We start from the raw sequence: 167,981 nt of genomic DNA, 5'->3' as shown, positions 1-167,981 counted from the left end.
ACAGACTCATTATTGCGGCTGTCTACCCATACGTGCAACATCACGAATAGTCATATAAATCAAAAGGAACTTCCTGTAATTCCTCTATTTGGGGCTCGATACCCTCCGCGCACCACTCGTAGGTATTGTTGGTAATGCGGTTAGTAAAGTCATATTCAAAAATGTAAGAGCGATCTGCATCCATAAATTTTCCCAACTCCTGAAGCGTACGTTGTACGGTAGGAGCCACTTCAATAGGGTCAATATGAATGTAATCCATGGCCGTACCTGCTAGCAATTCCTGCAATTTCACTTGCTTGCGAAGTTTTTGCTCTGCCAGAGTTTGCTTAGTGATATCGGTAAAAGTAGCTATCACATGACTTATTTTTTTTGAATGCTTGGTGAAGACCGGTTGGGAATTAACCAATAACCAAACAAAAGTTTGCTTTTCTGGATGATATACTCCCATGATGACATCCTCTACTTTCAGGCCTTGAGTTAAGGAGATCATGGCAGGGTGCTCCTCACCCGGAAAATCGCTTCCATCGGGATGGATGACTTTCCAAAGCGGGTCGACCGGTTTGGTTCCTTTTATTTGTTCCAGGCTAAGACCTAGGAGTTTCAAGGCAGCCTGATTAGCATCTATTATTTCTCCATCAGCCCTATGATAAACCACCCCTTGTGCCATGGTGTGAAACAAACGCTTGAATCTTCTTGTAGACTTTAGCAATTGTTTAATGGTATTTTGATAGGGGCTTATGTTTTCTATGATAAATCCAAAAAGTTCGGCATTTCGATTATAAATGGGGATTCTAGTGACATTCAAGATAAGCTCCTTACCACTGCCTGTTTGTATTTTTAGTTGTTCTAAAAATTCCAAAGAAGAGCTTAGAATGTGGTCAAGAACCGATTTGTATTCATGGAATTCATTGGGATCTGATTCATCCAATTCCAACCATTGTATCATAATTTCATTCAGAAATTCAATTTTCTGAATTCCTGGATTCCAAATGATAACTCCTTGGCGAAGTCGGTTCAATAGGTCGACATCTTTGAGAAAGAATTCCTCTTTGGGATGTGTCCATTCCTTAATCTTGACTAGGAAATAATCCTTTTTGAGAAGTGAGATTTCGTGAGTAAAGATTTCACCGGTAGCTATCAATTCCCTTAGAATGGAGCCATCTTGTATTTTTCCTTTAGATTGCTCTAGGCCAGGAAAGAGATCGAAATAATTTTTATCAAGATCAATTGGAGAATCTAGTTTATGATCTATGAGAGATTTGCTGAGATGTAGGACTTTTCCATGATTGTCGACAATCAGGAATTTACAGTCAATGTGATTTAAAATCTCATCAACCAAACTTGCAACTTGGAACATTTTAAAAGGGGTGATTTCGCCTCTGATCTTCTTAGACTATCGAAATTTCAATAATTTATTTATAAATTAAAACCATATCACCCAATATTATTTTGAAGTAAATACAAAATATTAGATTATATTTTATATTATTATATAATGAAAAACGAATAATGGTATTGGAATAATTAAAGTAAATATTCTTTTTTTAAAAAAAATAGCCTTCTAATACCAAATAGACTCAAGGAGATAATAAATTAAAAGGGAAGGATGATGCCTGAAAAATGGAAAAAAGGGTTGAAAGATATCCTTAGATTTTGATTATTAATGAAAAAACCTTCTCTGGATTGTTCAATTCTATTGAATAGCAGAGAAGGTTTTCATTCAGGGTAAAATGGCTTGATTTAATCTAAAGCTTTTAAAATATCTTTTTCATTTGATTATGGGGATTTAGTCCACCAACCAAAGATACTCCCCATATCCAGCTGATTCCATTTCTGATTTGGGGATGAATTTCATCGCTGCTGAATTCATGCAGTAACGCAAACCTGTTGGGGCCGGACCGTCGTAAAACACATGACCAACATGACTGTTTCCAAGTTTACTTCTGACTTCTACTCGAGTCATTCCAAGGCTTTTGTCAATTGGTTTATCAATAAGGCGAGCATCGATTGGCTTTGTAAAACTTGGCCAACCCGAGCCAGATTCATATTTATCCCTGGAACTGAAAAGTGGAGCACCGGAAACTATACAAACGTAAATTCCTTCCTCCTTATTCCCATTGTATTCATTTTGGAAAGCATATTCGGTAGCGTCTTCCATAGTTACCTCATACTGCAGTGGAGTGAGTTTTTCTTTCAACTCATCTTTTGGAGTGGCAGGATACTTCTCTGCACTTAATTCAGGCCAGTGCTTTTTGATAAAGGCATCTCTTCCACTTCCTTTTCGATAGGCGTAGTAATCCGCCGGATTCTTTTTGTAGTAATCCTGATGGTACTCCTCTGCCGGGTAGAAATTGGTGTATTTGATTATTGGGGTAGCAATTGGCTTTTCGAATCTTCCTGATTCATCCAGTAGTTTTTTAGAGTCTTCAGCTACTCTTTTTTGCTCGGCAGAGTGAAAGAAAATAGCGGACTCATACTGAGATCCCCGATCATAAAAAGAGCCCCCTACATCTGTAGGATCGAAAGTTTGCCAAAAGATATCTACTAATTCGGAATAGCTGATGACTTCGGGGTCATAGGTAATTTGGACTGATTCGCGGTGGGAAGTTTTGCCGCTACTTACTTCTCCGTAGGTAGGGTTCTTTTCCTTACCTCCTGCATACCCGGATATCACAGTGATGACTCCGTCCAGATCTTCAAATGGCGCTTCCACGCACCAAAAGCAACCACCTGCAAAGGTGGCTAACTCTGTTTTTCCTGAAAATTGGGCAAGTTTTTGGCTGTCTTCTTCTGTAAGCTCTTGAATTTCGGTAGACTCTTGTGGGCTGCTGCAAGCCATAAAGAGTCCTAAAATGAAAGTAAGCATAATGCTGTATTTGGATTTTAAGTGATACATTCTGATGGATTTATTCTGTTCGGTTCGGTTTTTGTAATTCTAAGTCTTGAACCAACTCTAAAACCAAACAATCTGGTTTCTGTTTTGATTCATTGACCTCAGATACGTAAAAAAATCCTAAAAAGGATTGTCCGACAAATTACAAAAAGAGATTCTGTACCGACTTCTTACAAAACCTTCTAGCCATGGCAAAGCTGAATTATCTATTTATCCTCGTATTTGTTTTCATAGCTCCACTTCAATTGCATGCTCAGCAAGGTTCAGGTCTAGGCTTGAAGTTTGGTACTAATTACAATACCTCCGGCAAATATTTTAAAGATGCTGGACAGGTTTGGAAAGAGCCTTTTGGAAATGTAGGCTATCATGCGGGGCTTTTTTACACCATGAACTCCTATGATATCTATTTGCGACCTGAGGCGGTATTTACTGAGACTCGATTTCAAACGGTCAATGGAGAGGCATTTACCCAACGGATAGATGTGCCTGTTTTGGTGGGGATTCGCTTATTTAAAGTGCTGACTGCTTTTGGAGGACCATCAGTACACTATACCTTAGACGACAATTTTTTACCCTCCCAATCGGCAGAATTCAATAAGCGACTTCGACTTGGGTATCAGTTTGGCTTCGGAGTAGCGATAGGTCCCGTTGGTCTGGATCTTCGCTATGAGCGGGAATTCAATGACCAGCGAATCAATTTGGATAGGATTTTGGGTGCAGACAAAAGCTTTCGTTCAGAGCAGATTGTTTTGGCACTTTCCCTACGTGTTTTTGGACCGTAATTATTGGGGAGTTTCTTCAGGGAAAAATTTTGCAAAAATTTCTCTCCAAATATCATATCCAGTCTTATTCATATGAAGTTGATCCTGAAGAAATATGTCGGACTTAGGATTCCCATCTTCGTCAAGCATAGGGGTCCAAACATCTACAAAACCTACATTTTCTTTTTTTTCGGTGTAGGACTTCATAGCTTCATTCAGCGCCAAGTATTGTTCTTTTTTGTCCCATCTCGAAGGGCTTGGTTTTGCACTGATTAGATATACCTGGCAATTTGGATCCACAACTTGAATCCGCATTACGATCTGCTCGAGGTCAGAAATGATTTCATCGATCGATGTGCCATTGTTGATGTCATTGTCTCCCTCGTATATAAATACTCGTGCGGGTCGCAATTGTAAAACCAAAGGGTATAAATGCCTCTTCAGATCCGCTGCAGTAGATCCGCCAAACCCCGTATTGATGATTGGTTTTTGAGGGAAATCTTCCTGGAGGCTGACCCACATCCGTATCGAAGAGCTTCCGGTGAAAAGTGTGCTTCCCACCTGATAACCATCGCGTTTTAGTCTGTCGGCAATTAGTTTGACTTCCTTCTCAAAAGGAACAGTCTGAGATTGGACTTCTCCAATGAAAAAGCCGATCAATAGGAAAAGGGAGACTAGGGTCGTTTTCATTTTCCAAACATAATTCAAAAAAGGCCTGATCCAAAACCGATCATCCCCTGAACGTAATCGAACAATTCGTGCACTTTTCAAGATTGTTCATTTCTATGGTTTTGACACCAAAATCAGGCTTTCTGCCCCCATTCTAGGTATTTCGGCCCAAAGAGATTGTAGTGTATCTATTTTGCATGCATTTTGGCGTTAGGTAAAAGACAGATCACCAAATCCCTTTCTTATGAATCAATTGACTAGATTTTTTTGGTTTTGCAGCGGAGCCAATTTTTCCATTTTAAAGCGAACTCCCACCGAGTCCAATAGGTATTTTGGTATTGGTGCGACTGTGTTTTTTACCGGAGTTCTGGCTGCTTTGGCCGCGGGCTATGCATTACACACGGTGTTTCAAAGTCTTTTGCCTGCGGTCTTATTCGGGATGCTATGGGGTTTGATGATTTTCAATCTAGATCGATTTATCGTGTCAAGTATGCGTAAAAAAGAGCGTGCTTGGGCAGAATGGAAGCTGGCAATTCCAAGATTGGTTTTGGCCGTTTTATTGGCCTTGGTCATTTCTAAGCCTTTGGAGTTGAAAATGTTTGAGCGGGAAATCAATCGGAAATTAGACGAAAAGAAAACTGAATTCATCGCTCAATCCAAAGCTAATTTGGCTAAAGGTTTTCCTGAAATTCAGGAATTGGAATCTAGGATAGAGACGCTAAAAGAAGAGGTTTCTAAGGCGGAGTCCTTTCGCGATCAACTACAGAAGGAATATGATGCAGAGCGATTCGGCGAAAAGACCTCAGGCACAAGTGGGATTGTAGGGCTTGGTACAAATGCCAAGAAAAAGGAACAGCAGCTGGATGCAGCGCAAATTGCTTTGAATACGTTGCGAAGCAGAAACCAAGTTCGAATTGACACACTAGAGGCCCAGATTCGGGAGTTTATGGCTTTGCGTCAGGCAGAATTTGAAAAGCAGCAACCGGGTATCGACGGCTTTGATGGACTAGCCGCACGGATGGACGGGCTCTCAGCTTTGACAAGCGAAAGTTCGGCTATGGCTTTAGCCAACATTTTCATAATGCTGCTTTTCATCGCAATCGAGACGGCGCCTATTTTTGTCAAATTAATCTCACCCCGTGGGCCTTATGACGAACTTCTAGAACTTCATGAGGAAAAGGTAAAGCTATTCAAAGGAGAAAAATGGGTTATTGCCAAAGGTGAATCCGATGCTCGGGTAGGCTATTTTCAGGATACGCACTTCTATGCGACAGATTTGAAAAAAGAAAAAACCAACCGAAAAAACAGAGCTAAAACTGATCGTGAATTGGCAAATTGGGATTGAAAAAGCAAAGAAAATCAGATAGTTGCTTTGAAATACGTGTAAATATTTTTTTCTTTACGGCATAAAATGATATCTGAGCCATGGATACTAAAATCACTTTGTCTTTTAATAAAGAGATCATAGACCGAGCCAAGGATTTTGCCGACCAAAATAATATCAGCCTTTCCAGACTGACGGAGTTTTTGTATGCGCAGATGACTTCCAAAAATTACCAATCTTTGGAGGAGCTTCCGATTGCTGATTGGGTGAATATGGTGTCTGAGGGTGAGGTAGAATACAAGCGCACGTCATCGAGTCGAAAGGCAATGAAAGATGAGTTTTTCGATAGCAAAAAATGAAGCTTTTTCTAGATGCGAATGTTTTAGTATCTGTATTAAATAAGGAATATCCGCTTTTTCCGCATTCGGCGCGAATATTAAGTTTGGCTGATCAGTTGCGCTATCAACTTTACACCACACCTATTTGCTTGGCTATTTCTTTCTATTTTGCCGAGAAAAAAAGTGGTGCTGGCCTTGCTAAACGAAAAATGGAAGTCCTTTCTTCCAAGCTTCATATAGCTTCAGTCGATTCGATAGTGGTTTCTCGAACAGTTTCTGATCCTAGTGTGGTGGATTTCGAGGATGGCTTGGAGTATTATTCGGCTTTGCAACATGAATGTCAAGCCATCATCACCGAGGACTCGGAAGGCTTTTATTTTTCGGAGATCCCCGTTTATGACTGTAAGAAATTCTTGGATGAAGTGGTATTTTAAACCTACTTCTGGTTTAAATTTTTTTTAGCGTTTCAGCTGCCACCTGATCTAACTGATCCATCGTTTTACTTACCGACTTCCACTCAGCGAATCCCACGATTTTGATGAGAAATCCTAGGAATTTTCCCGGATTGATCAGCTTTCTTGCGAGAGTAGAAATGTTTTTATCTCGGTCCTGAATCTGAAAGTCTTTATTTGGATCAATGTGATATTCTCCAGCATACTTCCAAGCACCGTCTCTGGCAATTTGAATCGAAAAATTAAGAAGCATCTCATCCCGGCCTTTTGCCAAGGGGATTAACCAACCAAAAATTGGAGAAATCTTACTGATATTAGCTTTCACATCGTCGACTAGCTCTGAAAGGATGAAATTAATTTGGTCAAAATCACTTTTGATCGCTTGAAGCTCTTTCCCTTTCATTGTTTCAGAGGCAGCAATCCCAAGGTCCAAATTGATGTGGGCATTGATCCCCAAGAGTAAATGTTGCAATACGAGATGCTTGGTGTTTTTGCTAGCCTCAAAAGCCAATCTCCAGCTTTCAGTGATTGCTTGACTTTGCACCCAGCCTTCATATGCATCGATAAATCGCTTGGCAAAAAGCACATCTAGGATCTCCATTCGAGGATTATCTTCGAATTCTCCTGCTAGAATTCCATCTCTGACCCTTCGTGTGACTTGCCTGTAAAGAATCGCAAAATATCCTATCCGGCTTTGCTTGGAACGGCATTCAGAAATGATTTGATCCAATTTTTCAAGAACCTCTTCGATTTTTGTCATTTACCTACTTGATAAAAAATCCTTCTAATAAATCACCCACATAAAAGGCAACCATTGCGGCCAACAAACCTAATGCTAGTGTTTCGAAAATACTTCTTCCAACTGCCGTCTGATTAACCCAGCTTTTCATCCAGCCTATGATCATAAAGGCAACACCGGTAAGAATGCTGGTGTATAAAAATAGATGTTTTTCGATGGGGCTAAAGAAATCAATCAAATAAACCAAAAGGGGGATAAACCCGACAAGAATGAACGAAATCAAAGTGGCTAGTCCGATTTTAAAAGGACTTTTGTTCTCTTCCATCATTTCGAGCTCATCCTTCATCATCTCGGCTACCCAAAGATCCTTGTCAGAGCAGATTTGATCCACTACTTTTTCTAATAGCTCACCTTTGAAACCTTTTGCCTCGTAGATTTCGCGGATTTCTTCCCGTTCCTTTTCAGGTATATTTTCTACCTCCCAGTATTCGATTTTTTCATGCTTTTTGAAATTCTCCCGGTCGGTTTTGGCAGAAAGATAAGCCCCTACAGACATAGAGAAACCATCAGCAAGAAGATTTGCAAAGCCAAGAATTATGATGATTCCTGTGTCTAGATTGGCTCCAAAGCCTCCTGCTACTACTGCAAAAGTGGTAACTGCTCCGTCTATACCTCCGTAGACAAACTCTCGCATGTATTCCTGAAGTTTGCCAAAGCGTTCGGATTCCTGATGTAATAATTTCTCGTTCATGATTAGGGGAGATTTTTTAAGAAAAACTGCTTCACATTCTCACCCATTACAGCACGTATTTCAGATTCGGAAAATCCTGCTTCCAGAAGTCCTTCCACGATCAGCGGCAATCCTGTAATATCAAATGGAACAGCAACCGAGCCATCGTAATCAGAACCTAAGGCCACATACTCAATTCCTACCAAATCACGCACGTGTTTGATAGAAGCGATAATGTTGGGGATCTCCGGAGTGCCGACTGCCATATCAAAAAAAGCAATCCCGATGATTCCTCCATTTTTAGCGATTTTTTGAATTTGCTCATCGCTAAGGTTTCGCTGGGAGTCCAATACACCCCTGACTCCCGTATGGGAAACAATCACAGGTTCATTACTTAAATTAAGCACATCTTCGACAATGGCAGGGGATGAATGGGCAAGATCAATGAAGATACCCAATTCATTCATTCGCTTGATGGCAGCTTTTCCAAAATCTGAGAGACCTTCTCCGCTTTCTCCATGAGCTGAACCTCCCAATTCATTGTCAAAAAAGTGCGTAGGTCCAATCATCCGGATTCCTGCTTCAAACACGGCATCAATATTTTCGAGATTACCCTCCAAGGCATGTCCGCCTTCGATTCCGAGCATGCCACCAATAGCTTTTGGATTGGATTCACGCATTTGTAGAAGTTTCTCAAAGTCAGCTTTTGTCTTAATCAGGATAGCATTTTCACCTTCTTTGGAAATAAACCCATCCAAGGCCTGCGCCTGGGAAAGGGTACGATTGATCAGACTAAACCAATTCGATGGACTTTCACCTTTTGCAATGGTAAGCGGGGTGATATTGTCAAAAGCGTCGGCACTATTTTCCTGCATGTTTTGACCAGCAGGAGATTTAGATACAATTGTAAACATCTCAAAAGCCACATTTCCTTCTCGCATTCGAGGGAAGTCTACATGACCTCGATCTCCTCGCTTGGTCAAGTCTCTTCCCCAAAGCAATGCATCACAATGAAGATCAGCAATAAAATCCAGTCGATCATAAAGCTCTTGAGCTTCTGATGAGACGACATAAGGACCAGGTATTTTTACTGGATTTCTTTGAGCCTCGATATAGGAAGGCACGGTGTTGATCCCTATGAGATAGATCAAAAATAGGGATAAAAGGAAAATCAGAATTCTCTTCATAAGCCGGGTAAATTCTGATTAAGATAGTAAAAGAATGAGTATTTAGAAATGAGGCTGCTAAGCAAAGTGTTCTTTCCAAATGGATGGAATCAGGAAATTTAGAAAAAAGAGCTTTGTTCGAGTATCTGCGAGAACCGTATTTCATGGAGAGCCTTAAAGGTCTGAAACCATGCAGGCTTATCAAGCCTCCTGTTCCAAATACTCTTCTCCAGTTAGGATAGGTTCCAGGTTTTCAAGCTCTTCCATGGTGAATATCCTGGACCGAATGATGAATCGGATTCCCATGGGAATTTCGATCGAGAAACTACTGCCTCGACCTGGAGTAATGTCTAAAGTTAATTGGGTGTGTTTCCAGTACTCAAACTGATCGGCTGACATAAAAAAGTCACATCCATAGACTTTCCCCATCCAAACATCTTGAGAACCTACCTTAAAATCTCCCTTTTCGAAGCACATGGGAGAAGAGCCATCACAGCAACCTCCGCTTTGGTGGAACATCAATTCATTGCCAAATCGCTTTCGTAAGGTATCGATGGTTTCTTTCGCCGAATCAGTGATCAAGATTCTTTTGGTTTGAGGCATGGTTTTTTGGGTTTAGGTTAAAAGCAAATAAAGGCGGGGAAAAGTTCTCCCCGCCTTTGAATCATGGAAATCGTTAATTCTAGAAGAATCCTAATTTCTGTTTGCTGTAGGAGATTAACATGTTTTTGGTCTGGCGATAATGATTGAGCATCATCGCATGATTTTCACGTCCAAATCCTGATTTTTTATACCCTCCAAACGGTGCATGCGCTGGATAGGCGTGGTAGCAATTGACCCAAACACGGCCTGCTTTGATCGCGCGAGGTACTTGATAAAGCTCATGAGCATCTCTAGACCAAAGGCCGGCACCTAGTCCGTACATGGTATCATTGGCGATTTCAATTGCCTCTTCGGTGGTTTTGAACGTAGTCACACAAGTGACCGGTCCAAATATTTCCTCTTGGAAGACACGCATCTTGTTGTGTCCCTTAAGGATAGTTGGTTGAATGTAATAGCCAGTTTCCAAACCGGAATTCAATCCTGCTTTGGCCCCTCCAGTGAGGACTGATGCTCCTTCTTGTTTCCCGATTTCGATATAAGAAAGAATCTTTTCATACTGATCGTTGGAAGCCTGAGCACCCATCATGGTGTCTTCGGCCAAAGGATGTCCCATTTTGATAGCCTTGGTCCGAGCAATAACTCGCTCCATGAATACGTCATAGATGTCTTCATGAACCAAAATTCGAGAAGGACAGGTACAAACTTCACCTTGGTTGAGCGCAAACATCACAGCACCTTCCACACACTTGTCAAAGAAATCATCATCGGCATCGGCGATTGACTTCATGAAGATATTTGGAGATTTTCCTCCCAGTTCCATGGTGACTGGAATCAAGTTTTCAGAAGCATATTGCATAATCAGTCTACCCGTGGTGGTCTCTCCGGTGAAGGCTACTTTAGCTACTCTTGGAGAGGTCGCTAATGGCTTTCCAGCTTCCGGTCCAAATCCCGAAACTACGTTTAGTACGCCTGCAGGTAAAATGTCTCCTATCAATTCCATCAATACCATGATGCTTGTTGGGGTTTGCTCAGCTGGCTTTACCACAGTGCAGCAGCCTGCAGCTAGTGCCGGTGCGATTTTCCAAGTAGCCATCAGAAGCGGGAAGTTCCAAGGAATGATTTGTCCCACTACGCCAAGTGGCTCATGAAGGGCGATGCTTACAGTATGTTCATCATGTTCTGAGATAGTGCTTTCATCAGCACGGATGACACCGGCAAAATATCTGAAGTGATCCACACAAAGTGGAAGATCGGCAGCTCTTGTTTCCCGTAGTGCCTTACCATTGTCCATGGTTTCGATTCTTGCCAGCATTTCGAGATTTTCCTCGATGACGTCAGCGATCTTGTTCAGGATTCTTGATCGCTCAGTAGGAGAGGTTTTGGACCAAGAGGGAAATGCTGCGTGCGCTGCATCGAGAGCCATGTCTATATCCTGCTTATTTCCTCGGGCTGCTTTTGCAATTGGCTTTCCATCTATAGGAGAAATATTGTCGAAATAATCTCCTGAGCTCGGGGCTACCCACTTGCCTCCTATGAAGTGGTCGTATTTTTCTTTTAGTTGAGGTCTTTCTACAGGTTGAGCCTGTGATAATGTCAGATTTTCCATTTGTTAAAAGGTTATTTTTGGTTTATTCTCAAAATTCTTATTTATTCAAAATAAAAAATTGCACAGAATGATCACATCATGCACTTATATTGATATTTTGAAATAAAAAAGAAATTTCATTTGTCATTATAAGTTAATATTTTTTTTTAATTTATTGATTATTAGAAAATTACCGAATGTCCCAAAATAACTTCATTGCCGGTGTCCCTTGGAGAAATCCAAGAGATCTAAAGACTCTGGTTGAAAATCGAACTACCTATACACTCGACAGTTGCGAGCTAAATATTTTTGAAACGCATCAGGAAGCTTCCGATGTCAATCTTGTTTTTGGGGATTTGGTCTTGACTACCATGCTGAAAGGCAAGAAGGTTATGCATTTATTTGACCGGCCTGGATTTGATTATTTGCCAGGGGAGTCTGTGATAGTTCCTCCTAATGAAGTGATGAAGATTGATTTTCCTGAAGCACAATGGGATAATCCTACCCAGTGTATTGCTTTATCAATTTCCAAGGAGATGATAGAAAACACCTTCAATATGCTGAATGAGCGCTTGCCGGATAAGGTGTTGTCTCAAGAATGGGGCTTGGACCTGAGTTATTTCCATTTGATTAATACACAAGATCTCTCTGAAATAATCAATCGTTTCATCAAAATTGGAGTAAAAGAGCGATCGAAAGAAAAGGATTTAATCGCCTCCCTTGCACTCAAAGAGCTTTTGATTCGATTAAATCAAACGCAAGCCCGTGAAATGCTTCAAAAGACTTACAAGGAGCTTTCATCTGGAAACAGGCTAGCACATGTCGTGGATTTTATCAAAAAAAATATTAGAGAGAATCTCACGCTGGAGCAGTTGGCTTCCCAAGCCTGTATGAGTAAAGCACACTTTGTACGAACCTTTAAGCAAGAACTTGGACAGACCCCCGTGGAATTCATTCTTTCTGAAAGGCTCAAGCTAGCACGATACTATTTGCAGATTGGAGGATTTCAGGTGAAAGAAGTAGCTGTCATGTCTGGATTCAATTCTATCGGGTATTTCATTCGAGCATTTAAGCAAGAATACGGTACCACTCCGAAATCTTTTCAAAAACAGTGATTATATTTTCTCCTGTATTTGGTTATTTGTCAGCAATTTTTGTATGTTTAAGAAATTTTGGTGATTCAAAATTTAATCTTATTGCCCAATCGCCGAAGTTTATTTGGTTTTACTTAATCAACAATAGACCCATGAAAGAAGCCTGTTTTTAGAAACAGGCTTTCTTTTTTGCTGGATATTGTATTTTATTTTGTTTGATTTATAAATACTGGTTTAAAATTCTACTCATTTTTTAAAATATTTTGTAGAAATAATAAATATAGGTTTATAAATACATCATGAATATTATTTTAATTTCTGAAGCTATTAATTCCCAAAACCAAAAAAACCTCTCCGAAAGCTCAGAGAGGTTTTATCATCAATTAACCCTTTAATCCAAAAAATCTTAGTCTTTTGGCAGATCTTTCTTAGCTAAATAAAAATCTACCATTTCATAGTCACTCGCTTCTCGCTCTTGCATTTCAGCTACAGTCTTTGGTGGAGGGACGATTGCTTTTTCTCCAGGGGTCCAGTTCAATGGAAGCGCAACTTTATGCTTGTCGGCCGTTTGCAATGCAATCAATGCTCTTTTGATCTCATCCATATTTCTTCCCACATTGAGTGGATAGTACATGATCAACCTGATCTTTCCGGCAGGATCGATAAAGAAGACTGCACGAACTGCCGCAGTCTCGCTCTCACCAGGCTGAAGCATACCGTATAGCTTCGAAACACTCATGTCGATATCTGCGATGATCGGAAACTCGAAAAGGACGCCGGTATTCTTTTTTACATTATTCACCCACGCAATGTGGGCGTGGATGGAATCAATACTCAATCCCACCAATTTGGTCTGATGCTCATCAAAGAATTTTTGGTCCAATGCAAATCCACTCATTTCAGTAGTACAAACCGGCGTAAAATCCGCTGGGTGAGAGAATAGAATGGTCCAGCTGTCTTTGATATATTCGGAAAACTTCATTTTTCCGGTAGTGGTCATCGCTTCAAAATCAGGAGCTAAATCTCCTATTCTCGGCATAGTTGGAATTTGATTTTCTGTATCCATTATTAAATCGTTTTTGTTATTTGATAGAACAAATCTAACTCACTCCTTCCGCTCAGGACGTGACCTTGGTCACCTCAAGCCGCCTGATTTATTTTTTTTCTGATTGTCTTTTTCTATGTGCCATGCGGGATTTTCGATTTCATTAGCGTAGATGTAGCTCACTATTTTTTGTAGGTCTTCATTGGACACTGCGGGTTTTGGCATCAATCCAAAACGCTTGATTGGTCCTTTCATCAATGCCTTCTCCTCAGTTGGATTTTGGATGAATTCTATCATTGCTTTTTCAAAAGCAGCTTTTTCTGGATATGCTTCTAAGTAATGTTTTTTCATTCCCCAAAGTGGAGGAGCTATTATTTCATCATGAGACTTTGACTTGGGATTATGGCAGGCATAACAGTGTTTTTGAAGTAAAACCAAGCCATCATCCGATATTAACTCTTCTCGAATGTCAATAGGAGAGCTGCGGAACTCTAAATAATTGGCCGGTACTTCTGGGGTATTGACCAGTAATTGTAGAAGAAATAGTATAGAGATCATAAATTAGTTGGGTTGACAAGTGGTGTTGCTAGAGTTTACAATGCGATCAAATTCTTCTATGGTGATATAGCTGGGGTTGTAGGTTACTCCTAGAGTAGTGGCTTGATTATAGAAGGCCCGCATGTGATTTTCTGAACCGCATTTGAGCTTTTCGTAAAGTTGAATCAACTCTGGCTTTTGAGTAGATGCAATAGCAAGTTGCAGGTCCAAAATATCCATATCCTCAATCAAAAGTCCGACTTTAGTAGCCTCCTCCAGTGAAATATCAACTTTGGATGTAAGCTCAGAATAAAGATTTTGAAGTGAGGTGTTGGTGAACTCTCCAAGTGAGATGCTTCCATCCAAAGGGTCTGACAGCTGATAAGCTCCCATTACTTGGAGGACGGAATTGATATGCTGGGTCTCGCTTCTGGATATATTTTGGAAAATCGAAACTCCATACTTTTCAAATGCATAAGTATATACATCGTGGGCCAGTTTTTCTTCCTCCCGAGTAAAGAGAAGATCAGATAATTCGGCTTCAGAAAGACTTGTTTTAACGGCAGGATTTATTTCTTCTTGGCATCCTACAATTGGCAGGATCAAAAAACCAAGGGCGTAGAGTAGCTTTTTCATTTCCTCTTTTTTTTAAGGTGAATGAAAATTCGCTATATCCTCAGCTAAAATCAGTGATATTTCTCACCTAGACTGCTTCAATAGCTGCTCTCATCCAGCTTCACTTTCCCCCGATAAGTCCAATAAATAATAATAGTGTAGGAGGCGACAAAAGGAAGCCCAAAAGCTGCCAAAATAGCCATGGTCTTGAGTGTGTACCCCGAGGATGCAGCATTGTAAATGTCCAGATTGAATGCAGGGTCTAGATTGGACACCATTAGATTAGGGAAAATTCCAAGAGCAAAAAGCATCACGATCGCTGCAATCATGCTACCAGAAGAAATAAAGGCCCATCCCTCACGACCTTTGGCCATCATCCGTGGGATATTCATGATGGCAAGAATATTCAAAAGTACAATGGTCCAAGCAAAAACAGAGATTAAGGTCTGATGATTTTCTACCAACTCATGTTTGTTGCCCGGAAGCTCTATTTGTCCAAAAGAAAAATTGGCGATCATCTCCGGCTTGAGGTAAAGTGTAAAACCTGAAAAAACCAGGTAAAACACCACAAAAATCCAATAGTTGACTTTGATCCAGCCTTGGATTTGCTTCTGCAAATCTCCTTCGGTTTTCATATTTAGGTAGATGCCTCCGTGCAGTGCAAACATAGAAAGGGAGAAAAAACCTGCCATCAGGGAGTAGGGATTGAGTAGGTCAAAGAAATTACCCTGATACTCCATATCACTTCCAATCGGAAAGCCAATCACCACATTGCCGATGGCTATTCCGAAAAGTAAAGCTGCTACAATAGATCCAAGGCTGAATCCCCAATCCCAGAAATTTCGCCAACGGGGATTTTCTTCTTTAGATCGAAACTCAATGGAAACAGCTCTGAAGATCAAGGCTATCAAGAGTAACATAAACGGAAGATAGAAACCCGAAAAAGCGGTAGCATATACATTTGGGAAGGCAGCAAACAAAGCCCCTCCTGCAGTGATCAGCCAAACTTCATTTCCATCCCAAACTGGACCGATGGCATTCATCATAATTCGACGGTTGTAGTCTCCTTTGCTTCGCAAGTGAAGAATCCCAACGCCCAGATCGAATCCATCCAAAATCGCATAACCGATTAACAGTACGCCAACAAGTATGTACCAAACAATATTGTAATCCATGATCAATGAGGTTTTAGAGCGTCCATTCGTTCTGATTTCTTTTTGTAGCCAGCTTCTACTGTTGCCACGTGGTCTGGGCCATGCTTGATCTCCCTGTCTAAGACGTAGAGCCAAACAAAGAATAAGAGAATGTAAACTAGGACGAAAAGAATTAATGATATCATGACTTCCGGTGCGGAAATAGATTTGGAAACTCCTTCACTTGTCCTCAGCAGCCCTTGCACAATCCACGGTTGGCGACCACGTTCAGCTGAGACCCAACCCAACTGATTGGCCATTACCGGGAGTGCTACGGCAGGAATGTAAAGTTTGATCAACCAGGACCAACTAGGCGTAAAGAGCTTCTTCTTCCAAAGCAGGAACAAACTCAGTAAGGTCCCAGCGATAAATAGCATCCCTAATGCTACCATTAAGTGGTAACTCTGGAAAACTCCGTTTACTGCAGGCCAGTCTTCTTCGGGAAATTCTTCCAAGCCTTTGACTTCCCCCTCAAAATCTCCATGAACCAAGAAACTTAGCATTCCGGGAATAGCAATTCCTGAGGTCTCACGAGTTTCGGGATCAGTCCAGCCTATCAGATAAAGCGGAGCATTTGATTGGGTTTCGTAAAGTCCTTCAAAGGCGGCGAGTTTCGCAGGTTGCCATTCATTGACGATTTTGGCGTGTTCGTGGCCAACAAATGGCTGTGCCAAAGAGGCAATGGCTGCAAGCCCCAGTGCAATAGCGAAGGACTTTTTGGCAAATTCAACGTATTTATTTTTGATCAGGTAGTAAGCGGAGACACTCAAAACCAAAAAGGCTCCCTGAATCCAAGCTCCCAAGATCACATGCGTAAAACGTACCATGGCAGAAGGATTGAAGACCATTTCCCAGAAATCCGTGATCACTGCTCGCCGAATTCCATAATCCACGACGATTTCATAAGCTACAGGTGTTTGTTGCCAGCTATTGGCAACTACGATCCAGAAGCCGGATAACATACTACCTAGAGCCACCATGATAGTAGCAAAGAGGTGCATTCCCGGCTTTACCCGGTTCCAACCAAAAAGTAGAATAGCCAAGAAGCCTGACTCTAGGAAAAAGGCAAAAATCCCCTCGGCAGCCAATGGCGAACCGAAAATATCCCCGACAAATCTAGAATAGGTAGACCAATTGGTGCCAAACTCAAATTCCATCACGATTCCGGATGCTACCCCTACCGAAAAATTAGCTGCAAAAATCTTGATCCAAAATCGCGTGATTTTTTCATAGATCTTCTTTTTGGTGATTAAGTAAAGCGATTCATATATCACCAATAGCAGTCCCAGACCAATACTGAAAGGTGGGAAGATATAATGGAACATGATGGTGAAAGCAAACTGTATCCGCGAAAGCGTCTCTACATCCCAGGTCATGATACTTGTTTTTTAGATTTCTTATAAATGAGAAAAGTCGTCACTATAAATACGACTCCGACAATGATTTTTAAAAGTTTACCTCCATCAAAGCCTGCAATTTCACCTTCGAATAGAGGTATTTTTGAAATGATTCGGAAAAGTAACATAAGTCCTAGACCGAGGATAAAAAGTTGCTGAGCTTTGGATTTAATCATTTTCCAATTCGTTTTGAAGAAAACTTTCTCAAAAGTACCTTTCGTAAAATACAAAAAGGTGATTGATGTCACCTTTTCAATTAACAAAAAATTTCGTTTATGAAGAAGGAGATCGGTAATTATTTGAACTTCTGTTTTAAGGATTTTGAGCCGGAATTGAAAAAGGAAATTCTCGCCTGTTCGGACTTGCTGGTACTTCCTGCCGATGATTTGATGATGGATATTGGCCAAAAAGTGGAGGTTATTCCTTTGATCGTTTCAGGTCAGGTCAAGGTATTTCGGGAAGATGAGGATGATCATGAATTATTTATGTACTACCTCGGCCCGGGAGAGGCTTGTGCCATTACCATGATCTGTTCCGCTCGTGAAGGCTATTCAAAAATAAAGGCTATTCCGGAAGAAGAGACTACCGTTATTTCTGTACCTATCTCTAAGCTCGACGAGTGGATGCCAAAGTACAAGTCTTGGTACTATTTTGTGATGGATACTTATCAGGACCGATTTGAAGAGTTACTGAAAGTGGTGGACGGGATTGCTTTTCATCGCATGGATGAGCGATTAATCGAGTATTTGGAGAAAAATGCCGAAGCCAGCCAAAGTAACTCCATTCACAAAACCCATCAGCAAATTGCACAGGAGCTGAACTCCAGCAGAGAGGTCATTACTCGGTTGCTCAAAAAACTGGAGCAGCGGGGAGTAGTGAAGGTGAATCGAAATCAGATACAACTGATCAGCTGACCAAATCCAAGGCCTTTAAAAGGGCCTTTTTTCTTTTTCCATAATTGAAAAGTTGCTGGATCCTTTTTGAAGCTGCTTCTGAAAAGTGGTTTAGATCCTGATTTGTAAAGTCTTGAATTTCTGATTCAAGCAGATCTAGATTCTTTTCTTTCAAAATCACACCCGAATCTCCGACAATTTCCGGAATTGCCCCAACTGCCGAACCAATCGGAATGCAGCCACAAGACATAGCTTCCCCAAGGGCATTTGGGAAGCCTTCGGAAGTCGAGAGCTGGAGGTAGAACTGGTGGGAGTTGTAGAGCTCCTGAAGTTCTTTTGGATGCATTTTTCCCAAAACCTGTACGTTTGGATTAAGTGAGAAGTATTCGGAGTCACCTACCAAAGTGAAGGTCCAATTGGGATGAATGCTTGCTAATTTCTCAATTAAATCATAACCTTTGACAATTGCCCGAGAAGGGTTTGAAGCTCCTGTGGCCACGGAGATAAAACTGAATGGCTTGCGTTCTTTGCCCAAATCCCTCCAAAAATCGGTGTCAAAACCATTTGGAATGACTTCAATTGGGGTTTTTAAATCAGGAATCAGATTTACTAAACCTTGCTTGAGATTGATCTTTGGATCGTAGAAATAGTCCTGCTTCACTAAAGCCTCAGCGACAGGTAATATCAGGGAGCAATTTTTAAAGGAGTAAACGGTAGCATTCCGTAGCCATTTCTTCCGGAAGTTTCCATAGCCGATTTCGGGCATATTGATGCAGTCTGTGCCGCCGGCTTGGATGGTGCATTTTTTCCCAAATACTTTCCCAAACCAAACCGGTAAGACACTATGATATCCTCCAAAGAAACATAGGTATTGACTGGTGCGGGGCAAAAACCAAAGTAGTTGGAAAAACTGGAGAATAAAGTAGAAAGGAAGTTTGATTGGGCTTTGGGTAAACTCCAAAGGCTTGATCTCAGCCACCGGACGGATCATTTCCAGGTCACGGTCGATGAATGCGGTGCGGACAGGGAAGGTATAGAGGATCATTTTTCCTCCAAGAGTTTTTTGACTTCTTCTTTCAAAAGAGGAAAATGATCCCTAATAGTTCTGGTAATTATTATATACGAAACGGACTCATATTCATGAGCAATATAGTTTCTAGCCCCAATTATCTCATTTGCTTCAGAGATTGGGATCTTTGGATCGAGTTTGATCAATCTTTTAGTCGCTTCCCCAATTATTTCAAGATTTCGCTCAACTGCCCTGAGCGTTTTCCGATCTCCATTTAGGTGTTCGATTGTGATTTCTTTTCCATCAAAAAAGGATTCGATTTCATCAATACAGATCAAAATATCAAAAAGGTATTTTTTAATTTTTCGACTCATACAAAAGAGATTTGGTTTCGTCGATTTCTTCTTTAAAGTAAGGGTTGCTAACTGACCTGTATTCTATAAGGTCAACTTCTCTATTAAAAAGTGTTTCCAGTCCCTCTTTAAGGGTGAAAAAATTGGTTACATACCTATCAATATTTTGAATATGGAATTCCACCAAAAAATCCACATCACTTTCTTCATTAAATGCAGTGGAAAGCACCGAACCGAAGGCATAAAGCTTTGCTACTTTGTGCTTTTCACAAAGGGAATTTATTGCTTCACGATTTACCTCAAGTATGTTCATAAATCAAAGATAATCTTATTCCCATTAAACTAAAAAAGGCTCAACTTCTTAAAATTGAGCCCTTGATTTACTTGATCTAGTTTTAAACCACCAAGTTTACAATCTTTCCTGGAACCACTATCACCTTCTTAGACGCTTTGCCTTCTAGCCATTTTTGAACGTTGGAGTCAGCCAATGCTGCCTTTTCGATCTCATCCTTTCCTAGATCTAGGGGAAGTGAAATTTTCGAACGCATCTTGCCATTGATCATGACTGGATATTCAAAATTGCTTTCAACAAGATACTCTTCCTTGAACTCAGGGAATCTCGTAGCGGTGATCGAGCCTGAATGCCCCAGCAAAGACCAAAGTTCCTCGGCGATATGAGGTGCGTATGGAGAAATCAAAATCGCCAATGGTTCTAGAACTTCCCGTTTGTTGCATTTCAAAGAGGTCAACTCATTGACGCAAATCATAAAGCTGGACACAGAGGTGTTGAAGGAGTAATTCTCCATGTCTTCTTCCATCTTTTTGATGGCTTTGTGAAGGGCTTTTAGCTCCTCTTTAGTCGCTTTTTCATCGGAAACAGCAAATTCTCCATTGCCATCATGGTAGAGGTTCCAAAGTTTTCTCAAAAACTTAAATACCCCATCAATTCCATTCGTATTCCAAGGTTTGAATTGCTCTAAAGGTCCCAAGAACATCTCGTATAATCTCAAGGTGTCAGCCCCATAGCGCTCGATGATGTCGTCTGGATTGACGACGTTGTACTTGGATTTAGACATTTTTTCTACCTCGGCTCCACAGATGTATTTACCGTCTTCCAGAATAAATTCAGCATCCGCCAAGTCAGGCCGCCAAGCTTTAAACTTATCCAAATTCAGCTGGTCATTGTAGACGATATTCACGTCTACATGCATGGCTGAGGTGTCGTATTGATCTTTCAGTCCGTGGCTTACGAATTGGTTGGTCCCTTTGATTCTATACACAAAATTCGACCTTCCCTGAATCATCCCTTGGTTGATCATCTTTTGGAAAGGCTCATCGATGCTCACTACTCCGATATCAAATAAGAACTTGGTCCAGAACCTTGAATACAAAAGGTGTCCTGTAGCATGTTCGGAACCTCCGATATATAGATCCACGGCTCCCCAGTAGTCAGTTTTGCCTTTGTCCGCGAAAACCGACTCGTTTTTTGGATCCATGTAGCGGAAGAAATACCAGCTGGAACCCGCCCAACCTGGCATGGTGGAAAGTTCCAAAGGATATTCTCCGTCAGCCGTTTTGTAAGTCCAGTCTTTAGCTCTACCAAGTGGCGGCTCACCATCCTCGGTAGGCAAATACTTATCTACCTCAGGAAGTACCAAAGGCAGGTCTTTCTCCTCAATCAAATAAGGCAAGCCATCCTTGAAATAAACCGGTAATGGTTCGCCCCAGTATCGCTGACGAGTGAAAATCGCATCCCGCATTCGGTACTGAATCTTACCTTTTCCAATTCCTTTTTCTTCCAAAAACTCAATGGCTTTTTCCATGGCTTCTTTCATATAGAGTCCTGAAAGAAAGCCTGAATTAATGATCAATCCTCCTTTGCCGGGGAAAGAACCGTTTTCCATCGAGCCTTCGATGACTTGGCGGATTTCTAATCCGAAATGCTTCGCAAAGTTGTAGTCCCGCTCATCATGTGCAGGTACGGCCATCACAGCACCAGTTCCATAGCCCGCCAATACATAGTCTGCTACCCAAATTTGGATTTCTTCACCGTTGAATGGATTGATAGCATAGGAACCTGTGAAGGCTCCGGAAATGGTTTTGACATCACTCATGCGCTCACGCTCTGAACGGTTTTTGGCGACCTGGATATAAGCTTCTGCAGTTTCCCGCTGATCCTCCGTGATAAGTTCAGCAGCCAGATCAGATTCTGGTGCCAAAGCCAGATAGGTGACCCCATAAATCGTATCCACACGGGTGGTGAAAACCTTAATTTTTTTATCCGAATCTTTGACCTGAAAGACCATTTCTGCACCAATCGACTTCCCGATCCAGTTTCTTTGCATTTCTTTGATCGGTTCGGACCAGTCTACTTTGTCCAAGCCTTTCAACAATCTATCAGCATAAGCAGTGATTCGCATGGACCACTGCATCATTTTCTTGCGCTCTACAGGATGTCCACCTCTTTCCGAAAAGCCATCCTTCACCTCGTCATTAGAAAGAACAGTTCCTAAAGCTGGACACCAATTGACGGTCGTTTCAGCTAGGAAAGTCAATCGATACCTGAGGAGCATTTCCTGCTTTTCTTTTTCCGAAAAGCCATTCCAGTCCGAGCTACTAAAAGTTGGTGTTTCCTCATCGCAGACAGCTTTTACTGAAGCATTACCTTCTTTTTCAAATCGGGAAACCAAGGAATCAACAGAAACTGCTTTGTCTGCATCCAAATCATAATAGCTATTAAAAAGCTGCATGAAAATCCACTGTGTCCACTTATAATAAGATGGGTCGGAAGTACGGACTTCCCGATCCCAATCGAAGGCAAAGCCGATATTCTTTAGCTGCTCTGTGTAGCGGGCGATATTTTGCTCAGTAGTGATAGCGGGATGCTGTCCAGTCTGAATGGCATATTGCTCTGCGGGCAATCCAAAGGAATCGTAACCCATTGGGTGAAGGACATTGAATCCTTTGAGCATTTTAAACCTTGAGACAATGTCAGAAGCAATATATCCCAGCGGATGGCCCACGTGCAAACCTGCACCGGATGGATAAGGAAACATGTCCAGAGAATAAAACTTAGGACGATTAGGGTCCACCTCTGCTTTGAAGGTTCCCTTTTCCTTCCAGTATCCTTGCCACTTTTGCTCGATATCCTTGAACTTGTAATCCGCCATGATTATGTTTTCTTGAAATTTTAGCTAAACGCCTGCAAAAATAGAAAAATAAGGCGGCTTTGGTAGGCAAATTTCCAAAACCTCTGAATACTCATATTTTCCCTTTGGTCAATTTTTTGTCTTAGTTTTTATGCTTTTCTGTAAATTCCAAAAAATCAACCACCAACACACATGCGAAAATCAATCGGAATTGGGCTCCTCATGCTACTCGGGAGTAGTTTGGGAAGCTTGGCACAGCAAAAATTCTCACCCAAAAAAATCCAAGCACTTAAAGAAGAAGCGGCACAAATAGTAGAAGCCAATCACAAGCAAAGCCAAGTGATGGTGGACAAGATCTTTTCCTTTGCCGAACTAGGCTTTCAGGAAGTAGAATCCTCCAAATACTTAACGGGAATTTTGGAGCAAAATGGCTTTACCATTGAAACTGGAATATCGGGAATTCCCACAGCTTGGTGGGCTACTTGGTCCAATGGAGAAGGCCCGGTGATTGCCTTGGGCTCCGATGTGGATAATATCCCAAAAGCATCACAATATCCCGGAGTAGCCTATCACAAGCCTATGGTTGAGGGTGCACCCGGTCATGGAGAAGGTCATAATGCCGGAATTCCCTTAAATATCACAGCAGCTCTGGCTGTCAAGCAAATCATGGAGCGGGAAAATATAGGTGGAACCCTAATCCTTTGGCCAGGTATCGCCGAAGAGTTGGTAGCGGCGAAAGCTTGGTACACGAGAGATGGTCTCTTTGATGGAGTAGATCTCTGTATTTTTACCCATGTGGCCAATAACCTCGGGGTAAGTTGGGGTCAGGCGAATGGAACTGGCTTGATTTCGGTAGAATATAGTTTCGAAGGCGAAGCAGCACATGGAGCAGGAGCGCCCTGGAGAGGCAGATCAGCAGCTGATGCTGTGGAACTGATGAATATCGGATGGAATTATAAAAGAGAGCATCTCCATCCACTTAAGCGCTCACACTCTGTCATCACCGACGGAGGAGACCAACCCAATGTGGTTCCTTCCAAAGCCTCAATCTGGTACTATTTCCGAGATGTGAAGTATGACGGTATCATGGAAATGTATGAGCAGGCGACAAATATCGCAAAGGGTGCAGCCTTGATGACCGAAACTGAAATGAGCTATAAAGTGCTAGGGACCGCTTGGCCGAGACACTTTAATAAAGTGATAGCTGAGATGATGTATGAAAATATTCAAAAAGTAGGCCTCCCCGAATGGGATGAAAAGGATCAAACTCTAGCCAAAGCAGTTCAAAAGGAAATGGGTTCGGAAGAAAGTGGGCTTGCAACCGAATTAAGTGAATTAGGGAAACCGTCTGAAGAAATAAGAAGTGGGGGTTCGGATGATATTGGGGATGTATCTTGGGTGGTGCCTACGGTAACTTTGAGGTTTCCATCCAACATTCCAGGACTTCCCGGCCACCACTGGGCGAATGCGATTGCTATGGCCACCCCGATTGCCCATAAAGGGGTAACTGCCGGTGCCAAAGCCGAGGCAATGACCATTTTGGACTTTTTGCTTCAGCCCGAACTAGTTGATCAGGCATGGGATTATTTTAATAATGTACAGACTAAGGAGGAAACTTATAAACCTATGATTACAGCTGATGATGCACCTCCTATTTACTTGAATGAGGGGATTATGAAGCAGTTCCGTCCTCAGCTTGAAAAATTCTATTACGACGAGACGAAGTATGATTCCTATTTGGAGCAGTTGGGAGTGACGTATCCGACGATTAAAAAGAATTGAACAAATACGAGGTACGAGTGACGAAATACGGGGTTATATCGAAATCCAAACTTGAATTCGAAAGGCTTGCCAATTGAGTTTTTGATTGCGGTTTAGGAAAGTCTCGTACCTCGTAAATCGTGCTTCCAACTTTTTGAAAATATGACTACTTCTTTTTTCTTTTCCATCAGAGAAGCTTCTCCCACCGAACTCCTCTGGGTTCACGAACGTATCCCTGAGTTTCCGGGAAAAGCTTCTTTGGATTTTTATACTGAGCGTTTAAAGAATCGCCTCAATTTGGCTTTGGTTGCTGAGCGGGATGGTGAGCTTTTGGGTTTCAAAGTGGGGTATCAAAGTGAAAAACCGGATACATTTTATTCATGGATGGGAGGAGTGAGGCCGGAGTTTCGAAAGCACGGAATCGCCCATGCTCTGGCCGAGTTTCAGGAAAACTGGGTAAAAACAAAGGGTTTTACTTCTGTTTTTTTCAAGACTCGTAACCGCTTTCCGGCGATGATCATCTTTGGATTAAGCAGGGGATTCAAGATCATGGAAGTCATTCCAAAGGGTGGGGTGGAGGATTATCGAGTAGTGATGTGGAAGGAATTGTAAAACTGGAAGATTAGGGTTTAATACGAAGATTCGACATCTTTAAACACTAAATTTATAAAAAATTAAAGCAAGACTAAGCCCAACAAAATGATATTGAAGCTAATTCTACTGAGTTATTGGGGGGCAATTCTTGGAGGGTACTTCAAAATCAATGGAAACCCAAATGGAGATAATATTTTGAAGGGTGCGATCTTGTTTCATTTGCTCGGAGTGGCTGGTTTGATTTTTTTCAACAAAAAGAAAATCTTTCAATTTTTGAGTTGATTAAGATTCAGCTTCATAGAGTTTTCGCTGTTGGAATTGGAAATTCGACTCTCGGTTAATCTTCCAATTTTTAAATTTTTCAATTTTCCAATCCTAAACCCTACCTTTGCACCTTCATTTAGCGGTGGAATCACCCGCTTTACCAAAAATTCACAATGACTACCCAAGAACTCATAGCCGAGGGGCTGCAGCTTCCAGTCATGGAGGCTTTTTATACTATACAAGGAGAAGGTAAATTCACTGGACACCCCGCTTATTTTATCCGGCTAGGAGGCTGTGACGTGGGATGCGTTTGGTGTGATGTCAAAGAATCCTGGGAAGCTGGAAAATGGCCGGTTTTGTCCATAGAAAAAATCGTAGATGGAGCTTGCGCATTCCCTGGACGACTGGTGGTCATCACAGGTGGTGAACCTTTGATGTACAATCTAAATCCTTTGACCAAACTTTTAAAGGAAAAAGGGTTCACTACTAATATCGAAACATCTGGAGCTCATCCCTATTCAGGAGATTTTGACTGGGTTTGTTTTTCACCAAAAAAATTCAAAAAACCTCATCCCTCGATCTACATTGAAGCGGATGAACTGAAGGTGGTTGTTTTTCATCCAAGTGATTTTGCTTTCGCAGAGAAACACGCAGAATTGGTCAGAAAGGATTGTGAACTGCGTCTTCAACCCGAGTGGAGTAAGGCCGAAAAATTCACTCCAGAGATCATAAACTATGTGAAAAACCATCCAACTTGGAATATTTCGCTGCAAACCCATAAATTTATGGACATTCCTTAAGTCCATGCGCCCTCTTCTTATCCTTTTTGCAATGTTTATGATTAATGCTACTGCCTTTGGTCAGGAGTTTTCAATCATTGACGGAAGAGCGATTAAGTTTTACAAAGAGGGAGAGCAATTGATCACTGAGCGAAAGTACTCAGAAGCCGTAGCTCGCTTTCAGGATGCCATCAATCGGGAAGGATCTTTTTTGGAGGCTTATGTCAAGCTTTCTCAACTCTATATTACACTAGGAGATATAGATCTTGCCGAAGAAACAGCAGCTAGGGGTAAGAGTAGGCTTTCTGGGAAAAACGCCAAACCAAAGCATGCTGCTGATATCGGTTGGGTCTATTCAAACATTTATTTGAAGAAAGGTGAGTTTCAAAAAGCCTACGATCAATTCACAGAGATTGATCCCCTCTTGGATGATGCATTCCGGTCTCATATGTACTACAAGGAAATGAAGGCCCAGATGGAATTTCTCAAAGGGCAACTCGGAAAAGAAATGTCCATTGGCAAAGAGATGCTATCAGATCCGTTGAATCGGTTTAAGCTGCAATATTTCCCTGTGCTCACTGCCGATGGGAAACAAATTTTATTTACCAAGCGAGACGGAACTGGCAATTTTGACAAGGAAGATATTTTTACCTCTTTTTTAGATGAAAGTGGAGAGTGGTCCCTACCAGTAGGAATTTCAGATAATATCAACTCAGGCTTCAATGAAGGGACTTGCTCGGTCACTGCCGATGGAAATATATTGATTTACACTTCCTGTGATGCGCCAGACTCTCAGGGAAGCTGTGATTTATATGTGGCTTACAAAGTCAATGATCGATGGCAGCGTCCTCAAAACATGGGTAAAAATGTCAATTCCCGATCATGGGACTCTCAACCTTCCCTTTCGGCTGATGGCCGGGTCTTGTTTTTTTCTTCGAATAGGAGAGGAGGCTTTGGAGGAAATGATATTTGGTACTCGGTAAGAATGAGCGATGGTTCTTGGTCGGAGGCCAAAAATCTAGGGGATGTGATTAATACCCCTAAAGATGAGATATCGCCTTTTATGTTTTTTAATAATGAGATCCTATTCTTTGCATCCAATGGCCATCAAGGATTTGGAGGGATGGATATTTTTCTTTCGAGAGTAAAGGATGGAGAATTTTCAGAGCCAGAAAATCTTGGTTTACCCATCAACGATCAATTGGAGCAAGTTGCCTTATTTATCACGGCTCAGAAAGACTATGCCTACTTTACAGAATTGACTTCAAAAGAAAGTGATAATGACAGGGCATTGCTTTACCGCTTTAATTTCCCAAAAGAGATTTATCTGGGTGATAATCTCACCGTAACGGGCGGAAAAGTCTTTAATTCCAAAACCGGAGAGCCTATCGATGCGACTTTGTCTTTGGTTTCCTTGACTAATGACAGTACGCTTTATGAGTTTCGCGCCGATGGTAAAACCGGGGAGTTCATGATGCTTTATCCTGAGAAGTCTATTTCAGGTCTGTATGTAGAAAAAAAGGGCTATTTGCCCAAAATATATAATGTGCAGCGAGATAGTCTTCAGAATGTAGAGGATATGGAAATTTCCCTCACACCGGTCGAATCAGGAGAAGAGTTTGTTTTCGAAAACATATTTTTTGACTTCGATAAATTTGATCTCAAACCCGAATCTTTGAGCTCATTGCGTCGATTGGTAAAGTTTTTAGATGAGAACCCTAATGTGAATATTATGATCACGGGGCACACGGATAATGTCGGAAGCTCCGCCTATAATCAGAAGCTAAGTTTGCAAAGGGCAGAGAGTGTTCGAGATTATCTTGTAGAGCATGGGGTATTGTCAGGAAGGGCGATGGTAGAGGGCAAAGGTGACCGTGAGCCGATGGTTCCAAATACCAATTCAAAAAATCAGGCACTAAACCGTAGGATCACTATACGGATTCTATAGTTTTCTTACGAGCTGTTCCTAGAATTTTATTTTGTAATAAATAAAAAAACCTATTTTACATTTTTAGAGTATTAAAATACATTTTTAAAAGTTTTATAAAAGTGTATAAAAACATGAGTAAAAAGATATAATTACCAATATTTTATAATAAAATTCTGTAAAATAATTCTTTTGAAGAATAAAGAATTGATAAGCTAGTTTTTCAAAGATTTTTTAAACTTTTTTAGTAGGCTGATTTGGGAAATTAACTTTTGTTAACATAAGGATAACAAAAACAATATTTTGATCATCTGCTAATATAAACGATAATTAAAAATTTTATTCTGTTTTAAGGGGTCTTAACCATATTTACCATTGGTCTTTTTAATAAAACAATTATGATTTTTCTAAGTAATGCTCTTGGGATATTCAAAGATATCGAATATCATTGAGTCTATTTTAAACCATAATCAAACCAAATATGAGGAAAGTTTTACTTCTAGGACTCATGCTATTCTTGGGCAGCGCCGTGGTGTTTGCTCAAAATCGCGTGATCACTGGTACGGTTACCTCTTCGGAGGATAACTTAGGAGTACCAGGTGCGACTGTTCTGGTGAAGGGAACGACAATCGGTACAGCTACCGATTTAGATGGTAATTTCTCCATCTCAGTCCCTGCCGGAAGCAATGTATTGGTCTTTAGCTTTGTAGGCTTAAGACAACAGGAAGTGACCATCGGAAACCAAACCACTATCAATGTGGTGATGGATCCAGATGTTCAGGCCCTATCAGAGTTTGTGATCACCTCTTATGGTGACCAATCTAAAAGAGAAATTACCGGTGCGATTGCCTCTGTAAAAGGAGAGGTGTTCGAAAACCTTCCGGTACAATCATTTGACCGTGCGATGCAAGGTCGTATCGCTGGTGTACAGGTAACATCTACTTCTGGAGCTCCAGGTAGTACACTTAACGTACGTATTCGTGGTGTAGGATCAGTGAACGCTGGTAACGAGCCGCTTTACATCGTTGATGGTGTGCAATTAGGAACTGGATCACTTTCAGGACAAGGATCTCAAAACGCATTGGCATCTATCAACCCAAATGACATCGAGTCTATTGAGGTACTAAAGGATGCAGCAGCAGCTTCCATTTATGGAGCTCAAGCAGCAAACGGTGTAGTTTTGATTACTACCAAAAAAGGTAAAAGAGGAACTACACAAACCAAAGTAACTGTACAGGAAGGTATTGTACAGCCATTGAACCTTTATGAAGTAATGGACGCAAGACAACTTGCAGGCATCAAGAGACAAGCGTTTATCAATGCTGGTTTGAATCCTGCTAGTGCAGCTGCAACCTTCGGTGATCCTGAGGATCCAAATTTGCAGTCATACGATTGGGTAGACGAATTGTATAGAAATGCTCGTCTGTCTGTTTATGATCTTGCTGTTTCAGGTGGTGACGAAAAGACTCAATTCTATCTTTCTGGTTCGTATACTGATCAAGAAGGACAAATTATCCAGTCTGACTATCAAAGAGCTACTGGTCGTTTGAATGTGACTCACAGACCTAACAAGAAGTTGACAATCGCAGCAAACTTGTCTTTGGCCTACCAGAGAACATTCGGTACGATTGCCAATGGTAACTTCGTAAACGGCCCATTCTCTGCTGGTTTCACCATGCGTCCAAATGTTCCGATTTATAATGAAGATGGGTCTTTCAAAGCTGATTACCCTTCAAACCACAATTTCGGATATAACATCGTTCAAGGTGTTTATGAAGAATTGAGAAGAGGTACATCCGTTCAGACTGTTTCTAATTTGCAGTTGAACTATCAAATCACTCCTTGGTTGTCTTGGACTTCTTACTTCGGTATTGACTTTGCTGATAACAGAGACGAAAACAACCGTCCATCCACTATTCCGGTATTCTCTTCCTTTGGAGGTCAGTCATTCTATGCAGATAGAAGAACAAATAACTTCAACACAAACCATAACTTGAACTTCAACAAAAAATTCAATGATGTTCACACAGTTTCAGGTTTGTTGGGTTATGAGTACAAAGGATTCCAAACTGAAGAGACTACCGCTACTGGTCGTGGATTTGCTAATCCTACCTTGAGATATCTACAAAATGCTGCAACTCCATTTGGAGTAGGAGGCTTCTTTACTGAATTTAAGCGGGTAGGTTTCTTTGGTCAGGTTAAGTATGACTACGATGACAGATACACTGCCGACTTTACTGTACGTAGAGATGGACACTCCCGATTTGGTGCTCAAAATCAGTGGGGTACTTTCGGTGCGGCTTCCGTTGGATGGAGAATTTCATCTGAAGGCTTCATGCAAGATTTGACTTGGTTGGATAACTTGAGACTACGTGCATCTTATGGTGTGACCGGTAACTCTAACATTGCCAACTTTGCATCCAGAACCCTAGTAGGAAATACTGGACAGTATCTAGGATTTGGTACCTTAGGACTTTCCCAGTTGGGTAATGACTTGTTGACTTGGGAAGAATCAGTTACTGCAAACATCGGTTTGGATTGGACCTTATTCAATGGCCGAATCATAGGTACTGTTGACTTTTGGAGAAGAGATTCTGAAGCCCTTCTATTTAATACGCCACTTCCAATTGACTCTGGATTTGGAGGAATTACCAGAAACACTGGTAAGTTGAGAAACCAAGGTATCGATATTGACTTGCAGACTGTAAACGTCGTTGCAGGTAAGTTCCAGTGGAGTACTGCATTCAACATTACTTTCTTGGAAAACGAATTGCTTGAACTTTATGATGGATTGGATCGAATAGGTAACAATTTGATTGTAGGTCGTCCAATTTCGTTCTGGTATACACATCAATATCTAGGTGTAAACCCTGCAAATGGTCGTGCCATGTATGATGATGGAAATGGCGGATACACTTACATCGTAGGTGAGTCTACTTTAGGATACAGAGGAAGTGGATTCCCAGGTAGCTACGGTGGTTTGGCCAATACGTTCTCTTATGGTCCACTTTCATTGGAAGTATTCTTCCAAGGACAGTTTGGAAACTTGGCAGGTAACCAAGATATGTTCAATCTTGAAGACTGGGGAGCTTCTCAGGGTAACTTGAGAGTTAATCAATTGGATTACTGGAGACAGCCAGGTGATATCACTACAGTTGGTCGTCCTTATGAGGGTGGTCAGGCCCCAGGTGAGTCTAATATCGACACCTTCTCTACTCGATTCTTGAGTGATGGTAGTTATGTAAGATTGAAGCAAGTGACATTAAATTATGTGCTTCCTTCTTCTGCAGCTCAAAAGATCGGTATGCAAGGTTTGAGTGCATTTGTTCAAGGTTTGAACTTGGCGACATTTACCAAGTATACAGGACAAGATCCTGAAGTAGTAGGTATTGCTGAAAACGTATCAATCGGACGTTTCCCTAATGCTAGACAATTTTCGGCAGGTGTAACGCTAACCTTCTAATTCGAAATCAGATATGAAAAATATAGTAAAAACAATGGTATTGGGTGGGGCTATTTTAGCAGCATCCTGTACAGATCTAGAAACTCAGCCAAGGCAAAGTTTGACACCAGAGACTGCCTTTGCTGATGTAGATGGAATGGAATCTTTAGGCTTGACAGCTTATGGGACCTTAAGAGCTTTTAACCGATATGGTCAGCAATTAATAATTGCTCCTGAGATCATGGCCGATAACCTTCGGATTATCGCTAATACAGGCAGATATATCGGTCAGGAACAAAATACAGATCGAGCTCACATAGGAATCTGGAATGGCGGGATGTGGTCAGGTATAAATACGACCAATATCGTTCTTGCACAGATTGATGATGAAGAAGCTATTCCTGGAGATGCTGCTCAAAGACAGCGTGTAAAAGGTGAAGCTCACTTCCTTCGAGCATTGATGTATTTCGACATGGCTCGAATTTATGGATATGAACCTGGTAAAGAGGTAAATGGCTGGGATAAGGCAGTTATCTTGAGAACAGAGCCAACTCTAGGTTTCTCAAATGCAGATTTCAGAGCTCGTGCTACAAACCGTCAGGTTTATGATCAAGTAATCGCGGATTTGCAGGCAGCTATCAACTTATTGCCTAATGCCTCTATGGGATCTGCAAATGTATACCGCGCTAGCCGTGGTGCAGCTCAAGCCTTATTGGCAAGAGTTTATTTGTATGACTCTAAGTTTGCTGAGGCGGCTGCATCTGCTTCCGCAGCTATGGCTTCCTTTGGTCTATCGGACGATGGTACAGGTCTTGCGACTCCTGAAAATTACATTGCAGGTTTCTCCACAGCTCCAAACCCTGAATCTTTATTCGAAGTAGAAATCCGAGCTAATGACTGGTCTACAGTAGATGGTGTTAACAACTCAGTATCTTCTTTGACTGCCAATGTATTCGCCTCAGCTCAGTTCATTGCAACTGCAACTGATGATTTGATCGAATCTTATGATGAGAATGATGTAAGAAGAGACGCATGGGTAGAGACTACTCGAACAGGTTCTGACGAAACTGTTTATCGCTCTGCTAAGTGGTTGGGGCACAAAGGAGATTTCCTAGAGAACCTACCTATAATTCGTGCGGCAGAAATGTATTTGATTCGTGCAGAGGCTCGATACAGAACTGGTGATGAAGCAGGTGCAATAGCTGATCTAAATGCACTTCGTGCAAATCGTGGACTTGAAGAGTTTCCGATTTCAGCAACTGGACAGGCTTTGTTCGAAGCAATTATGCTAGAGCGTAGGCTAGAATTTGCGCTAGAAGGTCACAGATGGTTTGATCTTAAGCGTAATGGTTTGCCAATCACTAAAGCCGGTCGATTTGAGGATATTCCTTACGAGGACTACAGATTGTTGCCACCGCTTCCTACTGATGAATTATTGTTGAACGATCAGTTGGAGCAGAACCCTGGTTATAACTAAAAAACAGAAATCAATCATGAGAAAGATATATAACTATCTAGCAGTTGTCCTTGCCGCAGTGGTAATGACTTCCTGCTTCGACGATCCGGGGAGAGATGTGTTCTTTTCAGGCAATGAGGTGGAATTCAATGCTGGGAATCTACCAAATGGTCTAACCACCACTCAGGTGAGAAGAAATGCAGAGCAAACCGATCAATTTGATATTCAAGTCAATCGTGTTTCCACTGATGCATCTAGTGCAATCACCATCACCATTGGTGTTGACCCTGCTTCTACTGCGGTACAAGGTGTACATGTAGACTTTACTGGTACTACCGTGACTATCCCTGCAGGGGAGTTTATAGCAACTTTCCCAGTGACCATCCTTACTGGAAATATCGATCCTTCTGAATCACCAGTACTAGGATTGGTAATGGAGTCAGCTACAGGTGCAGACGTTTCAGATAACTATGGAACATTAGACGTAAACATTAATGTAATATGTGAGTCTAATATTTCCACAGCTGCTGATACTTGGACTGCTACAAGTGATTCACGATTTGGTACATTTACTGCAACTGTGACTGTAACTCCTGTAGATGGAGCGATTGGAGAGTATGTGGTTTCTGATATTTCTGCTGGTCTTTACGCAGCCTTTGGCTTCGGTACCGTTCAGCAGGCGATCTACGGAGACAACTGTAATGCCTTGACCTTCCTAAGACCTGGTCAGAGAGAATTCAATATTTCTGCGCCAAGAGTAGAGCCCTTAGTTGGAGCATTTGATCCAGCTACTAACACGATGACAGTTTATTGGAGTGATCCAAACAACAACATCGATGGTACTACGGTCTTGGTGAAAGATTAATTCACAACCTTTAACATGAAAAAGGAGGGGAAACCCTCCTTTTTTTGTTTTGTAAGTGCAATTCATCAAAAGTTTTAAGACTTATTGATGACTATGTTTTATTTTTAGCTAATTATTTTCAAAAAAATAATTGAGAATTAAACCCAAGTGTAAGTGTGGAAGTTTGAATAAGTATGAGGAGAAAAATTACCCTATTAACCTGTGGCTTTGTAATAGCAATTGGTTCGCAGATTAGTGCTCAAGACAATCAGAGCAAAGAAGCCCTACTTCAAAAAGCAAGAGAAACTGTAAAATCCAGTCTTCAACAAAGACTAGATAAACTGCGCTATATACCGCAACCTAATATTTCCCAAAAGTTCAGCTACCTGAATGCAGATGGAATGCTTGTTCTTGAGGATGGTTTTACTTCTAAGATTCAATATTTGGATGAATCAGGGGCTCCAGTGCTATATGCCCCCCATAATACAAATGCAGCCATTACCACGGGTGCTGTTCACCTTCAACCCGGTGGAAATTTGGGTTTAAACCTGACAGGAAAAGGGCTGACTGTCGGTATTTTTGATCAGACAAGACCAAAGCCTGACCATGTTGAATTTGGAGGTAGATTAACACAAATAGATGGGTCTTCAGAAGATCTCAGTACGCATGCAACTCACGTAAGTGGTACGGTAATGGGAGGGGGAGCTAACTCTCAAGCAAAGGGTATGGCCTATGAAGCCACTGGGTGGTCTTTTAATTGGGACGCAGACATTTCCAAGATGAATGCAAATGCTTATGACCCTGCCACCAAGCCCAATGGAATGCTGATTTCTAATCATTCCTACGGTATTGTCCTTGGCTGGAGAAGTAACGGAGGGTCTTGGACTTGGTTTGGAAATGCTAATGTTGATCCTGACAAGGATTGGAGATTTGGATTTTATTCCACCAAGAGTCAGGCAATAGATGAATTACTTTTTACTAAACCTTACTACTCTGTAGTTTGGTCTGCAGGAAATGATAGAGATGACGTAGGAGACGGTACCCGTGATCCAGACGGTCCAGATGATACCATCGGTCCTGAAGGTGTCGCAAAGAATAATTTTGCGATTGGGGCGGTAGAGCGAGTTCTTGATTACAAGTCTCCTCAAGATGTGCAAATGAGTGGATTTTCTTCTTGGGGTCCCGTAGATGATGGTAGGATTAAGCCGGACTTGGTGGCCATGGGCGTCAATGTATTTAGTGCTTCCATCGGTCCTCAGGGAGGGGATAGTTATGCAAGCCAAAGCGGAACGTCTATGGCTGCACCTAATGCGACTGGATCAATGTTTTTGCTTCAGCAATTGTACTCAGAGCGAAACTCAGGGAGATTTATGCTTTCTTCTGCCTTGAAAGCTTTGGCTATTCATACCGCAAAGGAGGCAGGGCCTGCTCCAGGACCAGATTATATGTTTGGCTGGGGGCTCTTGGATGTAAACGCTGCGGCTAAAATTGTTTTAAACGAAGATGGTTCTTCCCAATTTATCAGGGAAGAACTACTTGCTGATGGAGAGGTGCAGGAATTTGATTTTATCTCTGATGGTGTTACTCCCATTCGAGTGACTATAGCCTGGACAGATCCTGCGGGCTCACCTCCTGGACAGTCCAATAATCCAACCGATTTGATGCTCGTTAACGACTTGGATCTTAGGATTTTTGATGAGGATGGAAAAGAGTTTTTTCCTTGGTCTTTGGATCCCTCTTTGCGTGCGGGAGCACGAGGAGATAGAACGAAAGATAATTTCAGGGATAATGTTGAACAAGTCTTGATCGATGCTCCTGAGGCAAAACGCTACACTGTACGGGTAAGTCATAAGAATTCACTTGAGTTTGGAGTGCAACAGTATTCCATGGTATTTACAGCCGGAACTATTGATGGTGCAGAGGAAACGCTTTATTGGATAGGCGGGACAGAAGGTTCCTGGAATGATGGTAATAACTGGTCTTTGACTGCTCAGGGAAGTCCTGCTGGAAAGATTCCTTCTAATGGAACTCGTGTGGTCTTTGAAGGCACTGAAGGAGGAAACACCGCTGTCAATCTTTCTGCTTCAGTAAATGCCTTCAGTGTGAATTTATTTGGAGACCAGGTTGTGACTTTTGATCTGGGAGGGAATAATATCAATGTGACCAACGGATTCCGCGTTAGCAATCAAATCACAGAGATCCGAAACGGCACATTGACCTTTGAAAATGACCTTTCTAATGCACAGATTATTGAATTTGGTCAGACAGCTTTTGAAAATGTACAACTTAATTTCAATACCGGAAATTGGAGATTAATTGCATCCGAAAAGTTAGGAGATGTCCGGATCGATGAGGCAAATCTTGAAGTAGCACTTGAGTCATTGGAGGTGAATTTGTTAGAGATGGTAGGTGCTGGTTCCATTGATGGTAGCTTTACATCAATCACCTTTGATGAAGATTTTATTGCTGAACCACAAGCAAGCATCAAATCAGATATCAAAGTGATATTTACTGGAGAGAACGGGCTTTTTAATCAACTTGCATCTGAGAATGTTACCGAATTAGACGTTCAATCAGGCGAGTTGACCTTGTTAAGTGCAGGAGTAGACAAAATCACTGCATCTAACTCTACTGTTCTTTTAGATCGAGAAGTTTTGACAATATCTGAATTGGCCTTGGGAGAAGCTTCCATCTTTGACTTAGGCCCTTCCGGACAATTGACAATTTTGGAGAATATTTCTGCTAATGCCACTTCTGACCTAGGGGCGAAGATTCAAGCAGGGAATAAAGGACAAATCATACATAATGTCTACCGAAAGTACTGCTTTGAAAATCTAAGCCTTGAAAATGTTGATTTAGAAGGAGATGCAATTATCAATCTAGGTACGGATGCTGAGGTTACTAATTCGGATGGATGGTTAACTCAAATTTGTGAGGATGTGCTTTTCGCAAACTTCACGGTACAATATCCTTGTGCAGGTGCCGCAGTTACATTTGACAACCTGAGTGAAGGTGCTATTTCCAACTATAGCTGGGACTTCGGTGGTTTAGGCGAATCAGAGTTGGAGAATCCATTCTTTGTATTTGATACTCCGGGATCCTACACAGTTACTTTAACGATATCAAATGATGATGGAGCTACTGTTTTTGAGCAGGCAGTTGAAATTGGAAGCAATGATTTGACAAAGCCTGAAATTGTAGCAAATGGAACGAATTTGACCTCCCAGCAACCAGGAAATGCATACCAGTGGTATCTAAATGGAGTCGCAATATCAGGCGCAACTTCCAGGTCTATCAACGCTGAGTCAGATGGGTCTTATCAAGTTGCAATCTTTAATGATATTTGCAACCGTGTTTCTGATCCGGTGGTGATTTCTTCGATACCAAACCAAGAGCAAGATTTAGCTCGATTTGGAATATTTGTAGGACCTATTCCATCAGATGATAAAGTCAAAGTTTATGTTTCTAATACCTATCGTGGTCCGCTGACTCTTTCCCTAGTTGATATGGCAGGAAGAGAATACCGTAGAACTGAGGTCGGTAAAAACACAGATGAACTTGAAATCGAAATGAACCTTCCTGCTAGACAGGGACTTTACATATTGAAAATCAATACCAACAATTTAACCTTACACAAAAAAGTAATTAAACAATGAGAAAACTATTAGTAGTTCTGTTCCTTTTTTTAGCCAATTCAAGCTTTGCGCAGATTGCAAACTTTGATTTGAATGGAGCACCGGCACGGATATCAGGATATGACGGTGTTGAGGGGTCTCCCTACCTATTTGCTGATTGGTCTAGAGCAGATTTATCGCTTAGTAATGCAGGATTAAAAGAGAATGTCGCTTATCGATTCAATATTTATGAAAATGAACTTGAGGTAATCAATGAAGCTGGAAATAAGATTTATTTAAATAAGTCTTATGTGGAGTACGCCATGCTGGAAAGACCTTCTATCGTGATAGCAAATAATACTGAAGAAGGGCTTTTGACAAGATTGCTTTTCAAGAAAGGTTATGATATGATTAATGGAGTGAAAGCTACTGACCTTGTCAATGTGATTGCAGAGGGAGAAAAATATACCTTGGTTCGTAAATTTGTTTCCGATTTAGTAACTCCGCCTAAGAATAGCTATGCTCCCACAGCTGGTCGAATGTTCGTTTTTGAGGAGAACTTCTATCTGATTGATGCAAATAACAATGTCAACTCTGTTCGAAACAAGACAAATAACATCATCAAATCTTTGAATGAAAAGGATCAGGATTTAGCGAAGCAAATTGTAAAAGACAACAAGTTGAATCTCTCCAGAGAAGACCACTTGGTGCTCTTTTTCCAAAAGCTTAACGAAGCCTAATTGATTTGAAATCAACTTAGAAGCCCCGGGTAAAACCGGGGCTTTTGTGTTTTTGAGGATTTTCTATCTCTGATCTTTTGGCTACCTTTGCAGCGAATTTTATTTCAGATGATTTACGTTTGTAGAAAAGAGCATTTCAACGCCGCACATAAACTTTGGAATCCAAACTGGTCCGAAGAGAAAAATTTCGAGGTTTTTGGTCCCTGTGCCAATGTGAATTGGCATGGACATAACTTTGAGTTGATTGTGACGGTAAAAGGAATCCCTGATCCAGAAACCGGTTTTGTGGTGGACTTGAAGGACTTGAGTAGTTTAATCAAAAAGCTGGTTATCGATAAAGTTGATCATAAAAACTTAAATATGGACGTGGATTTCATGCGAGGAAAAATGGCTTCATGCGAAATCCTAGTCATGGAGTTTTGGAAGATATTGGAACCTGCAATCAAAGAAATCACTCCCAAAGGAGGTTTGCATAAATTGACACTTTACGAGACTCCGAGGAACTTTGTGGAGTATCAAGGGGAATAAGGTTTAATTTTTCACCACAGAGAGCGCAGAGATTTTTTTGGAGGTTAGCTTTCATTTTTTTTTGATAGGCAGTATCTTAATTTATGGGTGATTTTGATATTACAGAGAAAATAATTGGAGAAGCTATCTATGTCCATCGGAATTTAGGCCCCGGGCTTCTAGAAAGCACTTATCAAAATTGTTTGTACCACCGGTTAAAATCAATTGGTTTAAAAGTTGAAAAGGAAAAGCCTCTGCCAGTCTTTTTTGATGGGGTTTTTTTGGAATGTGGTTATAGACTTGATTTGGTTGTTGATGACTCAGTTGTCTTGGAACTAAAGAGCATCAAAAAACTCAAGGATATTCATAAAGCGCAAATGATAACTTATCTTAAATTAAGTGGATATAGAATTGGATTGTTGATCAATTTCAATGTTTTGAGGCTGGTAGATGGTTTAATTCGCTTAAAAAATTGAACTTTCCTCTGTGTCCTCTGTGGTAAAAAATAAAAAACTCTACATCATCTCTGGTGAGCGCTCAGGCGACTTACATGCCTCGAATCTGGTCCGAGCCATGCACAAGCTCGATTCAACTATTCAGTTTAGAGGAATGGGAGGAACTTATTCCCAAGAGGCTGGAGTAGATTTAGCTGTAAACTATTCAGAAGTAGCCTTAATGGGCTTTTTGGAAGTAGTATTAGGCTTTCGGAAAGTGCTCAAATATCTGAAGATAGTGAAGGATGATTTGAATGCTTTTCAACCTGATGCCTTAATCTTGATAGACTACGGAGGCTTTAATATGAGAATTGCAGCCTTTGCTAAGAAAAAAGGTATTCCTGTTCATTATTATATCCCTCCTAAAGTATGGGCTTGGAACCAAAAGCGGGCCTTGAAATTGAAAGCTATCACCGATCAGATTTACAGCATTCTGCCTTTTGAACCTTGCTTTTTTAAGCGTTTCGAAATGGATGTGGAATACGTAGGGAATCCCCTTTTTGATGAAATAAAGAAGTTTACTCCGCATGAGTTCTTTTTTCAAAAAAATGAATTGAGCTATGCACCGATTATTGCGCTTCTTCCAGGAAGTAGGAAACAGGAAATAAATGCCATGCTTCAAGAAATGGTAAATCTGGTTAGCAAATTTCCAAATGCTCAATGGGTAGTGGCAGGTGTTGATAGCTTGGACTCTAAGTTATACGAACCTGCTAGAAAGGCCGGAATCAAGGTGATTTTCAACCAAACCTATGATTTGCTATCCCATGCGACCGCAGCAGTAGTAACCTCTGGTACTGCTACACTGGAAACAGCGCTATTCCGCGTTCCTCAAGTGGTCGTCTATCGTACTTCTCCTTTATCCTATGCGATCGGCAAGAAATTGATTCGTGTTCCCTTTATTTCTTTGGTCAATTTGATTGCCGAACGAGAGGTAGCGAAAGAATTGATTCAGGGCGAATTTTCGGCTGAAAATATCCAAGCCGAGCTTCAGAGGATTCTTTCTAACCCTGTTTATAAAGGGCAGATGCTACAGGGATACGATGATATCTTAGAAAGGCTAGGCGAGGCTTCAGCATCTGACACTGTCGCAAGAAGGTTAGTGGAAAGTTTGGCATAGGTGAGTAATTTTCCTTAGCTATTTTCCTCAGAAATCAATACTTTGAAGGAAATCTCCCTAGTTATGAAAAAGCTATGTGCTCTTCTTCTGGCAGGTCTTTTTTCCCTGTCTGCCTTTTCTCAATCCCCTGATGGAATAATTCAAAGTCGAGTTCAAAAACTGGACGCGATGCTGGATGAAGCCGTTGCTACCCAGAAAGTTCCTGGTTTGGTAGCTATGATCGTCAAAGACGGACAAGTAGTTTACCATGAAGCAAAAGGCTATTCGGATGTAGCTGCTCAGAGAGTGATGGAAACTGATCATATTTTCCGAATCGCTTCTCAAACCAAAGCAGTCACCGCTACTGCTGTGATGATTTTATGGGAAGAAGGTAAGTTTAGGCTAGATGATCCTATTTCCAACTATATCCCTGAATTCAAGAGTCCACAGGTTTTGACTGGCTTTAGATATAGCGATACTACTTTCTCTACAAGACCTGCGGACAAGGAGATCACGATCAGACATCTACTCACCCACACTTCAGGTTTGGGTTATGGAGTGATTGACGGAGATGAAAGGATGAAAATGATCTATCATAAAGCAGGGGTAACTGACCTGTTTACTACTGAAAATATTAGTATCGAAGAGAGTGTCAAGCGCCTAGCCAAACTTCCACTACATCATGATCCTGGGAACAAATATACCTATAGCGAAGGCTTGGATGTGCTTGGCTATTTTGTGGAGATTATCAGCGGTCAGCCTTTTGATGTTTTTCTTAAAGAGCGGATTTTTGATCCTTTGGGAATGGATGATACCCGGTTTTATCTGAATGATGCTCAGGGAGAGCGTTTAGTTACCGTTCATACTTATCAAGATGGAAAATGGCAGCCTTACCCGATTACCTTTTACGATCCTGATTACCCTAGGAAAGGAGCAAAACGATTTTTCTCAGGCGGAGCGGGTCTATCGAGCACCACGGCTGATTATGCAAAGTTTCTTCAGATGTATTTAAATCAGGGGGAATTGAATGATAATCGGATTCTGAGTTCAAAGACCATCGAAACTATCATGAAAAATCAAGTAGGGGACTTGTGGTCGGGGGATAAATACTATGGACTAGCCTTTGGAGTGGTCACTGAGGCTGGAGTTGCTCGAGGGGGATTGGGGAGTAAAGGAACCTTTGATTGGGGTGGTTACTTTAATACCCAATATTTTGCTGACCCAGAGGAGCAAATAATCGGTCTCATTTTCAAGCAAACAAGTGGTGCAGGTAATGGAGATGATACGAATTGGAAGTTTAGACAGATGGTTTTCACTTTGATTGAATAAGTGGGCTTTTTATTGAGCCGGTTTTAGGTTGTCACCATCCCTTACATGTAGTCTTCCAAATACAAAGGCCGAAACCATTGTCATTCCTCCAATTACCAAAAAGGTATATCGGAATGCATTGTGGATTTCGTTCTGAATCAGGCTTGTATCTCCTTCGAAAAGCTTTAAAATCACTAAGCCAAAAGCTACTCCAAATCCAATCGCCAATTGTTGGTTGACAGAAAGGAGAGAATTACCACTACTCGTATGATACGGGCGCAAATCCGCAATGGCAATTGAATTCATTGCAGTAAATTGGATAGAATTGAAAAATCCCAATACTGCGATAATGGGTATATGCCAATACAGAGAATGCTTCACATCAGGAATAGCTAAGCTGCATATCAATGCTCCAATAATCAGCGTATTGATCATCAGGGTTTGCCGATAGCCAAGTCTATTGAGAATTCCCATCACGACAGACTTTCCCAATATGGCAGTGACAGCCATAGGAGCCACCATCCAGCCTGAGATGACTGCAGATTTCCCATATCCAATTTGGATCATCAAAGGAAGTAAAAGTGGGATTGAGCTGATTCCTAACCTAGTAATTAGATTTCCTACGATTCCAACGCGAAAAGTCCTTACCTGAAATAAGTCCAGTGGAAAAATGGGTTCTACCCGTTTCCGTGCATGTCTGTAGTAGAAATAAAGTAGTAGGAATCCCAATACTAACCCCAAAAGAAGCGGAGTGGTCAGTACTGCATTTCCCATCAATTCGAGAGACACAGATAAGGTAAAAGTGGCTCCTGCAAAAATCAAGAATCCCTTCAAGTCAAAACCTGAATTTTCTGAATGATAATCCGGTAAATAAACCAAACTGAGAAATAATCCTATAAAGGCAATGGGGAGATTGATCAGAAAAATCCATTGCCAAGAAAAATAATCAACCATATACCCACCTACCAAAGGACCTAAAATGGGACCAATTAAAGCAGGTACAATGGCAAAATTCATGGCTCTCACTACCTCATTTCGTGGGAAGGTTTTTATCAATGTCAGTCTACCCACCGGAGTCATCATGCTCCCTCCCACACCTTGGATGACTCTTGAAATGACTAATTGGTTGAGATTTTGTGAAAGGGAGCAAAAAAGTGATCCCAAAGCAAAAACAGCCAATGCGCCGATAAATACCTTTTTGGTCCCAAATCGGTCTGCCATAAAACCACTAATCGGCATCAGCAAAGCTACAGTCAGCACGTAGCTGATAATGGCACTTTGCATATTCAGTGGAGACTCATGGAGATCCTCAGCGATGGCTGGCAATGAGGTATTCAAAATGGTAGAATCCAGCATCAACATGAAGATAGCTGTAGCTAGGATAATGGGGAGGATTCTTTTTTCTTGTGAACTGGAAGAATTAGAATTCATTCGAATTTCTAGATAAAAATTTTGATATTCGTTCGAATAGAGAAGCAAATATTTCAAGATTCAGTTCATTCAAACCTAGCCTTGGATCCATTATTCCCCTGGTATTTTGCGATGGAGGATTTTGCCTAATTCTAAAGCACAACCCCAAGCCACTGTAAATCCAGCTCCTCCATGGCCATAATTGTGAAAAATCCGAGGGAATTCTTCATCAAACTCAAAACGCACTGCTTTTCTTTTCGGTCTTAGTCCGACTAGTGTTTCGATTACTTGGGGACTTGATTGGATGCCAAAACTTTTCAATCGTCCCAAAATTAATTGAGTGTCTTTAGGGTCTTGCTCTTCGTTCCAGTCGTCTTCATAATCAGTTCCTCCAATGATGGAGTCCTGACTTCTATTGATAATGTATGTTAAAGCTCCTTTTCGGATTGGGTCAGCAAAGGAAGGAATATTCATTTTTTCGGCACGTAAAATTTGTCCGCGCATGGGATGCAGATCTAGGTCTCCACAGAGTTCCCTGGCTCCAAGGCCAGTGCAATTGATTACCCATTCATCCAGCGAAGCTAAGTCGTTGAGGGTTTTGAATTTTTTCAATTCAAATTCACCTCCATTTTCTAAAAACTTTCTGAATAAATACGGAAGGTAGCGGGGAGGTTCGGCTAAAGGTACATCAGCGATCAGACCTTTTTCCATGCCAGTTGGAAGCTCCGAGAAACTGGCTTCCCGTACAGTTCCGGGCGGTAAATGCTTTACCCATTCTTCCTCGCTCAGATCTTTATAAGAGTTCAAAAATGGAATCATCGAAACCCCTTCAGCGTAGGCTGATTCTTCTTGATAGCGCGCATAGCTCACAGCTGCCCATCGATCAGTTTTCTTTTTTGGTTCGATGGTGTATGGAAACCAAACAGCCCCCACTTTATGGGAAAGTGTGTGTCCAAATTTCTCCTTGGCGTAAAGCTTTACTCGAAATCCAGTCTCCTGCAATGCAATGGCCGAAGTCAATCCGATAATTCCGGATCCTATAACCGTTGCTGATTTTATTTCGGAAGGTTTTGAGGATGTAGATGTGGGACTTTTCAACTGCTTCTTAGAATCTTTTCCATTTTTTTCCCTTTGGCTAATTCATCTACCAATTTGTCCAGATATCTGACTTTTTGGGTCAAAGGGTTTTCTATTTCTTCGACTCTGTATCCACAAATTACCCCTTTGATTTGATTGGTATTAGGATGGAGCTGCGCCTCTTCGAAAAACTCTGTAAAAGTGACCTTTTTATCAATCAGCTCCTGAATTTTTGAAGAAGAAAAGCCAGTTAACCAGGATATTACTTGATCCAATTCTTCCTGTGTACGTCCTTTTTTCTCCACCTTGGTGATATAGTGAGGATACACCGATCCAAAAGTCATTTTAGCTATTCTTTCGTCGGAATTCATTGGTTTTTAGTTTTGGTTAAACATACGGATCCAATCCTGTTCAGCTGCAATGTAGCCAAAGGAAGCGAAGGAATTCGTCTCCAAGAGACCTTCCATCATGTTTTTGGCCCGTGAAGTGTCTCCATTGTAGAGATACCAATTTGCCACTCCATACCGAACAGCATCATTGGATGGATTGCCACCAGGTCCTTGCTGTATAAGTGAATCTACCGGAACCCAACCTTTGTATAGATTGCAAAGGTCAGCATAGCTTTGATTTTCTATCACAGTAGAATCTGCGTGGATCGGTGCCAAAAGTGAATCGGCTTTAGCAGGATTTTCCAATCGCTGCTGAATCATGTATAGCCAATGGGTACTGGAAACAATATTGTCATAATGGGAACCACTTTCCCTGCATTTCACATAAGCATCATAGGCCTTTTCATAATCTCCAACCAGGTAATAAGCCAATCCCAAATGATAATAAATATTTCCGTGAAGTGAACTCACGGGAATGTTCAAAGCATTGGGCATTCCATCGGGTTCGATTTCGTTTGGAGTTCCCTGGATCAACTCGGCAGCCTTTTCAAGATCGGAAATTGCCTGATCAAACTCTCGAATGGAAATGTAGCGATGCCCTCGATGTCTGTAAAGTCTGGGTTCTGGGGGGAATTTTTCTATTCCTTCGGAATAAATATCGATAGCCTTCCCATATTGACCTAAATAGGCGGTGCGTCTTCCATACCAGATAAGAGCCTCTACATCGTCTGGATTAGCCTCCAATTTGGCCTTTGCTTCTTCATATTGGCTTAGTAGCTTTTCGGAGGGCTCGGATAGCTGATAAGTTTTTCCCAGTTGGGTGGTGAATGATGATTCAAATGAATCCTCTGATTTCTTAATCGACTCGTTTTGTTTTTGACTGCAGGAGACTAGGAAGTTGAGAAGAAAAATTAAATAGAAGGCGTTTCGCATCGGGTTAGAATGTTTTTGCAAGATTTAATCTACAATAAAAAATCAAAAATTGGTTTTTTCTAAAGGGGGGGGGGTCTTCTACTGAATCCAAGGATAAAAAAACACCCAAAACTTGATGGGTATCAAGTTTTGGGTGTTTGAACAAAATCGCTTTTTCTAATCAAAAGCTACATTCTCAAATTCTCCATTTCCAACTGTGGTGCAAATGGCTGCTCATAGTAGCGTTTACCTGTTGCTTTGTATAAGGAATTGGCCAAGGCCGCAAATACCGGTGGGAAAAGTGGTTCGCCCAATCCGGTTGGATCTTCGTTATTTTCCACAAAGTGAACTTCGATTTTCTTCGGCGCTTCTTTATGCCGTATCATGCGGTACTTGTCAAAATTTCGTTTGGTGGGAGCTCCATTTTCGAAAGTCAGTTCTCCGAAAAAGGCATTTCCGATACCATCGACAATCGCACCTTCTCCCATGTTTCTAGCGGCATCCGGATTTACCACTATGCCACAATCTACCGCTGCGTAGACTGACTCCACTACGGGCTGATTGTCTTTGATGACTGTATCCACCACCTCGGCCACATAGGAATTATGACAGAAATAAGCAGATACACCACGGCTGACATTGGATTGCGGGCTATTCCAATTGGATTTGTCTCTTACCAGTTCCAAGACACCAGCATAGCGTTTGGGTTCGTAATCATTTCTTTCGCCTACAGGATTGGTCTCGGCTCTTTTTAGCAATTCCAATCGGAACTCAATGGGGTCCTTACCCATTTCTTCTGCTAATTCATCCAAGAAGCTTTGTTCGGCACCTGCGATAAAGTTTGACCGGGGAGCACGGAAAGCTCCAATTGTGATATTGGAAGGGATATCCCAAGCTTCCGCCAGATAGTGATCGATTGCTCCAGCCGGAAATCGATTGGCATGTAGAGGAGTTTCTGGGATTCCTCCGGCTTTTACATGAAATGCCAACAAATTATTGTTTTCATCCAAAGCTGCTCGGTAAGTTGCCGAGTAAGTAGGTCGATAGACTCCTGCAGACATGTCATCCTCGCGGGTGTAAAACATCTTCACTGGAGCTTGGATTTTTTGAGAAATCAAAGCCGCTTCGGTCATATGGTGACTATAAGCTCTTCGTCCAAATCCACCACCCATTCGAGCGAGGTTGATTTGGATATTTTCTTTTGGAATACCAAGTGCCTGGGCAATGGTTCCTGATATGAACTCCGGTGCCTGAGTTGGACCATAGATAATCGCTTTGTCCCCCTTCACATCCGCGAAGCAGTTCATCGGTTCCATGGTATTATGAGCGAGGAAAGGCGCAGTATAGGTTCGTTCCAAAACCTTGGCTGCTTTTTTAAACATTCCCTCAGGATCTCCATCTCTTCGAACTACATTGCCTGGCTTTTGGATATATTCCGCCATTCGCGCTTTGTGGCGATTTGTATTTTCCAGTCCAGCCGGTACAACGGCCGTGCTGGTTCCGCCTCCTCGTCCTGCCATTGGGAAGGTTGTTTCCGGCGCTTTTTCCCATTCGGCTGTTAGGTTCTTCTTGGCTTGCATGACTTCCCAAGTCGAATTGCCTACTATCGCTACTACCTCAGGAAAAGTAGTGGTATCAAAGAAATTTCTGGCGTAGTCTTCTTTGAATAGGGAGATCGGGAAAGCGTCTACAATTCCGGACATGCCCATTACGGAGCTTTTGTCAAATGACTTAAGTCGCATCCCAAAAGAAGGAGGCATCACCAACGCGGCGTACTTCATTCCTTCGACCTTATGGTCAATAGCGAAGAGGGGCTTTCCGGTGATGATTTTTTGACCATCCACATTCTTCTTGGATGTTCCAATGATATTGAAATTCTTGATTTCCTTTAAGGTCACTTCCTCAGGCACTTCTAGCGTGGCCGCCAAAGAAGCCATTTCTCCATAATGCGCTTTTTTGCCGGAGGCTTTGTGTTCAATTTGCCCTGCATTTGTGGTGATTTCTGAAGCGGGGACATTCCATGATTGTGCGGCAGCACTGACGAGCATGGCTCTCGCTGTGGCACCGGCCGTTCTCAAAGGAGTCCAACCTTGACGGATTCCTTGGCTTCCACCGGTAAATTGGCGATCAAAACGCTCCGGATAAAAATCTGCTTGCTCCACAAATACATGCTTCCAATCTGTGTCCAACTCCTCCGCCAAAATCATAGGCATGGAAGTCTTGACATTGGAGCCGAATTCTGGATTGGGAGAGTAAAGGGTCACGGCCCCATTTTCTCCTATTTTGATGTAGCTATTTAATTCAAACCATTCCTTGGGAAGGCCCATCATTTCCTCTTCGGTGGGCTTACAACCAGCGAGCCAGGCAAAGCTGAGCATCATTCCACCTCCTGCCAAAGCCGAGGCTTTCAGGAAGGATCTTCTGTTCATTTTGGTATTTACAGTTGTCATGGTTTTCAGAGCTTAGAGGTTTTGTGAAGCGGTTTTAATGGCTGCCTTTATTCTGAGATAAGTTCCACAGCGACAGATGTTTCCATTCATTGCATTGTCGATGTCGGTATCGGATGGGCTAGGATTTTGTGCCAAAAGGGCTGCCGCACTCATAATTTGACCGGCTTGACAGTACCCGCATTGAGGAACATCATGCTCCAGCCAGGCTTTTTGAACCGGATGATCTCCATTTTCGGAGAGCCCTTCAATGGTGGTGACTTGTGCACCTTCTGCTGCCGAAACCGGTAACTGACAGGAACGCACTGCATTTCCGTCCAAGTGAATGGTACAAGCACCGCATTGAGCGATGCCACAGCCAAACTTGGTGCCAACTAAGTCCAAGTGATCTCTCAAAACCCAAAGTAGTGGGGTATTGGGATCGACATCGACCTGTTGGGATTTGCCGTTGATATTGAGGTTGAATTGAGCCATAATTCTAAAATTTGATATCTAAGTTAATGATTTATAGTAGGCTAGCCCTTACTGAATTCAAATAAGCTATTCACCTACTTCTCAATCTCGTGTGTATCTCGTACACTACTGAAGGTCAAGGCAAGCATTTTCCATTCGGAACCTTCTTTTTGGTAGACTTCAGTCACTGTAAATTCATTCTCCACATCATTTCCTCTGACATGGGCTGTCAAGGTGATTCGGTTCCAAACAACTGCCGTATTCCCAAACAATTCGATAGCAGTATCATGAACAGCCGCATTTTTGTACCAAATGCTACCTGTTTCGATGATTTCCAGTTCTCGTTCAGTCGTCCAGGTTCCGCTCATATGGACAAACTTGGCTTCAGGATGGAATATGGGAGTGAGTTTGGTAATATCTTTATCAGCCATCCATTTCCATTTATTCATGGAAAGTTCATAAACCTCTTTTTCGGTGGCGGATTGTGAAAATACTGTACTCGCGCTAAATAGCAACAGGGCAATTAGAAATAAGTGTCTTTTCATTTTATGAGATTTTAAACAACAATATTCCTGATTTTTATACTGTTTCAATTATTCCTATCAAACCAATACTTACAAAATTCAAACAGCAACAAAAAAAAGCCGACTAGGTAAAGTCGGCTTTTATGTCATTTTGGATTCTTATACCTTATTCTGGTAGAAGTACCGTGTCAATCACGTGAACTACTCCATTGGAACCTGCCAAATCAGCAGCTACAACGGTGGCGCCTCCGATCATTACTTTTCCTTCAGAAATGGAAACAGTCAAAGTCTGTCCGTTTAATGTAGTTACTTCTTGACCGTCGCTAAGGTCTCCCGACATTACATTTCCAGAAACTACATGGAAAGTTAGGATACCGGTAAGTGTCTCTTTATTTTCTGGCTTCAGCAAATCCTCTACAGTGCCTGCTGGAAGTGCTTCAAAAGCTGCATTGGTAGGTGCAAAAACGGTGAATGGTCCATCTCCACTCAAAGTTTCTACTAAACCAGCAGCCTGTACTGCGGCAACTAATGTGGTATGGTCAGGAGAACCTACTGCGATATCGACTACAGTATTCGACTCAACTGGGGTTTCTTCTACAACCTCTTCTACCATTGTTTCTTCTTCAGAGGATTCTTGTTTGGGAGCACTGCAGGCTGTCCAAAAGCCAAGTGCTAGGAAGGTGGCGGCGAATGCCGTGATTTTGTTGATTTTCATTTTTCTTAAAGGGGTTTGATTTCTGTTTATTAACCACCCTAGTCGATTAAAGTTTAAGAAGGCCTTTCATTAATGAATATTGAGGCTAAAAAACTCAATCAAATCGAGGGTTTTTAGAGTTTATCAATCTAGACCTTCAGCGGTCGAAAGTTTCGGGGCTGGTTATTTGATTTTTGTAAGTTTTGGTTTGAAAAGTATCGCTAGAGATACAAAATCATTACGAATTTTGTAAGATATTTCAATTACCCTTATGAAATTTAGTAATCAATCTTATCGTCAGTTCTCCAGAACCGGTTTCTTTCTAAGAGTATCCTTTCTTTTGATAGTCCTTGCTTGCTTATGCTTAAGCAAGGAGAAAGCTTTTGCTCAGGAGGCCGGTCAAAAGCACATTGGGGGAACCATCACTACTACCAATAATGGGATATCCATTATCCCTTCCTTTTCGCTTGGTCGCCCAGCAGTCTTTTTTGACTTGACTATGGGAGGAGAACACTTTTCCTTTGATCCCATGCTTCGTTTTGGAATGGATGGAAAGCCTTGGTCATTCGTATTTTGGGGAAGATATAAATTGATCAAAGACCGACGCTTTTCTTTGTCTGTAGGTGGTCATCCTGCTTTTTTGTTTCAAGAGGCACAGGTAATGGTGGAGGGACAACCTGAAATGAGAATGGTAGCCAATCGCTATGTGGCAGGTGAAATCAATTCCAGCTATCGATTGACGGATAGGTTTACCCTGAGATTGTACTACCTCAAAGGCATGGGTATTCAGGTGCTTGGGCCCAAAAATTCTGATTTTCTAGCTTTAAGTCCTGAATTTTCGGATATTCAATTAGCTGGTGAATACCGTATGGCGATCAATCCCCAGCTCTTTTTCCTAAAGGTTGATGAAAATTCCGGGTTTTATACCAATTCGGGAATTACCTTGAAAAATGGAGAGTTTCCAGTACAATTTCAGGCTTTTGCCAATAAAAAGCTCGATTCCACTATCCCGGGAGATGATTTGGTTTGGAACTTGAGTCTGCTGTATAAGTTTAATTCCTCATTTGAAAAAAAATAAATCATGGATAATGCCGAAAGCCTACGAGAGTTTTATGAGAGAAAATTCAACTGGATTCCAGAAAACTTAGCCGCGGAAATCGGTCATTTCAATATTTTCCGACTGGAGCCATACCTGGAGGGCAAAATGAAGACCGTGCCCTACCGAAGGAGAGATTTTTATAAAATCATGCTGGTCAAAGGCCCGGGTACGGTTCACTATGCTGACCGAATCAATGAAGTTAAGAAACAGGCGCTTTCCTTTTCCAATCCGCTTGTACCTTACAAATGGGATAATTTGGCGCCCGATACGCAAGGGATTTACTGTATTTTCAACCCACATTTCTTTATGAATTTCGGGCAGATCCAGCAATATGAGGTATTTCAGCCCAGTGGAAATCACATTTTTGAGCTGATGGACAAAGAGGTGGAGGCGGTTGAGTTGATTTTTGAAAAAATGGAGGCGGAGTTCAGTTCCGAATACAAATACAAATATGATGCGATCCGGGCTTTGATTTTGGAGCTGATTCATTTTGGGATGAAGCTGCAGCCTGCTGAGATTCAACAAACCCAACACGGAAACGCCTCCCTGAGAATTGCCTCAATTTTTTTGGAATTGCTGGAAAGGCAATTTCCCATCGATGAAACCCATCAGACCATTGGAATCAGAAGCCCCTCAGACTTTGCAGATCAGCTTAATGTCCATGTCAATCACCTCAACCGAGCAGTAAAAGAAATGACCGGAAAGACGACCTCTCAGTTGATCGCCGATCGAGTATTGCAGGAATCCAAAATCCTACTGAAACAAAGCAACTGGAATGTATCCGAAATCGCTTATGGCTTGGGATTCAATGAAGTGACTCACTTCAATAATTTCTTCAAAAAGCACGTAAATTTATCTCCAACTCAGTTTAGAAAAGTCTAAATAGACAAATGAAACCATTCAGCCAATTTTGGCTTTATTACAAAAAGAAAAACTCTTAATCTAGCTTAATGCTTGTCGATAGTTTCGGACGTATTCACGATTACCTCAGGATCTCACTTACAGATCACTGCAACTTCCGCTGCACTTATTGTATGCCGCAGGAAGAGATGGAGTGGATGCCTAAGTCCAAGCTGATGAGTAAGGATGAAGTGATCAATCTGGCAAAAACCTTCATTAATCTTGGGGTCAAAAAGATTAGATTGACCGGAGGAGAACCTTTGGTAAGGAAAGAGTTTCCTGAGATTTTGGAGTATCTTTCTACCTATCCTGTTGAATTGACCCTGACCACAAATGGTGTTTTGATTCACAAGCATATCGGCGTATTGAAGAAAGCCGGTGTTCGCTCGGTCAATGTCAGTTTGGATACACTCAACCGTGAAAAATTCCTCAAACTAACCCGCAGAGATCAATTTGATTTGGTTTGGGAAAACATTCTCTTGCTCTTGCGAGAAGGCTTTCGTGTCAAAGTTAATGCGGTGGCGCTTCATGGCTTGATTGAGGGCGAAATCTGCGATTTTGTGGCGATGACAGAGGAGCTTCCCATCCACATGCGGTTCATCGAGTTTATGCCCTTCGCAGGGAATCATTGGCAAAGCAAGAAAGTGGTCACAGCGGCTCAAATGCTGGATTTGGTGAAGGAAAAGTATGAAATCGTCAAGCTGGAAGACAAAAAGCACGATACAGCCAAGAAATACAAAGTACCCGGTTTTGCCGGTACTTTTGCCTTTATCACTACCATGAGTGAGAACTTCTGTGCGGGCTGCAACCGAATCCGTCTGACAGCAGATGGAAAAATCAAAAACTGTCTTTTTGGAAAGGAAGAATTGGATTTGTTGGGAGCCTTTCGAAAGGGAGAAAATGTGGAAGAAATCATCCGGCTTTCCATTTCCAGAAAGCATAAAGCCTTGGGGGGACAATTTGACCCAGACTACCTAAAGGCTAATCCCGATGCCATCGAAAACAGAAGTATGATCAAAATCGGAGGCTAAATGATATCCGTTTCAGAAGCAAAATCCATCCTTCAAAAGCTTGATCTTCCGAATCGAACTATCAGCTTACCCATTTCTTCGGCCATAGGCCATTTTTTAGCCCAATCTGTCCAATCTAAAATCGATGTGCCTTCCTTTGACAACTCTGCCATGGATGGCTATGCCTTTGCTTGGGAGGAAGGAATTGATCGCTTGGAAGTAATGGGAGAGGCTGCTGCGGGCTCTTCTGACTTACCCAAAATCGAAAAAGGACAAGCAGTCCGAATCTTTACCGGAGCACCACTGCCTGCAGGGGCAGATTCGGTGATCATGCAGGAAAAAGTGGCGCGGGCGGGTGATTTCATCCAATTTAAACCTGAGGATGTCACTCAGGGAAATCATGTTCGCTATCGGGGAACGCAATGTAGAAAGGGTGAGGTTGTGGCCGAAGTCGGTGCAAAGATTACTCCGGGCTTGGTCAGTCTCTTAGCCTCGGTGGGTGTAAATGAGGTGCAGGTATCCCTAGCTCCAAAAGTCGCCATCATCATTACTGGCAATGAAATACAGGACTTGGGAAAGCCTCTCGAGCCCGGACAAATCTACAATGCCAATGGCCCTGCCTTGGAGTCTTGGTTGAGAAACTTGGGAATCTCAGAAATACAGCAAATCAAGGTTCCGGATCAAAAAGAAGTGGTGGTGGAGGCCCTTGCCAAAGCGCTAGATGAAAATGATTTGGTGATTTTTACCGGAGGGATCTCTGTGGGAGAATATGATTTTGTCAAAAATGCCGTGGGGGAAAATCAGGTCAAGCAGCTTTTCTACAAACTCAAGCAGAGACCCGGCAAACCCCTCTATGCTGGGGAAAAAGAGGGTAAGATCGTTTTTGCCCTTCCTGGAAACCCGGGTTCGGTACTTTCCTGCTTTATGCAGTACGTAAAGCCTGTCATTCAATCCTGGAAAAGAGATCCGGAAGCATGGAATCATTTTCAAAATCTTCCATTGGCTCAGGATTTTGATAAGAAAATTCCGCTCACCCAATTTCTGAAAGCAAGAATCCAAAATGGAAAAGTAGAGGTGCTTCAGGGTCAGGAATCCTTCAACTTGATTGCTTTTGGTTTGGCGGATGGATTTGTGGAGATACCGGAGGAGTCATCCCTTGTCGAATCGGGTACTTTGGTTAAATTTTATCCTTGGTGATGGAAGACCTGATTTATTACGGCCTGTTTTTTTTGATGCCTTTTGCTGCGTTTTTGTATGCTTCGGTCGGGCATGGAGGAGCGAGTTCTTACCTGATGATTTTGGCTTTGTTGGGATTTGCTCCTGAGGAGATAAGGCCCACAGCCCTGATTCTGAATATGATGGTGTCCATGGCTTCTTTCTTGAATTACCGTAAGGCGGGAGAGTTTCCGACCAGTCTGTTTTGGTCACTTATTCTGTTTTCAATACCTGCGGCTTACCTGGGAGGGACCATCCTACTCGATGCCTCGATTTATAAAAAGGTCTTGGGAGCGCTGTTGATTTTCCCTGCACTGAAGTTTGCTGGAGTTTTCCCGATTGCCGATAAGACCAAGATTGAGCGGGCGTGGTGGATGGGACCGCTGTTGGGGATCTTGATCGGCTTTCTTTCCGGGATGATTGGGATCGGTGGAGGGATTGTCCTTACCCCGATCGTGCTGATGCTGGGTTGGGCAGGAGTGAAGGAAACCGCAGCTTTGAGTGCGCTATTTATCTTTTTGAATTCAGTAGCGGGCTTTTTAGGAGCCAGTATTTACGAGCTGCCCCTTAAAGAGGAATTGTGGGTTTTGGTTCCTTTGACCGTGGCCGGTGGTATTTTAGGAGCCTATTTGGGGGCTAAACGCTTTTCAGTAAAATCTCTCAAATACCTTTTGGCTTTCGTGCTGCTTTTTGCTTCGATTAAGCTGATTTTGAGTTAAAAAAACCTAACTCCCGGGACTTTAAAAGACATTTATTCAAACAATTGGCTAACAGTTTTCATCGGCAAAAACATTTTTCCGCTATCAGGTAACTTGATGAACCCGAATTTTTTATAAAATCGTTCGGCCTCCAGGTCAAGGGGATCTACGATCACGGCAAATGAGCCGATGGTCTTTGAAATCAGATGACACCTTTTTAAGGCATCAACAAGAAGTAGTTTTCCTATTCCTTGCCCTTGGAACCGTTGATCAATTGCAAGTCTTCCCAATAGGATGGTAGGAATGGAAGTGTATGAGTTTGGTAACTTTTTTTGAATTTCAAGAGGAATATTTGATTGATCAATACTTCCATTGGATAAGGTGTAGTATCCTTTAATCAAGTTGGTATCGGATTCCTTGATCACAAAACAAACTGCGAGTTTTCGCTTAATATCCTGATTGGCTTGCCTATGGAGGTAATGATCCAGCATTTCTTTTCCACAGAAAAAATCGGATTTCTTGTGGGTGGAGTTTAAGGGCTCTGAAAGTTGACTCATTTATTTATCAGGGATTCGAATTCAGCAGCAGCCTTAGCAAGTTCCTCGTTTGGAGACTTGGGATTCATGATAGCGTCGAAGAAAATTTCAGCATCTTTTTGAGATGCAATTACGCGTTCTTTTTCTGCTATAATCTCCTTTGCTTTTTCTTGGACAGTAGCTACCACAAAATCCGTCAGATTTCTATATCCTCCTATTTGGGCAGCTTTTTCAAAAAACTCCTTTTGCTCTTTGTTAAGTCTTGTGTCAAAGCGAGCACTTTTTGAAGTTAAGTTTTTTGTGTTCATTTTAGTTTTTTTTCAAATGTACGTATTTTAAACGTACAAATATATTTTGTACGGAAATTTAACGGGTAAAATTTAAAAAATAAATTTCAATCTATTCTACTGGAACCTTATTGAACTTGGCTTTGCTGTTTGCTTTGATCAAACTCATATTTTCTTAATTGGGGATTTCGTAGGAAAAGCCAAGTTTTTCCAAACCCTGCTGTATTTCAGGAGCATTCATCACCAGTTTCCAACCCAAGCCTGACCGGTAATTTTCTATCATCGTGACGATCGGTCCCTGATCGATGGCCAAGTAGCGCTGAGGGAAAAAGTCATGATGTGGACTAATCGCGTCGTAGAATCCATAAGGTCCAAACACCTTTTCTCCATAGTTTTCATACAGATTCCTTATCACTTTCATGGATTCCTCCGGAGTGTAGACAATGGAGGAAAGAGCTGCAGTCGGGGAAATCACCCCTATATCATCTCCGGGTCGGTGGGCATGGTAGAAATTGACCGAGTAGGAGGCGGTGAGTCCCCATAAGTCTTCCCCATAGCCTCTAAATTTTCCCGGATTGGCAATGCACCAGGCCCGATTGATCAGGGTTTGATTTCTGTTTTCTTCCCAATAGTCTGCATACTGATCTTTGAGTCCTTTGGGATTGATGCTGAGGTAGGAATAGTGGGCCCAAAAAAGCGGGCCTCCCAGTTCCTCAGCGCCATTGTGCCTGAGTTGCAAGGAGTAACCATAGGGTGTTTCTCTAGGTGAGCGAATCGCTTCGGACCTAGCCCAGCCTTGATGGTAAGCCTCAGGATTGATGGGATGGGTAGGGGAAGCAGCTGCCAAAATGTAGGTTACCAAAGTTTCATTGTAGCCTTCCAATGCGAAATTCATGTCCCAGCCAAAATTGGGTGACCAGTGCCAATAGAGTACATTTTGCCCGTTTTGGGTATGCCAACTCCAGTCCATCTCCTCCCAAAGCGTCTGAATACGCTGACTGATTTTTTGCTCTGCTTCATTTCCATTTTTGAAGTATTCCCGGACAGCAAGGAGTCCCTGCATCAGGAAGGCAGATTCGACCAAATCTGCTCCGTCATCCTTCGGGCTAAAAGGCTTGGTTTTACCCGTTTTTCCATCCAGCCAATGCGGCCAAATCCCATGAAATCGGTCCGCTTTCTCTAAAAAAGTAAGCATTTTGTCAAACCTCTTCACAGCGGCTTCTCGGGTAATCCATCCCCGCTCGATGGCTCCCAGAATCCCAATCAAACCCATTCCCGTACCTCCCGTGGTGATGATATACTGATCCTGATCAGGATATAGCCCATCCATATGAATTCGCTCCGGAGCCATACCTGAGTTAGGTTCGGCCCCCTCCCAGAAATACTGAAAAGTGTAGTATTGAACGGTGTCGAGGAGCTGCTCATCGCTGAGATTTGATAAGGTAGAATCTGCTGATTTATCATTTACCGAATCGTCTGATGGGCTGCTGCATGCCCATAAGGCAAAAAGCAAGAAGTATAATACAGCCATTTGATTAAGGTTTTGGGTCATTTAGAGAGATTTTGTGATTGAAGGGTGAATTGGAGTTTATTAATTATTGCAAAATGAACTCAAGGAAATGAGATCATTTATCCTGTTGATTAGTTAAATAAATTGATGAAGTGTAATTTAGGAATCTCAATTCAAATGACATGGAAAACCAGATAAAGATCAAAGCATTTGGGATGGTGGCAGAAAAACTGGGAAGTCAGGAATTGACCCTTTCCAATCCAGGGAATTCTGAAAGTTTGACAAAGCAGATTTTGGAAGAGTTTCCTGGTTTGAGGTCTGTCAAATTTAGTCTCGCTGTGAACAAGAAATTGTGTTCGGAGCGGGCAGAAATCCCAGTTGGAGCAGAAGTAGCCATTTTACCGCCTTTTTCAGGAGGATGAATTTATGAATCGATTCGAAAGACAAGTTATTTTACCCGGACTTGGGATTGAAGGTCAGAGAAAATTACAACAAGCCTCAGTGATAGTCATTGGTGCAGGAGGTCTCGGTTCACCGATTTTGCTGTATTTGGCTGCCGCTGGAGTCGGAAATATTACCGTGGTAGATGGAGATGAGGTGAGTATTTCCAATCTCAATCGGCAGGTGATTTTTGGAGAAAATGATTTGGGAAAAAACAAAGCAGAGACTGCTATAAGCTATTTCTCCGATAAATATTCTGATATCAACTGGAAGGTAGTTACTGCTTTCATTTCGGTTGAAAATGCAAAGGAACTTTTGGCTCCGCATGATTTGGTGATCGATGGCTCTGATAATTTTCCCACTCGCTATCTAGTCAATGATGCCTGCGTTTTGCTCAAAAAGCCTTTGGTCTTTGGAGCGATTTATCAGCATGAAGGGCAGGTTTCTGTTTTCAACCTCAACCGTCAGTCTTGCCAATATCGGGACCTGTTTCCAGATATGCCTTCCGCTGCAGAGGTTCCCAATTGTTCAGAAACAGGCGTTTTGGGTGTTTTGCCGGGAATCATCGGAAATTTGATGGCCTTGGAAGCGATCAAGGTTCTAACAGGCCTAGGAGAAGTTTTGGATAATCGGGTTTTGTATTTCAATAGCTTAAATTCCGAGACTTACGATTTGCAGATCAGTCCTAGCTTCAAGGCTAGAGCTTCTGCACCCTCAGACTGGGAAGCCTTTTCTGATACAAATTATGAATTGGCCTGTGAAGGGATTGAGACCCTCAATTGGGATGATGCTTTTCGCAGGGCAGGGCATGGAACCATACTGGTGGATGTGAGAGAACCCGAGGAGGAACCACCCTTGGTTTGTTCTGCTTTGACCAAGATTCCCATGTCTGTTTTGCCGCAACAATTGGAAAAGTTTGAAGATGCAGAGTCGATTTTCTTCTTCTGTCAAACAGGAATTCGAAGTCAAAAAGCAGCTTTGCTCATCAAATCTCATTTTCCGGATAAAGCCACCTATTCCATCAAAGGGGGAATCGCAGCTTTGAAAACAAACTCGAGAAGTAATGGATAAAGTCAGAAAACCGAAGAATATTTTTGTGCAGGGAGCGATTGCTCCTGAGAAGATAGCCAAGTCAATTGCCAATCATGCAAGCAAAACGGATATCGGAGGACATTCGATTTTCCTTGGCCAAGTGAGAGCAGACAAGAAAGAAAATGGTCAGGTGATAGGAATCGACTATACAGCTTATGAAGAGATGGCCTTGGAGAAGGCCTTTGAAATAAGAGAGGATATTTTTGCCAAGTATCCGTTGACCTGCATGCATATTTATCACAGCTTAGGCGAGGTCAAAGTTGGTGAGATTTGTTTGTTTGTGTTTACCTCCTCCAAACACCGAAAAGCAGCGATGGATGCCTGCGATGAATTGGTGGAGCGTATCAAGGCCGAGCTACCCGTCTGGGGAAAAGAACTTTTAGATAGCGAAGAGCATGTGTGGAAGGTGAATAGGTAGTTTGTTTTGGAGGATTAGAATCTTTTGGATAGTTCTAAATAGCTAAACCCTAACATAATCTAGTTGGCCAAGTATATTTTTTATCACCAAGATTCCTGATTCCCTATCTTTAATCTTAATTTTCAGCTATGAAATTCAAAGACAAAGTCGTCCTAATTACCGGTGCCACTTCAGGGATTGGTGAGGCTTGTGCTGAGGTATTTGGTCGAGAAGGAGCCAAACTCGCCATCACAGGCCGTAATCCTGAAAAGCTGGAAAATACTGTATCGAAACTCCGTTCACAAGGTTTTGAGGTTCTGCCCATTCTCGCTGATGCCGGTTCAGAAGCTGATAATCAACGGATGGCGGAGGAGACGCTTTCACATTTTGGACAGATAGATATCCTGATCAATAATGCCGGAATTTCGATGCGGGCGCTTTTTCAGGACTTGGATTTGGATGTTTTTCGCAAAGTGATGGATACGAATTTCTGGGGAACAGTCTATGCAACCAAGTTTTGTCTCCCGGCTATTTTGAAGTCCAAAGGCTCGATCATCGGTATATCATCTATCAATGGCTATCGGGGTACTCCGGCGCGAACAGCTTACACTGCGAGTAAGTATGCGATGAATGGCTTTTTTGAATCGCTTCGCACAGAGGTGATGAAAAAGGGCGTCCATGTCTTGGTCGTGGCTCCCGGATTTACAGCTTCCAATATTCGAAACACGGCACTCACAGCTGATGGTTCTTCTCAGGGCGAATCCCCTCGAGATGAGGCTAAAATGATGACTTCCGAGGAGGTGGCAGAACATATTTTGAAGGCGACGATCAAGCGAAAGCGGGATATCGTTTTGACTCCTCAGGGTAAATTGGCGGTGTTTCTGAATAAGTGGATGCCGGGAATTCTTGATGGAATTGTCTATAATCAGATGGCTAAAGAAAAAGACTCGCCTTTTAAATAGGGCTCACTGAAAAAGTCTCAGGTATGCCAGCTTCAAGGCGGACGAGTGTAGATGTATTCCTATACATCAACCGAATGCCAACTTTGAAGATGGTATGCCTTAGGCTAGCTTAATACTTTCAAAATTGCCTACTTTACTCATATAAACTTGCGCAGGCTAAAAAGACTCAATAAAAAATGAGATCATTTGGTAGCTTTTCAGCTATTATAGCGTTTTTCAGTAAGCCCTAAGTAAATGCCCGAATCTATCTTCCAAACCTACCTAAATCGGCTCACAGACCTGTCCGCCAAAAATAGGTCCTTGTATTTACCGAAATTGGAAGGGTACGGGATGTTGGACCTTCGGGAGTTTGATTTTTTGAACGGCGATCCTGCCTTTGAGATTCTCAGAAAGTCTATCGAAGGCAAAAAGAAGATTATCCTCTCACCAGATCTGGATCCTCGATCTGCGGATGCCAATCAAGTTTCAAAGGGGCTTTCCCGAATGGCTTTTCGAGACCAGTTAACTCAAGAGGAAACCGGGGAGCAGAGTCTCTATTTGGCATGGCTTTTTGTGGAAGGAAAACTCATTAACGGGCAGCTCGTCCGAAGTCCCCTGCTGTTAAAACCGGTTCATCTCAGAAAGGAAAATGGGGTTTGGTCCTTGATTTCAGAGGAAAATTGGCAGTGGAATCCAGCCTTCTTGCTCGCTTGGAGGCATGCTACCCATCAGCCATTGCCTGTCACCTTTTCCGATGAATTGCTGGAAAATCTACCAAAGGATGCGCTGGAGTTTAGGACAGCCTTGGCCAAAATGATTCCAGAGTACTTTGCCATTCAGGTACAATCCAACCTGTTGGAAGACCAGATTATTCCTTTCCCAATTTCCCAGATTTCGCTCGATCAGAAGCGTTTTTCCGAAGGAAAAGTGATCCTGAAACCTTATGCGGTTTTAGGTCAATTTGCTCAAAAGGGAAGTTTTCTTTTTTCTGATTATGAAATCTTGAAGGAGCATTATTCCGAAAGTTCACTGGAGGATTTGTTTCAGCATCTTTTCCTTTCGAAGGAAAAGGAAACTCAAATCAGGGAGGAAAACCTATTTCCGGTTTTTCCGCTTGATGCTTCTCAAGAAAGTGCCTTGATCAAAGTTCGGCAAGGAAAAAGCCTAGTGATCCAAGGTCCTCCGGGTACAGGCAAGTCTCAATTGATTGCTAATCTGGTGTCGGATTACATCGCAAGAGGGAAAAAAGTACTGGTTGTTTCCCAAAAGCGAGCGGCTTTAGACGTGGTTTTTGAACGATTAGAAAAGGCCGGTTTTGGTTCGTTTTTGGCTTTGGTTCATGATTTTCGTGGTGATCAGAAAGCCCTTTTTGAAAAGATTAAAAACCAAATTGAGTCTATTGAAGATTACCAAAGCCAAAACAGGGGGATTGATGCGATTCAACTGGAGCGGGAACTCAGCATGCTTTCCAAGACCATTTCCAGACTTTCTGAGAAGTTTGAGGAGTTGCGAACAGCTTTATTTGATGATATGCCAGCCGGGATTCCTATCAAAGCCCTTTACCTTCAGGCTGATTTGGACGAAGCCTCTTTTTCCCATCCTCATTTGCTTCAACTAGATCTGGAAAAAGCCAAAAGTTTTGAGCAGGATTTAAGCATATTTTCGCGATATCAGAAGCGATTTTATGGAGGTTTTTGGGATGATCGAATCTCTTTTTCGGCGGTTCAGCCAGCAGATTTCGCTCAGATTTCTCTTGTACTTGATGGAATTGAAAATCATCGAAAACAGCTTCCTGAAGTTCTGAAGGAAGAAAAAGGCAAGAGTATCCTTCAAGCTATCTGGTCTGAGCCTAAGTTTTTGGAGAAGATTCAAAAGACCCAAAATTCTCTCACAGGCTTGGCAGATCCTGAGACGAACTTTATCCTTATTTTCAATCCTAAGGAACAAAAAATCCTAGCTGAAATCCGTCAATTTCTGATTGATGCCCTCGCAACTTTACAAAACTGGAAATTTGAGTTGGGTGCTGATTTGACTGGATTGAGAATGGAATTGGAAACTTTGATTCCGCTTTCTCAAAGCTTTTTCGGAAAGCTTGAGGTCAAATTTTCTAAGTCTAAATTTCCTCTTGTTTTTCAGCTATTAAAGCAAAATCAGATAATCTTTAATACCGAAAACCTCCTCACCATCAAGCAAGAGTGTGAGTCGAAAATACAAGTTCAAGAAGCGTTTAAGGATTTGCCCAAAACATCATTTTTTGAGTCTAGGGGCGATTTTTCCACTGATTTGATTGAAGTTGATAAGCTCCTTGCTTGGAAGAACAGTTGGGAAGCAGTTCCTGAGATTCATGTCTTGCTGGATTGGGAAGAGCTGTCCTTTACAGAATTTAGAGCAGCATTAGACCAGATCCAAAATTGGTCTGAAAGCGTGATTTCAGATTTGGCTTCGTATCGACTTTGGATAAGTGATACGCAGTTTTTGGAGTTAATGGAGAAGGGTTTGGGACAGGTGTTTCCAGAGAATCCACTGAATTGGCCTTCCGTTTTTGCTGAATTGAAGGGATTTGATCAGTTTTTGGAGGATTGGCAATTCAGAGAATTAGGGATGGATTTGCTTGAGGAATTTCCAGATTTCGGCTTAAATGAACTCATCGCTACTTTTTGGAATTCTTGGCGATTGGCATGGATCGGGGAGATCGAGCGACGATATCCGGGTTTGAGTGAAATAGGCTCCTTGCGTCTCAGCCATGAGATGGATGAACTTAAAACTGCCATTCTCGAAAAGCGGAAAAATGCCCGGTATTTGGCCTTACTTAGGCTTCGAGAACAGCTGGCTGAAAATCTGGAATACAATCGCTTGGGTAATCGCCTGACTTATCGGGAATTGCTTCATCAAGTGAGTAAAAAGCGCCAAAAATGGCCCATTCGCAAGTTGATGGAGGAACTGGGAGATGAAGTGTTTCGGGTACTTCCTTGCTGGTTGGGTAGTCCGGAGACGGTTTCAGCTGTTTTTCCAACAAGTCAGGTCTTTGATTTGGTGATATTTGACGAGGCTTCGCAGTGTCCAGTTGAGCGAGGTTTGCCTGCTATGCTAAGAGGAAAACAGGTAGTCGTGGCCGGGGACTCCAAGCAATTGAGACCTTCGGATTTTTACCAGGTGAAGTGGGATACTGAGGAGGACGGGATGGAGTACGAGGCCGAGTCTTTACTGGAACTGGCAGGTCATTTCTTTGAGAATTTGCAGTTGAGAGGGCATTATCGCTCCGCTGATCCGGCTTTGATTCACTTTTCCAATCGACAATTCTATGGAAATCGATTGGAGACTTTGCCGAATTACACTACTGTCAAGGCTGGAAAGGCTCCTTTTTCATGGGAAAAAGTAGAAGGGATCTGGGAAAATCAGATCAATCGAATGGAGGCAGAGGCTGTCGTGAAACGTGCTCAGTTGATTTTAAGAGATGAACCTCAGGACTCAATTGGAGTTGTGACTGGCAATTATTTTCAGATGGAGTTGATTCGTGAACTATTATGGAAAGAAGGTTTACAGGATGCATCCATTAAAGTTCGGAATATCGAAAATGTCCAAGGGGATGAGTTTGATCAGGTGGTTATGTCTTTGGGCTATGCTCCTAATCGGGAGGGGAAATTGGTGACCAATTTTGGACTTTTGGGCAAGTCTGGAGCGGAAAACCGGCTGAATGTCGCCATCACTCGGGCTAGAAAAATGCTGCATGTGATTTCTTCCATCGAGCCGGAGGATTTCCGTCCCGGTCAACTCAATAACCCAGGTTTGGCCTTGCTCCGTGAGTTTTTAGCTTGGGTAAAGATACAAAGCAAGGAGCGAAGTATTCCTGCCCCTGAGGTGAAAGTGCCCGGTTTTGAAATGGACTGGAGTTTAAAAAATCAGCTTTTGAGGCAAGATAATTCCTATGCCAAAGAAATTCCTTCTTCGGTGATGGATCTGATTCGGACTGATCAGTCTGGGGAACAAACGGCGATTTTGACTGATGATCAGCGGTTTTTTGATGCGTCGACCGCCAAAGCTGCGATGGCCTATCATCCGATTTTACTGGAGGAAAAAGGCTGGAAGTGGCAGTGGGAGTGGAGCAGGAATTTTTGAAGTATCGAGTAGCTAGTATCAAGAAGCTGGAGCCAAGACAGAAGAATCAAGACATAAGACTTTTTTGGATTCATGTGTAATAAAACTCTAATTTAATCAATATCTGCTTATTATGAGTGATAATTCATTCATAAAAATTTTAATTTAGATATAATGAATGATTAATCATTTATTTATGGAGATTCAAAATAGGAAATCCTTGATTTTTGTATCTAGCATCATAATTTATATTTTGATTGATATTTCATTCATTAACTTGTAAAATTTGATTTAATGTATGATATTTAATGCATGGATATTGCACAGCTTTCAGATATGGCCATACTCCGGATGATTGGAGACTTCATCAAAAAGAAGCGGATGGCCCTCAATAAGACTCAGGACGAGATGGCTACAGAGGCGGGGATGAGTCGTTCCACTCTTAGTCTACTTGAGCGAGGGGAGAAGGTTCATTTGCTGACTTTGATTCAGGCGCTTCGTGTTTTGGATGAGTTGCAGTTGCTGGAGGCTTTCGAGGTGCGTCAGCAGATTAGTCCGCTCGAATATATCAAGCTCCAAAAGAAAAATCAGCGGCAGCGAGTGAGGCATTCGGATATCGCTGCAGAGGATGATCGTCCATCAGAATGGTAGTTGCAGCTGAGGTTTGGCTTTGGGATCGACTGGCAGGAGCGATCCTTTGGGATGAATCCCAGCAGCTGGCAAGCTTTGAGTTTGATCAGAGCTTTCTTCGCTCGGGCTGGGATATAGCACCTATAACCATGCCGCTTAGACAGGGGAAGCGTTTGTATTCTTTCCCGGAGACTCGTAGAGGAAGAAATGATGCTTTTGATACCTTCAAGGGACTGCCTGGGCTTTTGGCGGATATGCTTCCCGACAAATACGGCAATCAACTCATCAATGCCTGGCTGGTCCAAAATGGTCGTCCAACAGACAGTCTCAACCCGGTGGAATTGCTTTGTTTTATCGGAAAACGAGGAGTGGGTGCCTTGGAGATTAAGCCTTCACTTCGTACAGAGGTAAGCAAGTCAACTAGCCTTGAGCTGGATAGTCTGGTATCCATTGCCAATAAAATCCTAAATACTCGGGAGAGCTTCCAAACCGATCTTTCCCAAGAAGAGGAAGAAGCCATGGCGGACATTCTTAAAATTGGGACTTCGGCCGGCGGGGCAAGGGCCAAGGCCGTCATTGCTTTCAATCCCAAAACTGGAGAAGTGAAGAGCGGTCAGGTGAAGGCGCCAAAAGGCTTTTCTTACTGGCTGATCAAGTTTGATGGAGTGCATGACTCTCAGTTTGGCGTTTCGGTGGGTTATGGAAGGGTCGAAATGGCTTATTACCTGATGGCAAAGGAAGCAGGGATTGAAATGAATGAATCTCGGCTTTTGGAGGAAAATGGACGTGCTCACTTTATGACCAAGCGCTTTGATCGAACGGATAGTGGGGAGAAAATCCATATGCAAAGTCTCTGCGGTATGCGTCATTTTGATTTCAACCAAGTGGGAGTCAACAGTTACGAGCAGGTATTTGAGACCATGCGAATGCTGAGACTAAGCTACCCCGAAGCGGAACAGCTATTTATCCGAATGGTCTTCAATGTACTTGCGCGCAACTGCGACGATCATACCAAAAACTTCGCATTTCTGATGGATCAAAGCGGAAAGTGGAAGCTTTCTCCAGCTTATGATATTTGCCATGCCTATCGTCCAGGAAGTCTTTGGGTAAGTAGTCAGTCCCTCCAGGTGAATGGAAAAAGGGAGGGGATCACTGATTCAGACTTTCTGGAAATTGCACGAAAAATGAATATCAAAAAACCGGATGAAAAGATCGATCATGTTAGAATGGTTGTGAAGCGATGGAATGAATTTGCAGAAGAGGTAAAGGTAGAACCCAAACTCCGTGATTCTATTCAAGCAACACTTTTAGCATAATTCAAATATATCCTACCAGTTTGTAAACGATGATTCCAATCCACTCTTTGAAAAGCTTGGTCCAATATTCCAAAGAATAAGGGTCTGGGAATAACAAGGACGGTATGTCATACTTGATATCATGCGAATAGTAATCTGTTGGAAAAGACACCGTATTCAAACCTACTTTATCAAAGCAACCTTTAGCTCGATACATGTGAAAGGCCGAAGTAATCAATATAAATTCCTGATCGGTTGAGATGTTGTTTTGCTCTAAGAAGGCTTTGGTAAACTGGGCGTTTTGGGCGGTGTTTTTACTTTGATCTTCGATTAAAATATCGGATTCGGGCATGCCAGTCATCAGCAAAAAGCGTTTTAGCAATTCAGCTTCAGATTGGGGATTGACTGGATTGAGACCCTGTCCACCGGTGATCAGGATCTTTTTGATTTTGCCCATGCGGTAGAGTTGGAGGGCATGCGTGATTCGGTCAGCTCCTTTGTTGAAAAAGGTACGATCGTAGACTGTTTTACTTAGATTGGTGACGCCGGTTAGGACGATGCCGATTTCACGATTTTCAATTTCCTCAAACGACTTGAAATCAGGTTCCCAAGCCAATAAAGCCATATTAGAAAGAAAGGGATTGGTGAAAAAGAGCAAAAGCCCGATTCCCGCCCAAAGCAACTTTTTACCCCATTTTCTTTTGATAAATAGTATTCCTCCAACGATCAGAATTATCACAATTGTCAGCGGCATGGCTAGAAAACTGAGAAACTGGGAGAGGTAGAAGAACATGGGCTCTATGGTTTGCAACAAAGAAAAGCTAAAAAATACTGAATTTGAAAAACCCGAAAGCTTTTAATGTGAATGGACTTGCTCCCCTATTAGCATTCAATTTTTTCTATCCTGATTTTTAATAAATTGTGTTCTTCTACCACCCAATTGTGCTATGAATTATCGAACTATCCTTTTTGGCCTTCTGATTAGTATTTTATTTTCTTGTAACGAAAAGCAAAAAGAAGACTCTTCTGAGCTTGTTAAGCCCAATATTGTGATCATTTATTTCGACGATTTGGGCTATGGTGATGTCAGTGCCTATAAATCAGGGACACTCTCCACACCCAATTTGGATCGGCTGGTAAATGGCGGGGTAAAATTTACCAATGGCTACGCATCTTCTGCTACTTGTACACCCAGCCGCTATGCTTTACTTACAGGAGTATATCCTTGGAGAAATCAAAATGCCAAAATACTCCCCGGGACTGCACCTCTCTTAATTGATACAGCTCAGTACACGCTTCCAAAAATGCTTCAAGATCAGGGGTATCAAACAGGTATAGTGGGCAAATGGCATTTGGGTCTTGGTTCTGGATCGGTAGATTGGAATAAAAAAATTAGCCCGGGACCAAACGAGGTAGGCTTTGATTATTCCTACATTTTAGCTGCTACTCAAGATAGGGTTCCCACCGTTTACATTGAAAACGGACAGGTCGTTGGATTGGATCCTAATGATCCGATTGAGGTGAGTTATGAGAAAAATTTTCCTGGAGAACCGACAGCCTTGACCCATCCAGAACTGGTTGAAATGAAATGGCATCATGGGCATAATAACAGTATAGTGAACGGTGTCCCCCGGATTGGTTTTATGAAAGGTGGTGAAGCTGCCAAATGGAGTGATGTGGATATGGCGGATCATTTTTTGGAAAAAGCGAAAGAATTTGTGGGGGAAAAGTCTCAATCAGGTAAGCCCTTCTTTTTGTACTACGCCTTGCAGCAACCTCATGTTCCACGGACACCACATCCTCGTTTTGTGGGGAAGTCCGGTATGGGTCCTAGAGGCGATGCGATTTTGGAAGCAGATTGGATGGTGGGAAAGTTTATAGAGCACTTAGAAGAAATTGGAATTCTAGAAAACACTTTAATCGTTTTGAGCAGTGATAATGGGCCTGTCTTGAATGACGGATATTATGATGATGCGGTAGAGAAAATCGGTGATCATACTCCCACAGGACCCCTCAGAGGCGGGAAGTATAGTCTCTTTGAGGCAGGAACACGGGTGCCTTTTGCGGTCTATTGGAAAGGAAAGATAGAACCTAAAACTTCTTCAGCTCTTGTGACTCAAATTGACTTGATGGCATCCTTAGGAACCTTAGTCGGTGCTGAAAATTTTGGGCAGGATAGTGAGAATCTGCTGGATGTTTTTTTGGGGAAAACAGATCGGGGAAGGGATGAATTTGTATTGGAAGCTACTAGTAGGACTGCTTTCAGAAAAGGAGATTGGGTCATGATTCCACCATATTCAGGACCTGCATTACAAAGTCAAGTCAATATTGAACTTGGGAATTCTCCTGAATACCAGCTTTACAATTTAGCGGAGGATTTATCTCAAGAAAGGAATCTTGCTGAATCAAACCCTGAAAAGCTTCAAGAAATGATCAAGAGATTCGAACAAATCCGTGGAATAGAATCTGCGAATGTGGAGGAATTGGAATTGAAATAGAGGCTTTAAGTAAAATTCTTATTTCTCAAACACCTCCTGAATGGCTTCCAAATAATCAAACCCATGTCCTTCGGTTGGCTCGATATAGTTGCCTTCCAGATATTCATTCCAGCAGCATATCATGATAGTTTTACCATTTGAAGCACGGTATTTTTGGGATACTGCTAAGGCTTCTTTTAGCTTATCTCGGAAAGTGCTTTTGGTGCTATGAACACGGTCTTTGTAAGGTTCGGATGGGAAGCCTGTCTGCTGTGGCCAAGTTCCCCCTGCCGGACGCATATCCCATCCCATAGCTACCGGAACTTGGTACTCAAAATTCGGATCTGACTTGAATTTTTCACTCCACATATTCCAATGCCCTCGGTAGGTTTCTCGCATATCGGCGTAGGATCGATTGTCCTTTTCCAAAAAGTTGTGGTAGACATAAGCAGTCATCCCTTCAAAGCCCATAGATTTTAGCCTCGGGACGTATTCCTGAAGAAGCATCTTTTTTTGGTATTCCCCGCCTTCCCAGGGTCTGTTTGGATTTTTAGCTTTCCACTGTGTAGGTAATCCATAAGCTCTCTCGCGCTCCAGCATCGGACCAGCAGTGACTGCAATGAATTTGATACCCGGAAGCTTTGCTTTTTTGGCTAAAGCTTGAGATCGATCCAGCAGATCTTTTAATGTCAGGCCGTAAAATGCTGCTCTCGATTCGGCATCCTGCGGAAAGTAAAAATAGACTACCGGTCTACCATCTTCAGCACGCAGGTAGTCACGCCTGCTAAAATACTGATCGATCCAAAGTTGGGTGATTTTGTCATGTACTTGAAGGTAGAGTTCTTTATTTGGTTTCTCTCCTTCATAATTGGCCTTTCTTGCTAGCTCGTCTGGCGAACCAATTTTAAGCCAAGCGATCCAGCGTTCATGGCTGTCATCACACCAATTGACGGCCCATTTCATCTGTTTTTCCTTGGGAAGCTTGGCATTCTCGGCGAGAAGGACCTCAAGCTGATCGCCCCATTCTACCAAGCCCGGTACGGCGACGCGGCCATCCCGATTTGGGTCTATTTTCCAGCCTTCTGGGTAGTAAATCTTTGCCTGCGGTCCGAAATAAAGGTGGTAATAGTAGTTTCTTCCGAAGAACCAGTCATAAGCAAAAAAGTCAATCCCATATTCTTTCATGTATTGAAGTTGCTTTCGAGCTACTTCGGGATCAGTTCGTTTGTAAAAGCCTTTGAGTTCTTTGATAGGTTTGCGGTCAAGATAAGGTCCTTCGTAAGGATATCTAGCATTGTAGATTCTGCCTTTGGGTCCCCAAATCCCTGGGTTTTGCAGGCTTGCGCAGTTTTTTGGGTCCTGGATGCAAGACCAAAAGCTATCCCGGTCCACATTGGGATCCGGTGAGGTATTCCAAGAAGGCATAAAGTAGACACCTACCAATTCTTCACCAGCTAATTCTTCTTGGGGAGGGTTAAAATCAAAATGTCCAAAGCCTGCCTTTTGTGAAAAAATTGTATTTGATTTTTCATTTTGACAGGCACAAAATAACAGGAATAGTGAGCAGGAAAACAAGGTTTGAAATAAACTTTTCATTAGCTGCGTATTTTAGGAAAAAGAGAAATAGAGAATCAATTTAAATAATTAATTGAAAAGCTTTTTTCGCATTATCAGAATCTCCCGAAATTCCGGGTAGATTCTTTCAAAATCCAACTGGTATGAATGTACCACCTCAAAGCCGCATTTTTCATAAAAGCGCTTTGCCTGTGGCTGACAGCTCATTGCCTCAAGCCATATATTTTCAAGTTTATTTTCCCTTGCGATCCTTTCTGCATAATCCATCAGAAGCTTGGCTAAGCCTGTGCCATGATATCGGGAATCCAAGTACAATCGATGAATTTTCATAGCGTTTGGGATGGGTGTTTCTCTTGGGGAAAATGGAAAGTCGTATTTGAAAACTCCCGCTCTTTGTCCTTGAACCTCAATAAAAAAATAATGGGATCGCTCTCTTTTAAGCTCTTTTTCCAAAGTCTCCCTTCCGTAAATGAGGTCCACATACCAAGCTCCTCCATCTGTCCAAATCGGTTGATAGGCATCTCGATAGATTTTCCCCATCAATTCATAAAGCTTTCTTTGATCAGAAATCTGAATAGGAGCAAGATGAATCTGCCCAAGAGAAGGGAGATGAAGCGGATTTTCTACAATCATTGAAGTTTTTTGATCATGTCTGCTGTGAAGTCATCAGCATAAGTGCCATATGAATTGATCAAAACTCCTTTGATTTTTCCATCCTTAGAAGAAATGGTGTAAAGAATCGCTTCATCAGCGGGATTGCTTTGACCTTCAAATCGATAGGTTTTATCCACCTCAAATTGCTGTGGCAAAAGGCAAACATCACCACAAATGATGCTGTCAAAGCGGATGTTAAAATCCTCAGTATAGCCCTCTTTTCGTACCTTCTGTAAAGTTTCAACTAGTGTGGGTTCGTAATTTTGCATAGACAATGTTGTTTTAGTCTCTATTCAAGTTACGGGATTTTTTTGATCATAAAAAAAACCACAGAGTGAAGTTCTGTGGTTTTAGGTTTTTGTAGTTTTTGGTGGATCACTTCCTTTTGAGGGCCTTTTTGGCTGCTTTGACGATATTTTCGGCATTCAAGCCATACTTTTCTAGCAACTGAGTAGGAGTCCCTGACTCTCCGAAGCTATCATTCACACCTACGTATTCCAGAGGAGCAGGATTGTGTCGGCTTAAGGTTTGAGCGATACTGTCACCTAAGCCTCCGTTGATCTGGTGCTCTTCTGCTGATACTGCGCAGCCAGTCTTTGCTACAGACTCCAAGATTGCTTCCTCATCCAAAGGCTTGATCGTGTGGATGTTGATCACCTCGGCATGGATTCCTTCTTCTCGAAGCATCGCCTCTGCTACAACTGCCTCCCAGACCAAGTGTCCTGTAGCGAAAATGGTCACATCTTTACCATCGATCATTTTCCAGGCCTTTCCAATCTCAAATTTCTGATCGGCAGGCGTAAAGATCGGCCAGCTTGGTCGTCCAAATCTCAGGTAAACCGGACCTTCATGCTCGGCAATCGCCAAGGTCGCTGCCTTGGTTTGATTGTAGTCACAAGGATTAATCACGGTCATGTGAGGAAGCATTTTCATCATACCCAAGTCTTCCAAAATCTGGTGCGTAGCTCCATCTTCTCCCAAGGTCAAACCTGCGTGTGAAGCACAGATCTTGACATTTTTGTCTGAATAGGCTACAGATTGACGGATTTGATCGTAGACCCGTCCGGTGGCAAAATTGGCGAATGTCCCAGCAAAAGGGATCTTCCCGCCAATAGTCATCCCTGCTGCCAGGCCAATCATATTAGCTTCAGCTATACCGGTTTGGAAAAACCGATCTGGAAATTCTTTTTGAAAAGCGCCCATCTTAAGTGAACCGATGAGGTCAGCACAAAGACCAACTATATTAGGGTTTTTTCTTCCTGCTTCTAGAAAACCGTCACCAAAACCGGAACGCGTATCTTTTTTTTCTGTAAAAGTGAATTTTAAATCTAAGCTCATTTTCTTCAAGTTTGGGAATGATTAATAATCGCCGAGGGTTTCCTCGAGTTGGCCTAAAGCATCGGCAAGTTGCTCATCACTTGGTGGTGAACCATGCCATTTGTGCGTACCTACCATGAAATCCACACCATATCCCATTTCGGTATAGAGGAGGTTCATGACCGGCTTGCCTTTACCACTGAGGGATTTGGCTTTTTTCAGGCCTTCTAAAACCGCTTCAAGATTATTTCCATCTTTGATCTCATTCACTTCCCAGCCAAAAGCTTCCCATTTGGCCTTGAGGTTTTTGAGGTCCATGACTTTCTCCGTAGGTCCGTCGATTTGCTGCCCATTATAATCAATCGTGGCAATCAAATTATCCACTCCGTAATGTGCTGCATACATGGCAGCCTCCCATACTTGACCTTCCTGCAATTCCCCGTCTCCTAAAAGAATATACACTAGCTTATCATCTCCGTTTAGCCTTTTTGCTTGTGCTGCACCAAGAGCTACTGAAAGCCCCTGGCCTAGTGAGCCTGAAGCTACCCGAATCCCAGGTAGACCTTCCTCTGTAGCGGGGTGACCTTGGAGTCGGGAGTTGATTTTCCGGAAGGTTTTCAGCTCCTCTACCGGGAAATATCCACTTCTAGCCAGCACAGAATACCAACCTGCCGATAGGTGTCCATTGGATAAGAAGAAAAGGTCTTCATCTTTTCCATCCATGTTGAAATTAGGATCATGTCTCAGGATATCGAAATACAATGAGACAAAGAATTCCGCACATCCAAGGGGGGCACCTGGATGCCCGGATTGTACTGCATGGACCATACGAAGTACATCTCTTCGTAGTTGGGTACAGATTTTTTGGAGTTGTTCGATTGATTGTTTTTCCATTAGGCTGGGTTATAGGTTATTTAATAATTTGAGCCGTGTGATCTTTGGTTTTTACTTTTTCGATGATTTCTTCGATTTTTCCTTCTTCATCGATGACAAAAGTGGTTCGGGCAGTACCCATATATTTTCTACCATACATGGACTTTTCTACCCATGTTCCGTAAAGTTCATGAACTGTTTTGTCTTCATCTGAAATGAGTGAGAAAGGCAGAGATTGCTTCTCGATGAACTTCTGATGTGATTTTTCAGAATCCGAACTGATTCCCAAAACTACGTAGCCAGCTTTTTGCAAAGCTTCATAATTATCTCGGAGGTTGCAGGCTTGAGCAGTACAGCCGGGGGTGTTGTCTTTGGGATAAAAATAAAGGATGACTTTTTTACCTTTGAAATCTGAAAGCTTGATGGTTTCTCCACTTTCAATTTTCGCTTCAAAATCTGGTGCCATTTGGCCTACTTCTAGTGACATAATCTCAATAGTTAAAGTAAAACATTTATGAAATGGTCCCTTTCCATTCGCTGACATTTCCAGCCTGATCGGTGACCCTCAATATAACTGCTCCCTGGAGCGGTTGTTTGTCTAAAGTTTCAGACCAAATCAGGGACTTTTTGTGCTCATATCGCATCAAAACCCATTCTCCGTTTACCTTGGCTTCAAAACTGGCAATTCCCGAGAGATCATCTCGAATGGTAAACCGAATTTCATCCCGACTTATTCTTACCGGGCGAATGCTCGGGCCTGTTTGATCTTCAGCAAGGGTAAAAGTACCAAAATTTCTTGTTCTAAATCGAATGGAAGAATCTTCCCAGGAACCGCCCACAAAAGACTTTCGCCCGCTGCTGCTAATTTGATAGACATGAGTTCGCTTTTTGTCCCAATTCCCCCCTGAAATATTCCAGAGCACTTCCATCGAATTCCAGAGATACTCATCCCCATCGTTAATTTGTAATTGAGGATTGGTGGAGGAAGCGTTTTGGCTGATTCGCAGATACAAATCTTCGAGTAGGGTATTTCTATCAAAAGCTATTTGAATAGATTTTTCCGCAAAAAGCTTTTCTTCCCCAACTGGAATTTGCGCTCTGACTTCTGGTTTGATCAGTTCGGAGCAAATATCGATTTCATCAGGAATGCCAAAACGCATATCCCAAAGATAGACCCGGGTCTGTTCATCTTGATAAGCAGGCAACATTTCAAAGATTCGATTTCCTACGTAGAATTGAGCTAATCCGCCCAAATTACTCACAGGAGCAGTTATTTTGAGCATTTTACCGATATAATCTACTTGCGCTCGGGAAGGCGGTGAAGGAAGGTTGACGATAAACTCTTGGTCTTTTCCCAGCAGGGTAAAATCTATATTCCGCTGATTGCCTAAAGCATCTCTCAATCGGATTTGATAGGAAGCACGCTCTCCAATGTTTGGTTCTAGATAGCCTGCAGTGGGAAGTTTCGGATAGATGTAATCATATTTCAGGTCAGGCTGAAAATAGAGTTTGGTAAAGCGATTTTGATGAGTGTGAAGTAAAAATTGTCTGGTAAAATTGAAGTCAACCTTATCCACAGTCAGGGCTAGTTCTAGGGAATCTTCTTTCCAGATTTCAAAATGAGGAAACCCATTTCGGTTGCTTGCTCCGTCGAGTTGATCAAAGCTTCTAATTTCCACCCCGACCCGTCCTGTTACCTCTATCGGTTCTGCAATTGCAAAATTTCCGCCCCTGTTGACTAGTGGAAACTCTTTTCTTTCAAACTTACCATCGATCCTCGAATCGATTCCCAACGGGACCAAAGCAACAGTCTGTGGAGTAGGGGGGGTGCGGTCGAGGATTTCAGGAAATCCAAACAAGAGCGGATCCATCGCCCGGTCTAAGCTGTCCCGGATCTCAAAATGCAGGTGCGGGCCTCCCGAACTACCCGTATTTCCACCATTGGCGATCTGTTCTCCTTTTTTCACTGGGAGTTCTCCAGGTTCTAAGTAAAGCTCCAGCTCGTTCACCTGCTGCTCATACATTTTTGAAACAATGAATCGATGAAGCTTATCATTGAAGTTTCGCAAGTGTCCATAAAGGGTAATGTGCCCGGTTGGGTGCTTCAGGTAAATCACATTCCCATAGCCATAGGTGGATATTTTGATCCGATGTACCCAGCCATCTGCTGCAGCATAGATGGGCTCTCCCTCTACACCGCCAAACTTATAATCCAGTCCTGTATGAAAGTGATTGGGGCGAAGCTCTGCGAAATTACCGGAAAGATAGTTTCTCCCACCAGGCTTGACCGGCGAGCGAAAATAGTCCCGAATGACTCCCTGGGACCAAGAATTCGAAAGCGGGAACAGAAATAAAAAGACGAGAAAAAGCGCGGCTTTATTTGACTTCAAAGTCCAGTAGTTTTTGTTCTCCAAGATATCCTTCCAATCGATCTCCAATTTTCACCGGGCCTACTCCTGCGGGTGTTCCTGTGTAGATGAGATCACCTTTCTTCAGCGTGAAAAACTGAGAAACATATTCTATGATCGTACCAAAATCAAAAAGCATCATGGAAGTATTCCCTTCTTGTCTGACTTCACCATTTATCGTCAGATGAAATGAAATGTCATTCAAATCACCAATACTATCTACCGAGACAAAATCTCCAATCGGAGCCGACCCATTAAATGCTTTGGCAATTTCCCAAGGCAAACCTTTCGTTTTGCACTGCTCCTGAAGATCTCTAGCAGTAAAATCAATTCCTAGACCAATTTCCTCAAAATATCGATGTGCAAATTTTTTCTGGATATACTTTCCTTCTTTTGAAATCTTCAGGACCAACTCGGCTTCGTGATGGATATTTTTCGAAAAATCCGGATAGTAAAAAGGAGCTCCATTTTTCAATAAAGCAGTATCAGGCTTGAGAAAAACGACAGGGTTTCCCGGTTTTTCATTCTTGAGTTCTTCGATATGAGCCGCATAGTTTCGGCCGATGCAGATGATTTTCATATGTTTTTTATTGCTTTTTTAATGGTCATATGGAATCTCGCATAAATTCCCCGATCCATCGGGGCATCCCTCTGTGTGATGGGTACGTCATGCTCGATTTCATCTGTTTATAATTTGATTTTTAACGGTCAGATGGAATGCCCTGGATAATCATTCCCCTGTGTGAGAAGTTTTTTCTCATGGGCATTTCATGGGTTTTTTGAGCTTTTGGCAATGATGATTTAAAAATAACGAAAGCCACCGTCTTTGCACAAAACTTTGCAAAATGTGAGGAGCGGGGTGATTTATCCCATTTCTGCCAGAATGAGATTTCACCGGCTAATCGACGGCTAAAAGCTTCATCAAAATTTCATCCGCTTCATTCATTAAATGAAGTTCTCGATTTTCGATTTTGTATTTTCTTGTGTCAATCAGGGCTTTGCTGATAGCATTTTCCACACTCATATCTGGACAGGCCATCTTGGTGCTTGCTCCCGGTCCTAAAATCAGGGTTTCTCCATCATTCTCTTTGATTTGGCCTCTTACGGTATTGCATCCCATATTTCCAAAGTAGGTCTTTCCAGAGGTGTTGAATTCGAAGGTTAAAGTCTCACCGTTTTTAAAGCCCTTGGGGTCCTTTATTTCGCCTACTTCTATGACTTTCCAAATATTAGTTATTTGTAGTGCAGGATCCATTTCTTTACTCATTATTTTTAGCAATTTGTAGCGTTTTGATGACGCGTCAGCAGGACTAGGTTCTTCCTTTTCCTCGATTTCGACCCCAAGTCTATATATGAAACCTGGTTCATAGTCAAAACCCTCGATTGTAGAATAAAAGAGTTCCCAGTCTTTTCGATCCAACTCTTCCTCTCTAGATATCTGAAGGCAATTCACGGGGCCAACACCAATGCATTCTACTTTAGCCGAATTGACCCACCAGGTCTCAATCTGACCTGTAGGTTGATCTTGGCAGGATAGCAATAAAATAAATATTCCGCTTAAAGTCAGTAATCTAATCATGGCTCAGGATAAATGGTTTTTACTTGCTCGAATAGCAACTCCGTCCAACGCGTATAAATCTCTCCGCTAGGGTGTAAATTATCTTCAGCGAGCATTTCTGGCTGATCACCCACGGCTCTATAGTCCTCAGTAATATCGATGAATTTAATCCCGTATTTCCCACAAATAGAGCGTTTTGCAGCATTATAAGCATCGATTTCTGCCGCGACTTTAGCCTTGTCTGTTCCTCGGTTGGTAGCAAATGGCGTGATTCCCCAATCTGGAATGGAAAGGACTATTACGTGGTTGGGCAGATTGCCAGCATACCCAATAGCTCTGAGAAGCATCTGCTCAAACTCTACCCGATATTCATCGACTGATCTTCCCCGGTATTGATTATTGACTCCAATCAGTAATGTGACCAAGTCGTAAGGCTCTCCTGTCGGGCCTGCTTCATCTATTCCCTTGTCCAATTCATCTACGGTCCAACCTGTTTTAGCAATGATTTCAGCCTCGAGCCATTGATGAGCAGTTTCCTGATTGAGTCTTTTGACCAATTGATTTGGGTATCGGTCTGCTTCATCTACTCCTTCCCCAATGGTATAACTGTCTCCCAGTGCCAGGTAGGTTTTAATTGGTGTTCTCATAGCGGCAAAATCATTTTCGTTACTTTTTGGACCTGAGGGATTACAGGCTGCAAAAGCTAGAATCAAACTGGTGAGCAATGCGATTTTCATGATGCATCAAATATATTTTCGATAAGCTTAAAGGTACCCAAATCTGCGTTCATTTCTACCTTGGCGCCATGAGGGACAATAAATTGTTTGGCAACGTGTCCAATCATCGCTCCTGAATAGGCAGGGATATTCAGAGGTAAAACATAATCGTCTAAGACTTGGTCAACTGTCAGGCTTCCATACCCTCCGCCTGGTTCACAATCGCTGCATTGCCCGAAAATGAATCCTTTGATCTTCTGCAGGGTACCATTCAGTTTCAGGGTGCTCATCATCCGGTCAATTCTATATGGATCTTCTCCAATATCTTCGATAAATAAAATAGCATCCTCGAAATCTGTATAATAGGGAGTACCTGAAAGGGCTGTCAGGACGGTTAAATTTCCTCCAAGAATTTTTCCCTGCACGATTCCTGATTGAAGCGTTTGGATTCGGTTGGATTTGATGACTAAATCATCTCCCTGCACCTGTTGGTTTTCAAAAAGAAGCTGCTCCTGCTTAAAAAAGAGCCGCTCAAACTGCTCCACATTGAAGCTGTTCCAAGATCCTGTTCCATTGGGTCCGTGAAAGGTAATCAGGTCTGTCTGGGCGTAAATTGCTTGATGCAGAGCGGTAATATCCGAATAGCCAAGAAGTATTTTTGGGTTTTTCCGGATCAGCTCATAATCTATCAGAGGCAAGATTCTGGCAGCACCCGAACCTCCTCGGATACAAATAATTGCTTTGATTTCAGGGTCAGCAAACATCGAATTTAAGTCGCTAGCGCGTTCAGCGTCACTTCCTGCCAGATGGCCCCTTCTGTTTTTCAGATGCTCTCCCAATTTGACTTCTAGTCCTAAAGCTTCCATGGCTTCTTTTGCAAAAGTAAATTGCATGCGATCAGAAGTGGCAGCTGATGGACTGATTAGTCCCACCGTGTCACCCTTGGACAAGGCTTTGGGAAGAATCATTTTTTGGCTGGATTTTGAATCAAAGCCCAGAAAAGGCATACTAGCCGCCGTCAGAAAGGCGGTTTTCAAAAAAGATCTTTTGTTCATAATATATATATATCGTGAAATTGAATCTAGCGAATATTCATCAGTAACTCAAAGCATGTCCCTGAGGCTACTGAGTACCTTTTCCATTTCCCTTCTGACAAGGGAGGCCTTCCAAGGATAATTTGAATTCATAAAAGCAAAAGCAAAATATCTTCCACTTTTTCCGCGGATAAGCCCTACAAGGCTATGATTATTGCTCATCGTTCCAGTTTTGGCGAAGATATATGGGCTTTCTGCCTTGTATTCATTTTCGATGGTGCCCGATACACCGCCTGTTGGCAAAAGCTCGAAAAGCATTTGATCCGGGACCACCCGATAGAGTTTTTCGAAAAGTCCGACCATCGTCCTAGGCGTAAATAGATTATACCGGCTAAGTCCACTTCCATCCACCCAAATAGGTTCATCTGGAAGGTCTGTTAGAAAGCTTTCAATCATATATTCGATAGCCCTTTCGGTATCGATTTCTCCAAAAAGTCGATCAGAGACCATAAACATCAACTGTTCGGCAAGGAAATTATCACTTTCCAGCATCATCTCTTTTAGAATAGGGAAAAGTGTTGCTCCACGCCAAAGCTGATGATTTTCGGGAAGACTGTGAGGGCTATAAATCCAACTTTTGCCAGTGGCATCACTAGCTAATGACACAAAAAGCTCCGGAGAGGTAAGAAGCGGAAGGTAATCTTCCCGACCTCGGTAGGATTTTGGGTTATAAAAAAAATGATTGCTGTGAAAGTCCCGCTCCATGTCTTTGATATCCCGATTGGTTGTCGAAATCATTGACTGAAAACGTGTTGGAAAAACACGAGGGTTGGATTTCCCTGGCAATACTTTTAGCAAGTTTCCATGGATAGGAAGACTGCTTCGCTCTGCGGAGAAGTAATACAGATAATCATCCCATTGCCAGCCTGCACCGAAGGGAGTGGATCGGAGATTAGCATCTGAAAAGGATATAATATCGTATGGCGCAAAAAAAGAATCAAAGTCAGGTTGGGGAAGATCTAAATAATCCCAACTTGGATCGCCTGCTCCCCAAATGTGCAGGGTATCACCTTTGCTCACATATCGAAATGTCTGAGTGGAATCATTCAAAACCAAAATACTGGCAAACAAGGTGAATAGCTTGGTCGTGGATGCAGGAGTGAAGTGAATCTGCGAGTTTTTCTCATAAAGAACTTGCTGAGAATCTAGGTCATACAACATAAACCCTGTCAAATGCCCTCCAAAGAAGCTGGTTTGTCCTAAGGATTGCTCTAATTTTTCGTATTCCTCTCTGGATAATTGACCAAATGAGAAATGGGAGAAAAGGAGCGATCCAATGAATAAAAAGGTCAAAAAGTAACTCTTAGTCATCAGTTTTTATTTTTGGTCATGGCCCAAAATAAACCCAGCCAGCCACTTATAAAAGCAACTCCTCCGATAGGGGTGATCGCCCCCAGCCAGGTGATTCCCGTGATGGATAATAAGTAGAGCGAACCGGAGAAAATTAGTATTCCTATACTTAGATTGATGGCAGAGAAACTTAGCCCGCGCCAATCAGGTTTGATTAGGGCCAAAATCCCCACCAGGAAAACGCCTAATGAGTGATAAAAATGATACTTTACTGCTGTTTCAAAAGTATCGAGTCTGCCATTTTCTATTAGTCTGGCCTCTAAGCCATGCGCTCCAAAAGCCCCGATTCCTACTGCCAAGGCACCAAGGATAGCTGCTAATTGTATGATTTGTTTTCCGTTCATATCAATGCGTGTTTCTTGCTCCAAAAATTGCCGAACCTATCCGTACCATGGTGCTGCCTTCCTCCTGAGCGATCTGATAGTCTCCACTCATCCCCATGGAAAGCTCCTGCATTTCCACAAAGTCAGGGAGTGCTTTTTCCTTCAATTCATCGAAAAGAGATTTTAATGATCTGAATTCCTTTCGAACTTGATCAGAATTCTCCGTAAAAGTCGCCATCCCCATTAATCCGAGGATGTGTACGTGCTGAAACCTTTTGAAATCATCATTTTCTAACATTTCAAGCAGCTCTTCCCTGTCAAAACCAAACTTGCTTTCTTCTTCTGCAATGTGGATTTGCAGTAATACCGGGATTTTTCGGTTGACTTTTTTGCCTTGTTTTTCGATCTCTCTCAGGAGTCGGAACGAATCCACGCCATGAATCAGGTGGACAAATTCAGCGATGTATTTTACCTTGTTTCTCTGCAAATGTCCGATCATGTGCCAACGCACGTCTGAGGGCATCTGAGGTTGTTTTTCTTGGATTTCCTGGACCTTATTTTCTCCAAAATCCCTCACGCCGGCATTGTAGGCCTCCATGAGTAATTCTACCGGCTTTGTTTTGCTGACAGAGACCAGCTGGCAATCTGGATTTATGAATGAATTTTTTACTGCTTCTAGATTTGCTTTGATATCCATTTTCTATTTTTAGATCAGTTTTTTTAAGAAAATCAGCCCAGACAAAGATATGGCGATCATCAGTACTTTACTAAAAAAAGGCATAAGGCTTAGGGAAAGTTTAGAACAGGAATATTCCCGGCCGATGGAGCTTCAGCGAAGGGAGTTGAAAAAACTTCTGATTCAAGGTACTCGAACAGCCATAGGCGAGAGGTACGATTTCGCCTCGATCCTTCGAAGGTTTCGGCAGCATGATGACGAATACTATGATCGATATAAAGCGCAAGTGCCTATCTATGACTATGACAAGATTTACGAGGAATGGTGGTTTGAGTTATTAGAAGGAAAGAAAAACGTCACCTGGCCAGGTAAGGTCAAATATTTCGCCCTTAGTTCGGGCACTTCAGGTGCCACATCCAAGTACATTCCCATTACCAAGGAAATGGTCAGAGCTATCCGACGAACAGGTGTGAGGCAGATTTTGACCTTGTCGAAGTATGATCTTCCCAATTCATTGTTTACGAAAGGTATTTTGATGCTTGGGGGGAGTACGGATTTGGAATTTAACGGAACCTACTTTTCCGGGGATTTGAGTGGGATTACTGCCGGTAAACTGCCGATCTGGTTTCAGCGTTTTTATAAGCCCGGAAAACAAATCTCCAAAAATCGAAATTGGGGAGACAAGCTTGATCAGATCGTGGAAAAAGCTCCGAACTGGGATATAGGAATTATTGTAGGGGTTCCGGCTTGGCTGCAGATTTTGATTGAAAAAATAATTGCTCATTACCAAGTAGAGACGATTCATGACATTTGGCCTAATCTCCAGATTTTCGTTCATGGAGGTGTATCCTTTGAGCCATACAAAAAAGGCTTTGAAAAATTACTTGGAAAACCACTTACTTATATCGAAACCTATTTGGCATCCGAGGGATTTTTAGCTTTTCAGGCATTGCCTGGACGAAAGTCCATGCGATTGGTATTGAATAATGGGATCTTTTATGAGTTTGTTCCATTCAATGAGGAAAATTTCGATGAAGACGGCATTATCCGACCCACTGCTCAAACCTATAAAATCGATCAGGTTCAGGAAGGAATTGATTATGCCTTGCTTATTTCTACCTGTGCGGGCGCTTGGAGATATTTGATTGGAGATACTGTGCGATTTGTTTCCAAAGAGGAGAGTGAAATCATCATCACGGGTAGAACAAAACATTTTCTAAGCCTTTGTGGGGAGCACCTTTCGGTAGATAATATGAATCGCGCGGTAGAAATGGCGGCCTCAGAGCTCGATATTCGAGTAAAAGAATTTACGGTATTGGGTCAGCCTCATGGAAGTCTTTTTGCGCATCATTGGTACATCGGAACTGATGATCAGGTGGATGAGCAAAAGCTGTCATTCCTGCTAGACCGATTCTTGAAAGAGCTTAATGACGACTATGCCGTGGAGCGGAATCATGCCTTGCGAGAGGTGATTGTCAAAATATTGCCAAGTGAGACTTTTTATGAATGGATGCGCTTTCAGGGTAAAGAGGGTGGTCAGAATAAATTTCCGAGAGTTTTGAAAGGTGAGAAATCGGAGGCCTGGCAGCAATTCATCCATGAGAAAGGAGAAAAGTTTTGAATGCAGCGCTGATTGAGGGTATAAGCATGGGCTTGGTTCTATCCGCAATGATAGGACCTGTTTTTTTTACCTTGATTCAGAATAGCTTGGAGCATGGCTTTAGGCGAACGGCAGTACTTGCTTTGGGAATTTTGGCAAGTGACTCGATTTATGTGATTGTCACCTATTATGGAATTCGTTTTTTGGCAGACACTACGCTATTTGAGCAAGTTCTTGGCTATGTAGGAGGATTGATATTGATTGGTTTTGGGTTGATTTCCCTTGTGAAAAAACGAGCAGACCGACCCAGTACAGGTGGGCTAAGTATTTCTAAAATCAAAAAACGAACTGCCTTTGCCAAGGGCTTTAGCATCAATGGGGTCAATCCCTTTGTTCTACTTTTTTGGATTTCGATTGCTAGCTTGGTCTATCTTAAATCAACTTGGGATACATCAGACATCCTTTTATATTATTCAGGCATCTTAATCACGGTTTTCAGTATTGATTTGCTGAAAGCATTTGTAGCCAAAAAGCTCGCTCATTTAGTCACTCCTAGGTTAATGCAAATTTTAAATAAGGTAGTCGGACTGATCATGGTAGGTTTTGGTATTCGCCTGATTTGGTGGGCAAGTATGAATTGATTTTTGGAGTCTGATTCTATTTTGATTTTTTGTATCTTCCTGAATGTTAATTCTTTGAAATCTTTTAAATCAAAAGCATTATGGAATCAAAGTATGGATTTTTGAAAATGACCATCGGTGAGTTTGAGGCATGGATGAATACCTTACACATTGCCCGCACCATCCTGACTGTACAGCAGCACCATACCTGGGTGCCTAATTATGATCACTTCGATGGGAGTAATCATTTTGAGCGGCAGCTCGCCATGAAAAATCATCACGTGGGGGCCAATGGATGGAGTGATATCGGTCAGCATTTCACCATTTTCCCAGATGGTACTATCCTAACTGGCAGATCGCTCGAAGCTACTCCAGCCTGTATTTATGGTGCCAATCAGCATTCAATCTGTTTTGAACATTTGGGGGATTTTGATCAGGGAGGTGATCAGATGCGCTTGGAACAGCGCAATGCCATCATTCGTGCTACTGCAGTCATTTGTCGGAAATTCAATCTTCCAATCAATCCTTTCAGTATCGTTTATCACCATTGGTATGAATTGGGTACAGGTAGGCGAACAAATGGTAGTGGCTCTACCAAATCTTGTCCGGGTACCAATTTCTTTGGAGGAAATAAGGTGGAAGATTTTCAAAAGTATTTTGCTCCCTTGGTACAGGCAGAGCTTACGGGGGGTGCTTTACCACCAATTCCCCCAAGTATGAAATATGCAGTAGTTACTGCAAATATTTTGAATGTGAGAACTGCGCCTAAAGGAAGTGCTTCGAAGGCCTCAGATAGACCACCCGTGGAGCGTGGGGCAGTTTTGCGAATTTACGATGAGTCCAATGGATGGCTGAAAATTTCCAAGAGTCAGTCTCATTGGGTTTATGGCCGATATACTAAGTCGGTAGATCGAGGAACTGTCAATGCATCTGTTTTGAGAGTAAGAAGTGGGCCGGGGACAAACTTCTCTATTGTTGGTACCCTTCCCAAATCAGAGGAGGTTTTTATAGCAGAGGAAAAGTCAGGCTGGTGTAAGCTGGCACTGGAAGAAAAATGGCTCAGTAAACAGTATTTAGATTTTGTAGCGTGAAATGGAAATAAAAAAATCCCCGAGACCTGAGTTTCGGGGATTTTCATTCCGTCTAGTTTGTCTTAAAGATACTTTTCTACCGGAACGTAGTTCATTCCGAATGCCTCAGCTACAGCTTTGTAGACAATATCTCCGTTGATGACATTCAGTCCCGGGATTAATTCTGCATTTTCCTGAGCAGCTTTTTTCCAACCCTTATCAGCTAGTTGAATAGCATAAGGTAGGGTCGCGTTGGTCAAGGCTAGGGTAGAAGTATAAGGTACAGCCCCTGGCATATTTGCAACACAGTAGTGTACGACATCATCAATGATGAAAGTAGGGTTCTCGTGAGTAGTTGGCTTACACGTCTCGATACATCCACCTTGATCTACCGCTACATCGACAAGTACGGTACCAGGTCTCATGTCTTTCAGCATATCTCGAGTGATCAGGTGAGGAGCTTTTGCTCCTGGAATCAATACTGCCCCGATGATCAAGTCTGCAGATTTGATCATTTTGCGAATGTTGTATTCATTGGACATCATGGTATTGACATTTGCAGGCATCACGTCTTCCAGATATCTCATTCTCTGAAGTGAAACGTCCATGATAGTCACATCAGCTCCTAATCCAGCAGCCATCCATGCGGCTTGCGTTCCCACGATACCGCCTCCTAGGATTAAGACTTTTGCAGGAAGTACTCCTGGTACGCCACCCAAAAGAATTCCTCGTCCTTTCAATGGCTTTTCAAGGTAGTTGGCGCCTTTTTGTACAGACATTCTACCAGCCACTTCTGACATCGGGATTAATAGTGGAAGACTTCGGTCAGACTTTTCTACTGTTTCATAGGCAAGACAAACTGCCTTGCTATCTACCATGGCCTTGGTCAAAGGCTCATGCGAAGCAAAGTGAAAATAAGTGAAAAGAAGTTGGTCCTCTTTGATCAGTGAATACTCAGGCTCGATAGGCTCTTTTACCTTGATGATCATCTCGGCAATCTCGTAGGTAGCCTCGATGGTAGGGAGTATTTTTGCTCCTGCAGTTTCGTATTCGCTGTCAGAAAAGCCACTGCCTTCTCCGGCTGTGTGTTGTACATAGACCGTATGGCCTCTTTTGACCAATTCCTTGGCTCCCGCAGGAGTCAATGCTACTCGGTTCTCGTTGTTTTTGATTTCCTTGGGAACGCCTATAATCATAGCTAGTTTTATTTGGATTTACAGAGGCGCAAAGATAATCAGGAGGAAGCTTTTGAGAGCAATTTTTAGAATAGTATTTGGTCTGATTTTGAAAATTCTTCGAAATCAGAATTTTATTCTTTTTTTAAAATTATGAATCGATTTAATTTCAAAATTTAAATTTTTGAAGTGAAATATTCTGAGAATAATTATTGGTAAAAACAGGTGAGTATAAAAGATTATGAAGGTTTCATTTTTAGATTTTTATATCAGTAAAATCAATTACTCAGAATAAAATTCTGTTTTTATCGTATTAAAATCCTTTTATCAAAATTTTTGATTGATATTTTATTCTAAAGATATTTGCAAAACAGATCGATTTGGTTATTTTTGGTAATTGAGAAAAATACCTTAAAAACCCAAAGTAACTCTAGATTAATAATTGAATGGCAACAGCAGAGAAAAGTGTAAAAAAGACTCAAGATTCGACTGCAGACCGCGAGGCAGTTTTAAATGATTTTCGAATCGCACTCATTAGTAGGCATGCTTCCCTTATGGGAAGAAAAGAAGTCTTTATGGGGAAAGCTAAATTCGGAATCTTTGGAGACGGTAAAGAACTTGCACAGATTGCCATGGCTAGAGCTTTTCAAAAGGGTGATTTTAGAGCCGGTTATTATCGAGATCAAACTTTTATGTTCGCATTGGGTGAGTTGACTGTTCAGCAATATTTTGCTCAACTCTATGCGCACACCAATGTAGATGCTGAACCTGCATCTGCGGGCCGATTGATGAATGGCCACTTTGCTACCCGTTCTTTAAATGATGACGGATCTTGGAAATCCCTCACTGACCGATATAATTCAGCGGCAGATATTTCCCCGACTGCTGCTCAAATGCCAAAACTTCTCGGACTTGCTTTTGCTTCAAAATTGTATCGAGAAAATAAAGGGTTAAAAGGATTTAAGGATTTTTCGATCAATGGTAATGAAGTAGCATGGGGCACTATAGGTAATGCCTCTACTTCTGAAGGGATGTTTTTTGAATCCATCAATGCTGCCGGAGTTCTGCAGGTCCCAATGGTTACGGCCATTTGGGATGATGGGTATGGAATATCGGTTCCTCAAGAATTTCATACTACTAAAGGAAGTATTTCTGAAGTATTAGAAGGATTCCAGAGAAATGATGAGCAAAAAGGCTTTGAAATCATCCGGGTAAAAGGATGGGATTATGAAGCTCTATTCAATGCTTTTCAGAAAGCTGGTAATATCGCTCGATCAGAACATGCTCCAGTGCTCATTCATGTGCAGGAAATGACCCAGCCGCAAGGACATAGTACCTCAGGTTCCCATGAGCGATACAAGTCCAAAGAGCGATTGGATTGGGAAAAGGAATGGGATTGTATCAAGCAGTTCAGAGAATATATTCTTTCTCGTGAACTTGCCTCAGCCGACGAATTGGATAAGATCGATGCGGAAGCAAAAGCGCAAGTCAAAAAAGAGAAGGAAGCTGCCTGGAATGACTTTTTAGGAGAAATCAAAGAGGAGCTAAAAGAAGCTGTGTCTTTGATTCGTGATGCTGCCCAAACTAGCAATCGAAAGGTAGTTTTGGAGCAATTAGTACAAGATCTATCAAAAACAATCAATCCTATCCGTAAAGATGTAATCTCCACGGTTAGAAAGGCACTTTTAAATCTTCGGTTTGATCAAAGCGAAGCAAAGAACAAGTTGCAAACTTGGTATCAGCAGCAGCAAGAAAAGAATTTTGACCGTTACAGCAGTCATCTTTACTCCCAATCAGAATGGTCGGCCTTGAAAGTGGCAGAAAGATTACCTGAGTTTTCTGAGGATTCTTCTTTTGTGGATGGTAGAGAGGTTTTGCAGGCATTTTTTGATTACAAACTTGAAAATGATCCGAGGTTTTTTGCCTTTGGAGAGGACGTCGGAAAGATCGGAGACGTCAATCAAGCTTTTGCAGGCCTGCAAGCTAAATATGGAGATCTTCGTGTCTCGGATACGGGGATTAGAGAGTGTACCATCGTAGGACAGGGAATTGGAGCTGCCTTGCGAGGTCTAAAACCAGTAGCAGAAATTCAGTATTTGGACTATCTCCTATATGGAATTCAGATGCTTTCGGATGATTTGGCTTCCCTTCAATACAGAACCAAAGGAGGTCAGAAGGCACCACTTATTGTGAGAACAAGAGGTCATAGATTGGAAGGTGTATGGCATGCGGGCTCACCGATGGGGATGATTCTTTCGGCTCTTCGTGGTATGCTTATTTGCGTACCTAAAGATATGACTCAAGCTGCAGGCATGTATAATACCTTGCTGCAGTCGGATGATCCGGCACTTGTGATCGAATGTCTGAATGGATATAGACTAAAGGAAAAAATGCCTGAAAATATAGGAGAATATACGGTTCCCATGGGCAAGCCAGAGGTTTTACGTTCCGGTAAGGATATTACTTTAGTGACCTATGGTTCCATGTGTCGAATCGTACTGGAAGCCGCTGAGGAATTATCCGAAATGGATATTGATGTGGAAGTGATCGATGTACAAACCCTAATTCCATTTGATAGATTTGGAGTCATTGGGGAGTCTGTCAAAAAGACCAACCGGGTGATTTTTGCTGATGAAGATGTACCGGGTGGAGCATCGGCGTATATGCTACAGCAGGCTATTGAAGAACAACAACTGTTTAAGTTTTTGGATTCTGAGCCGCAGACACTTGCTGCCAAGGCTCATAGACCTGCCTACTCTTCCGATGGAGATTATTTCTCCAAGCCTAGTACAGAGGATGTGATCGAGAAAGTTTACCTACTTATGCATGAGGTCAATCCCAAGAAGTTTCCAAAGTTCTAAAATCAACGAATACAAATAGAAAAGGGAGGTATTTGAAAACCTCCCTTTTTTATGGATTTCTAGTGATTTGCCTTAGCGTAAATTCGCTTGTGGATACTTCGTTGCTTCTGTTTAGCTGCCGATCCTGGACCTGTACGTCAATTCTTACCGTATCATTTCTGAAAATGGATTCCCAACCTGAGGAAAGCATCGCGTATTTAATATTTCCTTCTACAGCTTGTCCATCTTCTGAGGTTAGGATTCGCGGGAATCGCCCATTGAAAGTGGTGAAAAACGGAGGATCTTCCCATCTAAACTCTGTGAATTGACCGTTTCGCTTGATGAAGAATTTTACAAAGATGTTGTACTGATTGGGGTTTTGCTCCACCCAAATCGTGTCTTTCACGGTTTGGTTATTGACAATCGGATCAATCACCCAATCAATTGGATTGTAGGTGGGTGCTTCCGGTGGCCGATTAGAATAAGTGATCAAATTCCCCGCAGCATCTCTTTTATAATTTAATGCATTGAAAGGCGGATTGATATCTGTGGCTGATAAACCCAAATCACCTTCGGCGTCTTGAAAATCTATCCCAACTATCAGGGAATCAGGTCCTGCGGTGGAGACATATTCTACAGATTCGAAACTGATAGAAGGCACGGAAGGAAAGTTGTCTGGAGGGTTGACGCAACTGGCTGCTAAAAAAGCCAAAAAGAAAACTCCCGATATTCTGTGTAAACGCATGAGGCGAATTAATTTTGTTGCAGAATGGTTTTCCATTCCGAATTGATGCAAATTATAAAACGATGCAGGATTTTAAAAGTTTTTCGGAAAAGCTGAAAGAATTTGTACCTAAAGACTTTGAAAGTCTGGCATTAGAGATTTTTCAGTTTCAGGCAATTCAAAATCCCATCTATAATAAGTATCTCAATGCACTTGGAGTGATTCCATCTGATATCAATAAGGTGGAGGATATTCCTTTTTTACCAATCCGTTTTTTTAAGGATCATCCAGTGGTTTCTGCGGATTTAGACAATTTTGAAGCTTTCTTTTCCAGTTCGGGTACCACCGGAATGATTACCAGTAAGCATTATTTCTGGTCCGAAAAGTGGTACTTGGATCACTCAATGAGGCTTTTTGAAAGGGAGTATGGATCCATCGAGGATTTTCATGTTTTGGCTTTGTTACCAGCATATTTAGAGCGAAAGGGAAGTAGTCTGGTGGCGATGGCGGATCATTTTATCCAAAAATCCCAATCTGTACATTCTGGATTTTACCTGTATAATCAGGAGGATTTGATGCAAAAGCTTCAGGTACTGAGGTCGGATAATAGAAAGGTTTTACTTCTCGGAGTCACATTTGCACTTTTGGATTTGGCAGATTCGGGAAGGGATTTTGAGGAGATGGAGAATTTGATAGTGATGGAGACAGGGGGGATGAAGGGACGCCGGAAGGAAATGATCCGGGAAGAAGTTCATGATAGGCTAAAGCGATTTTTTCGGCTTGATGCGATCCATTCAGAATATGGGATGACCGAATTAATGTCTCAAGCCTATTCGAAAGGTGAGGGAAAATATAACATGCCGGCTACCATGCGCGTTATGATACGAGATATAAATGATCCCTTTGCTTGGTCAGGTAGATCGCAAGGCGGGATTAATGTAATTGATCTTGCAAATTTTCATTCCTGCGCATTTATTGAAACGCAAGATTTGGGAAGGATTGGAAATGACGGAATGCTGGAGGTGCTTGGTCGCATTGACAATTCAGAAATCCGTGGGTGTAATTTATTGGTGCAGTAATTGTAAGAAAAGAATTAATTAAACATATTTGATTTCAAAATTATCAGATTAATGAAAAGATTAGCCACAATTGTAACCTTGATTGGTATTCTAGCTTTGGGAGCATGTGCCTCCAGTAAGCCATGTCCTGCTTATGCAAAAGCAGATGTAGTTGAAAAATCCAACGGATAAAAAAATGCTGACCTTAATAGTCAGCATATTTTTTTATGTCTTCGAGGCTGATTGTGTCCTCGCCTAGAATTACGAGTCTTTCTACCACATTACGCAGTTCTCGAATATTTCCTGTCCAAGGATAAGTTTTGAGTTTCTCGAGTGCTTCTTTGCTTATTTTTCTTTTTGCATCTCCGCTTTCTTGAGCGATATCATTAAGGAACTTATCTACGAGTAAAGGAATATCGTCCACTCGATCTTTCAGCGCAGGTACCTGCACCACAATCACGCTTAGGCGGTGGTACAAATCTTCTCTGAAATTACCCTCCTCGATTTCCTTTTTTAAGTCTTTGTTGGTTGCTGCCAAAACGCGAACATCCACCTTGATGTCCTTATCGCTTCCTACGCGATTGATGAGGTTTTCCTGAAGTGCACGCAAGACCTTTGACTGTGCTGACAAAGACATATCCCCAATCTCATCAAGGAATAAAGTGCCCCCTTGCGCTTGCTCAAATTTACCTGCTCGTTGCTTGTGAGCAGAGGTAAATGCCCCTTTTTCATGGCCGAAAAGCTCGGACTCGATCAGTTCAGAAGGAATAGCCGCGCAATTTACAGCGACAAAAGGTTCTTTCGCCCGACTGCTTTTTTGATGAAGCCAATGGGCTACCAATTCTTTTCCCGTACCATTTGGTCCAGTGATCAAAACTCTGGCTTCGGTCGGAGCTACTTTTTCGATTGTTTCCTTCACTTGAACAATGGCCGGTGATTCACCCACCATATCAAATTTCTTCGAAAGCTTCTTTTTCAAAACTTTCGTCTCTGTAACCAAATTCTTTTTATCCAGCGCATTTCGCACCGTGAGTAGTAACCGATTTAGATCGGGTGGTTTTGGAATAAAGTCAAAGGCCCCTTTTTTAGTCGCTTCGACTGCTGTCTCAATGCTTCCATGGGCGGAGATCATGATGAATTGTGGAGCTTTATCCAAGTCCTTGGCATGGCTAAGAACTTCGATTCCATCCATTTTTGGCATTTTGACATCGCAAAGTACCAGATCAAAGTCTTCGGACTGAATTTTTTTGAGTCCTTCCTCGCCATCACTGGCTTCGGATACTTCAAACTTTTCGTACTCGAGGATCTCTCGTAGCGTAGCTCTGATGACTTTTTCGTCATCGATGATCAGGATTTTTGACATAGGGCGAAGATAAAAAGAAAATGTGCAAGTCTGTAAGCCGGGTTCTGTACTCTTGATTTGGAATTCATCCTTTTCAATAGTGTCTGCCATTTATCTAGCCCTGACCTCACGGTCAGGGTCCATCGATCTACCCACCCCGGAACCCTGCCAAAGCAGAGATCGAACGAGCAGCTCTTTGCCCGGGGCCTATTTGATCTTTCAACCCATAAGGTTTGCCATGCACCCGATGTCACCATCGGGACGGTGGGCTCTTACCCCACCTTTTCACCCTTACCCCATTCCAATAATGGTTGGGGCGGTATATTTTCTGCGGCACTTTCTGTAGACTGACCGTCACCAGTCGGCCCCCTTCCCGTTAGGAAGTATGGCGCTCTATGTTGCCCGGACTTTCCTCCTTTCTGATTCCGATATCAATCGGGACAGATCGGCGACAGACCGACTTGCACACAGCAAATAACGCCAAATTCTATGATTTGATTCTTACTAAACTTAAAATGAAATTTTCTCTTCAATAAATTATCTTGATTCTGGGCTTTGAAATGGACTTTTCAATCTTTTTTAAAAAAAAATCATAAAAATTTTATCTGAGCTAAAAACCTTTTGATCTGACGGCTGTTTGTTATATCAAAGGCTAAAAATAGCTTTTCTTCATAGTGCTGGGTTGAGCCGCTCCTTTACGGAGCGGTTCTTTTTTGTACCCATTCGGAAGGCCTTTTCCTGTATGCTCCTTACCTTTGAAAAAAAAAGATCATGATCCTTGTAGGCAACGCGGTACTTTCTGACGATATCAAAGAGAATTTTTTTGTCTGTGACCTTGAAGCATGCAAAGGTGCCTGCTGTGTGGAGGGAGATGCAGGAGCACCTCTGGAAGATGAAGAGACAGCTATCCTGGAGAAGATTTATCCTCAAGTCAAAGACTATCTGACGGATGAAGGTCGCAGGGTCATCGAGGAGCAAGGTACCTGGGTGATAGATAAGGATGGAGACAAGGGCACACCAACCATCGGTGATAATCGAGAGTGTGCTTATGCTATTTATGACGAGCGCGGAGTGCTGAAGTGTGGGATTGAGCAGGCTTATCTCGATGGTAAAACGGACTTCAAAAAACCCATTTCATGCCACCTCTATCCAATCCGAGTCACGAAGTACGATCAGTTCGATGCTTTGAATTATGATAGATGGCATATTTGTGATCCTGCTTGTACGCTAGGCCAAAGTTTAAAAGTCCCCCTCTACCGTTTCCTTAAGGATGCACTGGTGAGGAAGTACGGGGAGTTTTGGTATGAGGAATTAATTAAGGAAATCGAGGGAGAAGGAGATAATCAACCAGCTGATTCATAAGCCTTTTTGAGCCAATCAATTACTTCTGAGCTAAGATCCTCAATCGATTGTAATTCGATTCGATGACTTACCATCCCGCTCGTTTTGGTATCCAATGCCAAAACACCTGAGGCTTCTTGTCCTTTTAGGTTGATGCCGATATCAAACCTTGTCTTGGTAGCCGGAATCAGCATAGCAAATTGCTTTTTTCGCTTGACACTGATATAAGCCTTCTTTGGTATAAACTCCACATCTTTGCCAAATAGGTTGATTTCATTTTTTAGCTTATTGAGGACGGGTAAAAAATGCTCCTTTCCTTTGTATTGCGAATGGATCAGTTCGTCATGGTCAGAAGCAGAACCTGCATCAGACTTAAGCGTTTTATGGGCTACCAAGTTGGCAAATCCATGGGTGAAACTATGGGTCTCCTTTAGCCACTTGACGATTTGGCCATGTTTTTCAAGCTTTTCTTTTTTCACCAGATCAATCCACTCTTCCAGGCTTTTACCTGTGTTTTTATGAAGATTCTCGATCATGGTTTGTACTTGGTCATCCATTTTTTATTGAGTTAAAGTAAATGAAACCGGAAAATGATCAGAAGCTTTGATCAGGGGAAATTTGACCGACTGGATCAGAGGGTCGTCTTTCTCCGTGTATGGATTCCATACCTTTCCATTCTTGAAAGGAAGTCCTTGACTGACAAGAATATGATCAATTAAAACGTTAAACTCATCTCCTGTGATGCGATCCCGGTATCTGGAGGAGTTTGGGCTCCAGCCGTAGGCATTCAGCTTAGGTCTTGGAAGAACAGGTTTGAGAATAAACTCCGGAATCCAAGGGTCACCCATTAGCAGTTCTACCGCGCTTTTGCTGAATTTATTTTCATAAAAATCCAGCTCAAAACCATCATTGATGTCTCCCATGACCATGGTTTGCTCACCTTTTTCTAAATAAGCATCTACGCGCTCTCGGATATGCATGCATTCTGCAAAAAGTCGAAGTCTATCCCGCTTGGAAAGTTGTTCGTATCTGGCAAAGTCCACCTTATCGAAAATCCCTTTGGACTTGGTATGTGCTACGATCACTCTCGATATAAAGGAATCATCGGTGTCTAAAATACTCAACTCTAAAGGAGGTCGGTAATGCTTATACTGCTCTTTGATAAGGCGATCAGTTGTATCCATCAAAAAGGGCTCGTCAAATCGCTTTCCTGCCGCTGTTTCTGGAGTAAAAAGAACTTTTAACCGATCGGCTTTATAGATTGCGCAGAGCTCTTGCTGGCCAGGTGATGGAAAGCCATGCACCCCTTTGTAATTACTTCCGGGCAAAAACTCCTGCGTCCAAAGTTCCAATTGCGCACTGGCAGTTTTGGTTTGGCTGACCAAGGTATTTGGTCCTTCCACGATTCCCAAAAAATCCGGGTCCATGGCTAAAATGATTTCTGCGATCCATTCACTTCGAAGCTTTTCTTCACCGCTTGTTTTGGGGTTGCCATCCTTATCAAAAAGATCGCGCATCCAATAGATATTGTAAACTCCAATTTGATAGTCCATGGTAAAAGAGTTTGATGAAATCTGAACTGATCCTGACTTAGACCTTGATATAAATTTTACGTCGATCCATCCACCATCCAATGAGCCAAATCAGAAGCATGTAACTAATTGCAAATAGAAAAGAAGCGTTTTTTGGGCCTAGCCAACTGGTGTAGGCATTTGCATAAATGAAACCCTTCAGGCTACTATCTCCGACAGGAATCATACTGAAGATAGAAATCACCACGCCTGAGAGTACATAGAGTATGAGTGGATTTCTTCCAAAAACTTGGAAGAAATAGGTCCAAGAAATCTTGTTTTTGATTTCAATAAGAAAGATAAGTCCCGCTAAAAGGATCAAATCCCATCCTACTGTTAAGAGAACATAGGGGCTGGTCCAGATCTTCTTATTGATAGGAAAGGCTAAATCCCATACATAGCTGGCAGCGATCAAAATCACTCCAAAGATTAGCAATGTCCTGACAGAAGTAGGAGTATTTCCCTTTTTTTGGATCATTTTGCCCACTATATAGCCAGCGATGACATTGACAATGGAAGTAAGGGTACTGAGAATCCCTTCAGGGTCAAATGGGATGCCTTCACCCATGTACATTCTATCTGCTCCGATGGTTGCCAAATCTAGTTTGATGGCTGCATTTCCGGTAAGGCCATAAGGGTCAGCTGGGTCGCCAAAGAAGTATAAAATGGGCCAATACAAAACCAAGGCCCCAATCGAATATATCCACCCGCCTCGGATACCTCCAAAATAAAGGATTAAGGCGGCGAAGAAATATGCAAGTGCAATCCGCTGCAATACGCCAAAGAATCGAACTTCGGTAAGCGTGATAAATTCGATCCCCCCAGATTCATTGTAATCGAAGAAAGGGAAGGCATTTAGCAGCCATCCAATCAGGAAAATTAAGAATGCTCGCTTGCCAACTTTCCTGAAAAAAGCTCCCTTTGACATTTCCGAGAGTCTTTTCATAGAAAAACTCATTGCATTTCCCACCACAAATAGAAATGTTGGAAATACTAAGTCGGTAGGAGTAAACCCATGCCAATCTGCATGAGCCAAAGGGGCATAGAGGTGAGACCAACTGCCTGGAGTATTTACAATAATCATAAAAGCAATGGTCATTCCACGTAGAACATCCAAAGCTAAATAGCGCTGTCCGAGACCCGTACGAATAGGAATTTCAGTCATAGTGATTTTGGGCGAATTTTTGGTTGATTGATTTTCATTCCAAGTTAAAATATTATCTTGTTTTTCACTTAAAATCAAACTTTTATTACTTCTATTTAAGCCCATGAAGAATATTCCTATTAAAAATTTGCTGGCAGGGTCTGATTTTCAATTAGCTAACTACCCGACTTTTATAGATCTCGAAACCTCCGAAGCTAAAAAGAAAAAGAAGCTGAATGATCTCCGTGAAGATCTTAGCAAGCATCAGGATACTATGTATGCCCATGGAAAATATGGGGTTCTCATCTGTCTTCAGGGAATGGATACAGCCGGAAAGGATAGTCTAATCAGAGAGGTGTTCCAGGAATTTAACCCGCGGGGAGTAGTTGTTCATAGCTTCAAAACGCCTTCATCAAAGGAATTAAGACATGATTACCTTTGGAGGCATTATTTGGCTCTTCCTGAACGTGGAAAATATGCAGTATTCAATCGTACTCATTATGAAAATGTCTTAGTGACAAGGGTTCATCCAGAGTATATTCTATCTGAAAATATTCCCGGTATTGAAAAGGTGGAGGACATTACCGATGATTTTTGGGCAAAGCGATTTGAGCAAATCCGGAATTTTGAAAAGCATGTGGTCCAGAATGGAACGGTTATTTTAAAGTTTTTCTTGAATCTGAGTAAAGAGGAGCAACGAAAAAGGCTTCTTCGCCGCTTGGAAAATGAAAAACACAATTGGAAATTTTCTCCTGGGGATCTTAAAGAGCGAGGGCTATGGGAGAAATACCAGTTTTGCTATGGAGAAGCCATCCGAGAAACGTCTCTCCCACATGCACCTTGGTATGTGATTCCGGCTGACAATAAGGAGACAGCACGTGTCTTAGTCGCAAAGGTGATCAAAGAGACCATGGATAAACTTGAAGGGATCGCAGAGCCTGAATTGGATGATGCAATCAAGGCTAAAATAATGGAATACAGGGCTATGTTAACAAAACCAGGAGCCTAAAATCTTCAATTGATTTATTTGGTGATTTATTGAATTTTTTTGATAAATTGGAGATATAATGATTTGATTTTTAACCGGTAAACTTTTATTACAATGAGAAACTTGATTTTGATTTCAGTCCTTTTCTTGGGCTTTTCCTGCCAGGATGAAAAAAATGCGCTTGTCGAATCTAAAACACTAGAAGAAAACAGTTATGAAATTGTTTTCAACGAAGATTCTGGGATTGTTCCTTTAGCAGATAGACAAGGGATATTGGATTTAGATTCAGTTGAGTTTGAAAAGGTTTTAACCTCCTTAGAAGATTCGATTCGCCAAATAATTATTGACATTGAACCGAATATTCCACAGGATGATATTTATGTAAGAGTCTATGACGAGATTTCAGTTCATCTGCAAAATTTAACAGATCGGCAGGTCAAAAGCTTCCAATCGCAGGCTTCAGTCCAAAATTTCGAGGTGGAAGTGGATATTAATTTACAGGGAAGACGTCCCATGATGCAGTCTGCTTTGATTCCACAGGGCAGGCGTCCCATGATGCAAGATCAAATGCGATACGATGCGACGGCTCAGACTAGTATTTTTATTGAAGAGATAGGTGGTGGACAGGACGTTACCCCAATTCCTACAACGAGGGTATGGATAATTGACTCGGGAATAGACTCATCTCATCAGGATATAAGGTTCAGACAAAGGGATATTAACCTTTCCAGGGATTTTTCAAGAAAAGACACAACAAAACAAAATCCATTTTTGGATAAGCATGGCCATGGAACTCAGATAGCGGGGATTATCGGTGCGAAGTCTTCATCTTCGACTGACAATTATGGAATGAATGGGGTTTTCCCAAGAGCCCGGATGGTTAGCGTAAAAATATTTAATGGAAGAGGTAATTCTTCTTTTGCTAAATTATTTAATGCCCTGGAGCATGTGTCTAATAAAGCTAAGCCAGGGGATATTGCCAATTTAAGCCTAGGTTTTTCAATTGATGATTCCATGGCTAATCAATCGTCTGTGCAAAGAAAATTAGCAAGACTTGAAAGGAAGATTAATAGAATTCTAAACAGGAACATCCACGTTGTCATGTCTGCTGGCAACGATGCTGATTTATCTACCAGAAATCTTCCTGGAGGATTGATCTCTTCTAGTACTTTTGCTCATACCATTGCCTCCTACGGTCATTATTATAATCCGACTAATGGGCAGAATGAGCGGTTATTTTCATTCTTTTCCAATTATAATATTCCTACCATCGATTACATCGAACCGGGAGAATACATTTTTACCACAGCGCCGAAGTCTTCTTATGCAGTGGTATCGGGTACGTCCTTTTCAGCGGCGATTTTCTCTGGAATATTGTATCATGGAAGCAGTTTTGATACCTTGGGAACAGTGCTCAGGGGACCGGACGCTTCAGGTAATAATCCACCGTATCCTATTGCGAAGGTTAGGTAGTGTTACAAAATTTTGTTTTAAATTTTTTGGTCAGATAAAATTTCCTATGTTAGAACTGTAAAAAATGCAATACGAAATGAAAAAAGTGATTTTTATAATTTTTTTGGTATTCTTCTCCACTTGGAGTTATGGCCAAGGCAAGCGATACATAGTCGTATTGAAAGATAGTTTTGAACAACCCGTGCGAAAAGTGCAAACAAGGGATACCGATCGGGAGCGTCAGGAGAGGAGAAATGAGACAGTTCGGTCTGCCAAACTCGAAAAACTCCGTGGATACATGGACAGAAAGGGACTTGGGTCACGGGGAAATGCCAAAAGATTTGTGGATGGAGCGGTCGGGTTTATCGCTGATTTGAGCAGTGAAGAGGTTCGTGAGCTAGAATCTGACGAATCTGTGGCTCAGGTTATTGAGGACTTTCAGATGCAGGGCCGCCCTCGGATGCAAGGTCGTCCCCGAATGCAGGGAGAGTCATTTGGGTCAGATTGGTTTTACGACCCTGCTGCCAAAGCTAGTATAGCTGTTGGTTTGATGGGCGGATCTGAAAGAGGAACCAATAATCGTACCTCTATTTGGATATTGGACTCAGGAATTGATGCTAGGCATAGGGATCTTCGTGTGACTAGAAATCCAAGAGTAGCAGTTTCATTTATAGATGGAGAAAGCCCATTTGAGGATTTTGCAGGACATGGAACCCACGTAGCTGGTCTAGCGGCTGGTTTTGGCAGGGGGAATCCCGGAATTACCGGAATGTCTGCTGGAGCTGAAGTGATCCCTGTAAAGGTTTTAGATCGAAACGGTGTCGGATCATGGTCCAATCTCGTCTTGGCTTTGAATCATATCGAAAAGTTTGCCGTACCAGGAGATGTGGTGATGATGAGTTTAGGAGAATCGGGGGTGGTGAATTGTCAAAATTCAGAACCATTCCTTCGTGACATCATTTTGGATCTAGGCGAAAAAGGAATCTTTGTGGTAATGTCTGCCGGAAATGAAGGTCAAAGTGCTGGATCCAATCTACCGGGTTGTATAAGTGGGAAAAATGTCTTCACTGTAGGTTCAGTGGACTTTTCTGAGGCTGGTTTTTCCTCTTGTTCGGACTTTTCCAACGCAGGTGCTCCCCCGATAGATTGGCTTGCACCTGGTGCCAATTTAGTATCTACCTTTCCGGGAAATGCATACAACGTTATGTCGGGAACCTCGATGGCTTGTGCATTAGTAGCTGGACTGATTCATTCCAATGGAGGTCCGCCAAGAGCTATTCAACAGATTAATTGCGGTGGGGCTACCTACTCCGTAGCAGGTCGTTAGACTGCAGCTCTTGGTTGGCTTGAATTCTTGACTTGTCAATTTTAGATAATACTGAAAGGATAGTCGGGTCTTTCAAATATCTTTTGAAAATGGGATTGTGAGTGATGTAAAAATCATCTCGCATTCCCTTTTCTTCTGCCAAGGCGAGATAAGCAACTGACTCCGATTTGCTACCCTTAATCGCATAAAGTTGGGCTAAATCCAAAAATAAATTAAAGTCATCCCCATAGTTTTCAATTGCATCTTCGCGGATTTGGATACCCTGCTCTACTAAAGTATTTGACTCCAGCCGTTCGCCTGATTGTGCCAAAATGTAAGCAAGAAGAATAGGGGAGGTGAAGTACTCATCCTGAAGAGACGCAGGTGTTTTTTCAATGCTTTTCTCCAAATACAATCGTGCGATCTCATCGCTTTCAGCAAAAAACGCAATCGTCCCTGCTACGGTATAGTCTAGTGCAGTACTATCTTTTTGATCTTCGAAAATATCACTGACAAGCGACAAGGCTTTTTCATTATCTCCTTTTTCGATCTCTATAAAGGCAAGTTGCTCAATAGTCACAGGGTCAGGAAGTATATCTAGGGATCGATTCAACCAAACTTCAGATTCCTCAAATTGGTCTAATACCCGATAAATCCAGCCTGAAATCTGATAGGGGAGGAAGTTTGTTGGATTTAAAGTGGCCGATTTAAGCTGAAGTTTGAGTGCTTCCGGAAGGTTGCCGCTGACAAAGTAAACCGTCGCCAAGTTACCAATGGCTGAACTCAAATTTGGATTTAAAACGATGGCTTTTTCAAAGGAGATCTTTGCGTATTCACTTTGTCCTTTGTAGTAATATACATTTCCTTGGGCTTTGAAGCCTTCAGCAAGGTAGGGGTCAAGGGCTAAAGCCTTTGCACTTGCTTCCATGCTTGAATCTAGCCACTGATCGCCTTCACTGAAATAAATCAGTTGAGCATAACTATCAGCAAGGCTTGCGTAAGCAAGTGCATAATTTGGGTCAATATCAATGGCTTGTTTGTAGTAATCGATAGCCTCCCATATGGATTCCCGGCTATAGTTAGAATAGAGTTCACGGCCCTTCAAGTGTAGTTCATAGGCGTCGAAACTGCTTGTCTGAGTTTTGGAAAGTTGACTTCGTTCTTCCGAGCTAAGGCTACTGTTGAGAACCCGGGCTATTTCGGTCGCGATATCCGCTTGCACTTTAAATATGTCCGATGCATCCCTGTTATAGGTTTCAGCCCAAAGATTTCGGTTCTCGGCGGGGTCAATCAATTGAACATTGATCCGGATTTTATCAGCAATCCATTGTACACTTCCTTTTAGTACAGTGGTGACGTCAAGTACTTTTGCTACAGAGTCCAAGGGTAATTTATCTCCTTTGAATCCTTCTACAGCATCCTTACTGATGACCTTGATACTTTCAATTTTCGATACTTGGCTGATTATGTCTTCTGTAAGGCCTTCGGCAAAAAACTCTTGGTCTGAATTAATTGTGATATTGGTAAAAGGGAGCACTGCAACAGATTTCTCTTTCTCCCAGACCGAAGTATTATTGAGAAATGAATAGATCAAAGTGATTGTCAATGCTACAATGATTGCTACCGCTGCCCAAAGTTTCCAAGGGCTGCGCTCTTGATAGCGGATATTTTTGATGATTTCCGCACGCTTCGGTACTACTACAGGAGGATTGCTCAGTGCATAGAGTTCGACCGAATTTTTAACATTTTTAAGCGAAAACCCACCTAGTTTTACCCATGAAAAGCTTGTGTCGGTAGGTATTTGCTCAAGTACTTTGGAGGAAAATAGGACGCAAGTAGGCATACCAATTCCCTGAATACGTGCTGCAATATTGACAGCATCACCGAATACATCCCCTTGATCAAAGATGATTTCTCCGCAATGAAGGCCTATTCTAATCTTGATTGCAGCTTCACTTTCCAAACGGGATTGAATCGCCAAACTTGCATTCAGTGCCTCCTCCACAGTCTGGAAAGTAGCCAAGATTCCATCGCCTAACTCTTTGATTATCTGGCCATTGTGTCGACTTAAGATGTCTTGATGAATCTCAAGGTTCTGCTTCATGAGCTCAAAGGCCCGATCTTCATCTTCGCCCATGAGACGTGTATAGCCTACGATATCAGAAAAAAATACTACTGACTGTTGTCGGGAAGGATGGCTACGCATATAAAAAGAATAGACTTATCAGGCTAATTTTCATTGACAATCTAGTCAATTTTACCTGTTTTGGAAAAGTAAAAATAGAGCTTTAAGCAAAAAAGTGTCTTAAAAAAATCAAAATATGAGATGGAAAAATTCAATGGTCAATAGGATAAATTTTCAGATAACTTGAAACGGTTCATCAATCCTCAAATACGTAATATCCTTGGGCTAGACTCAATGGATATGTTTTTGATTCAATTAGGTGAAAATCTTTCGAAAGGGGGTTGATTATAAAATTCAATGATGAGGGATCTAAAATCGAAGGAATGGAAAAACAGAGCTTGGGTGAATTCAGAAGTAAGGAACCCAGATCTTTTGTTGATTTTGGCGCTGGGATTTGATGCCAGTTTTCTGGTAAGTCCTTACGATTTACATGATGAATTAATTTTTCCGGTAGATGGATCTCCATTACACTATACAATTTGTAGCGCTCCGAAGTAAATAATTCGGAGTCAATCATTAGCCTTTCTAAAAGAGACACTGAAATACTTCCTCCTGCATAGATTGCCGGTGTACCCACGTGATTCCATCTACCTCCGTACCTTTTGGCACCCTCTCCTCTTAGGTCGCAGTACTCATTTAGCGCTATTCTATAGACATTCATTGACTAGATAGCGATGCCATGTTGAAGTCGCTTGATCTCTGTCTTGAGGAGTTCTATTCCTTCCGACACATCGATCAAATCTCGAGGGATTCGGTTGTTCAGTGTGAAAAGTGGCTGCTCCATCCATCGACGGAACCCGTCTCTGCCGAAGTAATTGATTCCGGTCGCGTACAGATCAGCCAGCTGATAGAGCTTTTCAGACTGCCCGGTGTCAAATATTTCCTTGCGCTGCAGGGTCTTGGCTGAGACCCCCAATGCATCTGCCAAAGTCTCATAGTCAAGACCGGAAAGTACCTTGAAGCTTTCGAAGGAGCTTTTATTTAGGCCATTGCGGAAAGTGTCTAGCCTGGTGAGTGGCTCGTCCAAATCAGCCAAATCCAATCTTAGAATGTCTTCCACATTCATTTTTGGCTTATGGTAGAGGGCTACCGCCGGCTCGCTTACTTTGGATTTTTTCTTTGTCATAGCACTAATCGGTAATTTGTCTTTTAATATACGGTAATTTGTCTGAGTTTGATTTTAGTTTTCCAATTTTTTTCTAAAATCTAGAAGGGATATATCTCTGGCAGTGATTCGTCTAAATTTTAGATGATTGCTTGAGTGCATAAAATTAGACTTGAAACTTAATCAGCAGCATTCCAGTACGCCATCCGCTCTAGCTTTTCCACTTCGATGGAGTAGAAGCCAAATTCTTCCACGACTTTTCCTTCGATTTGGTAGATCGCCCGACCTTTGAAAGGATGCTTTTTCACCACAGGAGGGAAGTGCACCGTATCGATCCAGTCTCCGTCCCGGTCCAGAAAAGTCCCAAAGTTCATCACCTCACCCTTCACCGTTCGAGTATACTTGACCGTGACCAAATAGCCCAAAATCATCACTCGCTTGCCCAAGTACTGAGTCATTTCCCTGGCTTTGATCCCTTGAATACTTTGGTCTTTGACCAGATGAAAAGGCGAGTCCAATGGGAATTCCAGAATATCGATTTGATCTAAGATATCCTGCCGGATATCTGTCTCGTCCAAGTCTGGAACCTGAGGTGGCTTTTTGCCAAAGCTGATTTCTGCTGAGTTGGACCGAAACAGGTCCGTACTGCTCACAATCGCTTTTCGCTTATGCTGAAGAAAATGTGCCTCCCACAAGAGTTCTTGCTTGGTCTTGCCTGTAAAGCGAAAGCAAGTCATCCGAATCAGAATCAAGAGCTGCTCCAGTCCGATCTCCACCCGCGCCACGAAGTCTGCCAATCCCAGAAAAGGGCCGTTTATTCTTCGCTCAGCCAATAGCTTTTCTACAGTAGTTTTTTCAAGATATTTCATGTGAATGAAACCAAGAAACACTTTTTTTCCAGTGATTCGGGTCAGGTATTCACTCTCGTTCAGGTGGGGAGCTTGGATGTTGGCTCCGTTCATTCGGAGTTCGTGGATATAGAATTCTGTGTGATAAAATCCCCCGAAATTATTGATCACACCAACCATAAATTCCAGTGGGAAGTAGGCCTTCAGGTACAAGCTCTGATAGCTCTCCACGGCAAAGGATGCTGAGTGCCCCTTGGCAAAGGAGTAGCCTGCAAAGCTTTCGATCTGATGCCAGACTTCTTTGGCGACCTGATCCGCTCTTCCTAGCTTTTTGCAGTTTTTGAAAAATTGGTCTTTCACCCGCTGAAATTCATCCTTGGACCGGGACTTTCCGCTCATGCCGCGCCGGAGTACATCCGCTTCGGCCAGACTCAGCCCGGCAAAGTAATGCGCGACTTTGATCACGTCTTCTTGATAAACCATGATTCCGTAAGTTTCGGGCATGATATCCCACATGACCGGATGCGCTTGTTTCCTTCGTTCTTCACTGATATGACGTAGGATGTATTCCCGCATCATTCCGGATCGAGCCACACCCGGCCGGATGATGGAGCTGGCTGCGACGAGTTCGAGATAGGTATCCGCTTTCATTTTAGCCAAAAGCATCCGCATGGCAGGAGATTCTACATAGAAAGCGCCGATCGTGTGTCCGGTGCGGAGATGCTCCTTGATTTTGGGGTCTTTTTTAAACTTTTCCACTTCCCTGATATCGACCTTGACTCCTTGGTTTTGGTAGATGATTTCGAGTGCAGATTTGATATGGCCCAATCCCCGCTGACTTAGGATATCAAACTTGTGCAGTCCAATATCCTCCGCGATGTGCATGTCGATATGGGCGAGCGGAAAGCCTTTCGGTGGCATATCCGTGGCAGTGTAGTAGTGGATAGGCTTGTGTGAAATTAAAATCCCGCAGGCATGAATAGTCAGGTGCGAAGGCATGTCATGCAGTACTTGGGAGTACTTGATGATCAATTTCCCAAACTGATCGGGTTGGTAGCCCGCCTTGTCGGCATGGTGGATGAGGGACTCGATATCCGTTTTTGGAAGACCAAATACCTTTCCCAATTCCCGCAGCATAGAGTTGTATTGAAAAGTGCTGTAAGAGCCCAAAAGTGCGACATGCTCTTCTTCTTTGCCATTGTATTTTCGGAAAATATAATCGGTGACCTCATCCCGATCCGTCCAACTGAAGTCGATGTCGAAATCAGGGGGATTTTCTCGGTAGAGATTGATAAATCGCTCAAAATACAGATCCAGCTCGATCGGGTCCACATCTGTGATACCCAGGCAATAGGCCACGATACTGTTGGCACCGGAGCCCCGGCCCACGTGGTAGAAGTTGCGGTGCTGTGCAAAGCTTATGATGTCATAGTTGATCAGGAAGTAGGAGACGAAGCCCTTCTGCTGAATGAGCTCGAGTTCCTTTTCGATTCGCTGGCTGATCTCCGGGCTTAGATTGGGGTAGCGACGGATGGCTCCCTTGAAAGTTTCCTGTCGGAGAAAATCAAAGTCCTCCCAGTCCGAACCTAAGATGTCCCGACGATTTTTCACTGCTTGGAAATAGAAGGAAAACTGGCACTGTTCGAGTAGCTTTTGAGCATTGACCAGAAGATAGCTGTGACTTTCACAGCGAGCGATCAGGTCGGCATAGGAGTAAAATTGATCTGTCAGGTCGGCCTGCTCGCTTGAGGGAAGCTTGCTCAGCAGGGTATTTAGGTCCATGCTTCGCAAAAGCCGATGGGCGTTGAACTCTAGCTTGGAGCTGAAGGTAGCTGGCTGCAAAAGAACGAGCTTTTCCTTGCGTCGATACCAAGGAGAGGTGAGAAGTTTGTTGAGTTGGTTGGGATGTATACCCACAAATTCATTTTCCCGCAGGGAAAAAGCTTTCTCCGAAAAGGGGTAGATTACAAAGCTGTTTTCGAACTTAGGAGCTCTTGTTTTAAATTCCCGCTTACGAGTAAGATGCTCGGAAAGGTGCTTATTTAGCTCGAAGAAGCCCTCTTGATTTTTGGCCAGTCCGATGTATTGTTGCTGCACGCCATTCCGGAAGTCGATTCCGATTACAGGATGGATTCCGGCCTTTTGTGCAGCGCGAATAAAAGGGAACACTCCGGCTGTGCAGTTGATATCCGTGAGAGCGAGCGCATCCAATTTTTTACCCTTCGCCTCAGCGATCAGCGTTTCCACAGACATCGTCCCATATTTGAAGCTGAAGTGAGAGTGGCAGTTTAAGAACATACTGAAATACGAAGAATGAGATTCGAAATACGAGCAAGTAGAAACCTTCCTCTTGAAATTAGATCTGATGCTTTTTCAGACAAAGCATCAAAATTTAAATGTTAATTATTTTAACATTTTAATGTTTATAAATTAAACAAAAAGTATCGAATCAAGTCAAGGGTCTGCTAGGTTTTTGGTGGGAATAATGCAGGCAACTGTCAACCGAAGTCTGGAATTATTAGCTAGAGTTGATTGATTGACCAAGTGAGAAAGATTAAAAAAAGAAACCCCGAATACTTGAAGTAAACGGGGTTAGTGGGCCCACCTGGGCTCGAACCAGGGACTTTCTGATTATGAGTCAGATACTCTAACCAGCTGAGTTATAGGCCCAATACTATTTTTAAATGTTCCAGCGACCTTCTGTCCCGATGTATCGGGAGAGTCAGAAGCTCTAACGAACTGGTCCCGATCGATATCGGGAGCCCAATATTTTTATCTTGAACTTTTATTTATTTAAAGCTTCAAGTACTTGATTCAGCATTTTTCGATCGTTATCGAAATTGCCTCAAATCCATGATTAAAGCGAGCTATTGACTTTAACTCTTGGTTTTGGGATTGCAATGTTACATATTTGAAAGCATATTCACAACCATACTACTGGATGAAAAAAACACCTGATGCCGACTTTTTGATCTTTGACTTGGGCAATGTGATCATTGATATTGATTATAACCGTCCGCTATCACTTCTTCGTCAGCAACTTCCAGAAGAAAGACACTATTTGGTGGATGAATTTTATTATACAGATTTTCACAAATCTTATGAAAAAGGACAGATTAATTCTGCCATTTTCAGAGATGAAGTTAGAGCATATTTTGAAAAAAATTGGTCTGATGAGGAGGTAGATAAGCTATGGAATTCACTATTGGGCAAAATTCCTGCTGAGCGCTTGAAACTCGTTCATGAGGTGAAAAAACATTTCCAAGTGGGGGTTTTAAGTAATACAAATCTTATTCATATCCTGGCGGTTAATGATATTCTAAGTCAGGATCATGGTGTTGCCAACTTTGATCCGATTTTTGACTGGGTTTTCTTAAGCCATGAAATGGGCCTCGCCAAACCTGATGCAGCCATCTATGAAAGAATGCTTACAGATCTACGAACAGCTCCTGAGCGGGTGGTGTTTTTTGATGATTTGAAAGAAAATGTGGAGGGAGCAGCTGCACTTGGTATTCAAGCTGTACATGTGACCGGGCCGGAAGTGATTTTTGACTATTTAAAATATGTATAGTAGAAAAGAGTATCTCCGACACGGAGTTCTGTTTTTTCTTACTTTGATAGCAGCTACGCTTGCAGGAGGGGAGTGGGTCTATGGAAGGTCTGTTTTTGGCTCGGAAGAATCAGTACTTACTTGGGAGTATTTTTTTAAGTCGTTTTCTTACTCTATCCCTTTTGTAGGTATCTTACTTATCCATGAATTGGGGCATTTGTTCACCTCAATTTATCATCGTGTCAAATGCTCGCTTCCATTTTTTATCCCTGCTTGGTTTGGTTTTTTGGGAGCGCCTTCTTTGGGTACACTAGGCGCTGTCATCCGAATGAAGGGATTTGTTAATTCCCGAAAGAAATTCTTCGATATCGGGGTAGCGGGTCCATTAGCAGGCTTTGTCGTTGCATTAGGAGTCTTGTTTTATGGATTCTTGAATTTGCCTCCTGCTGATTACATCTACGAAATTCATCCCGAATATTTAGACCCCAATTTTGAAGGCTACGAAGGGGCCATTGAATTTGAATTGGGTCAAAATCTCCTTTTTTGGATGATGACTGAGACCTTAGCAGACCCTGAGCGAATGCCAGCAATGTCTGAATTAATCCATTATCCTTACCTTTTTGCGGGCTATTTGGCCCTCTTTTTCACCGCACTTAATCTACTGCCGATCGGGCAATTAGATGGCGGTCATGTTATTTTTGGACTTTTTCCCAAGCATCATGAAAAGATTTCATTGGTCGCCTTCACTGCATTTATTTTCTATGCCGGTCTTGGGGTGATTAGTCCCTATCTATCAGCTAGCGAACTCATTTTCAGAATTCCTCTTTACGTTGGGTTTCTGTTTATCTGTTATTTCAAGTCTGGCCTTTCGATTCAAAATAGGATTACCATTGCACTCAGTATTGCGGCAGTTCAGTATTTGATGGTCTTTTTCCAGCCCATACTGGAAGGCTATCAAGGTTGGCTCTTGTTTGCTTTTTTATTGGGAAGAATCATGGGGACTAGACATCCTGAAGTCTCTGGATTTAAACCTTTAGATCCCAAAAGACAATGGATTGGATGGCTGGCTATTTTGATCTTTGCCCTTTGCTTTTCTCCTCAGCCATTCATCTTCAGCTAAACAAAAAACCCAGCTAATGCCGGGTTCCTACTGATCTTGTTTAATTCATTTTAAAGCTCGCGATAGGCCATAATGCCTCCAAGAACATTACGTGCTTTCGAAAAGCCTTTTGTTTCTAAAAACTTTTTGGCATTGCCACTTCTGGCTCCGCTTCTGCAATGAATGATGATTTCCTCATCTTTTTTTCCTTCCAATTCATCAAGACGATGCGGTAGTTCTCCTAGCGGGATATTGATCGCTCCCAAGTTATCATCTTCGTATTCCCATTCTTCACGAACATCCAAAAAGATAAATTTATCTCCCTTGTCTAGTCGTTCTTTGAGTTCTTTGACTGTGATATCTTCCATATTATTTGACTAAAATTCTAAATGATTGAGGACCCGCCGAAGTCAATGCTCGAATCACATAAACTCCTGGTAGCTGGTCCGTAAAGTTAATGATTTCTTCATCAGCTCCCTGATACCGATCGGGGAAAATCTCCCGGCCAAAGGAATCGAAAATTCTCATTTCGGAATATTTACCCACCAAGTGAAGTTGGTTTTCTACAGGATTTGGATAGTAGCGTAGATTTTCGCCAGGAATCTCAGATTCTGCAAATGGTGCATTAAAGCTTATGTGTGGTCTAATCAGTAATGATCCTCTTACTTCTTCATTTTGGGCCCAGGCACCATTGACATTGTAGAAAATTTTATCTGCCTGATCATTTTCTTTGTTGAGTCCTACGTAAATGAAGTCATTGCTAAACTGTGAGAAACCTACAAAAAACTCTCCTTGAACCTGAATATTGGTATCAATAGGGAAGAAGATCAACTCCTCGCCAGCTTCTTTCAATGGGATCAGAAGTTCCTCTCTGTAAATCGGCGTCTCCTCAAGGTCCTGCCAAACCAAAATATCAATGGGCTGGTCTGCCTGATCCGGATTGGTGAAATCTATAGATATTCCAGTAAGAAAAACTGGACTGTCAACTTCATATTTGACGGCCAAAAGCCCTGAACGCTGATTGATCCCTGCAGCATAATCTGCTTGCCCCCCATCATAAGCAAAGAAATCTCGGATGGGGATGACGGATCTTACCGTATCATTGATTCGGTAATCTACTGATGCAAAAAAGGTCGTGTCTCCATTCTCTACACTAAATAAATTTTGATCCCCTGTGGTCAAATACGTTAAAATCTCAATTTCGCTTTCTGTGCTTAAAGCTGGCAATTCAGTGATAGCATTACTTTCAAAGACCCTTCTCTCTTGTGAATTAGGTACAGGATTGAAAGGTGTGTTTAGATTTACAACAGTGCTTGATTCCCCATCTAAGCGAATAGAGTATTCCATTGCACGGAAACGATCCTCCAGATTTTTAAACTCATTTGTGACTGGCAAAAGCTCTTCTGCAAGAAGGTCTTGATAAACCCCAAGCGGGACAGCCGTATAGTCCCCTAGAAAAAGTCTGCTTTCACGAGTAAGAGCCCGATCCAAATAGGATAAATCCTGAGCATCTCTATCAAAGCTTAAGAATACATAATCTAAAAGCCATGTATCGAAAGGACCAGCTAATCTGCCAAAATTGACGAATCGAAATTGGAACTTGTCATGGAGAAACTCTCCGGATACCGGTACTATTTCCTGACTGAATTCTTCGGGGTTTTTGTCTGCCCCTCCATTAATCGTCCAAACGGTATTCCAGACACTATCCGCATCTAAAAGCTGCAAAGAGAGCCGATCATTTTCGTCGGGCATTTCTGCCTGTCCTCCTGCCTGCCAAAAAAAACTGAGATAGAGGCTTTCTTGGCTCAGCTGCGCCAAATCAAAAGGTTTGGATGTCAAATAATCTCCAGCCCCTTGTTCTCTTATTTCTCTCGAATAGGGTCTACCGGTCGCATCCACGCCATCAAATACGATCACTCCTAGTGAAGGAGCATTGTTTCCCATACTGTTGCTGAAAGTACTGCCCTGAAATTCCCATTTTAAGGTGTCCATTCCCTGCGAAAAGTCATCCCAAAAAGGAAGCGAATTAGTGCTTGCCAATCGACTAGAATTGGCAGGTTGGGGATAGGACTTGTACTTCAACTTTGGTACGGGTCCAAACTCCACAAGCTGTGCCTCTACTCCCAAACTTGCTAGGGTAAAAAGTGTACACAGAACTATTTTGTGAAGAATCCGCATTCGTTTAATTTTCTTTTCTGGAAATCCAAAGATCTATGGTTTCTCCTGTTTTGACTTGGGTTTGAGCAGGAGGGGCTTGACGGAAGACATATCCCGGGGGTACGGTGTCATTTTGATAGTAAACTTTTTCACCAACTCGAAGACCTGAACCCAAAATCAAAAACTCTGCATCAATTTCATCCATCCCTGTCAGCGTAGGTACTTCCAAAATCTGATTTCCCAAACCATCTCCTACTACCAAATCGATCTTTTCTCCTTTGGGAATCTCAAAACCTTCAGCAATCGGTTGCCCCTTATATTGGAGCTCCAGAACGACATTGATCGCGATATCAGGTACGTAAATCAATTCTCCTCGTTCCAAGCCTAAGTTTGCTAATATTTCCTGTACGTTTTTGAGCTGAAGATTGACCAAATTCGGTAATTTGATCATCGGAGCATTCTGAGCGTTGAGCGTCAGATAAATTTTTCTTCCATCTTTTACTTGGTCTTCAGCTGGAGGAATTTGCTTCAATACGGCGAGGGCAGGTGCATCTACACTGTATCCAGAGTCTTGAGAGACTTCATAGTTTAAGCCTGATTTTTCAAGGATGTTTACCGCCTCATCGAATGTGTAGCCAGAAAGATCCGGTACCGAAACTGTTTCACCGTGATTAGTGTGTGTTGGCAAATAGATTTTCAGGAAAAGAAAGCCTAAAAGAATCGAGGCCGAAATAATCAAGAGTAAATGGATGAATATTTTTTTCAAGGATTGCTAAGTCTAAAATTACTGTTTGAATTAGGGTTAAAGATAAATGGGAAATTGGTAGGATGGAAATTCTTTCTTGGCAGAGCGAATTGATTGGGGTTAAAACGACAGAATATGGATTTTAAGTCTTTTACACGGAGTTTTATATCCTACTGATACCAATTTATTTAGATCGCACAAAGGCAAAAAAAAGGCCGAAATTTTAATTTCGACCTGATTTAAGGTTATTTGATGAAAACCCGCTGCATATCCTGCAGTGTAGGACTCACTATTCTAACGATGTAAAGTCCCGGAGAGAATATTTCTCGAGGGAAAGTATAGGTTTGGTTCAGCGTCTGCGGATAATCGACCTCGTGGACAATAGATCCTGTCGAAGAGATAATCTGGATCGTCACATTCTCGTAGCGCGCTAAATTGAAAGCAATGTTGAAATAAGCTGTAGCTGGATTGGGGTATATCAAAGCTCTTCCGTCAGCAGGAATTACGGGGTTTGGGTTGGCACTGAGGAAAAGCTCCAAATTATCCAAAAACACAGGGGTATTGGTTCCTTCACCTGCAGAAAGCACTGCGGCTAATCTAATTTCACTATTCCCATTTCCTGTAAAATCAGTCAGATTTACATAATTTCTCTGGAAATGCTCTCGATTGCTGATACTGGCTGTACCAGGGACTGTTGAAATTTCATCCCCTACAGCTTCAAAAACAACTTCGTACGTGTCTCCGGCATCTTTACTGGCAAGGATTTGGAAACTTGTCTCGGGTGATACATCTCCAGCTGCCATATCAAAGAATAAGGATGCTTGGGTATTTCTAGATAGATTGAATACCGGTGATCCCAACCAATAGCTTTGACCTGCTTCTGGATTTTCAACGACACTCACATTTCCAGCCTCGCCACTTGATGGAAGAGATCGCCAAGATCCTTCATCATTTTGAGGATTGAGGCTAGTCCAGGGTTCGATAGCAGTAGCAAAATTGAAGTTTTGTCTCCATGGAACAGGAGTTACTTCATTGTCTTCAATGATATACCGTTCTAGTGTACTTTCGTTTCCTTCGTTTTGGTCAAAGTTTGGAAAAAGTATTTCATAGTTTAGGCGATTCTTTCCACTTCCTGTACTATTTCCACCTGTCAAAGTGAAAGTTTCTCCAGGAGCAACGGGATCTCCGCTCGCTAAGAATCCTTGAGGGGAACTTCCATTTACACTTTTTACAAACACAAAGTTGGAAATTGGAAGGTTTCCAATATTGGTTACCTGAAGACTTTCATTTTGATATCTTCCATCTGAGATAGGGTTGGGGTTGATCAATTCCTCCATTTCTAGGGAATACCTAAACTCTTCCTGTTCCAGAATCCGGATATTTTTTAAGTAGACATTATTTCCGAATGCATTGACGGCAATAAATGCTATTCGTATTTTTCCTAGATCAGCAAATGGACTTAAGTTTACCAGTTCAGTTCTAAACTGAGATGAGTTTGTCGGGATAAATTCATTCAAGGTAGCTGCGGAGGTTGCCAATGACGCCCCGGATTTTTCATAGGTAGCATTTGCTATTTCAAAGGTATTTCCACAGTCGGTTGACACAGCCACAATCAAGTCGTCTTGGAAGCCTTGCTGATTGTAAGGAGCATGGGCCATTTCAAAAACTAGTTGAGCGTTTGGAGTATTACTCAAATCAATAACCGGAGAAATGAAGTAATCCAGTTCACCTGGAGCGTCATATTCATAGTTTCGAATAAATAATAGGTCTTCTTCCTCACCTGATATCGTTAAACTTGTTTGCTCCCAAGTAAACCCACCATCACCATTTTGGATAGTCCAAGAAGAAGGGATATTTCCCAAGTCTAATGATAGCGGAAGTGTCACAGCTTCTTGCACCACTGGGTTTGATCGGGCTATGTTGTTTTCTATATTTTCGTCTGAGTTATTGTTGACCGCGACGATTTCGAATTCGACCTCATTTTCACCTTCTTGAAGTTCGAAGCTATCAAAAGTAACGATGTCACTTTCACCCGTTGAAAGGTTTAAGGTAAAGGTCCTGTTTTGGACTTGCTGCCCATTCACTTGGAGAGTGATTCTTGCAGAGGTAATTGTGTTTTGCCCAGCATTTAGAACCTCTATTTGAGGAATGACAAGTGCATCACAGGCAAAGTCACCGGGCTCGATTAGGCGAGAAATAGCAAGGTCACGATCGAATAATTCTGGATCCTGCGTCGCACGATTATTTACAAGAGTATTTCTTCTGGGACTATTTGCCAATACTGCATTGAATCGTTCTACTTGACCTTGGGTAAAAAGATTCATACAAGCATCAGGAGTATAGTCCATGTAATTTTGGATCATATCCTGAGAATCGCAGCTGAATCTAGAAGGGTTTGCATTACAAGTAGAATTGGAATTGTCTTGCAAAGGAGTGTCTTCAACAAAATCATCCACACCACAACCTCCGTCGCCCCAAATATGTCTCAAACCGAAATAATGACCTACTTCGTGTGTGGCAGTCCGACCAAGGGATGCATTAATGGCATTTCCACCTGAGCCAAAAAACCGATAATCCACTGTGACTCCATCTGTGATAGCCGGAGCTGGTGAGAAATTTAATCCCGGAAGGTCAGAAACAGGAAATGAAGCATAACCGATAAAGGGTGATGTGAGGGGAAGTACCCAGATATTGAGATATTCTTCTGGATTCCATTGTGAAAGCTGGCCAATTAAGGTTGCATCCTCCGGCAAATAGGAATTATTAGGTCCTTGTACTCTGACCACCCCATTGGTTGGTAAGCCGTTTGGATCTTGTTTAGCTAGTACAAATTCAATATTCGCATCTGCTGCAACCGGTAAAAACTGTGCTGGAGTTTGGTTTGCGTCTGGATTTAATCTTCTGAAATCTTCATTTAAGATTCTGATTTGGGCCTCAATTTGAGAAAATGGAATATTACTTCCTTGACCAATTTCGGTTCCATTATGAATGACGTGAACAACTACTGGGATTAATCGACGTTCTTCCTGGGTTTTAGCTAAAATTTGAGGTTGGTTGCGTTGAGCTTCTATTTTTTGGTCAATCCAGTCTTCAAAAAAATCACGAGTACCGAAATAGCCCATTTCCTTAACCAATAATTCTTCTAAAGCGCTGTGTCCGCATTTTTCGTTGTGCTGGTGTGAAGATTTAGAGCCATTTGCTCCAAACTGATCCAATGGGCTAATAGTAAATTGTTGACCAAACGAAGCTCTAGCCAAAAAAACTAATGAAGCTACTAAGAGCAGATTTGACCAAATCTTAAAAAGAGACCTCCTCATGAAAGTGTACTTAAGCTGTCGTCAAATTCACAGCTTCCACTCGAACGATTTCGGGAATGGCTCGCTTGATTGCTTCTTCTACTCCAGCTTTAAGTGTCATAGATGACATAGGGCAAGAACTGCAAGATCCTGTCATTTCAATCTTGAGCACCATATCATCTGTAAGCTCTACGATACGAACATTCCCCCCATCGGCTTCCAAATATGGTCTGATGGCATCAAGCGCAAATTCAATTTGTTCTCTTAACTCTGGTTGCATTATTTATGCTTTAATTTCTACGATTTCAGTTTTTTTCTTTTCAGCATTTCTGATGGCTACTTGACGGGCTACAGACTCTGCTAACTCTTTGTACGCTTTCTGAGTAATTCCGTTTTTCAATACTGCAGGATAGCCTGTATCTCCACTTTCACGAATACTCTGTACGATAGGGATTTCACCTAAGAATTCCACTTGATATTTTTCAGCTAATTTTTTACCTCCTTCTTTTCCAAATAGGTAATATTTGTTGTCAGGGAGTTCTTCAGGTGTAAAGTAAGCCATATTTTCAATAACACCTAAAACAGGTACATTTATTTGTGGCTGTTTGAACATCGTTAATCCCTTCGTAGCATCCGCTAATGCAACTTTTTGAGGAGTAGTGACGATCACTGCTCCAGTCACAGGGACAGTTTGTACCATGGTCAAATGTATATCGGAGGTCCCCGGAGGAAGGTCAATTAATAAATAATCCAATTCACCCCATTCTACATCTGAAATAAACTGTCTTAGTGCAGAACTTGCCATAGGGCCTCTCCATACCACTGCAGAATCAGCCGGGGTCAGAAAACCAATGGAGATTAGCTTGACTCCGTATTGTTCGATCGGAAGAATTACATTTTTGTCTCCGACTTTTTTCACCGAAGGCTGCTCACCTTCTACATTGAACATGGTCGGAATCGATGGTCCTGAAATATCAGCATCGATCAAGCCTACTTTTGCGCCGGATTCGGCGAGTGCAACAGCCAAATTAGAAGCGGTAGTAGATTTTCCTACTCCTCCTTTGCCGGAAGCAATGGCTATGATGTTTTTCACATCAGGCAAAATTGGGGTTGCTTCGCGTACAGTAGTGACTTGGGAGGTCATGTGGATATCCCACTCAAAATCTTGTCCAAAATCTTCTTCCAATGCCTCAATACAGTTGTTTTTGATCACTTCTTTGAGAGGACAGGCTGGAGTAGTTAATACGACACTGAAACTTACTTTTTTGCCTTCAATATGAATTTTTTGAATCATTCCTAGACTCACCAAGTCGCGCTTGAGGTCAGGATCTTCTACTCGTGAAAGACTTTTTAATATGGCTTCTTTAGAAAGTTGCATTGTGGAAAATTTTGTCGCAAGATAGTTTCAATTAATGGCTTTGGGAAGCTTTATGATAGAATCGCAGTTGATAAACTACGATGTTTCCCAATTAGTTCTCAGAAAAGGCCATCAATTCCAAGCACTGGATTAACTTTGTCAATCTAGATATATGGGAATTAGCAAGCATACCACCGATAAGGTCAAGGACAGAATGGACATCGAGGAGGTGATCTCTGATTATGTCCCACTTAAGCGCAAAGGTCAGAATCTCTGGGCCTGCTGTCCTTTCCATGGTGAAAAGACCCCGTCTTTTTCGGTTTCACCTGCCAAGCAAATCTACAAATGCTTTGGATGTGGGAAGGCTGGTGACCCTATCCAATTTATCATGGATATTGAAGGCTTAGGTTTTCAGGAGGCTATTAGGCATTTGGCTGGGAAATATGGTATCGAAGTAGAGGAGGAGGAAGCTCAGACACCAGAGCAGGAGCAGGCCCAAAGTGAAAGAGAAAGCTTACTGATTGCACTCGGTTTTGCCCGGGACTTTTTTGTCAAAAATCTGGAAACTGCAGAAGGCCGATCCATCGGGCTGAGTTACTTCAAGGAGCGAGGTTTTGGACCTGAGATTATCCAAAAGTTTGATTTAGGCTACGCATTGGATGGATGGGATAGTCTTCTGAATGCAGCTAAAAAAGCTGGTTTTCAGGAAGATATTTTATTGAAAGCTGGTCTGATACTCGAAAAGGACGGGGATCCATCCCGCAGATATGATCGTTTCCGTAATCGAGTCACTTTCACTATTCACAATATCAGCGGAAAGCCGATCGCTTTCGGAGCCAGAATTCTGACCAAGGATAAAAATCAGCCCAAATACATCAATTCGCCCGAAACGCCTGTCTACCACAAAAGCGATGTGCTTTATGGCATGTTTCAGGCTAAGAAATCCATCAGGGAAAAAGACAATTGCTTTTTGGTGGAGGGATATACAGATGTGATATCGATGCATCTTTCGGGAATCGAAAATGTCGTGGCTTCATCAGGTACATCCCTCACCGAAGGTCAAATAAAACTGATCAAACGCTTCACCGATCAGGTTACCGTATTGTATGATGGGGATGCCGCCGGTATTAAAGCTTCACTCCGCGGTATAGATTTACTTTTGGAAGGTGGTTTGATTGTCAAGGCTGTCGTTTTTCCGGATGGAGAAGATCCGGATAGCTACTCTCGAAAGGTAGGATCTCAGGCATTTCAAGATTACCTGGCTGCAAACGCCAAAGACTTTATCGGTTTCAAGATCAACTTGTATAGAGATGAATACGAGCGGGATCCAATCCGTAAGGCAGAGGTGATTCGGGAGGTAGTTCAAAGTATTGCCAAAATACCAGATCCGATCATCCGATCAGTTTACTCTAAAGAAGCTGCCTCGCTTTTGGATATTGAGGAAGGAATCATCTATGCAGAGGTCAATAAAATCCTGCTCAAGGTACAACGGGATTATCATCGAAAATCAGAAGAAGTAGCGCAACAGCAAGCTGCGGTTGAAGACTTGCTTCCAGTAGAGCAGGAGGCTTTTTCGGTTTCTGAGGCTCTCCAAATCCAAGAAAGGGAGTTGATTCGTCTTCTATTGAATTATGGACTAAAAGAACTCGATGGGGAATCATTGAATCTTTGCCAGTATCTGCTCGCTGAAACAGAAGATCTGACCATCCACCACCCGCTTTATGCTAAAATTTTGGACCTTTTCAGACAAAATTTAGTAAATGGTCAGGTAGTGGATTCGGATTATTTCTTGACCTTGGGTGATGTAGAAATTCGAAATGAAGTCATCGATTTGATCACTCCACGCAGAGAAGCATCGGTGCATTGGACTGATAAATTCCAGATTTTTATACCAAAAGAAGAAGATGATCTTACATTGACGAGTTACAAGTCCATCCTGAGGCATAAACGGAAGTTTGTCCTGAAAATGATGGACGAGGCACTACAGAAAATTAAAAATGCTCACTCGGAGCAGTACACAGACGAGCAAATTACTGAGCTTCAGGAGATTTATATGGGATTGAAGCAAGTACATATACAGATTGACCGGGAACTGGGGATAGTTATTGGGTAAACCAAACTTTCTATGGCAATGGTCTGTTTTAGAATCGAAAGGACGTAAATTTGTCCACTCATTTACTCAAAAAATTATCCGTGGAAAATTATCAATTGGACTCCATTGAGGAAGCCATCGAAGACATAAAAGATGGAAAGGTCATTATCGTAGTAGATGATGAGGACCGTGAAAACGAAGGTGATTTCGTATGCGCTGCAGAAAAAGTCACCCCTGAAATCATCAACTTCATGGCAAAGCATGGCCGTGGTCTTATCTGCGCGCCTCTGGTGGAGGATCGTTGTGAGAAACTTGGCCTAGAGCTCATGGTTGGTCATAATACAGCAGCCTTTGAGACACCTTTTACCGTTTCAGTCGATTTGATTGGGCATGGATGTACCACAGGTATTTCAGCATCGGACCGGGCAAAAACCATTCAGGCATTGGTGGATGATGCGATTGATCCTAGTGAATTAGGGAAGCCGGGACATATTTTTCCACTGAAAGCCAAGCGAGGCGGAGTACTTCGCCGCGCTGGACATACTGAGGCAGCCATCGATTTTGCACGTTTGGCAGGTCTCAAGCCAGCGGGTGTACTAGTGGAGATCATGAATGAGGATGGTACCATGGCTAGACTGCCTGATTTGGTCGAGGTTGCTAAGCAATTTGATTTGAAATTAGTATCGATTAAGGATTTGATTGCGTATCGAATCAAACATGAATCCCTGATTAAGCGAGAAATTGGGGTTGAAATGCCTACCACGTGGGGAAATTTTGATTTGATTGCATTTAGACAAACTAATACCCAAGAAATCCATCTTGCTCTAATCAAAGGAACTTGGACTAAGGATGAGCCAATCATGGTTAGAGTGCATTCTTCCTGCGTGACGGGCGATATATTTGGAAGTTGTAGATGTGATTGTGGTCCTCAACTTCACGCAGCTATGGAAATGGTAGAAAAAGAAGGAAAGGGGCTCATTCTCTACATGAACCAAGAAGGTCGTGGTATCGGTTTGATCAATAAGCTGAAAGCCTACAAGCTTCAGGAGGAAGGCATGGACACTGTGCAGGCCAACTTAGCATTGGGTCTCCCTATGGACAGCAGGGATTATGGAGTAGGTGCTCAGATTCTCAGAGACTTGGGTGTGGGTAAAATCCGATTGATTTCAAATAATCCGCAAAAACGAGTAGGTCTGATTGGATATGGTTTGGAGATTGTGGAGCAGGTGCCCATCGAAATCGCTCCAAATCCTCACAATGAGAATTATTTGAGGACCAAACGTGACAAAATGGGACACAATATTCTCAAGTAGTTCAAAAAATTCTTTGAGAAAGATCATAAACTGAACACGATCAAAATCGTATCTTAAGATATGAATAAGATAATTAAATCATATATCCTTACTCTAGCACTCATGCTTATGAGTGGTAGCTTACTGATTGCTCAAAATCAATTTCCCTCCCAGATTTGGCATAAAGGAAATATTCATACTACCGATGGTCAAGTCTATTCAGGCTTGGTGAAATATGATTTGGATAATAATCTAGTGCAGTTGCAAGTAGAGACCATCGCGACTTTCACAGCTTCCAATGTGACTTATTTTGAAATCTTGGATGATATCTACGGTGGACTTCGAAAATTTTACAGCCTTCCATATTCACTGAATGGCGACTATGAGACGCCTATCTTCTTTGAGGTGCTTACTGAAGGAGAGGAAATCGCACTCTTATGTAGAGAATATATTGCCACGGACTCAAGAAATATGAATGCCTGGGGACCCGTGGGAATGAATCCATTCTGGGGACCTCAAAACATGATTGGTTATCGCTTAGCCTTCAATTATTATTTTTTCAAAGACAATCAAATCCAACGTTACAGCATGAAGAAAAAGGATCTTTTTGCGATGCTCCCAGGTCATGACGATGAAATAAGTCTTTTCATGAGAAAAAATCGTCTGGAGCACGATAAGCGAGGAGATTTGCTCCGAATAGCTGCTTATTACAACGAATTGAACAAAAACTAATGTCAAGACCGCTTATTCTCGTCTCAAATGACGATGGAATTACCTCAAAGGGGATTCGAGTTCTCGTATCAGTAATGAAAAAATTGGGTGAAGTGGTAGTTGTCGCGCCAGATAGCCCTCAATCTGGAATGGGACATGCCATCACAATTGGAGAAACTCTGCGTCTCTATGAGGAGGAGATTTTTGAAGGTGTAAAAGCATACAGTGCCAGTGGAACTCCTGCCGATTGTGTCAAGCTCGCTAAACATTATGTGCTAAAGGATCGAACTCCGGATTTGGTTGTCAGTGGGATCAATCACGGCTCCAACACTTCCATCTCAGTGCTATACTCTGGCACGATGTCGGCTGCTATCGAAGGAGCATTGGAAGGGTATCCCTCCATTGGTTTTTCCCTTTGCGATTATTCATCCAAAGCAGACTTTTCGCATGTGGAGGCCTGGGTTGAGAAAATTGCTTCTCAGGTATTAGAGAGAGGTATATCAAAAGGTGTTGCTTTGAATGTGAACTTTCCTCCAAAGCAAAATGAAGAAATCAAGGGTATCAAGCTTTGTAGACAGGCTGATGCAAAGTGGCAAGAGGAGTTCTCGGAGCGTTTCGATCCTAATGGAAGAAAGTATTTCTGGATGGCAGGTAATTTTGTGAATTTTGACAAAGGAGAAGATAATGATGAATGGGCTATTGCCAATAATTATGTTTCGATAGTTCCTTGTCAATATGATTTGACAGCCCATCATGCCATCAGTAGAATGAACAAAGATTGGGACTGGGAATATTTAAAAAAGTAAAGTCCGTTATAATTAAATCCTATAAATGAGATTTTTGCTCTAGCTGAAAAAAGAATTTCACATTTATTGGATATCAGTATCTTTGAAAGCAAAATCCATTGTTTGTGAGTTATACGGTTTACAAAAAACTCCTATCTCTTTGTTTTCTGGTCTTTGCGAGCATCCCACTTGGACTGGCCCAGCAAGTTAATGTCGATAGTTTAAGAAATCTTTTGCCTTCTCTCAATTCAGAGAGCCGAGTTGATGTGCTTAATCAATTGGGTTCGGAGCTCCGGGAGCGGTCACAGCAAGAGGCTATGGACTATTCCTTTGAGGCAGATTCGATTGCAAAGGAAATCCAATATTTATCAGGAGAAGCTAGAGCCAAAGAAAATATAGGATGGATAAATTATCGTCGTGGAAAATGGCAAACTGCTTTTGAATATTCCGAAACTGCTTTTGGTCTTGCCACTCAAATCAACGATTCGCTCCAGATTGCCAGGATTCTAAATAACATTGGTGCTCTTTACTTCGAGCAGCAAAATTTCAAAATGGCCCTGCTCCAATTTCAAAATGCCTATGACGCAGTAGAGGGCAAGGATGATCTTTACACACAGATTAGGAGCTTAAACAATCTGGCTTATATCCATAGTCAATTAGGTAACTATGACTCAGCTTTGCTTTTTGCAAAAAAGGCTATAAACATCAATGAAGCCTCTGGATCGCCTTATCTCACATCTTTTTCTAACCGGGTGATAGGGGATGTCTACCTTTCCCAAGGATACCTAGACAGTGCTGCAATCATTTTTGAGAATTCATTAGATATGGCACGCAGACAGGGTTTGAGTACGACTCTAGCAAGTGTCATGCATAGGCTGGGAGATACGTATTTGCGTAAAGGGGAACTAGACAAAGCGGAATCAATCCTACTAGAGGGAGTTGAAGTTTCAAAAGCTAATAATTTCAGGGATGAGCTAGCCAAGTCTCATAAATATTTGGCAGAGCTCTATGAGCAAAAAGGGAATTTAAGAATGTCATTGCAGCATCTTAATTCCTATGTAAGTATCAATGATTCGCTTACCAATAAAATGAATCAAGATCGGATTTCATTGATGCAAGGGATGTTTCAGGACAATCTTGAAAAATCAGAAGTGGAGTTGCTAAAAGCTCAAAATCAAAATCAGGCGGACAGGCTTGCCTTTATCAATCGGATCGTTTGGATCATGAGTATTGCAGCCATAATTGTGTTGGTTCTTGGTTTTTGGGTGGTAAAGTTCAATTTGGATATACGTAAAATCAATGCAGACTTAGTAGCTCAGCAGCAAAAGATAGCCTCCCAAAATGCTGACCTGGAAAGGAAATCAGAACAGCTTCAAACGATCAATGAAACAAAAAATAAGTTGTTTTCTATATTAAGTCATGATTTGAAAGGGCCTATTGCCTCCGTGAAGGGCTTGATCGATATGACAATGGGTGGTAATATTTCTCAGGAAGAATTTTTTGAAATATTAAACACCTTAAAAAAGGATGTAGACTCTGTACATTTCACACTTTCCAATACATTGAACTGGTCGCTTTCACAGATGGAAGGGTTTAAGTTAAATCCAGTCAAAGTGAACCTTAACTCACTATTCAAAAATACAAACCACTTACTTTCTAGACAGATACAATCCAAGTCCTTACATATCAAAAATGAACTTCCTGAAGATCTTGACTTGATGATTGATCAGGATTTGATTGAAGTTGTGATGAGGAATATCTTAAGCAACGCGATCAAATATTCCCCAGAAAATGGAGTGATTCGTTCTTTCATCATGGAAAATCAAAGCTCGCTAATTTGGTGTGTAGAAGATGAAGGAAAAGGAGTGAACCCTGAGCAAATCAGTCAGATTTTGAGGGAGGACTATTCAATAACCCAATCCAAGCCCGGTACTCAAAAAGAGAAGGGGTCTGGTTTAGGACTACAGGTTTGTAAAGAATTTGTGAGGATGGTGGACGGAAATCTTTCTATTGAAAACATCTCTGGCAAAGGTGCCCGGGTATGTGTTCATTTTCCTGCCTCACTTTTAATTAGTGAGACGAATTCGGTTTATAGCTAAAAAGGCTTTCGGGTTAATTTTTTCCGAAAGAATTCCCAATTCTACCATTTTCTCCATCGCAAGATTTAAGGTATTGGTATCAATAATTGATTCAGTTTCCCACTCGGTTTGTAGGAGCCATTCAGAGACTTGTTCTTTGTCCAAATGATATAAACTGGAGATTTCTTCTGCTAAATCGGGGGCTTTTTGTAGGGAATTGGATAGCTGGTAGACTTGGTCCCGTAGGTCAAATATCAAATCTCCAAACTGGTCAATGACTTCCTGCCTGCAAATTATTCCAAAACAAGGCCACGGACTGGGCACTTCTCCGATTCTTCTAAGTTGACCGGACTGTACCCAAGGCATGGTTGTGTATTTTTCCCAAAGAAATATCGCATCGGGATCTGATTCGTATCGACTCAGTGCCCCATCAAGGTTATCTACTATCTCAAATTGCAAATCTTTGGGATTCCAATTTTCCCGTTTCGCCAACACGTAGGCCATAAGGTTTGACCCTGAACCGAGTCGGCTAATATAAAATTTAGGATTTTGAATATCCTGAAGGTTTTTATACTTGCTTTGGCTTCCAACGTGGATTCCCCAGATAAGGGGAGATTTGACATGAAAGCCTATCAATTTGGACGGGTTTCCTTGTTCATGATCTTTCAGGAAACTTTCCGTAAGTACGATCGCAAGATCTGTTTCTCCGTTTCGAAGGGCCTTATTCATCTGTCCGGAGCCACGAGACTCATCTATCCACTCCAATCGGACCTGCCTTTCAAGGAAGGGTTGCTGATTTACGATTTTTCTCCAAGGAAGATTGAAATGCTCGGGTACACCTGTAATCCGAATGATGCTTTCTTTAGTCATGAATAGCCTTCTTGTCTGTAATCAGAAGATTGGAAAATCCGGCCAAAATTAACATAGTTCCCGCCAAAAGCATGGTATTGATCACAGCTTCTCCAAAGAAGAATTTGTAGAGGAAATTCACCCCGCCTAAAGCGGCTATGATCTGCGGGATGACAATAAACATATTGAAAATCCCCATGTATACTCCCATTTTTCGTGGGTTGACAGAACTGGAAAGCATGGCGTAAGGCATGGAAAGGATACTTGCCCAAGCTATTCCCACCAGAGAAAAGCTAATATGAAGCATCCATGGCTCTGAAATAAAATAAATCAGAATAAACCCCATCCCGCCTGCTATCAGGCTGCCTAGGTGAAGCAAGCGGCGATTTATCCTGATTCTACTGGCCACAAAAGCCAAAATCAAAGCATAAATCATAGAAACCAATCCATAGGTTCCCAGATAGTTTCCTACGCTGTCAGCAGCATCATTGTAAGCTGCTGAGGTAGTGTCTGTCGCACCAAAAACATGCTCTGTGATAGCAGGAGTAGCAAAGCTCCACATCGTGAAAAAAGCAAACCATGAAAAAAACTGTACGACTCCCAGCTTTTTCATTACAGAAGGCATTCCGGCGATATTTTTAAATATTTCCTTTACACCAGCCATAAAACCGCTACTGTCAGCTTTTTCCTTTTCAAATTCCTCCATATTCTCAGGAGGATATTCTTCCGTAGTCAGAATGGTATATAAAATGGAAGTGAAAAGTACCAATGCACCAATTCCGAAAGCATATTTTACAGAATCAGGGACCACTCCCTCAGGTGCAGTATTTGGAACACCTAGTTGGGTCATCATCCAGGGAAGATTGGAAGCTACCCATGTTCCGATTCCAATAATCAATGTTTGGACAACGAACCCATACGATCGCTGAGAGTCAGGGAGCTTATCAGCAACAAGCGCTCGGAAAGGCTCCATACTGATATTGATAGAAGCATCCAAGATCCAAAGTGCACCTGCTGCCATCCAAAGTGCAGATGAATAAGGCGCAAAGAAAAGTGCCACGGTACTGAGCACAGCTCCGATGAAAAAGAAAGGTTTTCTTCTTCCAAATTTCGGATGCCAAGTTCGATCACTTAAATAGCCAACGATAGGCTGCACCAATAAACCAGTCAAAGGAGCGGCAATCCAAAGAAAAGGAATGGTGTCCTTATCAGCCCCAAGAGTTTGAAATATGCGGGACATAAACCCGCCCTGGAGGGCAAAGCCAAATTGGATGCCCAAAAATCCGAAACTCATGTTCCAGATTTGCCAGAAACTTAGGCGTTTTTTTTGTTCGGTCATGCTGGGTTTATTTTTGAATCAAAAAAGTCCTGAGATTTTTATTTCCTCTTTATCGTTTTTGATTTTAATGGTCTTGAGATTTTTGATTTCGTGGTACGGGTGTTCTTGCTCCGGTAAAGGGTCAAACTCAGTCAGCTTACCAATAAAGGCAAAGTCTTTTTCTTCGACCTTGTGAGACTTTTCATTTACGGTGACCGTTACCAACTGAAATCCATGGAAGTAGAATTCAATTTCTGAATAAGCTGAACCTAAGTTTCCACTTGGCTTTCCGAGGATCAATTCCATTTTCTCTGGATCATAGCTCATTTTTCTTTCTGAAAATTCACCGCTTTGATAGTTGGTAGAAAGCCCGTCATCTTCATAGTGAATAAACTCACTTCCCAATCCACCTTTGTAAACATGTACCCTTAGCACCCCATCATTAATTTGACTGGTATTTGACACTACATTTTGCATCATGAAAATACTTCCGGCTTTTACTAAGACTGGGAGGTAATTTAAAGGGCAGTCGAGATATATTTCTTTCTTTCCAGCGTAAAATTCGTCGGTATATAGATAGTACCAATCATCTTCGGGGAGATAAACTTTAGTGATCTCTTTGGTACTTTCTACAGGTGCCACCAAGAATGTATCACAGAATAGGTATTCGTTTTCGTATGCCGAATGATATACTTTTTGATCAAGTGGGTAATCGATAGCGAGACTTGCACATATGGGTAAACCCGTTTGAGTGCTAGAATAGAATTTGGAGTAAATCGTAGGCAATAAAGCATATCGAAGCTTCATGTAATTCCTTGATATCTCTTCCACCTCTTCGCCAAAAGCCCAAGGTTCAGCATCGTTACTATTGATCATGGAATGAGCTCGATAGAAAGGAGAGAATGCACCTATACTCATCCATCTTGCGAATAAAGATTTACTGGCTTCTCCTGCAAAACCTCCCACATCATATCCTGCAAATGATACCCCGCTAATTCCTAGGCTATTCACCAATCGAACTCCGGCGAGCATGTGTTCTTCACTTGCGACATTATCACCAGTCCAAGCAGCTGCATAGCGCTGTATTCCGGCAAATCCAGAGCGAGTCAAGATAAAAGGTCTTTCTTCTGGGGAATTAAACTTTGAGCCTTCTTGTGCACTTCGAGCCATCTGCATCCCGTAGATATTTCTTGCCTTCCGGTGGGAAGCTCCTTCACCTTCAAAATCAAATTCAATCAGATTTGGAGTAAATTGACCCCAAGAAGCTGGCTCATTCATATCAGTCCAGAAGCCATCCACTCCGGCATCAGTGTAAAAAGCCATTTTCTCTGCCCACCATTCCCTGGTTTTACTTTTGGTAAAATCAGGGAAAGCGCACCAGCCCGGCCATACTTGACCTTGGTACTCGGCCCCATCCGGGTATTTGACAAAAAGGTCTTTCGACTGGCCCTCCTGATAGGGGAGATAGTTTTCTTCGGCTTTGATTCCGGGATCCATGATGACAATCACTCGGAAACCAAGACTTTTGAGGTGCTTGATGAGACTTTTAGGATCAGGAAATTTTTCTCCATCAAATGTAAAAACCTTATAAGCTTCCATGTGATGGATGTCAAGGTAGATCACATCTGCGGGCATGTCCTTGTCTCGGAAGGTTTTTGCCAAAGTCAATACTTCAGAATCAGGGTAATAGCTATATCTACACTGCTGAAAGCCCAAAGACCAAATCGGCGGAAGTTCCATTCGACCTGTGAGATTGGTAAATTCTGAAATGATCCCTGATACTGATGCTTGGTGGATGAAGTAATAATCCATGTCTCCATCTTCAGCACCAAAGTACATGAAGCGATTGGTGCTTGCCCCAAAATTGAAAACGGACTTGTGCGTATTATCAAAGAAGATTCCGTATTGACCTTTGGAATGAATTCCTACATAGAAAGGGATACTCATGTAAAGTGGATCATCTCCCACACCATAAGCGAAGTAATCCGTATTCCAATTGGTGAAGGCTTTACCGCTTCGATCCAGACCCCCCGTTTTTTCTCCTAAGCCAATGAATCGCTCGCCTTCTTGTACTTTCTTATAGCAATTCACCTCAGTACCTATCCAAGCTGTCCCCAAAGTATCATCCTCATTGAGGAGATGTCCTTGGCTGTCATAAAATTTTATTACTCCATTGACTTTATTTAGCTGGACCTTTAGGGTTTCAGTTTTGAGATATAGATATTTTTCTTCCTCATCTAAATCAAAAGCATAAAATGGGTCGCTTTTGATCACGGAATAAGGGTTCTCTTCAAAGGATTCAGATTGGCTAATTTGAATTCTAGCGATTGCTTCTTTGGAAAAAGTAATGCGGAAGAATCCTCGCTGAAAACTCCCTTTTATTCCTTCTTCGATTTGCTCCCAAGAAATTACAGAACCACATCCATGGTGTTTGGAAGAAGAACTGAAGATTTGTTTTTGAGTTTGCTCTTGTTGCATGTACGGTAATTGACTGATTCTGCTAAAACGCTAATTTATAAACCTTACCGATAGGAAAAATGAAATCAAAGAAGTGGCAAAGAGGCGTTTAAACTCGATCAAGTTGGAAATGCTGCATAACGATTAAAATATCCCTATTCAATCGATTGCACATTTTTTTCTAAAATTTTTAAAAAAAAATCAGCGAACAGATGATTTTCGGATTAAAAGTTCGGTAGGAAGTGTAATCGACTCTTTTATATCTTCTGGATTGATCTTTTTCTCAATTAAGTCAAGAAGTAATTGGGTAGCTTTTGCACCCATTTGAAACCCAGGTTGAGCTACAGAAGAAAGCCCTGGATCAATCATCGAACAAAACTGCCAATTCGAAAAGCCTACCACGCCTATGTCCTCAGGTACTCTCAATCCCAAATCTTTGCAGGCCAACATCGCTCCGACTGCGGCCATATCATTGTTTCCAAAAAAAGCATCGGGTCGTTCTTCCATCGATTCAAGCAGCTGCCTGGTTGTTTTCCTGCTTTCATCATCAGTTCCGAGTGGGCATTCTACAATAAGTGCATCATTGATTTCAATTCCATTTGCTACCAATGCATCCTTATATCCTCGTATTCTTTCGCTGCTAATGGTCAGGTTTTTTGGTCCCGATAGGTGGACAATACGTTTGTATCCTTGTTGAATCAGGTGACTGACTGCATCAAATGCCCCCTTATAATCATCCACAGTGACATTGACAGCATGGGGTATTTGCGGTACTCGATCAAAAAATACAATGGGATAGCCTTGATCCAATAACTTAGAAAAGTGCTCAAAATCCTCTGTTTCTTTTGAATGGCTGACTAAAAATCCATCGATTTGATTGGATAGCATGGTGTCAATGCTGGATTTTTCCCGGTCCAGTTTTTCATTGGTTTGGGTCAGAATCACATTGTACCCTCTAGAATTGGCCTCCTCTTCAATTCCGGAAATCACTGTTGAAAAGAAAAAATGAACCACCTCAGGAATTATAACTCCTATCGTAAAAGAGCGGCTCTTTCGAAGGGATAGGGCAATGGCATTGGGTCGGTAGTTAAGCTTTTCTGCAAGCTCCTTGACCTTTCGCTTGGTTTCGTCACTGATCCCGGGATAATCTTTCAATGCTCTCGAAACCGTGGAAGAGGAAACATTCAGTTCCCGAGCGATATCCTTGATGGTAGCTTGTCCTATTTTCATAAATTATATTATTCCGAGAATCTAAGTTAAAACAAAATCGGACTTAAATGAATAAGTCCAAAAAAGGTTTTACACTCTAATCTTTGAATTTTCTCAATTCCACCAAACTTTAATTCAAAAAATTGAGGATTATGCAAACGTTAACGCAACCGATTGCATCGAAAATAGTCCCAATATTTTTTCAAAACCTATTGCTTTGTGTATAGCCTAAAATTATATTTTCATAAGATTATCTAGATCGGACTTGGTCTGAGAAGCTTAGAGAGGATTCTAAATTGTACTTTTCCAAGTCTGCGGTAAAATCGAAACCAAAATCAATTAACAATTCCAATTACTATGAAAATTTTAAAAAAACTAGGTTGGATGGTTGCAGTAATTCCTGCGATGTGGGCTTGTGAAAACTATGAAATGCCCCCCATTATTCCACAAACTGGTTCAACTTTGTCAAGCCCAAGTTCTGGCACTAGTCTAACCTTGAGTGTTGATAATCCAGAAGAGTTGATTCCTTTTACTGTTACTGCCGCAGACTTCGGTATGACAGGTTCTGTGACTTACGAACTGGAGATGGATCTAGCAGGATCTAATTTTGCAAATCCAGTTTCCCTAGGTTCTTCGACTTCAAATATCATTGAAGTAATGGCGCAAGACCTAAACGATGAAGTGCTTGCAAAAGGAGCTATGTTCGATACACCTACTGAGGTGGATTTTCGGGTAAAAGCTTCAATTTCACAGCCATTATCACCAATTTTTGGTGAGTCTGTAAGACTTACCGTGACCCCTTATAATGCTGATGTCGCATTTCCAGTAATGTACGTTCCTGGTGACTATCAAGGATGGAATCCAGAAAACGAAATGACGGTACTGAAGTCAGTTAACTTTGACAATGTGTTTGAAGGGTATGTACATATTCTACCTGGTGGTACTGGGGAGTTCAAGGTCAATGAAACCAATAGCTGGGATGTGAATTATGGAGATAACGGTGCAGACGGCACACTTGATCAAGATGGAGAAAATATCAAAGTGACCGAATTCGGTACTTACCTGATGAAAGTGGATCTAGGAGCAAAAACTTATGAGCTAAGTGGTCCTTTATATTGGGGAATCATTGGAAGTGCTACAGCTGGGGGTTGGGATTCTGAAACCAAGATGGGCTTTAACAGAGATGAAAATGTCCTGACCATCACCGCAGACCTTGTAGAAGGAGAAATGAAATTTAGAGCTAATCAGGACTGGGCATTCAATTTCGGAGGTGCAGATGGTGTGCTTGAGGCTGACGGAGCAAATATTGCAGTGTCCGAAGCAGGAAATTACACAATCACTCTTGACTTCCGTACTCCAGGTGAGGTTCTTTACACTATGACTAAAAATTAATTCCAATCAAGATTTTTACTTACCGACTCCAAGCATAATTTGGTTTGGAGTCGGTTTATCATTTATCAAATTCCCAAAAATGAAACCAATCAAGTGCGTCTTTATCTACTTTCTTTTTACCCTTTTTTGGTTTCCATCTTTGGCACAGGTCACGACAGACCCTTCTGTTCCGAATGCCGCTGAGAAAATCAAAATAATCTACGATGCGTCTAAAGGTACTACTGGCCTAGCTAATTGTAATTGCGACGTTTATATTCATATCGGAGCCGTCACTGAGGGACCAAATTCGACGACTTGGTCCATTGTTCCTTTCCAGTGGGGAACTGCTGATCCCAATGCAAAAATGACCAAGGTGGAAGGTGAGGCTAATATTTACACTTTTGAGCTCACACCTAATGACTTTTTTGATAATCCAAATGACCTAACCATTTACCGATTGGGAGCTGTTTTTAGAAATGCAGCCGGCACTCTGGAAGGAAAAACCTCCTCAAATGGAGACTTTTTTATTGACTTAGCGCAGGGATTTACTGTAAATATTACAGACCCAGCCACAAATGAGATTTCACTAGAAGTAGGAGAAAGCTATACTTTCAAAGCTGAGACTTCTGCTACTTCGGATATTAGTTTTGAACTGGATGGAACTGAGGTTGCTGAAGCACAAAGCGTTAATTCGCTTTCCTACCAGTTTTCTGCCACCGAGGCGGGAACTTTTACATTGACAGCAAAAGCTGTTTTGGGTGATGAAACAGATTCTGAAGCAGTCACCATCAATGTCTTTACAGAATCAGAGCAGGCCCCACTTCCTCAAGGAACCCAGCTTGGGATCAATTACATCTCTGATACCGAAGTGATTTTAGCCTTGCAAGCTCCCGGAAAGCGAATTGCGCATGTGATTGGAGATTTTAATGATTGGAAGGTGCTGCCTGATTATCAAATGAATAGAACTCCTGATGGAGAAATCTTTTGGTTGAAAATTTCAGGTCTAACACCTCAGCAGGAATACATTTTCCAATATCTAGTCGATGCAAGCATTCGAATAGGAGATCCATACGCCGATAAAATTTCCGACCCATTTTTGGATCAGGAAATTATCGATCAAGGGCGCTATCCTGGACTCAAACCCTACCCAAGTGGTAAAACGGAGTTCCAGGCCTCTTTTCTCCAAACTGCACAAATTCCTTATGCTTGGAAAAATGTCAATTACGAAAAGGTTGACTCGGAGGAACTCGTGATTTACGAGTTATTGGTTCGGGATTTTGATGATCGAAGAACCTACAAGGCAGTGATTGAGCGACTTGACTACTTAGAGGACTTGGGGGTGAATGCCATTCAGCTCATGCCAATTGGCGAGTTTGAAGGCAATTTATCATGGGGATACAATCCATCCTTCTTTTTTGCGCCTGATAAGTTTTATGGTACCAAAAATGACCTCAAGCAGCTGATTGATGAGGCCCATGGTAGGGGAATTATGGTGATTTTGGATATGGTGCTGAATCATGCCTTTGGTCAGAATCCTTTTGTCCGACTGTACAATGATGGGGACTACGGCGCACCAACCGAGGACAATCCTTGGCTCAATCGGGTGGCAAAGCATCCATTTAATGTGGGGTATGACTTCAACCACGAGAGCCCTTACACGGCAGCATTTGTTGATTCGGTTAATAATTACTGGTTGACTGAATACAAATTCGATGGCTTTCGATTTGATTTGAGTAAAGGCTTTACCCAGGTCAATACAGGTGATAATGTAGGTCTTTGGTCTCAGTATGACCCTAGTCGGATAAAAATCTGGAAAGGAATTTATGATCGAATCAAGGCGAATCATCCGGATGCCTACGTTATTTTGGAGCATCTCTCTGCCAATGACGAAGAAAAAGAACTGGCCGATTACGGGATGATGTTTTGGGGTAATATGAATTTTGATTTCCGGGAAATGGCCAAAGGTGAAAATAAAGACTTTGGCTGGGCCTATCATGGAAATAGAGGTTGGAATGACCCAAATCTGGTAGCCTACCAAGAATCTCACGACGAAGAACGTGTCATGTGGGAGTCCTTAAATTTTGGAAAGACATCTCCGGTCAATTTGAGACAGTTAGAAAATGCAGTCAACCGGAATCAGTTATTGACAGCCTTTTATTTTAGTGTGCCCGGACCTAAGATGCTCTGGCAATTTGGGGAATTTGGCTATGATGAAGAGCTCAATAATGATCGTCTTGGCATCAAACCAACACGCTGGGAATATTTGAATGATCCTCAGCGTATTCGCTTGTTCAAGCTTTATCAAGAAATGATCAAGCTGAAAAAGTCCCATGAAGCATTCAATGAACCAGAAAAAACCACGCTTAATCTGAGTGGGGGAGTGAAATCAATTATTCTGGAGCACCCTGATATGGATGTTGTGATCCACGGGAACTTCGGACTTGGGACTGCTGGCAATGTTCCCTTGTCATTTCCATCGATAGGGACATGGTATAACTATTTCACAGGAGAGGAATTGACTATCACTTCGACCACAGTCAATTTCAACCTTCGCGCTTCTGAATTCTTGCTCTTTACCAGCGAGCCTTTGCCAAAACCAGAGGATGGGATTTTGCAGGAGGATTTTGTCACTTCGATTCCGGATGAAATTATTCCCGAAGGTCAATTCAATATTTATCCCAATCCCACTACCGGAAAGCTTAATGTAGAGCTTCCAGAAGGGATGAATGCTGCCAATTATCGAATTATCGATATGAGTGGAAGAGTGATTGTGTCGGGTCAGTCACAAGACATCCGACAGAAATTAGAATTTGATTTGGGGAATATTCAAAATGGGATTTATATCTTTGAAGCGTTTGATACCAGACGAGTGCTGCATCAGCGCTTTATTAAGAGATAACCAAACCTATTAATACATGAAATTTAAACCAGGAGTAAAATACGGGGCAGAGCTTAGTGATCTTTATGCTTATGCCAAAGAAAATGAGTTTGCCTTTCCGGCAGTGAATGTGATTGGAACTAATTCGGTGAACGCCGTTTTGGAAACAGCCAAAAAGGTTAATTCTCCAGTCATTATTCAGTTTTCAAATGGTGGGGCTCAATTTTTCGCAGGAAAGAGTCTTGCAAATGACAAGCAGCAGGCTAGCATCGCTGGAGCTGTCTCAGGTGCTCATCACGTTCATCAAATGGCTGAAGCATATGGCGTTCCCGTTATTTTGCACACCGACCACGCTGCAAAGAAATTATTGCCATGGATTGATGGCTTGATCGAAGCAGGGGAGGCGCATTTTGCTGCTCATGGCAAGCCGCTATTCAGTTCTCACATGCTTGACCTTTCAGAAGAGCCTTTGGAAGAAAACGTCGAAATCTCGGTAGATTACTTCAAAAAGCTAGCAAAATTGGAAATGGCGATTGAAATCGAGCTTGGGGTTACAGGTGGAGAAGAAGATGGGGTTGATAATACTGACGTAGATTCATCGAAGCTGTATACTCAGCCTGAGGAAGTCGCCTACGCCTATGAACATCTGAAAAAAGTAAGTGATCTTTTCACTATCGCTGCAGCGTTTGGTAATGTCCATGGAGTATACAAGCCAGGAAATGTAAGCTTGAAGCCAATTATTCTCAAGAATTCTCAGGATTATATCAATGAGAAATTTGGTACAAGTGGCAAACCCTTAAATTTTGTTTTCCACGGTGGGTCAGGATCCTCTGTAGAAGAGATTCGGGAAGCCAATTCCTATGGTTCAATCAAAATGAATATCGATACAGATATGCAATGGGCTACTTGGGAAGGCGTCTTGAATTACTACAAGAAAAATGAAGGCTATCTTCAAACTCAATTGGGTAATCCAGATGGTCCGGATAGTCCAAATAAGAAATTCTACGATCCACGTGCCTGGCTACGCAAAGGAGAGGAGAACTTTGTGAAGCGTCTGGAAATGGCCTTCGATATGCTCAATGCTATCAATAGAAACTAAATCAGTTTAAGTTCTGAAAAGTCACCTTCAAAAGTGACTTTTCTTTTTTCCCAAAAGCTCACTCATCATGAAAGCTAAATCTACTCTAATCGCACTCATTTTGTCTTTGTTCTATTTCTCTTGTAATCAGGAAAAAGAGCCGGAGGTGAAAAACTACTGGCCAAATGCAGGGATTACCTACGAAATTTTTGTGCAGTCTTTCTATGACTCTGATGGGGATGGAATAGGAGACTTCAATGGAGTCACCGAGAAGCTGGATTATGTGCAGGAATTGGGAGCAAATGCCATCTGGTTTATGCCTATTATGCCGTCACCGACCTATCATAAATATGATGTGACGGATTATAAGGCGGTACATCCAGACTATGGGACCATGGAGGATTTCAAGCGCCTTCTAGAGGAAGCTCATCAGCGGGATATCAAAATTGTGATTGACATGATCATCAATCACACATCTACAGAACATCCTTGGTTTCAAGAAAGCAAAAAGGGTAGAGATAATGCTTACAGAGATTATTACGTCTGGGCTCAAAAAGATACGATCGCCGATTTTTTGGATAAGAAAGTGATTACACTGGACTCCGACAATATCCGTCAATGGCATGATCCAGGGTCAGGAGAAGACTACTACTATGGTTTCTTTTGGGGAGGAATGCCTGATTTGAATTTTGATAATCCCAAGGTACGGGAGGAAATCTATGAAATTGGTCGGTTTTGGCTAGAGGAGGTTGGAGTTGATGGCTTTAGACTGGATGCAGCAAAGCATATTTTCCCGGATGATAGACCTTTGGATAATCATGAGTTTTGGAAAGAGTTTCGTGCTAAAATGGAGGCAATAAAACCAGATGTCTATTTAGTAGGGGAAGTTTATGACAAGAAAGAGATTGTAGCCCCATATCTTCCAGGTCTTCCGGCCCTTTTCAACTTTGATTTCCATTACACCCTTTTGGAAGCATTCAATTCTGCTGATGGGATGTTATTGCCCAAGAAGCAAAAGGAGATTTTGGATTTCTATCAAAATATTACTCCTGAGTTTATTGATGCGACTATTTCATCCAACCATGACCAACCTAGGCTTTTGAATGAATTGGGTGAGGACGTGGACAAGTACAAGCAGGCTATTGCAGTGATGCTTACGATGCCCGGAGCTCCTTACTTGTACTATGGAGAGGAAATAGGGATGAAAGGGTTGAAGCCAGATGAACATATTCGGGAGCCATTCCTTTGGGATGTGAAAGCAAAGGATGAAGGTAGGGCTACTTGGATAGAGCCAAAATTCAGTATCGACAGTGAAGTGACTCCTTTGGCTTTGCAGCGCAATGATCCTAATAGTATTTTCAATCATTACAAAAGCCTGATCAATCTAAGGAATACCTATCCAGCTTTAGCCTTAGGAAAATTGAGTCTTCCTTCAAGCGAATATCCAAAACCCATCATGGCTTACTCCAGAGTTCATGAGGGTCAAGCGATTTTCGCTGTTCACAATCTGGGAGATGAGGAAATAAGTATTGAGTTGCCGGCTGGGTTTGACAAAGTGATATTTGGGATGGGAGATGGTGTCAATCTCAACGGGACACTTACTCTTCAAAAAAATGCCTCAAGGGTTTATGTTAAGTAATTCTTCTGTTTAAAATAAAAAATGTTTTATATGTTTCTATTATACTGTTTAAAATCATAAAAAATGCATTTCAAGTCGACATAAAAACACTTTATAAATTTATTCCATTTTGTAGACTAGGTAGTATATTAATCATTTCATTATCTTTTTATTAATGAATTGGATTTTAAGTTGTTAAATCTGTACTTTTGAAAAGTGAAATATTCTATTTTATGTTATTTTTATTTGTAATTCTTACATCCCTTGCAGTCGGTTTTTTAGTGATGCCAATCATTATCAAAGTGCTTTGGCGAGCCAAGATTGGAGATCAACCCGGCGGGAGAAAAATCCACAAAAAGTTCGTTCCATCTATGGGTGGTATTGGATTTTTTGTCGCTGCCTCTGCTGCTATGGCTATATGGGGTTGGCAATTCCCCCTTCCTGACATAAGATATCTTTTGGGAGCAATCGGTCTAATGTTTATTGTAGGTTTACGGGATGATTTGGTGGAATTGAAGGCATCAAGGAAGCTTTTGGGTCAGCTTGTTGCTGTTGCGATGGTTGTCGTGATGGGAGATATTCGAATCAGGGACTTGCATGGATTTCTAGGAATAGGTGAGCTTCACCTTTTTGTCTCTTATGGATTCTCCGCGTTCGTGCTTTTAGCCTTGACCAATGCTTTCAACCTGATTGACGGTTTAGACGGCCTTGCGGGAAGCACAGGTCTGGTTGTTTCAGGGCTTTTAGGTGCTTGGTTTGCTTTTCAAGGTTTGGAAAGTTATGCTGTTTTATCCTTTAGTTTTTTTGGAGGCATACTAGGTTTCTTAATCTTCAACTGGCATCCGGCTAAGATTTTCATGGGAGATACTGGTTCTTTGACCCTTGGTTTTACCTTAGGTGCACTTGTTGTTGCTTTTATGGAATCCAATGCAGCACTTCCTGAAGGAGCAAGCTGGCGTTTTAGCCCAGTTTTTTCATCCGGGATAGCGCTGATGATATATCCTCTTTATGATATGGCGAGAGTATTTACAAGGAGAATCCGTAGAGGTCAAGGCCCGATGACGCCGGATAAAAGCCATGTACATCACTTTTTGATGCGTATGGGATTGAAGCACAATCAAGTAGCACTTATCTTGGTTTTTGTGCAAATACTAATTGTTGGTTCTGTTTTTCTAATGAAAGATCTTTCTGATCATATTGTACTACCGGTAATTTCAGCGATTACTCTGGGTCTTGGTTTCAGGCTAGATCAGATAGCAGTTAAATATGTGAAAAAGAAAGTTTCCAAAGAGCCAAATATTTTGTCCAATGGTAAGAATAGCAATGGCTCAAAGAAGGGCAATCAAAAGTCAAAAGTTTCTATAAAAGATTTTGAAAATACCCCCATTAATTATAATTAACTTTCATTTTCTTTTTAGTATTAATTATTTTTTATAGCACTTGGTTGGATTTTTGTTGGATTAGTAATATGTTTCCATCAGATTCACCCCTAAGTCATTAAATGTCAAATGGTATAAAGCTCTCGATTCCTTTTTTTAATGGGAACGAAGAGGTGTATTCTAAAAAGGCGATTCAGTCAGGTCAGCTTGCGACCAACGGAGATTTTATTGACTCATTTGAAGAAAAATTCTCAAATAAGTTATCCTCTCATGAAATCGTAGCTTTAAACTCTGGCACTAGTTCCCTACACCTTTCTATGGTACTTTTAGGAATTGGTAAAGGGGATGAGGTTATCTGTCAGACATTTACGTTCTGTGCTTCAGCAAACCCCATAATTTATCTTGGTGCCACCCCCGTTTTTGTTGATAGCGAACCTGAAACATGGAATATCTCCCCAGAACTTTTAGAAGATGCCATTCTAGATCGAATAGCAAACGGAAAAAAGCCTAAAGCGATTGTAATAGTGCATCTGTTTGGAATGCCTGCCAAAATTCAGGAAATCATGTCTATTGCATCTCGATATCAAATTCCCATCATAGAGGATGCTGCTGAAGCTGTGGGTAGTACCTATCGAGGAGATTTCTGTGGAACATTTGGAGATGTCGGAATCTATTCATTCAACGGTAATAAAATTCTCTCAGCAGGAGGTGGAGGGGCTTTGGTTAGTAGTAAAATTAACTTGATCCAAAGAGCAAAATACCTTTCAACTCAAGCTAGAGAGGATTTGCCTTACTATCAACATTTGGAAATTGGTTTCAATTACCGAATGAATAATCTATGCGCCTCTGTAGCTTTGGCACAATTGGAACAGCTCGACGAATTTGTGGAGAAGAGACGGGAGATTAATGCTAATTACAGAAAACTCCTTGAAGGTTTTGTTGGGATTTCTTTCCAGCCTGAAGCAAACGAGTCTAAGTCAAATTTTTGGCTGACAGCCATTTTGATTGATGAAGAGGTTACCGGCTTTTCAAATGATCAGGTTCGAGTAGCTTTGATGAAGAATGACATTGAAACCCGGTTTCTTTGGAAGCCACTACATCTACAACCTGTCTTTAAAGAAATCAAATACTTCGGAGGGAATGTAGCGAAAAGCTTTTTTCACAAAGGCATCTGCCTTCCTAGTTCAGTAAATTTGACTTTTGAAGATCAGGAAAGAATTGTTGACATTTTCAAGAAGGAGCTTGCTAAAACCTTTTAGCTGTGTGGTATAGAAAATTTGGGAAACGAGCTTTGGATATAATCCTAGCAGGGCTATTATTTCTAGTTCTTTCTCCAGTCTTTTTGTTTCTTTTGATTCTTTTATCAATCACGCTCAAGGGTGATCCCTTTTTTAAGCAACCAAGACCAGGTAAGGATGAGAGGATTTTTAATATTCTCAAATTTAAAACGATGACTGACTCTTGCGATGAGAGTGGGAACTTGTTATCTGATCAAGAGAGACTTACTTCCCTGGGAAAATTTATCCGAAAGAGCTCTTTGGATGAGATTCCACAACTTCTTAATGTTCTTGCAGGCCAAATGAGTTTGGTTGGTCCCAGACCACTTTTGGTTGATTATTTAGAACTTTACAATGAAAATCAAAGAAAGAGACATCTTGTCCTTCCCGGCGTTAGTGGCTGGGCACAAATTAATGGCAGAAATACAATTTCTTGGGAAGAAAAATTCGACTTTGATGTCTGGTATGTTGAGAACTTCGGCTTATTCCTAGACCTTAAAATTTTATTTATTACTTTTTTTAATGTGCTTCAGGGAAAGGGTGTTTCACAAACGGGCCATGTAAGCATGGGAAGATTTGAGGGGACTAGAAGTGTAAAAGCTAAAATAAGTGCCTAGAATAGAATTTAAATGTAATTTTTTCCTTCTTCGATCTAAACCGTCAATGTTTTCCGTATATCCTATTTCAATTAAGAAATATTGGAAAAGTGCAAAATAAAATTGGATCGATTTTGAAAAAACATAAGGATGTTTTGTGGTAATGAGTAAAATGACTTATTTTGAGCAAGTTTTATTTGGTCATCAGTTAAAACAGATTATTTGAATAAATATCTACTATGAATTTTTTAGCAAGGTTAAAAATCCTCCCAAGGTGGATCATAGCCACTCTTGACTCTGTAATTCTTTTTCATTGCGCCTTATTTGGTTATTTGGTTCGTTTCAACTTTGAATTAGCCGTAATCGAGCAGAATGATGCCGTAGCTGGAAGTTTCACATTCATGATCGGAGGATTGCTCGTCATGCAAAATACCCGATCCTATGAAGGCATTGTGCGACATACGGGATTTAAGGATGGATCAAATATTTTCAAGACTGTATTTATCAATTTTGTTCTTTTTCTCTTTCTTAATTTCTTCCATGGCAATTTCCTGAATGATAGGTTTTTATTACCTACTTCGGTTCTTATCATCGCCAGCCTTTCTTCCTTATTTATGTTGATTTTTTACCGATTACTGGTGAAAGAGCTTTTCGTTTACTTGAAGAATGGATTTATCGTCAAGGAACAAAAAAGTGGAGTGATCTTCGGTGCCGGTGAATCTGGTCTGATTGCTCAGGAAGCTATTAAACGAGACAGCAATAGCAATTTCAACACCATCGCGTTTTTGGATGATGACCCTAAAAAGGAGGGTAAAAACATTGCAGGGATTAGAATCTTTCATGGTATCAAATCATTGGCAAAGCTCAAAGATCAATATGGGGTCACGGAGCTGATAATTGCCGTTCGAGATTTGGACGTCCTTCGGAAACGTGAGATCATTGACGAATGCTTGAAACTCGGGATTTCTGTTTCTATCGTCCCTCCTGTAGACCAATGGATCAATGGCGGTCTAACTGCCGGTGCAATACGTGAAATTAAAATTGAGGATCTTCTTTCCAGAGAGCAGATCATTTTGGACAATCCCCAGATTCATGAGGATTTGATAGATAAAACAGTATTGGTCACTGGTGCTGCAGGTTCAATCGGTAGTGAGCTTTGCAGACAAATAGCCCATTATCAGCCCAAATTATTGATCTTATTGGATATTGCAGAGTCTGCACTCTATGATATCGAAAATGAGTTTAAGGAAAATTATTCCTATTGCCCCATTAAAATAGTGTTGGGAGATGTAAGGAATAAAAAGAAGATGAAAGAAATCTTCAAAACCTTTAAGCCTCAAGTGGTTTTCCATGCGGCAGCATACAAGCACGTGCCGATGATGGAAAATTATCCAGAGGAGGCTATTCATTCTAATGTGATTGGAACGAAGGTTTTGGCAGACCTATCCGTACTTTCTCAGGTCGATAAGTTTGTATTTGTCTCCACCGATAAGGCAGTGAATCCTACGAATGTAATGGGGGCTAGCAAGCGCGCAGCAGAAATGTATGTGCAGGCTTTGAATGAGTATTTGGAGGTCAATCATAAAAAATATCACACCAAGTTTATCACCACTCGATTTGGCAATGTATTAGGTTCGAATGGTTCGGTCATTCCGCTTTTCAAAAAGCAGATCCTACATGGAGGTCCTTTGACAGTGACTCATCCGGAAATTACCCGGTACTTTATGACCATTCCTGAGGCATGTCAGTTGGTATTAGAGGCCGCTGTAATGGGTAATGGTGGAGAGATCTACGTGTTTGATATGGGAGAGCCTGTAAAAATCCTAGACCTCGCCAAAAAGATGATTCAGCTTTCTGGTAAAAAAGAGGATGAGGATATCAAAATTATCTTCACTGGACTGAGGGAAGGTGAAAAACTTTATGAAGAGTTATTGAATGATTTTGAAACGGTCAAGATAACTCACCATCCAAAAATCAAGATCGCTCAGGTGATGCCGGCGGCTTATCATAAAATTGATGGTCAGATCGACTTGTTCCAGGATTTGATACTGAAAAACTCGGAAAATGAACTGGTAGGGCATCTTAAAACGATCGTTCCAGAATTCATTTCCAATTCTTCAAGATTCGAAGTCCTCGATAGGTTGAATTAGTACTCAATCGGTATGAGATAAGTTTGGCTACCTAGGTGTAGCCTTTTTTATTTTTGAAGTTTTCGACTTTTTTCTGTGTAATTTTGCCATGATTTAAGGATAGAACCCTTACCATGAAAAAAATACTCCAATTGCAATTGGACCCTTCGGAGGCATACGATGAGGTTCAATTTAAAAAAGCGGCTTTACAAAAAGCTGGAATCAGACCTTCAGAAGATGAGGTCTTTGTGAGGCAAAATCGCCGATCCATTGATGCTAGAGGAAGGAAGGTCCGCGTAAATGTAGAAGCAGAGATTTTTCTCAAAGAAAGCCCGGATTCCCGCCTACAAATTGACATTGATTACCCCCAAGTTGAAAATGCTGAACGAATAATTATTGTTGGGGCAGGTCCTGCAGGTATGTTCGCTGCACTCCGCGCAATAGAGCTAGGCGTGAAGCCAATCATTATCGAAAGAGGAAAGGATGTCAGAGCTCGAAGAAGAGACCTTGCAGCGATTAATAAGGAACATATTGTCAATCCTGATTCCAATTACTGTTTTGGAGAAGGGGGAGCTGGAACCTATTCGGATGGAAAGCTTTATACTCGATCCAAAAAACGAGGAGATATCCGACGGATTTTAGAAATCTTGGTGAGGCATGGTGCCACGGAAGAGATCCTTGTCGATGCTCACCCGCATATCGGTACCAACAAGCTTCCCGTGGTCGTGACTAAGCTCCGGGAAACGATTTTAGCGTCTGGTGGAGAGATTCATTTTGAAACCCGAGTGGAGGATTTTATTATTGATCAATCTGAAATCAAAGGTGTCATCACACAGTATGGAGATAGGATTTTAGGAGAGGGAGTGATTTTAGCAACCGGGCATTCGGCAAGGGATATTTTTGAATTGCTTCATGCAAAAAAAATACTGATAGAACCCAAGCCTTTTGCCTTGGGTGTTCGGATTGAGCACTCTCAAAATTTAATTGATAGAATTCAATACCATTGTGAGATTGACCGAGGACCTTATTTACCGGCATCTTCCTATTCATTGGTACATCAAACCCATTTCAAGGGTAAACAGCGAGGGGTTTTTAGTTTCTGTATGTGTCCAGGCGGTTTTATTGTTCCTGCTGCTACTGCTCCCGGAGAGCTGGTGGTCAATGGAATGAGTCCAAGCCGTAGGGATAGCCGCTTTGCCAATTCAGGAATGGTTGTCGCAGTGGAGTTGGAGGATTTACCCGAGTTTCAAAAGTTCGGACCTTTGGCAGCCATGCACTTTCAAGCCAGTGTGGAAAGAAAAGCCTGGGAAATGGGGGGTAAAACTCAGGTTGCACCCGCTCAGCGAATGGTAGATTTCGTAAATAAAAAGGTAAGTAATTCCTTATTGGATACTTCCTATCAGCCTGGTCTTGAGGCAGTGGATATGAGCGAAGTTTTACCCGATTTTATTTCTCGCAGATTAGCTGATGCATTCAAAGCTTTTGGGCAAAAGATGCGTGGATATTTTACGAACGAATCACAACTCATCGGTGTAGAAAGCCGAACTTCTTCTCCGGTAAGAATTCCAAGGGATCGTGAAAGTCTAGAGCACCCAGAAATCAAAGGACTTTATCCCTGTGGAGAGGGTGCAGGATTTGCTGGAGGAATTATTTCTGCCGCTATGGACGGGGAGCGATGTGCCGAAAGACTGATTACAAGCCATATCAAGCGAACAAGCATCTGACCTTTTGTGTCACGATTGTCGAGGAGCTCTGAGTAATTGCTAACTTACAGCGTGGAGTTTGCCATAGTAGATATCGAGACCACAGGTGGTAATAGCAAGTTTGGAGGAATTACAGAAATTGCCATCCTGATTCATGATGGAACAGAAATCAAGGATACTTTTCAAACACTTCTGAATCCTCAACAGCGAATTCCGGATTATATCACGGGACTTACAGGTATTGATAATGCGATGGTCCAAGATGCTCCACTCTTCGAGGAGGTAGCTGAGCAGATTTGGGAAATGCTAGCGGATAGAGTTTTTGTAGCCCATCAGGTAAATTTTGATTTTTCTTTTATTCGAGAGGCTTTTTCAGCATTGGATAAAGATTTTTCACCATCAAAACTTTGTACTGTTCGCCTTTCACGAAAGGCTTTTCCTGGCCTAAGATCTTATGGATTGGGTAGAATTTGCGAACATCTTCGAATTCCTATTGAGGCACGGCATCGAGCCATGGGGGATGCTAAAGCTACGGCAATCTTGTTTGATCAAGTGATCAAAAAGCAACCCGAGGTGGTATATGAATTGGTCAAGGGCAAAAGGGCACTCCGGTTTTTACCCCCGAATTTTCCCAGTCACCGCTTCGAACGGATCCCTACCGAATGCGGTGTCTATTACATGCTAGACTCCAATTCCCGTGTGGTTTATGTGGGAAAAGCAATTAATATTCAAGAGCGGTTTCGGTCTCATTTTTCGGGTGATTCTACTTTAGTACAAAAACAGGCGCTCAAAGCCATAGTGGCCGATCTAAAATGGGAATTGACGGGTTCGGAATTTATGGCTCTGCTATTGGAAACGCTTGAAATCAAACGTATTTGGCCAAAATTCAACGCAGCAATCAAAAGACCTTCTCAACTTTGGGGTTTGTATTCTTACCAAGATGGGAATGGCTTTACCCGCTTCCAAATAGCCAAAGTGAGGAAAAATAATCCTCCTTTGGAGTTTTTCTTTAACCAGGAAGAGGCTAGGCTTTTTCTCAAGGATGCAGTTGATAATTACCAGCTTTGCTCCAAAATGACAGGCATTCGCTCCGTTCCATGTGCCACTGTCCAGGATGATCGTTGTGAAGGGGCTTGTCGAAGTGCAATTAGTCCAGGTAGCTACAATTCCAAAGCCCAATCATTTATTGAGAATATTCAAGCGAGCAAAAAGGGAATTCAAATCTGTATTCCTGGCAGAACTTCCGATGAAGTAGCAGCATGCGTTTTCGAAGGAGGTATATTGAAGTACTACGGGTATTTTGACTCGGAAGAATCGGTGGATTTTTCCCAGATGAAAGCAGTTCCATCTCATCCTGAAACTGCCTACGTCTTGAGACAGTTCTTACCCAAGTTTTCAACTGAGCAAATAAAAATCACTGCCCAAACTGTTTCCCCATCCTACGAATTGCCGCTTGGGTTCTAATTGCTTTAAACCTTATTTCCCCGTGTAGCTCACTCGATAGATGCAGTTGGCTACATCATCAGAAATCAGAAGGCTGCCATCAGGTAATTCCTGAACATCTACGGGTCTTCCCCAGACTTCTTGAGTAGCATCATCCAGCCATCCACTAGCAAAAGGCTCAACCTCTGTCACTTCTCCGGAAGAGTTGATTTTTGCCAAAACCACATCGTATCCTGACTTTTTGCTTCGGTTCCAGGAGCCATGCTTCGCGATGATGGCCTGGTTTTGATAGCTATCGGGGAACATCTCTCCTTCATAGAAACGAATACCGAGAGGAGCAGTATGGGCTCCGAGCTTTGCTTTTGGCGCTTGATAGGCTTCCTTGGCTTTACCTTTAGAGCCAAACTCAGGATCCTTGACATCACCGGCATGCCAGTATGGATAGCCAAAATGTTGGCCTGCGGTGGTGGCTACATTCAATTCGCAATCTGGAATATCATCACCCATCATATCTCTACCATTATCGGTAAACCAAAGATTGCCTGTCTCAGGATGCCAATCAAATCCAACCGAGTTTCGAACTCCATGTGCATAGACTTCGGGTTGAGGATTTGGAGAGTTGACATCAATTCTGGTGATCGAAGCAAAGATTTCATCTTCTGATTCGCAAATATTACAAGGCGCGCCGACAGGGACGTAGAGCATTCCATCAGGTCCGAAAGCGATGAATTTCCATCCATGATGGCGTTCTGTGGGATATCCGTCAAAAATCACCTCGTATTTTGGATTGGTGAGGTTGTCAAGAATATTTGGAAACTTAAGAATCTTACTGACCTCCGCTACATAAAGATCTCCGTCTTTGTAAGCTACTCCATTTGGCATCCTTAGACCTTCTGCCAGAATGAATTTGCTGTCTGCTTTCCCATCTCCATCTTCATCCAGTACCGCATATACATTTTTTTCCTGCCTGTTTCCGACAAAGACCACTCCATTTTCAGACATAGAAAGGGACCTTGCATTTGGGATATCTGCAGCCCAGACTTCAATTTGAAAGCCTTCCGGCAACTTGATTTTATCAAGCTTTACATCTGCCTTTGCATCTTTGATGGATCGTTTGTTGCTAGAGTTTGGGGTACTAAAACTAGTCTGATTACCAGTTTTTTGCTGGCAACTAGCTTGAGATATGACCATTAGAAACACTATGAAATTCGAAAGCAAAGCAGAAGTTTTCATTTCGTGGAATTTAAATTTTACCACATTAAGGTAATTCTTTTTGGATTGTTTTAATACTAGGCCTCTATAAACGGTCTAATCCTTATTTTTGCGCCATGCTTTCGATTAACAACCTTTCTTACTTCATCGGTGGACGACCGCTTTATGAAAATGCCAATCTTCACATCAAGCCCAAGGATAAAATTGGATTGGTAGGACAAAATGGCACTGGTAAGTCCACACTTCTCAAAATCATAGCAGGGGAGTACCTGCCCTCAAGTGGTGAAGTTCAAAAGGCAAAGGATTGTACCATTGGATTTTTGAATCAGGATCTGCTTTCCTATCAATCGGAAGAAAGTATTTTACAGGTTGCATTGGCAGCATTCAAGGAGACTTTGGCCTTGCAAGATGAGATCGATCAGGTGTTGAAGCAGATGGAAACGGATTACTCCGAGGATGTAATCAATCGTCTTGCAAGTCTGCAGGAGAGGTTTGAAGCTAATGAAGGATATACCATCAAGGCCAAAGCAGAAGAAGTCCTTGAAGGTATCGGATTCAAAACGGAAGATCTCACCAAGCCACTTCGCACCTTTTCCGGAGGATGGCGGATGCGAGTTATGTTGGCAAAATTGCTGCTTGAACGACCCGCACTTCTTCTTTTGGATGAACCAACCAACCACTTGGATCTACCTTCGATTCAGTGGGTAGAAAATTACCTCAAAACCTATGAAGGTGCTGTGGTGGTAGTATCTCACGATCAGACTTTCTTGGATAATTGCGTATCCACCATCGTGGAAGTATCGAGTCATACGCTGACGACCTATGCAGGCAATTACTCTTTTTACAAAGAGGAGAAAAAGGAGCGGATGGAGATTCAACAGAATGCTTACGAGAATCAGCAGCAAATGATCAAGCAAACCGAGCGGTTCATCGAGCGATTTCGTGCCAAAGCATCTAAATCCAATCAGGTTCAATCTCGGGTTAAGGCTTTAGAACGAATGGATCGCGTGCAGGAAGTGGTCAATGATGAGGCTTTTGTGAATTTTAATTTCAAATTTTCTCAGAAGTCCGGAAGGCATGTTGTCACCTTGGATCATATCGGGAAAAGCTATGGAGACCTCGTGATTTTGCAAAATACCACGGCCCGAATTGAACGAGGGGATAAAATTGCATTGATCGGAGCAAATGGAAAAGGGAAGTCCACACTTTTGCGAATCATCGATGGCTCCGAAAAAATATCCGGTGAGCGATCAGAAGGGCATAATGTCATTAAGGCGTTTTATGCGCAGCATCAGCTCGAGGCTCTCACCCTTGACAATGAAATCATTCAGGAAATGGTACAGGCCGGTTCCAACAAAACTGAAACTGAGCTCAGAAATGTCCTTGGCTGTTTCCTTTTCTCCAGCGAGGATGTTTTCAAGAAGATAAAAGTGCTCTCGGGAGGGGAAAAATCCAGAGTTGCCCTTGCAAAAACCTTGATTTCTGAAGCCAACTTTCTCCTGCTGGATGAACCGACCAACCACCTGGATTTCCAATCGGTCAATATTTTGATTCAAGCCTTGCAGCAGTATGAGGGGACCTTCATCACGGTATCTCACGACCGGCATTTTATCCGGGGTGTTGCCAATAAAATCTGGTATATCGAAGATCATCAAATCAAGGAATACCCAGGAACTTATGAGGAATATGAGTTTTGGAAAAGTCAGCAGGAGGAAGTAGAAAAGCAGGAGGAAAAAGCTGCTCCAAAGAAAGAAAAAGTCAAGGCACCCATTGCAAATTCCGAGCTGAATGAGGCAAAAAAGAGTTTGAGGAAATTAGAATATGAGCTCGAGCAAGTGGAAAAGGAATTGGAGCGATGGGAAGAAAAAAGCAAATCACTGGAGGAAAAATTAGCAGATCCTAAACTCTATGAAGATCTTGAATCAGCCGAAAAGGTGCAAAAGGAGTTTGAGGAGGTGAAATCTCGATTGGATAAGAGTAATTCGTCTTGGGAAAAACTGGTGGAGGATATTTCCAAATTGCAGGAGGTCATAAGCTGATTTTTCATTAAGAACTTATTTGTCTAATTTTTCAAAATGAAGCGACTACTGACAGTACTTTTTTTATCCATGTTCTTGATTCATTCAAGCCATGCGCAGCTTGATGATAAGGTTTTCAAGGATCATATTCAATCGGTTCGGATTTTTCCGCTAGGAGCTGCCTTCGATAGTCAGTTGGACGCGCCAAGTGTCAGTATTTCTGATTCAAGACCCTTGATCTTGTTGTTTGATGATATTGCCTATGACCCTGAACTCTACACGGCTAAACTGATCCATTGTGATGCGAATTGGCAGCAATCACAGCTCAAAGACAATGACTTTTTGACCTCATTCAATGAATTCAATGTGCAGGAATATGATTATTCAGTGAATACTCGTTTGCCATATATTCATTATCGCTTTACCATACCTAGGGTTACCAAGTCAGGAAACTACATTGTGAAAGTCTTCAAAGGTCGCGATGAATCAGACGTGATTTTGACCAAGCGATTTATGGTTTATGAGGAGCTTTTTACCGTAGGGGCCAGCATCGTACCACCTGCGCGAACCCAAGACCGGAGATCAGGTCAGCAAGTAGATGTGATCGTCAACTATTCGAAAGGGGAGATGATGGATCCCCTCAATCAAGTTAAGGTCGTCATTAGACAAAATCAGCGCTGGGGCCAAGCAAGACTATTGGGAGAGCCTACCTTCTTGAATGAAAGCTCTAAGGTAATTCGCTATCAGAACTTTGACGGGAGTAATACATTTTCAGCAGGAAATGAATTCCGGTTTATCGACCTACGGTTTATCAGAGCGACAGGGGTAAATGTAGCCACAATCGAAGTGCAACCTGATGTAATTTATGCAGATGCTTTGGTAGATAAGCCTCGTGAGTCGGAGGTGTATTCCCAATATCTGGATCTGAATGGACAGTATCTGGTCAATACGAATGACCGACCTGGTGGCGATCCAGAAGTGGAGAGTGAATATATTCTGACCACTTTTCGGTTTTTTGCTCCTGAAAACTCTCAACCCATCTACTTGGTCGGGTCATTTAACAACTGGGGTACGATTCCAGAAGCAAAGCTACAATGGAATTCGGAGCTGAAAGTTTTTGAAACAACGCTACTGCTTAAGCAAGGCTGGTACGATTACCAATATGCCTATTTGAGAGATCAGCAGTTTGACTCAGAGGAATTTGAAGGCAGCTTTTTTGAGACGGAAAACGAATACGAGGTTTTTGTGTACTTCAGAGCTTTGGGTTCCCGCTACGATCAATTGGTAGGATATGTCTATCTGCATCCCAACCGCAGAAGGCTTTAATTTCTGAATGGTTTTAAATGCTTTTTCCAGTATTGGTCGAGCATTTCTGCAAAAAGGGCAGGAGACTTTTCGTCAAAGCGGAAATACAGGCAGGGTTCTATCAACTCTAGTTCCATCAATGCAAAGCTATTCGAGGCTGTTCTGACCAAATCAACTCGAGCATAAAATGGAGTCTCCGGTAGGCCTTTCATTGCTTTATCGGAAGCTTCCAGCAGTTCGGCTTCAGGTTTTTCGATCGGAATGACTCCTCCTCCATGCTCTTCCTGAACTCGGAAATCTCCTTCGCCCACTGTTTTAAGAATCGTATGACTCAGTGAACCTTGGAAATACATCAAGGAGAATTCACCTTCCTTGACAATGGCATCCATAAATGGCTGTATCATTCCTTCTTTTTCAGCAAAAATGGTAAGTGCTTTTTGCCAAGATTCTGCTCGATCTCTGCGAATCCAGAAAGTATCATCGGCATTGGCTCCAATGAGGGGCTTGACGATGAGCTGATCGGAATTTAAGGTTCTAAAGGCTTGTTCAATCGCCTCTTTTTCCAACGTCGAGAAGCGGATAGTAGGTACTAATTCTACCCCTTTGTCTTGGAGTTCAAAAAGATATCCTTTGTGAATATTCCATTGCATCAGTTCAAGTGAGTTCAACAGAATGGCCTTTGAACTTTGTATTTGAGAGAGGGTGTTTTGAAACTCCTCCAGATGCTTCTGATAGTCCCAAGGGCTACGCACTACAACTAAGTCAAACTCGTCCCAGTCGGTAGCTTGATTCCAAGGAATATTTTTCACATCCCATCCAAGTGCCTCAAGGTAAGGATGAACCAAATCATCATCAATGAACCAACCTTCGGTATTGGCAATGGAAAGAAAAGCACATCTTGGCATGTAGATCTAGGTTAAATTTTAATGTTTCCCATTTTTTAAAAATGAGACTTTTCGGGCCTAAATAAGCTTTGAAGTATATTTTCAGCAAACTTCCTACTCCCAGCTTTCTTCGCGGTTAGCAAAGATAATTTAATCACTGCTATCAATCTGATTAATCAGCGCAGTTCAATTCCAATCGTCTTCCGCTTCTTCCGGGTCAAAAGTTTTCGAGGAATCAGCGATTAGGACATTCAGTTCTTCTAATTCCTTTTCGGTCAAATCCCGCCATTTTCCGATAGGAAGGTCCAGCGAAATATTCATAATCCGCACGCGCTTGAGTTTGGTAACGGAGTACCCCAAGTAGGTGCACATTCTACGAATCTGTCGGTTGAGTCCCTGAGTCAAAATGATTCTAAACTGATTTCTGCCCATCTTCTCGACATGGCACTTTCGGGTTACAGTGTCTAAAATCGGTACTCCTGATCCCATTCTTCGAATAAACTCAGGAGTGACCGGCCGATTGACCGTGACGATGTATTCCTTTTCGTGATTGTTTTTGGCTCGAAGGATTTTATTGACAATGTCTCCATCATTGGTTAGCAGGATTAGGCCTTCGCTAGGCTTATCGAGCCTTCCAATAGGAAAGATGCGACTGGGGTAATTGATGTAATCGATGATATTGTCTTTTTCAACCCGTGTATCTGTAGTGCATACAATCCCCACCGGCTTGTTGAAAGCTAAATAAACCGGTTTTTCTCCCTTATCATCTATTCGCTTTCCATCTACTCTAATGATGTCTCCTTTTTGAACTTTAGTGCCCATTTCGGGCTTTTCCCCGTTGATAGTGATGCGTCCAGCTTCTATCAACTTGTCGGCAGCACGCCTGGAACAGTAACCCAATTCGCTGAGGTATTTATTGATTCGAGTAGCTTCTGCATCCGACATACTAGTGATTGAAATTTTTTGGACTGGCAATATCGTAAGGAGCTTCGAATTGGAAAAAGGACGGGGCTTTTTTCCGGTTTATTTTCAAAAATAATAGGTGGAGAAAGCTGTTTTATTAGAATCGATAAGTTGTTAAAAACCCTTTCGCCATCAGTCAGTTATCTTCTCATGAATGACTACGCCACCATCGATGAATCGGAATTTCCGCTGATACGGATTCGCTTTACAGGCGAAAAAAGTACAGATGAGAATTTCCAACGTTACCTATCCCAAACTCGGGATTGCTACCGTCATAAAAAAAAGTTGGCCATCATTTTTGATGCGCGAGAGGCAGGGATTCCCGCCTTGTCCCATCAGCGAATGCAAGCTGATTGGCTTCGGGAAAATCGTGGTTTAATGCAGGATTATTGTCAAGGGACGGCTTATGTGATTCCGAATAAGGTCATTCGTGCGGTATTGCGAGTTATATTCTCCCTTCAAAAACAGCCTGTGCCTTACAAAATTTTTGAGAAAGAATCAGAAGCCGAAAAGTGGGTGAGGGGGTTGGGTTTGTTCTAATGGCTTTTGGTTTAATAATTACTACATTTTTTGAAACCTCTGTCCATTCCACTCAAAGGTTAATTTTTTTGTTTGAATCCAGGGATCAAATTGATCGCTTTGAGGGCTTATTTCATATTCCACTTGATTTGATTTTTCTGGATTCAGATTGTAACTCGTATTAATCGAGATCTTTTCTTCTTTCAGGCTATCTGGAAGATTCTCTTTCAAAAAAAACAGTGGTTTACAATAAGAATCTATAATCCTTCGGAGTAGTCAGGATTAATACAAGTGACACTTTTAATATCTCCTTCTTTCACAAACTTTCCTACTTTCAGATCTATTCTCCATACATTGTATATTTCAGTCAACTCTTTTTGCCGTTGGTCTTTGAAATCTATTAAAAAAAAAATGACTGCTTTTCGCACCACCTATAATACATTTAGTCCAACTAAAATAACTTTGTGGAAAGTTTGTGTCAATATTCATTTCATCAATCACCTCAAAAATGGCTTTGCCATTCTTTCTATAAAGAAGTTTTTTAAGAACTACCTTCCCTTTTCCATTCCTACATTCATTTTGTGATTTTGCAAATTGAGAAACAGCATAGCTTATGCTGCTATCTGGAGAATCTAATACTGAACCCTTACAATTAAACCAACCTATCTGTTCTATATCAAGTGTGTTTTTGCCAATTAAACTTTCAGAAAAAACTTCATTTTTACTGTTCAGGGGTATTGTTTTGGGCTCTCCTTTAATACTATAACTTTCTGGATCTTCATGTACCAAACTATCAGAAACTGTTTTAATCTCATTACTGCAAGAATAAAACAATGAAGCAATAATCAATGCAGTATTTAATTTTTTCATGTTTTTTCTGATTTCAATTAATTTTAGTTTGAATTTTTTAATTCTACGATAATCTCATTATTAACTCACCTTCCTCACTTTTTTTCCATCACCATCATCGTTCTATTTGGAATGTATAGGCTTACTTCCTGGTTATTATCCGTCTGATAGATCACTTGCTGATCCAGCCGTTCAAAGCCTCCAAACTCCTTTTGGTCCGAGTCTAAGATAATCTGATAGCTACCAGGCTCGGGAAATCGAACCTTCTGTCCAAAATAGGACTCGGTTGGGTGGAAGGAGAAAACAAACACCAAATCACCCCGCTTGTAGGCTAGAATCTTTTTATCAGGCTCTAGATAGAGTTGTGTGGCTGGACCTGATTTCAGTAATTGGTGGTCTTTGATCAGTTGGATGATAACCTGATCCCAAGCGTAGAGTTGGGCATAGCGAAGATGGGGAGTGTCGGCTAGGGACCATTGTCTTCTCGCGTATTGGTAGCTCCAGTTATTTCCTTCCCTTGGGAAGTCCACCCACTCCGGATGACCGAATTCATTTCCGATAAAATTCAAATAGCCTTCTCCGCCTAGCGAAAGCGTGATCATTCGGATCATTTTGTGTAAGGCGATTCCCCGGTCCACTACCAGGTTTTGCTCCAGTACGGACATGGATGTGTACATTTCCTTGTCCATCAGCCAGAAGGCGATACTTTTATCTCCTACTAGGGCCTGATCGTGGCTCTCTGCATAGGCTATGGATTTTTCTTTTTTGGGCCGGTTGGTGAGCTCATGCCATAACTCAAAAAGGTCCCATTGTTCGTCGGTTTTGTGTTTGAGCGTCTTGATCCAAAAGTCCGGAATCCCCATAGCCAGTCGAAAGTCAAAACCGATTCCTCCTTCTTCCACCTTCCGACATAGTCCGGGCATCCCGCTGACTTCCTCTGCGATGGAAATAGCCAAAGGCTTAAGTTGATGGATCAATGTATTGGCTAGCTGAAAGTAAAGAAGTGCATCCTGATCGACCCCTTCGTCAAAATATTTTTCTCCCGAATCAAAGCTCACATGTCCATGATGATGATAAAGCATGGAGGTCGCCCCATCAAAGCGGAACCCGTCAAAGTGAAACTCCTCCATCCAATAGCGGATATTGGAGAGGAGAAACTGCTGTACTTCCCACTTGCCATAATCAAAAAGCTTGGAATCCCAGCCTTCATGGTAGCCTCTGCTGCCGGGGTGAAAGTATTGATGGTCGCTTCCGTCAAACTCATTCAAGCCTTCATTCACATTTTTGACCGCATGGGAGTGCACGATGTCCATGATTACCGCGATGCCCATTTTGTGCGCGGTATTAATCAGGGATTTGAGTTCCTCCGGAGTGCCAAATCGAGACGAGGGCGCAAAGAAGTTGGACACATGATAGCCAAATGAACCATAATAGGGATGCTCCATCACTGCCATCATTTGAATGGCATTGTAGCCCGATGCTTTTATTCTGGGCAGGATATTTTCTTCGAATTCCCGATAAGTACCAACTCCCGCCTTTTCTTGAGCCATTCCTACGTGGCATTCATAGATCAGGGGCATGGAAGCAGCTTCATCGAGGTGGAAGTTTTCATCTGTCCAGCGGAATTCATCCTCCGGGAACCAAAGTTGGGCTGTGAAGTCATGCGTCTCGGTATCCTGCACGACTCGACGCGTATAGGCAGGAATTCGATCCAAGTCCCGGCCTTTGGCATCGATGACACGTACTTTGATTTTACTCTGATGCAGGAAAGTGTGCTTGTATTGCTCAAAAGGTAGGAAAATCTCCCAATCGCCACGGTGATTGCGCTTCATGGAGTGAGACTCTCGATCCCACCAGTTGAAGTCACCCATCAGAAACAATTGTCTGGCAGCGGGAGCCCATTCCCGATATACCCAACCTCGGCGTATGGGTTCCCAGTGGACGCCATAGTATTGGTGTAAATTGGCAAACTCGAGAATGCTACCCATGGCTTGCTCGATTTCATGAATTGCCTTGTAAAAGCGGTCAGTTCGCTCCTGAATCTTATCTGCAAAAGGCTCAAGCCAGGATTCGTCTTGGATTAATGCTAAGGTGTTTTTGCTCACAAAAAGTAGGGTTTTATTGATCTCAAATTAGGGAAAATAATATGATTATTTGCTATCATGCCAGTAGTTCAAACGGCCTCGAATAGATTCGACTAGCTCATTATCTGTCGCTCGGAAATCGAATTCTCCTCCCTTATCCAATTTATAGGTTAACAATCATAGAGCGAAGTCGAATGAGCTTAATATAATTTGGTTACTGGTTTGAAAGCAAACATTCATAAAAATTAATGAGGATCGGAAATAATAAGCAAAAATTTTCAGTATTTGATGGGGGTTAAAATGTATTTATCAATTCCTTGAAATATTTGGGCCTCGACTTCGCTCGGCCATCGAATCGAAGAGGTTTTATAACAGAGAGGGGGAAGAGAGCGGCGCAGCCGCTCTCTTCCCCCTCTCTGTTTAAATAGAACAATGCATCGTTCACCGAGCGAAGCCGAGGTGAGAAGAACCTAGGTTTTTCCCTTACTCAAGTTTTTCAAAGCCTCGAAATCTCGATTAATCAGGGCTTTTTTTTTAGCTCTTGACCAATTTTGAACTTGCTTTTCTCTCTTAAATGCTTCATCAATCCTTTCAAAAGTTTCATAATAAACTAATTCAACAGGCAGGTGTTTTCGTGTGAAATTCGCTCCTTCACCTAAATGATGTTGTTCAAGTCTCTTTTCTAGATTTTTAGTGCTTCCCACATAATAGAGCCCATTTCCACATTTAAGGATATACATAAAAGCCTCCATAACTTTAAAAATACAAAAAGCAGTTCAGTTTTGAAGATTATAAATGGCTGAAAAAGGTTAATTAATGCTTCTCATACACCATCTCTGGCTCCAACACTTCCACGTTGCCGGCCTCATTAATGTAGTCAAGCGTTACCTGTTTGGTTTCATTGATGAGCATGGGATCGTACTTTGCTGCTACACGAATGTAATTCTCGGTGAAGCCATGCATTTTTCCTCCGTCTATATCCTCTTCGAAAAGCACTGTAAAGGTTTTTCCTAGATTTTCTTCGTAGAACTTCCTTCTTTTCTTTTCTGATAAGATTCGGAGCATTTTTGACCGCTCATTTCGCTTTTTCATCGGAACCACGCCATCCATTTCAATTGCACGGGTATTAGCACGCTCGGAGTAAGTGAAAACATGGAGGTAGGAGATATCCAAATCGTTCAGGAAATTGTAGGTTTCAAGGAAAAGCTCATCAGTCTCGCCTGGAAATCCGACGATCACATCGACTCCAATACATGCATGAGGCATTAGTGTTTTGATTTTGCTGACACGGTCTTCATAAAGTTCCCGCAAATAACGTCTTCCCATTTTCCGAAGAATGGTATTGGACCCGGATTGCAGTGGAATATGGAAATGAGGCACAAAGCGCTCGGATCTGGAAACAAATTCAATGATCTCATTCGTCAGCAGGTTGGGCTCAATGGACGAGATTCGAAAACGGTCAATTCCATCGACTTGATCCAAGGCAAAAACCAAATCTGCAAAGCGTTCCTGTCGCTTGCCTTCCACGATTCCAAAATCCCCGATATTAACCCCAGTTAAAACCACTTCCTTTACATCTGTCGATGCAATCTCTAGCGCAGACTCCAATACAGAAGCGATGGTATTGCTTCGGCTTTTGCCCCGTGCGAGGGGAATGGTGCAAAATGCGCAACCATAATTGCAGCCATCTTGAACTTTCAAGAAAGTCCGGGTGCGATCATTGATAGAGTAGGCATTGTTGAATGAATTAGCCTCAGAGATTTCGCTGGCAAGTACTTTTGCTTCCTGCTCCTTAGCAAAGTCACCGAGCAATTCGTGAAGTCGGAATTTTTCAGCAGCTCCCAAGACAGCATCCACACCTTTAATCTCTGAGATTTCACGTGGCTTTAATTGTGCATAGCATCCGATGATAGCCACATAAGAATCAGGGGAAATCTTTTTGGCTTCCTTGACAATCTTTTTGCACTTCTTGTCCGCATTCTCGGTAACAGAGCAAGTGTTGATGATGAAAATATCCGGATTCTCCTGGAAATCCACCTTTTGAAAGCCTCGATCTTCAAACTGACGGCTAATAGTGGAAGTCTCTGAGAAATTCAGCTTACATCCTAATGTATAAAAGGCTACCTTTTTCACAATTTTCCCCTTGATAATGAAGCTGCAAAGGTAAGTAATCTTACCTTCTTTTCAATTTTGGTAAAAAAGTCTCCAAAATTCATGGTTTTTCAGGATTTGGGTGTTTAAAAAGCTTATTTCCTTGAAAAAAGTATAAATTTTTCAAAAATCTAGATGAAAAATAGGCCGAAAGCTTTTTCAAGTCAGTATTTTCCTATTTTTGTTGGTGTAAATTTAAACCACATACTTGTAGATATGGCAACATTAAGACAACAAGCATTGGCAATGGTTCAGTCCAGGCCAAGAGTGAAAGTTGAAGCTCCAGCTTTAAAAATCTCTGACTTTTTTGGTACAAACGTTTTTGGTTTGAACCAAATGAAGCAATCCCTAGCACCTTCTGTATATAAGAAAGTGATGGAGGCGGTTGATAAAGGTTCCAAAATTGATTCCGCAACAGCCGAGGAGGTTGCATCCGCAGTCAAAACTTGGGCTCTTTCTAAAGGAGTCACACACTACACTCACTGGTTCCAGCCATTGACCGGGTCTACCGCTGAAAAGCATGATTCGTTCTTTGATGCCCATGCAGGTCTTGAAAAATTTAAAGGTTCCGCACTTGTTCAGCAAGAGCCAGATGCCTCTTCATTCCCAAATGGTGGTATTAGATCTACTTTCGAAGCACGTGGGTATACCGCTTGGGATCCCTCTTCTCCGATTTTCATCTTTGAGAAGACGCTTTGTATTCCAACCATCTTCGTGTCTTACACAGGAGAAGCGCTAGATTACAAGACTCCTCTTCTTAAGTCACTCGAGGCAGTGAATGATGCAGCCGTTGCTATTTGCCAGTTATTTGATAGAAATGTACGAAAAGTGTCTCCGTCTTTGGGTGTAGAACAGGAGTACTTTGTGATCGATAAGGCTCTTTTCTCAGCTAGACCTGATTTGGTGATGGCAGGCCGCTCTGTATTTGGTCATAATCCGGCCAGAGGTCAGCAATTGGAAGATCATTATTTCGGTTCGATTCCTACCCGCGTGAAGGACTTCATGGTGGATTTTGAAATCGAAGCGCACAAATTGGGCATCCCGGTTTCTACCAGACACAATGAGGTAGCTCCAGGTCAATTTGAAGTAGCTCCAGTTTTCGAAGAAATCAACAAGGCCGTAGATCACAATCAATTGTTGATGGATCTAATGGATAAAGTAGCTGAGAAGCATGGCTTGAAAGTACTTTTCCATGAGAAACCTTTCGCAGGAGTAAATGGATCTGGTAAGCACAACAACTGGTCTCTAATCACAGATACCGGTGTGAATCTTTTCCAGCCTAGCAACTCAGCAAGAGAGAATCTCCAGTTTTTGACTTTCTTGGTGGCTACAGTGAAAGCAGTTTACGATCACTCGGATTTGCTAAGAGCTAGTATTGCATCGGCAGGTAACGATTTCCGTTTAGGTGCCAATGAGGCTCCTCCGGCAATTATTTCTGTATTCTTGGGTGAGACTCTGACATCTGTATTGGATGAGCTTGAGAAAAACGGAAATATCAAGATCGAGAAGGGTGACAATATGTACATGAAGTTGGGTATCTCCAAGATTCCTGAGATCATCCTTGACAATACCGATAGAAACAGAACTTCTCCATTTGCATTTACAGGAAATAAGTTTGAGTTCCGTGCAGTAGGTTCAAGCGCCAACTCAGCCGGTCCAATGGCGACCTTGAATGTGATTGTGGCTGAAGTACTTCGTCAGATGATGAAAGACATTGAGAAGGAGATTGGATCCGGAAAGGAAAAGAAGATTGCAATCGTCAATGTGCTTCGAAAATATATCAAGGATTCTAAGAAAATTCGATTCGAAGGTGATGGATATTCCGAAGAGTGGGAGAAAGAAGCTGCAAAGCGCGGACTTTCTAACTTGAAAAATACAGCTGAAGCATTGGATGTTTACATGAAAAAAGAGACAAAAGAGCTCTATTCAAGACACAATGTGATGAATGAGTTGGAAATTCATGCACGCCATGAGATTATGCTTGAAGACTTCATCAAGAAGGTGCAGATCGAAAGTCGTGTAATGGGTGATTTGGCATTGAATCACGTGATTCCTACTGCAATTTTGTATCAAAATAAGCTCATCGAAAATGCGAATGGAATGAAGGGTCTTGGACTTGACAACTCCGCTGCTATCGAGACTATCAAAGATGTGTCCCGTCATATCGAAGCCGTGAAGTCAAATGTAAATGCCATGATCGATGCCCGTCGAAAACTCAACAAGGAAGAGGATATCGTGAAGCGTGCAAAAGGATATCAGAAAGAGGTGAAAGAGGCATTCTTTGATAAAATACGCTATGCGGTCGATAAACTTGAACTTCTTGTGGATGATGAAAGCTGGCCATTGGTGAAATACCGTGAGATGCTATTCATTAGATAATTGATCGAATCAAAATAAATTAAAAGGTCATTTCTTCGGAAATGGCCTTTTTTATTTCAGAATAAACTTAAACCTTTCATTCTAATGTTCGCTGTTCACAAAAAAATATTCGGATAATCCTTAAAATACTTAAACAAAATTTTATTTCACTCTATTTTTTCTTGGATAATTTTTAATGAATCCAAGGTGTGAGTTTCAAAATGTTGATTAAGATGTTTTTATTCGAATAAAAAATTGATCGTAAAAGATTAACTTTTAAAAAAAAATTAAAAAAGTTTTGCTATTTTTCATAATAAAATAATAATATTGTTTTTCTAAATATTTCGAATTACCTAGATTTACTTAAGTCTTAATAAGATCTGTGTTCTTTATTCAGTAGAAAAGTCGGTTTTTATGACTTTTGATCAAATAAGATTTTAACAAAACTGTTTCGCTTATGAAGCATTCCTCACAATTAACCCAGTTTAAAACCAAGTCCGGACAGCCGGCAAATCAATTTCAATTATTTCTAACTTCTTATTACCAGCTATGAGAAAAATTTTATCAATCTCGTATGGGTTGGCTTTTATGCTCTTATTTAGCATACAAGCTTATTCCCAGACACGCATCCTGACAGGTACTGTTGTGGGTGAAGCGGATGGTTTACCTATCCCTGGTGTGACGGTCCTAGACAAGACCAACCAGACCGGTACGACCACAGATGTGGACGGAAAGTATTCGATCAGTGTAAGTGATAATTCTGTTTTGGTATTTTCCTTTATTGGATATGCTTCACAGGAATTCACCGTAGGAAACCAGTCAATTATCAATGTAACCCTTGCTGAGGATATCTCTGAGCTGGGCGAATTCGTCGTTACATCCTTTGGTATGGAGCGAAATCAAAAGGCGCTCGGTTATTCCGTTACTCAGTTGGGAGGGGATAAGTTTACAGAGTCTCGTACCGTGAACGTGGGTAATGCCCTTACCGGTAAAGTGGCTGGTGTAAATGTAACACCTCCGGCGACTGGTGCAGCAGGATCTACTCGCGTCGTGATTCGAGGTGGTTCTTCTTTGACAGGAAATGATCAGCCCTTGTATGTGGTCAATGGTGTTCCGATTGAGTCCGGAAACCTTGGTTCCGCAGGTATATGGGGTGGAAATGACGGTGGTGATGGTCTTGCAGCTATCAACCCAGATGATATTGAGAGTTTAACGGTACTAAAAGGTAATACCGCTGCTGCGCTTTATGGAGCACGTGCAGCAAATGGTGTTATTTTGATCACTACCAAATCAGGTAGCGCTCGAAAAGGGATTGGTATCTCTTTCAACTCCAACTTTACTATGGAGTCTGTGGTTGATGAAACCAATTTTCAGCGGATCTACGGTCCAGGTGAAAATGGAAGAAAGCCTCTAACTCAAGATGAGGCAATCAACAATGCCATTAATGGATGGGGTGCTCCTTATGACGGATCTCAGACTGTTCAGTTTGATGGAGTTCAGCGGCCATACTCATTTTTGGGAGAAGATTTCAATGATTTCTATAGAAATGGAATGACTTGGAACAATTCCATCGCCTTGTCCGGTGGAAATGAGAATACAACCTACCGTTTTGCCTTTTCTAATTTGACCAACAATGATGTAGTGCCAAATGCAGGTTTCGACAGAAATGTGGCTAACATCAATGTAAACAGTAAGCAAGGTAAATTTACCTTGGCAGTGACCGGTCAGTATTCCAAGCAAACTGCTACTAATCGTCCAAGACTTTCTGACTCTCCAGGAAATGCCAACTTCTCCATGGTGGTGAAGCCAGGTAATATTCCTTTATCAGTTATCAGAGGTGATCAAAATAAGCCTGGTGCATTGCCAGACGGAAACGAGCTTCGTTATCAGTCAAATGTTTTCCAGACTAACCCTTACTGGGCAGTTTACCAGTGGGGAAGAGAAGATGTGACCGATCGTATCATGGGTAACATGTCCCTTCGATATGACTTCACTGATTGGTTGTATGCACAGGGTCGATTCGGAACAGACTTCCAAATCCGTGACGAGTATGCTTTCGAAGCTTATGGTACAGCCTTTAAGCCACGTGGAAGTTACAATACTACTATGAGAACCATCCAAGAAACCAATGCTGATTTCTTGATCGGTTTTGATAAAACATTCGGTGATTTCAGTGTGGATGGATTCCTTGGTTCTAACATCATGCGTAGAACTATCGAAAGTCAGCGAGGTGGTGGTAATGACCTAGTTGTACCATTCTTTCACTCAGTGACCAATGTAGCTGCACCAACCTTCGGATATGGATTCTCTGAATTGGGGATCAATTCCTACTTCGCCGCTGCAAACGTAGGCTACAAGAATGTGATTTTCTTGAACTTGACTGGTCGTCAAGATCAATTCTCTACACTTTCTCCAGCAAACAGTAAGTTGTTCTATCCTTCTGTAGGTTTGTCTGCTGTCATTTCAGATATGATTGTTCTTCCTGAGTTTGTCACCTTTGCTAAGATTCGTGGTAACTGGGGACAAGTAGGTGGAGGTGCTCCAAATCCTTATGCACTTAACTTGCAATATGGATTGGTAGGCGCGGGACACCTTGGTGCGAACCTTGGACAGATCAACAATGGTTCTATTCCAAACTCTGGTCTATCACCTTATACTTCTACAGAATATGAAATTGGTGCAGATTTAAGATTCTTCGAAAATCGGTTGGGTATTGATGTCGCTTACTACAGAAGAAGAACTACTGATGATATCTTGAATCAGGGTATTTCTGCTACTTCTGGATTTGGCTCTACAACCGTTAACATCGGTGAACTGGAAAACAGAGGTATTGAGCTTTTGATCAATGCAACACCAATTATCGCAGGCGATTTTCAGTGGAATGTTTCCTTCAACTTTGCAAACAACGTTTCCGAAGTACTTAGCTTGGGAACCAACGCCGCTGGCGACCCTGTAGAATTCATCAACTTGGATGAAGCAAGAACAAGAAGAGAGCGAATCCGACATATTGTAGGCCAGCCATTGGGTATGATTACCGGATTCAAGCATTTAGAAATTGACGGTCAGAAAGTATATGATGCCAATGGATTCCCGGTAACTACTCCTGGATTTGAGACTATCGCAGAAGGGCGTCATCCTATCTCAGGTGGTATCACCAATACATTCACTTGGAAAGGTTTCCGTTTGATGACTTTGATTGACTTCAGAAGAGGTGGTTCAGTGATGTCAGGTACCAATTACTTTGCATATCAGTTTGGATTGCATCAGAATACACTGCAGGGAAGAGATGGCAATTTGACTGTGTCCGGTGTGACTCCTGAAGGAACCCCTGGAACATGGACTATTCCTGCTGATCCAAGTAACCCTAATAATTACTTGATCGATCAGTATTGGCAGCGATATGCTCAGGTGACTGAAAATGTGGTTTATGACGCTTCATTCGGTAAGCTTCGTGAGCTTTCATTCGGTTATACTTTCCCACGTACGTTTGTAGAAAAGACTCCATTCCAGTCACTTTCACTTTCATTCGTAGGAAGAAACTTGGCGATCCTTTGGTCTAAAGTGCCAAATATTGATCCTGAAGCAGCTTACACCGTTTCCGGAAATTCTCAGGGTCTGGAATACTTCGCTGTACCAGCTAATAGAAGCTTCGGTTTTAATCTTTCTGCAAACTTCTAAGTCGGCTCAACCCTAAACTATTTAAACAATGAGAATATCAAATAAAATAACAGGTCTGATGTTGGCTTCCATGCTATTTGCTACTTCTTGTAGCGAGCAGGATCTTTTGGACTTGAATATAAATCAGAACGCAGTCGAAGATATCGATATGCAGTACCTGTTTTCCTTGGGTACACTTCGTATAGGAGGGGAGTATGAAAATACTCGTGCAAATATGCTCTATGCTGCCACGATGATCCAGCATACTGCATCTACTGCTGGATACTTCAGTGGTGATAAGTATTTCTACAATGCACAATATTCTGGTGCTTACATGGAGCGTCATTTTACGGATGTGATTCGGCTTTTCTCTGAGGTAATCAGAAAGACAGCTGATGATCCAAATGAGGCAAATGTCAATGCTGCAGCGACTATCCTTCGGGTATTTGACCTGCACAGAATGACCGATATGTATGGAGATATTCCTTACACTCAGGCTGGATATGGCCTGGAGGCAGAGGAAAATTGGTTCCCTACTTATGAGCCTCAGCAAGAGGTGTATAACAAAATGATCGATGATCTAAGAGCAGCTCGAGACCGTTTCTCCGCTTCAGCGAGACCTTTAGGAGCTCAGGATTTCATCTATTTTGGAGACACCGATAAGTGGAAGAAGTTTGCTAACTCTCTTCTTATGAGAATGGCAATGAGAATCAGCAATGTAGACCCTGCTAAAGCTCAGGAAGTATTTACTGAGGCTAATAGCAGCGGCGCTTTTACCAGCAATGATGATATCGCCTATATCCACTACGCTCCGGGACCTCAAGGAGTCAACCGAAATGGTCTGAACGATGGATATTGGAATACTTACAAGTACTCTAGAGACTGTAAGATCTCTGACACCTTCATGAGCTGGATGGATGCCAATAATGATCCTCGTAAAATGATCATCACGGGAGGTATTGGAAATCCAGAGGATGCGTCTACTTGGATTACCGAGCCTGAAGCACAAATCGGTTTGCCGAATGGATACAATTCCACCAATTTAGTAGAGGCAGTTCCTCCAGGTACCTTGGATGGATTCAGTGTAGTGCAGCAAAATTTCTCTATGCTTAATCTGAAGTATCTTGATTGGGAAGATCCTTACTACTTGATCTCCTATGCAGAAGTTGAGCTGATGAGAGCTGAAGCTGCTTTGAAAGGTTGGATCGGCGGAAGTGCTGAATCTCACTTCAATGCAGGTGTGGCAGCAGCCATCAATGCTTGGACTTTATTTGATCCTTCTTTCGCAGTTCCTGCAGAAGATATCGATGCCTACATAGCTGGAAGAGGTTTTGGTGCGGCTTCTGATGAAGATAAAATGCGCCTGATCGGAGAGGAGTACTGGGCCGCTACCTACCTAAATGATATCGAATCTTGGTCCAACTGGAGACGTACAGGATATCCTGAATTGACTCCAACACAGGATCCAAATGCCTGGGAAGGCAACTTCATTCCAAGAAGATTGATCTACTGGGAGACCGAAATCGGTGCTAACCCTGATAATTACCAGGCTGCTGTATCAAGAATGGGCGGAGATCTATTCGCGACCCGTATCTGGTGGGATGGCGGAAATTAATTTTCTGTTAATTTGATTTGATTGCAGAGGTTTTGATTCATTTCAAAACCTCTGTCTTTTTTAACTTGCCTCAAAAAAACTCACACATGCGAATTCTTACTTTAGGCCTAGTCCTTTTTGTTATTTCCTGCAGCAATCCGAAACCTGAATCGGATGCAAATCTGACGGATAAAAATTACCACATCGTTGGCTATGTAGCTGGTTGGAAAACCGTAAAAGCCAATCGAATTCCTGCTGAAAAGCTTACCCATATCAACTATGCTTTCGCAGATGTAAGAGAGGGATTGGTACAAAATATGGAAGGAAAAAGCGAGAGAGACAGTTTGAATTTTTTGGAGCTTCATAAGTTGAAAACCATAAACCCTGACTTAAAAATCTTAGTGTCTATCGGAGGATGGACCCATTCCAAAGGCTTTTCCGAAGCTGTATCCACTCCGGAAGGAATCAAGAAGTTGACAAAGTCTGGAATAGATTTTTTGATTAAGTACGACTTGGATGGTCTGGACTATGACTGGGAATACCCTGGTCTTCCCGGTGATAATAACCCCTACAAGCCCGAGGATAAGGAAAACTTCGTGTCTATGCTGAAGAGCTTCCGGGAGGCATTGGATTCTCTTGGCTCTGTAACAGGCAAAAAGTACCTAAGCACCATTGCTTCTGGTGGATTCCGTCGTTATCTGGAAGTAAATGACCTAGCGGCGGCACAAGAGTACCTGGACGTCATTAATATTATGGCGTACGACTTCTACACCGCCGGTGATAAAGTCACAGGGCATCATTCAAATCTTTATCCTCATGGAGCAAAAGGGCGCTCCGCCCAAACTACCGTTGAGGAGCACATAGAATTTGGGGTCCCGTCCGAAAAATTGGTTCTTGGTGTTCCTTTTTATGGGAGAATGTGGAAAAATGTTCCTCCAGATGAAAATGGGCTTTTTCAGTCCGGAGATTTTGAAATGGGCTTGCCATATCATCAAATTTTTGCTCTTTCTAAGACCTCACATTATGTAAGATTCTGGGATGAAAAAGCAAGCGTTCCGTATTTATATTCTGCAAAAGATTCAGCCTGGATTACCTATGAAGACACGGAGTCTTTAGCGGAAAAAATGAAATTTATCAAAGAAAATAAGCTGGCAGGTGCGATGTTCTGGGAGATGAGCGAAGATAATACACGCAGCTTGCTCAATGCTGTATATGATGGATTAAACCCAAAGCCTAATACACCCAAAAATTAACCTACATTATGTTCAAAAAAACTGGTTTTCTTTCTATCGCTTTTTTTATCTCCATTGTTTCTTTTGCTCAAAACTATGATGTAATCATCATCGGAGGAGGGGCAAGTGGAACTGCTGCAGGACTTGCATCGGCTCGCAATGGAGCCAATACGCTAATCATCGAAGAAGGACCCTGGTTGGGGGGAATGCTAACTGCTGCTGGTGTCTCTGCCATCGATGGGAATCATCGCCTTCCTTCAGGTATTTGGGGGGAGTTTCGAGCGAAATTGATAGAACACTATGGCTCCCAACAAGCAATGTCTACCGGATGGGTTAGTAATACGCTTTTTGAACCTAAAGTAGGGAATCAGATTTTCCAGCAAATGGTAGCTGAAACCAAAGGACTCGAAGTCAACTTTAATACCTATTGGCAAAGTGCCGATTATACCAATGGACTATGGAAAGTAAGTGCAGACAAAAACGGCCAAAGTCTGGAGTTTTGGGCTCCGATCCTGATTGATGCTACCGAGTTGGGAGATGTCGCTGCAAGTTTGGGGGTTGAATACCGTCTTGGAATGGATGCCCGTGATGAGATCGGAGAGGCTTTTGCACCGGAGCAGGCCAATGATATCGTCCAAGACCTTACCTATGTAGTGACCTTGAAGGATTTTGGACAAGGTTCTGACAAAACAATTCCTAAGCCGGCTAATTATGACCCAGCCGAATTTGCCTGTGCCTGTGCCCATGCGGATCCAATCACGGATGAAGATCCAACGCTTGACTGTCAAAAGATGCTGGACTATGGCAAGCTTCCCAATGGAAAATACATGATCAACTGGCCAAACTGTGGCAATGATCACTATGTCAATCTGGTCGAACTATCGCCTGAGGAGCGTGAAAAGGAACTTGAAAAAGCCAAGCAAACCAGCTTACGCTTTATCTATTACATTCAGCATGAATTAGGTTTCAAGCATTTGGGAATTGCAACGGATGAATATCCTACTGAGGATGGTTTACCCATGATTCCTTATCATCGTGAATCACGTCGATTCCGAGGAATGGTGGATTTCACCCTTCCTTTTGTCTGTACTCCTTATGATGCACCTAGTCCTTTATATCGCACAGGAATTGCCGTAGGAGACTACACTATTGACCATCATCATAAAAAGAATCTAGATGCGCCGGCCATTGACTTTATCAAGATCCGTGTTCCTTCCTACAATGTCCCTCTCGGAGCCTTGGTGCCAAAATCCCAATCAGCATTAATTCTTGCTGAGAAGAGTATCTCTGTTTCCAATATTGTCAATGGGGCATCTAGGCTTCAGCCGGTCGTTTTGGGAATTGGGCATGCTGCTGGGGTATTGGCATCAATAGCTGCTGAGCAGCAGAAAAGTCTTCAGGAAATTTCCATCAGGGAAGTTCAACAGGCTCTTCTGGATCAAAAGGCCTATATCATGCCCTTTTTGGATATGAATCCCGAGGACCCACATTTTCAGGCAATGCAACGAATCGGTGCTTCGGGCATTCTGAAAGGGGAGGGGGTTCCGTATCTGTGGGCAAACCAAACCTGGTTTTACCCTAATAGAAGGGTGACAGAATTTGAGTTAATTCAGGGCTTGAGACCTTTTTCTGATTCTTTGGAGGCTTTTTGGGGTGCTAGTGGAGCCTACCTGACTGGTGAACGCTTCCAGGTACTTTTAAACCTAATATCTGAAATCTCCTTGAAAGATTTGGCTGATGCTTGGACTGATGCCGGGCTGCCGGGAAGTTTTACCACCGAGAAGGAATTGAACCGAAGAGAAGTATCTGTCTTGCTGGATAGTACGATTAAACCTTTCGAAAGAGAAGTCGATTGGAATGGAGACTTGAAATAATTTTTCTTTCCTTGTAGCGTAAATCTCAAAACATCCGTTCTTAGGCAAACGGATGTTTTTTTGATTTTGATAGGCTTCAGTTGAAGATCAACAGCCTTGAAAATCGAGAAAGCAGAATTAAATCAAGAAGTGAAATAGGTAAAAAATCGACGGAGATAGACCTTGTGGTATGGTGATTTCTCCAAATAGAATTACGCATTGAATTGGTCAGACCAAGAGTTGATTGACGGTTGCAAACGTCGCTCAGCAAAAAGTGAGGAATTATTTTTTAAGAAATACTATGGCTATGTCATGGGTATCAGTCTTTCCTATGCCAAAGATCGGGACCTAGCCCAAGAAATAGTCAATGATTCTTTTCTGAAGTTTTTTGGATCCATCGAAAGCCTCACAGATCATCAGGCCGTCAAGCCCTGGCTTCGTCGAATTACCGTGAATACAGCGATTGATTGGTACAGGAAAAATAAAAAGTACAGTCAACAGCAGGAAATTAATGAGCAAAATGAGGTCTTTCATGAAGTCCATGCTATAAGTGATATGGCTTATGAAGACTTGGTAAAACTGCTCCATCAGCTTCCCGAAGACCACTATTTGGTGTTCAGTCTTTATGAGGTGGAAGGCTACAGTCATCGGGAAATCGGTGAAAAAATGGGGATTACAGAAAGCTCTTCTAGGGTTTATCTGGCTAGAGCGAAAGCTCGATTAAGAGAATTAGTAGAAATGCACCTGAAGGAATATGCAGGAAGATAAAATATCAAAAGAAATAGCCGATTCTCTTCGAAAGCATCAAGAGAACCATCCTCAAGCTTATGAGGCAGGAGCTTGGGAGGCTTTTGAAAAAAGCAGGAAATCGGGTGGTTTTCCATGGCTGCCTGTCTTTATTAGTGGAATTGCAGCATGCCTTCTGCTTGGGCTGGGTTATACCTGGATCTCTCAGGATTTTCAGTCAGATAGTATTGAGCAAAATGAGGTGATTACAAGTACAGAATCTGAATTTGAGCTCCCAACTACTCCCGCTCAAGTTGACTCTATTTCAAAAGAGGAACTAGAAATCAGAACTAATCCAGTAGCTCCGGAAAATTTGATTGCTGAATCTTCCAAAGAAAGCTCCATAGAGTCTGTTAAATCAGAAAATACAGAACAGTCTATTTCAAATTTTCCAAATAAAGAATTGATCGGGGATTCTGGAATTCCTAAAGAAAAAACGAGTGATATTCCATTCAAATCATTGTCTGAAGCAGAGTTCAAACAAAAACTTCTGGCAGGAGACTGGTCGAATTCGAGTAACTCAGAAGCCAAAAATTCATACTACCGAAATAGAGATTTGGCTGATTCTTCTGAAATAAGCGATAAGATTGATGAGACTTCATGGAATATTGCCTCAGCAGAGGAAGAAAAAAGGTCAAAAAATTCTAAAGCTATCGCTTGGGAAGTTGGGGTGGCTCCTGCATTTGGTGGAGGCACAGGCGATGGAGGTGGACAGGTTTCTAGCAGCAGTCTGGGCTTGGGAATGGCATTGGCCGTTCCTGTGACAGAGAAAATTAGACTAGGAACCGGTTTGGCCTTGAATACTCTTAGCCAGCAAAGTGAAGTGGCATTCTCACCAGCAAATGCCTTTGCAAGTTCTATCGCACCTTCTGAAGAAAGAATTACCGTCAATCAGGCTCAAGTGGAACTTCCGCTTTTTGTTCAATATCCAATCAATCCAAGTAATACTATTTCCATAAGAGCTGGATTTTCTTCTATCTATGCCATCAATCAGCAAGCCGATGTGGAGTCTTCTTTTACAAGGCAGGTTGTTGTGGCAAATGATGCGGCGAATTCGAGTATCAATGATTCTAGAATCATTCAAGAGTCAGTGGTACAAAATACTTCCTTGGAACCCGCCAATCAACGGTTTTACCCTTTTGCTACAGCAAATTTTGGATTGAATATTCAGCTGCTGGAAAGCAAAAATGTCAACTATGTCTTGATGCCATTTTACAATCTCCCATTGACAGACTT

The 167,981-nt window shown here is 42.0% G+C and carries 139 protein-coding genes, 1 tRNA gene and 1 other RNA gene (1 of these 141 only partly in view); 68 read left to right on the top strand and 73 right to left on the bottom strand.

Annotated elements, in window-relative coordinates; all coding sequences use genetic code 11:
- Window positions 1-40: 40 nt before the first annotated feature.
- The gene (locus OU792_RS00945; protein ID WP_274669222.1) at window positions 41-1,357 is read right to left on the bottom strand and encodes a PAS domain-containing protein; all 1,317 of its coding nucleotides are present in this window, start codon (window positions 1,355-1,357) and stop codon (window positions 41-43) included.
- 429 nt (window positions 1,358-1,786) lie between these two features.
- Window positions 1,787-2,896: a peptide-methionine (S)-S-oxide reductase MsrA gene (gene msrA / locus OU792_RS00940; protein WP_035482929.1), complete on the bottom strand. Its 1,110-nt coding sequence runs from the start codon at window positions 2,894-2,896 to the stop codon at window positions 1,787-1,789.
- Between the two features lie 185 nt (window positions 2,897-3,081).
- Here msrA and OU792_RS00935 point away from each other — a divergent pair, with 185 nt between their 5' ends.
- Window positions 3,082-3,675, top strand: a complete 594-nt coding sequence (locus tag OU792_RS00935; protein ID WP_134200749.1) for a hypothetical protein — start codon at window positions 3,082-3,084, stop codon at window positions 3,673-3,675.
- Here the strand turns inward: OU792_RS00935 and OU792_RS00930 are convergent, their stop codons facing one another.
- Window positions 3,676-4,344 carry a GDSL-type esterase/lipase family protein gene (locus tag OU792_RS00930; RefSeq protein WP_134200751.1) on the bottom strand — a complete coding sequence of 223 codons (669 nt, stop codon included), beginning with the start codon at window positions 4,342-4,344 and terminating at the stop codon, window positions 3,676-3,678.
- A 223-nt stretch (window positions 4,345-4,567) separates the two neighbouring features.
- On the opposite strand from OU792_RS00930, the gene OU792_RS00925 reads away from it, so the two are divergent.
- From OU792_RS00925 to OU792_RS00915, 3 genes are all read left to right on the top strand, one after another.
- Complete coding sequence (locus tag OU792_RS00925; RefSeq protein WP_274669221.1) at window positions 4,568-5,668, top strand: DUF4407 domain-containing protein; 1,101 nt, start codon at window positions 4,568-4,570, stop codon at window positions 5,666-5,668.
- An 80-nt stretch (window positions 5,669-5,748) separates the two neighbouring features.
- Window positions 5,749-6,006: a DUF6364 family protein gene (locus tag OU792_RS00920; protein WP_134200754.1), complete on the top strand. Its 258-nt coding sequence runs from the start codon at window positions 5,749-5,751 to the stop codon at window positions 6,004-6,006.
- On the top strand, window positions 6,003-6,419 hold the full coding sequence (locus OU792_RS00915; RefSeq protein ID WP_134200756.1) for a type II toxin-antitoxin system VapC family toxin: 417 nt from the start codon (window positions 6,003-6,005) through the stop codon (window positions 6,417-6,419). Before OU792_RS00920 ends, OU792_RS00915 begins: the two co-directional genes overlap by 4 nt.
- A gap of 13 nt (window positions 6,420-6,432) precedes the next feature.
- Here the strand turns inward: OU792_RS00915 and OU792_RS00910 are convergent, their stop codons facing one another.
- From OU792_RS00910 to OU792_RS00890, 5 genes are all read right to left on the bottom strand, one after another.
- Window positions 6,433-7,197: a DUF5995 family protein gene (locus tag OU792_RS00910; protein WP_026944942.1), complete on the bottom strand. Its 765-nt coding sequence runs from the start codon at window positions 7,195-7,197 to the stop codon at window positions 6,433-6,435.
- Between the two features lie 4 nt (window positions 7,198-7,201).
- Window positions 7,202-7,927, bottom strand: coding sequence for a VIT1/CCC1 transporter family protein (locus OU792_RS00905; protein WP_134200758.1), 726 nt, complete (start codon window positions 7,925-7,927; stop codon window positions 7,202-7,204).
- Between the two features lie 2 nt (window positions 7,928-7,929).
- Window positions 7,930-9,093, bottom strand: a complete 1,164-nt coding sequence (locus OU792_RS00900) for a dipeptidase (RefSeq protein WP_134200760.1) — start codon at window positions 9,091-9,093, stop codon at window positions 7,930-7,932.
- Window positions 9,094-9,273: 180 nt separating this feature from the next.
- A complete protein-coding gene (locus OU792_RS00895; RefSeq protein WP_026944945.1) occupies window positions 9,274-9,675 on the bottom strand; it encodes a DUF779 domain-containing protein in 402 nt (133 codons plus the stop codon).
- A gap of 79 nt (window positions 9,676-9,754) precedes the next feature.
- Entirely contained in the window at window positions 9,755-11,281 is a 1,527-nt protein-coding gene (locus OU792_RS00890) for an aldehyde dehydrogenase family protein (protein ID WP_274669220.1), read from the bottom strand.
- A gap of 176 nt (window positions 11,282-11,457) precedes the next feature.
- Here OU792_RS00890 and OU792_RS00885 point away from each other — a divergent pair, with 176 nt between their 5' ends.
- Complete coding sequence (locus OU792_RS00885) at window positions 11,458-12,375, top strand: AraC family transcriptional regulator (RefSeq protein ID WP_133391756.1); 918 nt, start codon at window positions 11,458-11,460, stop codon at window positions 12,373-12,375.
- A gap of 385 nt (window positions 12,376-12,760) precedes the next feature.
- On the opposite strand, the gene OU792_RS00880 is transcribed toward OU792_RS00885, so the two are convergent.
- From OU792_RS00880 to OU792_RS00855, 6 genes are all read right to left on the bottom strand, one after another.
- Window positions 12,761-13,420 (bottom strand): peroxiredoxin, encoded by a 660-nt coding sequence (locus OU792_RS00880; protein ID WP_100627539.1) that lies wholly within the window; start codon window positions 13,418-13,420, stop codon window positions 12,761-12,763.
- A 69-nt stretch (window positions 13,421-13,489) separates the two neighbouring features.
- Window positions 13,490-13,957, bottom strand: a complete 468-nt coding sequence (locus OU792_RS00875; protein WP_274669219.1) for a c-type cytochrome — start codon at window positions 13,955-13,957, stop codon at window positions 13,490-13,492.
- Window positions 13,958-13,960: 3 nt separating this feature from the next.
- Window positions 13,961-14,572 carry a DUF2202 domain-containing protein gene (locus OU792_RS00870; protein ID WP_035482931.1) on the bottom strand — a complete coding sequence of 204 codons (612 nt, stop codon included), beginning with the start codon at window positions 14,570-14,572 and terminating at the stop codon, window positions 13,961-13,963.
- 77 nt (window positions 14,573-14,649) lie between these two features.
- Window positions 14,650-15,726, bottom strand: coding sequence for a cytochrome d ubiquinol oxidase subunit II (cydB, locus tag OU792_RS00865; RefSeq protein ID WP_026944950.1), 1,077 nt, complete (start codon window positions 15,724-15,726; stop codon window positions 14,650-14,652).
- Window positions 15,727-15,728: 2 nt separating this feature from the next.
- Window positions 15,729-17,120 (bottom strand): cytochrome ubiquinol oxidase subunit I, encoded by a 1,392-nt coding sequence (locus tag OU792_RS00860; RefSeq protein ID WP_274669218.1) that lies wholly within the window; start codon window positions 17,118-17,120, stop codon window positions 15,729-15,731.
- On the bottom strand, window positions 17,117-17,317 hold the full coding sequence (locus OU792_RS00855) for a hypothetical protein (RefSeq protein ID WP_274669217.1): 201 nt from the start codon (window positions 17,315-17,317) through the stop codon (window positions 17,117-17,119). Before OU792_RS00855 ends, OU792_RS00860 begins: the two co-directional genes overlap by 4 nt.
- A gap of 99 nt (window positions 17,318-17,416) precedes the next feature.
- On the opposite strand from OU792_RS00855, the gene OU792_RS00850 reads away from it, so the two are divergent.
- Entirely contained in the window at window positions 17,417-18,055 is a 639-nt protein-coding gene (locus OU792_RS00850) for a Crp/Fnr family transcriptional regulator (protein WP_274669216.1), read from the top strand.
- On the opposite strand, the gene OU792_RS00845 is transcribed toward OU792_RS00850, so the two are convergent.
- The 4 genes from OU792_RS00845 to leuS all read right to left on the bottom strand — a co-directional run bounded on the left by OU792_RS00845 (window position 18,048) and on the right by leuS (window position 22,566).
- Entirely contained in the window at window positions 18,048-19,079 is a 1,032-nt protein-coding gene (locus OU792_RS00845; protein ID WP_274669215.1) for a glycosyltransferase family 4 protein, read from the bottom strand. The two genes, OU792_RS00850 and OU792_RS00845, sit on opposite strands and share 8 nt — an antisense overlap.
- Window positions 19,076-19,417, bottom strand: a complete 342-nt coding sequence (locus OU792_RS00840; RefSeq protein ID WP_026944955.1) for a HepT-like ribonuclease domain-containing protein — start codon at window positions 19,415-19,417, stop codon at window positions 19,076-19,078. The genes OU792_RS00845 and OU792_RS00840 overlap by 4 nt, the downstream gene beginning before the upstream one ends.
- Entirely contained in the window at window positions 19,401-19,709 is a 309-nt protein-coding gene (locus tag OU792_RS00835) for a nucleotidyltransferase family protein (protein ID WP_134200778.1), read from the bottom strand. The genes OU792_RS00840 and OU792_RS00835 overlap by 17 nt, the downstream gene beginning before the upstream one ends.
- A gap of 82 nt (window positions 19,710-19,791) precedes the next feature.
- The gene (gene leuS / locus OU792_RS00830) at window positions 19,792-22,566 is read right to left on the bottom strand and encodes a leucine--tRNA ligase (RefSeq protein WP_274669214.1); all 2,775 of its coding nucleotides are present in this window, start codon (window positions 22,564-22,566) and stop codon (window positions 19,792-19,794) included.
- A 171-nt stretch (window positions 22,567-22,737) separates the two neighbouring features.
- On the opposite strand from leuS, the gene OU792_RS00825 reads away from it, so the two are divergent.
- From OU792_RS00825 to OU792_RS00765, 13 genes are all read left to right on the top strand, one after another.
- Window positions 22,738-24,327, top strand: coding sequence for an amidohydrolase (locus tag OU792_RS00825; RefSeq protein WP_222582757.1), 1,590 nt, complete (start codon window positions 22,738-22,740; stop codon window positions 24,325-24,327).
- A 141-nt stretch (window positions 24,328-24,468) separates the two neighbouring features.
- Window positions 24,469-24,918 (top strand): GNAT family N-acetyltransferase, encoded by a 450-nt coding sequence (locus OU792_RS00820; protein WP_274669213.1) that lies wholly within the window; start codon window positions 24,469-24,471, stop codon window positions 24,916-24,918.
- 419 nt (window positions 24,919-25,337) lie between these two features.
- Entirely contained in the window at window positions 25,338-25,964 is a 627-nt protein-coding gene (locus OU792_RS00815; protein WP_222582759.1) for a 7-carboxy-7-deazaguanine synthase QueE, read from the top strand.
- Between the two features lie 4 nt (window positions 25,965-25,968).
- The gene (locus tag OU792_RS00810) at window positions 25,969-27,891 is read left to right on the top strand and encodes an OmpA family protein (RefSeq protein WP_222582760.1); all 1,923 of its coding nucleotides are present in this window, start codon (window positions 25,969-25,971) and stop codon (window positions 27,889-27,891) included.
- Between the two features lie 460 nt (window positions 27,892-28,351).
- On the top strand, window positions 28,352-31,333 hold the full coding sequence (locus OU792_RS00805) for a SusC/RagA family TonB-linked outer membrane protein (protein WP_134200786.1): 2,982 nt from the start codon (window positions 28,352-28,354) through the stop codon (window positions 31,331-31,333).
- Between the two features lie 13 nt (window positions 31,334-31,346).
- Window positions 31,347-32,789, top strand: a complete 1,443-nt coding sequence (locus OU792_RS00800; protein WP_134200788.1) for a RagB/SusD family nutrient uptake outer membrane protein — start codon at window positions 31,347-31,349, stop codon at window positions 32,787-32,789.
- Window positions 32,790-32,805: 16 nt separating this feature from the next.
- On the top strand, window positions 32,806-33,633 hold the full coding sequence (locus OU792_RS00795; protein WP_222582761.1) for a hypothetical protein: 828 nt from the start codon (window positions 32,806-32,808) through the stop codon (window positions 33,631-33,633).
- A gap of 173 nt (window positions 33,634-33,806) precedes the next feature.
- Window positions 33,807-37,268, top strand: coding sequence for a S8 family serine peptidase (locus tag OU792_RS00790; RefSeq protein ID WP_274669212.1), 3,462 nt, complete (start codon window positions 33,807-33,809; stop codon window positions 37,266-37,268).
- Window positions 37,265-37,966: a hypothetical protein gene (locus OU792_RS00785; protein WP_134200794.1), complete on the top strand. Its 702-nt coding sequence runs from the start codon at window positions 37,265-37,267 to the stop codon at window positions 37,964-37,966. The genes OU792_RS00790 and OU792_RS00785 overlap by 4 nt, the downstream gene beginning before the upstream one ends.
- Before the next feature lie 108 nt (window positions 37,967-38,074).
- A complete protein-coding gene (locus OU792_RS00780; protein WP_134200796.1) occupies window positions 38,075-38,494 on the top strand; it encodes a 6-pyruvoyl trahydropterin synthase family protein in 420 nt (139 codons plus the stop codon).
- Between the two features lie 83 nt (window positions 38,495-38,577).
- The gene (locus OU792_RS00775) at window positions 38,578-38,949 is read left to right on the top strand and encodes a GxxExxY protein (RefSeq protein ID WP_134200798.1); all 372 of its coding nucleotides are present in this window, start codon (window positions 38,578-38,580) and stop codon (window positions 38,947-38,949) included.
- 19 nt (window positions 38,950-38,968) lie between these two features.
- Window positions 38,969-40,084 carry a lipid-A-disaccharide synthase gene (lpxB, locus tag OU792_RS00770; protein ID WP_134200992.1) on the top strand — a complete coding sequence of 372 codons (1,116 nt, stop codon included), beginning with the start codon at window positions 38,969-38,971 and terminating at the stop codon, window positions 40,082-40,084.
- A gap of 63 nt (window positions 40,085-40,147) precedes the next feature.
- On the top strand, window positions 40,148-41,392 hold the full coding sequence (locus tag OU792_RS00765; protein WP_274669211.1) for a serine hydrolase domain-containing protein: 1,245 nt from the start codon (window positions 40,148-40,150) through the stop codon (window positions 41,390-41,392).
- Between the two features lie 9 nt (window positions 41,393-41,401).
- Here the strand turns inward: OU792_RS00765 and OU792_RS00760 are convergent, their stop codons facing one another.
- The 8 genes from OU792_RS00760 to OU792_RS00725 form a co-directional block, all read right to left on the bottom strand.
- The gene (locus OU792_RS00760) at window positions 41,402-42,802 is read right to left on the bottom strand and encodes an MFS transporter (RefSeq protein WP_274669210.1); all 1,401 of its coding nucleotides are present in this window, start codon (window positions 42,800-42,802) and stop codon (window positions 41,402-41,404) included.
- 90 nt (window positions 42,803-42,892) lie between these two features.
- Window positions 42,893-43,879 (bottom strand): FAD-dependent oxidoreductase, encoded by a 987-nt coding sequence (locus OU792_RS00755; protein WP_274669209.1) that lies wholly within the window; start codon window positions 43,877-43,879, stop codon window positions 42,893-42,895.
- Window positions 43,876-44,229 (bottom strand): DUF2200 domain-containing protein, encoded by a 354-nt coding sequence (locus tag OU792_RS00750; RefSeq protein WP_134200802.1) that lies wholly within the window; start codon window positions 44,227-44,229, stop codon window positions 43,876-43,878. The genes OU792_RS00755 and OU792_RS00750 overlap by 4 nt, the downstream gene beginning before the upstream one ends.
- A gap of 6 nt (window positions 44,230-44,235) precedes the next feature.
- Window positions 44,236-45,201 (bottom strand): tetratricopeptide repeat protein, encoded by a 966-nt coding sequence (locus tag OU792_RS00745; RefSeq protein WP_274669208.1) that lies wholly within the window; start codon window positions 45,199-45,201, stop codon window positions 44,236-44,238.
- Between the two features lie 146 nt (window positions 45,202-45,347).
- Window positions 45,348-47,609 carry a molybdopterin cofactor-binding domain-containing protein gene (locus tag OU792_RS00740; RefSeq protein WP_134200806.1) on the bottom strand — a complete coding sequence of 754 codons (2,262 nt, stop codon included), beginning with the start codon at window positions 47,607-47,609 and terminating at the stop codon, window positions 45,348-45,350.
- Between the two features lie 12 nt (window positions 47,610-47,621).
- The gene (locus OU792_RS00735) at window positions 47,622-48,080 is read right to left on the bottom strand and encodes a (2Fe-2S)-binding protein (protein ID WP_134200808.1); all 459 of its coding nucleotides are present in this window, start codon (window positions 48,078-48,080) and stop codon (window positions 47,622-47,624) included.
- Window positions 48,081-48,154: 74 nt separating this feature from the next.
- On the bottom strand, window positions 48,155-48,604 hold the full coding sequence (locus tag OU792_RS00730; protein ID WP_134200810.1) for a nuclear transport factor 2 family protein: 450 nt from the start codon (window positions 48,602-48,604) through the stop codon (window positions 48,155-48,157).
- A gap of 145 nt (window positions 48,605-48,749) precedes the next feature.
- Window positions 48,750-49,298, bottom strand: a complete 549-nt coding sequence (locus OU792_RS00725; RefSeq protein ID WP_134200812.1) for a fasciclin domain-containing protein — start codon at window positions 49,296-49,298, stop codon at window positions 48,750-48,752.
- A gap of 250 nt (window positions 49,299-49,548) precedes the next feature.
- Here OU792_RS00725 and OU792_RS00720 point away from each other — a divergent pair, with 250 nt between their 5' ends.
- The 5 genes from OU792_RS00720 to OU792_RS00700 all read left to right on the top strand — a co-directional run bounded on the left by OU792_RS00720 (window position 49,549) and on the right by OU792_RS00700 (window position 54,220).
- The gene (locus tag OU792_RS00720) at window positions 49,549-50,355 is read left to right on the top strand and encodes a hypothetical protein (protein WP_274669207.1); all 807 of its coding nucleotides are present in this window, start codon (window positions 49,549-49,551) and stop codon (window positions 50,353-50,355) included.
- Between the two features lie 3 nt (window positions 50,356-50,358).
- Window positions 50,359-51,258, top strand: a complete 900-nt coding sequence (locus OU792_RS00715) for a helix-turn-helix domain-containing protein (RefSeq protein ID WP_134200816.1) — start codon at window positions 50,359-50,361, stop codon at window positions 51,256-51,258.
- A gap of 68 nt (window positions 51,259-51,326) precedes the next feature.
- A complete protein-coding gene (gene moaA / locus OU792_RS00710) occupies window positions 51,327-52,307 on the top strand; it encodes a GTP 3',8-cyclase MoaA (RefSeq protein ID WP_134200818.1) in 981 nt (326 codons plus the stop codon).
- Complete coding sequence (locus OU792_RS00705) at window positions 52,308-53,483, top strand: molybdopterin molybdotransferase MoeA (RefSeq protein ID WP_134200820.1); 1,176 nt, start codon at window positions 52,308-52,310, stop codon at window positions 53,481-53,483.
- On the top strand, window positions 53,483-54,220 hold the full coding sequence (locus OU792_RS00700; protein WP_134200822.1) for a sulfite exporter TauE/SafE family protein: 738 nt from the start codon (window positions 53,483-53,485) through the stop codon (window positions 54,218-54,220). Before OU792_RS00705 ends, OU792_RS00700 begins: the two co-directional genes overlap by 1 nt.
- Before the next feature lie 32 nt (window positions 54,221-54,252).
- On the opposite strand, the gene OU792_RS00695 is transcribed toward OU792_RS00700, so the two are convergent.
- The 3 genes from OU792_RS00695 to OU792_RS00685 form a co-directional block, all read right to left on the bottom strand.
- Window positions 54,253-54,756, bottom strand: coding sequence for a GNAT family N-acetyltransferase (locus OU792_RS00695; protein WP_134200824.1), 504 nt, complete (start codon window positions 54,754-54,756; stop codon window positions 54,253-54,255).
- The gene (locus OU792_RS00690) at window positions 54,753-55,043 is read right to left on the bottom strand and encodes a type II toxin-antitoxin system TacA family antitoxin (RefSeq protein WP_134200826.1); all 291 of its coding nucleotides are present in this window, start codon (window positions 55,041-55,043) and stop codon (window positions 54,753-54,755) included. The genes OU792_RS00695 and OU792_RS00690 overlap by 4 nt, the downstream gene beginning before the upstream one ends.
- A gap of 154 nt (window positions 55,044-55,197) precedes the next feature.
- Entirely contained in the window at window positions 55,198-56,553 is a 1,356-nt protein-coding gene (locus OU792_RS00685) for a glucoamylase family protein (RefSeq protein WP_274669206.1), read from the bottom strand.
- Between the two features lie 161 nt (window positions 56,554-56,714).
- Between OU792_RS00685 and OU792_RS00680 the strand changes: the two genes are divergently transcribed.
- From OU792_RS00680 to OU792_RS00650, 7 genes are all read left to right on the top strand, one after another.
- Window positions 56,715-56,954 carry a MoaD/ThiS family protein gene (locus tag OU792_RS00680; protein WP_134200830.1) on the top strand — a complete coding sequence of 80 codons (240 nt, stop codon included), beginning with the start codon at window positions 56,715-56,717 and terminating at the stop codon, window positions 56,952-56,954.
- Between the two features lie 4 nt (window positions 56,955-56,958).
- A complete protein-coding gene (locus OU792_RS00675) occupies window positions 56,959-58,044 on the top strand; it encodes a HesA/MoeB/ThiF family protein (RefSeq protein ID WP_222582771.1) in 1,086 nt (361 codons plus the stop codon).
- Window positions 58,037-58,483 carry a molybdenum cofactor biosynthesis protein MoaE gene (locus OU792_RS00670; RefSeq protein ID WP_134200834.1) on the top strand — a complete coding sequence of 149 codons (447 nt, stop codon included), beginning with the start codon at window positions 58,037-58,039 and terminating at the stop codon, window positions 58,481-58,483. Before OU792_RS00675 ends, OU792_RS00670 begins: the two co-directional genes overlap by 8 nt.
- 128 nt (window positions 58,484-58,611) lie before the next feature.
- A complete protein-coding gene (locus OU792_RS00665) occupies window positions 58,612-59,424 on the top strand; it encodes an SDR family oxidoreductase (protein ID WP_274669205.1) in 813 nt (270 codons plus the stop codon).
- 234 nt (window positions 59,425-59,658) lie between these two features.
- Window positions 59,659-63,519, top strand: a complete 3,861-nt coding sequence (locus OU792_RS00660; protein ID WP_274669204.1) for an AAA domain-containing protein — start codon at window positions 59,659-59,661, stop codon at window positions 63,517-63,519.
- A 291-nt stretch (window positions 63,520-63,810) separates the two neighbouring features.
- Window positions 63,811-64,149 (top strand): helix-turn-helix domain-containing protein, encoded by a 339-nt coding sequence (locus OU792_RS00655; protein WP_026944989.1) that lies wholly within the window; start codon window positions 63,811-63,813, stop codon window positions 64,147-64,149.
- Complete coding sequence (locus OU792_RS00650; protein ID WP_134200840.1) at window positions 64,143-65,444, top strand: type II toxin-antitoxin system HipA family toxin; 1,302 nt, start codon at window positions 64,143-64,145, stop codon at window positions 65,442-65,444. The genes OU792_RS00655 and OU792_RS00650 overlap by 7 nt, the downstream gene beginning before the upstream one ends.
- 1 nt (window position 65,445) lies before the next feature.
- Here the strand turns inward: OU792_RS00650 and OU792_RS00645 are convergent, their stop codons facing one another.
- Window positions 65,446-66,216 carry a YdcF family protein gene (locus OU792_RS00645; RefSeq protein WP_134200842.1) on the bottom strand — a complete coding sequence of 257 codons (771 nt, stop codon included), beginning with the start codon at window positions 66,214-66,216 and terminating at the stop codon, window positions 65,446-65,448.
- A 154-nt stretch (window positions 66,217-66,370) separates the two neighbouring features.
- Between OU792_RS00645 and OU792_RS00640 the strand changes: the two genes are divergently transcribed.
- Window positions 66,371-67,921, top strand: a complete 1,551-nt coding sequence (locus OU792_RS00640; protein ID WP_274669203.1) for a sulfatase family protein — start codon at window positions 66,371-66,373, stop codon at window positions 67,919-67,921.
- Between the two features lie 18 nt (window positions 67,922-67,939).
- On the opposite strand, the gene OU792_RS00635 is transcribed toward OU792_RS00640, so the two are convergent.
- The 14 genes from OU792_RS00635 to OU792_RS00570 all read right to left on the bottom strand — a co-directional run bounded on the left by OU792_RS00635 (window position 67,940) and on the right by OU792_RS00570 (window position 80,465).
- Window positions 67,940-69,496 (bottom strand): glycoside hydrolase family 99-like domain-containing protein, encoded by a 1,557-nt coding sequence (locus tag OU792_RS00635; RefSeq protein WP_274669202.1) that lies wholly within the window; start codon window positions 69,494-69,496, stop codon window positions 67,940-67,942.
- Window positions 69,497-69,544: 48 nt separating this feature from the next.
- Window positions 69,545-70,108, bottom strand: a complete 564-nt coding sequence (locus OU792_RS00630) for a GNAT family N-acetyltransferase (protein ID WP_274669201.1) — start codon at window positions 70,106-70,108, stop codon at window positions 69,545-69,547.
- Entirely contained in the window at window positions 70,105-70,398 is a 294-nt protein-coding gene (locus tag OU792_RS00625) for a phosphoribosylpyrophosphate synthetase (protein ID WP_274669200.1), read from the bottom strand. Before OU792_RS00625 ends, OU792_RS00630 begins: the two co-directional genes overlap by 4 nt.
- A gap of 106 nt (window positions 70,399-70,504) precedes the next feature.
- Window positions 70,505-71,467 carry a transketolase family protein gene (locus tag OU792_RS00620; protein WP_222582780.1) on the bottom strand — a complete coding sequence of 321 codons (963 nt, stop codon included), beginning with the start codon at window positions 71,465-71,467 and terminating at the stop codon, window positions 70,505-70,507.
- Between the two features lie 21 nt (window positions 71,468-71,488).
- Window positions 71,489-72,340 carry a transketolase gene (locus OU792_RS00615; protein ID WP_222582781.1) on the bottom strand — a complete coding sequence of 284 codons (852 nt, stop codon included), beginning with the start codon at window positions 72,338-72,340 and terminating at the stop codon, window positions 71,489-71,491.
- 16 nt (window positions 72,341-72,356) lie between these two features.
- Entirely contained in the window at window positions 72,357-72,806 is a 450-nt protein-coding gene (gene bcp / locus OU792_RS00610) for a thioredoxin-dependent thiol peroxidase (protein WP_134200856.1), read from the bottom strand.
- A 25-nt stretch (window positions 72,807-72,831) separates the two neighbouring features.
- Window positions 72,832-74,709 (bottom strand): M23 family metallopeptidase, encoded by a 1,878-nt coding sequence (locus OU792_RS00605; RefSeq protein ID WP_274669199.1) that lies wholly within the window; start codon window positions 74,707-74,709, stop codon window positions 72,832-72,834.
- Window positions 74,696-75,307 carry a fumarylacetoacetate hydrolase family protein gene (locus tag OU792_RS00600; protein WP_026944997.1) on the bottom strand — a complete coding sequence of 204 codons (612 nt, stop codon included), beginning with the start codon at window positions 75,305-75,307 and terminating at the stop codon, window positions 74,696-74,698. Before OU792_RS00600 ends, OU792_RS00605 begins: the two co-directional genes overlap by 14 nt.
- 318 nt (window positions 75,308-75,625) lie before the next feature.
- Complete coding sequence (locus tag OU792_RS00595; protein ID WP_274669198.1) at window positions 75,626-76,306, bottom strand: DUF4377 domain-containing protein; 681 nt, start codon at window positions 76,304-76,306, stop codon at window positions 75,626-75,628.
- Window positions 76,303-77,022 carry an SGNH/GDSL hydrolase family protein gene (locus tag OU792_RS00590; protein ID WP_222582784.1) on the bottom strand — a complete coding sequence of 240 codons (720 nt, stop codon included), beginning with the start codon at window positions 77,020-77,022 and terminating at the stop codon, window positions 76,303-76,305. The genes OU792_RS00595 and OU792_RS00590 overlap by 4 nt, the downstream gene beginning before the upstream one ends.
- Complete coding sequence (locus OU792_RS00585; RefSeq protein WP_274669197.1) at window positions 77,019-78,056, bottom strand: S66 peptidase family protein; 1,038 nt, start codon at window positions 78,054-78,056, stop codon at window positions 77,019-77,021. Before OU792_RS00585 ends, OU792_RS00590 begins: the two co-directional genes overlap by 4 nt.
- Before the next feature lie 48 nt (window positions 78,057-78,104).
- Window positions 78,105-79,406: a D-alanyl-D-alanine carboxypeptidase gene (locus tag OU792_RS00580; RefSeq protein WP_274669196.1), complete on the bottom strand. Its 1,302-nt coding sequence runs from the start codon at window positions 79,404-79,406 to the stop codon at window positions 78,105-78,107.
- Window positions 79,406-79,789, bottom strand: coding sequence for a DUF423 domain-containing protein (locus OU792_RS00575; protein ID WP_035482954.1), 384 nt, complete (start codon window positions 79,787-79,789; stop codon window positions 79,406-79,408). The genes OU792_RS00580 and OU792_RS00575 overlap by 1 nt, the downstream gene beginning before the upstream one ends.
- 1 nt (window position 79,790) lies before the next feature.
- Window positions 79,791-80,465, bottom strand: coding sequence for a YggS family pyridoxal phosphate-dependent enzyme (locus tag OU792_RS00570; RefSeq protein WP_274669195.1), 675 nt, complete (start codon window positions 80,463-80,465; stop codon window positions 79,791-79,793).
- A 49-nt stretch (window positions 80,466-80,514) separates the two neighbouring features.
- Here OU792_RS00570 and OU792_RS00565 point away from each other — a divergent pair, with 49 nt between their 5' ends.
- From OU792_RS00565 to OU792_RS00555, 3 genes are all read left to right on the top strand, one after another.
- Window positions 80,515-82,065 carry a GH3 family domain-containing protein gene (locus OU792_RS00565; protein WP_274669194.1) on the top strand — a complete coding sequence of 517 codons (1,551 nt, stop codon included), beginning with the start codon at window positions 80,515-80,517 and terminating at the stop codon, window positions 82,063-82,065.
- A complete protein-coding gene (locus OU792_RS00560) occupies window positions 82,062-82,685 on the top strand; it encodes a LysE family translocator (RefSeq protein WP_274669193.1) in 624 nt (207 codons plus the stop codon). The genes OU792_RS00565 and OU792_RS00560 overlap by 4 nt, the downstream gene beginning before the upstream one ends.
- Before the next feature lie 80 nt (window positions 82,686-82,765).
- Complete coding sequence (locus tag OU792_RS00555; RefSeq protein ID WP_274669192.1) at window positions 82,766-83,755, top strand: SH3 domain-containing protein; 990 nt, start codon at window positions 82,766-82,768, stop codon at window positions 83,753-83,755.
- Between the two features lie 62 nt (window positions 83,756-83,817).
- Here the strand turns inward: OU792_RS00555 and ald are convergent, their stop codons facing one another.
- A complete protein-coding gene (gene ald, locus OU792_RS00550) occupies window positions 83,818-84,930 on the bottom strand; it encodes an alanine dehydrogenase (RefSeq protein ID WP_274669191.1) in 1,113 nt (370 codons plus the stop codon).
- 425 nt (window positions 84,931-85,355) lie between these two features.
- On the opposite strand from ald, the gene OU792_RS00545 reads away from it, so the two are divergent.
- Window positions 85,356-87,770, top strand: coding sequence for an alpha-ketoacid dehydrogenase subunit alpha/beta (locus tag OU792_RS00545; protein WP_134200876.1), 2,415 nt, complete (start codon window positions 85,356-85,358; stop codon window positions 87,768-87,770).
- A gap of 49 nt (window positions 87,771-87,819) precedes the next feature.
- Here the strand turns inward: OU792_RS00545 and OU792_RS00540 are convergent, their stop codons facing one another.
- The gene (locus OU792_RS00540; protein ID WP_100627820.1) at window positions 87,820-88,494 is read right to left on the bottom strand and encodes a hypothetical protein; all 675 of its coding nucleotides are present in this window, start codon (window positions 88,492-88,494) and stop codon (window positions 87,820-87,822) included.
- 62 nt (window positions 88,495-88,556) lie between these two features.
- Here OU792_RS00540 and OU792_RS00535 point away from each other — a divergent pair, with 62 nt between their 5' ends.
- Window positions 88,557-89,552 carry an acyl transferase gene (locus tag OU792_RS00535; RefSeq protein WP_134200878.1) on the top strand — a complete coding sequence of 332 codons (996 nt, stop codon included), beginning with the start codon at window positions 88,557-88,559 and terminating at the stop codon, window positions 89,550-89,552.
- 184 nt (window positions 89,553-89,736) lie between these two features.
- Here the strand turns inward: OU792_RS00535 and OU792_RS00530 are convergent, their stop codons facing one another.
- Together OU792_RS00530 and rnpB are read right to left on the bottom strand one after the other, a co-directional pair.
- Window positions 89,737-90,894, bottom strand: a complete 1,158-nt coding sequence (locus OU792_RS00530; RefSeq protein ID WP_024281826.1) for a sigma-54-dependent transcriptional regulator — start codon at window positions 90,892-90,894, stop codon at window positions 89,737-89,739.
- Between the two features lie 17 nt (window positions 90,895-90,911).
- Window positions 90,912-91,341: RNase P RNA component class A (rnpB, locus tag OU792_RS00525), an RNA gene on the bottom strand.
- Between the two features lie 303 nt (window positions 91,342-91,644).
- Between rnpB and OU792_RS00520 the strand changes: the two genes are divergently transcribed.
- On the top strand, window positions 91,645-92,235 hold the full coding sequence (locus OU792_RS00520) for a DUF3109 family protein (protein WP_026945010.1): 591 nt from the start codon (window positions 91,645-91,647) through the stop codon (window positions 92,233-92,235).
- Here OU792_RS00520 and OU792_RS00515 read toward each other — a convergent pair.
- The 3 genes from OU792_RS00515 to OU792_RS00505 are packed head-to-tail and all read right to left on the bottom strand — an operon-like array spanning window position 92,217 to window position 94,950.
- Window positions 92,217-92,771: a DUF4287 domain-containing protein gene (locus OU792_RS00515; RefSeq protein WP_274669190.1), complete on the bottom strand. Its 555-nt coding sequence runs from the start codon at window positions 92,769-92,771 to the stop codon at window positions 92,217-92,219. The two genes, OU792_RS00520 and OU792_RS00515, sit on opposite strands and share 19 nt — an antisense overlap.
- Before the next feature lie 3 nt (window positions 92,772-92,774).
- Window positions 92,775-93,767, bottom strand: coding sequence for an endonuclease/exonuclease/phosphatase family protein (locus OU792_RS00510; protein ID WP_274669189.1), 993 nt, complete (start codon window positions 93,765-93,767; stop codon window positions 92,775-92,777).
- A 37-nt stretch (window positions 93,768-93,804) separates the two neighbouring features.
- Window positions 93,805-94,950 carry an acyltransferase family protein gene (locus tag OU792_RS00505; protein WP_274669188.1) on the bottom strand — a complete coding sequence of 382 codons (1,146 nt, stop codon included), beginning with the start codon at window positions 94,948-94,950 and terminating at the stop codon, window positions 93,805-93,807.
- Window positions 94,951-95,053: 103 nt separating this feature from the next.
- Between OU792_RS00505 and OU792_RS00500 the strand changes: the two genes are divergently transcribed.
- From OU792_RS00500 to OU792_RS00490, 3 genes are all read left to right on the top strand, one after another.
- Window positions 95,054-95,938: a PPK2 family polyphosphate kinase gene (locus tag OU792_RS00500; RefSeq protein ID WP_274669187.1), complete on the top strand. Its 885-nt coding sequence runs from the start codon at window positions 95,054-95,056 to the stop codon at window positions 95,936-95,938.
- A gap of 93 nt (window positions 95,939-96,031) precedes the next feature.
- Window positions 96,032-97,390, top strand: a complete 1,359-nt coding sequence (locus OU792_RS00495) for a S8 family peptidase (RefSeq protein WP_274669186.1) — start codon at window positions 96,032-96,034, stop codon at window positions 97,388-97,390.
- A gap of 76 nt (window positions 97,391-97,466) precedes the next feature.
- Window positions 97,467-98,696, top strand: coding sequence for a S8 family peptidase (locus OU792_RS00490; protein ID WP_274669185.1), 1,230 nt, complete (start codon window positions 97,467-97,469; stop codon window positions 98,694-98,696).
- Here OU792_RS00490 and OU792_RS00485 read toward each other — a convergent pair.
- The 5 genes from OU792_RS00485 to OU792_RS00465 form a co-directional block, all read right to left on the bottom strand.
- Window positions 98,671-100,881, bottom strand: coding sequence for an adenylate/guanylate cyclase domain-containing protein (locus OU792_RS00485; protein WP_222582796.1), 2,211 nt, complete (start codon window positions 100,879-100,881; stop codon window positions 98,671-98,673). The genes OU792_RS00490 and OU792_RS00485 overlap by 26 nt on opposite strands.
- Before the next feature lie 175 nt (window positions 100,882-101,056).
- On the bottom strand, window positions 101,057-101,521 hold the full coding sequence (locus tag OU792_RS00480; RefSeq protein ID WP_274669184.1) for an RES family NAD+ phosphorylase: 465 nt from the start codon (window positions 101,519-101,521) through the stop codon (window positions 101,057-101,059).
- A 3-nt stretch (window positions 101,522-101,524) separates the two neighbouring features.
- Window positions 101,525-101,986, bottom strand: coding sequence for an antitoxin Xre/MbcA/ParS toxin-binding domain-containing protein (locus OU792_RS00475; protein WP_134200891.1), 462 nt, complete (start codon window positions 101,984-101,986; stop codon window positions 101,525-101,527).
- Window positions 101,987-102,144: 158 nt separating this feature from the next.
- The gene (locus OU792_RS00470) at window positions 102,145-105,111 is read right to left on the bottom strand and encodes a DNA polymerase III subunit alpha (RefSeq protein ID WP_274669183.1); all 2,967 of its coding nucleotides are present in this window, start codon (window positions 105,109-105,111) and stop codon (window positions 102,145-102,147) included.
- Window positions 105,112-105,409: 298 nt separating this feature from the next.
- Window positions 105,410-105,483 (bottom strand) — tRNA-Ile (locus OU792_RS00465).
- Window positions 105,484-105,754: 271 nt separating this feature from the next.
- Between OU792_RS00465 and OU792_RS00460 the strand changes: the two genes are divergently transcribed.
- Window positions 105,755-106,384 carry an HAD family hydrolase gene (locus OU792_RS00460; protein WP_134200895.1) on the top strand — a complete coding sequence of 210 codons (630 nt, stop codon included), beginning with the start codon at window positions 105,755-105,757 and terminating at the stop codon, window positions 106,382-106,384.
- Window positions 106,377-107,483 carry a site-2 protease family protein gene (locus tag OU792_RS00455; protein ID WP_134200896.1) on the top strand — a complete coding sequence of 369 codons (1,107 nt, stop codon included), beginning with the start codon at window positions 106,377-106,379 and terminating at the stop codon, window positions 107,481-107,483. The genes OU792_RS00460 and OU792_RS00455 overlap by 8 nt, the downstream gene beginning before the upstream one ends.
- Window positions 107,484-107,533: 50 nt before the next feature.
- On the opposite strand, the gene OU792_RS00450 is transcribed toward OU792_RS00455, so the two are convergent.
- The 6 genes from OU792_RS00450 to OU792_RS00425 all read right to left on the bottom strand — a co-directional run bounded on the left by OU792_RS00450 (window position 107,534) and on the right by OU792_RS00425 (window position 115,038).
- The gene (locus OU792_RS00450; protein ID WP_134200898.1) at window positions 107,534-107,830 is read right to left on the bottom strand and encodes a rhodanese-like domain-containing protein; all 297 of its coding nucleotides are present in this window, start codon (window positions 107,828-107,830) and stop codon (window positions 107,534-107,536) included.
- A 1-nt stretch (window position 107,831) separates the two neighbouring features.
- The gene (locus OU792_RS00445; RefSeq protein WP_134200900.1) at window positions 107,832-109,640 is read right to left on the bottom strand and encodes a T9SS type A sorting domain-containing protein; all 1,809 of its coding nucleotides are present in this window, start codon (window positions 109,638-109,640) and stop codon (window positions 107,832-107,834) included.
- A 4-nt stretch (window positions 109,641-109,644) separates the two neighbouring features.
- Window positions 109,645-110,385 (bottom strand): PASTA domain-containing protein, encoded by a 741-nt coding sequence (locus OU792_RS00440; protein ID WP_024281842.1) that lies wholly within the window; start codon window positions 110,383-110,385, stop codon window positions 109,645-109,647.
- Between the two features lie 224 nt (window positions 110,386-110,609).
- Complete coding sequence (locus OU792_RS00435; protein WP_274669182.1) at window positions 110,610-113,681, bottom strand: M43 family zinc metalloprotease; 3,072 nt, start codon at window positions 113,679-113,681, stop codon at window positions 110,610-110,612.
- Window positions 113,682-113,691: 10 nt separating this feature from the next.
- Window positions 113,692-113,940, bottom strand: a complete 249-nt coding sequence (locus OU792_RS00430) for a NifU family protein (RefSeq protein ID WP_026945024.1) — start codon at window positions 113,938-113,940, stop codon at window positions 113,692-113,694.
- A gap of 3 nt (window positions 113,941-113,943) precedes the next feature.
- Complete coding sequence (locus tag OU792_RS00425; protein ID WP_100627467.1) at window positions 113,944-115,038, bottom strand: Mrp/NBP35 family ATP-binding protein; 1,095 nt, start codon at window positions 115,036-115,038, stop codon at window positions 113,944-113,946.
- 151 nt (window positions 115,039-115,189) lie between these two features.
- Between OU792_RS00425 and dnaG the strand changes: the two genes are divergently transcribed.
- The 5 genes from dnaG to OU792_RS00400 all read left to right on the top strand — a co-directional run bounded on the left by dnaG (window position 115,190) and on the right by OU792_RS00400 (window position 121,996).
- Window positions 115,190-117,130 carry a DNA primase gene (dnaG, locus tag OU792_RS00420; protein ID WP_274669181.1) on the top strand — a complete coding sequence of 647 codons (1,941 nt, stop codon included), beginning with the start codon at window positions 115,190-115,192 and terminating at the stop codon, window positions 117,128-117,130.
- An 80-nt stretch (window positions 117,131-117,210) separates the two neighbouring features.
- Window positions 117,211-118,422, top strand: a complete 1,212-nt coding sequence (locus OU792_RS00415; protein ID WP_198514259.1) for a bifunctional 3,4-dihydroxy-2-butanone-4-phosphate synthase/GTP cyclohydrolase II — start codon at window positions 117,211-117,213, stop codon at window positions 118,420-118,422.
- Window positions 118,423-118,482: 60 nt separating this feature from the next.
- On the top strand, window positions 118,483-119,133 hold the full coding sequence (locus OU792_RS00410; RefSeq protein WP_026945028.1) for a hypothetical protein: 651 nt from the start codon (window positions 118,483-118,485) through the stop codon (window positions 119,131-119,133).
- Window positions 119,133-119,918: a 5'/3'-nucleotidase SurE gene (gene surE / locus OU792_RS00405; RefSeq protein ID WP_134200908.1), complete on the top strand. Its 786-nt coding sequence runs from the start codon at window positions 119,133-119,135 to the stop codon at window positions 119,916-119,918. Before OU792_RS00410 ends, surE begins: the two co-directional genes overlap by 1 nt.
- Before the next feature lie 104 nt (window positions 119,919-120,022).
- Window positions 120,023-121,996, top strand: a complete 1,974-nt coding sequence (locus OU792_RS00400) for a tetratricopeptide repeat-containing sensor histidine kinase (RefSeq protein WP_134200910.1) — start codon at window positions 120,023-120,025, stop codon at window positions 121,994-121,996.
- Here OU792_RS00400 and OU792_RS00395 read toward each other — a convergent pair.
- From OU792_RS00395 to OU792_RS00380, 4 genes are all read right to left on the bottom strand, one after another.
- Window positions 121,964-122,845 (bottom strand): ABC transporter substrate-binding protein, encoded by an 882-nt coding sequence (locus OU792_RS00395; protein ID WP_274669180.1) that lies wholly within the window; start codon window positions 122,843-122,845, stop codon window positions 121,964-121,966. The two genes, OU792_RS00400 and OU792_RS00395, sit on opposite strands and share 33 nt — an antisense overlap.
- Window positions 122,838-124,163 carry an MFS transporter gene (locus OU792_RS00390; RefSeq protein ID WP_274669179.1) on the bottom strand — a complete coding sequence of 442 codons (1,326 nt, stop codon included), beginning with the start codon at window positions 124,161-124,163 and terminating at the stop codon, window positions 122,838-122,840. The genes OU792_RS00395 and OU792_RS00390 overlap by 8 nt, the downstream gene beginning before the upstream one ends.
- Window positions 124,164-124,181: 18 nt before the next feature.
- The gene (locus OU792_RS00385; protein ID WP_274669178.1) at window positions 124,182-126,620 is read right to left on the bottom strand and encodes a glycoside hydrolase family 31 protein; all 2,439 of its coding nucleotides are present in this window, start codon (window positions 126,618-126,620) and stop codon (window positions 124,182-124,184) included.
- 180 nt (window positions 126,621-126,800) lie between these two features.
- On the bottom strand, window positions 126,801-127,829 hold the full coding sequence (locus OU792_RS00380) for a LacI family DNA-binding transcriptional regulator (protein ID WP_134200915.1): 1,029 nt from the start codon (window positions 127,827-127,829) through the stop codon (window positions 126,801-126,803).
- 336 nt (window positions 127,830-128,165) lie between these two features.
- Between OU792_RS00380 and OU792_RS00375 the strand changes: the two genes are divergently transcribed.
- The 10 genes from OU792_RS00375 (at window position 128,166) to OU792_RS00330 (ending at window position 143,301) form a co-directional block, all read left to right on the top strand.
- On the top strand, window positions 128,166-129,200 hold the full coding sequence (locus tag OU792_RS00375; protein WP_274669177.1) for a SusE domain-containing protein: 1,035 nt from the start codon (window positions 128,166-128,168) through the stop codon (window positions 129,198-129,200).
- A gap of 79 nt (window positions 129,201-129,279) precedes the next feature.
- On the top strand, window positions 129,280-132,078 hold the full coding sequence (locus tag OU792_RS00370) for an alpha-amylase family glycosyl hydrolase (RefSeq protein WP_134200917.1): 2,799 nt from the start codon (window positions 129,280-129,282) through the stop codon (window positions 132,076-132,078).
- 16 nt (window positions 132,079-132,094) lie between these two features.
- Window positions 132,095-133,156 carry a class II fructose-bisphosphate aldolase gene (fbaA, locus tag OU792_RS00365; RefSeq protein WP_024281857.1) on the top strand — a complete coding sequence of 354 codons (1,062 nt, stop codon included), beginning with the start codon at window positions 132,095-132,097 and terminating at the stop codon, window positions 133,154-133,156.
- A gap of 67 nt (window positions 133,157-133,223) precedes the next feature.
- A complete protein-coding gene (locus OU792_RS00360) occupies window positions 133,224-134,774 on the top strand; it encodes an alpha-amylase family glycosyl hydrolase (protein WP_274669176.1) in 1,551 nt (516 codons plus the stop codon).
- A 212-nt stretch (window positions 134,775-134,986) separates the two neighbouring features.
- On the top strand, window positions 134,987-136,153 hold the full coding sequence (locus tag OU792_RS00355; RefSeq protein ID WP_274669175.1) for a glycosyltransferase family 4 protein: 1,167 nt from the start codon (window positions 134,987-134,989) through the stop codon (window positions 136,151-136,153).
- Window positions 136,154-136,254: 101 nt separating this feature from the next.
- Window positions 136,255-137,391: a DegT/DnrJ/EryC1/StrS family aminotransferase gene (locus OU792_RS00350; protein WP_134200921.1), complete on the top strand. Its 1,137-nt coding sequence runs from the start codon at window positions 136,255-136,257 to the stop codon at window positions 137,389-137,391.
- A 2-nt stretch (window positions 137,392-137,393) separates the two neighbouring features.
- Window positions 137,394-138,026, top strand: a complete 633-nt coding sequence (locus OU792_RS00345; RefSeq protein WP_134200923.1) for a sugar transferase — start codon at window positions 137,394-137,396, stop codon at window positions 138,024-138,026.
- A 218-nt stretch (window positions 138,027-138,244) separates the two neighbouring features.
- Window positions 138,245-140,155, top strand: a complete 1,911-nt coding sequence (locus OU792_RS00340; RefSeq protein ID WP_026945040.1) for a polysaccharide biosynthesis protein — start codon at window positions 138,245-138,247, stop codon at window positions 140,153-140,155.
- 113 nt (window positions 140,156-140,268) lie between these two features.
- Window positions 140,269-141,858, top strand: a complete 1,590-nt coding sequence (locus tag OU792_RS00335) for an NAD(P)/FAD-dependent oxidoreductase (RefSeq protein ID WP_274669174.1) — start codon at window positions 140,269-140,271, stop codon at window positions 141,856-141,858.
- Window positions 141,859-141,909: 51 nt separating this feature from the next.
- Window positions 141,910-143,301 carry an exonuclease domain-containing protein gene (locus OU792_RS00330; RefSeq protein ID WP_274669173.1) on the top strand — a complete coding sequence of 464 codons (1,392 nt, stop codon included), beginning with the start codon at window positions 141,910-141,912 and terminating at the stop codon, window positions 143,299-143,301.
- Window positions 143,302-143,313: 12 nt separating this feature from the next.
- On the opposite strand, the gene OU792_RS00325 is transcribed toward OU792_RS00330, so the two are convergent.
- A complete protein-coding gene (locus tag OU792_RS00325) occupies window positions 143,314-144,471 on the bottom strand; it encodes a PQQ-dependent sugar dehydrogenase (RefSeq protein ID WP_274669172.1) in 1,158 nt (385 codons plus the stop codon).
- Window positions 144,472-144,608: 137 nt separating this feature from the next.
- Here OU792_RS00325 and OU792_RS00320 point away from each other — a divergent pair, with 137 nt between their 5' ends.
- Window positions 144,609-146,531 (top strand): ABC-F family ATP-binding cassette domain-containing protein, encoded by a 1,923-nt coding sequence (locus OU792_RS00320; RefSeq protein ID WP_134200929.1) that lies wholly within the window; start codon window positions 144,609-144,611, stop codon window positions 146,529-146,531.
- Between the two features lie 36 nt (window positions 146,532-146,567).
- Complete coding sequence (locus OU792_RS00315) at window positions 146,568-147,836, top strand: type IX secretion system plug protein (protein ID WP_274669171.1); 1,269 nt, start codon at window positions 146,568-146,570, stop codon at window positions 147,834-147,836.
- Here the strand turns inward: OU792_RS00315 and OU792_RS00310 are convergent.
- Together OU792_RS00310 and rluF are read right to left on the bottom strand one after the other, a co-directional pair.
- Window positions 147,833-148,720 (bottom strand): ATP-grasp domain-containing protein, encoded by an 888-nt coding sequence (locus tag OU792_RS00310; RefSeq protein ID WP_274669170.1) that lies wholly within the window; start codon window positions 148,718-148,720, stop codon window positions 147,833-147,835. The two genes, OU792_RS00315 and OU792_RS00310, sit on opposite strands and share 4 nt — an antisense overlap.
- Before the next feature lie 165 nt (window positions 148,721-148,885).
- Entirely contained in the window at window positions 148,886-149,644 is a 759-nt protein-coding gene (gene rluF / locus OU792_RS00305; protein WP_274669169.1) for a 23S rRNA pseudouridine(2604) synthase RluF, read from the bottom strand.
- A 168-nt stretch (window positions 149,645-149,812) separates the two neighbouring features.
- Here rluF and OU792_RS00300 point away from each other — a divergent pair, with 168 nt between their 5' ends.
- Window positions 149,813-150,202 (top strand): STAS/SEC14 domain-containing protein, encoded by a 390-nt coding sequence (locus OU792_RS00300; RefSeq protein ID WP_134200934.1) that lies wholly within the window; start codon window positions 149,813-149,815, stop codon window positions 150,200-150,202.
- A gap of 342 nt (window positions 150,203-150,544) precedes the next feature.
- Here the strand turns inward: OU792_RS00300 and OU792_RS00295 are convergent, their stop codons facing one another.
- From OU792_RS00295 to mtaB, 4 genes are all read right to left on the bottom strand, one after another.
- Window positions 150,545-151,051, bottom strand: coding sequence for a hypothetical protein (locus tag OU792_RS00295; RefSeq protein WP_134200936.1), 507 nt, complete (start codon window positions 151,049-151,051; stop codon window positions 150,545-150,547).
- A gap of 74 nt (window positions 151,052-151,125) precedes the next feature.
- Entirely contained in the window at window positions 151,126-153,135 is a 2,010-nt protein-coding gene (locus tag OU792_RS00290; protein ID WP_274669168.1) for an alpha-amylase family glycosyl hydrolase, read from the bottom strand.
- A 449-nt stretch (window positions 153,136-153,584) separates the two neighbouring features.
- Window positions 153,585-153,866, bottom strand: coding sequence for a GIY-YIG nuclease family protein (locus OU792_RS00285; protein WP_026945051.1), 282 nt, complete (start codon window positions 153,864-153,866; stop codon window positions 153,585-153,587).
- Window positions 153,867-153,927: 61 nt separating this feature from the next.
- Window positions 153,928-155,247, bottom strand: coding sequence for a tRNA (N(6)-L-threonylcarbamoyladenosine(37)-C(2))-methylthiotransferase MtaB (gene mtaB / locus OU792_RS00280; protein ID WP_274669167.1), 1,320 nt, complete (start codon window positions 155,245-155,247; stop codon window positions 153,928-153,930).
- A gap of 234 nt (window positions 155,248-155,481) precedes the next feature.
- Here mtaB and OU792_RS00275 point away from each other — a divergent pair, with 234 nt between their 5' ends.
- The 7 genes from OU792_RS00275 to OU792_RS00245 form a co-directional block, all read left to right on the top strand.
- Window positions 155,482-157,644: a glutamine synthetase III family protein gene (locus OU792_RS00275; RefSeq protein WP_026945053.1), complete on the top strand. Its 2,163-nt coding sequence runs from the start codon at window positions 155,482-155,484 to the stop codon at window positions 157,642-157,644.
- Window positions 157,645-158,172: 528 nt separating this feature from the next.
- The gene (locus OU792_RS00270) at window positions 158,173-161,301 is read left to right on the top strand and encodes a SusC/RagA family TonB-linked outer membrane protein (protein ID WP_274669166.1); all 3,129 of its coding nucleotides are present in this window, start codon (window positions 158,173-158,175) and stop codon (window positions 161,299-161,301) included.
- Window positions 161,302-161,329: 28 nt separating this feature from the next.
- Window positions 161,330-162,895, top strand: coding sequence for a SusD/RagB family nutrient-binding outer membrane lipoprotein (locus tag OU792_RS00265; protein WP_274669165.1), 1,566 nt, complete (start codon window positions 161,330-161,332; stop codon window positions 162,893-162,895).
- 86 nt (window positions 162,896-162,981) lie between these two features.
- On the top strand, window positions 162,982-164,127 hold the full coding sequence (locus OU792_RS00260) for a glycoside hydrolase family 18 protein (RefSeq protein ID WP_274669164.1): 1,146 nt from the start codon (window positions 162,982-162,984) through the stop codon (window positions 164,125-164,127).
- A gap of 8 nt (window positions 164,128-164,135) precedes the next feature.
- The gene (locus OU792_RS00255) at window positions 164,136-165,980 is read left to right on the top strand and encodes an FAD-dependent oxidoreductase (RefSeq protein WP_274669163.1); all 1,845 of its coding nucleotides are present in this window, start codon (window positions 164,136-164,138) and stop codon (window positions 165,978-165,980) included.
- Between the two features lie 198 nt (window positions 165,981-166,178).
- Entirely contained in the window at window positions 166,179-166,727 is a 549-nt protein-coding gene (locus OU792_RS00250; RefSeq protein ID WP_100627436.1) for an RNA polymerase sigma factor, read from the top strand.
- Window positions 166,714-167,981, top strand: partial view of a hypothetical protein gene (locus OU792_RS00245; RefSeq protein ID WP_274669162.1) — the 5' portion only. Its footprint extends 64 nt past the window's final position; the window shows 1,268 of its 1,332 coding nt (coding positions 1-1,268); the start codon lies at window positions 166,714-166,716; the stop codon falls past the right edge of the window. Before OU792_RS00250 ends, OU792_RS00245 begins: the two co-directional genes overlap by 14 nt.

The sequence above is a fragment of the Algoriphagus sp. NF genome, assembly GCF_028823735.1.
GTDB lineage: Bacteria > Bacteroidota > Bacteroidia > Cytophagales > Cyclobacteriaceae > Algoriphagus > Algoriphagus marincola.
The sequence above is the reverse complement of the archived record's forward strand: the minus strand, read 5'-3'. Positions and strand labels throughout refer to the sequence as shown.

Bases quoted from the DNA above. Each gene is read 5' to 3' on its own strand.
- OU792_RS00945 (WP_274669222.1), bottom strand. From the start codon at position 1,357: ATGTTCCAAGTTGCAAGTTTGGTTGATGAGATTTTAAATCACATTGAC.
- msrA (WP_035482929.1), bottom strand. From the start codon at position 2,896: ATGTATCACTTAAAATCCAAATACAGCATTATGCTTACTTTCATTTTA.
- OU792_RS00935 (WP_134200749.1), top strand. From the start codon at position 3,082: ATGGCAAAGCTGAATTATCTATTTATCCTCGTATTTGTTTTCATAGCT.
- OU792_RS00930 (WP_134200751.1), bottom strand. From the start codon at position 4,344: ATGAAAACGACCCTAGTCTCCCTTTTCCTATTGATCGGCTTTTTCATT.
- OU792_RS00925 (WP_274669221.1), top strand. From the start codon at position 4,568: ATGAATCAATTGACTAGATTTTTTTGGTTTTGCAGCGGAGCCAATTTT.
- OU792_RS00920 (WP_134200754.1), top strand. From the start codon at position 5,749: ATGGATACTAAAATCACTTTGTCTTTTAATAAAGAGATCATAGACCGA.
- OU792_RS00915 (WP_134200756.1), top strand. From the start codon at position 6,003: ATGAAGCTTTTTCTAGATGCGAATGTTTTAGTATCTGTATTAAATAAG.
- OU792_RS00910 (WP_026944942.1), bottom strand. From the start codon at position 7,197: ATGACAAAAATCGAAGAGGTTCTTGAAAAATTGGATCAAATCATTTCT.
- OU792_RS00905 (WP_134200758.1), bottom strand. From the start codon at position 7,927: ATGAACGAGAAATTATTACATCAGGAATCCGAACGCTTTGGCAAACTT.
- OU792_RS00900 (WP_134200760.1), bottom strand. From the start codon at position 9,093: ATGAAGAGAATTCTGATTTTCCTTTTATCCCTATTTTTGATCTATCTC.
- OU792_RS00895 (WP_026944945.1), bottom strand. From the start codon at position 9,675: ATGCCTCAAACCAAAAGAATCTTGATCACTGATTCGGCGAAAGAAACC.
- OU792_RS00890 (WP_274669220.1), bottom strand. From the start codon at position 11,281: ATGGAAAATCTGACATTATCACAGGCTCAACCTGTAGAAAGACCTCAA.
- OU792_RS00885 (WP_133391756.1), top strand. From the start codon at position 11,458: ATGTCCCAAAATAACTTCATTGCCGGTGTCCCTTGGAGAAATCCAAGA.
- OU792_RS00880 (WP_100627539.1), bottom strand. From the start codon at position 13,420: ATGGATACAGAAAATCAAATTCCAACTATGCCGAGAATAGGAGATTTA.
- OU792_RS00875 (WP_274669219.1), bottom strand. From the start codon at position 13,957: ATGATCTCTATACTATTTCTTCTACAATTACTGGTCAATACCCCAGAA.
- OU792_RS00870 (WP_035482931.1), bottom strand. From the start codon at position 14,572: ATGAAAAAGCTACTCTACGCCCTTGGTTTTTTGATCCTGCCAATTGTA.
- cydB (WP_026944950.1), bottom strand. From the start codon at position 15,726: ATGGATTACAATATTGTTTGGTACATACTTGTTGGCGTACTGTTAATC.
- OU792_RS00860 (WP_274669218.1), bottom strand. From the start codon at position 17,120: ATGACCTGGGATGTAGAGACGCTTTCGCGGATACAGTTTGCTTTCACC.
- OU792_RS00855 (WP_274669217.1), bottom strand. From the start codon at position 17,317: ATGATTAAATCCAAAGCTCAGCAACTTTTTATCCTCGGTCTAGGACTT.
- OU792_RS00850 (WP_274669216.1), top strand. From the start codon at position 17,417: ATGAAGAAGGAGATCGGTAATTATTTGAACTTCTGTTTTAAGGATTTT.
- OU792_RS00845 (WP_274669215.1), bottom strand. From the start codon at position 19,079: ATGATCCTCTATACCTTCCCTGTCCGCACCGCATTCATCGACCGTGAC.
- OU792_RS00840 (WP_026944955.1), bottom strand. From the start codon at position 19,417: ATGAGTCGAAAAATTAAAAAATACCTTTTTGATATTTTGATCTGTATT.
- OU792_RS00835 (WP_134200778.1), bottom strand. From the start codon at position 19,709: ATGAACATACTTGAGGTAAATCGTGAAGCAATAAATTCCCTTTGTGAA.
- leuS (WP_274669214.1), bottom strand. From the start codon at position 22,566: ATGGCGGATTACAAGTTCAAGGATATCGAGCAAAAGTGGCAAGGATAC.
- OU792_RS00825 (WP_222582757.1), top strand. From the start codon at position 22,738: ATGCGAAAATCAATCGGAATTGGGCTCCTCATGCTACTCGGGAGTAGT.
- OU792_RS00820 (WP_274669213.1), top strand. From the start codon at position 24,469: ATGACTACTTCTTTTTTCTTTTCCATCAGAGAAGCTTCTCCCACCGAA.
- OU792_RS00815 (WP_222582759.1), top strand. From the start codon at position 25,338: ATGACTACCCAAGAACTCATAGCCGAGGGGCTGCAGCTTCCAGTCATG.
- OU792_RS00810 (WP_222582760.1), top strand. From the start codon at position 25,969: ATGCGCCCTCTTCTTATCCTTTTTGCAATGTTTATGATTAATGCTACT.
- OU792_RS00805 (WP_134200786.1), top strand. From the start codon at position 28,352: ATGAGGAAAGTTTTACTTCTAGGACTCATGCTATTCTTGGGCAGCGCC.
- OU792_RS00800 (WP_134200788.1), top strand. From the start codon at position 31,347: ATGAAAAATATAGTAAAAACAATGGTATTGGGTGGGGCTATTTTAGCA.
- OU792_RS00795 (WP_222582761.1), top strand. From the start codon at position 32,806: ATGAGAAAGATATATAACTATCTAGCAGTTGTCCTTGCCGCAGTGGTA.
- OU792_RS00790 (WP_274669212.1), top strand. From the start codon at position 33,807: ATGAGGAGAAAAATTACCCTATTAACCTGTGGCTTTGTAATAGCAATT.
- OU792_RS00785 (WP_134200794.1), top strand. From the start codon at position 37,265: ATGAGAAAACTATTAGTAGTTCTGTTCCTTTTTTTAGCCAATTCAAGC.
- OU792_RS00780 (WP_134200796.1), top strand. From the start codon at position 38,075: ATGATTTACGTTTGTAGAAAAGAGCATTTCAACGCCGCACATAAACTT.
- OU792_RS00775 (WP_134200798.1), top strand. From the start codon at position 38,578: ATGGGTGATTTTGATATTACAGAGAAAATAATTGGAGAAGCTATCTAT.
- OU792_RS00765 (WP_274669211.1), top strand. From the start codon at position 40,148: ATGAAAAAGCTATGTGCTCTTCTTCTGGCAGGTCTTTTTTCCCTGTCT.
- OU792_RS00760 (WP_274669210.1), bottom strand. From the start codon at position 42,802: ATGAATTCTAATTCTTCCAGTTCACAAGAAAAAAGAATCCTCCCCATT.
- OU792_RS00750 (WP_134200802.1), bottom strand. From the start codon at position 44,229: ATGAATTCCGACGAAAGAATAGCTAAAATGACTTTTGGATCGGTGTAT.
- OU792_RS00740 (WP_134200806.1), bottom strand. From the start codon at position 47,609: ATGACAACTGTAAATACCAAAATGAACAGAAGATCCTTCCTGAAAGCC.
- OU792_RS00735 (WP_134200808.1), bottom strand. From the start codon at position 48,080: ATGGCTCAATTCAACCTCAATATCAACGGCAAATCCCAACAGGTCGAT.
- OU792_RS00730 (WP_134200810.1), bottom strand. From the start codon at position 48,604: ATGAAAAGACACTTATTTCTAATTGCCCTGTTGCTATTTAGCGCGAGT.
- OU792_RS00725 (WP_134200812.1), bottom strand. From the start codon at position 49,298: ATGAAAATCAACAAAATCACGGCATTCGCCGCCACCTTCCTAGCACTT.
- OU792_RS00720 (WP_274669207.1), top strand. From the start codon at position 49,549: ATGAAATTTAGTAATCAATCTTATCGTCAGTTCTCCAGAACCGGTTTC.
- OU792_RS00715 (WP_134200816.1), top strand. From the start codon at position 50,359: ATGGATAATGCCGAAAGCCTACGAGAGTTTTATGAGAGAAAATTCAAC.
- moaA (WP_134200818.1), top strand. From the start codon at position 51,327: ATGCTTGTCGATAGTTTCGGACGTATTCACGATTACCTCAGGATCTCA.
- OU792_RS00705 (WP_134200820.1), top strand. From the start codon at position 52,308: ATGATATCCGTTTCAGAAGCAAAATCCATCCTTCAAAAGCTTGATCTT.
- OU792_RS00700 (WP_134200822.1), top strand. From the start codon at position 53,483: ATGGAAGACCTGATTTATTACGGCCTGTTTTTTTTGATGCCTTTTGCT.
- OU792_RS00695 (WP_134200824.1), bottom strand. From the start codon at position 54,756: ATGAGTCAACTTTCAGAGCCCTTAAACTCCACCCACAAGAAATCCGAT.
- OU792_RS00690 (WP_134200826.1), bottom strand. From the start codon at position 55,043: ATGAACACAAAAAACTTAACTTCAAAAAGTGCTCGCTTTGACACAAGA.
- OU792_RS00685 (WP_274669206.1), bottom strand. From the start codon at position 56,553: ATGGCTGTATTATACTTCTTGCTTTTTGCCTTATGGGCATGCAGCAGC.
- OU792_RS00680 (WP_134200830.1), top strand. From the start codon at position 56,715: ATGGAAAACCAGATAAAGATCAAAGCATTTGGGATGGTGGCAGAAAAA.
- OU792_RS00675 (WP_222582771.1), top strand. From the start codon at position 56,959: ATGAATCGATTCGAAAGACAAGTTATTTTACCCGGACTTGGGATTGAA.
- OU792_RS00670 (WP_134200834.1), top strand. From the start codon at position 58,037: ATGGATAAAGTCAGAAAACCGAAGAATATTTTTGTGCAGGGAGCGATT.
- OU792_RS00665 (WP_274669205.1), top strand. From the start codon at position 58,612: ATGAAATTCAAAGACAAAGTCGTCCTAATTACCGGTGCCACTTCAGGG.
- OU792_RS00660 (WP_274669204.1), top strand. From the start codon at position 59,659: ATGCCCGAATCTATCTTCCAAACCTACCTAAATCGGCTCACAGACCTG.
- OU792_RS00655 (WP_026944989.1), top strand. From the start codon at position 63,811: ATGGATATTGCACAGCTTTCAGATATGGCCATACTCCGGATGATTGGA.
- OU792_RS00650 (WP_134200840.1), top strand. From the start codon at position 64,143: ATGGTAGTTGCAGCTGAGGTTTGGCTTTGGGATCGACTGGCAGGAGCG.
- OU792_RS00645 (WP_134200842.1), bottom strand. From the start codon at position 66,216: ATGTTCTTCTACCTCTCCCAGTTTCTCAGTTTTCTAGCCATGCCGCTG.
- OU792_RS00640 (WP_274669203.1), top strand. From the start codon at position 66,371: ATGAATTATCGAACTATCCTTTTTGGCCTTCTGATTAGTATTTTATTT.
- OU792_RS00635 (WP_274669202.1), bottom strand. From the start codon at position 69,496: ATGAAAAGTTTATTTCAAACCTTGTTTTCCTGCTCACTATTCCTGTTA.
- OU792_RS00630 (WP_274669201.1), bottom strand. From the start codon at position 70,108: ATGATTGTAGAAAATCCGCTTCATCTCCCTTCTCTTGGGCAGATTCAT.
- OU792_RS00625 (WP_274669200.1), bottom strand. From the start codon at position 70,398: ATGCAAAATTACGAACCCACACTAGTTGAAACTTTACAGAAGGTACGA.
- OU792_RS00620 (WP_222582780.1), bottom strand. From the start codon at position 71,467: ATGAGCTTAGATTTAAAATTCACTTTTACAGAAAAAAAAGATACGCGT.
- OU792_RS00615 (WP_222582781.1), bottom strand. From the start codon at position 72,340: ATGGAAAAACAATCAATCGAACAACTCCAAAAAATCTGTACCCAACTA.
- bcp (WP_134200856.1), bottom strand. From the start codon at position 72,806: ATGTCACTAGAAGTAGGCCAAATGGCACCAGATTTTGAAGCGAAAATT.
- OU792_RS00600 (WP_026944997.1), bottom strand. From the start codon at position 75,307: ATGAAAATCATCTGCATCGGCCGAAACTATGCGGCTCATATCGAAGAA.
- OU792_RS00595 (WP_274669198.1), bottom strand. From the start codon at position 76,306: ATGATTAGATTACTGACTTTAAGCGGAATATTTATTTTATTGCTATCC.
- OU792_RS00590 (WP_222582784.1), bottom strand. From the start codon at position 77,022: ATGAAAATCGCATTGCTCACCAGTTTGATTCTAGCTTTTGCAGCCTGT.
- OU792_RS00585 (WP_274669197.1), bottom strand. From the start codon at position 78,056: ATGAACAAAAGATCTTTTTTGAAAACCGCCTTTCTGACGGCGGCTAGT.
- OU792_RS00580 (WP_274669196.1), bottom strand. From the start codon at position 79,406: ATGACTAAGAGTTACTTTTTGACCTTTTTATTCATTGGATCGCTCCTT.
- OU792_RS00575 (WP_035482954.1), bottom strand. From the start codon at position 79,789: ATGAACGGAAAACAAATCATACAATTAGCAGCTATCCTTGGTGCCTTG.
- OU792_RS00570 (WP_274669195.1), bottom strand. From the start codon at position 80,465: ATGGATATCAAAGCAAATCTAGAAGCAGTAAAAAATTCATTCATAAAT.
- OU792_RS00565 (WP_274669194.1), top strand. From the start codon at position 80,515: ATGGCGATCATCAGTACTTTACTAAAAAAAGGCATAAGGCTTAGGGAA.
- OU792_RS00555 (WP_274669192.1), top strand. From the start codon at position 82,766: ATGGAATCAAAGTATGGATTTTTGAAAATGACCATCGGTGAGTTTGAG.
- ald (WP_274669191.1), bottom strand. From the start codon at position 84,930: ATGATTATAGGCGTTCCCAAGGAAATCAAAAACAACGAGAACCGAGTA.
- OU792_RS00545 (WP_134200876.1), top strand. From the start codon at position 85,356: ATGGCAACAGCAGAGAAAAGTGTAAAAAAGACTCAAGATTCGACTGCA.
- OU792_RS00540 (WP_100627820.1), bottom strand. From the start codon at position 88,494: ATGCGTTTACACAGAATATCGGGAGTTTTCTTTTTGGCTTTTTTAGCA.
- OU792_RS00535 (WP_134200878.1), top strand. From the start codon at position 88,557: ATGCAGGATTTTAAAAGTTTTTCGGAAAAGCTGAAAGAATTTGTACCT.
- OU792_RS00530 (WP_024281826.1), bottom strand. From the start codon at position 90,894: ATGTCAAAAATCCTGATCATCGATGACGAAAAAGTCATCAGAGCTACG.
- OU792_RS00520 (WP_026945010.1), top strand. From the start codon at position 91,645: ATGATCCTTGTAGGCAACGCGGTACTTTCTGACGATATCAAAGAGAAT.
- OU792_RS00515 (WP_274669190.1), bottom strand. From the start codon at position 92,771: ATGGATGACCAAGTACAAACCATGATCGAGAATCTTCATAAAAACACA.
- OU792_RS00510 (WP_274669189.1), bottom strand. From the start codon at position 93,767: ATGGACTATCAAATTGGAGTTTACAATATCTATTGGATGCGCGATCTT.
- OU792_RS00505 (WP_274669188.1), bottom strand. From the start codon at position 94,950: ATGACTGAAATTCCTATTCGTACGGGTCTCGGACAGCGCTATTTAGCT.
- OU792_RS00500 (WP_274669187.1), top strand. From the start codon at position 95,054: ATGAAGAATATTCCTATTAAAAATTTGCTGGCAGGGTCTGATTTTCAA.
- OU792_RS00495 (WP_274669186.1), top strand. From the start codon at position 96,032: ATGAGAAACTTGATTTTGATTTCAGTCCTTTTCTTGGGCTTTTCCTGC.
- OU792_RS00490 (WP_274669185.1), top strand. From the start codon at position 97,467: ATGAAAAAAGTGATTTTTATAATTTTTTTGGTATTCTTCTCCACTTGG.
- OU792_RS00485 (WP_222582796.1), bottom strand. From the start codon at position 100,881: ATGCGTAGCCATCCTTCCCGACAACAGTCAGTAGTATTTTTTTCTGAT.
- OU792_RS00480 (WP_274669184.1), bottom strand. From the start codon at position 101,521: ATGAATGTCTATAGAATAGCGCTAAATGAGTACTGCGACCTAAGAGGA.
- OU792_RS00475 (WP_134200891.1), bottom strand. From the start codon at position 101,986: ATGACAAAGAAAAAATCCAAAGTAAGCGAGCCGGCGGTAGCCCTCTAC.
- OU792_RS00470 (WP_274669183.1), bottom strand. From the start codon at position 105,111: ATGTTCTTAAACTGCCACTCTCACTTCAGCTTCAAATATGGGACGATG.
- OU792_RS00460 (WP_134200895.1), top strand. From the start codon at position 105,755: ATGAAAAAAACACCTGATGCCGACTTTTTGATCTTTGACTTGGGCAAT.
- OU792_RS00455 (WP_134200896.1), top strand. From the start codon at position 106,377: ATGTATAGTAGAAAAGAGTATCTCCGACACGGAGTTCTGTTTTTTCTT.
- OU792_RS00450 (WP_134200898.1), bottom strand. From the start codon at position 107,830: ATGGAAGATATCACAGTCAAAGAACTCAAAGAACGACTAGACAAGGGA.
- OU792_RS00445 (WP_134200900.1), bottom strand. From the start codon at position 109,640: ATGCGGATTCTTCACAAAATAGTTCTGTGTACACTTTTTACCCTAGCA.
- OU792_RS00435 (WP_274669182.1), bottom strand. From the start codon at position 113,681: ATGAGGAGGTCTCTTTTTAAGATTTGGTCAAATCTGCTCTTAGTAGCT.
- OU792_RS00430 (WP_026945024.1), bottom strand. From the start codon at position 113,940: ATGCAACCAGAGTTAAGAGAACAAATTGAATTTGCGCTTGATGCCATC.
- OU792_RS00425 (WP_100627467.1), bottom strand. From the start codon at position 115,038: ATGCAACTTTCTAAAGAAGCCATATTAAAAAGTCTTTCACGAGTAGAA.
- dnaG (WP_274669181.1), top strand. From the start codon at position 115,190: ATGGGAATTAGCAAGCATACCACCGATAAGGTCAAGGACAGAATGGAC.
- OU792_RS00410 (WP_026945028.1), top strand. From the start codon at position 118,483: ATGAATAAGATAATTAAATCATATATCCTTACTCTAGCACTCATGCTT.
- surE (WP_134200908.1), top strand. From the start codon at position 119,133: ATGTCAAGACCGCTTATTCTCGTCTCAAATGACGATGGAATTACCTCA.
- OU792_RS00395 (WP_274669180.1), bottom strand. From the start codon at position 122,845: ATGACTAAAGAAAGCATCATTCGGATTACAGGTGTACCCGAGCATTTC.
- OU792_RS00390 (WP_274669179.1), bottom strand. From the start codon at position 124,163: ATGACCGAACAAAAAAAACGCCTAAGTTTCTGGCAAATCTGGAACATG.
- OU792_RS00385 (WP_274669178.1), bottom strand. From the start codon at position 126,620: ATGCAACAAGAGCAAACTCAAAAACAAATCTTCAGTTCTTCTTCCAAA.
- OU792_RS00380 (WP_134200915.1), bottom strand. From the start codon at position 127,829: ATGAAAATAGGACAAGCTACCATCAAGGATATCGCTCGGGAACTGAAT.
- OU792_RS00375 (WP_274669177.1), top strand. From the start codon at position 128,166: ATGAAAATTTTAAAAAAACTAGGTTGGATGGTTGCAGTAATTCCTGCG.
- OU792_RS00370 (WP_134200917.1), top strand. From the start codon at position 129,280: ATGAAACCAATCAAGTGCGTCTTTATCTACTTTCTTTTTACCCTTTTT.
- fbaA (WP_024281857.1), top strand. From the start codon at position 132,095: ATGAAATTTAAACCAGGAGTAAAATACGGGGCAGAGCTTAGTGATCTT.
- OU792_RS00360 (WP_274669176.1), top strand. From the start codon at position 133,224: ATGAAAGCTAAATCTACTCTAATCGCACTCATTTTGTCTTTGTTCTAT.
- OU792_RS00355 (WP_274669175.1), top strand. From the start codon at position 134,987: ATGTTATTTTTATTTGTAATTCTTACATCCCTTGCAGTCGGTTTTTTA.
- OU792_RS00350 (WP_134200921.1), top strand. From the start codon at position 136,255: ATGTCAAATGGTATAAAGCTCTCGATTCCTTTTTTTAATGGGAACGAA.
- OU792_RS00340 (WP_026945040.1), top strand. From the start codon at position 138,245: ATGAATTTTTTAGCAAGGTTAAAAATCCTCCCAAGGTGGATCATAGCC.
- OU792_RS00335 (WP_274669174.1), top strand. From the start codon at position 140,269: ATGAAAAAAATACTCCAATTGCAATTGGACCCTTCGGAGGCATACGAT.
- OU792_RS00325 (WP_274669172.1), bottom strand. From the start codon at position 144,471: ATGGTCATATCTCAAGCTAGTTGCCAGCAAAAAACTGGTAATCAGACT.
- OU792_RS00320 (WP_134200929.1), top strand. From the start codon at position 144,609: ATGCTTTCGATTAACAACCTTTCTTACTTCATCGGTGGACGACCGCTT.
- OU792_RS00315 (WP_274669171.1), top strand. From the start codon at position 146,568: ATGAAGCGACTACTGACAGTACTTTTTTTATCCATGTTCTTGATTCAT.
- OU792_RS00310 (WP_274669170.1), bottom strand. From the start codon at position 148,720: ATGCCAAGATGTGCTTTTCTTTCCATTGCCAATACCGAAGGTTGGTTC.
- rluF (WP_274669169.1), bottom strand. From the start codon at position 149,644: ATGTCGGATGCAGAAGCTACTCGAATCAATAAATACCTCAGCGAATTG.
- OU792_RS00300 (WP_134200934.1), top strand. From the start codon at position 149,813: ATGAATGACTACGCCACCATCGATGAATCGGAATTTCCGCTGATACGG.
- OU792_RS00295 (WP_134200936.1), bottom strand. From the start codon at position 151,051: ATGAAAAAATTAAATACTGCATTGATTATTGCTTCATTGTTTTATTCT.
- OU792_RS00285 (WP_026945051.1), bottom strand. From the start codon at position 153,866: ATGGAGGCTTTTATGTATATCCTTAAATGTGGAAATGGGCTCTATTAT.
- OU792_RS00275 (WP_026945053.1), top strand. From the start codon at position 155,482: ATGGCAACATTAAGACAACAAGCATTGGCAATGGTTCAGTCCAGGCCA.
- OU792_RS00270 (WP_274669166.1), top strand. From the start codon at position 158,173: ATGAGAAAAATTTTATCAATCTCGTATGGGTTGGCTTTTATGCTCTTA.
- OU792_RS00265 (WP_274669165.1), top strand. From the start codon at position 161,330: ATGAGAATATCAAATAAAATAACAGGTCTGATGTTGGCTTCCATGCTA.
- OU792_RS00260 (WP_274669164.1), top strand. From the start codon at position 162,982: ATGCGAATTCTTACTTTAGGCCTAGTCCTTTTTGTTATTTCCTGCAGC.
- OU792_RS00255 (WP_274669163.1), top strand. From the start codon at position 164,136: ATGTTCAAAAAAACTGGTTTTCTTTCTATCGCTTTTTTTATCTCCATT.